The following is a 230686-nucleotide window of genomic DNA, read 5'->3' as shown; positions in this document are numbered from 1 at the left end:
TGCGAAAAGGATTACGGAGGAGAACGTCGATTTCATTCCTGTTGCTAAACCTGCAATAATGTTAGTAGCAGCTCCCGTAGAGGAATTCTGAACAATGTTTAAAACCGGTTTTTTTCCTAAAGCGGTATAATATTCTGTGAAAGCAGAAATTAACCAGCCCACTGCCAAACCTACTAATGTTGCATAAAAAATATGACGGCTTGGGATTTCTTTTACACCTTCTCCAAAGAATTTCATGTGGATGGTTTCCGGCAACATAAAGTCAATCAAGAACCAACACACTACAACGGTTAATCCTAAAGCAATATAATTTCCAAGATTTAAAGCGCTTTGTACTTGTACTTCTTTGGCATCATTATTCGTGATTTTCACAAAGAACGTTCCGATAATAGAAGACAGAATTCCTGTTCCTGCAATTACCAAGGGCAACAAGATTGGCCCCATTCCGTTGAAAGCATCGGTAAATTGAGCACCGGCTGCTTCAGTCATGTCTTTGATGATGTAGTTTCCTAAAACCATCGAAGCCAAAACGGTTGCTACATACGAACCGAACAAATCGGCACCCATACCCGCAACGTCGCCCACATTATCTCCTACGTTGTCTGCAATTGTTGCAGGGTTACGCGGATCGTCTTCCGGGATCCCGGCTTCTACTTTACCTACTAAATCGGCGCCAACGTCGGCAGCTTTGGTATAGATTCCTCCGCCTACACGGGCAAATAAAGCAATGGATTCTGCACCAAGCGAGAAACCAGCTAAACATTCCAAAGCAATGGTCATTTCTTCATAGAAATTTCCTGCCCCGGTGACAAACATATTGGTGAATAAAATAAAGAAGATACTTAGTCCTAAAACCGCTAAACCGGCAACACCAAGTCCCATAACGGTTCCTCCCGAAAACGAAACTTTCAATGCCTGCGGTAAACTGGTTTTAGCTGCCTGCGTGGTACGGACATTCGCCTGGGTGGCAATGCGCATACCGATGTTTCCAGCCAGCGCCGAAAAGAACGCTCCGAAAACAAAAGCAACTACAATAATCCAATGAGAGGTTTCCACAAATCGGGAAACGGCAAACAATGCAACGGATGCAATCACTACAAAGATTCCCAAGATTCGGTATTCGGCTTTTAGGAACGCCATCGCTCCTTCCTGAATACTTTTAGAAATACCCTGCATTTTCTCGTCACCTGCGTCCTGGCTCTTCACCCAAGCGGCTTTGACACCCATGAACACAAGACCTAATATGGCCAATACTATCGGCACATAAACAATCATTTTCTCCATAAATTTGGTTTTGGTATTTAGTTAATTTTAGTAAATATAACGAAACCAAAACAAATAAAAAAGCAACATTCTTTTCAGAACATTGCTTTTTTTATAAAATTTTAGGAAATCTGTTATTTAATACTGAATAATCCCTCCGGTTTGTTTTCGATTGCATTGAAACGATCCACACATTCTTTCAGGATTCGTTTAGCATCATTTACATCACCCCAACCTTCAACGTCTACTTTTTTGTTTTCCAAATCTTTGTATACTTGGAAGAAGTGCTCAATCTCTTTGATTAAGTGCGGATTCATATCTGACAAATCGTCTAATTTATTCCAGATTGGATCCGAAACCGGTACACAGATAATTTTTTCATCCGGTCCTTTATCGTCAGCCATGTGGAATACTCCGATTGGCTTTACTTCGATAACACATCCAGGAAACGTCGGTTTAGTTACCAATACCAAAACGTCTAACGGGTCACCGTCTAACGCTAAAGTTTCCGGAATAAAACCGTAATCTGCGGGGTACATCATAGACGAGAATAACATTCTGTCGAAACGCATTCTTTTTAAATCGAAATCGTATTCGTATTTGTTTCGGCTTCCGCGAGGAATCTCAACTAATACGTCAAAAGTAGTTACTTTATCAGCTGTCATTTTATTTACTTGTTTAATTTTGAGGGTGCAAAAGTACTACAAAACGAACTGACTTACAAGAAATCTTACTACTAAAAAATCAGATTTAGCACAATGTTAATGTAATTTTAATACGGATTTTTTCGCCCTCTTTTTCGAAGATAATAGTGCCATAGGAAAAAAGTAGCTCCGGATCGGTAGGGTTTCCATTTTTCGGCATAATCTGCCATGGATTCCTTATCATGGATATCAAACAACTCTTTAATTGTGTTCACTACTGCAATATCACCCAATGGGATAATATCAGGGGATTGCAAACAAAACATCAGGTAGACATCTATGGTCCAGTGCCCGATGCCTTTTATTTTTATCAATTCCTCACGAACGGTTTGTGCGTCTTTAAAAGCCAGACTCTCCACGTCAAGCTGTTTATCTAAAATTGCCTGTGACAACGCTTTTAAATAACTGGTTTTTTGTCGGCTAACCCCACAAGCTCGAAAATTTTCGTCGGAAAACCCAACAATAGTTTCCGGGCTAAAATCTGGAATTACATCCTTTATTTTCAGAAATGTTGCCTTAGCCGAATCAATGGAAACCTGCTGCTCCAAAATGAGCAAACATAACGTTTCAAACCCCGATGGACGCGTGACAAAAACCGGCTGTCCGAATTGTTCGACGATATGCTTGAACTTCTCCTCTTTTTCAACAAGGAATGTAACCGCTTCTTTCATTAGAAATAAAATCCAAACGAACCTTTGATCCCAAATTTATTAGCATCCGGCAAATTGAGGTAACTGCCTCTCCAACAGAAATCCAGACGGAAACATTTAAATATATTCCCGATTCCGGCGTGGTATTCCCAGTATCCTTGCGTTGGTGCACGATAGGTCAAACCCGAAGCGTTGATCGCTATATTTTCATCGGAAACCGAACCATAAACCCCTTTAATACCAATGATTTCTCGCCAATTCAATTTACGCAGCAACGGAACGCGTGAAAACAATCTTCCGTTAAAATGATGTTCCAAATGCAACGACGCGTATTCATCGGCTACAAATTCGTAGTAATTCATCAGGTTATAAGTGTTGTCGATCTGAAAATACGATTGATTTCCCGGAATCACTCCCATCAAACCAAGTGGTACTTCTCCAAAAATTTTACCGGTTTCAAAAGTAGGAAACAAGCGACCAAAACCTCCGATCAATATCGGATGGCGGTAATACAACTGAAGTTTCTGATAGTTAAAATCACTATCAAGCACACCTTTAACACCTTGACTGTAATTTACAAACACTCTCGGAAAATTATAATCCACCAACATACGTTCAACTCCATGTCCGATGGTTTTTCGTTTCGGCGTATAATCCACCATGAAATTCACTTCCGATTGTTTTACCTGGCTTTGAATGTTGCCGTTTCCGTCATAATAATCCAAACTGAATTTATCCCAAGCCGATTTCAAGGTCCTGTAAGTGAAACCTGTTTGAAAGGTCAGGTTCTTAATCGGCTCCATTTGCAGGGAAAGCATTGAGAGGTTTATTGAAGACAACTTATCGTTATTTCCGCTGGAGAACAAGGTACTGGATGCAAAACTCCTACCTAAAACATCATTCGTTGCCGTTAAACTAACACCCAACTGTTCAATATCTCTACGGTTTCCGGCAGAAATAATGAAACGGTTCTTTTTGTTCAACAACCATTTACCGGACAATCCATATTTGAACTGTTGATCTGAAAAACCGTAAGCCGTGTAACCCTCGATGCGCCATTTGTCATTCGATCCGAAATAGGTTCTTCCGCCAGCTCTCAGACGCATTCCTTCCACATTGTTGTATCCGTAGGTGGAAAAAATCGGACCATAATCCATTTTCAGCTTCGGAATTTCGATGTAACCACTTGCTAAAATGGTTGCAATGTTATAAATCCGTTTGAACTTCGGAATGGTTTTTAACGTATCGAGAAGTCCATAGATACTTTGCTCGTTTTTATTGAGGTTCTCAAAGCGGTTTTCTTCCCAAAATTCATCCGATTTACCGTATACTTCTGCATTAAAATTATCGACTTCTTCCTTATAAAATTTATCGTCTTTCGGAATGTCGAATTTATGATTGCGGTATAACGACGTTCTTTTTCCGTACACTCCTTTTGCCTTGTCTTTCTTGGAAAAACTAAAATCGGACATCATGTGGTCGCGTTTCAAAAGAAAAACCGAATCATTCAGCACTTCAAATTCCTGCTCGATATAAATCTCTTTCACCCAGTTGATATTGGCGCTTTTACTGGCTTCTAAGTTTATTTTTTTAATAGCAAATGTGGTATCATTTACCCAAAAATCTCCTTTAAACGTAAGTTCGTTTTTTCTTCGGGGATAATAAATAATATTAAAGCACCATTTGTTGTCGATAAAAGCACTGTCTGCTAAAACATAATTATACACATTGATTCCGGTTCTCGAAAGTGGGCTCACAAAATCTTTGTCGAAAAATTTCAGGTAATTGTTGTAGATGTCGTAATCCGCATACAAATCTTTGATGAAGGTACTCACCCCATCACCTTGCCCCATTCCGGAGTTTTTACTGGCAGTCACCACCTCTTTTTTACGATTAGTGGTATTATCGCCATACACTTCGCTCAAATTTTCATTAATAAAAATCGGTAAAAATGCTTTTCCGGTGACACGCGAAGTATCAATACGGTCCCAGATAAATTCCATGCCCTTAAAAATTTTATTGGCCTTAAAAGCACTGTCAATGGAATTCAGATCGAACTCAATTTTCTCATATTTATTATACTGGTACTGCTTGAACATGTTAAGTCCATTCTTACGCTTACGTTCCCAAATTTTACGAAGAATATCGATAGCAGGATTGTTTTTCTTTGATGTTTTTCCGGCGTACACTTTCACCTCCTGCAACTGATTGTCCGGCTGAATTACAATTTTCAAATTGAGATTCACAGCCTGTGCTAAAGGGATTTCAACTGCCTTATATCCTACGAAAGACGCAACAAGTGTTCTGTATGTTTTATCGGACTGCAGATAGAACTTACCGTTTTCATCCGAAACAACACCTTCGGTAGAGCCTTTGAAATATACGTTTGCATACCCCATTGGCTGATTGGTGTCATCATAAACCACACCACCTACTTTTGTCTGTGAAAACACTGATACGCAAGCAAATAAAACAACTAGTAAAAGAAATATTTTTTTCATATAACCGTAAAAAAAAACTTCATCAGCACAATTACTGATGAAGTTCAAATATAGCTTTTTTTCAGATTATTTGTACATCACTTTTTTAACCGCTTTTACCACATCATTTGCGTTCGGCAACCATTCTTTTAAAAGTGTTGGCGAATACGGAGCCGGTGTGTCGGCAGTAGTGATTCGTTGCACAGGAGCATCTAAATAATCGAATGCTTTTTCCTGAACCATATACGTGATTTCAGAAGCAACCGAAGCAAATGGCCAAGCTTCTTCCAACACCACTAATCGATTTGTTTTCTTAACCGATGTTAAAATCGTATCGTAATCCATCGGACGTACCGTTCTTAAGTCGATGATTTCACAAGAAATACCTTCTTTAGCCAATTCATCAGCCGCAGTATAAGCTTCTTTAATGATTTTTCCGAAAGACACGATTGTAACGTCTTTTCCTTCTCTTTTAATATCGGCAACTCCTAATGGAATAGTATATTCGCCATCAGGTACTTCCCCTTTATCACCATACATCTGCTCGGATTCCATGAAAATTACCGGATCGTTATCACGGATAGCCGCTTTCAATAATCCTTTCGCATCATAAGGCGTGGATGGCACAACTACTTTCAATCCCGGTGTATTGGCAAACCAGTTTTCAAAAGCCTGAGAGTGCGTTGCTCCCAACTGACCCGCTGAAGCTGTTGGCCCACGGAATACCATTGGCATCGGGAATTGTCCGGCAGACATCTGACGCATTTTAGCCGCGTTGTTGATAATCTGGTCGATACCTACCAAGGAGAAGTTGAAGGTCATGAATTCCACTATCGGACGGCAACCGTTCATCGCTGATCCTACTGCAATACCTGCAAACCCCAGCTCGGCAATCGGCGTATCGATTACTCTTTTCGGGCCGAATTCGTCTAACATTCCTTTTGATGCTTTGTAGGCACCGTTATATTCTGCTACTTCTTCCCCCATTAAATATACCGATTCGTCGCGACGCATTTCTTCGCTCATCGCCTCACAAACCGCTTCTCTAAACTGTATCGTTCTCATGTATTTTTCTTTATCCAAAAATTATTGAAAGGCAAAAATAAAAATTTTATGTCAGTTACCGCATACATATTAAAGTATAACACAAATTATTTACACTTTATGATTTATTTTTTCTGTTTTTATTGACAAACGCACTTGAGAAAAGATTCTTTTACTAAGAAAAATTCACCTAAAACTTATTTTAATACCTGTAATTTAAAATTCTTCAAAAAATTATTACATTTCATTGAATAATATTTATTTATTATGCATGCATAGTAAATTATTGAAATTAATTCCTTAAATTCGTAGCCCGAAAAGATAATCAACATTATAATTTTATAACAATGAAAATATTAGTTTGCATCAGCCACGTGCCTGATACTACTTCAAAAATTAATTTCATTAACGGTGATACGGAATTCGACACTAATGGCGTACAGTACGTTATCAACCCTAATGACGAGTTTGGTTTAACAAGAGCAATTTGGTTCAAAGAACAACAAGGCGCTAACGTAACGGTTGTAAACGTTGGAGGTACTGACGCTGAAGCTACTTTAAGAAAAGCATTGGCTATCGGAGCTGACGAAGCTATCCGCGTGAACGCTAACCCAACTGACGGTTTCTTCGTAGCCAAGCAATTAGCTGAAGTAGTTAAACAAGGTGCTTACGATCTAGTAATCGCAGGTAAAGAATCTTTAGATTACAACGGTGGAATGGTTCCGGGAATGTTAGCTGCTTTAACAGGTGCTGATTTCGTAAACTCTTGTATCGGATTGGACATCAACGGTTCATCAGTAAAAGCGGTTAGAGAAATCGACGGTGGTAAAGAAACCATTGCTGCAAACTTACCTTTAGTAGTTGGAGGTCAAAAAGGCATCGTGGAAGAGAAAGACTTACGCATCCCGAACATGAGAGGAATCATGACGGCAAGAACCAAAGCCTTAACTATTTTAGAGCCTGTTGCCGCTGACAACAATACAAAAGCAGTGAAATTCGAAAAACCGGCTGCAAAATCCGCAGTGAAATTGGTAAGCCCTGACAACTTAGACGAATTAATCAACTTATTACATAACGAAGCGAAAGTAATTTAATTACGAAATTTTTCAATTTTTCAATCTTTAAATCTTTCAATTTTTAAATAAAGAAATTATGTCAATTTTAATATACGCGGAATCCGCAGAAGGAAAATTTAAAAAAGTAGCTTTCGAGTTGGCTTCTTATGCTAAGAAAGTTGCAGAGAAAATGGGAACTACCGTTACTGCTGTTACAGTAAACGCAGGCGATGTTTCCGGATTGTCAAAATATGGTGTTGACAAAGTATTAAAAGTAACTAACGATAAATTAGGCGCTTTCAACGCTAAAGCATATGCTGACGTAATCAAACAAGCAGCTCAAAAAGAAGGATCAAAAGTGGTTATTCTATCATCAACAACAGATTCTTTATACTTATCGCCTTTAGTAGCAGTAGGCTTAAATGCCGGATTTGCTTCTAACGTGATTGCGTTACCGGAAAGCACATCTCCTTTTACCGTAAAAAGAAATGCTTTTTCCAACAAAGCGTTCAACATTACAGAAATCACAACCGATGTAAAAGTTTTAGCATTAGCTAAAAACTCCTATGGATTAATCGAATCAGCTTCATCATTAACAGAAGAAGACTTCGCTCCGTCATTGAACGATGCCGATTTCTCTGTAAAAGTAGAATCCGTAGAAAAAGTAACCGGAAAAGTAACTATCGCTGATGCTGAAATCGTAGTATCTGGTGGTCGCGGTATGAAAGGCCCTGAAAACTGGGGATTGATCGAAGAATTAGCTGCTGTGCTTGGTGCTGCAACGGCTGCTTCAAAACCAGTTTCCGATTTAGGATGGAGACCTCACAGTGAGCACGTAGGACAAACCGGAAAACCAGTTGCTGCTAACCTTTATATTGCAGTGGGTATTTCTGGAGCGATTCAACATATTGCCGGAATCAACTCTTCAAAAGTGAAATTAGTTATCAATTCCGACCCTGAAGCTCCTTTCTTCAAAGTTGCAGATTATGGAGTTGTAGGAGATGCTTTTCAAGTAGTTCCTGCATTAATTGAAAAATTAAAAGCTTTCAAAGCGGCACAGCATTAATATTTTTACTTAATTTGTGCCTATAAAAAGGCTGTCTGAATTGGAGATAGTTCGTATCTTTGTTTAGACAGCCTTTGTTTATTTATACAACTATGAGCTTAGTAAAACTCACTATAAAAGGAATCTCATACAGCCAAACACAAAATGGCGCTTATGCTTTGATTCTGAATGAAGTAGACGGCGAAAGAAAATTACCGATTGTCATTGGCGCTTTCGAAGCCCAATCCATTGCCATCGCTCTGGAAAAAGAAATACGACCACCAAGACCGTTAACACACGATTTGTTCAAAAATTTTGCAGACCGTTTTGACATTGTCGTAAAACAGGTTATCATTCACAAATTGGTGGATGGCGTTTTTTTCTCCAGTATCATTTGCGAAAGAGATCGTATTGAGGAAATTATAGATGCCAGAACTTCCGATGCAATCGCTTTGGCTTTACGTTTCAACGCCCCTATTTTTACGTATAAAAACATTCTGGACAAAGCCGGAATCTACCTAAAAGTAAATCCTGCAGAAGACACTAAAAATCCGGAAGAAAGCGACGATCCGTTAACGAGTCCTGAAACTTTTGGCTTGGTAGGAGAAGAATCCGTAACCGGAGAATCCTACACCCAATACACTTTAGCCGAATTATACGAATTATTGGAAACCGCCGTACAAAATGAAGATTACGAAAAGGCAGCCAAAATCCGTGACGAAATTTCAAAACGAGAAAGTTAATTTACCCTATAAAAATCCAAGAGCTGTTTCCAAAAGAAGCAGCTCTTTATTTTGTCAATAACTTAGCGAATAAATCAACGGTGTCAATCCGGTTTTATCTTCCATAATTTCATAAATTGCGATAATAATTCATCACCTCATTTTTCAACAGCAACGTACCATGAAGCAGTATTTAGATTTAGTAAAGCACGTTTTAGAAAATGGCAACCAAAAAGGAGACCGCACCGGAACCGGAACCAAAAGTGTTTTCGGCTACCAGATGCGCTTTGATTTAAGCGAAGGTTTTCCGATGGTAACCACTAAAAAACTGCATTTAAAATCGATCATTTACGAACTGCTTTGGTTTTTGAACGGTGACACCAATATTGGTTATTTAAAGGAAAACGGCGTTCGAATCTGGGACGAATGGGCCGACGAAAATGGCGATTTAGGCCCCGTTTACGGCTACCAATGGCGCAACTGGAATGGTGACGAAATCGATCAGATAACCGAATTAATCGAAACACTGAAAAAAAATCCGAACAGCCGTCGTATGCTGGTTTCCGCCTGGAATCCTTCGGTATTACCCGATGATAAAAAATCGTTTGCCGAAAATGTAGCCAACGGAAAAGCGGCATTACCACCATGTCATGCTTTCTTTCAATTTTATGTGGCAGACGGGAAATTATCATGTCAGTTATACCAAAGAAGTGCCGATATCTTTTTAGGCGTTCCGTTCAACATTGCATCCTATGCCCTGTTCACCATGATGATTGCCCAAGTTTGCGATTTACAACCCGGCGATTTCATCCACACGTTCGGAGACGCCCACATCTACAACAACCACGTGGAACAGCTGGAACTACAATTGTCACGTGACCCAAAACCACTTCCGAAAATGATTTTAAATCCGGAAGTAAAAACCATTTTCGATTTTAAATTTGAGGATTTCACTTTGGTTGATTACGATCCGCATCCACATATTAAAGGACAGGTGGCGGTTTAATTAACAAACTTTTTTCCAATCAACGTAATGAAATTATTTTTCTTATCAGTTTTCATCGGACTACTGCCCTCTATTTTTTGGGCTCAAAACGACAAGATCATCTACCTCGATTCTCTAGGACTGGAAACCACAAATGGAAATCACGCATCGTACAGAACGATCAAGAATTATTATTTGACCCAAAAAAGTTATACGGTTCTTGATTATTATAACAGCGGAAAACTTAAATCCGAAGGCCTGTACTTAGATCAAAATGGTAAACAGAAAGAAGGAACTTTTATAGAATATTACGAAAATGGTAACCAAAAATCACGAAAAATGTACTCTGAAAATATTTTATACGGAGACTGTGCTTTTTGGTATGAAAACGGGAACAAAAAAATTGAAGGTGAATTTACTGTAGTTTCAGACGATAAATTCAACCCTCTACTAAAAATTTACAACTATTGGGCAGAAAACAACGAGTTAAAAATAAGTAACGGACAAGGCATTCTCACAGAAATTCTGGAAAACGAAACGGCATCAGGAGAAATTAAAAACGGATACAAACAAGGATTATGGGAAGGAGCATCCCAAAAACCCATAGCGTTAACTTTTAAAGAATACTACGAAAAAGGCAAATTAATTGAAGGCACCGCTACAGATTCCTTAGGTACAGTTTACAAGTACACCAAAACAGAAAAAGTTGCCCAACCAAAAGGAGGGATGCAAAATTTCTACAAAGTTTTTGCAACCAATGTAAAAATTCCGCAGGTTTCCGAAAACATAGATCAAATCAAATTCCTGTTTTCTTTCACCGTGGATGAATACGGAAAAATCACCGATATCAAGACCCTAAAAGGTTATGACAAAAAAACCAATAAAAACTTCATTAAATTGCTAAGCGATTGGCCCAATTGGAATCCCGCAGAACACCGAGGGATAAAAATAAAATCCCAATTCACCTTACCAATAACCGTACAAATCAGTTCCAATTATCTTTTTTCACCGACTCAAGGCACTCACACAAGGTTTAGATAAAAAAATTCTTTATCTTTAATTCCGTAAAAAAATATTTATGGAAATCAATCAACATGAATTATACGAATATGCAAGACAGCGTTTACGTCAGAAAAAGCACTTGTATTTTCACTTCGTCTTGTTTTTTGTAGGCAGTATTTTTATGATTATTGCCAACAAACTCCTAAATGTAAAACCGGAAACCGATTGGTACAAATGGGGTATTGCCATTTGGGGCTTCATTTTCATATTGCACTTTATAAGGGTTTTCATTACCGACAGTTTTATGAATAAAAAATGGGAACGCGCCCAAATTGACAAACTGATTATGAAACAAGAGCGCAAACTGGAACAAATAGAGAAAGATTTCAACCAAAACAACAACATTCCTTCATAAATGATTACCATAATTGCTGCCGCTGCTGAAAACAACGCTTTAGGAAAAGACAACGATTTGATCTGGCATTTGCCAGATGATTTCAAACGATTCAAACAGTTAACCACAGGGCATTACATCATTATGGGAAGAAAAACATTTGAAAGTTTTCCCAAACCATTACCCAATCGCACTCATATAATCATTACAAGACAGCCGGAATATACCGCTCCAGAAGGCTGCTTAGTGGTAAGTTCGTTAAAAAAAGCACTGGAAATTTGCCCTAAAAGCGAAGAAGTTTTCATTATAGGCGGCGGTGAAATCTACAGCCAATCTCTAAGCATTACACATAAAATTGAACTCACCAGAGTGCATACTTCACTGGAAGCAGACACCTTCTTTCCGGAATTAAATCCCAAGGAATGGAAACTAACCTTTGAAGAATTTCATCCTAAAGACGAAAAGCACCAATTTGACTTTACCTTTCTTACCTATGAGAGGGTATAAACGAAAAACATCCCGACAAAAACTTACCGGGATGTTTCGACTAACAAACTAAAAATTTACCAAACTATTCGGATTATTCAAGGGAAAGTACCTGAAAACATAATATAAAAATTACTATTGCTAAAAGTATTCCTGAAATGAATATGATAACATTAGCAAATTTTCGAGAATACATCTCAAAAAAGCCCTTAATACCAAATACCACAAAAGTACTAAAGACAAAAAAAACTAAAATTTCCAAAAACAAATTTAACCCAAAGAACGTTTGCGGCACCCCTGAACCAGCAGCTTCAACCAAGAAACTACTGTTGACACTTTCCACCAGAACAAATGACATTACCAGTGCCAGTAATACCCATTTTAATTCCGAAATAAAAAGCTTGGACAACATATTAGCCTGTTTGTAACTTCGATGTAAAGTTCATTAAAAAAAGAACCTTAGTCAATCGCCAAAATGGTGTATTTTTAGCATCACCAAATTTGGTGATGCGCCAATTTTTTTAATTTGCAATATGTTCAAGAACGAACTAACTGGACACTAAATTTACAAACTAATTCACAAGCCTATATCATAAAGATTATATTATCTTTGTACAAATTAATTTTATCGATGAACGACAACATTACACCATACAAAGACTCACAACTTGGTAAAAAAGAACAGGTTACACAGATGTTCGACACTATTTCGGGCAACTACGACGATTTAAACCGTGTAATTTCATTTGGTATCGATGTGAAATGGCGTAAAAAAGTATTACAACTGGTAGCCGAAAAAAAACCGGAAACCATACTTGATATTGCCACTGGAACAGGTGACCTTGCCATTCTGATGGCCAACACCAATGCTTCAAAAATTATCGGTCTTGATATTTCCGCGGGTATGCTGGAAATCGGTAAAAAGAAAATTGCAGACCGAAACCTGAACAACCGTATTGAAATGGTTTTGGGTGATTCGGAAAAAATTCCTTTTGAAGACAATTATTTTGATGCTATTACTGTCGGCTTCGGAATTCGTAATTTCGAAAACCTTGAATTGGGACTTTCCGAAATCCTTCGCGTTTTAAAGCCCAACGGCCGCTTTGTCATTCTGGAAACCTCTGTCCCTACTAAATTCCCTTTCAAACAGGGTTACTACATTCATACAAAATTTATTCTTCCGCTTATCGGTAAACTCTTTTCGAAAGACAAAACAGCCTATTCGTATCTGTCTGAATCAGCATCCCATTTCCCTTTTGGAGAAGCTTTAAACAATATTTTACGAAAAGTTGGGTTTATAGATGTAAAGCATATGCCTCAAACCTTTGGAGTAGCAACTATTTATTCGGCTTCAAAAAAATAACATGAGAAAATTATTTGTTTTACTTACACTTGCTCTCACCCTAAACGGCTTTAGCCAAAAAGGGTTAGGTATGTTCGGCAAAGACCCTATTGTCAATTTAGAAAATTTCGACAAACAAAGAGTACATTGGGGTTACTATTTAGGATTCAATACCTATGATTTCAAATTTGATTATATTGATGTAGATAAAGATATTGAAGTCCAGACAACCACCGGATTTAACGTAGGACTAATCGGAAACCTGCGCTTAATGGAATACATCGATTTGCGCTTTGAACCAGGACTTTATTACGCCCAGCGCAACCTGATTTACCCTAACATTGAAGACCAGTTTGACAGACGACGCGAAGTGAAATCAACATACATCCATTTTCCTTTATTGTTGAAGTTTTCCTCGAAACGTATTGGTAATTTCAGACCATATCTTGTAGGCGGCTATTCGCAATCGATGAATTTAGGCAGTAATTCCAAAGCAAAGGATGACAATTACGACGAGCGATTCCGCATGAAAAAAATGACCAGCAACTATGAAGTAGGCTTTGGTGTTGATCTGTATTTCGAATATTTCAAATTTTCCCCTTCCATTCGCGGGGTTTTCGGTATAGACGACGAATTAATCCGTGATAACAACCCAGAAAGCCCTTGGACCGGAAATGTGGCTTCCATGAAAACAAGGGGCATTTTTATCAATTTTGCGTTCCACTAAGAACTTCTTCGGAACTCACTTAATATTATGGCCGTAGCCGTGGCCACATTCAAACTTTCCGTTTGCTTTAAATCACCAAAACGAGGAATGGCAATGCGCTGCGTACATAATTTTTCAATGGCTGGCGAAATACCGTTGGCTTCATTTCCCATAACAATCACCCCGTTGTCCGGCAAATTATTTTTATAGATGTTTTCACCGTCCATAAACGTGCCGTAAACCGGCAATTGCGTTTTCTCCAGAAAAACTTCCAAGTCTGTATAAATCACATTAACCCTAGTGATAGAGCCCATAGTAGCCTGCACCACTTTCGGATTGTAAATGTCTACGGTTTCTTCCGAACAAACTACATTCTGAATACCGAACCAATCACACAAACGCAGTATCGTTCCTAAATTACCCGGGTCACGAATATCATCTAAAGCCACAATTAAACCCGCCTCTGAAATTTCTTCCCCTTTAGGAATTTCGAAAAGTGCCAAACAATTGTTCGGCGTTTTTAAAGCACTTATTTTTTTAAGCTCCGCCTCGGTAACGACAGAAACTTTTTGCTTCGGCACAGCATCAAAAACAGCATCGGTTACATACAAATGATGCAGCACAAAATTGGAACGCAGCAATTCCTGTATTACCTTTATCCCTTCAGCCAAAAACAAGCCGTGTAATTTTCGGTACTTTTTTTGCTGTAAACTCGTTATTAATTTGATTTGGCTTTTACTAACCATAAAAAAACGTATTTTTGACGTACTATTCTGATCGCCTTGAAAAATAATTCATCAAAAGTAGCACTATTTATCCTATTAGGTGCAATTTTATATTCCTGTTCGGTGGTAAAAAGAGTTCCGGAAGGCAAACATCTTTTAACCAAGGCCGACATTGTAGTCAATGAGGAGAAAAAGAAAGACGAAATTCTCATCAACCAATTGTATCAAAAACCAAACAGTGATTTATTTTTCGGATATCCGTTGCGTTTGCATTTATACAACATGGCTAAACCAAATGCAGACTCTTCCTATCAGGCATGGTTAAACAGAAAGCCCAACAGACACAAGAACCTAACTAAATTTCTTTCTGAAAAACAGGTAGAACGCTTAGGAAAATCGTTCTTCGTATCCGGTTTCAGTGCTTTTTTAAAGAAAAACGGGGAAGCGCCGGTAATCATTGATGAAGGGAAAACCAAAAAAACAAAAAACCGTTTCCTCTCCTATTATTTCAACAAAGGATATTTTAAAACCAAAGTGGATTTTAAAATTGACACACTGAAAAACAAAAAAGGAACTGTTAAATACACTATTGTTACCGGCAAACCTTTCACGGTAGATTCTATAACTTCTACGATTGAAACACCGGCATTGGATTCTTTGTATCAGAAAAACAAAAATCTTTCCTTTATAAAGACAGGCAAACAATACGATTCTAAAGACTTTATCGATGAAAGAAAAAGGATTTCTGCCTACTTTAGAAACAACGGTGCTTTCAAATTTCAGGAAACCAACATCTCGTATGATGTCGACACGTTAAACAGAAATTACAAAGCCAATGTTGATGTTGTCATTGAAAATCAAACCGTTAAAAAAGGTGATTCTTTAATTCAAATCCCTTTTAAACTGTATAAAATCAGTGAGGTTAACATTTTCACCGATAATACTTCCAGTAAAAACAAACTGAAAGTAGCCGACAGTGTTACGTATAACAATTTCAACCTTTACAGTTCCGACAAACTGAATTACAGACCAAAAGCCTTAACGGACGCTGTCTTTATCACCAAAGGGAGCATGTTTAGCGACACGCGCAGACTTTTAACCTCCAGAGCCATAAGTAACCTCAGGGTTTTTAATTACCCTTCCATTCAATACACGGAAGACAAAAGGGATACTACCGGAACTTCCTTGATTGCCAACATTGTTTTAACGCCAAGAAAAAAATTTAATTTCAATCTTACTGCCGATTTCATGCATTCCAACATTCAGGATTTTGGTATTGCAGGAAGTATGGCTTTATCGATCCGTAACATTTTCAGAGGAGCGGAAATTTTGGAAATTTCTACCAGAGGCAATATCGGTTCTTCCAAAGATTTGGCCAATCCGGATGATGTTTTTTTCAATATTTCAGAGTATGGGGCCGACGTCAAATTGAGTTTCCCAAGGATATTTTTCCCTCTAAAAACGGACCGCTTAATTCCTAAAATCATGTTTCCTAACACCTTGGCGAGTTTCGGTGTTTCCCGACAGCAGAACATCGGCTTGGACAAAGAAAATTTCACCGGAATGTTGAGCTATAACTGGTTTCCGAAAAAAAGCAACACCGCACGTTTTGACTTGTTTAACGTACAGTTTGTACGCAACCTGAATCCTAATAATTATTTTAGTGTTTACAAATCATCGTATAACTCATTAAATGAAATTGCACAGATTTACAATACTAATCCTGATTATCTGGATGAAAACGGCAACCTTTCCATTCAGAATGAAGGAACAACAGGTTTCATAAATGATGTTTTAAGCGGCAACACAGCATTGAATCCAAACGATGACCGCTATAAATCGGTAAAAAGCATCGAAGAGCGCCGAAACAGACTAACCGAAAACAACCTGATTTTCGCCTCGAGTTTCACTTTTACCAAATCCACCAAAAAAGATTTACTGGATAATAATTTCTCTATTTTCAAGACCAAAATCGAATCGGCAGGTAATTTCCTTTCTCTGGTTTCTAAGTTCAACAAAGAATCTTTAAACGAAAACGGGAAGAAAACGTTCCTGGATGTAGAATATTCTCAGTACATTAAAACAGAACTGGATTTCATCAAGCATTGGGATTTTGGCAAAAAATCGGTTATGGCAATGCGCAGCTTCTTTGGCATTGCCATCCCTTACGGCAATTCGGAAAACATTCCTTTCTCTCGAAGTTATTTTGGAGGAGGCTCCAACGACAACCGCGGCTGGCAATCCTATGACTTGGGCCCGGGACGCAGTGGTGGTATCAATGATTTTAACGAAGCCAACATGAAAATTGCACTCAGTACGGAATACCGCTTCAACATTTCAGGTAAATGGAACGGTGCTTTATTTGCCGATGCCGGAAACATCTGGAACATCTGGGACAACGTAGAAGACGAGCGTTTTACTTTCAACGGTTTAAAATCCCTAAAAGATATTGCCTTGGGAACCGGTCTTGGGATTCGATATGATTTTAACTTTTTTGTTTTCAGAACCGATTTAGGCTTTAAAACCTACAACCCTGCCAACGAAGAAAGCCGAAGATGGTTCAAAGACATGCGATTCGACAAGTCGATTATAAATATTGGAATTAATTATCCGTTCTAACTGGAGAAATTATTATTTTTGTCAACTATAAAAAAACACAACACAATGGCTCACAATATTAAACCGGGTGTAGCAACCGGCGATCAGGTTCAGGAAATTTTCAGATATGCTAAAGAGAAAGGCTTTGCCTTACCTGCAGTTAACGTTACGGGTTCCAGCACAATAAACGGCGTAATGGAAACCGCTGCAAAACTAAAAGCCCCTGTTATCATTCAGTTTTCTAACGGTGGTGCCTCATTCAATGCCGGAAAAGGACTTTCTAATGATGGCCAAAAATCGGCAATCTTAGGTGCTGTCGCAGGTGCTAAACACATCCATACTTTAGCCGAAGCTTACGGAGCTACCGTTATCCTTCACACCGACCATTGTGCTAAAAATTTACTACCTTGGATTGACGGGTTATTGGATGCCAGCGAAGAGCATTTCAAACAAACCGGAAAACCGTTATATAGCTCTCACATGATCGATCTTTCGGAAGAACCGATTGAAGAAAACATTGAAATCTCTAAAAAATATTTAGAGCGCATGAGCAAAATGGGCATGACGCTTGAAATTGAATTAGGAATTACCGGCGGTGAAGAAGACGGCGTGGACAATACCGATGTGGACAGCTCAAAACTGTATACACAACCGGAAGAAGTAGCCTATGCGTACGAAGAACTGATGAAAATAAGCCCTCGCTTCACCATTGCTGCGGCTTTTGGTAACGTTCACGGAGTTTACAAACCGGGTAATGTAAAGCTTACACCGAAAATCCTTAAGAACTCTCAGGAATTTGTTCAGCAGAAATTCGGAACAGAAAACAATCCTGTGGATTTTGTATTTCATGGAGGATCGGGTTCCACTTTAGAAGAAATCCGCGAAGCCATTTCATACGGTGTTATTAAAATGAATATCGACACCGATTTACAATTTGCCTTTACGGAAGGAGCTCGTGATTACATAACAGGTAAAATCGACTATCTGAAAACACAAATCGGAAATCCGGAGGGCGACGATGTTCCGAACAAAAAACACTACGATCCTAGAAAATGGGTTCGCGAAGGAGAATTAACCTTCAACAAACGATTAGAACAGGCTTTTGCCGATTTAAATAACGTTAATACACTTTAATTATGAGTTATGAATTATAAATTATGAATTATGAGTTTCAAACAGTACAACTCATAACTTATAACTTATAACTTATAACTTTTAACTCATAACTGTAAAATTATGGCTTGGTTTAAAAGAACAGAAAAAGGGATTCAAACCGCTACGGAAGATAAAAAAGATGTTCCAAAAGGACTTTGGTACAAATCCCCAACCGGAAAGATTGTAGATGCTGAAGAGTTGGCCAGAAACCTTTGGGTAAGCCCGGAAGACGGTTTCCACGTTCGTATCGGCAGTAAGGAATATTTTCAGATTTTATTCGACAACAACGAATTTAAGGAATTGGATACAAACATCACTTCCAAAGACACTTTGAAATTCGTCGATACTAAAAAATACAGCGACCGTTTGAAAGAAGCCATGGAAAAAACCAAACTGAAAGATGCGGTTCGCACGGCAGTTGGAAAATCCAAAGGAAAAGATTTAGTGGTTTGCTGTATGGATTTTGCTTTTATCGGCGGATCGATGGGCGCTGTAGTGGGGGAAAAAATTGCCCGCGGAATTGACTACTCCATCAAAAATAAAATTCCTTTTTTGATGATTTCAAAATCTGGAGGTGCCCGTATGATGGAAGCAGCGATGTCATTAATGCAGTTGGCCAAAACTTCTGCAAAATTAGCACAGTTGGCTGAGGCTAAAATCCCATACATCTCACTATGTACAGATCCGACAACCGGAGGAACAACTGCTTCTTATGCGATGTTGGGTGATATCAATATTGCAGAACCTGGCGCTTTAATTGGATTTGCCGGGCCGCGTGTGGTAAAAGATACGACCGGAAAAGATTTACCGGAAGGATTCCAAACTTCTGAGTTCTTATTGGAGCACGGTTTCCTGGATTTCATCACACCGCGTAAAGAACTGAAAGACAAAGTAAATTTATATCTTGATTTGGTTCAGAATCAAGATATCCGATAATAAAAAAATCCCGGGCAATGCCCGGGATTTTTTTTTATGAATGATACATTTGCATCTGTCTTTTTTGCAATACGACTTGAATAGCCCTTTTTTCGTAGTCTGAAATTTTACCCTGCAACAGCTTTACTAAAAAATCGGTTTCTAACTTTTCGTACTTTTCAACCAACAATGATAACATTTCCTCTTCCTCTTTTGCCCCCCTAATCTTATCCCATTGTACTCTACAAAAACTCCGTATCCGATCTCGAAACAGTATCCCAACAAAACCTATAATAGCAGAAATCAAAATTACTTTCATCACTCAAAAATTACATCCCACTTCGAATCGCCTCTACCGGATCCAACTTAGACGCCGCAATAGCCGGTATAATGCCTGAAATTAATCCGATAAACGCTGCGAGAGAAGTTCCTATAATGATGTTGGAGAGCCCAAGCACAAATTCAAAATCGAGCGCTTTGGTTAAAATCATCGCAATAATCCAAACCAATAACATTCCTACAATTCCACCAATAACCGAAAGTATGATGGCTTCGAACAGAAACTGGAACAATATAAAACGGTTTTTAGCTCCCAAGGCCTTTTGAATTCCGATAAGATTCGTACGCTCTTTTACGGATACGAACATGATGTTAGCAATCCCGAAACCACCAACCAAAAGTGAAAAGCCACTGATAGCCCAGCCGATCCCGTTCATTTGTCCAACGATATTGTCTACCGCATCGGTAAATCCCGAAAGAACGTTTACGAAAAAGTTATCCGGCTCGCTGCTTTTCATTCCTCGGACGCTGCGGAGTTTTTGGCCAAGTTCTCCTTTAAACTCATCCATATCAACACCTTTTTCGGGTTTTACTGTAATAACCGGTGTTAAGAAATCGGTGTTGTCACCATACAAACGACGTACAAAATTTGCCGGAAAATAAGCGCGGGTATCGTTACTGCCGAAAACCGTTTCCCCTTGTTTCTCTAAAACCCCGATTACCTGAAAACGCTGACCATACAAACGCACTTCTTTACCCACAGCATTCAAACTGCCAAACAAGGTTTGCGCTACTTCATATCCGACAACTATTACTGGAGAACCTGCATTGGATTCTGCTTCACTAAAAAAACGACCATCTGCAATTTTTAACGCCTCAATTTGTTCGGAACCTTCCGTACAAGGCACTACTTCAATGCCACTGGCGGTTTCTTTTTCATATTTGATATTTTCACGTTTGGTAAAATAGAGATAAGCGATGTTTTCAATATCATTCATGTTTTTTTTCAGATAGAGAAACTCGTCGTATTTTACATTGGGGAATTGTCCGATTTTCCATTGCGGAATTTCGGTGGGCCCAAAGGAAAATTTCATGAGGTACACCGTATTTTTATCCAAACCGCTCAAATCATTTTTAATTTTACGATCCATGGAATCCACCGCAGCCAATACCGCTATGATGGAAAAAATCCCAATAGTAACTCCCAACAAAGAAAGTAACGTACGCAATTTATTGTTACGCAAAGCATTAAGCGCAAATCCCAAACTTTCTTTAAGAAGTCGTAGGTATAACAAAGGTGTATTCTGCTGGCTCATAAAAACTATCATTAATACCCAAAAAGGGCAACACACAAATAAGTATGAAAAGTATGCAAAATGTTACAGAAATTCAAGACATTTCCTCTATAGCCCTGATGGGAGCGACATCCTTTTAGACAGTGGTTGTGGCTACCGCAACCACCGTCTAAAAGATACAGCGCACAGCAGGAAAATGGCATCCTTAAAAGCCTTGACCTTTCGCTTCAAAAAAACTCTAAAAAGTATGTTATAATCATTTGATTGTTAAGCCTACAATGACTACTTTTGCACCTTTAAAATCAACAACACAATGAACACTACAAAAACAATCCAATCGGCTTTAATTTCGGTATTTGACAAAACGGGCTTAGAACCGATTGTGAAAAAATTACACCAGCACAACGTAACCATTTACTCTACAGGCGGTACGGAGGAATTTATTAAAAGTTTCGGCATTCCGGTTGTGGCTGTGGAAGATGTTACCTCCTACCCTTCTATCCTGGGAGGTCGTGTAAAAACCCTGCACCCGAAAATTTTCGGCGGTATCTTGAACCGTCAGGACCATGCCGGTGATGTGGCGCAAATGGAAGAATTCCAAATCCCGCAGATTGATGTAGTGATTGTAGATTTATACCCTTTTGAAAAAACAGTAGCTTCCGGAGCGAGTGAGGCAGATATTATCGAGAAGATTGATATCGGCGGAATCTCATTGATCCGTGCGGCGGCTAAAAACTTTAAAGATACGGTGATTGTTCCTTCTGTGAAGGAATACGAACTTTTCCTTGACATGATTACCAACGGGAACGGCGCTACTACTTTGGAAGAAAGAAAAGTACTGGCTACTAAAGCGTTCCACGTTTCTTCGCATTATGACGGAGCGATTTTCAATTATTTCAACACCGACGAAACCGTTTACAAAGCGAGCATCGCAGACGGACAAGTGTTGCGTTACGGAGAAAACCCGCACCAAAAAGGATTCTTCTTCGGAGAATTTGACAAAATGTTCACAAAACTTCACGGTAAAGAGTTATCATACAATAATTTATTAGATGTTGATGCCGCAGTAAACCTAATCAATGAATTTAAAGGTGCTAATCCAACTTTTGCCATTTTAAAACACAACAACGCTTGTGGTTTTGCTACAAGAAACACAGTTAAAGAAGCGTATTTAGATGCTTTGGCCGGGGATCCGACTTCAGCTTTCGGAGGCGTTTTAATCTCGAATGCAAAAATTGACGAGGCGGCTGCAGAAGAAATCAATAAACTATTCTGTGAAGTAGTAATTGCTCCAGAATACGATGAAAAAGCAATCGCCATTTTAGAAGAAAAGAAAAACAGAATCATCCTGATTCAAAACGAGGTGGCATTACCTACAAAACAAGTACGCACTTGTCTTAACGGATTGTTAATTCAGGAAAAAGACAATATTACAGACAATAAAGAGCATTTAAAAGTCGTTACCACTACAGCTCCAACAGCTCAGGAAGTAGAAGATTTGTTATTTGCATCAAAAATCTGTAAACACACCAAATCCAACACGATTGTTTTTGCTAAAAACGGCCAATTGTTAGCTTCCGGAACCGGACAAACTTCAAGAGTAGATGCTTTACGCCAAGCGGTTGAAAAAGCAAATGCTTTCGGATTTGACCTAAACGGAGCTGTTATGGCAAGCGATGCTTTCTTCCCTTTCCCGGATTGTGTGGAGTTAGCAAAAAATGCCGGAATTACAGCGGTTATTCAACCGGGAGGTTCCATTAAAGACGAATTGAGTATCAACTATTGTAACGAAAATAAAGTTTCAATGGTATTTACAGGAATCCGTCATTTTAAACATTAATTTTACTATTTTTGTAAGCTAAATTTTTATAAACGAATAAACCCCTTTGTAAGGTATGGGATTTTTTGATTTCATGACTGAGGACATCGCGATTGACCTTGGTACCGCTAATACACTAATCATTCACAATGATAAAGTCGTTATTGACAGCCCTTCCATCGTTGCCCGTGACCGCATCTCAGGAAAAATTATTGCTGTAGGTAAGGAAGCCAACATGATGCAGGGTAAAACCCATGAAAACATTAAAACCATCCGTCCTTTGAAAGATGGGGTTATTGCTGATTTCGACGCTTCGGAGAAAATGATCAGCATGTTTATCAAAAGTATTCCTGCTTTAAAGAAAAAGATGTTTACACCAGCTCTTCGCATGGTGGTATGTATTCCATCAGGTATTACCGAAGTAGAGATGCGTGCGGTAAAAGAATCATGTGAGCGTGTAAACGGTAAAGAAGTATATTTAATCCACGAACCGATGGCTGCGGCTATCGGTATCGGGGTTGACATCATGCAGCCGAAAGGAAACATGATTGTCGATATCGGTGGAGGAACCACGGAAATTGCGGTAATTGCTTTAGGTGGTATCGTGTGTGACAAATCGGTTAAAATTGCCGGGGATGTTTTCACCAACGACATCATCTACTACATGAGAACGCAGCACAATCTTTTCGTAGGAGAAACCACTGCTGAGAAAATTAAAATTTCCATTGGTGCAGCCACCGAAGACCTGGACACCCCGCCAGACGAAATGGAAGTACAAGGGCGTGACTTGTTAACCGGAAAACCTAAACAAGTACATGTATCCTACCGCGAAATTGCCAAAGCGCTGGACAAATCGATTCAACGTATTGAAGATGCGGTAATGGAAACCTTATCCCAAACACCGCCGGAGTTAGCAGCGGATATTTACAACACCGGTATCTATCTTGCAGGGGGAGGCTCAATGTTACGAGGATTAGACAAACGAATATCCCAAAAAACCGACCTACCGGTATACATTGCAGAAGACCCTTTAAGAGCCGTAGTAAGAGGTACGGGAATGGCTCTGAAAAATATTCAAAAATACAGAAGTATTCTTATCAAATAACGAATAATACATGCAGCAAATAATTAATTTTATATTTAAAAACAGCCTTCGATTGCTGTTTTTGCTGCTTTTAATTACCTCGTTAACACTAACGATTCAGTCGCACTCCTATCATAAAAGCCAATTTGTAAGTTCGGCTAATGATATCACAGGAGGTGTCTACCAGAGAATCAACAATGTAAAAGAATATTTCTACCTGAGAACGCAAAACGACAATCTTGCCAAGGAGAACGCTTACCTGAAACAATTACTTTACAACAAACCGGATACCGTTATCGCTTCCACAGAACTGATTCCGGCCGGTTACGAAGACGTTAAAGTAATCCAATCCAAAGTAATCAACAACTCGTTCAACGTTCATGAAAACTACCTGACCATCAACAGTGGCACTAAAAGCGGGATCAAAGTGGACATGGGAGTCGTGAACAGTTTAGGAATTGTCGGTATCGTTGAAAAAACCTCTAAAAATTTTGCCACGGTACAAAGTGTGCTGAACATAAAATCGGAAATCAATGCCAAAATAAAGAGCTCCAACCATTTTGGCTCCTTACGCTGGGACGGAAAAAATGTGGGCTTTGTGCAATTGGTTGATGTGCCAAGACTGGCTTCTGTTAAAAAAGGCGACACCATTGTAACCGGAGGACGATCGGTTATTTTTCCGGAAAACATTCCAATTGGAAAAATCGACCGTGTTTATATTGACAAGGTTACCAATTACTACACCATCAGTGTACGATTGTTTAATGACATGACTAATTTAGGACACGTTTATGTAATCGAAAACGTAAAACGAAAAGAAGTCCTTCAACTGGAAGAAGAAACAAAAAAGGATGAATAGCACGCTTATTCTAAACATATTCCGATTCATTGCCCTGCTGGCTCTTCAGGTTGCTGTTTTTAACAACATCAACTTTTTAGGGTACATCAATCCTTTGCCGTATATCCTTTTCATTATTTTATATCCGGTAAACGGTAACCGTGCCGGGCTTTTACTAGCCAGCTTCTGCTTGGGACTGGTTATGGATATGTTTGGAAATTCCGGCGGCGTGCACACAACCGCTTGTCTTATTCTGGCATATGCCCGACCGTCTATTTTCCGTTTTGCCTTTGGTATCAGTTATGAATACCAGACTGTTAAAATTGCAGACAAACTTTCTCCAGAACGCTTTACATTCCTGCTCATAGCGATTCTCATTCATCATTTCACTTTATTTTTTCTTGAAATTTTCAGATTTAATTTCTTTTGGGAAATATTATTACGAACTTTACTAGCAACAGTTTTCACTTTAGTACTTTCTATTATAACGTTATATCTGATTAAGCCAAGCAAGCGATGAGAAAAATTCTTTTACCCGGTTTGATAATTGCTGCTACAGTACTTATTCTGGCACGGCTTTTTTATCTGCAGATTCTTGATGATTCGTACATTAAAAAATCAGACAACAACGCCATCAAGATTGTTTACGATTACCCGGAAAGAGGGTATATGTACGACCGTAACGGCGAACTGCTGGTAGCTAACCAGCCTTCGTACGATATCATGGTTATCCCTAAGGAAATCAAAAATTTAGACACTTTGGAGTTCTGCTCTATCCTAAACATTACCAGAGAAGAATTCAACAAAAAAATTGAAAAAGCAATAGTATACAGCCCAAGACTGCCTTCTGTATTTTTACCACAGCTGAATAAAGTTGAATATGCAGCCTTTCAGGAAAAAATCAGAAAATATAACGGATTTTACATCCAAAAACGTTCCCTTCGCGATTATCAGGTAGAAGTGGGAGCCAATATTTTCGGCTATATCGCTCAGGTAAATGACGGTATCATTCAAAAAAACCCTTATTACAAAAGCGGGGATTTAATTGGCATGCAAGGGATTGAAAGCGAATACGAAGAAATCCTACGTGGGGTTAAAGGGGTGAAATACCGTCAGCGCGACCGGTTCAACAAAGACATCGGTTCCTACAAAGAAGGAAAGTACGACACCATCGCCGTTCAGGGAAAAGACATCACACTGACTATCGACGCAGAACTTCAGAAATACGGCGAAGCCCTAATGAAGAACAAGCGTGGCGGTATTGTGGCTATTGAACCTAAGACCGGAGAGATTTTAGCACTTGTTACGGCACCTTCCTACAACCCGGCCTTATTGGTAGGTCGTGAACGCTCTAAAAATTTCACAGCTTTATACCACGACACCATTTCCATGCCTTTGTTTGACAGAGGTTTATTAGCAGAATACCCACCCGGATCACCCTTTAAAATCCTTACAGCCCTTATAGGTCTTCAGGAAGGCGTTATCGACGAACAAACGCAGTTTCTTTGCCACGGCGGTTTTTCCTATGGCCGAGGCGCTTTTATGCGCTGTCACTGTGGTGGTGGTGCACGTAATTTACATGTGGGTATCTACAAATCCTGTAACGCCTACTTTGGAAATGTTTTTAAATTAACCATTGACAAGTATCCTAAACCGCGTTTTGGAGTAAATGCCTGGAGCAATCACATGAAAAGTTTTGGCTTGGGTGATTTCATGGGTTACGATTTACCACCAGGCCGTAAAGGTCACATCCCTACTTCTGAGTACTATGATCGTTGGTATCCTAATGGCGGCTGGAAAAGTTCCACTATCATTTCGAATTCCATCGGACAGGGAGAAGTATTGATGACACCGATGCAATTGGCCAATATGATGGCTACAATTGCCAACGAAGGGTATTACTACACCCCTCACATCATTAAGAAAATAAAAGGACAACCTATTGACAAAAAATTCACGACCAAGCATATTACCACTATCGATAAACAATATTACAAACCGGTAATTGACGGATTGTTCGATGTTTACAATATGGGTACAGCCTATGGTTCACGTGTGGAGGGAATTGAAATATGTGGTAAAACCGGAACGGCCGAAAATTTCACCAAAATAGATGGAAGAAGGGTCCAATTACAGGATCACTCTGTTTTCGTGGCTTTTGCTCCAAGACACAATCCTAAAATTGCCCTTGCGGTATTGGTGGAAAACGGACACTATGGTGCCACATGGGCAGCTCCCATGGCCAGTTTAATGATTGAAAAATACATCCGAAGAGACACCATAACCCGAGTAGATCTGGAAAACAGGATGCTGAACGGAAGTTTACAATTCGAATATGAAAAAGTTACTAACGGCTATTATCTGGTACCAAAAGACCAACGTGCTGAATTAATAGCTAAAAAAGAAGCCGAGAAAAAAGCAGAAAGCGAAAAGAAAGAGAAAAAAGACAATTCGCAAAAAAATAATGCCAACGTAAAAACCGTACCTACAGAACAAAGAAAAAAAGCCGAGAAAAGATGAAAAATCAAAGCGTAGTTAGCAACCTTGACTGGATTACGGTAATCATCTATACCCTGCTTGTTATTATGGGATGGATGAATATTTATTCGGCTTCGTTACCCATTGAGGAAACATCCGTTTTTGACATGTCGCAAACCTATGGCCGACAGATGCTTTTCATCATTTTGACCGTACCGCTTATCTTTATCATCCTCTCCATGGATGCTAAAATCTTTGAAAAATACTCGACAGTCTTTTACATCTTGGGCATATTATCGCTTCTCGGCTTGTTTGCTTTCGGAAAAACCGTTAAAGGGCAAACCAACTGGTACCAATTTGGAGGCTTTGGTTTTCAGCCTTCGGAATTTGTTAAAACTGCAACAGCGCTTTTATTAGCCAAGTTGGTCAGTGACTCTCAAATCAACCTTAAAAAAATCAACCATCAGTTTTTTGCCCTTGCCGTATTTTGTTTTCCCGTTTTACTGATTTTAATGCAGCCCGATGCAGGTAGTGCGATGATTTTCCTCTCCCTAATTTTCGTTCTTTATCGAGAAGGCTTACCCAGCTGGTACCTTTGGACTGGTTTTATTGGTGCGGCGCTGTTTATTTTGGCACTAATTGTAAAACCCACTTACCTAATAGCCTTTACAACTCTGGTAATGGTTATCCATTATATATTCAATACTCGCATTACAAGAAACCCCATTATTTACGGTATCCTTTTCGTAGTGATTACCGCAATGGTTTTCTCGGTGGATTATGTATATGAAAATGTATTGGAACCACACCAGAAAGATCGTATCAATGTACTGATTGGAGAGGATGTAGACATGAAAAAAGAAGGGTACAACCTGAACCAGTCGATGATTGCCATTGGATCCGGCGGATGGGTCGGAAAAGGCTACCTTGAGGGTACACAAACCAAAGGAGGCTTTGTTCCTGAACAACATACGGATTATATTTTTACCACCGTTGGGGAAGAATGGGGCTTTGTTGGTGCTACCGTAGTTATAGCGCTTTTTGTCTTATTATTTCTCCGGTTGATTCATTTGGCTGAAAACCAAAAAACGAAATTCAGTCGGGTATACGGCTACTGTGTTGTTGCGTATCTGTTCATGCACTTCTTTGTGAATATTGCCATGTTAATCAAAATGTTCCCGACAATTGGCGTACCATTACCTTTCTTTTCTTATGGCGGATCGAGCTTATGGGCGTTTACCATATTATTGTTTATTTTTATTAAGATGGATGCCAATAAGGTTAACGAGTGGTAATTAAAAACTCCAGCCTTTGTAATCGCTTGTTTTTTCCAATTCTGTCTCAATACCATCGGAAAGTTTAGGATAGAAATCAATTCCCGTCATTTTTTCAATAGTATCCACATCAACTACAAATTCATATAAGGGTTTAGCACTTTCTTCATGAGGCACTAAAAAACCGATCATTCGTTTTCCATCCTTTGTCATTAAAACTTTGTAAAAATAATTGGGAACCGCCACTTCTTCACGACCTATGGTTTTTAAATTATCACTCAAAACGCCACCGGTTACTACATATAGCCCATTATATTTTTTGGACCAATAACGCACTTTCTGTTCCAATCGGTTCCAAACACCGTCATTAAAATCGTGTTGCTGAGGCGAAATATTCGATGTAAAAAAAGTTTCCTTAAAGGATTCATAACTGCTTTTCCGATCTCCTGCAGGGCAAAGATGTCCTTTGTCATAACCCGACTTTTTATAATTGCGCCAGTCGGCAGAACGCGTCTTCACTTTTGGATCTTCAATAAAAAAAGGGCGTTCAAAATTACGCCTGGAAAAATCTGAGGATGATAATTCATAGGCCACCCATTCCGATTGTTCGTGCTCTTCGGAATAAGAAAACGCAAAACCATCTCGCGTTACAACGGTATTAGTCGTAGAACTGGGATAAAAATCGAAAGGTTCGGAAACGGTACTTACTAAAGATTTTTCCTCTTGTAGTGGTTCTTCTTCTGATTCATATCCTTTCTTGGTTGGCTTATTTTCAGAACAGGAATAAAACAAAAAAACAAAAAAAGCAACTTTCACAAAAGTCATAAAACGAACAGCAAAAATCATTTATGGTCTAATATTTGTTAGATTTGTAAAGGTATTAAGATAATGTCTAATTTAATTCAGTAACAATGAAAATCAAACTAATAGCTGTTTTAACCTTTATGATGACTCAAATTGGCTTTTCTCAGGAAACAGTCAAAGACTCTTTAACACAAAAACCCACAGACGGAACCGCTGTTGAAGCCATCGATAAAACACAAGCCGAAAAACTTACTGCTGAAGAAAAAAACAAACAATTAGAAGCGGAAAAAATCGAAAAACAGCGCATCAAAAACTTAAAAGAAGCCGAAAAACAGCGCAAAGAAGCGGAAAAAGAAAAAGACAAGGCTGAAAAAGAACGCAAAAAGTTGGAAAAAGAGCTTAAAAAAGCAGAAAAGGAAAAAGAAAAAATCGAAAAAGCCCAAAAGAATATTGAAAGAGCCAAAGAGAAAATCGAAGACAATAAAAAAGAGCTTAAACGAGAACAGGAAAAGTTCGATAAGCAAATGAGAAAAGGAAAACTCGATGCAGAAAAAGAACTGAAAGCCCGAGAAAAACTTTTAAAACTAAGCAACAAACAAAAAGAACTGCAGTTGGATTTGGAAAAAGCCCAAATAAAACTGGAAAAACTGAGATAACAAAAAAAGCCATTCATTCGAATGGCTTTTTTTGTAACTAATAATTGCATTATTTTACTTCTGCTAATTTATTCTTCTTGTCTTTTAAACTGATAGATCCTTTGCTAAGTACCGCTTTCGATTTCATATCAGACAATACATTTAAAGCTTCTTCCACATAAACATCTTTCGAAAGACTTTCATGCCATCTTTCTCTTTTCTGAGCCAAAAGCGTATCATTTTTAAACAATTCCTGCTCGTAAGGTAACGAAGTGTATTTCAAATTGTTTTTGTAATCAACAATCCCTTTGAAACGTTTTGCTTTTTCTGCAATCGCATCTTCTTCAGCCTTAAACTTATTGAAATTCAGGCTGTATACATTTACATCTTTTCTTTCATTAATCCATTTTGCATTTTCATCTATCAAACGAAATGTTGGATTTGCAGCCATTCGCTCCTTACTTTTAGCAATTACATCGTCAAAACTTGCCGTCTTTGAAACCGTATAAGCAGCCTCATCAATTTTATCCCAAGGCATGGCATTTTCAATATCACGCTCACCCATGTCGATATACGAATAACGATCCGGCATCACGATATCACTCAACACACCTTCACGTTGTGTGGATCCTCCGTTGATTCGGTAAAATTTCTGGGTAGTGGTTTTCAAGGCACCCAAATCACCGTATGAACTGCTTCGTACAAACTGGTTTAAGTCGATTACATTCTGAACGGTTCCTTTTCCGTAGCTGTGTTTACTACCAATAACGATACCGCGCTTATAATCCTGAATAGCCGCCGCAAAAATTTCAGAAGCCGAAGCCGAGAAATTGTTCACCATAACTACCAATGGACCATCCCACTGCACTTTTGAATCTTTGTCATAAAGTACTTCTTTACGCTTACCGGAAGATTTAATCTGTACCACCGGCCCATCTTGAATAAACAAGCCCACCATATCAACAACGGTTTGCAAAGAGCCACCGCCGTTATCGCGTAAATCCATAACGATCCCTTCCACACCGGCCGCTTTCAGGCGCTCAATTTCTTTGGCTACATCTTTAAAAGCATCGCGGTTGTCTTTATTTTCAAAATTGATATAAAATTTAGGCAGGTAAATCACTCCATAAGTTTTATCTCCTTGCTTCACGACACTCGACTTAGCATACGTTTCCTCCAGCTCCACGACTTCACGGATAATGGATATCACTTTGATGGTTCCATCTACTTTTTTAACGGTCAAACGTACTTCGGTACCTTTTTTACCTTTGATCTTTTTCACGACATCATCCAGGCGCATCCCTACCACATCAACCGGTTCGTCATTGCCCTGCGCTACTTTCATAATCAAATCACCTTGTTCCAGCTCTTTACCCCTCCAAGCCGGTCCGCCGGGAATCAGTTCTGAAACTTCGGTAATGTCGTTTTTCTTTTGTAAACGGGCACCAATTCCTTCTAAGGTTCCGCTCATACTAACATCGAAACGGTCTTTTTCTTCGGGTGCAAAATAGAAGGTATGCGGGTCAAAACGCTCCACTATCGCATTAATATAGATGGAAAACCAATCGCTGCGGGTTAACTCTTCTACAAAATCAAAATATTCGTTTAACGATTTTAAAGTTGTTTCGCGTGAATCCTTCTCTAATTCCGATAAGGATTTAACCTGATATTTGGCATCGCTTTTTTTCTTGTCTTCTTCCAATTTCTGCTTATCGGTTACTGATGACAAAACCGACAGCTTCAACTGTTTCTCCCAACGGCCACGCAATTCTTGCTTGTTTTTAGCAAAAGGCATTTTTTCGTAGTCCGTATCGATGGTTTCGTCTTTATTGAAATCAAAAGGTTTGTCCATAAGCTCTTTATAGATTTTTCTGGATTCCCCCATACGTTCAATCAGACGTGAATAGGTTAATTCAAAAAATTTCAAATCCCTATTTTTGATCATGTCGTCAATTTGGGTCTCGTATTTTTTAAATTCCTCAATATCAGACTGGACAAAGAATCGTTTAGACGGGTCAATTGAATTGATATATTCCTTGAATACACTTTTTGAAAACGCATCATCCATCGCCACGGGGTCATAATGCCCTTTCTCCAGAACAAAAGTGAGAAGTTCCAATAAAAGTTTGTCTTTTTCCGGGTCTTCCTTTTTGTTAGGCATAAAACTCCACAGTATTGCCGACAAAGCTGTTATCAGCAACACAATCTTATAATTTCTCTTCATAAACTGCCAAAAAGTATTCATTACTATTTTTCACTAAATTACATAAAAAAGCAAGCGTCTTTCTTAATGTTCCAATAATTTTTTGTTAAAGGTTTCTTTATGCTTTCACTATTCGAAAAGCAAAAATTGTACCAACATCCAACGGGAAATTGCTTACTTTAGCGAAAATAAACAAATAACCGAAACCATGAAGAAAAAGCCTTTAATTTTAGTCACTAATGACGACAGCATAGTTGCACCCGGAATCCGTGCTTTAATTGAGGTAATGAAAGAATTGGGCGACGTAATTGTAGTAGCTCCCGACAGCCCGCAATCTGCTATGGGACATGCTATTACCATCAACAACACGTTGCATTTGGAAAAGGTTAAAATAGATGCGGAACTCGAAAACGAATACAGTTGTTCCGGAACGCCGGTGGATTGCGTAAAAATTGCCGTCCATGAAATCCTGAAACGCAAACCGGATTTGTGTGTTTCCGGTATTAACCACGGTTCCAACTCTTCGATTAATGTGATTTATTCCGGAACTATGTCGGCAGCCGTGGAAGCCGGTATCGAGGGAATTCCCGCCATTGGTTTTTCGTTGTTGGATTACAGCTGGCATGCCGATTTCGAACCATCCAAGCCTTATATTAAAAAAATTGCACAGGAAGTGTTAGAAAAAGGGCTACCCGATGGAGTGGTTTTAAACGTTAATTTACCAAAAACGGAAATCAAAGGTATAAAAGTGTGCCGTCAGGCGAAAGCGGTTTGGGAGGAACGTTTCGACAAACGAATCAATCCACAGGGGAAAGAATATTATTGGCTAACCGGTGAATTTGTCAATTTAGACAAAGGAGAAGACACCGATGAATGGGCGCTCAAAAACGACTATATCTCAGTGGTTCCGGTACAATTTGATTTGACGGCTCATCACGCTATCCAACAACTGAACACCTGGAATTTAAAATAATTACGAATCAGAAAATGAATTACGAAAATGAATAAAAAGGATTTACTTATTGGCTTCTTCATCGGCTTGACTACGGCCTTTGTCGGGTGTCTTATCTTTCTTTACTTTTTTACCGAAATACGTTCCGTTGCAGAACTTCAGATGATTCGAAACTATGGCTACACCGGAAAACTGATTACTTTGGGAGCTGTTTTCAACCTGTTTGCCTTTTTCTATCTGCTTAACAAAGAAAAAGAAACAATGGCCAAAGGCGTTATTTTTGCTACTATTGTATTGGCTATTTTAACCGTAATTCTTTAGAAATGAAATATTACATCATAGCAGGAGAAGCGTCCGGGGATTTGCACGGCTCCAACCTGATGAAAAACATTTTCAAACACGATTCGCATGCGGAAATCCGTTTTTGGGGAGGTGATCTGATGCAACAAACAGGCGGCACTTTGGTGAAACATTACCGTGACCTTGCGTTTATGGGATTTGCCGAAGTAATCATGAATCTGAAAACCATTCTTAACAATATCAAATTCTGCAAAGCCGATATTCTGAAATTTCAGCCCGATGTCATCATCTATATTGATTACCCTGGTTTTAACATGCGTATTGCACAGTGGGCCAAAAAAATAGGTCTGAAAAATCATTATTACATTTCTCCGCAAATCTGGGCCTGGAAAGAAAGCCGCATCAAAGCCATTAAACGCGATGTGGATAAAATGTATGTGATTTTGCCTTTTGAAAAAGATTTTTACGAGAAAAAACATAATTTCCCTGTAGCATTCGTCGGTCATCCGCTGATTGACGCTATTCATAACCGACCAAAAACCAATCCTGATTTTTTCAAAAAGGAAAACGGTTTGGATGAGCGCCCTGTTATCGCCTTGCTTCCCGGAAGTCGCAAACAGGAAATTGCTAAAATGCTTTCGGAAATGCTTGCCGTAATGCCCGATTTTCCGGATTATCAATTCGTAATTGCCGGCGCCCCCAGTCAGGAATTTTCGTTTTACCAACAGTTTTTAACAAACGATCAGGTGCATTTTATCTCCAATAAAACGTATGATCTGCTCGGTGTGGCGCATGCGGCTTTAGTAACTTCTGGAACCGCCACTTTGGAAACGGCTTTGTTTAAAGTTCCGGAAGTGGTACTGTACAAGGGCAACTGGATTTCGTATCAGATTGCCAAACGCATCATCACTTTAAAATACATTTCCTTAGTTAATTTAATCATGGATGAGGAAGTGGTGACCGAGCTGATTCAGGACGATTGCAACCCTAAGAAAATCAAAACCGAACTCAAAAAACTGCTCGATCCGACCTATCGCGCCAATCTTCTGAAAAAATATGACGCATTGGAAACCCGATTAGGAGGAGACGGTGCCAGTGAAAAAACAGCACAGCTTATCATTGCAGCACTAAAGGAATAATTGGATTTTCGCTATAAAAAAGCGCATCTCATCGATAAAAATGTAAAAAAAAGGAATTATCGGCCTTCTTTATTGTATTTGTTCGTAAATTTAAAGTAGTTGACAGTATACAACAACCATCCAACCACTAATTTACTGAACTTTTGAACCGAAACCATAAGGCAGAATATGGAGGAGCATTTAAAAATACTAATCCTTGAAGACAATCCGAGTGATGCTGATTTACTGGTACGCGAACTAAAAAAATCCGGAGTAAAATTCCTTTTTGAAATTGCGCTCACCCGCACAGCATTTGAAAACGCTTTAGAACAGTTTCTGCCCAATCTTATTCTATCAGACTTTAACCTTCCGGCTTTTGACGGACTTAGTGCGTTTCGCATCAAACAGGAAAAATATCCCGAGATTCCGTTTCTGATTGTTTCCGGAGCCATTGGTGAAGAAAAAGCCGTAGAACTCATTAAAAACGGGGTTACCGATTATGTTCAGAAAGACAAACTCTTCACACTTACCCAAAAAATTGAACGGGCAGTAAAAGAAGTGGAAGAAAAAAACGAAAAGAAAATCGTCGAAGAAAAAATAAAATCCCAAAATCAGAAATTACTGGAAATTGCGCATTTGCAGTCACACCAAATCCGAAGACCCGTTGCCGACATATTAGGCCTCATCTATATTTTCAATACTGAAAACCCGGCTGATCCTTTAAATCTGGAAGTGCTATCAAAACTTGAAATTGCCGCTAAAGACCTGGACACCATCATTCGTGAGATTGTCGAAAGAACGGAAAATATCTGAATTCAAAAATTACAAACTACCGTAAAAATACCCTGTAAGCTCATTTATCTCAATAAGAAGTATCCTGTTAATTTACTTATTCTCAAATAATTACTACCTTTAAGAAAAGATTTTGATTGTATTTGAAAAAATTACTTCTGATATTGTTTTTCATCACGAACTGTGGTTTTTTAACGCAGCAACGGACTATTGCCCAAAACTCTAAAAAAGATTCGCTCGAAAAAAGGATTAATACAGCTGCCGAAGACAGTAATAAAGTAAATACTCTTGTCTTATACAGCAATGAACTAATTCAATATGATATTAAAAAAGCGGAAAAATTTGCCCTCGACGCCATCCGTCTTTCCCGCCAAATTCATTTTAAAAAAGGAGAGGCTTCTGCCATCTTGCTCCTCTCAAAAATAAGCCGTTCCAAGGGAGACCGAATCAAATCGCTGAACAAAATTGCGGAAGCACTTACCATTTTCGAAAAATTTAATGATAAGTCCGGCCAGGCGAAAGCGTACTTTGAATTGGGCTATGTTTACAAAGAAACCGATAACTATAAGAAAGCAATCGAAAGTTTTACCAAGGCTTTCACTTTATACAAGGAAACAAAAGACGAGCTTAACGCAGCTTTATGCCAAATGGTAATGGGACACGTTAATGCCGACAGAGCGAGCGTTTTAAGGGACACTTCCTACCTCAGAAAAACATTAAATCTTTACGGATACGCTTTACAGTATTACATAAAAACCAACAATCAGGAGCGCATCTGCGTTTCCTATATCAACATGGCCAATACTTATCTTGGATACAACAAACTTACGAAATCAGACAATTTCTTACGAAAATCGATTGACTATTCGAATCAATCCCTGGAAATAAGCCAAAACCTGAAAGACAACACCCGAACTTGCATTAATCTGCTCAATCTCGGAGAAGCCTACAAATATCGCAACGATTATCCTGAGGCATTAAACTATTTTTTAAAGGCCTACGAATTAGCCCAAAAAAGCGGTAATGTCTTGAATAAACTGTCCGCTATGAATCAGATGATGCTCATTTACAAAGAAATGGGAGCGCTAAACAAAGTACTGTCCATCTCTAATGAATATCTGAAAATTGCAAAATACAACCATTATATTGGCAACTTAAAAGACCATTACCAATTGCTTTCCGAAATTTATCATTCCCAAAACAATTATCAAAAAGCCTACGAAAGCCGTTTACTTTACGAAAGCTATTCCGACAGTATACTGAATAAGGAAAAAGCAAATGCATTAGCCAGATTTCAGGTAGAATTTGAATCAAAAAACAAAGACAAAGAAATTGCATTGCTGAACAAAAATCAGGAGCTGCAACAAACCAAACTCGAACAACAACAAACCATACGTAATTATCTGGTAGGAGCTGTCACGCTAATCCTGCTACTCTTATTTGTAGTCTACAATCGATTTAAACTCAAAGTCAAGGCAAACCAGATTATTACTGAAAAGAATAAAAAACTTGAAAAACTGTCTATTGTGGCACGGGAAACCGCAAACGGAGTATTCATTACGGATAAAGACGGTAACGCAGAATGGTTCAACGAAGGATTTTCGAAACTGTTCGGATGGCAAAACATGGAAGAATACTTGCAAAAAAGAGGCAAAAACATTTTAGAAGTAAGCGGTAAAGACAACATTAAAGACATCATTGAAGAATGTATCCGGGAAAAAAAATCGATACGTTATGACGCTATCAACCCGATTAAAGGTGGGGATGAAATTTGGGTACAAACCACCCTTACCCCAATTTTTGACAAAAACGGAAACCTTAAAAATTTAGTTTTTGTAGATGCCGATATTACAGAATTAAAAAAATCCGAACAACAGGTTTCTGACATGAATAAAGAACTGGAAGCCTTTTCCTATTCCGTCTCACACGATTTACGAGCACCCTTGCGTGCCATAAGCGGGTACTCTCAAATTTTAAAGGACGATTACGCTTACGTTATGGACGAAGAGGGCATTAGAACCCTTAACGCCATTCTCAAGAATTCCAAAAAAATGGGAGAACTTATAGATGACCTACTTGCTTTTTCAAGGTTAAGAAGAGCCGATCTGACCACCTCACACCTAAACATGACACAATTGGTAACTTCTTTACTGGAGGAAGTTATTGAAAAAGACCACGATAACGTAAGCGTTAAAATAACGGATTTACTCCCGGCAAAAGGAAGTCAGGCTTTAATCACACAAGTTTGGACGAATTTACTTTCAAATGCATTAAAATTTTCAAAGAAGAAAGACAAACCGGTCATCGAAATTGGGTCGTATCCTGAAAATGATTCAGTGGTTTATTATGTAAAAGATAATGGTGCAGGCTTTGATATGCAGTATTACCATAAGCTTTTCGGGGTTTTTCAGCGATTGCATTCCCAGGAAGAATTTGAAGGCACCGGAATTGGTCTAGCCATTGTTCAAAAAATAATCCATCGTCATAACGGAAGCGTTTGGGCCGAATCAAAATTAGGAGAAGGAAGCAGTTTCTATTTCAGTTTACCAAATATAACGTCTTAAAAAAACAGAAATTATGAGCTATAACAACATTGAAATTGTATTTGTGGATGACAATCCCGACGATGCGACTCTCACACTTCATGCACTTAAGAAAGGCGGCTTGTCAAATACCATCATACACCTGAAAGATGGGGCTGAAGCGTTGGACTATCTTTATTGTAAAAATGAATTTGCGACACGCAATATTCTGGAACATCCCAAATTATTACTTCTCGACTTAAAAATGCCGAAAGTATCCGGTATCGAAGTGCTCCAAAAAATAAAAACCGACCCTGTTCTTAAAACAATTCCTGTGGTAATCCTGACTTCTTCCAAAGAAGATCCGGATGTAAAAACATGTTACGAACTTGGAGCCAACAGTTATATCGTTAAACCGGTAGAAAGTGAGAATTTCTTCAAAGCCATTAAAGAATTGGGTATGTTTTGGATGATACTTAATCATCCCCCAAGATAACTTTTTCTTAAATTTGCCTGAATAACACGCTCAAAAAACCAGACACATGTCTCAATTAAAAACACTTGCCCTTATAGACGATGATGAAATTATTGTATACCTAACGCAGAGAATTGTATCGGAAACTAAGCTGGTCGATTTAATTCAGGTTTTCAGAAACGGCAAAGAAGCTATCGATTATATTGTTGAAAATAAAAACAACCCCCAGCTGCTGCCGGAAATTATTTTTCTGGATCTTTCCATGCCCATCATGGATGGTTGGGAATTTTTAGAAAATTACATCGGCCTTAAAAACGAAATTGAAAAATCAATTATAATTTACGTCATCACGTCATCCACTTCGTCAGAAGACATGAAAAGAGTAAAAAACATTAAAGAAGTGTCCGACTATCTTGTGAAACCTGTTACAAAAGCCCAATTTATTTCTGTAATTAACCAATTACATTTATCCTGAAAAATGTTTTTAAAAAAATAAGTAATATCTTACAAAATAATTACTACTTTCGTTGTTATGAAAACAGCGAAATTTCCTATTATATTACTTACCCTTGGATTTGCTTCCGGAATTGCAGTAAATCATTATTTCCCACTAAAGCTGCAACACGCCTTCACTATCACCCTAATTGGCATCACTCTTACAATTTTGGCTTACCGAAGAGCAAACACCCATTTTATACAAAAAAAATATTTTGGATGCAGTGTGCTTTTCATGGCTTTTGTATGTGGCATCTTATCGCACACGCTGCATTCTGAGCAGCAATATTCCAGTCATTATTCTCACTTTATCGAAAAAGAAAACGGCTACATTACCGGCACAATTTCAGAGAGACTAAAACCAAATGCTTACTCTGAAAAATATTATTTTAAAGTATCTCATTGGAATAACAAACCTGCTACAGGAAAAATACTTCTCAATGTCTCAAAAAAAGATTTCCCCCGTCAATTAGAGGCAGGCGATCAATTACAGTTGCTTGAGCTTCCCCAACCTATTGCAAAATCCATCAATCCGTATCAGTTTAATTATGCCGCATACTTGGAGAAACAATATATATTCCATCAAGTACAATTGAAGGCAACAGATTTCAAAATTATTTCACAGCAGAATAATTTCGACTACTATATCGAGAAATATCGCGATAAGCTTTTGGACAGTTTTAAAATCCATCAGTTTCCGGAGCCGGTTTACACTATCATCAAAGCTTTACTACTTGGGCAGCGACAGGATTTGGATGCGGAAATCAATCAGCAGTATACCGATTCTGGAGTGATACACATTTTGGCTATTTCCGGCCTACACATTGCCATATTGTATGCCATATTGCTAACCTTTTTAAAACCGTTAAGCCGTTTAAGAAATGGCAAGTTCATACAACTTCTTATAGCGCTCGGATGCCTTTGGGGGTTTGCATTACTCTCCGGATTATCCGCATCTGTAGTGCGCTCTGTGGTAATGTTCAGTTTCATAAGTTGGGGTGTGTACCGGAATCAGACCAACAACATGTACAATGCAATGGCCGTTTCCATGCTGACCATTTTGTTTTTTAAGCCTAACTTCCTGTTTGATGTAGGTTTTCAACTGAGTTACGCCGCAGTGTTTTCAATTGTTGCCTTACAACCTTTGTTTCGAAAATATTATTTCCCCCGAAATCGAATCCGCAACAAAATCCTGAATTATGGTATCGATTTGGTCATCATTTCACTTATTGCCCAAATTGGTGTGCTACCCATTAGCTTGTATTACTTTCATCAATTCCCAAGTTTATTTTTACTAGCGAACCTCGTGGTAATTCCGCTCTCCAGTTTTATTTTAGTCTACGGAATATTCATTTTACTAATGAATTTCATTTGGCCGACAACCGCAATTCTTTTAGGAAAACTACTCTCCGGTTCTATCGTACTGATGAATGATTACATTGCCTGGATTACTACCTTCGAAGGGTTTACTTTAAAAGAAATTCCCTTTTCGTTTCCATTGCTCGTAAGTCTTTATTTGCTGATTGCAACAATGGTGTTTTGGTGTTATCAGAAAAACTACAAACGATTGATTACAGCAGTTTTTTGCGGATTGCTCTTCCAACTTACCCTTCTCATAACAATTCACGAAAACGACAACCAAAATGAATTCATTGTTTTCAACAACAAAAAGAAAACCCTGCTGGCTGAAAAAAGAAACGAGAAGATCCTCGTGTACACCAATGACAGTCTTATAGAAAACAACAATAACCTCAGGGCTTACAACAGAGGGAAATTCAAACAGAAATTAGAAATTTATCCTATTCAAAATGTAGTCTATTATAAAGAAAAATCGATTCTGATTGTGGACAGTATAGGCATTTACAACCTTAGCAGACAACCGGATATTGTCCTGCTCACACAATCGGCAAAAATAAATCTGGAGCGGTTGGTTGCGACATTGCGCCCCAAACAAATTATAGCAGACGGCTCGAATTACAGAAAAGCAATAACCCGATGGAAAGCCACTTGTGAAAAAGAAAAAATCCCTTTCCATGCCACTGTCGAAAAGGGATTCTATAAAATTAATTGATTTTTTTAAGTTCATCAAGCAGTTGCTCTGCCGTTCTGTAACCGATAATGGGTGGCTTGATTTCCCCTTTATTATCTAAAACAAAAACCGACGGATAACCCGGAACTTTCAAAAACATGGTAAATTCATGCACAGAATTCCTACCTTTTCGGTTCGGGTCGAAATTCGGATTTTTGTATTGTTTATCCTTATAGGTTACCTCTGAGTTACCTTCAGCATTAAATTTTACAGGATAATAATTTTCAGTAATGTATTTCACAAAAGCAGGATCGTGAAACGTATTTTTATCCAACATCTTACAAGGGCCACACCAGTCGGTGTAAACATCCATGAAAATCGGTTTGGCTTTTTTAGGCTTCTTTTTCTGTAATGTCAAAGCTTCGTCAAGCGTCATCCATTTAATTTCGGCTTCCTGAGCCTGCACCGCCATACTTCCCAAAATCAAAAAGAAGGCAAAAAACATTTTTTTCATTATTATCCTTTTTTATAATTCGCTAAAATCTGATTCGCTCCTGTCAACCAAGCCTCCGGACCTCCGGCTACATAACCGGTACGTCCCAATTGGGAAAGATTGATTTTCCCGTCTTCTTTCTTTTGTGCCGTGATAAACCAAACTGTCGGATAGCTTTGTATTTTCAAGGCATCCTGTAATCCGAAATTTTGTTGTTGAATAGCCGGATCCAATTGTTTTTTCCTTGGAAAGTCCAGCTCTACCAACACCACATGCTCTTTGGCCCATGCAACAAACTCAGTCTTATGAAACACCTCTTTCTGTAAACGCATACACCATCCGCACCAGTCACTTCCCGTAAAGAAAAGCATCAATGGTTTTTTTTCTGCAACAGAAAGCTGCATTGCTTTGTCAAAATTGGTATGCCACGTCAATTCACTTTCCTGCGCCTTAACGGAATAAGTACTCATGACAACAAGCAATAACACTACTATTTTCTTCATCATCAAAATGATTTACAGCATACTAAATAACAAAAATAATGCCGAATACCGATATTATTTAACGTCCTGCATTAATTTTTTAACCAAAGGTGAAATCGCAATAAGGACCACCCCTGCAATTAACGCATAAATAGCCAGTTGCTCGTAACCCTCTGCATAAACGTTCAGTTTTTCGAGATTGGTGGCATTTTCGGAAGCTTCTGCAATGTTAGCTCCTAGCAAGCCTGCAAAATATTGTCCGTAGGCGCTGGCCAGAAACCACATTCCCATGATTACCGCCTGTGTCTTCTGAGGCGACAACTTTGTCATGGCACTCATCCCGATCGGTGACAAACACAACTCACCAAACGTAATGATAAACCATCCGAACGTAAATAAATCCAAGGAAGTTTTCCCATCAGGCCCGGCAAAGAATTTAGTATAATAGAAAACCCAGAAACCGGCTGCTAAAAACAAAAAGCCCAATCCGAATTTCACTACGGTATTTGGTTCAATTTTGCGTTTTGCCATCCAAAGCCAAGCCATTCCGACTAACGCTGCAAAACCAATTACAAATAATGAATTCGCTGAGTTATTAACGCCGTTAGGATCAAGCTCCACCCCTAAAACTGTATTGTGCAAATTGTTCGCGGCAAACAAACTTAAAGATCCACCACTTTGCTCGAAGAAAGCCCAAAAGAAAATGGAGAATACTATAAAAACTAATGCCGCTAAAAGTTTGAGGTTCTCTGATTTTGAGAAATTTTTCATCTCATAAAACAAATACAGCACAGATGCCGGACCGATAACCATCATGAAATAGTCTGTATACTTTGTATTGGCTACCATCAAAATGATAACCGGTATTATAGCTAATGATCCAATATAAGTTGCGATTTCAAAAATCTTACGCTTGGAATCTTCCAGATGACGCAAAGGTGAAAGCCCAATTTCACCAAGACTTTTTTGAGTTTGGGTAAACGTAAGTAAACTGATAATCATCACAATCGATGCAAATCCGAAAGCAAAATTCCAACGCAAATGCTCCGGAATAAATGACGACCACAAGCTCCCTTTGGCTACCGCTATACAAATATAGCCTCCAATAAGAGCTCCCAGATTAACTCCTGCATAAAAAAGAGAGAATCCGGCATCTCTTCGCACATCTCCATCTTTATAAAGTTGTCCTACCATAGAAGAAATGTTCGGTTTGAAGAAACCAGTACCTACTATAGTAAAAGAAATTCCTAAAAAGAAAAAACTCTTAGGCTCTACGGATAAAATGATACTTCCTGTAATCATCAGTAACCCTCCCCAAAACAAAGAACGGCGCAAACCTAAAATTTTATCGGCAAACAAACCTCCAATGAAAGTAAAGGCATATACCCAGGCCTGAGTAGCACCATACTGTAAATTGGCAGTGGTTTCCCCCATCGACAACTGACTGACCATGAATACCACCAACATTCCACGCATTCCGTAGAAACTGAAACGCTCCCACATCTCGCTGAAAAACAAATACCAAAGCTGCTTTGGATACTTTCCTTTAAAATCTTGAATTTGTTCTATTGTATTACCCATCTTAATTCAATCCTTTTTCTTTCATGACTCCGTTTAAGCGCTTCAAAATAGAAAGTCCTAACAAGGTGGCAAACAACAACAAACCGCAGTTTACAATAAAGAAATTCGCTTTATTGTCGTAATCGTACCACATACTGGCCAATACCCCCGATAATTTGTTTCCGATGGAAATTGACAGGAAGAAACCACCCATCATTAAAGCCGTTAAACGCGGTGGACTCAATTTAGACACGATAGACAGTCCCATCGGTGACAAACACAATTCCCCGATAGTAATTACGCCATAGGTTCCCACCAACCATAGTGGTGAAACTTTTACGGCGCCATTGCTTCCAATATAAACAGCAGCCACCATAAACAAACAAGATAATGCTGATATAAATAATCCCAATACGATTTTAGACGGAGTAGTCGGTTCCTTTCCTCTTCTGCGCAATAAAGCGAAGAATCCTACCACAACCGGCGTTAACAAAATAATCCAGCCCGGATTAATGGATTGGAACAATTCAGTATTGATTAAAGAAACTTTCTGCTCCGGATTGGCTTCTAATTCCGCTCTTTGTTCGGCAGAAACATTCGTAAAATAGACATCTTTCCCCTGAACCTTAATCGGCTCGCCCGCATCATCTTTCTCTGCCTGGAATTGATTGTCGTATTTCTGTACTTCTTTAGTTTGATAATCTTTTTGATCCACCAGATAAATTTTCTCCAAAGCCGATTCCGTTGTTCCCGTTACCTGACGATCTGTGTAATAATTAGCCCAACGTGTTAAAGCCGTTCCGTTTTGCTTAAATACGGCCCAGAACAGCATTCCCACGGCAAAAATCGCCAATAAGGCTCCCAACGGACGTTTATCTTCGTGATTGGCTTTCAGGTACAAACGAACATAAAAGATGATAACCGGGATACATGCAAAAATAAAGGCATCCGTGGAATCACTTTTAAAAATATTTCCTGGAATCATCCATCCTATGGCTCCCGCAATAATCGCCGGTAAAAACACCATGGATAAAATGCGGTTCAAGCTAATATCACCTTCCTGTTTCGGTTTCATCACATTAGCGTGTTCTAAATGTTTCTTCCCAAAATAAAAAATGATTAACCCTAAGAACATCCCTACTCCCGCTGTTATGAAAGCCGCACTCCAGCCGTACTGATTACGCATGAAAGCCGCTATAATATTACAGATAAAGGCCCCAATGTTGATCCCCATGTAGAAGATGTTGTAACCGGCATCTTTATTCGCTTTATACTGTTCCTCAGAATACAAATTCCCGACTAAAGTGGAAATGCTTGGTTTAAAGAAACCGTTTCCGACGATAATTAAAGCCATCGACACATAAAAAGCAGTCAGATTGTGAAACCCTAAACCGATATAGCCTAATCCCATCAGGAAACCTCCCAGATAAATCGCTTTGAAGTACCCTAAAACCCTATCGGCTAAAAATCCTCCTAAAAATGGGGTAAGATAGGTTAAGGCAATATAGGTTCCGAAAATATCATCGGCATATTTATCGGAAAAAGCCAGACCGCCAGTAGCAGCCGGATCAATCATATACAAGACAAAAATTCCGATAATAAGGTAATAACCAAAACGTTCCCACATTTCGGTAAAAAACAAAAAGAGTAGTCCTTTAGGGTGTTTGTTCTTCATAGTTATAAATTAAAAAAGCCTGCAACTAGGTTACAGGCTTGAAAGATATAAAAATATTTTGGAATGGAATTAGTTGATTCCGTGCATCATCTTTTTCAATCGTGGCGATACTAACGCCAAAATAATAGCAGCGATACCACACAATACTACGAAAACCATGAAAAATTCATATAAATTGTGGATCTCAAAACCTGCAAATGAAGTATTGGCAATTGGCAACTGCTCCTTCTCAAATAAAGCAACTTGTTCTGCTGTTAAAGTAACTTTTTTATCCAAAACGTCCTGCAGATTGAATCCAAGTTTTTTAGCCTTTTCGAACTTATCTCCTGTTGCCGGAATAATTGCTCCCAATGATCCTGCTAAAGCATAACCCGCAGCATTAGAGATGAAGAATACACCGTACAACAACGAGGCAAATCGTTTTGGAGCCAATTTCCCTACCAATGACAATCCAATTGGTGACAAACACAACTCACCCAAGGTCTGAATGAAGTACAATAACATCAACCATTTGATTGCCAATAATCCTGAGTTTCCTAAATCTTTAACGTTATGTGCAATAATAAAGTAACTCAAAGCAATTAAAGCAAGTCCCATCGCTTGTTTCATTGGCGACACAGGCTCTTTTCCTTTTGATCTAAGCTTATCCCATAACAAACTGAACGGTAAGGCCATCATAACTACAAATATTCCATTGAAAATCTGAACCATGGACGGCGGCATATCCCAACCAAAAATATTTCGGTCGGTTTGGTTGTCTGCGATAAACGTTAAAGAGGAACCGGCCTGTTCGAACGCGGCCCAGAAGAAAATGATAAAAAAGGAAACAATGTAAATAACCCAGATTCTTTGTCTCTCCACTTTGTTTTCGGCAGAACTCATAATTAAATAGGCCAAAGCTATACCTGCAGAATAAATAAACGGATAGATAATCCCTTTTATCAGCTGCCCCATTGCAACGGATGAAAATCCTAATTCTCCTACCAACAAGTAACGGAACACAAAAAACAACGCCCCAAAAATCATAGCAGCAATTCCGATTGACTTTCCGGAGAAATGCGCGGTTTGCGTTTCGCCTTCCTCAAAATCGTGGCTGGTATTGTGTTTTGGCAAACCTCCAATAGGACGACCTTCCGGTGTTACTACATATTTATTTTTCAGAATAAAGAACGTGATGGTTCCGATTATCATTGCAATTGACGCGGCTAAAAATCCCCATTTGAAAGCATGGATATCTCTCACTCCGGTTGCGGCATCTTTAACATCTCCCACATAAGGGCAAATAAATTGACCTAAAAATGCCCCGATATTGATTCCCATGTAGAAAATGGTAAACGCCGAATCCAACTTGTCTTTGTCTTGTTTTGGATAAAGACTTCCCACCATGGAAGAAATGTTCGGTTTAAAAAATCCATTTCCGAAAATGATAATGAATAAGGCAATCCACATGAACAATTTTGCCGACTCTATACTTCCATCGAATGTTGATGCGCTGATAAACAACAAAAACTGACCAATAGCCATCAAAGTACCACCCAACATGATACTGTATCGGTTACCGATATATTTATCCGAGATAAATCCTCCCAGAAGCGGTGTTAAATAACATAATGCCAAAAAACCACCATAGATAATGGCTGCATCAGCTTCTTTAATTAATAATGAATTTACCATAAATAGGGTAAGAATCGCTCGCATTCCGTAGAAGTTGAAGCGCTCCCACATCTCGGTCCCGAAAAGTACCCAAAGTCCTTTTGGATGCCCTTGTTTCGCTGTTTCGCTCATTTTTAGTTTTGGTTTTTGAAAATTTATAGAGTGTTAATGTTAAAGGTTTCCTTTAATGAAATTCGTCATTTTCGTATACAATTGCAAACGTGTTTTTCCACCGAAAATACCGTGGTTTTTATCCGGATAGATCGCCCAATCAAACTGTTTATTAGCCTGTACTAAAGCTTCTACCATTTTCATGGTGTTCTGTACGTGTACATTATCGTCGGCTGTACCATGAATCAAAAGGAAATTCCCTTTCAGTTTGCTTACGTGGTTGATTGGTGAATTGTTATCATATCCACCTTGGTTTTCCTGTGGGGTTTGCATGTAACGCTCAGTGTAAATACTGTCGTAAAACCTCCAGCTGGTAACCGGTGCTACCGCAATTGCAGTCTTGAACACATCGGCACCCTGGAAAAGGCAGTTGGAAGCCATAAAACCGCCATACGACCATCCGAAAATACCGATTCTGGATTTGTCTACATACGCATACGTTCCGAACAATTTGGCAGCATCAATCTGGTCTTCCACTTCATATTTTCCTAATTCTTTTTGCGTACATTTTTTAAACTCAGCCCCTTTGAAACCAGTTCCGCGACCATCTACACAAGCTACAATATAACCCTGTTGCGCCAACATCATAAACCAGTAATCGTCTGTGCTGTTCCAGTTATTATCTACTTGCTGAGAACCAGGTCCTGAATATTGGAACATGAACACCGGATATTTTTTAGTTGGATCAAAATCTTTCGGTTTAATCATCCAAGTGTTTAACTTATGTCCTTTTTCCGTTGTGATTTCTGAGAATTCTTTCGTAGGCAAATCATATTTCGCCAATTTAGTTTCTAACGCTTCATTGGAAACGATTGTTTTAACCAACTTCCCTGTTTTTGTTTCAAGCAATGTGTACTTAGGTGCATTTTTGGCACTGGAATACGAATTGATAAAATACTGGAAATTAGGACTGAAAGTAGCACCATTCGTTCCGGTTTGCAGGGTTAAGCGTTTTTTAGCGCTTCCGTTTAATTTAACACTATAAACATCACGGTTAATGGAACCGTTTTCTGTTGACTGAAAATAAATCGCACCGGCTTTCTCATCAAACCCGTAATAAGCGGTTACTTCCCATTTCCCTTTGGTAATCTGGTTTTTCAGTTTTCCGTTTTTGTCGTAATGATAAATGTGGTTAAAACCGTCTTTTTCAGATGTCCAGATAAAACTGTTGTCTTTTAAGAACGTAAGGTTATCAGTTACATCCACATAGGCTTTGTCTTTTTCATTTAACACCGTTTTTGTTGCTCCGGTGGTTCCGTCTACAAACAACAGATCCAGATTGTTTTGGTGACGGTTCAAAACCTGTGCACTTAACGTATTGGCCTCATTTGTCCATTCGATACGGGCGATGTAGAAATCAGTGTATTTATCTAAATTGATTTTCTTAGCTGCTGCCGTTTTTACATCATAAACATGTAATGAAACATCGGAGTTCTTTTCTCCGGCTTTAGGGTATTTGAAAACATTTTGTGACGGATACAATCCCGATACATACATGTCCATTGAGAATTCAGGAACATTGGTTTCGTCAAAACGGATGAAAGCAATTTTATCGCTTGTTGCGTTCCAGTCAAAAGCACGAACAAAGGCAAATTCTTCTTCGTACACCCAATCCGTGATTCCGTTGATGACTGCATTTTTCTTACCGTCAGCAGTAATTGGCGTATGTTTTTTGGATCCTAAATCATAAACATACAGGTTATTTTGATAAGCATAAGCGATTTTAGTACCGTCAGGTGAAAAAATTGGCTCCTGAACTTTGTAATCGGCCAGTTTCTCTAAGGATTTCGTAGCCGTATCGTAAATAAAATAATCCGCTACAAACGAATGACGGAAAATCTGATCAGAATTGTTCGCAATCAGAATTTTCTTTTCGTCTTTACTGAAGGTATAGGCATCAATTCCCTGTAATTCTTTGTGATTTTTGGAATCGATTAAAGTTGATACTTTCTCCAACGTAGCAAAATCGTACAAATCAATTTGATTGGATCGGGTAGCCCTGTCGAAATTAAGCACCGTGTACTGGTTGGTATTCTTCATGGCTTCTAGTGCATTCATTCCTTGTGTACGGAACGCACCTCCCCAGATTTCCTCAAGGGTTAATTTTTGTTGTGCCAGTGCCGAAACAGACGTTAGCACCAGTAAAAACAGACATTTTGTGATATTTTTCATAAAATCGATGGTAAAAAAACTTCCAATTTTAGTGAAAAAATATCAATTGTAGGCAATTTAATTTGTTAAAAGGTAAAAACACCACACAAACGCCTATCATTATCATCGGCTTTTTTTAACACTTTATCGATATATTTTCAAAATAAAGACAAACAAAATGAGAATTATTAGTTAAAGTATTATATTTATTAGTTGACTTGTTAAATCAGACTGCGATCACCCAATTCTATGATAAAAAAAATAGCTTTTTTTTCATTACTCCTGTTTTTTTGCCAAACCACATTTGGTCAGGTATTCAATTATGAGATACTGGATCAGAGTTCTGGCTTGCCTTCATCTACCGTTATATCCATAACACAGGACAGCCGTAACCTGATATGGATTGGTACCGATGGCGCAGGATTAATCCGATACGACGGTAAAAACTTCCGTATCATCAACAAATCGAAAAAAAAGGAAGGTTTTTTTGTTATTGACATCGCCGAAGATGCCAACAAAAATATTGTTATGGCAACCCGATACTCTGGGCTTTTAATCTATAACGGTCAGGAATTTATACGGGAATTCGATCACACTAATCCTCTAATAAAAGGGGCATACGTAAAAAAACTACTCCCGACTCCTACAGGAACCTATTGCTTTACCGACAAAGAAATCTTTTTCCTCAAGAAAGATTATTCGATGGAAATCATTACCCGATTTAATGATGAATCGCTGGATATCAATTCCGTTTACAAGGACCGCTTTTCAAATATTTTTATCGGAACACAGAACGGAATCCTGAAAGTTACGGGCAAAAAAACAACCGCCATTGAGCCTGAAAAATTTAACGGCTACACTTGTCTTACCGAAACGGGAGAGAATCAAATCGCGATAGGAAATTCAAAAGGAGAGGTATACCAATTGAAAAGCAGAAGCAAAGACTCCTTTGAAATAACCTTCACGGACAAAATAACACTATCCAACAAAGAAGTTTTTTCCATCACAAAAATGCTCAAAGGGCGAAGTGGTTTCATCTGGATGGCCGGAACCCAAAAACAAGGCCTGGCCATGCACATGAAAGGGTACACCAGTTTCATCAACGAGACAAACGGCTTTATGGGAGAAAACATTTTCTGCATGTTTCAGGACAAAGGCGGGCAAATGTATATCGGAACATACGGCACAGGACTTTACCGAGCCAGCTCCCAAAACTTCTACAACTATAACAACATCCCGGAACTGAAATCGCCTTATATTTTTTCTGTCTTAACTACCGAAAAGGGATTGTATGCCGGGGTTCTAAATACCGGTATTTATTATTTTGAAAGTGACGAAACACAGGAACTCCGCCTAAAAAGAAAATATAATAACATGCGAGGGGCCTCTTGTCTTTTCATGAATCATAAAAAAGAAGTTCTGGCTGCCACCAGAGGAGGCGTTTTTATAGTTGGCGAAAAAAGCCTTATTCCCACCCCTATAAACAGCAAAATACCTGAAAATTCAACTATTAACATCATTAAGCAGGACAAATCCAACCGGTATTTTATAGGAACCCAAAATGGTGTTTTAATTACCGATCCCAATTTAAATCAAATAGCTTTCATCAGTAAGATGAATGACGGAGTAGACGTCGGAAATGCCACGAGTTTGGAAGAAATAAACAGTAAACAATGGTACATCGGAACCAATAAAGGACTCTTCACAGTTACTGAAAAAGCGCTAGGATCCTTTCAGATTTCATCCCCAATAATTGTAAAAACCGTCACAACCTCCTGTAAAGACAGTAATGGAAATTACTGGTTCGCCGGAGACAATAAACTGCATTTTGTTAGAGGAAACACTATAAAAGTATTTACTACAGACAACGGCCTTACTTCCACTTTTATTTATACTCTTTCTGCCGACCAGAAATCCAATATTTATATCGGCTCCAATTTAGGCATCGACAAAGTAACCGTAACCGAGGAAGGTAAAATCACCAACATTTACAATTACGATTCCGAAAATGGATTTAAAGGACTCGAAACCAATACAAGAGCACAAACTACAGATGAAAACGGAAACCTATTTTTCGGGACTCCAAAAGGCCTTTACAAATACCTAACCCATTACAAACCCCGAACAAAAGATCAGGCAGTTCTACGAATTACCGGTGTAGACGTTTTTAACCAATCCAGAAATTGGGCAACTGAAAAAGATTCTGGGGATAATTGGTTCAATATTCCGAAACAAGGACATGTTTTTAACCCCAAAGACAACCAATTAACCTTCCGTTTTGGTGTAATCAATTAAAAAAACGACTCCGAAGTATATTACACCTATCACCTTAAAGGCGCAGACAACACCTGGTCTAAACCACTAAAAACAAGAGAGGTAACTTACACCAACCTAAACCACGGCCAATACAAATTCGAAGTAAAAATGGTCGATAAGTTGGGTAATACCATAGGTCCTTCTACTGATTTTAGCTTTGAAATTGAGGCACCGTATTATTACAAATGGTGGTTTTTACTACCTATTTTCTTTTTTATAGGCCTTTTTGCCAAAATTGTTTTCAAAAAAGCTTCAACTTATAACAAAGATTTCATCAAAAATTTTGCAGATGATTATGACAATGCCAACGAGTTACGCACTTATTTCTTCTTTCTTGGAATCATTTTTCCGCTCACGGAAGTGATAAATCTTTTCTTTATTGAACGTAGTAATTTCGATCTGATATCTAATCTTTTTGTAGGTATTTTTTGTTTCACAATATATTATCTGTCTAAAGAATATAAAAAAATAAGAGACCTACTGGGAACAATTTTTATATGTTTCATTACATTATACGCCATAACGGTTGTCTATAAAATTATCATGCTCCCTTTCGATTTAATAACGTTTACAGAATTCCTGCTGATTTTATTCTTCTCCTATAGTGTTTTCAAAAAGGTGAATCAGTATTTGTTTTTTGTAATTTCACTCATTGCTATTTTAGTTGTTTTGCTTTTCAACCACACTACGGAAACCAAACAAATCATCACACTCATAAACACTTCGTTTATTATACTGGTAATCAATTATGCCCGTCGGATAGCCATTCTGAATGCCAATGATAAAATCATTTTCACCAGCAGTATTATTAACAATTCCAATTCACTGACTATTGCCACAGACCGTCACGGAAATTTGACCTTCTGTGGAAAATCTATTGAAAAAATTCTTGGCTACACCCCTGAAGATGTAATGGGCGAAAATTTCTGGAAACTCACACAAGACAAAGAGTTTAAAGAAGTTGACTACAATACTGTTTATGTTCCTGATTCGGTTTATATCCGGAAATTAAAATGCAAAAACGGAGATTACAAATACATTCAATGGGCCGACCAGAAATACAGTGACAATCTTTTTGTAGCTAACGGCCAGGATATTACCGGAAAAGTTTTGGTGGAAGAACAATATCGCAACCTGGTTCAGTATGCGTCTGACATCATTTTTGAAATTGACCGTAAAGGCCATTTCACATTTGTAAACCAATTTGCCGTTAAATTATTAGGCTTTCCAATGGAATATTTTATTGGAAAACATTTCTCGGATCTTATCCCTAAAGAATATGCAAAAATGATCAACGATTATTATGCTGTTCATGGTGATGATGACGAATTTGATGTTATTGAATTCCCAATCATTAAAAAAGATGGGGATAGACTTTGGGTTTCTCAAAAAGTCACGGCCAAAAAAGACGACAAAGGAAAAATTTTCGGATATTCAGCCATTGTCAGAGACATTACTACCGCTAAAAAAATCGAAATTGAAGACAATATCCGCAAGGAAAGAAGTTTAAGTCTGAATCAAACACTGAACAAAATTTCCACTATAAACTTCCTGCAATATGAAAACCAGGAAAAATTAATACAATATATTATAAAGCAAGCCGCTTTGGCCATGAACATTGACCGTGCCAGCTTGTGGAACAACTATAACGACAGAATCGAACTGTACACACTATACGAAAAAGCGAACGACACTTATATTTCAGGAAAAAAACTGTTAAAAACGGAATATCCTATCTATTTCAACGCCATAGAAGGCAAAGGCAGCATAGTTGCAGATGATGTTGAGACCGACCCAAGTACCGTTGAATTCACCAAAAGTTACACCAAAACATACAATATTAAATCCCTTTTAGATTTCCCGATCATCGTTTCCGGAGAACTCGTAGGAGTAACTTGTTATGAAACCGTAGCAGTCTCCAGAAAATGGAGCATTGATGAAATTAACTTTGCCCGAACGGTTGCCGATATTATAGCATTAGCAATCGAGACCACTAAACGCAAAAAAGCAGAACATCAGATTATCTTTAAAAGCGAAATCCTTACCTCCATTGCCAAAACCACTGACCGTTTACTGAAAAGTGAAAATGTCAATCAGATTTTTGAAGATTCGATGCGTTATATCGGTGAAGCCACCAAAGTAGATCGTGTCTATTATTTCGAAAACGACATGGCGACCAACCTGATGAGTCAACGTTTTGAATGGTCGAAAAACGAGGCGCTAAAAGAAATAGACAATCCTGAATTACAAAATATCGCGCATGATGTGTATCCGGAATTCATGGATTACTTATTAAAAAACAAACCGTACATAGCTAAAGTAAACGATATACACGAAGAAAGCTTAAAACGCATTCTTGAAGAACAGAATATACTTTCCGTACTGATTTTACCAATTTTCATCAAAGAAAGTTTTGGTGGTTTTATTGGTTTTGATGATTGTACCATAGAACGGGAATGGACCACAGACGAAGTAAACATCTTACAGACCTTCACCAACAACATTGCTTCCACCATAGAACGTATCAACGGAGAAAAAACCATTAAAGAAAGTGAGGAAAAATTCAGGCTGTTAGCCAACAATATTCCGGCTGCAGTATATTTGGTGAAATACAATCCGCAACGCACTAAAATCTTCCTGAATGATGAAATTGAAAAATTAACCGGCTATTCCAAAGACGATTTCTTCGATGGAAGAATTTCTCTTTTTGATTTGTACCACCCAGAAGAAAAAGAAAGGGTATCAAAAGAAATAGAGAAAAACATTTTAAACAACAAGCCTTTTCATATTTCCTGCAGATTGATAAAGAAAAACGGAGAAATCATCTGGATTGAGGAATATGGTGAAGCCATTTCCATTGAGAAAGACAGTAAATATATTGAAGGGGTAGTCATCGACATTACTGAACGAAGAAAAGTAGAAGATGCCTTAAAAGCAAAAGAAGTAGCCGAAGCCGCCAACAAATCAAAAACTCAATTCCTGGCGAATATGAGTCACGAAATCCGTACACCGCTAAACGGTATCATTGGTTTTACGAATCTTTTACTCAAAACGGATTTGAACTCTGTTCAGGAACAATATACTGTTACCGTAAACCAATCGGCTGATGCCTTGCTGGAAATTGTAAATGACATTCTTGATCTTTCTAAAATTGAAGCTGGAAAACTAGAATTAGACATCACCAAGACCAATCTGCACGACATTGTCAATCAAGTAATTGATATGGTGAAATATTCTGCTCATGAAAAAAATCTTGAGCTTATTGTAAACATTCCGGAAGACATACCCTGCTTAATTTGGGTAGATGAAATACGAACAAAACAAATTCTGGTCAACCTATTGGCCAATGCCGTGAAATTCACCCTTGAAGGCGAAATTGAGCTCGAAGTACGGTATGAAGAAATAAACGAATCAAAATCAAAAATGAAATTCTTTGTAAAAGACACCGGGATCGGAATTAAACCGGAAAACAGAAAAAGAATTTTTGAAGCCTTTTCTCAGGAAGATAATTCCACTACCCGAAAATTTGGCGGTACAGGATTAGGTATTCCTATCACAGACAGCCTGTTGCAATTAATGGACAGCAAATTACAATTGGAAGATCGTCCGGAAGGAGGAACCATTTTCTTCTTTGAGCTGGAATTTAAAGCCGAACACTGCGGATCACTGAAACAACTCGAAGGCAATACATTCAAAAAAGCATTGATTCTGGAAGACAATACAACGAATTCTGAAGTATTACAACGCATGCTTAACCATTTTCATATCAAAACGGTTACAAATAAAAACTATCAAAACGCTTATAAGTTCAATCCGGATGTCGATATTTTCGTGGCAGACTACGAGCTCATCGGAAACGAAGGAATTGATGATCTTTCGAAATTTGGAAAACCGATTATCCTGATGCAGAATTCAAATGCGAATATCGGCAACTATCCAATGACAACAACTATAAAACCATTGGTAAAACCTGTAAAAATTCACATCCTGCAACAAACACTAAACGAGCTAAATAATCCGGATGCAACAGAAACGACGGTTATATCAACGCCTTATCAGGAAATAAACCTTAATGACGAAATTCGCATTCTTATTGTGGAAGACAACAAAATAAACATGTTACTATCGAAAACACTTGTCGAAAAAATTATCCCAAAAGCCTTGGTTTTTCAGGCCAAAAATGGAGAAGAGGCCATAGAACAGCATACCCTTCACAAACCGCATATCATCCTAATGGACATCCAAATGCCAATTGTAAACGGATATGAGGCTACCCAAAAAATCAGAGAAACAGACAATGAATGCATTATCATTGCTCTGACAGCGGGTATTATCAAAGACGAACAGGAATACTGCCGTGAAATTGGAATGAACGATTATCTGGCCAAACCAATCAATCGGGAGATTCTGGAAAAATCACTTTTGAAGTGGACGAAAACTATCCGGTTTTAACACCTTAAAACTGTATCTTTGTCCAACGAATTAAATGCAGATAAAATGACAAAAGCGGTAAGTGGGTTTTCAAAACTTTCCAAAGAAGAAAAAGTACAGTGGATAGCGGAACATCATTTTTCAAATCCGGAGCAAGCCGTTGCGGTACTAAAAAAATACTGGAACAGTGATGCTGAATTGCAAAAACTTCATGATGAATTTATTGAAAATACCATCTCCAATTTTTACCTGCCGCTTGGTGTAGCACCCAATTTCCTGATCAACGGAAAGAACTACACTATTCCCATGGCAATCGAAGAAAGTTCTGTTGTGGCAGCAGCTTCAAAAGCGGCTAAATTCTGGGCACATCGCGGCGGATTTAAGACTACCGTATTGGGCACTGAAAAAATAGGACAAGTTCATTTTATGTTTCCGGGAAGTTTTGAAACACTTCATGCTTTTTTTACCAGTATTACTCCAAAATTGTATTCTGAAACGGAAAGCATTACTAAAAACATGCAAAAGCGTGGTGGTGGAATTCTTGACATAGAATTACGCGACAAAACCTCTGAGCTGGAAAATTACTATCAGCTTCATGCGACCTTTGAAACCAAAGACAGTATGGGAGCTAACTTCATCAATTCCTGTTTGGAACAATTTGCCAAAACCCTGAAAGAAGAAGCCCAAAAATACACGGCCTTTAGCGACGAAGAAAAAAATATTCAGATTATTATGAGTATTCTATCAAATTTCGTCCCGAATTGTTTGGTTCGCGCTGAAGTTTCCTGTCCGGTTGCGGAACTAAAAGAAGACAAAAATATTTCTCAGGAAGAATTTGCCGAAAAGTTTGTTAGAGCTGTTCAAATTGCTGAAATTGAACCTTACCGTGCGGTAACACACAACAAAGGGATCATGAACGGTATTGATGCTGTTATCATTGCTTCAGGAAATGATTTCAGAGCTGTAGAAGCCGGCATACATGCTTTTGCCTCTCGCAATGGGAAGTATACCAGTTTATCACATGCCAAAGTAGAAAATGGCATTTTTACTTTCTGGATGGAAATTCCTTTAGCTTTAGGAACTGTAGGCGGCTTGACCACTTTACATCCACTTGTTAAAGCCTCATTGGAAATGCTTGGCAACCCAACAGCCGAAGAACTGATGCAGATTGTTGCAGTAGCAGGCTTAGCCCAAAACTTTGCCGCCCTGCGTTCGCTTACGACAACCGGAATCCAGCAAGGACATATGAAAATGCACCTGATGAATATCCTCAACCAATTCAAAGCAACAGAAGAAGAAAAAAAACAGGTTATCAAGTATTTTGAAAAAAATACGGTATCGCATTCCGGCGTAGTCGATTATCTGGAAAGTTTACGCAACTAAACAAGGGTGTTCACTGCAAATGAAAAAAACATTCTACAGCAACGGCAAATTACTGATTACCGGTGAATATGTGGTGCTTGAAGGAGCAACTGCTTTGGCGCTTCCCACAAAGTTTGGACAATATCTTCATGTTAGCGAAGGTCCTGAACATACAATCCACTGGACAAGTTATGATATTGACGGCTCAGTCTGGTTTACTGACAGCATTCATTTTGAAGAAGTAAAACAAAAAATGACCTTTGGGAAAGATGCCGGAGTCAAAAATACACTGATTGAAATTCTGCACCATGCCTATCGGGCAAATCCTTCCTTTTTAGAAAACACGAAAGGCTACACGGTGACTACAGCATTGACTTTTCCAAAAGCGTGGGGACTGGGCACTTCTTCAACGCTAATCAATAATATTGCACAATGGCTTACAATTGATGCTTTTGAATTACTACGCAACAGTTTTGGTGGTAGCGGCTATGATATTGCCTGTGCTCAGAATAACACCCCTATTTTATATCATTTGGAATCCGGAAAACCCATTATCCATACCCTCGATTTCAATCCTATTTTTAAAGAAAATTTATACTTTGTCTATCTGAATAAAAAACAAAACAGCAAAGCAGCCATTGCCAGCTATTATGAGAAACAACAGCGACTAGACAAAACTATTGCAAAAATAAGCCAATTAACTTCTAACGCTATTCAAGCGCAATCCCTTGGAGAATTTGCAGGAATTCTGGAAAATCATGAAGCAATCATGAGTGATATTTTGGAAATGCAAACGGTCAAAGAAGCTTTTTTTAACGACTTTAACGGTGTGGTAAAAAGCCTGGGGGCCTGGGGAGGCGATTTTGTTCTCGCCATTTCTAAAGACGACCCTACTGACTATTTCAAAGCTCTGGGATACCTTACGGTATTACCTTACTCAGAAATGATAAAATAAAAAGGTTTGCCAATGGCAAACCTTTTTATTTGAATTATATTTTTCAGATTATTGGAAATCTGAACGATTGTCTTCAATTTCTGCAGCAGCTTTAAGTGCTCCAATTGTTCTTCCGTAAACCGAACCTTGGTTTTGCGATTTAAGTTTTGCAGTGTATGGTGCATAATTTGGTAATGCTGGTGCTTTTACCACATTTTTAGGTCTTATCATATAAACCCCCATTTGTCCTTCAATCAATTGAGACGTTTTACCTGCGCTCAATCCGAAAGCCTTTCCAACCACTTTTGGCTCATTTCCAACAGATGGAATAACCGGACTCTCAATAGAAACTGCTGTAGCAGTAAGCACTGAAGCTCCTGTTTTTTGCGATACTGCTTCTAGAGTAGCTCCTGTCATTTTAGCTTTAATCATAGCGGCTTTCTTTTCGTTTCTTAAGATAGGTGCCACCGATTGTTTAGCTTCTTCAACAGACAATAATCCTGTTTCATTTTTAGCTTTAACTCTTGCAATAATATGTCCCTGAAGGTTGTCAAATTTCTTAACATCTCCTTCATTTGTTTTTTTACTGAATGCCCATGAAATTACAGCTCTTTGGCTTCCCGCTGATGCCAAATACTCGTCTGTAACTTTTACTGTTGCAGGGGTAATATTCAATTTCATTTCCTTAGCAACCGCTTCGAAATCTTTTGCATTCGCATCTGCTTCAAATTTTGCTGCTTGTGTATAAATTGCATCTGCTGTAGTTTCAGACGGCTCAATTTTTCTGGCAATAGTAGCCATACGAACCGCATCATACTTAGCATCAACTTTAATTACATGGAATCCAAACTCTGTTTCTACCACCCCGATTTTACCCACCGGATTTCCAAAAAGGAAGCTATCAAAAGCTTTAACCATTTGTCCGGGAACAACATCATCGTATGAACCTCCGTTTTGTTTTGAACCAGAATCATCAGTATTGGTCATCGCCAACATAGCAAATAGTCCTGGATTAGCCTGTGCCTGTGCCAACAATTCGTTTGCTTTAGCCTGTGCCTCTTCTTTTGTTCTTTTTACTGTTAAATTTGGCGTTTTACTTCCTTCATATCCAATAAGAATGTGGCTAACTTTAGCGGATGCACCACCTTTTCTGCCTAACATTCTGGAAAGACAAGAATATCCATTATGAATATAAGGACCGAATACTTCTCCAACCGGTAAGCCAAACAATTGCTCTTGGTGCTCAAGTGGTAAGTCTTTCTTAGCGATATACGTAGAATCAAATTTAATGTCCGAATTTGAATTTACGAATTCTGCCACATCTGTTGCAGCTTTAAAACCTGGCAATGTATCATTCTTACCAGTTTTATCATTGTAAACTACACGACCCGTAAGTAAACCATTAATAGTCGTTTTCATTTCCGCTTCATCTTCAGCAGATGGTTTGTTCTCGATGAAAACAAATTCAAGATCACGTGAACTATCCGATTTGTATTTTTTCGGGTGTTTTTTCATGTATTCTAAAAGCTCTGCATCGGAAACTTTTACTTCTTCATCTTTAATAGTCGAGTACGCAACAGTTACGTAGTCAAAATCTACTTTATTGTTCTCTCTTTCGTAAGCCAATTTCCCTTCTGCCTTAGTTGAACCGATTCCAGATTTAATTAAGGTATAGTACATTTGCTCCAATGCAAAATTTTCAATGTTTTTCTCGTCTTTCAACCAAGCGTTCCATCTTTCAGGATCTGAACTCTTCAAAGTGTTTAAAAACTCATTGAATTTATTTACGTCAAATACTCCGGCAGCATTTAAAAATTGAGGATTCTGAGCAATATTAGGATTTTGTTTCACTACGTTTACTAATTGATCTTTACCAATTTTCAATCCTAATTTTTCAAATTCCACTCCAAAAAGAATACGTTTCACTTCTTGCTCCCATACAGAATTAGCAGCCTGAGTATAGCTTATACCCTGCCCGCCTTTTTCAGTATTGGCTACTTTCTCCAGGAATTCCTGAGCTAAAATATTTTCTCCGTTTACGCTTCCGATATTTCTTGAAGTCTGGTTAAAACCTCCATTCTGGACGATATCACCAATTACGAATGCCAATAAACAAAATCCAATTACTCCTATCAGTAATATTGAACGTTGTCTGATTTTTGATAAAACTGCCATTTTATATAGTTAAAATTTTTATTCAGAGGGCGAAAATACAATTATCTATTAAATAATAAAATAATAGCACAAAGTTTTTTCGGTCGTTTTTAATTATTTATTCATTCTGTTCAGAAAGCTTCTTCGGAAGAAAAACATAAAAACCGCCACAGCTACAAAAAGAAAGCTAACGATTGCGTTTTCATTGTTTTGCAATTTATCAATCGCATCAATCAAAAACAGAAGAGCGATAACCAGATAAAGGTAATGTGTGAATTTAAGTATTTTCATTTTTAATCAATTTTAGTAACCTGCCCCTGGCTGTTTTGCATGTTAAAAACTTTAAAATCTTTACTGAAATCAACTCCGGGCCCTTCAAGATAGCCACCGGCTGCATCTGTAAACTTAAAGTGTTTCTCAGTGAAAAACCATTCGTTTTTCTGATCGTAATAAAGCTGCTCGGTTTCAAGAATTTTCCCGTCATGCGAGGTGATTTTTACATTTCCCTGCAAATCAATAATATCAGTCTTTGCATACGTGATGGCATAGTCCGAAACCGCATAACTTTTCTGTGCTTTTTCGTCGTACAGGGTAACCTGTATCCCTTTAGGAAATTCAGTAAAGGGATATTTCAAATTGGAATAATCCAACAATTTCGGACTAACCAAGATTGCTTTTATTTTTCCGGAATCCGTATACTTCAAATTAACATTATCCGCCTCACCTGTTGGAGCAAAAGTAGTCCGGTTAATACTCTGAACCTCCTTAAAATTACCCTCACATGAAAAGAACAAAGCCACAGTAAAAACTGCAGCTATGCAAAAGCTTATATGTTTAAATTTCGTTTTCAATAAAACTGTATTAATCGTATTTAACACGAACAAACCAACGATCACTAAATGACAAGCCCAGGCTTATGTTGAAAAAGTTTTCTTCGATTAAATCATTGCTTCTGGTTCCTCGTTTACCATATTCCAAACCTAAATTGATACTGGAAATTGTAGTTCCCACCGGAAAACCAAAACCAACTGAAGCACCATGACTCATAATGTTTTTCCCATTAATTGTCATACCATAATCTTCAAATTTATATCCGGCTCTATAGGTTATTCGGTCAAAATAACTGGAAAACGAATTATATTTCGGAATATAATACCCTCCCAAAGAGAATCTGCCTCCTGTCTTTGACTCCACATTTTCAACATTCAAATTATCATTTTTAGCCTGAAGCATAAATTCAGTTCCCACCATCCATTTTTTTACATTTCCGAAAGATGTTCCAAAAGTCAGGTTCATCGGAATGGTCTGCTCCGTATCGGCAACTTCCACATCGATTTGATCACCGATAATTTCAGTTCCCTGCAAAGTATAAGTAACAACTGCTACATTTCTTGAATTTTCAGATGTCAATTTACTTTCAGGCGAGAATGTAAAACTGCTCTGCCAATCGTATTTATTTTTATATTTTGTCTGATAAAACGCTCCCAGAGTCGTGGAAAAACCACTAAATCGGGATTCATTTTTAGATCTGGACCCCCACACAACCTCTGGATAGTAAGCAATAGCCTCGGTAGTTACTTTTCCAAAATTATATTTAACATCCAATCCTAAACTCAGCTTCTTGGAAAATATATACGAACCTCCTAAGAAAGCTTTATTGATACCCCCTTCACCGGTAAATGTTTGCATAATCGGTTCTGCACCGGAAGCATCTTTCCTTATCTTATACCCAACCGAAGAATAAGGCATCACTCCAAATGCAATCCCTAATTTTCCCATAGGCAAACCCACAGCAAGATAATCCAAAGTTGATCGTTGCGCCTTTTCTTCCTGACTGTTCGTTTTAAAGTTTACTCTGTTATTCGAACCACCTACTGCAAATGTTGTATATTTAAGAGACGAATACGTCGCGGGATTCTGCAAATTAATTCTTGAACTATCCACAATAACCCCCAAACCACCCATGGCCCGGTTTTCTGCTGTACCTCCAAATTTCACTTCTCCTAATCCGTATGAAGAATATGGTGAAGCTGTCCCCTCTTGTGCTAAAATTGTTGTTGAAAAAAGTATACTAATTCCTAAGATTATCTTTTTAATCATTGCTGCTTGTATAATTGTGTAAATGATTCAAACTTTCCAAGAGAAAATTTGGATTGGCAAATATGGTGTTTTTTATGATTTTAGCCAAAAATTCCGCATCACCGCCTGTTAAAATTACTGTTAAATGTTGATATTCTTTCTGATAGCTATCAATAAAACCTTCAATCTCATTACAAATTCCATTAACAACGCCGGAATGAATGGATTGTTTTGTAGAATTCCCGATAAAACTTTCAGGCTGTTCTAAAGTTAACAACGGCAATTTGGCCGTGTAATTATGTAAGGATTCATAGCGCAGACGAAATCCGGGTGAAATGGCGCCTCCAAGATAGACATCTTGAGCCGTTACAAAGTCATAGGTAATACAAGTTCCCGCATCAATAATAAGGCGATTTTGTCTCGGATACAACAAGGTCGCTCCAGAAGCCAACACCATGCGGTCCACTCCTAAAGTTTTCGGCGTTTCATAATGATTCTCGAAGGGGAATTCTGTTTCCGACGAAATAATGGTAAGTTTAGAATACTTCCTAATCAATTCAAGAACCTTTTCTTCCAATTTTCCGACCGATGAAAACACCGAATTTTCAATTTTTGGAAATTTTTGAAAAATATTTTGAATTTTTTTTTCGGCCTCTTCTTTAAAAAAAACATCTTTCAGCAAAAGACTATCTTTCTCAAAAACAGCAACTTTAATTCGGGTATTCCCCACATCGATGGCTAAAAGCATAGTTATTGAATTGTGCAAACAAAGATACAAATTGATTTTTTTAAAAAATTGTTTTGCATAAATGAAAAATCGCTCTATATTTGCACTCGCAATCAGCAAGCAGTACACGCTTAACGAAAGCAGACATAATGGTGCCTTAGCTCAGTTGGTAGAGCAATGGACTGAAAATCCATGTGTCCCTGGTTCGATTCCTGGAGGCACCACTTACAACCCTTGACTTCATAAGATTTCAAGGGTTTTTTGTTTTTAAACTATTCCCATCAAAAAAGCCACCCTAACAGGATGGCTTCTCTATTACTTACCGGTTTTAATCCAGTTGTTAATTTTGCTTTCCAACAGTGCCAACGGCATACAACCCGACTCCAGCACTTTTTGATGAAACACTTTTATATCAAATTTGGTTTTCATCTGTTGCTGGGCTTTCTGACGCAATTCTATAATCTTCAGCTGCCCAATTTTATACGATAAAGCCTGCCCCGGATACGCCATATAGCGCTCAATTTCCGAGATAATACTCGCCTCACTTTCCGCTTCGTTCTCCAACGAATATTTAATGGCCTGTTCACGTGTCCAGCCTTTAGAATGCAAGCCCGTATCAACCACCAAACGAATAGCGCGATGCATCTCATTACCCAACATTCCGAAATATTGGTACGGATCAACATACAATCCTAATTCTTTACCTAAACTTTCGGTATACAACGCCCAACCCTCACCATACGCTCCAAACCAGCTAAATTTTCTAAAATCCGGCAATTCCTTGTTTTCCTGCTGCAAAGAAACCTGAAAATGATGCCCTGGGATTGCTTCATGTAAAAACAAATCTTCATCACCGTAATAATTATAATTTTTCACATCCGGTATCGGCACATAAAAAATCCCAGGCCTTGTTCCGTCGGCTGTTCCCTGAATGTATTCCGCACTGGCGGTTTTTTCACGAAATGCCTCGGTTCTTCTTATCTCAAAAGGTGTTTTAGGCTGCAACGAGAAAAATTTATCTACATTCGGCTTTATTCTTTTGTGAATCGCTTCAAAATTGGCTATCACTCCTTCCGGCTTTTTAAACGGTTTTAATTCCGGCTTGTTACGCACATGGTCAAAAAACTCCACAATTGTTCCCTTGAAACCCACCTGTTCCTTTATTTTTTCCATCTCAGCTTTCAAACGAGCCACTTCCTTTAAACCTAATTCATGAATTTGCTCAGGCTTCATTTCGGTAGTTGTCCATTGCTTTACATATACCGCATACAAGTCTTTTCCACCGGGAAGACTACCAACACCACTACCCGTTCTGGAAGCCGGCAAATACTTGGTTTGTAAAAACGTTGCCATTTTTTGGTATTTCGGAACCAATTTTTCACTGATTACTTTCGTATAATCATTCTTAAGCGATGTTTTCACCTCATCCGAAAAAGAAGCCGGCATGGTTTTAATCGTCGAATAAAACAAATTATCTTCCACATTGGCAGTGATTTGATCTTCGAACTGCGGAATTAATTTTTCAGTAAGTGCTTTTGGCAAGACTACCCGTTTCTGAATCCCTTTTTCCATGTAGATGATAGCCGAATCTATCCAAACCGAATACAACTCCATACGTTTCAGGAAATTGCGATAATCCTTTTCGGTTTTAAAAGGTTGTGATGCGGTACCACTAGCAAACTGCATAATTTTAAGATGGGTACTTTCAAATTGATTGACCGGCATCAAATTCGCTTCCTGCTTCAGCAAATCTTTACCGACGGATGTCTCCCATTTAATAATTTGATAACTGATTTTTTCTTCTTCAGTAAGGGCCGTGGTGTCCACATCTCCCAATTCTTTTTCATATTTATTGAAAAAATCCGCCTGTTTTTTACGATAAGCATCCGTCATTTCAAACACCAGCTGATCATTATAGTCATTTTGCCCGTTCAACGTGGCATCCAACGGATTCAGTTCGTTTTTCCCTTTGAAATACTTCTCGGTTAACACTTTAAAATCGACCACTTTTTCTTCTTTTTTACATTGCACAAAAAATAACGCAAGTGCTAAAGCTGCTGAAAGAAAAGTTGTTTTTCTCATAATTACGAACTTAAAGATTAGAATATAAAACTACTAATTTTATCCGTGATAGACGCGGGAAGCTATAATTTTTCCATCACGAACTTCCAGTACTTCAGCAATTAACATATCCTCTTCGCCTTCTACCTGACGGATGTATTCCATAAAAACCCTGTCGGTATTTGCCGTTAGCGATGTTACTTTGTAATATAAGGTTGGCAAACGGTCGAAAGCATCCTGCCACCAAGCACGCATGGCTTCTTTTCCCACCACCAAACCATTGGTCTCCGGTTGACGGATTTTTAATTTCGGACTGAAATGCTGTGCTTCATCATCATAAAGCGACAATAACTTCTCTAATGATTTGGTATTGAAGGCGTCAAACCAACGAAAAGCAATAGATTGTAAATTCTCTGGTGTCATTGTAAGTATTAAAAAATCCCGACGAAGCGGGATTGGGTTTTAGATATTTCTTAAATTTATAATTTCCTGTTCGGTTAAAAAGCGCCAGTTTCCTCTTGGCAAATTCTTTTTGGTCAATCCGGCGAAAACAACGCGGTCTACTTTCAACACATTGTAATCCAAATGCTCAAAAATGGAACGCACTACTTTTACATTGGAGGTTTTCATTTTCAAACCTACTTCGCTTTTCGGCTGATCTTCTATATAACTCACTTCTTCCACAAAAACACGGTGATTGTCAATGGTTAAACCGGATGCGATACGTTCTAAATCTTCAAATTTCAAATTCTTGTCCAGCGAAATCTGATACACTTTGGAAGAACGTTGGTTAGGCGTTGTAAATTTACGAACCATATCCGTATCATTCGTAAACAACAACAAACCTGTAGTGGTTTTATCCATACGCCCAACGGCTTGCAACTTAGCGCGGGTAGCGTTACGAACTAGATCCAACACATTGTTAGAATTCATATCTTCCTCTCTCGAAGTCGTGAAGCCTTTTGGTTTATTTAGTAAGATATACTCTTTTTTCTCTGGTGTGATTACCGTTCCGTCAAAGTTTACAACATCACCCGGCATTACTTTATACCCCATTTCCGTCACCACTTCGTTGTTCACTTTTACGTTACCGGATTGGATGTAAATATCGGCATCACGACGGGAACACACCCCGGAATTCGCGATATATTTATTCAAACGGATTTCATCAGGATTGGAAGGTTTTTTAGGCGTTTTTGGACCTTTTGGCTTATCAAAAGAAGGCTTTGGTTTTGGAAAACCTGTTTTCTTCTCGTCTTTTTTAAAGGTTGGTTTCCCGGTTCCGCTTGGTTTTTTAGGGCCAAATCCGGTTTTCCCTTTTCCTGAGGACGCACCTCTTTTATTATTTCCTTTTCCGTTGTTCATTTCGCTATAATTTGTGCAAAGGTAGTATTTCTTTATTTGACAATGAATATTATCAGGAAATAAGAAAAAATCCTCTTTATTCTTTAATCAATTTATAGACCGACTTTCCTTGATTCGCTTTTATTGAAATAAAGTAAAACCCTTTTTGCAACGAACTGACATCAACCTGTCTGGAATCAGCATTGGTTCCTTTTACCAATTGCTTTCCGTTAACATCTAAAATTTCATATTCGAAATCAAGGCTCTCTTTGTTCTCAATAGTTATATAATTTGTTGCAGGGTTGGGATATACCGAAAAATTATTTTTAAGAAAATTTGAAGTCGACAAAACGGAAATCTGTGTAGTAACCGTATTGGTAACAATTGGAACGTTATAGTCGAAATAAATATCAGACCTTGAACTTGCGACATCTCCAATTGTAAATCCGTTTATTGGCTTAATCTTATAAACCAACCAACCATGACTTTCAGGCTCATTATTCGATTCATAATTCAAGTGAATATTTGAAAAAGTATAGGTTAATTCATTTCCGTTTTTAATATCAACTCTTGCATTATGACTTGACCCAATTGGCTGAAAAGTTGACCAGTCTAATTTAGGATCCAGAACTTCTTTCACACTAACCGTTGTCGCATAATAAGTCCCTGTATTTTGAAAACGCGTTACATAATGCAAGTAATCCGAAGCCTGGCTTTGAGAAATATAAGCCCCTTCTAAAACCGTTTTATCATTTGGATCGTACGAACTTCTAACCAATTGATTAAGAGTAAAAAAATTGTCTATCGGAGTGGCGTCCCCCACTGTAGGAGTAGCTGTAAGATTAAAGTTTAAAATATCGCCTGCATTAACGGTCGGAGGGGTTAAAACATTAAAATTCACATCAATATATCTACTTTCAAAAGGCAATAGATTTGAATAATCCCACGTCAAAGAATTGCTTGTCGCACTATTTTGAACAGGCAATGCATTAGCAAATGTTAGTTTACCATTTTGATAAACAAGCTGAACTGAACCATTTAAATTAGTGCTTCCTTTATTCGTGTAATAAATTCTGTAATTGGCCTCGAAACCAGGAATGGCCTGATTAATATTAACCAACACTACATTTAAATCGGAAACATTGGTACTTGAACTTATGCAGAAATCCGTACCATAATAATTCATATCTGCCCCTGAACTTGTAATCCCCACTGAGGTTGGAGTAGAAGTAAAATTGGCTCCTAAATTAACCAATGCAGAAGTGGTAAAGTTGCCCGAATTCGGTATGAAAATTTTATACGCTCCGTAATTGTCCGTATAGGAGGAATAATCATAAATACCATTATTGGTTGTTATTCTTCGATTAACAAAAGACGCCCCTGTCGCACAACCATCTGCATTGCTATTGTATCGTACTTGCCCCGTGATTACATTTGGCACTAAATCTGAAAGTGGAGTTACAATATTTGAATACCCCGGATTTGGACAATTATTACAAGGCGTACTGTCTGCGAAAGGAAAGTCATAACAGATCTCGTTACTGCTAAAATGAGATTGATTATAAACATAACCCGAGTTTAGATCTGCAGTTGTTAAATTATGAACCGCCGTAACAGTATAAGGTACATGGGCTACTAAATTGAAGTATTGATTACTCACGTTGGAATTATTATCGTAAATATAAACATTGTTTATATTAGCAGTAGAAGTAATTGTATAGGTATAATTAATCACATCGCCCAAATCAACAACGGAATTCGAATTCAGATCCTGATAAACCGCTTCCTGAACAGAATCGATCTGTCCGTTAAATATAAAATGCGAATAGGTTACCTCATCAGAATAATAAGAATAGACTGATGAAAAATCTGAAATAGTTCCCCCTCCCGAGGTAGTTGCCGAAACTATCACCTGACTATAATCTAAACATTGAGTCCCTATTTTCATAGCCTGTAAATTCGTCATCTCTTGTCCTGGCGACAAACTCGGTATCGGCCCAAACATCAACAAAAGGTCTCCAAACGCAGATACATTGGGATTGTTTGCCACAGAAATATTCGTTAAAGTCTCATCGCCGAGATTTTTAATACTAATAGAAAAATTAAGCTCATTTGGCGAATTATACCATCCAAACATTGTAATGCCAATAGCAGGATTGTTGGCTCTTGCATTACTGTATTTGTTAGTATTTGCTGCAGAAGCAATACAATTTACCAATAAAAAAAGAAGGAGGTAGAGGTTTCTCATAGAATTAAATTTGTAGCAAATGTATTGCTTTTTTATTTGCTTTTAAAAATTTTAGATTCTCAACAAACTCTTTCCATGTATAAGCACCACGGGATCGATCAAAACAATACAAAAAACACCTGCTACAATAAGGGATTTCAGAATGTTATGAAGCTGTAAATATTCGTTATGCGTTTGGGATTTCCATAACTTCAGCAAAAAGAATATCAAAACAATCAAGCTTATGTAAAAATAAATATCCATGTAACCCACATCGTATTTATCAATTAAAATAAAAACAGGAAGTATGGTGGCAACAGTCAAAAAAGTAATAACCTGTTTCGAAACTTTCTCGCCAAATCGTACCGGAATCGTTTGATAATTGTTCGCCACATCGCCTTTGATGTTTTCCAGATCCTTAATCATTTCACGAATTAAAATCAACAGAAACAAAAATGTTGCATGCGCAAAAATGACATGGTAAAAGTTTTTGAAATACAACAGAATCCCAAAAAAAGGCAAAACCGCCAATAAGGAAGCTGTTAAATTTCCAATCATCGGGTATTTTTTCAACTTATGGGAATAAAACCAAATCAGAAAAATATATGTTGCAAAAAACAAAGCGGCACGCCACGAAATGATGTACGCCAAAACCGTTGCCAAAAAATTCAAACCGAAATATACTTGCAATTTCGTTTTCTGACTCACCAAACGATCCAACATCGATTTGTTCGGACGGTTAATCAAATCCTTTTCGGAATCGTAAAAATTGTTGATAATATACCCCGAAGCGATTGTTAAGGTCGACACAAAAACGATGATGAACAAACGCCAATCCAAAAGTACGTCGAGCGCTCTTCGTTCGGGTGCTAAAATAAAAATAGAAGACAAATATTGTGCTAAAACAATAATGGGAATGTTGTAACCGCGCACCACAGAAAACAAACTGAGGATTTTCATCAGCAGTAATTTTGTCTTACGTGTAAGCATGGTTTTTGTTGAAAGTTGGTTAAAAGTTTAAATTTATAGCTTAAAACTGATACACCACTTCCAATTTGTAATCTTTTAACGATTGTTTGGCTTTTTCTAGATCTTGAGTGAAGCCTAAAATGTAACCGCCACCGCCGGAACCGCACAATTTCAAGTAGTAATCGTTGGTGTCAATTCCTTTTTGCCATACCTGATGGAATTGCTCAGGGATCATCGGTTTGAAGTTGTTCAACACCACTTTTGACAATTTTTTGGTGTTGGCGAAAAGCGATTTCATATCACCGTGCAGGAAGTTTTCCACACAGGCATCGGTATATTTTATGAATTGCGATTTCAGCATTTTACGGAAACCTTCTTCTTTCAAATTTTCCATGAAGATGTTTACCATGGGAGCCGTTTCACCCACAATTCCCGAATCAATCAAGAATACAGCACCTTTCCCCAAAGCGCTTTGGGATGGAATACCCGTCGGCTCGATATTGTCTTTGGAATTGATTAAAATCGGCAAACTTAAATAACTGTTTAACGGATCCAAACCAGAACTTTTGCCATGAAAAAAGGATTCCATCTGCGAGAAAATAGCTTTCAGCTGCAACAATTTTTCGCGTGTTAAATTCTCTAAAACCGTGATTTTATTGTTGGCATATTTATCGTAAATCGCTGCTACCAAAGCACCGCTACTTCCCACTCCGTACCCTTGTGGAATACTGGAATCGAAATACATACCACGCTCTACATCTGTTTTTAAACCATCCAAATTAAAGGTAACCAACTCAGGTTGTTCGCTTTGCAAATCTTTCAGATACGCTACAAAACGCTTTAAACTTGCGTTGGATTTTACTGCTTCTTCCGATGGATTTTCGTCCACCTTCAAAGCGCCGTTGTAAAAATTATAAGGAATAGACAAACCCTTGGAATCCTTGATAATTCCGTATTCTCCGAAAAGTAAAATCTTAGAATAAAAAAGTGGTCCTTTCATTTTTTGCTTTGGTTTAATTTGGGTCTTTAACTACGTAAATGTAGTAAAAAATCAATTATATTCTACAGCACCTTTGCCAATTTCGTCACAAATGTACTGACCATTTTGACAATAGCCAACTAATTCGTCTTGAATAAATTGCAAGACGTTTTCTTTCACCTTTTCCGGATACAGCACATGCACGTTCGCACCCGCATCCAAAGTAAAACAAACCGGAATTTGCGTTTCGTTACGATATTTCCAAATCTTATTGATGATTTCCAACGTGTTCGGTTTCATCAGAATAAAATACGGCATCGAGGTCATCATCATGGCATGCAGCGTCAAGGCTTCACTTTCCACAATTTTAATAAACTGTTCCACCTCTCCGTTTTCCAAAACGCTTTTCATTGCCGATAAATTGTGATGCGCCTGCAAAAAACGCTGCTCGGCAAACGGATGCCCAAACATCAAATCATGCCCTACCGTGCTGGAAACTTGCTTTTCTCCTTTATCAACCAACAAAATCGTGTCCTGATAGTTTTTGAAATCATCATGAATTATTGATGGAAATTCCACGCCAAATAAATCCGAACTCCCTTCAATTTCAGCATGATTACCCCAAACCACGACTTCACCTTTCACACTTCTGCACGCACTTCCGGAACCCAGACGAGCTAAAAAAGAAGACTTTTGGTTAAAATATGCTTCAGAAATGGCAGGATTTAAGGTTTTTTCCAAGCTCATTATGTTTACTGCCAAAGCTGCCATCCCGGAAGCCGAAGAAGCAATACCCGAACTGTGCGGAAAGGTATTGGCCGTATCAATCGTAAAATGATACGCTTTCAAATACGGACAGTAAACTTCAATGCGTTGGAAAAATTTTAAAATTTTTGGTTTGAAATCTTCTTTAGGCTGTCCTTCAAACAGTAAATCGAATGAAAATTTTCCATCGTTTTCTTTCTTTACAAATGTCAATTTGGTGATTGTTTTGCAATTGTTCAGCGTAAAACTGATGGAGGGATTGGCCGGAATCTGATTGTCCTTTTTTCCCCAATATTTCACTAAGGCAATATTACTGGGTGCACTCCACTCAAAACTTCCGTTTTCTATCGATAAATTGTATTCGTTTTGGATAAAATCCTTTTCAGAAATCATAAACTTGAAAATTTAAGCAAAGATAGTATTTTACAAGGTTTTATATTCAGGAGTTTTATATTCTTCAGAATTTCCTATTTTTGAAAAGAGAAACAAAACTATGAACCAAAAAATAACCAAAATCCTGATGATTGTAGCTACATGTTTGTGTGTAGGCTATTTTTCAGGAATCATTACCAAAGAAAGTATTACCACTTGGTATCCTACCCTTATAAAACCAAGTTTCAATCCGCCCAATTGGGTTTTCGCGCCGGTTTGGACTACACTTTATATTTTAATGGGCGTTGCGGCCGGAGTTGTTTGGAACAAAATGGAATCAGACCGTATCAATGTTCGTAAAGGATTACAGTTTTTTACCATTCAGCTGGGGCTGAATTTACTTTGGTCGTTCCTCTTTTTCGGATTAAAGAACCCTCTTTTGGCTTTAATCGAATTGACACTACTCTGGCTGATGATTTACGAAACCTTTATGGTTTTCAAAAGAGTAGATAAAATGGCCGCAATACTACTGATTCCTTATCTTGCATGGGTTTCCTTTGCCGGAATTTTAAACGCGGCAATTTTCTGGCTAAACCGATAGTTTCATTTTATCGAGTTTTTTAGTCTTTTATCTGTTTTTAATAATTTGTATATTACTCATATTTAGCATTTTAACTAACTTTATAAACTTCTCTCTCCGAGAAAAAGTTCACTAAAAACAATTAAAATAAGTAAGCATATGAGTTCCTTAGTAGTTGTAAGCATTGCCCTAATCGGTGTTTTATTAGGTTATCTGATAGGACGCTCAGGTATATTGGGAGGCAACAGCCTTCCCTATCTCGAAGAAGAGCTCGAAAAGTACAGAGCCAAAGCCGCGAGGTTGACATCCGAATTAAACGCTCTGAAATCCAAGAGCGAATCCGGAGCACATATTTTAGGATTTACCAGTGGAAGTCCCATTCATGCAGATTTTGACGAAGAGTTAGCCTCATCAGTTATCGGCAAACACATAACCGAAAACGATTTTAAGGTTATTGAAGGTATTGAACCTAAAGTAGAAGAACTGCTAACCACCTCAGGCATCCTAAGCTGGAAAAGTTTATCCGAAACTTCAGTGGATCGCTGCAACGAAATTTTAGCCAAAGCCGGCGAGCGTTTTGCCAAATACAATCCAACAACTTGGCCAAGACAGGCACGCCTGGCATACGAAGGCAAATGGAGAGATCTGAAAGCATGGCAGGATTCTCTGGTTGGCGGAGTAGAGTAACATTCAAGGTTCTTATCACAAGAACCTTTTTTTATTCCAAATCAGCGATTGCTTTCGCGACTAAAAAACCACCTGTCCAGGCATTTTGAAAATTAAAACCACCCGTTATGGCATCGATGTTTACAATTTCACCTGCGAAATACAGATTTTCATGCAGCTTGCTTTCCATGGTTTTAAAGTTGATTTCTTTTAAATCAATACCACCGGCCGTAACGAATTCTTCTTTAAAGGTGCTTTTTCCATTCACCTGAAATTGCCCGTTGGTTAGCTGATTGGTTAGATCAGACAATTGTTTTTTAGAGATATCCGCCCATTTTGTCTCTGCTGAAATACCGGATGCTGTAAGCAAGCTTTCCCAAAGGCGTTTCGGAAATTCAAATGGACAGAATTTTACAACAAGTTTTTTAGCATTTTCTTCTTTCAAATCTTTCAGGGTTTCCAAAGCGGATTCGAAATCAACCTCATTCAGCCAATTCACCTGCAAAATGAAATGGTAATTTTTTGACGCTAATTCTCGTGCACCCCATGCTGAAAGACGCAAAATCCCAGGGCCACTCATTCCCCAATGCGTTATCAATAGCGGACCAGAGGCTTTCAATTTAGAATCTTTTACTTTAACCAATGCAAAAGCCGAAACCCCCATCAGATCTTTAATTCTGGCATCTTTTATATTAAACGTAAACAACGACGGAACAGGCGCCACAACAGAATGACCAAGTTCCTCCATCATTTCCCAGATTTTCGGATTACTTCCGGTGGTCATCACCAGTTTACTGCATTTATAGCTTTGCTGATTGGTTGCTACTTTCCAATAATCTTCACCTTTAAAAATTGTTTGTACGCTTTGACCCGTCAACACCTCAATTCCAAGTTTAGTTGTTGCCGACAGGAAACAGTCAATAATGGTTTGTGAACTGTCTGAAACAGGAAACATACGGCCATCCTCTTCGATTTTCAGCGCTACACCGTGCTTTTCAAACCATTCGATGGTATCGCCTGAACAAAACTGATGAAAGGGTCCTTTCAATTCTTTTTCACCTCTTGGATAAAATTTCACCAACTCATTCGGAACAAAACAGGCATGGGTAACATTACAACGACCGCCGCCGGAAACTTTCACTTTCGTTAAAACTTCTTTTCCGCGCTCAAGTATGGCTATTTTTAGTTTTGGATTGTTTTCTGCGAGGTTGATGGCCGTAAAAAAACCGGCTGCACCACCGCCAACAATAAGTATATCGTAATTGGAAATCATAAGCGGTCTGGGAAATCGGAAATTATACCATCAATGTTATAGGCTTCTAAACGTTGAATGTCCTCGTCATGATTGACTGTCCACACGTTAATTCTGTAGCCTTTGCGCTTGGCTTCAGCTATATTATCATCGGTTAACAAAGAAAAATGCGGATGGATGGCATAAGCAGAAAGTTCATCGGCCCATTCCAACGCCTGTTCCACACTGGCCTGAGACAAGGTTGCCAATCTTATGTTAGCATTGATTGCTTTAGCGCGTTCCAATTCTTCTTTCTGAAAACTGGAAATCACGAAATCGCCATACTGCCACCCTCTTTCGGTTACGTATATTTCAATAAGCCTACAAGCAGGTTCGGCGGTTCCATGTCCTTTTAATTCAACATTAATCCAGCATTTTCTGTCGATCAAATCGAATGTTTCCGCCAGCGTAGGAATCTGAAATGCTTCGGCAACGGTCAGGTTTTTTAATTGCGCTAAGGTTAGTTTGTGTACTTCACCGGAACCGTTGGTCATTCTGTCCACAGTAAAATCATGAAAAACCACCACTTCCCCACAAGCGGAAATATGGACATCTAGTTCAATGGCATCTACACCTAAATCCAGTGCTTTTTGAAACGATTCCAGTGTATTTTCGGCAACATATCCTTTCGCTCCGCGATGTCCGATTTTCTGTACCATACAACTTTGGGATTTCTTTAACGCTACAAAGATAATAGATTGCCGTACGGTTCGTTACAATTAAAACAGAAGATTGAAAAGGATTATGAAAAAACTACTTCTATTAGCTGCTTTAGGTATTATTTTAACCAACTGTTCTTCAAAAAAAGCGACAACCGAAAAAGCTTCCGAGCCTGTTGTGCAGTATCGCGATGATTTTAAATCGGTCTCCGACAAAAGCAAAACTACTTTTCTAAAAGGCTTGAAAGCTACGGAGGACCAATATTCCGTGATACTCCTGACGAAAGGTTTTATGGGGGAAGAAGTCAAAGTTTTTAATGGTGAAAAAGTACTATACAAAGGCAACCCCATCAGTCATTTAGAAACGGGTATTGCGGGATATTTCAGAATCAACAACACAATTACTACTAAAATAACGGATAAATTCAGTAAAAAAGAGGCCGTTATCGATAGCGAAAACGCTAAAAAACACAAATTTATTTACGTGATGAAGGACAATGGACTGGAGAATCCATACAAAATAACCTATAGCAACACCTTACGACCGTTGAAATAAAAAAAGCCTCTCGAAATGGAGAGGCTTTGTGCGGGTGATAGGACTCGAACCTACACACCGTGAGGCACCAGATCCTAAGTCTGGCGTGTCTACCAATTTCACCACACCCGCAGGCTTATAAAACAAGTAGTTGTTTCAGTAAGTGGGTGCAAAGATATACATAATTTTGAAATTCCAAAGACAAAAATTCAAATTCGAAAAAACTTTTCACAAAGCATTCATTTCTAAAAAATTAGAAAATTGTTTTTTTACTCCTTTCAGATCTACTAACACGTTAATTTCAAAATTTGTTTTTTGCTTTTTGATTTTTTGTACATTTGGCTTTCATCATTTTTAACAACATAATGGACACTATCAAACAGTACGTTCAGGACAACAAAGAACGTTTTCTAAAGGAGTTAATCGAATTATTAAAAATACCTTCCGTAAGTGCCGACAGCGCTTATTCTCAAGATGTTATCGATACGGCCAATGCAGTAAAAGCAAGTCTTGAAAAAGCCGGCTGCGATGTGGTAGAGCTTTGTGAGACTCCGGGTTACCCTATTGTATATGGAGAGAAAATCATTGACAAAAACCTACCAACCGTTTTAGTATACGGACATTACGATGTACAACCGGCTGATCCGATCGAATTATGGACTTCCCCACCTTTCGAACCGGTAATCAAAACCACAGAATTACATCCGGAAGGCGCTATTTTCGCCCGAGGCGCCTGTGATGACAAAGGCCAAATGTACATGCACGTGAAGGCTTTCGAATACATGATTCAGAACAACTGTTTGCCTTGCAACGTGAAATTTATGATTGAAGGCGAAGAAGAAGTCGGTTCGGCAAGTTTAGGCTGGTTCGTAGAGCGTAATCAGGATAAATTAGCTAATGATGTAATTTTGATTTCGGATACCGGAATGATTTCCAACCAACAGCCTTCTATTACAACAGGTTTACGTGGTTTAAGTTATGTGGAAGTAGAAGTTACCGGTCCGAACCGCGATTTACACTCTGGTTTATACGGAGGAGCGGTTGCAAATCCGATTAATGTGTTGACCAAAATGATTGCGTCGATGCACGATGAAAACAACCACATTACGATTCCGGGATTCTATGATAAAGTAGAAGAACTTTCAACTGCGGAAAGAGAAAAAATGGCACAACGTCCTTATTCTGAAGACGCCTATAAAAAAGCATTGGATATTGAGGAAGTTTATGGCGAAAAAGGCTATACCACTAACGAAAGAAACTCCATCCGTCCTACTTTGGACGTAAATGGAATTTGGGGCGGTTATACGGGAGAAGGTGCAAAAACCGTAATCGCAAGCAAAGCCTATGCTAAAATTTCGATGCGTTTAGTCCCGAACCAAGACTGGGAAGAAATCACTGAATTGTTCAAAAACCATTTTGAAAGCATCGCTCCGAAAGCTGTAAAAGTTAGAGTTACACCACATCACGGTGGGCAAGGTTATGTAACACCAATTGATTCTATCGGTTATCAAGCGGCAGCGAAAGCTTATGCGGATACGTTTGGCGTACAACCTATTCCAGTACGTTCCGGAGGAAGTATTCCGATTGTGGCCTTGTTCGAAAAAGAACTGAAATCCAAAACCATTATGATGGGCTTCGGTTTAGACAGTGACGCTATTCACTCGCCGAACGAACATTTCGGAGTATTCAACTATCTAAAAGGTATTGAAACCATTCCGTTGTTCTACAAGTATTTTACAGAACTTTCCAAATAAAGATCAATCATAAATAAAGCCACGAATTTGCGAATAAATGTCTGTTATTCGCAAATTCGTGGCTTTTTAAGAAAAACCTACCAATACTAATTAATTTATTTTTTTGACACCATTTTAAGCAACTCAGGAACAGATCGATAAACATAGTCCGCATGTTGCCCTGTAAAATATTTGTCATACTTTTTACTGAACGCCTCTCTGGCTTTTTCATCTTTCCATTTGGCTTTAAAAAGCTCGTCGTCTTTGTCCCAGGCTTTTTCTAAATCTCCTAAAGCATCGACTACAAAAACCTCTACAAACTCCATATTATTGGAACCCCAAGCATGATTGTAGGCGTAATAAGCTTTCAAAACATCATTCTTCATCGCCAGGTTATCGAAAAGCTCTTTATTACACTCATCAAACTCCTTACCGGTACCATCTTTCGGAGTGGCAAAAATGCTTTTTCGCACATAATAAACCATAGGCTTTTCAGGCGCTTTGGCAAGTCCTTTACGATCACCATAGGTTACATAAATTTCATCGGAATGATTCGGCACATAATACTTGTTTCGCTTTTCAAAAAAAGCCTTTCTTGCATTTTCATCCGGCCAAGCCTGTTTTACTAAATCTTGATTTTTCGTCCAGGCTTTATCAATAGCATCCCAATTTTCGTAAACATTTACAAAAATGATTTCGCTATTATCAGCAGTAAAATAATGATTTAACACATTATGACCGATGATAAATTCGTTCTTTTTAACCACCTTTTCAAAGTATTCTTTTTCGAGTGCCAGCCATTCGTCAAACTTAGGATTTTCAACAGCAAAGTTACGATGGGCTGTAGTAACCGTCAGGTAATACATTTTCTTTTCCTGCGCAAAGGAAGACAATGGGAACAGAAAAAGAAACAGCAATAGGGCATAAAAACAAGTAGTTGCAGTTTTCATAATTTCAAAATTTATAATGAAGAATTGTTAACATGCTATTTTGAAATTCGAGGCATGTGGTGTTTGAAAAGCTGCGGTATTCGATACAAATTTAACCATTATTTTAATACAATCATTTAATTACCAATATGTTATATAATTTTTTTACATTTTTACGCTTTTTATTCTACATTTGTAGAATATATTCTATATTTGTAGAAATGAAATCACTGCTATTAATCCTGATCAGCTCCTTTTTGTTTCTGCAATGCGGCATAAACAAACGGCATAATGGTGTTAATGTTGGCAAATGGATTTATAAAGACACCTTGGCCGGGATTGCATCTGTTTCAAAAGGACGTTACGATAAAGAAGGTAATGAGAAAGGCGTCTGGAAACAATTCATCGATGGAAAATTTTATAAAAAAGAAGTGTACAAAGGCTTTGTCTGTACCACAACCTATTATTACCCTAACGGAAAAATAAAAGCCATGGGACTAACCCGAACCGATCACACTTCACAATACATCAACTGGTATTACACCGGAGACTGGTTTTACTTTGATGAAACGGAAAGCCTGACAGAAGTAAAAGTATTCAAAAACGGAATGATTACACAAGAACTAAAAGTACAATAAGATGCAACTTACCAAAGCAGAAGAACAACTCATGCACTATTTATGGCAACTGGAAAAAGCCTACATGAAAGACTTACTCGAAGCCTTCACCGAACCAAAACCCGCCACTACGACCGTTGCCACATTACTAAAACGAATGACGGACAAAGGCTTTATCGGCTATAACGAATTTGGCAAATCGCGCGAATATTTCCCATTGGTCAAAAAAGAAGACTATTCCAAAAAAGAGGTAAGCGGTTTTATTAAAGACTTCTTCAACAATTCTTCATCCCAATTCGCTTCCTTTTTTACTAAGGAAACTAATATGACGGCTTCGGAATTGGAAGAACTGAAAAAAATTATCGATAACGAACTTCTAAAAAAGAGAAAATGATACTGTATTTAATCAAATCCGGACTTTGCCTTTTGGTACTTTTTGCTGTTTATCATTTTGTACTGGGCAGCGAAAAAATGTACCGTTTCAACCGCTATTTTCTGTTAATCAGTTTAGCATTTGGTTTGCTGATTCCTCTAAACACGATTGAAAAAGAAACAACGCCGATACTTGAAACCGCAGCACTTCCAACAGTATCTGCAATTGTCGAACAGCCAACTGCAATTCTTACAGAATCAACAAACTATTTTACGTTGGAAAACATCCTTTTAGGAATTTATATTTTAATTACAGTAGTCTTTCTGCTCCGCTTTGCAAAGAATTTATTTATGATGCTTGTAAAAATTCGACAATGCAAAAAAATAACACTTGCAGATTACACGCTGGTTTTAACCGCTGAAAAAACATTACCGTACACTTTTCTGAACTACATCTTCATGAACGAAGACGACTTCAACCATGACAAAATTGAAGCGGAACTTCTGGAACACGAAAAAGCGCATGTACAACAACATCACAGTTTTGACATCCTTTTCATAGAATTGTTACAAATATTCTTTTGGTTTCAGCCCGCTTTATATGGTTTCAAAAAAGCACTACAGTTTAACCATGAGTTTTTGGCGGACGAAGCCGTACTGCAAAATGCTGTCCCAACGGAAAATTATCAAAACCTGATTTTAGCTAAAATTTCCCCTAAAAAACCGGTACCCTTTTCCAGCAATCTGGCCTATTTAGTAACCAAAAAACGCTTTATTATGATGACCAAACACACCTCGATGCTTAAATCTTCACTATTAAAACTGGCGATACTTCCGCTTGTAGCAGGACTGACTGCTTCTTTCAGTACTTATGAAATAAGTGAAACCTTTCCAATCACAACCACTTCTACATCTGGTGAAAAAGTAATATCTCAAAACAAAACACAAGATGACACAATAACCGATGCCGAATATTTCGCGGGAGTCCGCTTTAACTTTTATGAAAAATTTGACGGCTTTAAATGTGTTAATTTAAAATGGAGTAAAACCTATGAAGAGTTTACACCAGAAGATTTTGAAAAACACGGAAAATGGCTTAAAATTTGGCGTCAAAAACCACTACAAAAAAAATCACCTTCTAAAAAAGAACTGGACGATTTTAAAAACGGCAAAAAATACGCCATTTGGATTGACGGGGCAAACGTTTCAAACACTAAATTAAACCAATACAAACCATCGGATTTTGCTCATTTTTCCGGAAGTGTAATTTTAAAAAATGCCCGCACTAAAAAACATCCGCAACCCTTTCAATATTGGTTTTACACGCACAAGTATTACAATGAAAAAAAGATGGGCGAGGCACTGACGAAATATCCGGGCGATAAAATCGAAATGTGCATTGAACAAAAATCTAAAATTCAGGAAAAAGCCACATCAGCTGTACTGATTCAAGAAACTAAAAACCCAGATTATCCGGGAGGTATAACGGAATTCTGGAAATATTTCAGTACCACTTTCACCTACCCCAAAGACCTTAAAATAACTGAAACCTTACGATTGGTGGCGAGCTTCAACGTTACTAAAGACGGAACACTCAGCGACATTAAAGTATTGAAAGGGCATTCTCCTGAGGTGGACAACGAAATCATTCGCGTACTGAAAGCTTCTCCAAAATGGATTCCGGGAGAAAAAGACGGCAAAAAAATCGACGCACAAATGACGCTTCCGATACAAATACAATCAAAATAACACCACAAAATCCACTCTTCAGCGAGTGGATTTATTATTCAAATCAATTTATATCAATTTGTTACACCAAAAATCAAAATTTGGCGTTACATTTGCTGTATCATCAATCATCACCCGAGGCGTAGCCGAATCGTTTGGAGCGCAGCGGAAAAAAAATCATCATCATGTTAAAACGTTTTTTCATTCTGTGCTCCGGCGCAGATAAAACACTACTCGACTCCTGTAGTGAAGGCGAACAAACCAAGTATGTAGGAGTAGGTGCCACCGTTTTCTTTACTGCCGTTATGGCTTTTATTGCCGGAAGTTATGCACTATATACCGTTTTCGATAATGTCTATTACGCTATTTTCTTCGGAATTGTCTGGGGCTTACTCATCTTCAACTTAGACCGTTTTATTGTTTCCACTATTAGAAAGCGCGATAATTTTCGGAGTGAATTTTTACAGGCTTCCCCGCGAATTATTTTGGCTATGATTATTGCCATCGTGATTTCAAAACCCTTGGAAATCAAAATTTTCGAAAAGGAAATCAATACGGTTTTATTGAAAGAGAAGAACGAAATGGCGATTGCCAACAAAAATCAGGTGACGAATTATTTCAAAGGGGATGTAATGAAAAACCAATCGGAAATTGACAGTATCAAATCAAGCATCAAAGCCAAAGAAAAAGAAGTAGCCGATTTGTACCAATCGTACATCACGGAAGCAGAAGGTACTACTGGAACCAAAAAAATGGGGAAAGGGCCAATTTATAAAGAGAAACGATCCGCACACGATTTAGCCTTGAAACAATTGGATTCGTTAAAAGCCGCATCCGCCAAAACCATAACGGAAAAAGAAGCCAGAGCCAAAACATTGCAAGCCGATTTAGACAAAAAAGTAGCCGATTCCAAACCCATTATTGACGGTTTCGACGGACTGATGGCGCGCATCAATGCGTTAGGCAAATTGCCTTGGCTGCCCTCGTTCTTCATTATGTTGTTGTTTTTGGCGGTGGAAACGTCTCCGGTTATCGCCAAATTATTATCGCCACGCGGCGAATATGATTTCAAACTGGAAGATAACGAAACCGCTTTGAAAACTCATATCGAGCAGAATGTATACCAACGCAACTTGCAAAAACAAACCGATGCCAGCATTTACGATAAAGTATACGAAGACATTCGCGACGACAAAGAGCTTTACGATTACAAGCGCAAAGCTGCGTCTGAACTCTTAAAATTGCAATCCGATACTTATGTAGAGAAGCAGAAAAATGTGATGTAACTTTCAACATACAAAACAAAAAAGGGACAAGCTAAACACTTATCCCTTTTTCTTTTTTATGATTGATTTTACATGTACTGTAAAACTTCTGCTTTTAATTTATCATATTCACCTTGAAGAATCAAACCGTTATCCAACAGTTTTTTGTAATTCTGTAATTTGGCAAACAATTCTTCGCTAGACATTTCGCTTAGCTTTTTCTCACCAGTAGCAGCTTGTTGTACCGGTTCTGCAAACGTTTCCTGAACCGCTGGCGCTACAGGCATGATTTCTGCAAACGAGGTTACTTCTTCCACTTCCACTTCTTCAACAACTTCTTCCTGAATTGGAGCAGTTTCTATGACTGGAGTAGCTTCTGCTACAACTGGATTCGGAGTTACCGGAGCGGAAACAATCGGATTTTTTAACGCATCCATCTGTTCTTTCGCGAAAGTGTACAATTTACGCGCCTGGTTTTTTGGAAGATAATCTATGGTGTGCGTCAATTCGTTTTTAGTGGTAAACGTGAAATCTGCCCCTAAAATCCCTTCTTTTACAAAGGAAGCAGCCATTTCGTCCCAGTTAAAATCGATGAATTCCATCGACAAGCCTAAATTTTTCGGTTTGCAGATGATAATGCGTTTGTTGGTTACCACGATGCTGTCCGGCAATACGGTAATGGCCGGTTTTTTCTGCACGGCGATATACCCAACTTCTTCATTGGACATTAATAGATTTTCCAGTTTGGCCGTGATTTTCTCAATAGCTTTCGGATCCTGGTCTTCGTTTAATATTTTCTTTAAATTGTCAATCATGATTGTTTATACTTTTAAATCGTAAAATCTGCCGCAAAAGTAATGCCTATTTTTAAGACTCGAGAACTTCTTGCTGTTGTTTTTTCGTTAAACTCTTAAAAACCAAGTCGTACGAATGGTCTATCAACTCTTTTACAAACGCATCCGGAACAGAACTGTTTATTTTTACGGTATTCCAATGGATTTTGCTCATGTGGTAGCCGGCCTGAATATCGTCATACTGACCGCGCAATTCCAACGCCCAATCCGGATCGCATTTTAAATTGACTCCCGGCGTTCCGTTTTCCCACTCCTGTAACGAAGAAAGTGCAAACATTTTTCCGCCTACTTTAAACACCAAGGTATCTTCATCAAAAGGAAAATGCTCGGTGACACCTTTCTTATTCAGGCAATAATCATAATATACATCGATTGTCATACCTTACTGAATTTTATATAAAACTGGTTTACTCGGACTGGCATCATTTTCAAACGACGCGATTTGCAGGTTTAGTATGTAGCTACCATCTGAAACGGTATCGTTTACATAAATGAGTTCCGTAATGGTGCTGTTGACTCTTGCATCGGCATTCAATTCGTTCACATCATTAACATTCCAAAAGGCTTTGTGTGCGAGCAATTTTCCCTCATCATGTTCCTTGTCGACACTTGGCAAATCAATCAGTAAATGTTGGATAGCGCTTTCGCGGATGAACGTCGCAGCCTCTTCCAACAAGTACGGCCAATTCGTATTGGAATATTTTTTAGAGGTTTTCTCAGTTGAATTTGGTAATGTTCTGATGATAATGGCCTCCGGGTTTTTCCCTTCTAACGCCTTTTCAATCTGATGTTTAGTAATAACAAAATCTTCGCCTTGTGCTTCCGGAGTTACCGATACCACTTCCGCCGTAAAAAAGAACTGTCTCAGACATTGGTTGATGCTGTAAAAATCACGCGTGATGTGCCCCAAACATTCTGTATGTGTGCCATGCCCGTGCGGATTGAAAAAAATGTTGTTGAAATTAGTAGACGAGCTGCCTTCCGAAACTTTCCCTACCCAATCGCCAAAACGAACGGGTTCAATTTCCGGCTTTTCAATGTACCAGGCAATCGGATTTTGATCGGTATTGGAAAGTGGCAAAGAAATATCGATAGGTTTTGACAAATCGATTTCGAATTCTGTATTCTGATGTTGAATGATTGTTTTCATAAAATAATTTAAACCTGAACGCCAAAAAGATACCCCACCAAAGCGCTTAATCCCATGGCGGCTGTTCCCCAAAAGGTAACACGAAGAATGGCTTTAACGATGTTTGAACCTCCGGCCTTTGCCGACAACGTTCCTAAAAGAATCAAAAAGAAAATCGCCAAAGCGTACAAATAATATTCCATATTGTGAACCGGAAGATACAAGGTTGCCAAGAGCGGAAGAATACCACCGGCTGAAAACGCGGCACCTGAAGCCAAAGCTGCCTGCAAAGGTTTCGCCTGACTGATTTCGTTAATACCCAATTCATCGCGAATATGTGCCCCTAAAGCATCGTGTTCGGTTAATTCTTTAGCAACCAAATGCGCCGTCTCCTGCGACAACCCTCTTCGTTTGTAAATTTCGGTTAAAAGTTCCAATTCGAGCGCCGGATCTTCGGAAAGTTCTCGTTTTTCCCTTTCAATATCGGATTTTTCAATATCGGTTTGTGAGCTTACCGAAACGTATTCTCCGGCAGCCATCGATAAAGCTCCTGCCACCAAACCAGCCAAAGTCGCCAAAATAATAGGTTCACGGACATCACTCGCAGCAGCAACCCCAATGGCCAAACTTGCTGTCGATAAAATGCCGTCGTTGGCACCTAGCACCGCTGCCCGTAACCAGTTGCTTCTGTGAATGTAATGACTGTCCAGATAAGTATCTAAAGTTGCTTTTTGCGTTTCCATAAAATTTTCGCTGATTCTTAAGATTACTCTTCCAAATTTAAGTAAAATAAATCGGAGGCAATTCCGTCGCAAAAGAATTTTCCTTTTTTAGTGGTGCGAAGGATGTTGTTTTCGGGGATCAGTCTTTCATCCTTAAGATAATGTTTGGCAGTATGCAACAAATAATACCTTTAGTTCCACCGAATTCGGTAAGATTCTGATGGTAATGACTTCCGGAACTACGAAAAATAATTCAGTCGTGAAAAAATTACCTCAGACATTGCTTGTTGCTGTAAAAACGTAGGTAAGGCACTCGTAATCGGATTCTGATTGATCCTGGAAAAGCACAACGAAACAGCAAAAGGTTTTAACAAATCTGCCTCAAAAAAAACGTTATGTAAGATTTTCGCTTTAAAAAATTAATTAATTTTACAATTCCATCACGCCTTAAGATATTATAAATGAAAAAATTATTTATTGCAGTGTTGCTTATTTCAAATGGTTATTTGTTTGCACAAAGTAGTCAGGTTACGTTTCAACCGAAACAATACAATATACCTATGATGAAAAATTTAAATTTAAATACGCCAACTTTCACCTTTACACAGTTGAAATTTTACACCAAAAATGATTTTTCAATCTACAATAGAACTACGATGTTTAACGATAATTTTTCGGTTTATAATGGTAAGATTGAATACAAAAATTCAATAATTATACCTGAGAATTTAGTCTTTAATACTAAGATGGATTCGTTTAACCCTAATGTCACTGATTCCTTTGAAGGAGCACTTTTAACAGGAACGCTTAATCTGTTAGCCGGCTTGTTTAACAACAAATAGCCTTAACGTATTCGAAACAAATCACTGGCAATTCCGTCGCAGAAGAATTTTCCTTTTTTAGTGGTGCGGAGGATATTATTTTCGAGAATCAATTTTTCGTCTTTCAGATAACGTTCGGCGTTTTGAAGTAAATACTGTAGCATGTTTTCGCCGAATTCCGATTTGATTCGCTCCAAAGAAACGCCCCAAACGGTTCGCAATCCGGTCATGATGTATTCGTTATAACGATCGGTTTCTGTTAAAATTTCCGTTTCACTGGGCTGTTTATCTTCGGCTAACGATTTGATATAAATGGCGTTATTAGCGATATTCCAACTACGATTGGTCCCGTCATAACTGTGTGCCGATGGACCGATTCCCAAATATTTTTTCCCTAACCAATAGGCCGAATTATTCTTCGAAAAATAGCCAGGTTTCCCGAAATTCGACAATTCGTAGTGCACAAATCCGTTCGCTTCCAAAATATCCACCAACATTAGAAATTGTTCGTGCGCAACAGCATCATCGGGTTGCGGAACGATTCCTTGTTTGATGAATTTTTGCAGAGCAGTTTTCGGCTCGACCGTTAAAGCATAACTCGAAATGTGCGGAATGTTCAAATCCAAAAGCGTTTGAATGTTGTGAAGCCATTTTTCGTTGGTAAGCCCAGGTATTCCGTAAATCAAATCTGCGGTGATATTATCAAAATACTTCGTAGCAATTTCCAGACATTTTTTCGCTTCTTCAGCATTGTGCGCGCGGTTCATCAGCTTTAAATCTTCTTCATAAAAAGACTGAATCCCGATGCTCAAACGGTTGATTTTATTTTCAGAAAGCGTAATTATTCGCACTTCGGATAAGTCGTCAGGATTAGCTTCTACAGTGATTTCGGGATTTTCTGCTACAGCATAGTTTTTATAAATTTCATCAATCAGCATTCGCAAATCCGAGACTTCTAAAATACTCGGGGTTCCACCGCCGAAATAAATGGTTTCAATCACTTCATCAGCAAATTCTTCTTTACGCAAACGGATTTCTTTCGCCAACGCCATAACCATTTCGTCTTTCTTCTTCAGGGAAGTCGAAAAATGGAAATCGCAGTAATGACAAGCCTGCTTGCAAAAGGGGATATGGATGTAGATGCCGCTCATATTTAGTTCACAGTCGCAGTCGCAGTTAACAGTTTAGAGGCTGAAAACCGAGACTGAAAACTATTTTTTAATTCTTGATTCATTCTGTTTCACAAACGCGTCCCAGCCGGAATAACTCTTGCCGACTTCCACTCTTCCGGAATTGAAAAAATGACAAACCGCTGCCGCCAAACCGTCCGTGGAATCTAGATTTTTAGGCAATTCTTTCAAGCCAAGCAATTGTTGCAACATTTTCGCCACTTGCTCTTTACTCGCGTTTCCGTTGCCGGTGATGGCCATTTTGATTTTCTTAGGCTCGTATTCGGTAATCGGAATTTGGCGGGACAAACCTGCTGCCATCGCTACGCCTTGTGCACGTCCTAACTTTAACATCGATTGCACGTTTTTACCGAAGAACGGTGCTTCAATGGCAATTTCGTCCGGATGATAGGTGTCGATCAGCTCAATGGTGCGTTCAAAAATTCGGGCCAAACGCATATAATGATCGTCCATTTTGTTGAGTTGCAATTCGTTCAGCTGAATGAATTCCATCTTTTTGTTCACCACGCGGATGAGTCCGAAACCCATGATGGTCGTTCCGGGATCGATGCCTAATATAATGCGTTCGTTTGCCAATTTTAATTCGTTATTTTGTACCGATGATTTCTGTATCCGACAAAACTAAACAATTCCTGGTTCTTATAGTCAAACTTTTGATTGTAGGAGGCGCTTTTTATTTTATTTACAATCAATTGGCTCACAACAATAAACTGGATTGGCCAAAATTCATCACACTTTTAAAGGAAAAACAATCCTTTGGTAATATCGCCCTGATTTTATTGCTGACGTTTTTAAACCGCTTTCTGGAAATTCTGAAATGGCAGAATTTAGTTAAAGTCATCCGCAACATTTCGATTGGTGAAGCGTCAAAACAGGTTTTAGCCGCTTTGACTGCTGGTTTGTTCACGCCCAATGGCATTGGCGAATATGCCGGCAAAGCGTTGTTTTTCGACAAATCACAAACCAAAAAAATTGTCTTTCTGAACCTGATCTGCAACGGGATTCAAATGATCCTGACGATTCTTTTCGGGATTTTCGGGTTGCTTTATTTTAATGCCGAATTTCAGGTGATCACCACGGAAACCGTTGGCCTTTTGTTTGGGGCGCTTACAGTGCTGATTCTGGTTTTATTTTTCACCAAAAAAATCAATATTAAAGGATATTCGCTGGAAAAACTCATCCATAAAATCAATGAAATTCCCAAAACGATTCATCAGAAAAACATTTTATTGGCAATTGGACGCTATCTGGTTTTTTCGCATCAGTATTATTTCCTATTTTTAATTTTTGATGTGGAAATTCCGTACTTTTTGTTAATGGCGACGATTACGAGTGTTTATTTCCTGGCTTCGTCTTTGCCAACCTTTCAGTTTCTGGATTTTGCCGTCAAAGGCAGCGTGGCGGTGTATTTTTTCGGCTTGCTGGGGGTAAACGAGTGGATTGTAGTATTCATCAGTACGCTGATGTGGTTTTTGAATACGGTGATTCCGGTTACCGTCGGAAGTTATTTTGTTTTAAATTTTAAGACGCAATGGAAATCGTAAACTTACTTTTCGTATTGATTTTTATCAACTACGTTATTTTTATCGGATTGCTGATTTGGGGTTTTTCCAAAGTAAAATCGTTTCAAAAAACCAATGCAGAAACGAAAACCGGATTTTCCGTTGTGGTCCCGTTTCGCAACGAAGAAAAGAACCTGCCGGAATTATTGGAATCGTTTTCCCACCTGAAATACAACAAAGAACAATTCGAAATTATTTTCGTTAATGATAATTCATCGGACGAATCCGAGCGCGTCATTAACCACTGGCGCATGGAAAACCCGTGGGTGCATTTGACAATTCTGGACAATGTACGAATTTCCAAATCACCCAAAAAAGATGCCATCACAAGAGCCGTAACCATAGCCAAACACCCTTGGATTATCACTACCGACGCGGATTGCGAAGTACAACCGAAATGGCTTTCCACCTTCGACAGCTACATTCAAAATCACGATACTGAAATGATAGCCGGAGCCGTTCGCTATCCAAAAAAAGGGTTTTTATTGTCGCATTTCCAACAAATGGATTTATTGAGTTTACAAGGTGCCACTATTGGTAGTTTCGGTTTAAAAGAAGCATTCATGTGTAACGGTGCGAATTTCGCATACACTAAAAACTTCTTTCAGGAATTAGGCGGTTTCAAAGACAACAATCATATTGCCAGTGGCGACGATGTGTTTTTACTGCAAAAAGCCGTTGTACAACATCCAAAAAAAATACATTATCTCAAAGCAAAAGAAGCCATAGTAACGACTAAACCGGAAAAAAGCTGGCTAAAACTATTCAAACAACGGGTCCGTTGGGCTTCCAAAACATCTGCGTATCAGAGTGATTTCTCCAAAGCATTGGCCATTATGGTGTTTTTGGCAAATGTTACATTGCTGGTCAGCTCCTTACTTGCAGGGCTACAATTCCTTTCTTGGGAGTTTATTATGGCTTTGTTCCTGATTAAATTCGTGGTGGATTTCGTATTGATATTCCGAACGAACCGGTTTCTGGGGATGTACTTGTATTCCGCACCAATAAGCAGTTTACTGTATCCGGTTTTCAGTACTGTTGTAGCGCTCTATTCTTTGGTGGGCGGCTTTGAATGGAAACGGGAAAATATTAAATAAGTTATTCTGACTTTAAAATTACCGGTAACACAAACTGCGTTTTTACGGGGACACCACGTTTAATGGCGGGATTTATTTTAGGCATATCCACCAATTTAGTGTGCAGAATGCTATCAATTTTGATTTTATCGTACGCTACGCTGTCTTTTGGGAATTGCGGTTCAAATTGTAAGGACGCATCCGGAAAGACCGTAACTTTCACTTCAATGGTATCTATTTCAGGATACAAAATTTTCAAAGTATCTACACTTAATTTATCCTGTATGGTTTGTGTTAAATATTCAAAGAAACACTGACGACGCTGTTCTTCATCGGTTATCACTTCACAGGCATCTACCGTGGGAAAGGCATCCACTTTTTTCCAGTCAATTTTCTGCAATTCATTTTGCAGCAATTCATCTTCGGACGGTGTCTTCTTGTCAAAAAGTTGACAGGAAACCAAAGCGACCGAAAAGAAAAATAAGACAAAAAGGTTTTTTAGCATGAAAATTGTAACTTTAAAAATCAAAAATAGTAAAAAAAACATGGAATACTTTTTATTGATCACCGGATTTGTATGTATGTTGGTTGGAATCCTTGGAAGTTTTTTACCTGTCTTGCCGGGTCCGCCCATCAGTTGGGTAGGTTTATTACTCTTATACCTTACCAAAGCCGTCCCAAATGATTATTGGGTTTTAGGAATCACATTACTGATTGCTGTAATTGTAGCCGTATTGGATTATGTGATTCCAGCCAAAGGAACCAAGCGTTTTGGCGGCAGTAAATACGGCATTTGGGGTACTAACATCGGGTTGGTCATCGGATTGATTGCTCCTATTCCGCTAGGCGTAATCATTGGCCCTTTTGTCGGAGCTTTGGTTGGCGAATTGATTCATGACAGTCAGGATCACAAACGTGCTGTAAAAGCTGCCACCGGTTCCTTTATTGGCTTTTTAGCTTCAACCTTTATGAAGTTTGTGGTTTGTGTGATTTTCTTCGGCTTATTTATAATGAAGGTCTGGGAATTCCGCTCTAGCTGGTTCTAATCTTCCTGCTTTTTATAAAAGGTGATGCCGATTCCCAACAAAATAATACAACCGCCGAATACCATCTGCAAACTAATCCTTTCTTTCAAAAACAGCCAGGCAATAATCGAGGTAAAAAGCACCTGCGACAGCAAACTCAAGGAAACCCGATTGGCTTCCATCTGCTGTGTCGCATAACTAATTAACAACCATGCAATCAACTGACAAATAAAGCCTTCCACCAGCAATACGTTCCATACCGTGGATGAAAATCCGGAAAAAGGCTGCCCCAAAATCAAGCAGATAGTCCCAATAAAAACACTTGAAACCGCCATACTGTAGGTCATAAAACTTATGGGCTGCATCTTACGGAGTACATATTTACTCAGCAGCATATAAAAAGCATAAAAGATTCCTGACAATACGCCAAAAAGGAATCCGATGTCGAATTTCAATTCATAAAAAGTTTCAAATCCGATTAATATCACCATGCCGATGATCGCTAAAAAAGCGCCCAGCCAAAAATTCCGTCCTGGCTTATTCGGCAGAAAGAAGTACATCAGCAACCCGACCCAAATTGGAGCCAAATTGGCCAGCAGTGTAGCCTGAGTTGCCGTAGATTTTTGAATGGCAATATTCCAGACAGCAATATCCGCTCCAAAAAACAACCCGCACAATACGATGACCCAAGCCGTTTTACGGTTGGGAAATTCCAGTTTTTTACGAAAGAGTACAATCGGTAAAACCACGGCTAAAGCAATAGCCATTCGGTAAAAAGCAGCGCTCAGGGCAGACACCGGCGTCCATTTTACCAGAACCGGAAAAACGGAAATACAAAAGATACCTAAAAGAAGTGCCAGTCTTGGGTTTTTCATTTTCAGCTTACTTACTGCAAAAATACGGATATAAAAAAAGCCCCGATAACGGAGCTTATTTTTTTACTGGCGGTCTGGACGGGACTCGAACCCGCGACCCCATGCGTGACAGGCATGTATTCTAACCAACTGAACTACCAAACCAGTGTTTTATTCTGCTGCGAAAGTACTATCAATTTTGAGCATTTGCAAGGATTTTGCAAAGAAAATTTATAAAAATTTCTAAGTAGCTGAATTTCAATTTTTAAAACCAATTGATGTCAAAATCAAAAAAGCCTTCCAAAAATGGAAAGCTTTTCATTGGTCTAACTACTAAACCTGGTACTTTCGTACCTAAACAACACAACTAATTTTAAATATCTTAAGAGGGCAAAAAAGCCTTTCTTTGTATCGAAAGGCTTCCTCTTTTACTGGCGGTCTGGACGGGACTCGAACCCGCGACCCCATGCGTGACAGGCATGTATTCTAACCAACTGAACTACCAAACCAGTGCTTTATTGCGGATGCAAATATACAACCCTTTTTAAATCCTGCAAATGTTTTTTTATCAGTTTTTATATTTTAACATTTCAATTTTACCCAAACCTCTGTTTTTCAATCAGATAAGTCATTAAAATTTTTTCAAATTTTTCATCTACCGAAACCGGAACATACTTAATTTTATATTGCGAACAGGTATTGGCAACTTTTTCAAAATACGCTTCCACCAGTTTTTCATACTCCTTTTTTACGTTTTCAGCAAAAAGATTAACCTGCTCACCTGTTTCCAAATCAATAAATTTTCGTGGAGCATTATCAAAATCGAAACGGAACTCCGTCTTTTTATCAATCACATGAAACAACACCACTTTATGCTTGTTGTGCTTTAAATGCTGTAACGCCTTAAACAAACGCTCATCATCTTCACCCTGAAACATATCGGTAAACAAAATCACCATGGAACGACGGTGTAGTTTCTCGGCAATATGATGCAGATAGGTAATGGTGTCGGTGGTTTTGGTTTCTTTTGGTGTTTGCAAAATTCCTTCCAACTGATTCAACAACATTCTATGATGGCGTTCACTGCCTTTTTCCGGCGCATAATATTCATAAGAATCCGAATACACGCTCAAACCGACAGCATCGCGTTGTTTTTTTAATAAATTCATCAAAACCGCCGAAGCCAATACCGAAAAACCGATTTTATTCTCGTAAAAGAACTGTCCGTCGCTTAATTTCGGATAATGCATGGAAGATGAATTATCGATAATCAAATGACAACGCAAATTGGTTTCTTCCTCGAAACGTTTGGTGTACAAACGATCGGTTTTGGCAAAGAGTTTCCAGTCGATGTGTTTGGTACTTTCGCCCGCATTGTAGATTTTGTGTTCGGCAAATTCTGCAGAAAAACCATGAAACGGCGATTTGTGCATCCCGGAAATAAAGCCTTCCACAATTTGGTTGGCCAACAATTCAAGGTGCTGAAAACTGGATATTTTAGCGATTTGATTCTCTAAGTTCATCTCTCAAAGATAATTTGAAAATTTGAAAATGAGATACTTTGAAAATGATTTTTACAGAAGAAAAAATGGCTTCCTTTTTAGCCCTGATTGGAGCAAGCTACCGTGTAGCGCGGAAAGCAGGAATAAGGCTTACAAAAACACCCGAACCCTTCGCTCCAAAAACAAAAAAGGCCCGACTTTCGCCGAACCTTATATTGTGAACACTTTTCCTAAGATTATAGTAAAGCGTCGATAGCCTCAGTATACGTATTTTTAGGAGCTACACCTACTTGTCTTCCAACCACTTCTCCGTTTTGGAACACTAATACTGTAGGAATGTTACGCACTCCGTATTTTGCCGCAAACTCTTGGTTTGCATCTACATCTACTTTACCGATTACGGCTTTACCAGCATATTCTTCACTGATTTGGTCGATAATTGGCGCTACCATACGACACGGTCCACACCAAGCTGCCCAAAAATCCACTAATACCGGTTTATCTGATTTTAATACTACTTCGTCAAAAGTAGCATCTGTAATTGCTAATGCCATTTTAATGTTGTTTAAAATTGTTGAACAAAAATAGAACTTTATTTTGAATCCCAAACCGTTTAAAAATCAGTTTTGATTATCGTGTCATTACTATTTTTTATACGAAGCTTTTTCCTGCTGTACGTTGCAATCTTTTGCTTCTTAAAGAAAGAACCAAAAGGATTTCCGCTTCCATCAGGGCTAGGGGTTTTGCACTTTAATTGAGTTTAAAATTCACCTGCAAGCGTTCCAATTCCGTTAAAACCGCATTGGAAATGCCCACTTTTAACTTTCGGCTCGGCATGCTGAGTTTGGTCACGATACGGATTTCTTCTTTTTCTTCCGGCACGGTTAGTTCCACCTCATCCATACTTTCCTCGCCGTCACCCACCTCGTCCGAATCGTTCATTTCGCTCACCACCGGAACCTCAACAATGGTTTTCACGCGCTCGAGTTCCATTACTTCAAAGGTAACCGAAGCTTCCCCGGCATTGGCTTTGAACAGCTCATTCAGCTCCATAATCAATTGATCGCGCAATTCGTTAATGGAGAACATCAAAATCAATTTTTTACCAAATTTCGGCAACACGTCCTGCAATTGCAACACATCCATAAACTGTAAACGCGGATCAGATTTTTTTCCGGTTTCCTTATTCGTCCAGCCTTCCTTCACGTTCAATCGAATGTAGACAAAGTGGTTCTGTCCTAAGTAATGACGGAAACGCAAGTATTCTTCGTCGAAAATCCGGAACTCGTAACTTTCGTCGTAGCCTTCCAAATTGAAAGTCGCCCAACCTTTACCGTTTTTAGCAACCCTATGCTGCACGTTCGTTACGATACCACCAACGGCTATATTTTTCCCAACAAATGGATTCAAATCTTTTAAAGCATCCAAACGCGTCGGGCAGAAATATTTCATCTCGAATTTATAATCGTCCAAAGGGTGTCCGGAAATATAAATCCCTACTACTTCTTTCTCTTTTGCCAGCTTCTCCATCGTGAACCATTCCTCACAAGGCGGCACGGTTGGTTCCGGAATTTGTACTTCCGAAGCATCGCCAAACAAACTCACCTGCGAGGAGTTTTCGTTTTCCTGTGTTTTCGACCCGTAGCGCATCGCCTTTTCCAAAAAAGTCACATTGTCGCCATCGTGATGGAAATATTGTGCACGGTGCGTGTTTTCAAAACAATCAAAACCACCAGCCAATGCCAAATTTTCAAAGGCTTTTTTATTAGCGGCGCGCAAATCGATGCGTTTGGCCAAATCGAAGATGGATTTGTATTTTCCGTCTTTTCGGGTATCGACGATGGTTTTAACCGCACCTTCTCCTACCCCTTTGATCGCGCCCATTCCAAAACGGACCGCATAGTTTTCGTTTACCGTAAATTTATAGAACGATTCGTTTACGTCCGGACCTAAAACCTCTAAGCCCATGCGTTTACATTCTTCCATAAAGAACGAAACCTGTTTGATGTCGTTCATGTTGTTGGAAAGCACCGCCGCCATATATTCCGCAGGGTAATGCGCTTTCAGATAGGCGGTTTGATACGCGATCCAGGCATAACAGGTCGAGTGGGATTTGTTGAAGGCGTAACTCGCAAACGCTTCCCAGTCGGTCCAGATCTTATCGAGTTTCTTTTCATCGTGTCCGTTGGCCATCGCCTGATCGATGAATTTGGATTTCATTTTATCTAAGACATCTTTCTGTTTTTTACCCATTGCTTTACGCAAAACGTCGGCATCACCTTTGGAAAAGTTCGCCAGCTTCTGCGACAAAAGCATTACCTGTTCCTGGTATACGGTAATTCCATAGGTTTCGGCAAGATATTCTTCATTCGCATCCAAATCGTAGGTGATGGGTTCTTCACCGTTTTTTCTACGGACGAACGACGGAATGTACTCCAACGGTCCCGGACGATATAAGGCGTTCATCGCAATCAAATCTCCGAAAACCGTCGGTTTCAGCTCTTTCATGTATTTCTGCATCCCGGGCGACTCGTACTGGAAAATCCCGACGGTTTCCCCTCTTTGGAACAGCTCGTATGTTTTTTCATCGTCAATCGGGAAGGTATCCGGATCGAGCTGGATTCCGGTGCGGTATTTCACCAATTTGACGGTATCTTTAATTAGGGTCAAAGTCTTTAACCCCAAGAAGTCCATTTTTAAAAGTCCGGCACTTTCCGCTACCGAGTTGTCGAACTGCGTTACGTACAAATCGGAATCTTTTGCAGTGGTTACAGGAACGAAATTCGTAATATCGTCTGGCGTGATGATTACCCCACAAGCGTGAATTCCGGTATTTCGCAACGAACCTTCCAACATTTTTGCCTGTTGAATGGTTTCTCCGGCCAAATCTTCTTCGCCAGCAATCGCTATCAATTCTTTAACACGGTCGAATTCTTCAGACGATTTCAAAGCTTTTTTGACTTCACTTTCATCTTCCGCCAGAAAACGCGCCAAGTTCCATTTGGACGGCATCATTCCCGGAATCAGTTTGGCAATCCGGTCAGCTTCAAATAGCGGTAAATCCAGTACACGCGCCGTATCACGAATCGCGGATTTGGTCGCCATTTTACCATACGTAATGATCTGCGCCACCTGATTCGCACCGTATTTGTTGATTACGTAATCCATTACCAAACCACGGCCTTCATCATCGAAATCGATATCGATATCGGGCATCGACACACGATCCGGATTTAGGAAACGCTCAAAAAGCAAGTCGTATTTAATCGGGTCGATGTTGGTAATTCCTAAACAGTAGGCTACGGCTGAACCTGCTGCCGAACCACGACCGGGGCCAACAGAAACGCCCATTTTTCTTGCTTCGGCAATAAAATCCTGTACGATCAAAAAGTAACCCGGATACCCCGAATTGGAAATCGTAAGTAATTCAAAATCCAAACGTTCCCGAATATCTTCCGTTATTTCGGGATAGCGTTTTTCAGCTCCGCTGTAGGTTAAATGGCGTAAATAAGCATTTTCACCTCGTACACCGCCATCGGCTTTATCTTCTTCTACTTTAAACTCATCGGGAATATCGAATTTCGGAAGCAATACGTCGCGGTACAACGAATAGGCTTCCACTTTATCAATGATTTCCTGAATATTGATGATCGCTTCGGGTAAATCGGCGAAGATTTTTTTCATCTCCGCTTCCGACTTGAAATAGTATTCCTGATTCGGCATCCCGTAACGATAGCCGCGACCGCGACCGATTGGCGTAGCCTGCTTTTCCCCGTCCTTCACACACAATAAAATATCGTGGGCGTTGGCATCTTCTTTGGCTACATAATAGGTATTGTTGGTGGCGATCAGTTTTACGTTGTGCTTGCGGGCGAAAGCGATCAGGGTTTGGTTTACGCGGTTTTCGTCTTCCTGATTGTGGCGCATCACTTCGATGTAGAAATCGGCACCAAATTGGGATTTCCACCAGACCAGTGCTTCTTCCGCCTGATTTTCACCGATATTTAAGATCTTGCTCGGGATTTCCCCATACAGGTTCCCCGACAAAACAATAATGTCTTCTTTATATTGTTCGACTACCGAACGGTTAATTCGCGGCACATAATAAAAACCTTCTGTATAGGCAATGGACGCCATTTTAGCCAAATTATGATAGCCTTTTTTATTTTTGGCCAGAAAAACAACCTGATAGCCGTTGTCTTTTTTGGATTTGTCTTTATGGTCCTCGCAAATGTTGAAGGTGCAGCCAACTATAGGTTTTACAACAGTTTCGGAGGGTTGTTCTCCGTTTTCTTCTGCCGCTTTATTTTTGGCTTCCGCTCCTTTGTTATGATTGAAAACCGCACTTACAAAATGAAAGGCGCCCATCATGTTTCCGATATCCGTCATGGCTACGGCCGGCATCCTGTTTTTTACGGCCGCATTCACCAAGTCATTAACGGCAATGGTCGACTGCAACACCGAAAACTGGGTATGATTGTGAAGATGGGCAAAGGCCGCATGCTCTAAATCTTTCTTGTCTTCTTCGGAAATGGTTGTGGTAACTTCTTCCTGCTGAATCTGTTTTAAACGCGCTCGAATTTCATCCGACGCTTTTTTCAGGTTGATGTGCTTTAAGCCAATCAGCTGAATTTCCTGCGGATTGTTCTCGCGGAAACGGTCGTAATAGTCTTCGGTTACATCGAGTTCTTCTTTGGTAAAAACCTCGCGTTTGATTAATTCTAAAAAACAGCGGGTGGTGGCTTCTACGTCGGCCGTTGCGTTGTGGGCTTCGGCGAAAGGCTCTCCGAAAAGGTATTGGTGTAGCTCGGTTAGCGTTGGGAGTTTGTATCTTCCTCCGCGACCTCCGGGTAATTTTAAAAGCTCTGCGGTGGTTTCGGTACAAGTATCTAAAACAGGCATTTTTACCATGTCGGAACCGACGTTCATACGGTGGAATTCACACCCCATGATGTTCACGTCGAACCCTACGTTCTGACCTACGATGTATTTGGCCTTCGACAAGGCAATATTGAACTTTTCGAGTACCTCCAATAACGAAATTCCCTGCTCCATAGCCAATTCTGTGGAAATACCATGGATTCGCTCAGCATCGTAGGGAATATTGAAACCTTCCGGTTTGACCAAATAATCCTGATGCTCAACAAGATTTCCCAGCTCGTCGTGTAACTGCCAGGCAATCTGGATACAACGCGGCCAGTTGTCCGTATCGGTAATGGGTGCCGACCAGCTGCGCGGTAATCCGGTGGTTTCGGTATCGAAAATTAAATACATTAGGCTGATATTTAGATTGTAAGCTTAAAACCACAAACCGGTTTTAGACGAAAACAAAAATACGTTTTCAAAAAGCAATTGTCAATTTTAGTTATTAACAAACATGCAAAACCTTTATCTTTTAGCCCCGGTTGAGCCGGTAGCTCCCGATTTATCGGGACTAAAGGCGAAGACAGGAACAAGACCTCCAAAAAAACCCGAACCTTTGCTTCGCCAATTCGCTATCGCTCGGGTCGCTCCAAAAACTATAAAAAACAAAAAACCACCTCGGTTTGAGATGGTTTTGTAAGAATATAAAATAAGGCTTAGTATCTTCCTCCTCTATTATTTCCACCACCGTAGTTACCACCACCGCGGTTGTTTCCGTAACCTCCGCCTGAACGGTTGTTATTGAAACTTCTTCTTTCACCTTCCGGTTTCGGCTCGGATTTGTTAACTACAATCGCACGACCACCAACAGTTGCACCGTTTAATTCGTCAATTGCTTTCTGAGCTTCCTCATCATTTTCCATCTCTACGAAACCAAAACCTTTACTTCTTCCTGTAAATTTATCAGTAATAATTTTAACTGAATTTACAGCACCATAAGCCTCGAAAGACTCTCTTAAATCTGCCTCGTCGATTGAAAACGGAAGACTCCCAACAAAAATATTCATATAATTATTTTAAAAATTTTGGTAAAGGTAATGCATTTAATTTCTAAATCACTCATTATTAAGCTTTTTGTTTTCAAAATATTTGTTGTATATAAAACATATTTTTCATTAATTAATTATTTTGTATACTAAACTTTTATATCTTTGCACCCTTAAATAACCGAGGTCGAGAACCTCAAATTAATCATTAAAGATTATGTCAGTAAAAATCAGATTACAAAGACATGGTAAAAAAGGGAAACCTTTTTACTGGATCGTAGCAGCAGATGCTCGCGCGAAAAGAGATGGTAGATTCTTAGAGAAAATCGGAACTTACAATCCAAACACTAACCCTGCAACTATCGACTTAAACCTTGATAAAGCAGTTACATGGTTATTCAACGGTGCTCAGCCTACTGACACTGCAAGAGCTATCCTTTCTTACAAAGGTGCTTTATTAAAACACCACTTAGAAGGTGGCGTTCGCAAAGGTGCTTTAACTGCTGAGCAAGCTGAAGCTAAATTAGCGGCTTGGTTAGAGGCTAAAGCTGGTAAAGTAGATGCCAAAAAAGACGGTTTAGCAAAATCGAAAGCGGATGTTAAAGCTGAGGCTTTAAAAGCTGAAAAAGCTGCTAACGAAAAACGTATCGCTGCTCAGGCTGAGGCTTTAAAAGCTGCTGAAGCTACAGAAGAAGAGACTACAGAAGAAGTAGCAGAAGCTACAACGGAAGAAGCTCCGGCTGTTGAGGAGAACAACGAAGAAACTCAAGCTTAATTTTATAGCGGTTCCATGCGTAAAGAGGATTGTTTCTATTTAGGTAAAATCGCGAAGAAATTTAGTTTTAAGGGAGAAGTTCTGATCTATTTGGACACAGACGAACCCGAAATGTATGAAGATATGGAATCAGTTTTTGTCGAATTCGGCAAAAATCTGGTTCCATTTTTTATTGAAAAAAGTGCACTTCACAAAGGCGACTTCCTACGAGTTAAGTTTGAAGAAGTAGACAACGAAGAAGACGCCGACCGAATTCTGGGAAGCGAAGTCTATCTCCCATTAACCATGCTGCCAAAACTGGAAGGCAAAAAATTCTATTTCCACGAGGTAATTGGTTTTGACGTGGAAGATGTACGTTTGGGCAAAATCGGCAAAATCGTTTCCATTAACGATTCTACTGCTCAACCGCTTTTCGAAATCATGAAAGACGACACGGAAATCCTGATTCCGATGATTGATGACTTTATTGTGGAGATTGACCGCACCAACAAAAAAGTGGTTTTAAAAACCCCTGAAGGACTAGTAGACCTTTATCTTGGATAACTTCCAATGACATTTCAGTTTAAACAATTCTCCATTCAACAAGATCGTTGCGCCATGAAAGTGGGTACTGATGGCGTTTTATTAGGTGCTTGGACACCACTTATCAACAACCCTTTCAATATTTTAGACATTGGAGCCGGCACGGGTTTAATTGCACTAATGTTAGCACAACGCAGCAATGCAGAACAAATCGATGCTATTGAAATTGATGACGACGCTTACGAACAAGCCACCGAAAATTTCGAAAACTCCCCCTGGAACGACCGTTTGTATTGTTACCACGCTGGTTTAGATGAATTTGTAGACGAAGTGGATGAAGAATTCGATTTGATTGTATCCAACCCTCCATTTTATACCGATGAGTACAAATCCGGCGACAATCAAAGGGACAATGCTCGTTTTGAGAATTCCTTACCTTTTGAAGAATTGGTGGAAGCCGCTGATTTTTTCTTATCGGATCACGGTGTCTTTTCTTTGATTATCCCTTATAAAGAGGAAGAAAAACTGATTGCGCTTTGTGCAGAAAGAGGCTTATTTCCTCTAAAAATCACTCGCGTAAAAGGCACACCTACTACTGAAATCAAGCGCAGTTTATTGGCTTTTTGCCGAATTGAGCAAACACCTTTGACGGATGAATTGGTTATTGAAACCGCACGTCATCAGTACACGCCGGAATATATTACATTGACTAAGGATTTTTATTTAAAAATGTAATCCTTGAATTACAGCCATTAACCCATTTATTTTTTTACTTGAAATTATAACTATCACAGATTGAATAGTTAAATTTCTTTATGTACTTTTGTGTACCAAAATAACAAACAACAATGAAACCAGATTTATTTCAATCTCCTGATTACTATCTGTTAGACGATTTACTTACAGAAGAACATAAATTAGTACGTGATGCTGCCCGTGCATGGGTAAAAAAAGAAGTATCCCCTATAATTGAAGAATATGCTCAAAAAGCTGAATTTCCAAAACAAATTGTAAAAGGTTTGGGAGAAATTGGCGGTTTTGGTCCTTATATTCCAGTAGAATATGGTGGTGCTGGTTTAGACCAAATTTCTTACGGATTAATCATGCAGGAAATCGAGCGTGGTGATTCTGGAGTTCGTTCTACTTCATCGGTACAATCTTCTTTGGTAATGTACCCTATCTGGAAATACGGAAATGAAGAGCAACGAATGAAATATTTACCAAAATTGGCTACCGGAGAATGGATTGGCTGTTTTGGTTTGACCGAGCCGGATTACGGTTCCAACCCAGGTGGTATGGTAACTAATTTTAAAGATATGGGCGACCATTATTTATTAAACGGCGCCAAAATGTGGATTTCCAACGCGCCTTTTGCCGACATCGCTGTAGTGTGGGCAAAAGATGAAACCGGAAGAATTCACGGTTTAATCGTAGAAAGAGGTATGGAAGGTTTCTCTACACCGGAAACCCACAACAAATGGTCTTTGAGAGCTTCAGCTACCGGAGAACTTATTTTCGACAACGTAAAAGTGCCGAAAGAAAACCTATTACCTAACAAATCAGGATTGGGAGCACCACTAGGATGTTTGGATTCTGCACGTTACGGAATCGCATGGGGCGCTATCGGTGCCGCTATGGACTGTTATGACACTGCTTTAAGATATTCTAAAGAAAGAATCCAGTTTGACAAACCCATCGGAGCGACACAATTGCAACAGAAAAAATTAGCCGAAATGATTACCGAAATCACTAAAGCACAATTGTTAACTTGGAGATTAGGTGTATTGAGAAACGAGGGCAGAGCAACTTCGGCTCAAATTTCCATGGCGAAAAGAAACAACGTGAACATGGCTGTAGAAATTGCTCGTGAAGCGCGTCAGATGTTAGGAGGTATGGGTATTACCGGAGAATATTCAATCATGAGACATATGATGAACTTAGAGTCTGTAATCACCTACGAAGGAACACACGATATCCACTTGCTAATCACAGGTATGGATGTTACAGGTTTCTCTGCATTCAAATAATAGTTTTTTTTCAACAATACTAAAAGAGAGTCTAATACAGGCTCTCTTTTTATTTTTAGTATATTTGAATAAAACATTTCTTATAAAGTCGTCTTGTCAACAACAAGCTTATTGCAATCAATTACAAATCATCAAATACAAATAAAAAAGCATAGTTTGTAAAATAAACGCAATAAATAAAAAAGCTGTGCCATATGTAACCTCTGACAACTAAATTTTACACATTATGAAACTAAACGAATTTTTACTTCCGGAATTCCTTCATGAAACAGAAAACACCAGAAAATTATTGGCTGCACTTCCAGAGGAGCATTTTGATTACAGGTCAAATGAAAAAGCCATGAGTCTTTCTGAATTAGCAAATCATATTGCAGAAATTCCAACTTGGATTCCAGCGACATTTTTACATTCTGAACTCGATTTTGCAACGTTCCACTATGTTGTTCCTAATCATCGCACCGTTAACGATCTTTTAGCTTTTTTTGACAAAAACATCAATGAAGCCTTAAAATTAATGACAGAAGTAAGCAATGAAACCCTGCAGGAAAACTGGACCATGAGAAAAGGAGATCTTATCTATTTTACCATGCCCAAAATTTCGGTTTACCGTATGTTTGTCATGAACCATACCATACACCACAGAGGACAAATGACCGCTTACTTAAGAGCTGTTGGCGCAAAAGTACCGGGAATGTATGGCCCAACAGCCGATGACGTCATGTAATTATAACAGCATCAATAAAATCAATGTTAAAAGCTTCTTTAAAACGGGAAGCTTTTATATTTTTGTGAAACGAAAACAAATCCGAACAACACTTTTTTTTTCGTATATAAAACAAAAAGCCCCCATGAATATTCAGTCCATCAACAAGTCAATTCAGGAGCAGAAAAATCAGTTACTGAATCATCCTTTGTACGCTCAAATTCAAAACATTGACGATTTACGTCATTTTTTAGAAGGCCATGTATATGCTGTTTGGGATTTCATGTCATTGCTTAAGGCTTTGCAAATGAAACTCACATGCACTACCACCCCTTGGTTCGCCTCGGCAAATCCGGAAATGCGGTATTTAATCAACGAAATTGTATTGGCGGAAGAATCCGACATTACCTTGGACGGCAAAAGACAAAGCCACTTTGAAATGTACCTGGAAGCAATGGAAGCCTGCGGTGCCAATACCGAAAATGTGAATGTGTTTTTGGAAAGTGTAATTGCCATGCAGAACATTTTCGTATCGATTCGAATCAGCGATTTACATCCGAAGATTAAAGACTTCTTAGACTTTACCTTCCGCGTGATTGAGCAGGGAAAACCACATGAAATAGCAGCCGCATTTACCTTTGGAAGAGAAGACTTGATTCCGGAGATGTTTACTGAAATCCTTAAAAATTTCAAAGCGAATTTCCCGGAGGTTGATTTATCGAAACTGATCTATTATTTTGAAAGACACATCGAATTAGATGCTGACGATCACGGACCGATGGCGATGCAGATGATTACGGAATTATGTGGTGAAGACAACCACAAATGGAAAGAAGTAGAAGCCGTTTCCATCCAGGCCTTAGAAAAAAGAATTGGTTTATGGGATGCCATCGAAGAACACATTAACGAGAAGCATTTAGCCACCACTTAATAAACAAAATCCCGAAAATGTTTCGGGATTTTTATTTCGATTTCCAAATGAACCCATCCAACAAATAATGCGTGAATTGCGGAACCGTTAACAACGGAACCAAAAAAATATGCCAATTCGAAACATCAAAAGCGGTCATGGAAAAATGTTCGTTCCAAACCAGAATTTCCCACAAATATTCCTCAAAAAAAGCAATACCAATCAACAAGGCTAAAAACAACATTACGCCTTTATAATTTCTGAAGTAGGAAAAAAAATTTTGCTCATTTTCTACCCTGCTTTCTATTTCTTTAAAATAAATCAAAGCCATATACGGAACACCGTGCGAAACCACATTGAGCAAAGTAAAAACAAGGTCGTTGTCGTAATAAACAATCCCAAAATACCAAGATGCGGCAGTTCCAAGAATAATTGAATTTTTCGGAATGTTAAAAAACTTATTTTTAAAGGAAGTGTAAAGGGTCCGCACCAGATAAACAAACAGAATCATCACGTACAAAATCCCAAAAACTTTGAGCCATTCCTCACTTTCATAGCGAAAAAACTCATCCGGCATAAACCAGTTGAATTGTCTGGGTGAAGACAAAAACCAGTAGAGCATCGGATACCCGGTGGCTGCATAAATCACGATATTGTCAAAAGCCCGGCTCCCTTTTTCTTTGGATTCCTTTCGTGCATACAACCGCATAAAACCATACTGCTGACGGATGAAATGAAAGACCGCCACATAGGCCAATACCGACCAAAAGACCTTGCTTCCTAAAGAAAAAAGCACCATCCCTATCAAAAAACAAAGCAATGGTAATCCTAAATACAAATTCTTTCTTTTGGCAAATTCTCTCCGGTTAAAATACGTTTTGAACAAAGTCGAATACACATGCGCCACATCAATAAAAACGATCAGGATCAACCAGGAATAAAACGAATAAGACGCCTCAACCCTTTCCAGCCAATCCGGAAACAACAAAACGATTGCCAACACAAAAAAAGAAGGCAACAGAATAAATAAACTGTCTGTTTTAGCTTTATGTATCCAAGGTTGTGTCATTTAAGTATTTCGTTTACGGCGTTAATTCCCTGATGAAAGGCTTCTTCAAAAATAGAAATTCCCGACAAATCGGTGTGGGCAAAGAAAATCTTACCATCAACAGATTTACCGGCTTCCATTTTATCCTTTCCAAAAAGAAACCCGGGCACCGGACTAATCATTCCATGTCCTAAAAGATGTACCTGAATGGCTTCCGTTTGTGCTTCAATATTAGGATGTGCAATTTTTAAATCGTTAAAAACCAATTGTTTCCAATACGCTTTGGATTGCTTGTACAGAAACTTTCGACTCTTTTTAATATCAGAATCGGAAAAACTGTAATAATACGTAATTACTTTTTTGGCCTGCAATTGCCCTACCGACTGATGCTGGTCGTAAATATACCCCAACCCCTTCGAACCGTAAATCACATTGTCCCAACACAAAGGATAACTGCTGTTATCGGTTAATTCGTTTACCGTTAAAGTGGCCAACATCCAAGGCGCATAATGGAAATTTTTAGTGAAATCTTTCCGATCTTTTAAAAGGTATTGGTTCACAAACTGCGGTGTAGCCATAATCACTTTATCGGCAATAATGGTTTTGGAAGTATTGGTTTTCTCATCAAAAACGGTAACAATCACCTTGTCTTTTTCCGTTTTCACCTCATAAACCAAATGATTCTTTAAGGATTTCTTTTCGGTATATTTCTTCAGATGTGTCGCCAGACGCGCATTGCCTTCGGGCCAGGTCAACACGTTTTCTCCTGTCTGTTCGGTCGAATCGTGCTTTCTTCCGGCAAAATAATGAATGCCTGCCCAAGCGGAAACCGAATCGATGCCCAAACCAAAATCATCACGACAGCAATAATCGACGTAATCCAAAAGCGGCGCACAAGACAAATCATTTTGCACAAGCCATTGCTTCATGGATAATTTGTCCAACTCCCGAACTTCTTTTTTGTCGGATGACTTTGCAAGCGGAATATCGAAATAAAACGCACCGCTTTCATCTTTAGCCCTTCGAAAACCATCCATTTTAGCAAAAAAAGCAGCAAATTCAGCTTCTTCTTTTGCAGTATTCCCGTATTTCGGCACCAACCCTTCCTGCCAGTAATTCTTATAAAACAAGCGTTCCTGTGGCGAAAACGTAAGTTGCGTTTCATCAAAAACAGGATAACCTTTCCTGCTATAACCCGTGATAATCTTTTCTTCTTCTAAAAAGCGTAGTAATTCTTTATCTGAAAAATTCGGCAACGGTAAATAATGTGCACCCAATGGAAACTTGGAATGCTGATTTTCCCCGTTTGAGGAATTTCCGCCTAGGTGATTTTCCATTTCCACCAACAAAAAATCGGTAATACCTCTCTGGACAAATGCTCTTGCTGCACTAAGCCCTGAAATACCTCCTCCAACTATCAAATAAGGGATTGTTATTTCTTGAGAAGGTTTCGGGAAATTTTTAATCCAGAGCCGATGTCCTAAAACATGATGGGTTCCCGTAAGCCGGAAGACCAACGAAAGTGCTTTTTCTTTACAGGAATGCAGCAACGGAAGCAAGAATCCAGAAACAGCTATTCCTTTTAAAAACCGCCTGCGCCCTGCGTTATAGTTTTCCCCATTCTTCATCGAAATAGCGTACTAAAATCTGATTATCCAAACGATTGATTTCTATGCCTTTGGAGACCATATCGCCGGTGAAATAATTGAGTTTATCAAACTGATAATTGTAAAACCGTAAACCGCTTACTTTACGACGGGCTTTTGTAAAATCGTCGGAAGGTGCATTGGCGGCAATGGTAAATCCCCATTCTCCAAAGGAAGGCACGTAGGCATGAAAAGCATCGGTTTTCGGAAACACTTCGCCTATGGTTTTATTGATGCACCAGAAAGATTTAGGGGCAAAATAAGGCGACGTAGTTTGGACCACGATCATACTTTGCGGCGTCAGGACATTTTGCAGCGTCCTGTAAAAATTAAGGGAATACAATTTTCCGAGACTATAGTTTGAAGGATCAGGAAAGTCGATTATCACCACGTCAAATTTTTCTTTTGCGTCTTTTACCCAGATATAAGCATCCTGATTGTATACTTTTACTTTAGGATTAAGCAACGAACTTTTATTGAAATCGGTTAATATTTTATTGGTTTTGAAAAGCCGGGTCATGCCTTCGTCCAAATCGACCAAAGTGATTTTTTTTACATCCTTGTACTTCAGGATTTCCCGTACGGCCAGACCATCGCCACCGCCGAGCACCAACACACTTTCAACTTTTGAAGCGGCCGCCATTACTGGATGCACTAATGCTTCATGATAGCGGTATTCGTCTGCGGAACTGAACTGTAAATTATTGTTCAGATATAGTCGATAATCACTTTTATTATGCGTTAAAACGATGCGCTGATACGGTGTGGAATGGGTGTATACAATGTTTTCACCATACAATTTCGATTCCGAATACGATAAGATGCTTTCGGAAAAAATAAACGTCAGCAACAAAATCAGGAACGAAGCGATAGCTTTTGCTTTCAGAAGAAATGGTTTGCGCAATTCCCGACTAAGCAGGAAACACAGCACTATGGCAATACCAACATTAATCATCCCAAAAAACAAGGACGTTCGCATCACGCCCAATTGCGGTACCAAAACCAACGGAAACAATATCGATGCTAATAAGGCACCGATATAATCAAAGGTAAAAACGTTGGAAACCAAATCGCGGAATTTCACCCGATCTTTCAGAATGTTCATCAGCAACGGAATTTCCAACCCGACCAAGCATCCGGTAACAAACACCAGAAAATAAAGAATGAACTGAAAATAACCGATACTTTCAAACAACAAAAACAGAATGACCGAACTCAGTCCTCCTATCAAACCGACTAAAATTTCGATTTCCACAAAAGTATTGAGCAGGTTTCGTCTGAGAAATTTTGAAAAATAAGAGCCAACCCCCATCGAAAAGAGGTACACTCCAATAATAAACGAAAACTGTTTTACCGAATCCCCCAACAAATAACTGGCCAAAGTTCCCGCAACCAATTCGTAAATCAGCCCGCAGGTGGCAATGGTAAAAACAGCCAGTAAGAGAAGGTATTCGAATTTAAAAAAACGATTACCCATGAATCGCCGCGCTGATAATCATAGAAATCCCAATAATGAACGCCGCGAAAACGATCGCTACCGCAACATTGTTCTTTTGAGAGATTTCTTTCCAGGTGCTTTCCGGAGTTAGTTTTTCTATGACAAAATAAGCCAGCAACAAAATAGCAAAACCTATTACCGAAAAAAGAACCGAATTAAAAATGGGTGCAAATGAAATATCCATAATCTATATTTTTTGAATGTTATTTATGATAGAAACGAGTAACCGTACCTCTTGAGGAAGCCGTCGGTTTGTAATTTTCCGTGGATTCACAATCGCAAATCCGATTGCCCGAAAAGGTATAGTAGAGAAAAATGCCGTAGAAAAACACAGCCAATGCCAACCCGAATTTATTTTGCCTGATAAACTGTCGTACCTGATCCATGTTTTATTGATTAAAAGGTGAATTATCGCTGTCTGCCCAACGTTGTTGTTCAAAATAGACGTTTAAAAAATACAACCCTACCGATAGTACCCCCATAAAAAGAACCACCATCCAGACATTGCGCATCGAGGACGCATTCCAGACCACCTGAACCGATATCCTGTCGTTCATAAAATCTTCAGGGGCTTTTTGCGGTGTTATCGCGACGTGGTACCGGCCTTTTGGTACGCCACAAATATTGAATTCTTCTCCGGTGCTGCCTTCGGTCCAGTTTTCCCCATCGGTATACCCATGATAGTACTCGATGTCTTTGCTGGCATAGCGTTCTTCGCCTGTATTTTCATTCACCAAAGCCACCTGAACATTTGCCCAGGAATTGTCAACATTAGAAGAAACGCTTATGGTCATCGGAGCCGAACCGCCTTGTAATTCAAACGATTTACTGACGATCTCTTTATTATTACTCGCGGTAAAAGTGAGGCTTTCTCTTAATATATCCGTTTGCTTTTGATTCGCATAAATAAACAAATGCGAAATCAACATTACTATGGCCACCACACAAAATACCATAATCGTATGCTTCAACGGAAACAGGAACGGTTGCACTATCCCTACTCCCGATTTGTGTGGAAGTGGTGTGTTTGGAAATGCTTTTTTAATTTCACTTCGGGAGATGTGTTCGCCAAAATAAGTTCCATTGGAACCGGGAATGTCTTCCACAGATAATATATACGGCGGATTGATGAATTCGGCCATCCAGATATTTCCTTTAGGAAGTTCAAAATCAAAATAGCCCTGAGCCGTTACAATTTCCGAATGGGTTGCCTCATACAAGTTCAACTGCATTCCGTTGTGCTTTATTTGTTTGGGACTGCCGCTTACTTCATATTGCTCTTCAGCTTCTTTCAGTATAATCCAATGCCCGTCGGTTTCGGACAGGTAAATAAAATTACCTTGTTCATCCTGAAGAGTGTACTCTCTCCAAAAATAAATCCGATACACTTTTTTAATAAGCAGACCTACTACGGTATACTTTTTCCCGCGAAGTACTCCAGATTGACCGACTTTAAGTGTATCAAAAATCTTTTTATGACTAAACTTACGATCAAAACGTAAACCGCCGTTATGATTTTCGTAAAGGGATTGACAATTCGGGCAGACGAAGTTTTTCACTTCAAAAGTTACCGCTACCTCTGTAGTAGTGTCGCACTGATAACAAGGTACTTTCATCTTAACGGTAAATTTCAAATTCTTTAATCACTTTCGCTTCAAAATACCCAATGTATTCCTGAGCAATGGCTTTTACCTTTTCCGTATTGTCCTGAAGATAATTGCACAAATACACATCTAAGGTTAATTGCTTGTATTCCGGCCAGGTATGCACGCAAATATGGGACTCTTTCAAACAAAAAGCCACTGTAAAACTGTCGTTTTCAAAATCGTGTGTAATGTCCCCTACTTTTTCCAATCCGAATTTTTCCAAAACGGAATCGGTTTTAGCTATGAAAGAATGGCTGTCGGTCAATTTTGAAAGACTTTCCGTTTCCAAAGTAAGTAAAATGTGTAAACCGGGAGAATACGAAGGTAAAATCATTAATGCTATAAGTGCTTTATATCAACTTATACGGAGGTGTTAAAATTTTGTTACAAAAAAAGCGAAGAAAAATCTTCGCTTGACTTATTAGGATTCCGGAGCCAGTTCCACTTCCAGACCATTTATTTCCGGTGTGATGTGTATCTGACACCCTAACCGGCTGTTTTCTTTTACGTTGAAGGCTTCCCAAAGCATGGCTTCCTCATCCGGATTTTTTTCCGGCAGCTCCACTTCGTTTAAAACATAACATTGGCAAGAAGCACACATAGCCATACCACCGCAAATGCCGATAGTTCCTTCCGGAGCTAATTCGTAAGCACGAACCAATTCCATGATGTTCATGTTCATGTCGGTGGGCGCCTGTACTTCATGGGCGACTCCGTCCCGGTCGATTATTTTTATGGTAACGTCTTGTGACATGTTTAATCAATTGCTTTTACTACGGCTTTTTCCGCTTCTTTTCGGGTTCCGTCAAAACCGTCAATTCCGGAAACTGTCGTGTATTTCAATACGTATTTTTTTCCTGGGTTCAATTTGTTGTAAACCGATTGGCACATTAAAGTCGCCTCGTGAAAACCACACAAAATCAGTTTCAGTTTGCCCGGATAGGTATTCACATCACCAATGGCATAAATCCCTTCGATGTTGGTTTGATAATCCAAAGCGTTGTTTACTACGATGGCATTTTTCTCAATTTCCAAGCCCCAGTGTGCAATTGGCCCTAATTTTGGTGTTAACCCGAAAAGCGGGATAAAATAATCCGTAGCTACGTTCATGCGGGCACCGTTTACTTCGATATCTACCGATTCAATGCGCTCGGACCCTTTAAATCCAACCACCTCAGCAGGGGTTATCAATTTAATTTTTCCAGCATGCTTGAGTTCCTGAACTTTCTCTACAGAATCCAATGCGCCACGGAATTCGTTTCTTCGGTGAACCAACGTCACTTCAGAAGCTACATTGGAAAGAAAAATACTCCAATCCAGCGCCGAATCGCCACCACCGGAAATCACTACGCGTTTGCCACGGTATTTTTCAGGGTCTTTTACGAAATAGTCCACGCCTCGGTCTTCCTGCTCGTAAAATTCCAAATCTTTCAAAATGGGTTTACGGGGTTCGAAACTTCCTAAACCGCCTGCAATAGCAACCGCTTTGGCTTTGTGCTCCGTTCCTTTATTGGTGGTAACGATGAAGGTTTCGTCTTCTAATTTCTGAATGGTTTCAGCCACTTCTCCCAAGGTAAACCCTGGCTGAAACTGTTTGATTTGCTCCATTAAATTCGTAACCAAATCACCTGCTAAAACCGATGGAAACCCTGGAATATCGAAAATGGGTTTTTTGGGATACAATTCGGTTAACTGTCCGCCCGGTTGTGGCAAACCGTCGATGATATGGCATTTCAGTTTTAAAAGCCCGGCTTCAAAAACGGCAAAAAGCCCCGTAGGACCTGCACCGATGATGAGTATATCTGTTTCAATCATTGTTTAAAATTTTCTGAGTAACAAAGTTACTGAGTTGTAATTTCACCCAACATGATTAATGTCAGGTTTGCGTGAGGGATGGGAGCGGCATCCTTTTATGGCGCGAAGCAGAATAAAAGATATAGCGTACAGCCCGACCCTTGTGGTCACGCCCAAAAAAAATTAAGCTACGTTTACCACCGTTTCGATTTGTGGCGCGTACTTTTTAATGGTGGTTTCCACACCTGCTTTTAAGGTCATTTGGTTGATTTTGCACGACGTACAAGCGCCTTCCAAACGCACTTTTACGTGCTTGCCCTCTTCGACGTCTACCAAAGTGATGTCGCCTCCGTCGGAATTTAAAAACGGACGGATTTCTTCCAGCGCTTTTTCAATGGTCGACTTTAATTCTTCTGTATTCATATACTTCCGATTATTTTTTCACGGCAGAACAACCCGCCATAGTGGTTATTTTAATTGCTTCGGTCGGTGGAAGGTTATCGTTACGACGCACGGTTTCTTCCACTACGCTTCTCGCTAAGGTTTCAAAGGCCACCTGAACCGGTGTAGCAGTCTGTAACGCTGCTGGACGACCGTAATCTCCCGCTTCACGGATGCTTTGTACGATTGGCACTTCACCCAAGAAAGGAACATCTAAATCTGCTGCCAGATTTTTAGCACCTTCTTGTCCGAAGATATAATATTTGTTGTTTGGTAATTCTTCCGGTGTGAAATAGGCCATGTTCTCGATAATTCCCAAAACCGGCACGTTGATGCTTTCGTTCTGAAACATCGCCACCCCTTTTTTAGCATCGGCTAACGCTACAGCTTGCGGCGTACTTACCACAACCGCTCCGGTAATTGGCAACGATTGCATGATGGATAGGTGAATATCTCCCGTTCCCGGTGGCAAGTCTAACAACATGAAATCCAGTTCGCCCCAATCGGCATCAAAAATCATTTGGTTTAAGGCTTTAGCAGCCATTGGCCCTCTCCAGATTACGGCCTGATCCGGACTGGTAAAGAATCCGATGGATAGGATTTCCACGCCATAACCCGTGATGGGTTTCATTTTGGATTTTCCGTCTACCTCAACTGAAATGGGTTTTGCACCTTCCACGTCGAACATAATCGGCATGGACGGCCCGTAAATATCAGCATCCAAAACCCCAACTTTGAAGCCCATATTGGCTAAAGTAACGGCTAAGTTTGCTGTAATGGTAGATTTTCCAACTCCTCCTTTTCCAGAAGAAACGGCGATAATGTTGCTGATTCCCGGGATGGATTTTCCTTTGATTTGTGGTTTTTCCGGAGCTTCTACCTTGATATTTACTTTTACTTTGGCTTTATCGTAGATTTTTTCATGAATGACTTTCATGATGTCTACCTCAGCGCGTTTTTTAATGTGAAGCGCCGGTGTGGTTAACAACAAATCTACTACTACTTCGTCGCCGAAAGTGATCACGTTTTGTACCGCACCGCTTTCAACCATATTTTTTCCTTCTCCGGCAATGGAAATGGATTCCAAAGCGCTAAGAATTTCTTTTCTGTCTAATTTCATTTTACTTGAGAATGCTTAAATCTTTAGGAATCAAATCTTTATTAAGACTGATTCTCGATTGCAAAGATAACTTGAAAAGTTTAAATGTAGGATGGAAAAAAGCCAAAAGTTTTGTGAAAATATTCGTCAAAATTGAATCTCGGGCTGCCAAAAATGCTTCTCGAAATCAATAATCTGATTATTCTTCACCTTAATCCCTTCGCTTTCCAGTAATTGTTGCATTAAATTCGTACCGTCGAAATGGTGCTTCCCGGTTAAAACTCCGTTGCGGTTCACTACGCGATGCGCCGGAATGTCTTCTCTTAAATGAGAAGCATTCATAGCCCAGCCTACCATTCGGGCAGAACGAGCCGCACCCAAAGCTTTAGCAATTGCACCGTATGAAGTTACTCTTCCGTAGGGGATTTGTCGGGCGACATCGTAAACCCGCTCGAAAAAATTAGCATTATCAGCTGCCATTTAACTTTTCAGAATCTTTAAAAGGGTAACAATGGAAATAACCCCGGTTACGGTTCCAATGATATAATTTCCGTTTTTCATCAAAAAAGAAGGTTCTGAAGCCTCTTTCTTCTTAAAAAATAAGATGTAAAGGTAAAACATTAAGAAAGAACCCACCACTGTTCCCAAAACAAACAACCATATATAGGATTGGTTAAAGAAAAACCATCCTTTTCGTGAAAACCACACACTTAAAAAGACGTAATACGGTATCGGTAAAAGATTTAAAAAAGACAGAAGCATCCCTAAGAAAAAGCGGCTGGTTTTGCTTTTCATTTTCAGTTCCTCCTTTTGCTTTTTGGTTTTTTTACCAGACCAGAAGAAATAAACGGTTAAGCCAGCGAAAATAAACAATCCGATTTCCTGTAACAGAATAACCACATCCGGATTACTGTCGATGAATTTGGCAAAAAGTACCGCAATGTACGTTTGAAAAATTACGGTCACACTGGCACCTAAGGCAAAAATCATGGCCCGATTACGACCGTCTACGGCACTTACTTTAGCTGCCGTCATATTAAGCAAACCCGGAGGCGCTACCCCAACCGAAGCAGCCGTAAATCCTAATATGAGCGGCAAAAAGTAATTCATTTATTTTATTTTAAACTGGATGTACGTTATCGCTTTGTTTTGTTCTAAATATTGGCTTTCGTAAAACGTTTGAATAGCCGTAACCACTTCCGGAGAACCTTCATTTTTATACACATTATGATTGGCATAAATTACCTCATGCCCTTGCCCGTGCAACAATCCCAGCGTATAACCGTGCATGAATTCACTGTCGGTTTTCAGGTTCATGATCCCGTTGTGCTTCAATATTTTTTTGTAACGCTGCAAAAATTCGGAATTCGTTAAACGGTGCTTGGTACGCTTGTACTTGATTTGCGGGTCTGGGAAGGTAATCCAGATTTCATCTACCTCGCCTTCTGCAAAACAATTTTCAATCAATTCGATTTGGGTACGTAAAAAAGCTACGTTGTGCATTCCGCCTTCAACAGCTGTTTTAGCTCCCCTCCAAAATCGTGCCCCTTTTATATCAACTCCGATAAAATTTTTATCAGGATAACGCTCTGCCAAACCAACAGAATATTCTCCTTTACCGCAACCTAACTCCAAAACCAATGGATGGTTGTTTTTAAAAACCTCTTTATTCCATTTGCCTTTCATCGAAAATGCATCGCTTGTCACTTCTTCCCTTGTTGGCTGAAAGACATTATTAAAGGTAGCGTTTTCGTTGAATCTTTTTAATTTATTTTTACTTCCCACAACTTAATTTAAATTTTTGGTAAAATTAAGGAAATATATACCAATAAAAATAGCGTTACTTTGCACTTATTATTTTGCGCCAAATATATAAATTTAACCAAAACAAATTGGTTATGAAATAGTTAAGTTGATTTCAGACGGATTAACATAAAAAAATGTCAAAAAAAAGAATTCTTGTTGCACCCTTAAATTGGGGTTTAGGTCATGCCACACGATGCATTCCGATTATAGAAGCCTTAGAAAATAATGATTTCGAGCCTGTAATTGCTTCAGATGGTGTCGCACTGGCATTGTTAAAAAAAGAATTTCCGCACCTTACCGCATTGGAACTTCCTTCCTATAAGATTGAATACGCGCAAAACGGGGAAAATTTCAAATGGAAACTTTTTAAACAGATTCCAAATATGTTTACCGCCGTACGACAGGAGCGCAAAGTAGTCGATCATTGGTTGAAAGAACATAATATTGATTGCATTATTTCAGACAACCGATTGGGTGTACACTCCAAAAAAGTTCCTTCGGTATTCATTACTCATCAATTAAATGTATTGACCGGAAATACTTCATGGCTGACAACCAAAATCCACCATCATTTTATTAAAAAATTCAATCAGTGCTGGGTTCCTGATGTACAAGACAAACCCAACCTTTCCGGAAAATTAGGACATATGAACAAGGATTGTTTCAATATAAAATACATCGGCCCAATTAGCCGGATGAAAAAAAAGGACATTGAACAGCTGTATGATTTAATGGTTATTCTCTCCGGACCGGAACCACAGCGAACACTACTGGAAAACAAGTTAAAAGAGGAACTGAAAAATTACGAAGGCAATGTTATTTTCATCCGCGGGGTTGTGGAAGAAGAACAAAAAATCAATCAGCGATTTAACATTACCTGCTACAATTTCATGAATTCCGAAGAACTGGAACTGGCATTCAACCAAAGTAAAATGGTACTGTGCCGATCCGGTTATACTTCCATTATGGATTTGGCCAAATTAGGAAAAAAAGCGTTTTTCATTCCTACGCCAGGACAATACGAACAGGAATATCTCGCTAAAAAACTCAAAAAGAAAGGCATGGTTCCTTCGTGTAAACAAGATGATTTTAAAATCGATCAGCTTTTGAAAACTGACTTATACAAAGGCTTAAAAGACGTTGGAAACCAACAAATAACCTGGAAGGAACTCTTCGGAATTTTTAACTAGCTTTTTCCAAGGTAAACGAAAACTCTGAACCGTAGCCATATTTACTGTCCACATAAATACGCTCGTCATGGGCTTCAATGATGTGTTTCACGATGGACAACCCCAAACCGGAACCACCTTCGGAACGCGCACCGCTTTTATCTACGCGGAAGAAACGCTCGAACAAACGCGGAATGTGATGCTTTTGAATCCCCTCACCGTTGTCGGTTACGCGTACAATTACCTTATTATTTACCAGATCTTCCACACTTACCTCCGTACTGCCGTTTTGTTTCCCGTATTTAATGGAATTCATAATCAGGTTAATGAGCACCTGCTCGATTTTCTCATAATCGCCACGCACCAGAACCGGTTTTGGATGCTTGCGGTCGAACATGAGTAGGATGTTTTTTTCATCGGCTTTCATTTCCAATAAATCAAACACATTCTGCACCACTTCAATGATGTTGAATTCCGAAACCTCCAGATTTAAATCACCGGTTTCCAGCTTGGTGATCATATCCAGATCCTTCACGATATATATTAACCTTTCGACACCTTTCTCTGCTCGTTGCAGGTATTTTTTCAACAACGTTTTATCTTTCATCGCACCATCCAATAAGGTGGAAAGATAACCCTGAACGGTAAACAGCGGGGTTTTCAATTCGTGAGACACATTACCCAAAAATTCTCTTCGGTATTCTTCGCGGATTTTCAGGGTTTCGATTTCGATTTTCTTATCGGTGGCAAATTTCTGCACTTCACGTGTTAAGGTGGCCATATCGGTAGTAATAGGCTGACTCCTTAAAGTGGTGGAATCCAAAAGGGAAACATCGTCGTAGATTTTTTTCACCCGTTTGTAAATGAATTTCTCCACACGGTACTGCAATACAAAAAAAGAAAAGGAAAGGGTTGTCAAACCGAACAACCCTATGAATGAATAGTTAATTTCATAAAAAAGATACAGCAAAATCCCTACCAACCCTGTTGCAAACAAGCTAATGTAGAACGATGATTTTATCGCAAATTTATATGACTTCTTAAAATTTATGCTCATTTACAGCTCCAGCTTATAGCCTACACCTTTGATGGTTTTAAATAAATCGTCACCGATTTTTTCTCTTAATTTCCTAATGTGCACGTCGATAGTTCTTCCACCCACAACCACTTCATTACCCCATACTTTATCCAAAATTTCTTCGCGTTTGAATACTTTTCCGGGTTTGGAAGCCAATAGGTAAAACAATTCGAATTCTTTTCTTGGCAAAACGATTTCTTCTCCGTTGTTGATAATTTTGTATTCCTCACGGTTAATTTCAATATCACCGATTCGCAACACATCACCACCTTTTTCATCTTCTTTTAATCGACGAAGCAGCGCTTTTACTTTACTCACCAATACTTTGGGTTTAATCGGTTTGGCGATATAATCATCAGCACCGGCATCAAAACCGGCTACTTGAGAATAATCCTCGCTTCTTGCCGTTAAAAAGGTAATAATCACATTCGCCAGCTCCGGGATTCTACGGATGTTTTCGCAGGCTTCCATCCCATCCATTTCCGGCATCATCACGTCCATGATAATTAAATGCGGTACTTCTTTTTTTGCTTTAGCAATGGCCTCTCTTCCATTACTCGCGGTTACAATCTGGTAACCTTCCTGAGACAGGTTATATCCTACAATTTCCAGGATATCCTGCTCATCATCAACCAATAAAATCTTAATGTCTTTCTTTTTCATAAATGTGACACCATAGTGTGTTTTCGGGTTGTAAAGGTAAAGATAATACAAAACGCTGTACGTTGTATTTTGTGTGTTAACGATTATTTAATCTCTTAACGTTTTGGTAATACAGGCTCAACAAAAACATAACAGGTGAATAACATCCGATTAACTTGCCAGAAGTTCCTTTGCACCAAAATTAAAATAACACACACTAATGAAATTTAAATTTTTATTTATCACCTTATTTACCGCTATTTTGGGTTTTGCTCAAAAAGGGACCGTAACCGGTACCATTACCGACAAAGACATGAACAACGAACCTTTGGCTTTTGCAACAGTAATGCTAAAAGGTACTTCAAACGGAATCAACACCGATGAAAGTGGAAAATACACCCTTTCCGTATCCGAAGGCAATCATACCTTAGTGATTTCATTCTTAGGATATGAGAGCGTTGAGATTCCTTTCAGCATTAAAGCAGACGAAACCAAAACTTTTAATCAGGCCTTAGGTTCAAAAGGCGTGGAACTGGAAGATGTAGTGATTAAAGTAGAGCAGAATCGTGAAAAAGAAACCGCTTTGTTAGCCGAACAGAAAAAAGCAGTTGAAATCAAGCAATCTATTGGTGCACAGGAACTTTCCAGAAAAGGTGTAAGCGATGTAGAAGAAGGATTAACAAAGATTACAGGTATTACCAAAGTAGAATCACGCGGTTTATTTGTTCGTGGTTTAGAAGACCGTTACAACAACTTATTGATCAACGACTTACAGGCCCCTTCTAACAGCCCGTTCAAAAAGATTATTCCATTGGATTTATTTCCAACGGACATTGTAGGTGTATTAAATGTTTACAAAACATTCAATCCTAATATTTCCGGTGATTTTGCCGGTGCAACCGTAAACATTGAAACTTCTGAAGCCAGAGGGGCCCAAACCAAATTAAGCGTTGGTTTTGGATACACTACAAATAATAACGGTGAAAACTTCCTGATTTCCGAGGATGCAAATTCAACACAGGGATTCTTTGGTACATTAAAAAAAGATCGCGAATTGCCTTCCCTTTTCGGAAACGCACCTTCTGCCGTTCAAATGACTTCTACTCAGTATGCAGACACACACAAACAAAACTCCTGGAATGTAGACGAATCGTCGAGTCCAATAAACACCAGCATTGGTTTCTTACATACAGACCGCATAAAGTTTAAAAACGACAACAGCCTTAACTATGTGATTTCCCTTAACGGAGAAAACAAATATGTTATTCGCGAGGGAGCTGACCGTTCCTTTCTGGAAGGATTGGGAACGTACAACAAAAACTTTTTTACCAAACAGTATAAATACCAAACCGCTTCATCTGCACTAATCGGTTTAAAATACAAAGCTAAAAGAGGTTCAATTGGTGTAAATTCATTTTACCTGCGTTCTACGGAAAGTTTAATTCAGGATCAGTTAGGCTCAAACAATGGCTTGAGCAACAATCCTAATTTATTAATACGTCTGAACCAGTTTGAACAATCAAATTACTTCAACAATCAGCTATTAGCTTCTTACGACTTAACAGAGGATAAAAACCACAGCTTAAAAGGAGGTGTTTCTTATGTAAAAACATCCTACGATTTACCAGACAGAAAAGTAGTTACCGGTAATAAAGTTAACGACCAAGAAATTCAAATGTCTTATGGCGGAAACAATTTAATCCGTCAGTACTTTACCATCAAAGGAAACTACTACACCAGCGGTATGTTGGAGTACAATTGGAAGTTTGGCGAAGATGCTGAGGGTAAAACCAAAAGACTATCACTCGGATACAACACCTTCCGCAACAACATCACATCGAAATACCGATTCATAGCCGGAAAAACAAATACTTCGCAATTAATCACAAGTAACCTGAATGATGTAAACGAACAAATTGCAGGTGATGTGGCTAACGGAACCCTTTTCTTTAAAGAAGAATCGTTATCCGACTACAAAACAAAACTGGATCAGTTTGTTAATGCAGGTTACGCCAATTTATTTTGGAACTTCGGCCCGAAATTGGAAGTAAACGGCGGTATTCGTCTGGAAAGTTCAAAAAGAACATTAAAATACCGCACCTTATCTCTTGGTATCACCGATCCATATTTGAAAGATTTAGATGAGGAGTTAGATTTCTTACCTTCTGTTAATGCAAAATATGCATTAAACGACTTATCCAACATTCGTTTTGCAGCATCGAAAACCGTTACAAGACCTGTATTAATGGAGCTTTTACCAGTACAGTTTGTAGATCCGGACGGAACTGTTAAAAGAGGAAATGAAAATCTTGAAAACACCAGCAACATCAATGTTGATTTAAAATACGAGTTGTTCACCAACAATAAAGAAATGATTGCCGTTGGGGTTTTTGGTAAAAAAATCGACAAGCCAATCGAAACCATTTTCTCATCAAATGCGACGCAATTAATCACGTTTGTAAACTCAAAAGAAGCAACGCTTTTTGGAGCTGAATTAGAATTCATCTTCCAGTTCAACCGCTTATCCAAACAGTTAGACAACTTGTCACTTGGTTTCAACACTTCCTTGATGAAAACAGAAGTTAGCATTGACCGATCAAACAACCTGATTGAAAACTCCAGCAAAAGAAACCTCCAGGGAGCTTCCGAATGGCTAATCAATTCCGATTTGAAATATGAATTTACATTAGGGAAAAACGTAAAAAACACTACCTCATTAGTTTACGGCGTAAAAGGCGAAAATATTTTCTCCGTCGGAACAGCAGGCATTGACCATATTTACGAAAAACCTTTCCACAAATTGGACTTTGTATGGAGCAGTAAATTATCCGACAATATCGACGTGAAATTCTCAGCCGATAATATTCTAAATCCGTATCAACGATTTGAACTGGGAAAAAACAGCACCACAACAATCTCTGAAAACTCTTTGGTTGTGAGAGAATATAAAAAAGGAGTTGGTTTGTCATTAAATCTGTCTTACACTTTTTAACTAAAAAAAGCAGCAATTAGAATACCTCCAAAAAAGTCACATACTTATTGGGGGTATTTTTTTTACAGTTCATAACACAAATTTTACAAATAGTTTATTGTTATATAAAGTTTTGATAATACTCTCGTAACTCCTTAAAAAAGAAGATGTTTTAGTTTTGTCTCAACAAATCAAAAAAATAACACAATGAAAAAATTAGTATTCAGTTTGGCAATTTTAAGTTCCGTTTTTACAGGCTGTTCATCAGACGATGATGAAACAATCACTCCAATAACTCCTGCAACCGGAGAAATCACTGGAGATGCAACTACCAGTAAAACATATGCATTCGGAAATTACACTTTAAAAGGTATTGTAAAAATAAAATCTGGTGTAACACTAACTTTCGATGCTGGTTCAAAAATTACTGCTGATGTTTCCAACGGAGTAGATGCTTTAGTAGTAGAAAACGGTGGAAAATTAATTATCAACGGAACAGCTGCAGAACCGGTAGTGTTTACAGAATCCTCTGCAATGCCAGGCTCATGGGGTGGTATCATCATGTATGGTGATGCACCAATTGTAGGGGCAAGCGGGGCAACTTCTGCAACTTCAGAAGACGGTTTGGCTTTACCGTACGGAGGGACTAACGCTTCTCATAATGGTGGTTCTTTAAAATTCGTACGTGTAGAATATGCCGGTAAAAAAATTACGGATGGAACAAGCGAAATGAACGGTTTCTCTTTCTACTCTGTAGGTTCGGGAACGGTTTTAGAAAATTTAGTTTCTTATAAAGGTGCTGATGATGGTTTCGAGTTTTATGGCGGAACAGTAAGTGCCAAAAACTTAATCTCTTACGGAAACTATGATGATTCTTTCGACTGGCAAGATGGTTGGAGAGGTGAAGCAAACACTAACTGGTATGCTTATCAAACAGGAACCGGAAACTTTGGAATGGAAATCGAAGCGAAATCAGTAAACAATGCTTTCGGACCAAAAGTAAGCAACATTACTTTAAAAAGATCCGCTGGAACTTTAACCGAAAATGCTTCCGTAGAGTATGACGCAATCCAATTCAAAAAACAAGGTAATGGCGAATTCACAAACATAGTAATCGATGGGTATAATGATGCCAATGCGGTTGCTGTAAGAATTCAGGATGCTGCCACTAATACAGATCAGGTGAATGCAGGTAAAATTAAATTAACAAATGTTAAAATTAACGGTTCTACTCCACAAGACGGTAGAGGTGCCGACACTTTTACAGTAACATTCCCTGCAGGCAATTACACTACAAACACTGCATCTACAGGGGCTACCCTTTCAACAGGAACTTGGGCTACTGTTAATGGGGTTAACCTAATCCAATAATTAATTTCTATAAAATCATAAAAAAAACGCTCTTTCGATGAAGAGCGTTTTTTTTTGGCATATATTTTGAAAATATTTTTATATATTTACACAATATTGATTCACATGAAGAAAAATTACATCTATATTATTCTTTTCGTTTGCTTTATATTTTCCATGAATGCTCAGGCTCAGGAAAGCAAAGCATCTACCGTGAACAAAGCTCAGGAAAACATCATTGAAGGACTTAGCATCTACCCTAACCCTGTTTCCGGAGACCGTATTTTCATCTCATCAAAAAACAACTTGGAGAAGGAAGTGGAAATTTTTGATGTATTGGGAAAACGTGTTTTACAATCCACCATCAGCAACAAAGAACTGTTTATCGGTTCCATTCCCGCAGGTGTTTACATTATCAAAATCAAAGAAGGAGAGGCAGCAGCCACCAGAAAACTGATTGTAAGATAATTGCATCTTGTTCATTATTATATCTTAACTATAATTTCATATTAAAAGTTTTACAGATTAGTAAAAACTCACTATATTTGTTGTCCAATTTTTAAAAATCATTTCATTATGAAACATTTTTACGCTTTATTGTTAACTTTAACAATTAGTGCCCTTTCTTTCGGACAGGTAAACTATCTGAACGATGGTTTTAACTATACCGATAATGATTTATTAACAAACAACGGATGGACTGCTCACAGTGGAGCAGGAACACAACCGGTTGATGTTGGCACATCCAACGGACTTACTTATGCTGGCTTTAACGATGGTCCAACAAGTATTACTGGTCTTTTGGCCGGAAATGCAGCAAGATTAGACAACACCGGAGAAGACATTAACAAAGCACTCTCTTCTGTACCAGGAAGCGGAAGTACAATTTACATTTCTTTCCTATTGAATGTTACCAACGCAAATGCTGGTTACTTCATGCACTTGTCACCAACTAATACTGGAACCCAAGCAGCAAGAGTTTTCGTAAAACCTTCAGCAATTGATGCTGCAACAAAATTCAACATTGGTATCTCCAACACTTCAACAGGTGTTTACGCAGCAACTCCAACAGAATTAAGCTTAAATACTACCTATTTAATAATTATAAAATATGACAACAGCACAACCGGTGCAGTTAGTCTTTGGGCAGTAGCAAGCGGAATTCCAGCTTCTGAAGCTGCAGCCGGACCTGCTGAAGTTTCTGCTTCCGGAAGTGGAAATGCTGCTATTGACAGAATCTGTTTAAGACAATTCAACGCATCTCAAAACGAAACAATAGATGCACTTTACGTTTCTTCAACTTGGTTAGGCACTATCCCATGTAGCTTAAACTTAGGCACAGAAGTAGCTACTTGTGACGCTGTTACTTTAGCGATTGACACTTATAATGTAACGATTCCTTTCACAGGAGGAAATTCCGGAACCTATAACTTATCTTCGAATATCGGAACAATTGGCGGTGATAATCCATCAACTACTGCAGCAGGGAATATCACTATTACAAATATCCCAGAAGGCACAAACGTAACATTGACCATTACAGGTACATGCGGTTTAAGCAAAGTTGTAGCCGCTCCACAATGTAAGCCGGTAAATACTTTACCTTACTCAGAGCCTTTCAACTACACAGCTGGAACAGCTTTAGGTTCTACACAAAGATGGTCTAACGCTAACACAGGTGATGACATTCTAGCAGTATCAGGCAACTTATCATACCCAGGAATAACTTCTTCAGGAAATTCAGTTGCTTTTGACAACGGAGGAATTGACTGTATGACACCGTTCACCAACACCACTTCGGGCAATTTATATGCTGGTTTCTTAATGAATGTTACAGACAATAGTGGCATGACAGAAGCTAACCAAGACTATTTTGTAACATTAGCCGACAACGGAAGTTTCAGAGCGCGTGTGTTCATCAAAAAAACAGGAACCACATACCAACTTGGTTTAGATTCTACAGGAACCACTACAAACAATTTAAGCACTGCCTTTTTCAATGTTGGAGACGTGGTATATGTTATTATCGGATACGACTTCGTTACCAATACTTTAAGCGCATGGTTCAACCCAACTGTAGCTACTTTTACAGCTGGTACAACTCCTGATTTGACTAACACCCCTGCAGCAGCAATTTCGAACCTTAACGGTTTTATGTTAAGACAAGGGTCAACAAATCTTACACCATTCATCACAATTGATGAATTAAGAATTGCTACCACAACTACAGAAATCCTAAGCGTTAAACAAAACAACATTTCCGGATTAAACGTTTACCCTAACCCGGCTAATGATTTCTTACACATTACTACAGCAGCAAACGGTGTTAAAACCATCGCAATCTATGACGTAGTAGGTAAAGAAGTACTAAACACTACTACGGCTAACGAAGTGATCAACGTATCTTCATTAAACGCTGGTGTTTACTTAGTTAAAATTACTGAAGAAGGAAAAACGGCTACTAGAAAATTAGTAATCAAATAACCCTTTTCATCCTTATAAAGAAAGCACTGACGAAAGTTGGTGCTTTTTTTATTTTTATACCTTTGCAACATGTTTACTACTTCAGACATTTTCCACATCGGCTCCAAAAAAGAATTTGAGAAACTTACCCTCAAAGTATTTCGTTATCAATACGACAATAATTTAGTGTATCGTAATTTCTGTGAACTGCTGAAGAAAGACAAAACCAATGTAAAGTCATTAACGGAAATTCCATTTCTGCCGATTCAGTTTTTCAAATCGCATGAAGTTTTAAGCACTGCTGATCCGATTCAGATTACTTTCACCAGCAGCGGAACCACAGGCATGGTCACCAGCCGGCACTTGGTTAGCGATTTAAATTTTTACGAAGAAAGCTTCCGATTGGCTTTTTCCCAATTCTATGGCAACATTGAAGACTATGTAGTTTTAGCCTTATTACCATCCTACCTGGAAAGAGAAGGTTCCTCACTGATTTACATGGCGAAAGACTTGATTGAACGCTCCAACCAGCCCGACAGCGGCTTTTACCTGCACAATTACGACGAACTAACCCTAAAGCTAACCGAACTCGATGCTTCCGGACAAAATGTTTTACTAATTGGTGTCACCTACGCTTTGTTGGATTTAATTGAAATGCAAAATTTCCAACTAAAGAACACCATTATCATGGAAACGGGCGGCATGAAAGGCAAGCGTAAAGAAATCATCCGTGAAGAACTGCATGAAATATTATGCAAAGGGTTTGGAGTCTCTGAGATTCACTCCGAATACGGCATGACCGAACTTTTATCGCAGGCCTATTCTTTGGGAGACGGTATTTTCGAGTGTCCGCCTTGGATGGAAATCTTAATCCGCGATACAGAAGACGCCCTTTCTTATGTTTCGGAAGGTAAAACCGGCGGCATCAACGTGATTGATTTGGCCAATGTAAATTCCTGTTCCTTTATTGCCACTCAGGATTTGGGCAAAAAATATCCCAACCATTCTTTCGAAGTGTTGGGACGTTTTGATAATTCCGATATTCGCGGCTGTAATTTGATGGTTATTTAACCCTAATTACGTAGTAGTTTTTCTTTCCTTTTTGCAGCAACAAAAACTGATTGTTGATCAAATCGGAGGTTGTGATTTTATACTCTTCCCCAACTTTTTCTTTGTTTAGGGAAACCGCGTTTTGTTTCAATTCTCTTCGTGCGTCACTGTTGGAAGCCAAGAAATTTGTTTTGGCAGCAAGTGCAGCTATCATGTCCAGACCTTCTGCTAAATCCGCCATAGCAAGTTCAGCCTGTGGCACTCCTTCAAACACTTCCAAAAACGTTTTTTCGTCTAACTTTTTCAATTCCTCCATAGAAGGGCTGAAAAAGGCATTGGAAGCAGCGATAGCATTTTCCAAATCTTCTTTAGAATGCACCATAACCGTGATTTCTTCCGCCAGACGCTTCTGCAACACTCTTAAATGTGGCGCTTCGTTGTGTTCCGAAATCAGTTGTTCGACAGTCGCTTTATCTAAAAAGGTAAAAATCTTAATGTATTTTTCCGCATCCACATCGGACGTGTTTAACCAATACTGGTAGAATTTATAAGGCGACGTTCTTTCCGCATCCAACCAAATATTTCCACCTTCCGATTTACCGAATTTGGTTCCGTCTGCTTTGGTAATCAAAGGACAAGTTAAAGCATAGGCTTTTCCCGCTTCAATTCTTCGAACCAATTCCGTTCCCGTGGTAATATTCCCCCACTGATCACTGCCTCCCATTTGCAAAGTACAATTTTTGGTACGGTATAAGTGCAGAAAATCGAATCCTTGTACAAGCTGATAGGTAAACTCCGTAAACGACATCCCTTCCGAAGCTTCCCCGGTCAAACGTTTTTTAACGGAATCTTTCGCCATCATATAGTTCACCGAAATATGTTTTCCGACATCGCGAATGAATCCTAAAAAAGAGAATTCTTTCATCCAATCGTAATTGTTTACTAATTCCGCGGCGTTAGGCTCGTTGGATGCAAAATCTAAAAATCTTGCCAACTGTCCTTTAATCGCCTCCTGATTATGACGCAAAGTCGCTTCATCCAAAAGGTTTCTTTCATTTGATTTTCCTGACGGATCGCCAATCATTCCCGTTGCACCGCCCACCAAAGCTAACGGCTTGTGACCACTTAACTGGAAGTGTCTCAACAACATAACACCAACCAAATGACCTATATGCAATGAATCGGCGGTTGGATCAATACCCACATACGCCACACGCATCTGCTCCATCAAATGTTCTTCGGTGCCTGGCATTACGTCGTGGAGCATTCCTCTCCAAGTCACTTCTTCAATAAAATTTTTCATGTTTGTATTCAATTTCAGCAAAGATAATGGTAATTAGACAATTTGAAAATCTTTACGTTTCGAAAATTCCAATAATCCAACAATCTAATTATCTTTGTTCGTATGATATTAGTCACTGGCGGAACCGGTTTGGTAGGAGCGCACCTACTACTGTATTTGCTTCATAAAAATGAAGCGGTTCGCGCTATTTATCGTTCGGATTTCTCCATTAACAAGACCCGAAACCTTTTCAAGACGGAAAACAAATCCGACTTATTCAACAAAATTGAATGGGTACAGGCTGACATCAATGACATTCCCGCTCTGGAACCGGCTTTCAACGGTGTAACTGCTGTATACCATTGTGCCGCCCTTATTTCTTTTGATCCTAAAGACGAAGAACAACTACGTAAAGTAAATATCGAAGGCACCGCAAATATGGTGAATTGTGCCATTGACTTCGGTGTTGAAAAATTCTGCTATGTAAGTTCAATTGCTGCTTTAGGCGATACCAAAGAAGGCGAAACCGTAATTTCGGAAGCAACCGAATGGAATCCTGAAAAAAACCATGGCGACTACGCCTTAACGAAATTTGGCGCAGAAATGGAAGTTTGGCGCGGTTCACAGGAAGGGTTAAACGTAGTCGTGGTAAATCCCGGGATTATTTTCGGTAAGGGTTTTGGCACTTCAGGAAGTGGCGAACTGTTGGAAAAGATCCGAAAAGGATTTCCTTTTTACACGAAAGGCTCCACAGGTATTACTTCCGTAGAAGACGTAGTGCATATCATGACAGAAGTAATGGATCGGGGCATTTTCGGAGAACGTTTTACCATTGTTTCCGAAAACATAAACCTACAGGATCTGCTTACCATCTTAGCGGATGCCATGCATAAAAAAAGGCCTTACTTTTATGCAAGACCTTATATGACTTCCATAGCCTGGCGGGCAGACTGGTTGTTTTCAAAATTGTTTTTCAAAAAGAGAAGTTTTACCCGAGCAACTTCAAAATCCTCTCATTCTTTGGATATTTACGACAACTCAAAGATTATCAATTGCCTTAATTATACGTTTAAGCCCATGAGAACATGTTTGCTTACTGTATCGCAGGCGCATCAGAAGGAGCAATAGCTTTACCGGTTTCCTGTACTGATTTTTGATTCAGCTCCAATTGTTTCTGCTCGATTTGGTGGTACACCATACCAAACATCTCTTTATATTGCTGTGGATCGGTTGCATAATACCGATTGCTTTGAGCAAAAGTCAAACTGTCGATATTGTATTTCTTATAGATAAATGCCCCAGGCTGTATCCCATTTTGCTGAAAAAGGGCAGCATTGGTATTCTCTGTTGCCTGCAATACTGCAATATCATAAAGAATGGCTATCATTACATCCTTTTCAATAAGGTTGTCCGGTTTTTCCATGGCCGTATCGCCACAGGAAACCATCAAAACCAAACCAAAGAAAATAATTATTTTTTTCATCTACACTTCAAATAATAAACGTTGTCCGAATCGATCCTCCTTTACCTTACCATTGGTATAAGCCAAATGACCATTAACAAAGGTATGGGAAATTCGCGATTTAAAATTAGTGCCTTCCATCGGTGACCAACCACATTTATACAACAAATTATCTTTATTAACGGTCCATGGTGCGGTGGTATTCACAAGGGTTAAATCGGCAAAATAACCTTCGCGGATAAAACCGCGTTTTTCAATTCTAAAAACCTTTGCCGGATTGTGCGCCATTTTCTCGACGATTTTCTCCACAGAAATTTTCCCTTGCAAATGTGCTTCAAACATAGCCACTACTGAATGCTGTACCAACGGCCCTCCCGAAGGGGCGCTCGTGTATGGATTTTGCTTTTCTTCCCAAGTATGTGGCGCGTGGTCGGTTGCAATTACATCGATACGATCGTCCAGCAAGGCTTTCCAAAGACCATCTTTATCGGCTTGCGTTTTTACCGCCGGATTCCATTTGATCAACGTTCCTTTGGTTTTGTAATCTTCGTTGGTAAACCATAAATGATGCACACAAACCTCCGCAGTGATTTTCTTTTCTTCTAACGGAATTTTATTGGTGAACAAATCTGTTTCTTTTGCCGTTGACACATGGAAAATATGCAATCTTGCCCCTGTTTTCTTCGCCAGCTCAATGGCCTTGGATGATGACAGGTAACAGGCTTCTTCACTTCGGATTAAATGATGGAATTCCATCGGAATGTTGTCTCCATATTCCGCTTTGTATTTTTCCAGATTGGTTTTTATGGTCGCTTCATCTTCGCAATGTACCGCTATAAGCATTGGAGTACTCGAGAAAATTTTCTCCAAAACCTCTTCGTTATCCACCAGCATATTTCCGGTAGACGAGCCTAAAAACAACTTGATCCCCGCTACATTTCTCGGATTGGTTTTCAACACTTCCTCCAGATTATCATTGGTACCGCCCATCATAAACGAATAGTTTGCAAACGAACTTTGGGAAGCAATTTGATATTTTTGCTCCAACAATTCCTGCGTAACCGCATTAGGAACCGTATTCGGCTGCTCAATAAAGGACGTTACGCCGCCCGCAATCGCTGCTCTGGATTCGGAAGCAATATCACCTTTGTGCGTCAAACCCGGTTCACGGAAGTGTACCTGATCGTCAATTACACCCGGAATCAGATAACTACCCTGAGCATCTACCACGGTATAATTGGGTTTGGCACTGATGTTTTCCCCAATCTCTTTAATGAATTCGTTTTCGATAAGCAAATCGCCTTCGAAAATTGTCCCTTCGTTTACAATTCTGGCGTTTTTAATTAGTGTGTGGTTCATGCGGTTTATAAACGGTTTAGCATTTTTCGTATTCTCAGTGAAATTACCCCAAAAATAGCTTCTTTAATAATGGCATTACTCATTTTTGACTGGCCTTTGGTACGGTCTGTAAAAATGATGGGTACTTCAACAATTTTAAACTTATTGACAAAAGTGCGGTATTTCATTTCGATCTGAAACGCATATCCGATAAATTTAATCTTATCCAGATTGATCGCTTCCAGGGCTCTTCTTCGATAACACACAAATCCCGCAGTGGTATCATGAATTTTCATACCGGTGATCATATTTACGTAAACTGAAGCAAAATAGGACAGTAACACCCTGCTCAACGGCCAGTTTACCACATTTACACCAGTGATGTAACGCGACCCGATAGCCATATCTGCTCCTTCTTCACAAGCTTTCAGCAATTTTTCCAAATCGTTGGGATTATGGGAGAAATCGGCATCCATTTCAAAAATATAGTCGAAATTATTTTGCAGGGCCCATTTGAATCCGTGTACATAAGCCGTTCCCAAACCAGCTTTCTTTTCGCGTTTTTCCAAATGAAGCTGAATCGGATAATCGTTTTGCAATTCTATTACCTTTTGCGAAGTACCATCCGGAGAACTATCATCTACTATCAATATATGAAAAGGAGTTGCCAGAGAAAACACAGCTTTTATAATGCTTTCTATATTTTCAATTTCATTATAAGTTGGAATGATTACAACACCTCTACTCATGTTTGATAATTTTGCATGCAAAAATAACGCTTTTCTAACGCTACTTTCACAATAAAATTATAATAAATCACATTGCTTGTCAAGATTTTCCATATTTACTGCAATTCTAAAAAAATACAGTTAAGACATGGCTCCTTTTTCATGAAGTGCTAAAAATTTGTACTTTTACCCCATCATGATGGATTTACTTTTACACGAACGAATTGCAGAAAGCAAAGACTGGGCTACCATCCTGTTTGTGGTATGTTTTGTACTGATTGCCGTAAACCGAGCGATTTTTGAGGTGCGTTTTAATGAATTCGTCCGCATTGCCATATCCGACAAATACCTTAAAATTTACAAAGACAGTGGCAACATGCAAAGTTGGTTTACCATCTCGATGTTTGTGATCCAACTGATTTCTTTTGCCTTTCTGATCCAACTCACACTGAGTGTTTTTGGGCTTACCACCAAAACCAACTGGATTAGTTACATCCAGATCATCACACTTTTGGGGGTTTTCATTCTTTCAAAATACCTCATCGAAAAAATTATTGCTACCACTTTTAACATTGAAGAATTTAACGAACAGTTTAATTTACAAAAAGTTAACTATCGCACCTACATCGGAATGATGATTTTACCGGTAAACATTCTGTTATTTTACAATGCTTTTTTGTCAAAAACACTAATAATTAGCATTTTAGGTGTTATTTTAGCAATAAACATAATCACATATTTCTTTTCATTAAAAAATTATCAAAACTTAATCCTAAGTAAGTTCTTCTATTTTATTTTGTATCTTTGCGCACTTGAAATAGCGCCCTATTATTTCATGTATTATTGGTTTACAAAAAGTTAGAATAATAGATTTATTTTTTAATATGAAAGTGAAAACTATACTGGTTTCCCAACCAGAGCCTAAAGTGGAAAATTCACCTTATTTTGAGCTTCAGCAAAAGTTGAAAATCAAAATCGACTTTAGACCATTCATTCACGTTGAGGGCGTTCCTGCGAAAGAGGTCAGAACTCAGAAAATCGATTTAAACAATTACACGGCCATTATCTTAACCAGCAAAAACTCTATTGATCACTTCTTTAGGGTAGCAGAAGAAATGCGTTACAAAGTACCGGAAGACTTAAAATATTTCTGCCAATCGGAAGCTATTGCTTTTTACCTGCAGAAATATGTGGTCTACAGAAAGCGAAAAATTTATGTCGGCCAAAAAGATTTTGTAGACTTGTCGCCATTGATCAAAAAATACAAGGACGAAAAATTCCTTTTACCGTCATCAGACCAGTTAAATGCAGATGTTCCTCAAACGTTGAACAACTTAAAAGTAGATTGGACACCGGGTACTTTTTACAGAACCGTAATGAGTGACCTTTCCGATTTGGCAGATGTATATTACGATGTATTAGCTTTTTTCAGCCCTACAGGAATTAAGTCGTTATTTAAGAACTTCCCGGATTTTGTTCAGAACAACACCCGTATTGCGGTTTTCGGAAGCACAACTCAAAAAGAAGCTTTGGATCACGGTTTACGTGTAGACATTATGGCACCAACTCCGGAAACGCCATCAATGACCATGGCTTTGGAAAAATACATCATTAAAGCAAACAAAGAATCTAAGGAGAAATAACTTTACTTTCACACGATTTAAAGCAGCCAAATGGCTGCTTTTTTTTATTCTTTCTATTAATCAAACAGAAAACAACCGCAGCTTCGCAGATTATTTACAACAATTGTTTTTTATCTGCGAAGCTGCGGTATTTCATTTTTAGAAAACAAAAAAATCCCAACCTTTCGGTTGGGATTATATATAGTAAATGCTGTTTTATTACAACTGAGGCCCGGCGTTTACAAGATTTTTACCTTCTTCATTATCCGTATATTGCACGAAATTTTTAACAAATCTTCCTGCTAGATCTTCTGCTTTTGCTGTCCATTCGGAAGCTTCAGCGTAAGTATTTCTAGGATCCAAGATTTCAGTATTCACTCCTTCCAAAGCGGTTGGTACTGCTAAATTAAAAATCGGTACAATTTGCGTTTCCGCTTTTTCGATAGAACCATCCAGGATTCTGTCAATGATGGCACGAGTATCCTTAATAGAAATACGTTTTCCTGTTCCGTTCCATCCTGTGTTTACCATGTAAGCCGTAGCATTGTGCTGCTCCATTTTTTTCACCAATTCCTCACCGTATTTGGTTGGGTGTAAACATAAAAATGCTTTACCAAAACAAGCAGAGAAAGTCGGCTCCGGTTGTGTAACCCCTCTTTCCGTTCCTGCCAATTTAGCTGTAAATCCGGATAAGAAATAATATTTGGTTTGCTCTGGCGTCAATTTAGAAACTGGTGGCATTACTCCAAAAGCATCTGCCGTTAAGAAGATCACTTTAGATGCATGACCCGCTTTAGAAACCGGCTTTACAATATTTTCAATATGATCGATTGGGTACGATACACGTGTATTTTGCGTTACAGAACCGTCTTTAAAATCGATAACACCGTTAGCATCAAGGGTAACATTTTCCAACAAAGCATCTTTTTTGATCGCTCCGAAAATATCCGGTTCGTTTTCTTTGCTTAAATCGATGGTTTTGGCATAACAACCTCCTTCGAAGTTGAACACCCCGTCATTGTCCCATCCGTGCTCGTCATCTCCAATCAATTCACGTTTTGGGTCTGTGGATAAAGTCGTTTTTCCTGTACCGGATAATCCGAAGAATACCGCAACATCACCATCTTTACCTTTGTTAGCCGAACAGTGCATGGATGCAATTCCTTTTAACGGAAGGTAGTAATTCATCATGGAGAACAACCCTTTTTTCATCTCACCACCATACCAAGTACCTCCAATTAACTGGATTTTTTCCGTAAGATTAAAAGCGATGTATACTTCAGAATTCAATCCGTGCGCTGCATAATCTTTGAAACTTGTTTTAGAAGCATTCATTACGATGAAATCCGGTTCTCCGAAAGTTTCCAATTCTGCTTCTGTTGGACGGATGAACATGTTTTTCACGAAATGTGCCTGCCAAGCCACTTCCATGATAAAACGCACTTTCAAACGGGTATCTTCGTTAGCCCCGCAAAAAGCGTCCACAACATATAATTTCTTACCGGAAAGCTGACTAACTGTAGTTTCTTTTAACGCATTCCAAGTATCCTGAGAAATTGGTTTATTATCATTAACTGCTTTTTCAGAAGTCCACCAGATCGTATCTTGAGTTACCTCATCCTTAACAATATATTTATCTTTTGGAGACCTTCCGGTGAATACTCCCGTCATTACGTTAACTGCCCCAAGCTCTGACAACTGCCCTTGCTCATACCCTTCTAAACTTGGATTTAATTCTTCATTATATAAGAAATCGTACGACGGATTATAAATTACCTCAACCGTGTTCTTAATTCCGTATTTCTCTAATGAAATTGATTTGGTAACATTCATAATGTGTTGTTTGTTTGTTTTTAAGAACGCAAAATTAAAAATTTAATTTTACATATATTTTTTTTAACCAATTATTCTGCTTTTTTACCCAGAATTTTAATAAAAAAAACAATCCAGGCAGCCATCAGCAACAAACCGCCTACTGGTGTAACCGGTCCTAGTACTTTTGCACTTAATCCGGTTATTCCTGCGGTGGAAAGCAGGAAAATCGATCCGGAAAAAAACAACACCCCTATACTCGTCAGCCAAAACAAAATATTTTTAGTTTTCGAACTGATTTGAACAGTAGTTCCCACAAACAGCAAGAACAAAGCATGATACATCTGGTACTTTACACCGGTTTCAAAAGTCGTCAACTGAGATTCCGTAAGCATTGCTTTCAGACCATGTGCCCCGAAAGCCCCTAAAGCAATTGCCGTTACCCCTAAAAAAGCGGCTGTTGCAAGTATTTTTCTTTCCATAATTTTTATTCTAATACTAAAAAGCAAATTTACCAGTTATGATCAACAACTGAAACCACAATAAAAAGAAATAATCATACATTTGTGATGAATTTGCAAAAACATGAGAAAAACAACCGCATTCTTTTTTGCTTTGACACTGTTTATTTCGGCGTATGGTCAGGCACAAACCGTTAAATCGGGTGAAAAACTTGTCTATTCTGCATCCTACAACATGAGTGGACTTATGACCCAAGTGGCACAGGTTACCATGACGGCCGAAACCGTAAACACTTCCAAAAACAGCTACCTCCATTTAAGCTGTCAGGCGGCCACGTTCAGTAAATGGGATTCTTTTTTTAAGATCCGGGATCTTTACGAATCCTATGTAAATCCGAAAACTTTCAGACCAAGCCTTTACAAAAGAAACATTCATGAAGGCAAATACACTAAAAAAGAAAAATACGTTTTCAAAAATAACGGCAAGACCATTACCAGTACACTCAACAAAAAAAACATGCCGGAGCGTGTTCGCACTTTCAATATTAATCCTGCCTCACAGGATGTGGTTAGTCTTTTGTATAAAATCAGGACTTTGGATTTCAGCAAAATGAAAGCAGGCCAGATGCAATCCTTCACCGTAGTTTTCGACGAAAAAGAAGTTCCGGTTTATATTAAATACATGGGCAAAGAAACTGCCGATGCCGGTACTTTAGGAAAAAAAGAATGCCACAAAATCTCAATCGGCGCTAAAACACAGGCCTTAAAAGGAAAAGACAAGAATTTAATCTGGCTTACCGCCGATACTAAAAAGATTCCGGCTTTAATCCGATTCAGCATTCCGGTTGGTACAGGACAAATAAACTTAACCAGCGCCAGCGGTCTTTAAAATTTATTCGAAAATGAAAAAATTACTGCTCATACCAACTGCTTTTTTCACGCTTTTAAGCATCGTTTTTACGATATTACCCATGGGAACTTTAGCCATTTTACCTATTGGCCTTGCTCTACTATTAGGCTTTTTTGCCTTCAGAAAAACAGATCCTACCCACAATACGTTTCCTAAAATATTGCTTTTCACTTCATTGTTCTGCTTGCTGATTGTAATTGGCAAAGCAATATTCGTTAAAGAAGAAGTTACCAAAGATGTTCAATTTGAGCAAACTATCGAAAAATCAAAAGAAGAAGACAAGAAAGAACTGGAAGAACTTGAAAACTTAGAAGCTGATTTAGAATAAATTACACCTTCATTTAACAAGTTAACCTATAATTGTTAATCTTGTAACTTTTTTAGGTTCAAATTCATACATTTGTAACCTATTGCAAAAAAATCATGAGAAATATACTTATTATCGGAGCGGGGCGTTCGGCCTCTTCCCTTATAAAATACCTTTTAGACAAGTCCGAAGCTGAAAACCTGCACCTGACCATTGGTGATTTATCCCTGGAACTGGCACAGCGTAAGACCAACAACCATAAAAACGCCACACCAATTCAACTGGATATCGCGAATGTAGAACAGCGTCAGCACGAAATTCAGAAAGCCGATATTGTAATTTCCATGCTGCCTGCTTTCATGCATATCGATGTAGCAAAAGACTGTGTACAGTTTAAAAAACACATGGTTACCGCTTCCTACATTTCCGATGCGATGCAAGCTTTGGATGCCGATGTAAAAGAAAACAATCTGGTATTCATGAACGAAATCGGATTGGATCCGGGTATCGATCACATGAGTGCTATGAAAGTTTTAGATGAAATTAAGGAAAATGGCGGTCATACTATTTTGTTTGAATCATTCTGCGGTGGTTTAGTAGCTCCGGAATCCGACAACAACTTATGGAATTACAAATTCACTTGGAATCCTAGAAACGTGGTATTGGCAGGGCAAGGAGGAGCAGCGAAATTCATCCAGGAAGGCACTTACAAATACATTCCGTACCATAAATTATTCCGAAGAACAGAATTTTTGGAAGTGGAAGGCTATGGCCGATTCGAAGGCTATGCCAACCGTGACTCCTTAAAATACCGAAGCGTTTATGGCTTAGATGATGCTTTAACCGTTTACCGAGGTACAATTCGTCGTGTAGGTTATTCCAAAGCCTGGGACATGTTTGTTCAGTTAGGCATGACCGATGACACGTATACTATTGACGATTCCGAAACCATGAACTATCGCGAATTCGTGAATTTATTTTTACCGTACCACCCTACCGATTCTGTAGAAATAAAACTGCGTCACCAACTGAAAATCGATCAGGATGATATGATGTGGGACAAATTGCTTGAACTTGATTTATTTAACCCGAACAAAACTGTAGGATTAAAAAATGCTACTCCGGCGCAAATTCTGGAAAAAATCCTTACCGACAGTTGGACATTGGAAGAACACGACAAAGACATGATTGTGATGTACCACAAATTCGGTTACGAAATAAACGGCGAAAGAAAACAAATCGACTCAACTATGGTTTGTATTGGTGACGATCAAACTTATACTGCAATGGCCAAAACCGTAGGATTACCGGTCGCCATGGCTACTTTACAAATTTTGAACGGCAACATCAAAACCCCAGGTGTACAATTACCAATTAAGAAAGAAGTGTACGAACCTATTTTAAAAGAACTGGAAGAATACGGCGTGATTTTTACCGAAAAACCAGTAGAATACAAAGGTTATAAATAATAAAAAGCCCCGACATAATCGGGGCTTTCTTTTTAACTAACTTCTACCTTTTTTTCAGATTTCTGTTTATTGATTTCGTCTTGTAACTGACGGCGCAATTTTTGTTCTCTTTCAATCGCGTTTCGTTTAAACGACTCAAATTCATCTTCCAAGTCCCTTAACAACCCTTTCGAGTTTTGTGTAACTGCATTGGCTTTCCTAAATCGGGTGGTTAAAAAAACAACTGCAATTACAAGCACCAACACTAGCGACCACATAATAGCATGATATAAATCTTTACTCATTCCAATACCGAAAAGTGTTATTTTCTCACCTCCTTTACTGTTTTCTTTCAACTGCGCTTTTACAGATTGGTGCTCCGTCTGGAGTTGCCTGTATTGAGAAGTTTTTTGTGCTAAGGCTGACTTTGCGCTTTCAAGATTCGCTTCGGTTTTCGAAATAAAAGTCATGAAATCGGCACGCAATTCCTCCAAGGCAGTCTTTTTTACGAGTTTGACATCGTTATAATCCACGGAAGTAGCCATCAATTGGTTAATCTGCTTTTCAACCGAGGCCTTGGAAACCGGTTTTTCCTGCACCGTTTCAATAGTTTTGACCGGTGTAGCCATGACTGTTCCTGCCGAAACAGCCAGCAGCATTGCTGTAATAAGAGTAAGCTTTTTCATTTTACCAGATTTGGGGTTACTGTGTAATTTGATTCGATAAATACCTAAAACGTAACTTTTCTTTATTAATAGATGCGTAAAATTTTACACTTTTGAAAAATTTCAACTTTTAACAAAAAATTATCATTATATTTAAACCGATAAACACACAATAACTTCCAAATTTGCAATAATGAAATTAAATCACTTACAAATAGAAATCGACGGTATTGACAAACAGATCCTTCGCGACTTAATGGAAGACGCCCGAAAACCCATTTTACAAATCGCAAACAAAATTGGCATTTCAGGTGCGGCAATACACCAGCGATTACGAAAACTGGAGCAGGCAGGTGTCATTTCCGGCTCAAAATTCATTGTAAACACTAGAGTTTTGGGATACAGCACCATGGCCTTTGTTGGAATTTACCTCGATAAGGCCGCCCGAAACCAAGAAGCGGTAAAAGAACTGAAAAAAATTCCTGAAGTACTGGAATGCCATTACACCACCGGAAACTGGAGTATTCTAATAAAAATTATTTGTCGCGACAACGAACATCTGATGCAATTGCTTAACAAAAAAATCCAGTCGATTGACGGCGTGTCGCGTACGGAAACTTATATTTCACTCGAGCAACAGATTGAACGTCAAATCCAGTTGTAGTTTTCAGGAAAGTTACAAAAAGAAAATACAGTTTCCTGTTTAGCCCCGACAGGAGCGGCACCGCGTAGAGCGCATGGCGGGAATAGGGTTTCCAGATAAATCCCGAACCGGTCGCTCCAAAACAAAAAAATCCGCTACTCTCGTAACGGATTTTCTTTTTATAGTTGTTTCTTACTCTCTTCTTCCAAGAATCTGCATTGCCCAATACAATAGTGAAGCCAAAGCACCTAAAGCGGCAACTACATAGGTTCTTGCTGCCCATTTTAAGGAATCTTCTGCGCCTGCGTATTCTTCCTGACTTAGCATGTTTTTATTTTTCAACCAAGCTAAAGCGCGGTTACTCGCATCATATTCTACCGGTAAAGTGATAAAACTAAAGATCGTTGCAATCGCCATCAACACCAATCCGGCTACGGCTACGTAAAATCCGATGGACGATTTCGCTCCGAAACCTAAAATCAACCCACCCATAATCAACCATTGTGACAAGCTTGACGACACATTAACCATCGGCACCATTTTGGAACGCATAGTCAACCATTCGTAAGCCTGCGCATGTTGTACCGCGTGACCACACTCGTGCGCGGCTACGGCAGCAGCGGCGGCATTGCGTTGGTTGTATACCGCTTCACTTAAGTTTACAGTTTTGTTTACCGGGTTGTAATGGTCGGTTAATTGTCCGGGTGTGGAAATGACTTTTACGTCGCGAATCCCATTATCCGCCAACATTTTTTCGGCAATTTCAGCTCCGGACATGCCATTACGCAAATGTACTTTTGAATACTTTTCAAACTTACTCTTTAAACGTGCACTTACTAAAAAACTCGCCAAGGCGATGGCTCCTAATAAAATATAATATCCTAACATTGTTTTTTATTTACGGGTTTTATTACTAAAGACACAGCAAACTGCACGCCATTTTCCACATTGTGACAGTTTGGCATTTGCCTTTTATCTATTATACGTAAAATTATAAAAAGGTTACAAAAACAAATCCCAAAATCTTGTTAGAATTTGGGATTGTTCTTTATGTACTATATAAAACCGCAGCTTCACAGATTTTTTTATTACTTGTCATTAAGCATTTACAATTTTACCAAACAATCTGTGAATCTCTGGCAAAATTATCCGACCAAGTTGATGATTTTCCCTGGAACGATAATTACTTTATTAGGTGTTCTGCCTTGTAATTGTTGTTGGGTTCTTTCGTCAGCCATCACGATTTCCTCAATTTGCACGGCGGACAAGTCCAATGGCAATTTGATCGTGAAACGCATTTTTCCGTTAAAGGAAACCGGGTATTCTTTTTCCGATTCCACTAAATATTTCTCCTCGAATTTCGGGAAGGCTACCGTAGCAATCGAACCCTGATGCCCTAATGCATTCCACAATTCTTCTGCAATGTGCGGCGCATACGGCGAAACCAAAATCGCTAACGGCTCTAAAATGGCACGATGGTGGCATTTTTGCTGTGCCAACTCGTTCACACAAATCATGAATTGCGATACCGACGTATTGAACGAGAAATTCTCGATGTCTTCGGTTACTTTTTTGATGGTTTTGTGTAGCGATTTGTACATGTCGGCGGTTGGTTCGTCGTTGGTTACGATGATACCGTTGTCGTCGAAATACAAACGCCATAGCTTTTTCAGGAACCCTGAAACACCGGTAATTCCTGCTGTGTTCCAAGGTTTGGCTTGTTCCAATGGACCTAAAAACATTTCGTACAAACGCAAGGTATCGGCACCGTATTGTTCACAGATGTCGTCCGGATTGACTACGTTGTATTTGGATTTGGACATTTTTTCGACTTCGCGGCCTACGATGTATTTGCCGTTTTCTAAAATGAATTCAGCATTAGCATAATCCGAATATAATGGATGTGCTTTGAATTTTTCAATATCCAATTCGTTAGTCACATCATTGATGCATGATAAATCTACGTGAATCGGATGTACATTTTTATCGGCAATCAATCCTTTTGAATACAAGGTTTTGGAATCCTCTGAACGATACACAAACGCACTCATCCCCAAAATCATCCCCTGATTGATTAATTTCTTAAACGGTTCTTCTGTTGGGGCAAACCCTCTATCTTTCAAAAATTTATTCCAGAAACGGGAATACAACAAGTGACCGGTCGCGTGTTCGCTTCCGCCGATGTATAAATCGACGTTTTCCCAATATTTTAGTGCTTCTTGGCTGGCGAAATCGCTGTCGTTGTGGGCATCCATGTAACGCATCCAGTACCATGAACTTCCTGCCCAACCCGGCATGGTGTTCAATTCTAACGGGAATACTTTTACGTCGTCAATTAAATCGTTGCTAACCACTTGATTGGTTTCGGTGTTCCAAGCCCAAACGGAAGCGTTGCCTAATGGCGGTTGTCCGTCTTCGGTTGGCAAGTATTTTTCCACTTCCGGTAAATGAACCGGTAAATGCTCTTTGGCAATCATTTGCGGTAAATCGTTTACGTAATAGACCGGGAACGGCTCACCCCAATAACGCTGACGGGAAAACACCGCGTCGCGCAAACGATAATTTACTTTCGCGGTTCCAGCTCCGATTTCTTCCAAAGCCGCAATGATTTTTTTGGTAGCTTCTTTATAACTCAAACCATTCAAAAATTCGGAATTGGCTAAAATGGTCGTGTTTTTATCAACGTGAGCCGCTTCGGAAATATCGATGCCTTCCAAAATGTTTTTGATCGGCAAATCGAAATGTTTGGCAAACGCGTAATCTCTTTCGTCACCACAAGGTACCGCCATCACCGCTCCTGTTCCGTAGCCGGCCAACACGTAATCGCCAATCCAAACCGGGATCGGTTCTTTGGTAAACGGGTGTTCAGCATACGCTCCAGTGAATACGCCGGATATGGTTTTTACATCGGCCATACGCTCGCGCTCGGAACGTTTTGCCGTAGCTTCCACATAGGCTTCCACGGCTGCTTTTTGTGCTGCCGTTGTGATTTGCGCTACCAATTCGTGTTCAGGCGCTAACGTCATGAAGGTTACTCCGAAAATAGTATCGGGACGAGTTGTGAATACCTCTATAGTTTCCTTGTGATCTTTCAATTTAAAAGTTACCGACGCACCCACGGATTTTCCAATCCAGTTTCTTTGGGATTCTTTCAGCGATTCCGTCCAATCGATGGTTTCCAAACCTTGTAATAATCGTTCGGCATACGCGGAAATACGCATCGACCATTGGGTCATTTTTTTACGGATGACCGGATGACCGCCACGCTCAGAAACACCGTTTACGATTTCGTCGTTCGCCAATACGGTTCCTAAAGCCGGACACCAGTTAACTTCCGTTTCTGCCAAATAGGTTAATCGGTATTGCAATAATATTCTTTGTTGTTCCGATGCGGTAAAAGCATTCCATTCCGCAGCTGAAAACGAAATAATGTTTTCATCGCAAACGGCATTAACGGTTGTATTTCCGTTTTGTTCGAAGTGTGCAATTAACGTTTCGATGCTTTCGGCTTTATCGGAAGTTTTGTTGTACCAAGAATTGAACAACTGAATAAAAATCCATTGGGTGTGCTTATAATAATCGGAATTGGAAGTGCGTACTTCACGGCTCCAATCGAACGAAAAACCGATTTTATCCAACTGCTCGCGGTAACGGGCAATGTTTTCTTTGGTGGTTTTCTCCGGATGCTGCCCGGTTTGAATGGCATACTGCTCTGCCGGCAATCCAAACGAATCGTAACCTTGCGGATGCAACACGTTAAACCCCTGATGTCTTTTGTAACGCGCTACGATATCCGAAGCAATATACCCCAGCGGATGCCCCACATGCAAACCGGCTCCCGAAGGATACGGAAACATGTCCAACACATAATATTTTGATTTTTCAGAATCGTTGGAAGCGGCAAACGTTTGATTTTTTGCCCAATATTGTTGCCATTTGGCTTCGATTTCGTTGTGGAAGTACTTCATTTCTTTTATAAGGTTCTAAGTCACTAAGCAACTAAGGTTCTAAGTTTTCAAGGATGCAAATTTACATTATATTATAAGAAAGTTAAAACTTTGACCGTTATAAAGGTGAAAAACGATTTTCTTTATTATTTTTACGGCTTAATTCAGAGTATATATGGGATCATCATTCGAGAAGTTTCAAAAAAGGCGCCTTATTTCTTCTTATTTTTCTGTTGTTTTAAGTATTTTTTTAGTGTTGTTCCTTTTGGGAGCACTCGGATTCTTTGTCATCCATTCTGAAAAAATCTCCAACAGTTTTAAGGAAGATATTCCGATGTCGGTGTACTTCAAAGACGAAGCGAATGACACTATTCTCAAAGCTTTCGATGCCAAACTGAAAGGTTCGAAGTACGTAAAAGACTACATTTTTGTATCCAAAGACGATGCGGCAAAGAACAACAAAGACATTGTTGGGGAAGACTTTTTGGAATTTTTAGGTATGAACCCGCTACCGAACTCATTCGACATTCACTTAAAAGGAGAATATGTAGAAGCTGCTAAAATCAAACAGATTGAAAGCGATATCAAAACCAACGATATGGTGTCGGAAGTAATTTACGACAAACGTTTGGTGGAATTGGCCAATGAAAACATTAAGAAAATCAGTTTCTGGATTTTGATAATCAGCAGTGTTTTTGGCGTTATTTCGATGCTATTGATTAACAGTTCACTTCGTTTATCTGTATATTCCAACCGTTTTATCATTAAAACTATGCAAATGGTGGGCGCCACCAAATCATTCATCCGTAAACCATTTATCTGGAGAAGTATCCGTTTGGGGTTAATCGGTTCCGGATTAGCGGTAATTGCGCTTATTGCGTTGACATTTTATGTAGACGGTTTGTTTCCAAGCTTAGGCATTGCGGAAGATTACGTATCGATGGCTATTATTTCCTTAGGAATTTTAGTGGTGGGGATTATTATCACTTGGATCAGCACCTTCTTTGCTACGCAACGTTTCTTAAACTTAAAAACGGACGATTTATATTAATTAAAGACCTTAAAAGCCAGCATTATGGAAAACAAACAAAAACCGGACTTTCTCTTTGAAAGCATTAACTATAAAGTACTTTTAATAGGTATAGCCGTTATTGCTGTGGGCTTTATTTTAATGTCCGGTGGCGGCAGTGACGATCCGAATGTTTTCAGTGAAGACATTTTCAACTTCCGCAGAATCCGTTTGGCGCCAACAGTGGTTTTAATCGGTTTTGGCGTTGTCATTTATTCAATATTTAAAAAAAGTAACTAAATACAGTTTCCGAGTACTTTGGTTTCTTAGTTTTAAACTTTGTAACTCAGTCGCTTTGTAACTTTGCAACTCGCTCATGGATTTATTTCAGGCCCTGATTATTGCCATTATTGAAGGATTGACCGAATACCTACCCGTTTCTTCTACCGGACACATGGTTTTTGCCAGTTCCTATTTCGGGATTCAGGAAGACGACTTTGTTAAACTTTTTCAGGTTTCCATTCAATTTGGTGCCATTTTAGCGGTTGTCGCTTTATATTGGAAGAAGTTTTTCGATTTCAGCAAGATGAATTTTTTCATCAAATTGGCTTGTGCCGTAATTCCCGCTTTGGTTTTAGGCAAATTTTTCGATGATAAAATAGAAGCTGTTTTAGGCAATCCGATTCCTATCGCTATCGTTTTGATCGTCGGTGGTGTCATTTTACTTTTTATTGACAGCCGATTCAAAAATCCAACGGTAGCACACGAAGAAGACATTTCCATCAAAAAAGCCGTAATCATTGGTTTTTGGCAATGTTTGGCCATGATGCCGGGCACGAGCCGTTCCGCTGCATCCATTATTGGTGGGATGCAACAAGGCTTAACGCGACATGCTGCGGCAGAGTTTTCCTTCTTTTTGGCGGTTCCAACGATGTTGGCGGTAACTTGTTATTCAGTGTTCATCAAAACGTATGAACATTCACAAATGAAAGGCTACGAACTGATTTTACAATCTTCCGACACCATAAAAATGTTCTTAATTGGTAATGTTGTTGCGTTCATCGTAGCTGTTTTAGCGATTAAATTTTTCATCGGCATCATCAAACAATACGGTTTCAAACCTTGGGGCTGGTACCGTATCATAGTGGGCATCGGACTTTTAATTTACTTTACCACCCTAAAATAATGCTAGCAAAAACAGCCGAAGAATTTCAGGAAGGACAGATCTTATTACTTGACAAACCGCTTACTTGGTCGTCGTTTCAGGCGGTAAACAAAGTAAAATGGGCGTTGATCAAAAACCTGCATTTGCCCAAAAAATTCAAAATCGGACATGCGGGAACTTTAGATCCATTGGCTTCAGGCCTTTTGATTGTCTGCACCGGAAAATTTACCAAAAGAATTCCGGAACTGATGGGCATGGTAAAAGAATATACCGGAACGTTTTACATTGGTGCCACAACACCTTCGTATGATTTGGAAAAACCGATTGACAAAACCTTCCCGACCGATCATATCACTCCGGAACTAATTGAAGGAGCCCGTTTGAAGTTTATAGGCGAAATCGACCAGATTCCCCCGGTTTTCTCGGCCATCAAGAAAGACGGAAAACGCTTGTATGAACACGCACGCGCCGGAGAAGAAGTGGAAATTAAATCGCGAAAAATTGAAATCCTGGAACTGGAACTCACCCGAATTGCACTTCCCGAAATCGATTTCAGAGTCGTATGCAGTAAAGGAACGTACATCCGATCACTTGCTTACGATTTTGGTGCTGCTTTAAATTCAGGGGCGCATTTAACCGCACTTCGCAGAACAAAAATTGGAGAATTTTCTGTAGACAACTCATTAATAATCACTAACTTTGAAGATAACTTTAAATAGTTATCCTCATGAAAAAATTCAAATCCCTTTTTGTTTTTTTTCTCCTTTTACTTGCTTTTAAAAACCTGGCACAAACCTCAAGTGATTCGCTGCCTAAAAATGAAAGCAAGAGGATTACGTATACCCAAATCGATATTGCCTTACCGCTTTATTACGACCCCGCTGCCTCTGAAGATTCTGAATTAGGCGACATATTACCCGCCGGAATCAATGCGGTAGCAGGATTCGGTTATCATTATAAAAAATGGACCGCCATTGGCTTTCATGCCGGAATCAACATGCGACTTGACGAAAAACTCCTAGCCACCCCTATTTTTTTAAATTATCGAATCAGCCCGCAAATTGGAGAAGACACCATTTTGCATATCCAATTAGGCTACGGAAAAGTCTTCGCTTTGGGCCGAGGTGGTTTATCAGGACCCTATAAAAGAATAAATGTAGGTATTGGCGATACCGATAAAATTTTTAGAGGCGCCGTCTTTTTGGAATACAACGAAATGCGATTTTCAATTCATGATCGCGAAAACATAAAAAGTTTCAGCATTGGAGGCACCGTATTTTTCCTTTAATCAATCTGTTGCATCAAATGCATAATTTCTTCCATGGTTGACAAACCTTTATCGTTTAAATACCATTTCTGCAGTTCGATTTTAGCCTCTTCATTCACCACGCCGAACCTGGCTTTATACTCTTTTATCAAACGTGCTGCTGCTTCCGGCCTTGGGCCCCACGCCGCCATAACTTCATGACTGTCAGCATTCAAAATTATCAATTTAGGTATAGATCTTGCGCCGTTGGTTAAAAATTCCTGCATTAGTGGATCGTTTTCATCTCGAAAAACAATGCGCAAATCCAAATGCGTTGCCATTTCTGTCATTTTTTCAATAATAGGTAATAACTGTGCGGCATCACCACACCAACCTTCGGCCAACACCAGCCATACGTACTTTTTCGTAAGTTGCCTCAGTTTTTGCTTTACTTCTTCCGGCACGACTATGGTTTTATCCAAACGATTCATCCGCGTTTCGTTCAATTGGCTGTAATGTAGTAAGTCCTCAGACTGTTCGTTTCCGGATGATTTCCCTTCAGCCAGTAAATCGGCTACTTTTTTACGATATTCCAAATAACTGTAACTGCTATTGATGCTGGTTTCGATGAGATTTTTCATTGCATGACGTTTAGTAGTACAAAGTTAGTTGAAAATTTAGAAATCAAAACGCTACAAAAGTCACATTCTATTGGACAAAAAGTGTATTTTTATGACAAAGATTGACCATGGACTTAAAATCGAAATCAATAGGCCTGATTCTGTCCGGAGGTGGCACCAAAGGATTGGCTCATGCAGGAGCGCTCAAATTCCTTGAAGAAATCAACATCCGTCCAACTCACATTGCAGGTACCAGCGCAGGTTCTATTGTTGGAGCTTTGTATGCTGAAGGAAAAAAACCTCAAGAAATTCTGGAATTTTTCAAATCTATTTACTTTTTCAACTGGAAACATTTCACTTTTTCAAAGGCAGGGTTTATTGATTCTGATGCCTTCAAACTGTACTTTCATGCTATATTCGGAGACAGCAGGATAGGCGATTTAAAAATTCACACCCATATAACAGCAACGGATTTAGTAAAAGGTAAACTCAAAATTTTTCCTCCCGACACCAAAGTGATTGACGCCGTATTGGCTTCTTCATCGTTCCCGGGCGTAATGTCTCCCTATGAAATTAATGGCACACTATACAGCGATGGCGGCATACTGAACCACTTCCCCACTGACATTTTACAAGGCCGTTGCGACACTTTAATAGGGGTTTATGTAAGCCCTCTTCAAAAAATAGAAAACAAAGATTTGTCTTCCATAAAAGCCGTGACTGCAAGAGCTTTCGATTTGTTTTCCGCGAACTCCAACACCCAGAAATTTAACAGCTGCGATTGGGTAATCGAGCCCGAGGAGTTGGCAAAATTCGGCACCTTTGAAACCAACAAGACTAAGATGGATGCCATTTTTAAGATCGGGTACGAAGCGGCTAAAAAATCATATAACGCACTAAACCCATAATTTTTCACGAAGCTGTTTAAAAAAAACAGATTATAATTATATTTGCACCACAAAACAATACAGTTACCGAATGTAACGCGGAAACGAGTTCCAATTAACCACTGAAAAAAAACAATAACGGCATAATGAAATACAAAAGAATCCTTCTGAAACTAAGCGGTGAAGCCTTAATGGGGGAACGTCAATACGGAATCGAACCAAAAAGACTGGCGGAATATGCTGCTGAAATCAAACAAATTCATGACAAAGGCGTTGAAATTGCCATTGTAATAGGAGGAGGAAATATTTTCAGAGGCGTGGCCGGAGCCAGTAACGGAATGGACCGCGTACAGGGAGATTATATGGGAATGCTGGCAACCGTAATCAACGGAATGGCTTTACAAGGTGCTTTAGAAGAAGCCGGGATGCCAACACGTTTACAAACTGCTTTAAAAATTGAAGCCATTGCCGAACCTTATATCAAGAGACGAGCCACCCGCCACTTGGAAAAAGGAAGAATTGTAATTTTTGGTGCCGGAACCGGAAACCCTTATTTCACCACCGATACTGCAGCCGTTTTACGAGGAATCGAAGTAGACTGCGATGTAATATTAAAAGGAACGCGAGTAGACGGTGTTTACGATTCCGATCCGGAGAAAAATGCCAATGCTGTAAAATACGACCAAATCACTTTCGATGATGTAATCAGCAAAGGACTGAACATCATGGACACTACGGCTTTCACGTTAAGCCAGGAAAATAAATTACCAATTATCGTTTTCGACATGAACAAAGAAGGAAATTTGTTAAAAGTTTGTCAAGGCGAAACGGTAGGAACAACTGTTAATGTTTAATTTTGATCTTTAAAAATTAAGTACGATGACTGAAGAAATCAAATTTATATTAGATAGCACCAAAGAATCCATGAACGGTTCGGTAGCACACCTTGAAAAAGAATTTTTAAACATCCGTGCCGGAAAAGCATCACCACAAATGTTAGGTGGCGTGCACGTGGATTATTATGGCTCGCAAACGCCGCTTTCACAGGTAGCAAGCGTAAATACACCCGATGCCAGAACAATCACGGTAACCCCATGGGAAAAATCCATGTTACAACCTATCGAAAAAGCGATTATGATTGCCAACTTAGGTTTTAACCCAATGAACAACGGTGATAACATCATTATCAGTGTACCGCCTTTAACGGAAGAACGCCGTAAAGACTTGGTAAAACAAGCCAAAGCGGAAGCAGAAGATGCAAAAATCAGCATCCGAAACGCCCGTAAAGATGCCAACACGGACATTAAAAAACTAGAAAAAGAAGGCACTTCAGAAGACATCTGCAAAACCGCAGAAGAAGACGTACAGAAGCTGACCGATGCTTTCATCAAAAAAATTGACGAGCATTTAGTGATTAAGGAAGCCGAAATCATGAAAGTATAATTTCAAATCCCGATTGTATCGGGATTTTTTATTTTCTATATTTACACTTTATACGCTATTTGTCTCCATCATTTGAAAAGGTATTTTTCAATTTTGTTTCTTTTTTTCTGCATTTTAATCAATGCACAACAGCCCGTTTCCGGTATCGTTGTCAATGCGATCAACAAGAAACCTTTAGCCTTTGCTACACTTCATCTCAGTAATGGAAAAACAGTAATTGTGGATGTTGATGGAAAATTCGTGATTGAAAACACAACTGATGTCCGAAGCTTCATCGTTTCCTACACCGGATTTCATTCTAAAACCGTACCCCTGCAAACCAACCAGAAGTTTTATTCCGTCAGTCTTCATGAAAAAACAATGGAATTGGGAGAATTGGTGGTGGGCAAAAATCCGGCGTTAGAAATTATCAACAATACCATACTGTACAAAGACATTAATAATCCGGAGAAACGATTAAACAGCTTTCGGTTCAAAACCTACAACAAACTGATTATTACGGCTAATCCTGATTCTCTCAGCGGAAAAATCGACTCGGTTTTTATTTATGAAAAAATAGGCGCGCAGCTACTCAAAGTAGATTCTTCCGGTTTTAAATTCAAAAAAATTATCCAGAAACAACACTTATACCAAACGGAAAAAGTTTCCGAGTTCAAATACAACCAGACTCAGGGCATGAAAGAAACTGTTCTGGCTACCCGAATGGCTGGTTTTAAACAACCGATTTACGAATACATCAGTTTAAAACTGCAGTCTTTTACTGATTACGACAACCGTATACAACTTTTCGAAGGCAAATACCAAAACCCTGTTTCGTATGAAGGGCTGGAGCAATACAATTATAAAATTCTGGACACTGTTTTCATCGGAACGCGAAAAGCATTCATGATTCATTTCAAACACAAAAAAAAGAGCAGAAAAGCAAAACTGGAAGGCATTTTATACATTGACAAACAATCCTTTGCCATAGCAAAAACGGTTTATCGCGTAAAAGGCGTATTAGACATCAGCGCCATCAATCATTATGAGTATTACAAAGAAGAAGATCTTTGGTTTCCCGGCAAGCAATCACTCAAAATCGTAAAAGGAAACAAAAAAGGTGATTTGAAAATTTTGGGTGAAACCATCAAATTCACACCGGAAGAAGAGCTCGCAACCGAAGGTAATAAAAAAAAAGAAGCCTCCGATTTTGTATACATCCTCTCTGAATCCAAAAACTCAGAAACGGAATTCAACATCCCAGTTAGCATCCGACATCAGTATGTTGGCATTGAAGTTAAAGAAGAAGCTATTTCCCGCAACGAACACTTCTGGATTCCCTACCGAAAAGACAGCTTGGACGTTCGAAGCATTGAAACCTATTCCACATTGGACAGTTTGGTTACCAAGGAACGTTACGAACAAAAAATATTGCTGGGAAGAAAAGTAATCAACGGTTTTTTTCCGGTGGGACCGATCGATTTCGATTTGCGTTATCTCATTAAATACAATAATTATGAAGGTTTCCGCTTTGGAGTCGGCGGCATTACCAACGATAAATTTTCCAGACTATTCCGAATCGAGGGTTATGGTGCCTACGGTCTCAAGGATGACGCCTTCAAATACAGTTTGGGTGGCGCTGTCCGATTGGGAAATTTTTCCAATTCGTGGGTAGGGGTTTCGTATACCGACGACATTCGGGAAATTGCCAGCACGTCTTACGAAGTAGACAAACGCAAATTCCGCTTGTACGATCCGCGGCCGCTTAACTTAACCACTTTCTACAGTCACCAAACCTGGAAAGGTTATATTGAAACGCGTCTGATTCCAAAAACAGAAAGTATCTGGCAATTGTCACAAAGTCACATCACGCCAAAATTCAATTATGTTTTTACAGTGGGCGACAAGACCTTTACCGATTTCAACATCACGCTGGCAACTGCTTCCGTACAATGGAATCCTTTTAGCGTATACATGCAAACCCCGAACGGACGTATTGAAACCGAAAAACGATTCCCGAAATTTGCCTTTCAGTTCTCGCAAACGTTACCGGGATTTTTTGGCAACGACATCGGTTTTGGAAAATTTGACTTCCGAAGTGAATTTGAGAAAAAATATCTCGACGGTCAAAAAACCTCTTTATTGTTTCAATTCGGAATTGCCTACGGCGACACACCTATTACCCATCTTTACAGTATTTCCCCAAACAGCTTAAACAAAGACGCCATACTGCAACGCATCAACATCTCCGGAAAAAACAGCTTTGAAACCATGCGTTTTAACGAATTTTTCTCCGAAGAATATATAGCTTTACATTTCAAACACGCCTTAAAACGCATTCCTATTTTAAAGCAGGTAAAACCAACACCGGTTCTGGTAAGCCGCTTTGCATGGGGAACTTTAAAGCATAACGAAAGGCATTCAGGTGCGGAATTCAACACCCTTGAAAACGGTTATTTTGAATCGGGACTTGAATTGAATAATATTTTTAAGGGACTTGGTTTTTCGGGATTCTACCGATACGGCCACTATCATTTGCCAAGTTTCGACGACAACATTTCCTTAAAACTGACTTTCACGCTTGATTTAGGGCTTTAATGTGAGGACACAAATTTCAAGCCAACAATCGAAGCAATTAGCGTAGTTAAAAAGAAAACACGCCAAAATTCTGCAGGCTCTTTAAAAACAAAAATCCCCACTAAAACGGTTCCTACTGCCCCAATACCGGTCCAAACCGCATAAGCCGTACCGATTGGCAAAGTTTGCGTAGCTTTATAAAGCAATGCCATACTGATGGATAAACACACAAAAAAACCTACCATCCATAACGTGGAAGTGGTTCCCGTTGTCTCTTTAGCCTTACCCAGACAAGAAGCAAAACCTACTTCAAAAAAGCCGGCAATTACCAGTAAAATCCAATTCATTTTCACAGAATTTAAGTTGACTGCAAAGATAACGTTTGATTCCTTAATCTTTTGTAAAAACTGAGGCTCAAAAAGTTAAATTCACCCAGCTTTTTACTACATTTGCAGCCATTAATTTTTATTTATCGATAATTTCAGTTGTATAAGGAAAACTGAAGCAAAACATTGAAAAAATGAAACATACTAAAGTTAAAGACCTGCTTAACAGCGCACCGGGACTACATGAAGTAAAAGCAAAAGGATGGGTTAGAACATTTAGAAACAATCAGTTTATCGCGTTGAACGACGGTTCGACTATCAATAATATCCAGTGTGTGGTTGATTTTGAAAACACACCGGAAGAAACCTTAAAAAGAATTACAACAGGAGCTGCTGTTTGTGTAGTGGGAGCATTGACTGAAAGTCAGGGTGCCGGACAAAAAGTAGAAATTCAGGTTAGCAAAATAGAAATTTTAGGCGATTGCGATGCGGAAAAATATCCGATGCAACCTAAAAAACACTCCTTGGAATTTTTGCGTGAAAACGCGCATTTAAGAATTCGTACCAATATGTTTGGAGCGATTATGCGCGTGCGTTCAACGTTGGCTTTTGCAGTCCACCAATATTTTCAGGAGCAAGGCTTTTTCTATGTAAATACGCCTATCATTACTGGATCGGACGCGGAAGGTGCAGGAGAAATGTTCCGAGTAACCTCCTTGCCTTTTGACGGCACGCCAAGAACCGAAGACGGAAAAGTAAACTTCAAAGAAGATTTCTTCGGAACAGAAACCAACCTGACCGTTTCAGGCCAGTTGAATGGTGAAACCTATGCTATGGCATTAGGACAGATTTATACGTTCGGACCAACCTTCCGTGCTGAAAACTCGAACACCTCGCGTCACCTGGCAGAATTCTGGATGATTGAGCCGGAAGTTGCCTTCAACAATTTAGCAGACAACATGGATTTGGCGGAAGATTTCATCAAATACGTGATCAAATATACCACCGAGAAATGTGCGGACGATTTGAAATTCTTAGAGCAACGTTTATTGGAAGAAGAAAAATCGAAACCACAGGCGGAAAGAAGTGAAATGACACTTCTGGAAAAATTGAGTTTTGTAATGGACAACAACTTCAAACGTGTTTCCTATACCGAAGCCATCGACATTCTTAAAAATTCGAAACCGAACAAGAATAAAAAATTCCAGTACCTGATTGACGAATGGGGTGCCGATTTACAAAGTGAACACGAGCGTTTCTTAGTAGAAAAACACTTTAAATGTCCCGTAATTTTATTTGATTATCCTGCAAAAATCAAGGCATTTTACATGCGCTTGAACGACAACACCGAACCAGGTATGGAAACCGTACGCGCCATGGACATTTTATTCCCAGGCATCGGTGAAATCGTAGGCGGTTCACAAAGAGAGGAACGTTACGACGTGCTTTTAGAGAAAATGAAAACCTTAGGGATTGACGAAAAAGAATTGCACTGGTACTTAGACACCCGTCGTTTCGGAAGCGCTGTACACTCCGGTTTCGGACTTGGTTTCGAGCGTTTGGTATTGTTTGTAACCGGCATGAGTAACATCCGCGATGTAATCCCGTTCCCAAGAACACCGCAAAACGCTGAGTTCTAATAAAATTTAGTTTATAATTTACAGTTCCAAGTTTCAGGTTTTTTACTAACTTTAAGCTTGGAACTTTTGCATAAAAACCTTTGTAAATGCTCAAACAGAATCTTCAATTTAAGTTATCTCAAAAATTATCGCCTCAGCAAATTCAACTGATGAAGCTGATTCAATTGCCTACGCAGGCCTTTGAACAACGCTTAAAAGAAGAGATGGTGGAAAACCCCGCTTTGGAATCTGGAAAAGAAGAAAGCCTGGAAACCGAAGACTACAATACTGAAGACGATTACGATGACTATGACGACTTCGACAACGAAAAAATCGATGCTGACGAAATCAATATTGATGAGTACCTGAGCAATGATGAAACCCCGGATTACAAGCTTCAGGCAAACAATTACAGTGATGACGATGAAGACCGAAGCCTTCCTTTTGCAGCAACCGTGAGTTTTCATCAGGATTTAATCAACCAACTGAATACCTTTATACTTTCCGATGAAGAACGGGAAATTGCCGAATTTTTAGTGGGCAGCATTGACGACATGGGTTACATCCGTCGAAGCATTCAGGACATCGTAGACGACATGGCCTTTACACAAGGTATTTATACGGAAGAAAAGAAAGTGGAGCAAATTCTTCACATTATCCATCAATTGGAACCAGCCGGGGTAGGTGCAAGAGATCTTCAGGAATGCTTACTGTTGCAACTTCGCCATAAAACCCCAACGGATTCGGTGAGTCTGGCTATCAGCATCCTTGAAAATCAATTTGAAGCGTTCACCAAAAAACATTACGACAAACTATTACAAAAGTTTGATGTTTCCCAGGAACAACTGCGCAAAGCGATTGATGAAATTGAAAAGTTAAATCCGAAACCGGGAGGCTCGTTTGACAATAGCTCCAAAACCGTAGAGCACGTTGTTCCGGATTTCACCATAAGGGTAACCGACGGCGAACTGGAACTGTCCTTAAACGGCAGAAACGCACCGGAACTGCATGTTTCCAAAGACTATCAGGAAATGCTGCAAACCTATAAAGATTCGAGAGACAAATCGAATGCCCAGAAAGATGCGGTGCAATTTATCAAACAGAAATTGGATTCCGCTAAATGGTTCATCGATGCCATCAAACAGCGCAATGAAACCCTTTGGGTAACCATGAATGCTATTATGCATTATCAGCAGGAATATTTTCTGGACGGCGATGAAACCAAGCTAAAACCTATGATTCTGAAAGATATTGCAGACATGATAGGTTTAGACATCTCAACCATTTCCCGAGTAGCCAACAGTAAGTACATTGAAACTCCCTATGGCACTAAATTAATTAAGGAATTTTTCTCCGAAGCCATGAAAAATGACCAGGGCGAAGATGTTTCCACCATAGAAATTAAAAAAATATTACAGTTAGTTATCGAGGAAGAAGACAAAAGCAAGCCCCTTCCGGATGACAAATTAGCCGATATTCTAAAGGAAAAAGGCTATCCGATTGCCCGAAGAACCATTGCCAAATACCGTGAACAACTGGATATTCCGGTAGCACGAATGCGTAAAAAAATATAGCCATGGATTTGAAAAAGATTTTACCTTTCTTTTCCTATGCTTTTCACCCGCTTTTTATTTCGGTTTATGCTGCCTTGTTTTATTTTTATGTTACCAAAGGCTTTTTCTATCCGCATGAAATCTGGCTTACGCTGATTCAGATTAGTATCCTGACAGTTTTTCTCCCGTTATCGATGTATTTTTTATTAAAATCATTGGGATTGATAAAATCGGGCATCATGCTGAACGAAACCCGCGAAAGACGGTTACCGCTTGCCTTTCAAGCCATGTTTTTTCTAGTTTTAACCCAACATAGTTTTTCCACCATTGTAGTACCAGAGTTGTATTACTTTTATAATGGTGCATTAATCAGTACTTTTTTGGCCCTACTCCTTTCGGTGTTTCATTTCAAAGCAAGCATCCATATGATTGGAATTACAGGTCTTTCTCTTTTTATAATAGGCATCTCGTTGCACTACGGTGTGCCATTTTTAAACCTCATTGCTTTTTCAATGGTACTGATTGGCTGTGTTGCATCTTCCCGACTTTACATGAACGCACATTCAGTAAAAGAAATTCTGATAGGAATTTTTGCAGGTGCACTGCCACAAATAGGACTTTGGTATTTTTGGTTATAAGATATAAAACATCAAACCTAAATTAAGCGAATTCAATTCCAAATCTTTACCTGCCACAGTTCCTTTTTTAAAAATTGGACTTAATCCATAGTAAGCATACAGATTCCAGGTATTATATCCGGCATTAATATAAGCTCCATATTGAAATGTATTCAACGCATCAATATTAGCCAACTTATAATTAACACCCGGAGCCTTATAAACCGCTTTGGAAGCAAAAACATAACTCGCTTTAAAGCCCGTATATATTCGCCAAAACTTATGGCTTTCGGGTGTAGATGTCCGCCAACGGATTTCCAACGGCACATCAACTGTATGCAGCTCTAACTTATTTTTATCAAAAGAAGACTCTGATACTACATCGAAAAAAGTTTCATTTGCTGCCGTTTTAGTAACGGTTAAATTATGCTTAATGCTTGTAAACGAATAGCCCGCTCCCAAAGCAAACGCAATAGTCCTTTTTTTATTCACAGGCATATCCCTCAAGAAACCAAAAGCAAAAGTAGGTGAAAAACCGCGCTGGGAATAGTCCGAAGGTTTACTTTGCACCAAATTGTATGCCATGGAAAAATAAAACTGATCTTCCCTATAAAGAGAATCGACAACAGCAACAGTCTTCTTTTCAGGCTCTTTTTCGTCCTGATCCTGACCTAAAACAGGCAAAGCAACCATTAGCAGTAACAACCAAAGATTTTTCATAGGCTAAATTTTCCAACACTAAGGTAATAAAAAAAGGCAATCTTACGATTGCCTTGCTCATTTAGCAGAGGAGATGGGATTCGAACCCACGATACAGTTACCCATATACAAACTTTCCAGGCTTGCTCCTTCAACCACTCGGACACCCCTCTAAATTCAGATTGCGAAATAACGACTTTTATTTGGTTTATTCAACGATTTCGAAGAAAATTTTACGACAATTCTCCCCGAATGGAAGTCTCAAAAATAGTTTTGAATACTGCCTGTGGTACATTTTGCCCTAACAGATACATTAATTTGGTTACAGCAGCTTCCGTTGTGATGTCCCTACCTGAAATTACTCCCATTTTTTTAAGCTGAATTCCGGTTTCGTACTTATCCATATTTACACTACCGCCAGAACACTGTGTAACGTTCACTACATGCAAACCTCCTTTTATGGCTTTTTTAAGGGTACTGATAAACCAATCTTCAGTTGGTGCATTCCCGGAACCATAGGTTTCCAGCACCACACCTCTTAAATTCGGAATGGACAACACTGCTTTCAGAACACTTTCATTAATTCCCGGAAACATCTTAATTACCACCACATGACTGTCAAATTCCTTATTGACTTTCATTTTTTTATTTCCCGTTTTCTTTAAAAGTAATTCATTGTTTACTTTTAAATGCACACCGGATTCCGCCAATTCAGGATAATTTGGAGAGGCAAAAGCATTAAAATGTTCAGCACTGATTTTTGAAGTTCGATTGCCTCTGTACAGTTTATATTCAAAGTACAAGGACACTTCCGAAATTACCGGTTTTCCTTTATGACGCAACGAAGCAATCTGGATTGCGGTAATCAAATTCTCTTTCGCATCGGTACGCAAATCTCCGATAGGTAATTGTGAACCCGTAAAAACAATCGGCTTAGCCAGATTTTCAAACATAAAACTCAAGGCCGAAGCAGAATACGACATGGTATCAGAACCGTGAAGAATTACAAATCCATCGAAGGCATCGTAATTTTTTTCTACCGCTTCCGCCATAGCCACCCACTTTTCAGGGTTCATATTAGACGAATCTATCGGATTTCCAAACGAAAAGGTTTCGATTTCGCAGTCTAACAATCGCAGTTCGGGGATGTTGTGTAATAACTCGTCGAAGTTGAAGGCTTTAAGCACACCGGTTTCGGAATCTTTTACCATTCCAATGGTTCCCCCAGTGTAAACCAACAATATTTTCGGTTTAGTCGACATTACCGTATTTCATTTTATTTATTACGGGATTTGCATACATGGCCAGGAAACTGTCGCGCAGCGTTTCTTTTTCACTGCCCAGACGCATTTCCAGGCGTCTTTCAAAAAGTTGTTTTTCCTTTTCGGTGTATTTTGTCGCAAATTGATCCGTGGTGTGAAGTAAATCGTAAGCAATAAAATTGGTCGGCCACAGCTTATAAGTAGACAAGATGGAATCGTCAATTACCTGAGCCAATGCTTGTATCTGTTTGTTGGTATTATCGTTTTCGGCAATAATTTTATCGTATTCTTTATCCAAAATATCGCCTACATGAATATGGATACGCTTTTTTTGTCCGATAACACCGCTGATTAACGTAATAAAATCTTCGTTTTTTTCTTTGATATACACCTCATCGTTAGCCTCTGCCATCAATTGCGGCATTTTAAGCGCATCGGTCGGATCGTATTCGTAAGAAATAGAAACCGGAACCACCTTGATTTTTCGGAAGAAATCCATAACATTCTTTTCATCCGAAGCCATAGCCAGCATCTTCAGAACACCTTGATGGGTTGCATCGTTTCCGTCTTTGGTTCTTCCTTCACGCTGTGCAATCCAAACAGATCTATTTTCTTTGGACAGCAAATGATACATGAATTCCGACATCAATTTGGAACTTTGCAACAACTCTCTTGGCGGCAAACCTCTTCGAACCAGGAAATTACGATTCAAACGGGATAAGGCCAATAAAAAAGATTTCTGCACCAGATTATCTCCAATGGCTGAAGCGGTCATAATCTGCCCATGATCGTACAAACTTACATTAAGCAATGAGGTATCCAGAATAATATCACGGTGATTGGAAATGAAAAGATAGGAACAACTCGGATCCAGTTTTTCAAATCCCGAAGTGGTCAGCCCTTCCGAACTGCGTTCTAACACGCGCTGAATGGACTGATAAATAAAATTAACCTGAAAATCGCGAATAGAATGGGTGCGTTTTAACTGTTCCATCCATACCGACTCGTCCATATCCGGAAAAGTGAAACTCATCAAAGCCTTCATCATAGGATGATTAGCAATGCTCTGAATGGCGGCATTTACCTCACTGTCGTAAAACTGACGAATCGAATCGAATTTTGTTGGCATTTTGGTTAATTCGTTAACAATTCACAAAAGAACGAATTTTTTGTGAATCAAAGGGAATTTCTTTGTTAAATCCCGAAAACTTCTTTTGAATTTTCAGTGGTGATGCGGGCAATTTCAGCAACCGGGAGTTGGTAAATTTCAGAAAGTTTTTCGGCAACCAGCGCAACATAGCTGCTTTCGTTGCGCTTTCCGCGATACGGAACCGGTGCCAAATAAGGCGAATCCGTTTCCAGAACAATATGTTTTAGATCGATTTGATGCAAAAACTGATCAATTTTTCCGTTTTTAAAGGTAACAACACCTCCGATTCCCAGTTTCATATTGTAGGAAATCGCCTGAAGCGCCTGTTCGTAGGTTCCACTGAAGCAGTGAAAAATCCCGAACAACTCCTCTGATTTTTCCAGTTCCAGCACTTCGAAAATTTCATCAAAAGCGTCTCGACAATGGATATTAATCGGCAATTGATACTTTTTCGCCCATTGAATCTGTTTTTGAAAAGCTATTTTCTGAATGTCCAGCGTGGTTTTATCCCAATACAGATCAATCCCAATTTCTCCGATGGCGGCAAATTTTCGCTTGGCCAATTCGGCTTCCACATGCGCCAGTTCCGCTTCATAATTTTCTTTCACATAACAGGGATGCAAGCCCATCATTAAATGAATATTATCGGGGAATTGCTGTTCCAAAGCATACATTTTTTGGGTATAACTTGCGTCAATCGACGGAACAAAAAAACGTTTCACACCACTATTCAGGGCGCGGTTTATCATCTCGGTTCTGTCTTCGGCAAATTCTTCAGAGTATAAATGCGTATGGGTGTCTGTCAAGATCATGATCAAAATTTGACGCAAAGGTAAGGTAAGATTAAAAAGCTTCAAATCAGAAGGCATAAAAAAACCGCCTTTAAAAGACGGTTTTCTTTTTATAGTAATAAGGTGTTTATCGTTTAATCATTTTCACCTGATGGGTTGTATCACCCTGATGCACCACTACCAAATAAATACCGCTTTGGTAGGCTGAACCTATTTTTAAAGTATTTCCCATGCTATTTAACACTTCAATCTGGCGTCCGCTTTGGTCAAATACGGTAACTTTTGCCGGCGAATTAGCCCCCAAAGTTAATTGGAATTCTGAAACAAATGGGTTTGGATACGCCTTAACTTCATCAGTATTTTCCATTCTTACTTCCAAATCACCATCTGTGAATCTTGCAGTACCCGGTGTGGTAACCGTACATACCGTCCCGTAACCCGACCAAAACAAATTGCCAAAATAATTTTTCTGATACTGTATTGAAACGGAATAACTTACACCTGGATCAACGGTTAACGTTTGCAATTCGGTTAACTTGAAATAGGTACTCCCACCAGCTGTTTTTTCAATAACTTCTTCAATTTCCGGCTCGGCTGTTTTCCAAACTTTAAATCGGATTGCTGTAGCACCATATACAGACGTATTGTATATCGACACCGAGTTACTACTTAAAGCTGTATTACACTGTGCCGGCACCACTTGTGAAGTTGGCATATTTGGCGTACTTACATTACATACTGCTCCATAATCTGACCAATAATCGGTTCCGAAGTAACTTTTCTGATGCTGAATCGACACTGCATATGTAGTTCCAAACTGCAAAGGAATTGTCTGTAATTCGGTTAGTCTGAAAAAAGAGCTTCCGTTAGCGGCCACTTTTTCAATAACTTCCTCACCGAATGCGGAATTCGGAATTGTAATTTTGAATCGTATTATTGATGCTCCTTGCACTGAAGCACTATATATAGGAGTATCAAGCGAACTTAACGTGGCATTACAAAGTGCCGACACAACTTGAGTCGTTGGCATGTTCGGCGTCGATACCGTACAGGTTTGTCCGTAGGGCGACCAAACGGGAATAGCATTCACTGTTTTATGAATCTGTACCGTAACCAAATATCCTTTATTAAAATCCAAGGGTATGGTTTGCAATTCCGTCAATCTGAAATAGGTACTGTTAGTCATTGGTTTTTCAACAACTTCTTCCACCGAAGGATTGTCCTGACGGGCCACTTTAAAACGAACCCTGTCCGCCCCTAAAACAGATATGGAATAAATTGGAGTTTCCAAAGTTGCCAATGTACCGCCACACTGCGAAGCCCAAATTGTTGTCGGAGCCAATGAAGGTCTGTTTTCATTTACACCGTTAACATTGTAACTGCTGATTCGTATCGCACTGTTAGTCCCTGTTGTTCCATAAGCATACAAGCGCACTGTTATCGTTTCGTAAATATTATTCATGTAATCATTCGTCATCAGATTGGCAAACGAAACCGTGGTAGTTCCTGTACCGGTAACAGCCTGAGTACCCAAAACCACACTACCCGCTACACTTGGACGGGTAATGACCAATGTGAAGTTATTGGGGCTTTGCGCGTTTTGACGTGTAATCTGGAAGGAGATTTGATTAATATCCAGCATCCTGTCTTCAGCAGGGGTTAACGTAAACTGAAGGTAATCATTGGTGGTTTGGGCATTCGCAAGCGTTGTCTGCCCCCAGTTTCTAACCGCATAAAGATTTGCCGTACCAGAAACGCCGGTGGCACCAGCTCCGACGCTTAGTCCTTGTGCCGTAATTCCGGATGATGTGAAAGCATTGGGCGACAAATAAGGATTCGGATACGTTGGGGTCGAACCGTTAAAACTGTCGGAATGTAAGGTAGTTTGTGCCCATAAAGGACTAACAATCATAAAAGTTAAAAAGGTTAAAAACCAATAACTTTGTCCTAGCCCTCTAAAATTAAGTGGTATTTTTGAAATCATAGCAAGAACATTTATAATTAATCTCACTAATTTATCGAAAATAATTTTATCTTTTTTATAATTGTTTTACAATTTCAAAAGCTTAACCATAATTTAGACAAAAGGCAACAATTTCCGGATGAATCAATTAAAAACACTCTTAAGAACAGAAGGTTACAAAAAAATAAAGTTCAAAGTTTCCAAAACACAGCATCTTTTAATTAAAGCAAAAATTAATGGTGTGGAAGGTAATTTCATTTTAGACACCGGAGCCTCGAACAGCTGCATAGGCTTTGAAAGTGTGGCTTTTTTCAACCTGACCGCCCAAGATTCACCAACACAAGCGGCAGGTGCGGGTGCTACAGGCATGTACACACAAATGGCTACCAATAATTCTTTACAGCTCTCCCGCTGGAGAACCAACGATTTTTCTGTGGTGATTTTTGATATGAGCCACGTAAACACAGCATTACAACAATACAAAGCCAAACCGGTTCACGGCATCATTGGTGCGGATATTTTATTGGAAGGAAAAGCGATCATCGACTATTTCAATCATTACTTGTACCTGAAGTAAATCGCCTTTTCCTATATTCTGAATTTACCTACAAATATAACAAATTTCATCTTTCACGTTTTGTAAATTTTATCTAACTTTGGTGAATCAATTACCTAAAAATCAACTCGATGACAAAAAACTACCTTTTCGTGCTTTTAATCAGTTGCTGCTGTTTTATACCTGGCTGGGGGCAAAACTGCACCACCCCTACCACTCTAATGGTATCACAAATAACAGGAACTTCGGCTGCTTTATCATGGAATTCTTCCGGTGATGCAACACAATGGGATATTTTACTTTTACTGGCAACGGACCCAGAACCGACCAGCACAGCAGTCCCTTCCATTTTAGGCAGCGTAAATCCTTTTTTAATAACAGGCCTTGTACCCTGCACTTCCTATAAATGCTACGTAAGATCCGTTTGTGCGCCATCCGAAACCAGCGCCTGGACACAAGCCCGGTATTTCACCACTATGGGGATGCCCAGCTGTGCCTTTTCCGTGAATATCATTCAATCCTCAGATGTTCCTGTCAGTTCGTTATTTGCTGAAGTAATCGGAGGCACAGGCCCTTTCAGTTTTCAATGGAGCCTGAATGGAGTCCCTATCTCTGGCGCTACCGGACAGACTTATTTTACACAAGGGCAATCCGGTCAGTATCAGGTAACGGTAACGGATTCCACCAATGCAACGATAACCACTACTGTTTTTGTTCAGGGATTGTCAATTAATGCCAATAACGACAATATAACCCTTTACCCGAATGGTACCAACATTACACCGTCCGGCACCTCTCTTTTATCCAATGATTTTTTAAACAATTTACCGATCAACACAACGACAACCGGAAACACCAACAGTTACACGAACGTTGTCATAACTTCGGCCAATATTCCATCCGGTTTTTCAATCAATCCGAATGGAACCCTCAATATTTTACCGGGAACACCGCAGGGAACCTACACGTTTACCTATCAGATTTGCGCGGTACAAAGCCCAAATTCCTGTTCAACCGCTACAGCAACCATCACGGTAGCCAATGAAGGGTTCTTGCTGAATGCTTTTATTGACAGCAACAATAATGGCGTTCAGGACAACGGTGAGGTAAATTCCAACTTAGGGAACTTCCAATATCAGTTAAACAGCGGAACCGCCACTACGGCTGCTTCCTCTAACGGCACATATTACATCCAGGAATCGAACTCTGCAAATGTTTATACGTTCAGTTATAGTCTTAATCCGACGTACAGCAGTTATTATTCGGTAACACCATCCTCGTACAGCAATATCAGTTTTGTTGCCGGTTCCGGCGTTACGGTTTACAATTTCCCGATTACCCAACTACCTTATGCCGACGCGCTAATAGGAGTTACACAAAGCGGCGCACCGCCAAGACCCGGTTTCCAATACAGCAACAGAGTGGCCTATCATAATGCCGGAAATCAGGCTATTGCATCCGGTACGATAACTTTTACTAAAGATAACCGTGTAAGCATCACTTCTGTATCACAATCCGGAACCGTTTCCAACGCCAACGGATTTACCTATGACTTTACCAATTTACAACCTCACGAAACCCGTTCTTTTATCGTAACCATGCTGGTGCCAACGATCCCTACTGTAAACCTGAATGATGTGTTGACCAACACCGCAGCTTTCAGCAATTTATCAGCCGATGTTGTCGCCTCCAATAACACCTCGACACTTTCCCAGATTGTTGTAGGTTCGTACGACCCTAACGATAAAGCCGAAAGTCATGGCGGTAAAATCGTGCATGCTACTTTTAGCAGCAACGACTATTTAACCTACACTATTCAGTTTGAAAACACGGGAACCTATTATGCTGAAAACGTAAGAATCAACGATGTTTTAGATGCAAAATTAGACGAGACCTCCATTAAAATGGTGGATGCCAGTCACCCTTACCTTTTAAACAGATCCGGTAACAACGTAAACTGGAATTTTAATGGTATTGATTTACTTCCTGCAGGAAAAGGACACGTTACCTTCCAGATTAAACCGAAAGCCGGTTATGCGATTGGTGATATTATCCCGAATACCGCCTCGATTTATTTCGATTTCAACCCGGCGATTGTTACCAATACCACCCAAACGGAATTTGTAGCAACTATGAGTGTCTCGGAATTTAACGATGCTGCTTTTACAGTGTATCCGAACCCGACAAAAGGAGTACTATCAATTGCTTCTAAAAACGCTGCTCCTATTGAATCCGTGACACTTCATGACGTGTTGGGTAAAACCGTGATGAAACAAAACTTCGCCACAACCCAAACCACACTGGATGTTTCGCACTTAACAAGCGGCATTTATTTCCTGAGCGTGGAAGCCAACAACCAGAAAAACACGGTTAAGATTGTAAAACAATAATTACAAACACAACCTATAAAAAAATCCCGCTTCGTTATAAGCGGGATTTTTTGTTTGACAGGTTATTCAATCTTGGGAATGATGACCATCTAACTGCATTTTGAAACATTATCAGATTTGGCGATTGTGTAAGTGTTTTTTATGGTTATGTTTGTACGGATTGTATGATTTTATGAAACCCTCCTAAATGAGATTGTTTCAATTATACATATTCTTGAATTAGCTGTAACCAAAAAAACTATGCTGAAATTGATAATTCCTATTGTTTTAATAACTTTTATATCTTGTAATCAAAGTGAAAACTCAACAAAAAAAAACAATAAAAATAATGACGAAATAAGAAACACTATGACCGATTATTGGAATGAATTTCAAAACAATAATCCTGAATACATTAATACTCCACAACCACAATCATTTTTCTTTTGTGATAATAAAAAAGATGCTGATGAATGTGCCGAGTTAGTTGTTCGAAAAATTAAACAAGCAACTTCGCCATCTGTCTGGTGGTTTAAAAAAAACAATGAGTCATTTCCAAAAATTGGAGATATTGCTATTGTTACAAATTGGAATGGAGAACCTAAAGCAATAATTAGGACAACAAAAGTTGAAATAGTTAAGTTTAAAGATATAACACCTGAATATGCTTATACTGAAGGTGAAGGAGATAAATCTTTAGAACATTGGAAAAAAGTTCATTGGGATTACTACAAAAATGAGATGAAGGAATTCCATGAATCCCCAAATGAAGACATGGAAATTCTGTGCGAATATTTTGAAACTATATGGTAGCAATCAAGAATAAATCTTTGGCTACAGCTAACAGCGGTTTTAAGAAATGGCTAGCGCCGGTTTGTATTTGGAGGAGCAAGGACTTGTACTTCTAACCTATTTTCAAATTTTTCTTAAAAACCTTTCGGTATATTTGTAATGGCTAGTGTCGAATTTACGCAACTTCTTAAAGCCTCAAAACGTTAAAAACCCAACCCCATAAAAAAATCCCGCCTAAAAGACGGGATTTTTCATTTATAAACTTACCTATTAAAGCTCCAACGCCTTCTTAGGATTATTACCCATTAAAAGTTCCACCTGATTTTCCAAAGTCTCTTTTTCTGCGCTGCAATTCGATCAGTAAAAACATTTTATAAAACATCACTAAACAAGTCATTGTGTAGGTAATTTTTTATATTTATGTTTGCAGGGCTGTTTAATTTTACACAATCTTACCAGAAAAAACAACTAAAAAGAAATCAAAAAATGAAGAAAAAGTTATCAATTGCATTTGCATTTTCATTTAGCATTTATGCATTTTCACAGAATTTAACTATAACGAAAAGAGATTATAGCAATTCATCCAATTATATTCACACCTTACAAAAATTAAATTCATCAAACGGAACCGTTTTAAACAGCACTAATTTCACAACAAATTTTCCAAGTAATTCTTCTCCAAAAAGTTTAACGTTCAATCCTCAAACTAATGAAATATTTGGAATATCAGACAATATTATTACCAAAAACAATATTATAAATTCCGATGAGACCTCATTTATTTTACCTACGGCAACAGCAACAGACTACGGCGGTATAATAATTGCAAATAACAGATTGTTCGTAACCAAAAGAGATTATTCAAACTCGCCAATTTACATTCATTCAATACAAGAAATAAATCAATCAAACGGAAACATAATTAGTTCTTATAATTTAACTTCAAGCATTCCATCCTCATACAATAGAGATTTATCATACTCTAGTTTGACAAACGAAATTTACGGAATGTCTGGAAATATTATTTATAAATACAATATTACAACTGGCTCAGAAGCAACTTTAACATTACCAGTCGTTGCAAGTTCAGATTATACAGATATAATTATTGCAGAAAATAGACTTTTTGTTGTAAAAAGAGATTATAGTGTTAATCCAACAATTCACACACTATTAGAACTAAATACAAATGATGCTTCAGTAATAAACAGTCATATTTATACAACAAGTTTAACTAATTATGACAAAATAAAAAGTTTAACTTTTTTAGCAGATACTCACGAAATTTGCGGAATAATCAAAAATCAAGTTACTTCTACAAATTATAAAGTTGTAAAATATAACTTCATCAATAATACGGAAAACAGCTTTGATCTGATTTCACCAACTTCAAATGATTTTGGAGAAATCATTTCAACAGTATCAGAACAACAAAACTTATCAATAACAGGATTTAATCAAAACAATGATTCTAAAATTGTAAAAGCTTTCAATTTACTTGGGCAAGAAATTCCTGTAGAAACGTATAATCAAGTTATCATTGTGAAATTTGAAAATGGAGAAAGCAAAAAAATTGTAAAACTTAGAAAATGAGTTACCATAGTATAAGAAACAATAGAAGCGTATTGAATTCTTATGGTGACACTATAAACTTAATAACGACAAATTAAAAAATATGATAAACGAAAACGATACTATTTTCGGCTATTATTAATATAAAAACTGGTGGTAGTAGTAACAAAATTAAAACTTCGCAAAGCCACGGATGTTGTAACCATAAAAAAAATCCCGCCTAAAAGACGGGATTTTTTTATAACTATTTATAATTGGATTATAATTCCAACGCTTTCTTAGGATTATTATCCATCAAAAGTTCCACCGGATTTTCCAACGCTTCTTTTACCGCTACCAGGAATCCTACAGACTCACGTCCGTCGATGATTCGGTGATCGTAAGACAATGCTACATACATCATGGAAGCAATAACAACCTGACCGTTTACAGCAATGGGACGCTCAATAATATTGTGCATTCCTAAAATTCCTGACTGCGGAGGATTGATGATTGGCGTCGACAACATCGAACCAAAAACTCCACCGTTAGAAATAGTAAACGTTCCACCGGTCATATCGTCTACTGTAATTTGACCATCACGAGCACGTAAAGCCAAACGTTTGATTTCAGCTTCTACACCACGGAACGTTAATAACTCCGCATTTCTAACAACCGGAACCATTAAACCTTTTGGACCAGATACCGCAACGGAAATATCACAGAAGTCATACGAAATCTTGTGATCTCCATCGATCATCGAGTTTACATCCGGATACAATTGCAATGCTCTTGTAACCGCTTTGGTAAAGAACGACATGAATCCTAAAGAAACTCCGTGCTTGTCTTTGAAAGCATCTTTATATTCGTTTCTTAATTTATTAACGTTGGTTAAATTAACTTCGTTGAAAGTTGTCAACATTGCGGTCTCGTTTTTAGCCGCTACTAAACGTTCAGCCACTTTACGACGCAACATCGATAATTTTGTTCTTTCCGAACCACGAGAACCTCCGGTTGGTGTTCCCATAGAAGGCACAGCGTTCACTGCATCATCTTTGGTGATTCTTCCACCTTTACCAGTACCCACGATATCTGTTGGCTGGATGTTTTTCTCGTCTAATATTTTTTTAGCTGCCGGCGATGGTGCGCTGGTAGCGTATGTTGCAGCTGCCGGAGCCGGTGCTGCTTTTGGAGTCTCAGCCTTTGGTGCTTCTTCCACTTTTGCTGCTGCTGGAGCTGCACCACCTTCTGGTCTTGCGGCATCCGTATCGATTAAACAAACTACTGCACCTACTGCTACTGTATCACCTTCTTCTGCTTTAAGGGTAATTACACCACTCATTTCAGCTGGCAACTCTAAAGTAGCTTTGTCAGAATCAACCTCAGCAATCGCCTGATCTTTTTCTACATAATCGCCGTCTTTTACTAACCAAGTAGCAATTTCTACTTCTTTGATCGATTCCCCCGGTGAAGGGACTTTCATTTCTAAAATCATCTTTTATATAATTTTATAGGTGTTGTTATTTATAAGATTCTCAAAAATACAATTTTTATTGAAATAAGGTTTTATCAAAAACCATCGCAATAGCGGCTGCATGACGTTTTTTAGAACGCACATAACTTCCCGCTGCCGGCGCACTGTATGCTTTAGGCGACGCTACACGGAACTTCACCTCGTGGAAGTTCATCAGCATAAAGCCGTAAGCTCCCATATTTCTTGGCTCTTCCTGTGCCCAAACGTAATCGTCTGCATTTGGATATTGTGCGATGATTGCTTTCATTTGCTCCACTGGTAATGGGAACAATTGCTCCAAACGCACCAAAGCTACATCGTTTCTTCCGTTCGCTTCGCGTTCTGCTTTTAAGTCGTAGTAGAATTTACCGGTACAGAATACCAACGTTTTCACCTCCGCTTTATTTACGTTTGCATCGTCGATAACTTCCTGGAATTGTCCGTTTGCAAATTCTTCTACAGACGAAACGGCTTCCGGGTGACGCAATAAACTCTTCGGAGTAAATACCACCAATGGCTTACGGAATTTCGTAACCAACTGTCTTCTTAATAAGTGGAAGAAATTCGCCGGTGTAGTACAATCTGCTACATACATATTGTGATTTGCACACAGCTGAAGGAAACGTTCCATACGAGCTGAGGAGTGTTCTGCTCCTTGGTTCTCATAACCGTGCGGCAACAACATTACCAAACCGTTCTGGTTGTTCCACTTGTCTTCTGCTGCGGAAATGTACTGGTCAATCATGATTTGCGCCCCGTTTCCGAAATCTCCAAACTGTGCTTCCCAGATCGTTAAAGCATTTGGATTCGCTAACGCATAGCCGTATTCAAAGCCTAAAACTCCATACTCGGAAAGGTGGGAATTGTATACGGAGAAATTTCCTTTTTTGTTCGGAATGTGGTTTAGCAAGATTACTTCTTCTTCAGAATCTTCCACTTTAACCACTGCGTGACGGTGTGAGAATGTTCCACGCTCTACGTCCTGACCGGAAATACGAACATCGTACCCTTCGGTCAATAACGATCCGTAGGCCATCATTTCCCCCATCGCCCAATCCAATTTGTCCGTTTCGAAGAACATTGCTTTTCTGTCTCCGATTAGTTTGGTGATTTTGCTGATGAATTTTTTATCCGATGGCAATTCCGTTACGGTTTTCGCCACATCTTTTAAAACTTGTTTGTCGACTTTTGTTTCAAACTTCTGAAGCATTACATTCGCTTCGGCTTGTTCAAAACCTTGCCATTCGTCCTGCATGAACGGGCTGATTACCGTCAAATCTTTTTTACGGGAATTTTCTAAATTCTCCTCAAGATTGGCTTTGTATTCTGCTTCCAATCCAGAAACATAGTTCCCGTCAATAGTTCCTTCTGCTTTCAATTTGTCGGCATAAAGATCTCTCGCATTTTTATGTTTGGAAATGGCTTTGTATAATTTTGGCTGGGTAAAACGAGGTTCATCCCCTTCGTTATGCCCGTATTTTCTGTATCCTAATAAATCGATGAATACGTCGCTTCCGAATTCCATACGGTATTCTAAAGCAAATAACATCGCGTGTACTACCGCTTCGGCATCGTCTGCATTAACATGCAATACCGGAGACAAGGTTACTTTCGCAATGTCCGTACAGTACGTTGAAGAACGTGCATCTAAATAATTCGTGGTAAATCCAACCTGATTGTTCAATACAACGTGAATGGTTCCGCTGGTTTTGTATCCGTCCAGTTTCGCCATCTGAATGATTTCGTACACGATTCCCTGACCGGCAACCGCTGCATCTCCATGAACCGCGATCGGCAATACTTTCGAAGCATTTTCAGGATAATATTTATCTTGTTTTGCTCTTGCGATTCCTTCAATTACCGCTCCAACCGTTTCAAGGTGCGAAGGGTTCGGTGCTAAATTGATGTTGATTTTTTTACCGTTTTGTGTTGTACGGTCCGCCGTTAATCCTAAGTGGTATTTTACGTCTCCGTCGAACAAAGCATCGTCATCGTAATCTTTTCCGTCAAACTCAGAGAAAATGTCCTGCGTCGGTTTTCCGAATACATTCGCCAACACGTTCAAACGACCACGGTGCGCCATACCCATTACAAACTGCTCCACGCCTTTGTCTGCCGCAGCTTCAATAAGTACATCTAAAGCCGGGATTGCCGATTCGATTCCTTCCAAAGAGAAACGCTTCTGACCTACGTATTTCGTATGAAGGAAATTCTCAAAAGAAACCGCTTCGTTTAACTTGGCAAGGATGCGTTTTTTCTGATCGGTATTGAAATTCGGTAAATTATCGTTGATGTCTAAACGGCGCTGGATCCATTCGATAGTTTTCGGATCGCGAATGTACATGTATTCCACCCCGATGGATTCGCAATATACTTTGTTCAGGTGGTTCAGGATATCCTGAAGCGAACACGGGTTTAAGTTCACGATGCGCGCGGCATCAAAAACCGTATTCAAATCTGCGGATGACAAACCGAAATTTTCAATGGCCAAGTCCGGAGAAAATGTTCTGCGATCGCGAACCGGATTGGTTTTGGTGAATAAGTGACCGCGGGTTCTGTACCCTTCAATCAACTTTAAAACGTTAAATTCTTTTTGTAGTTTTTCCGAAACGGCGGAACAATCTCCGCTTCCGTTTGCCATAACAGCAAGCTCATCGGCAGGAGAAGCACCAAATTCATTGGCAAAATCGAACCCTTGAAAAAAACTTCTCCAACTGGGTTCTACGCTGTCCGGATTTTGTAAATATTGATCGTATAAATCGGCAAAAAATGCCGTGTGTGCTGCGTTTAAAAAGGAAAACCTGTCCATAATACGGTCGAATGACGATTTTGGGTTAAAAAATTTTACGCAAAAGTACAATACTTTATAATAATCTTCTAATGTTTTTCATACTTTTATATCATAAATTCTTCTTAATGATGAACTTGAAAATAAACATCAGTAATTTTTTAACATTACTTGCGAGTTCTCTTCTTTTTTTAACGGCAACTTCTTCCATAAAAGCACAGAATGGTAACAATGCGCCACAAAAAAGTAATTTTAAGAATCGGATTCACATTGGGGGCGGATTAGGTTTGAGTATCGGAAACGGCTATTCCAACATTATGGTAGCACCCAGTGCAATTTATGATGTAAACGATTATTTTTCAACTGGTTTAGGACTTCAATACAGTTACGTGGATTCTCGTGATTATTTCGAATCCCATCTGTACGGCATCAGTCTTATTGAATTGTTCAACCCAATTCCCGAAGTCCAGCTTTCAGCCGAATTGGAACAACTGCGCGTTAACAATACTTACACCCAATTTTCCCCTGAAATCAAGGACGATTTCTGGAACACCGCCTTGTATTTTGGAGCCGGATATCGGGCCAATAATATCACCGTCGGCATTCGCTACAACGTTTTGTATCGGGAAGCAAACAATGTGTACAGCCAGGCATGGATGCCGTTTGTTAGGGTTTATTTCTAATCATATATGAAACAACTTTCTTTTTTCATTTTCTTTTTCCTTTGTATTACAGAATTGGTGGCACAGGAAAACATCATCACTGAAATTCAGGCAGATGTGGACAACGACAAACGAAACGAAAAAATAGTGGTAACCGAACTGGAGGAACAAGGTGAATACGGCAAAATAAGACAGTTGGACATCTATAAATGGCAAAACAAAAAATGGCAAAAAATGGTCACTTCCAGAACGGCTGTTTTAGGCAGTGAAGGTGGTGGAATGATGGGCGACCCTTTTTTCGACAAAAACCTTTCAGTAAAAAACAGCATCATCACCATCGAACACAACGGAGGTTCCAGCTGGAAATGGGGCACCACGCATAAATACCGCTACCAAAACAATCGGTTTGAACTGATTGGTTACAGCACAATTTTCGGAAAACCTTGTGAATACTGGGGTGAGTTTGATTACAATCTTTCCAATGGAAAAATTCATTATAAAAAAGAATACGAAACCTGTGAAGAGGATTATGGAGATCCCGTTATCTCTAAAACGGAAGATGAAACGTTCCGTAAAAAACTAAAAAAACTTCCAACTCTGGAAAACATCAATACTTACGAAATCAAAATCACCAGTCCGAAATTCAAAGAAGAATTGAATTTTTAAAGGCGGTTACGAAACCACACTTTTTGCCATTCCCGCTTTAAAATCAGGAATGTGACCTGCTCGGCCAAATCCACCAAATCGGAGCCGTCCAATTTTTTTACCTGCTCTTCGGATACATCAATGATGTATAGCAAATTTAGGTACTCGGCAAATTTATACTGAATGAGTTTATAAATTTTTTCATGAAGTTGCCGTTTGAGATCGATAGGCGTACTATCGGTTGCAAAATCCACACTCTCGTTGGCAAAAGTAAAATCTTTATTGATTTGCTCCACCAACTTCACATACAGCTCTTCTTTCTGGGCTTCAGAAAGCAGCAAATCGGTATTTAAAGGAGCTATGTACATCTATAAGTTTGAATTCATGAAAACTACACTTTTCTTCCCATCAGGTTTTCACCAAACGTTCGTAAAACCACTTTTTTATCTTCTTCTATCGACATCCGATCAAGCATTTCAAAAGCCTTAAAGGTATAATTTTTTATCGCTTCTCTGGTCACTTCGCTCGATCCGGTAGCATTGAAAAGCTCTTTTACTTTTTCGATTTTATCCGTGCTGTCACTTGGCTGAATCGAAAACAAATGACGCAATTGCTCTTTTACATCCGCATCGGCATATGCAACAGCCTTTAAGTAAAGGTACGTTTTTTTGTTCTCAATAATATCGCCACCCACTTGCTTTCCAAAGGTTTTAGGATCACCGAAAGCATCCAGATAATCATCCTGCAACTGGAACGCAATGCCCAAATTCAGTCCGAAATCATAAATCAGATTGGCATTTTCCTCGGAAGTTTCCGCTACTATGGCGCCCATCTTCATTGCCGCACCCACTAAAACCGCGGTTTTGTATTCAATCATTTTCAGGTATTCCGGAATGGTTACGTCGTCACGGTTTTCAAAATCGACATCCCATTGTTGTCCTTCACAAACTTCCAGCGCGGTTTTACTAAAAAGTTTTGCCAAATCCCGGAAAACGGAAGGTTCATATTGTTCGAAATACTGGTAGGCCAAAATCAGCATGGCATCCCCGGATAAAATTCCGGTGTTGATGTCCCACTTCTCGTGTACGGTTTCATGTCCGCGACGCAAGGGTGCATCATCCATAATATCGTCGTGAATCAGTGAAAAATTGTGAAAAACTTCCACCGCCGTAGCCGCAGCCAGCGCTTTTTTATATTCGCAGTTAAACACTTCCGCAGCCATTAAAGTAAGTACCGGACGGATTCGTTTACCGCCTAACGACAAAATGTATTGAATGGGCTCGTATAAATTTTTAGGTTCTCTGTCTATGGAAATCTGAGAGAAATGATCGGTAATGAACGTCTGATACTGCGAAATGGAATGCATACAACAAATTTTCGGCTAAAGTACTTCAAATTAAACTGTTTTCAAATGTTAATTTATTTATAAAACTTTGGAAACTTTTAAAGTGTTTATAGTTTCCTTTTTACTTTTGTTTTGAAATTAATTCATCGTAAAATGATCACAATCATCATACTAACAGCTATACTTCTCTTAACCGCCATCTGGTTCTTAAGAAGAAACGCTTTCGGAGCAACACCAAAAGGAAACCATCTGGAAAAAATTAAAAATTCACCAAACTATCAGAACGGTGCCTTTCAGAATTTAAGTCCAACGCCGGATTTAACAGATGACGCCACCTATTATTCGGTCATCCAAGAGTTTATTTTTGGCAAAAATGAGCGCAAAAAACCAATAGAAGAAATTCCGGCCATCAAAACCAATCTACACAATTTAGAACCTGAAAAAGACGTACTGATTTGGTTTGGTCATTCCTCCTATTTTATACAATTGGACGGCAAAAAAATTCTCGTTGACCCCGTATTGAGCGCAACAGCTTCACCAGTGAAGTTTACCACAAAAGCCTTTAAAGGAACCAGTGTGTATTCCGCTGATGACATTCCTGCTGTTGATTATTTATTCATCACACACGATCATTGGGATCATCTGGATTATAAAACTGTAAAAAAAATAAAATCTAAAGTTGGAAAAGTAATTTGTGGCCTAGGCACAGGTGCGCATTTGGAACGCTGGGGATTTTCTTCAGATCAAATTATAGAAAAAGACTGGAACGAGAGCTTCTCACCCGACAAAGGATTTACCGTAACCACAGTTCCTGCACGACATTTTTCAGGTCGTGGCCTAAAACGCAATCAGGCGCTTTGGACATCTTTTGCACTAAAGACACCTTCCATGAATATCTTTATTGGCGGCGATAGCGGTTACGACAGCCATTTCGCAAAAGCAGGACAAAACCTTGGCCCATTCGATTTGGCCATTTTAGAAAACGGGCAATACGATAAAAGCTGGAAGTACATTCATATGATGCCCGAAGAAGTTATAAAAGCTGCAAACGACTTAAAAGCAATAAAATTATTTCCGGTGCATTCTTCAAAATTTGCCTTAGCCAATCACGACTGGGATGAACCTCTGACAAAAATCAGTTCACTAAGCCAAGATACTGACCTGCAAACAATAACCCCGAAAATTGGAGAGATTATTTATTTAAAAAAACAACAAAAATTCTCTAATTGGTGGGAGTTTACCACCTAATGGTAAAAAAGATTTCCGGAATCTCCCGAAACAACCCAAAACAGACACTTAACCCGAATGTTAAATAATTGTGAAAACTATGGAAACTATTTTTGTGTTTAAAGTTTCCAAAGTAAATTTGCATCGAATTCTTTATGATTATGAAAGAGAAAATTATGTGCAAAGCCAAAGACATGTTTTTAAAACTAGGTTTTAAAAGCGTGACGATGGACGATATTGCAGGAGAAATGTGCATCTCCAAAAAAACGATCTACAAATATTTCTGCAACAAAGAAATTTTAGTGGAAGAAACCACGGAAAGAATCCATAATGATGTTAATGAAAAAATCAACATTATAACGGAGAAGAATTTCAATGCCATTGAAGAAAACTTTGAAATCCAGAAAATGTTCAAAGAAATGTTCAAATCCTACGACACTTCGCCAGTGTATCAGCTGAAAAAACATTATCCGATGATTTTCGACAAAATACACGCAAAAAGTTTCGAATTCTGCAGTGATAATTTCAAAAAAAACATTGAAAAGGGAATTACAGAAGGCATGTATCGCAAAGAATTGGACATCAAAACAGCGGTAGATTTTTATTACACCTTGATTTTCAACATCAACGAAAACACGGTTTACGAGAAAGATGCTCACGAATTGGAAATAAAAGCACTGGAATATCATACACGAGCCATTGCAACTCCTAAAGGAATAGAAGAACTTGAAAAACATTTACAAAATCCAAATATATAATGAGAAGAATATTCATCACAACCTTAATAGCTTTCGCCTTCTCTGCTCAGGCACAAGACGTCAAAGAGCTTACGCTTAAAGATGCCCTTACATTCGCCTTGGAAAACAAAGCCGATGCAAAAAAAGCCAAATTAAATGTAGAAAACAGTAACCATCAGATTGCCGAAGTACGCGCCATGGCATTACCGCAATTGAGCATAAACGCTGGATTAACATACAATCCTATTTTGCAGCAAAGCGCGTTACCTGGGGAAATCATCAATCGCCCAGGTGAGGTTATAATGGTCCCATTCGGACAGAAATGGAACAGCAACGCTGTCGCCACCTTAACCCAAAACTTATTCAATCAGTCTGTATTTACAGGACTCAAAGCGGCTAAAACTACACGCGATTTTTACACTATCAACCAACAACTGACCGAAGAGCAGTTAATTGAAAAAGTATCCGGCAGCTACTATCAGGTTTATGTAACCAAGCAGCAATTGGCCATCGCAACCAACAATCTCGAAAGCACTAAAAAAGTACGGGACATTATTAAAGGCCAGTTCGAAAACGGATTAGCGAAAAAAATCGATTTGGATCGTATTTCGGTTAAAGTAAGCAACCTTGAAGCGGGGCGCCAGCAATTGACCAATGCTGTCCAACTACAGGAAAACACTTTGAAATTTTTCATCGGAATGCCAATGGAACAGCAAATCAAACTCCCTGAAAACACCTTAGAAGTGACCGCCGAAGCCTTTACCGATAAAGTAGAAAGCAGCAAAAGAACCGAAATGGCTTTACTGAAAAAACAACAACAGCTTTTAACTTTTCAGAAAAAAGCCTATCAGGCAGAATATTACCCTACCCTTTCCCTGAGTGCCAATTACGGTTATCAAGGCTTAGGAAAAGAATTTCCGTGGTTCGCAAAACCGGCAGACGGAGTATATTGGACTGATTTTTCTTCTGTTGGATTGAACCTTCATATTCCTGTTTTCAGTGGATTCGGAACCCGATCCAAAGTCCGTCAAGCGGAAGTAAGCCTGAAAAAAGTGGAAGAAGACATCAAAGACACGGAATTGGCATTAAATTATGGTTTCGAAAATGCTAAAACGCAGATAAACAATAGCATAATCAACATCAAAACACAAAAAGAAAACGCTGATTTGGCCAAAACAGTACTGGAAAACACCAAAAATAATTACATCAACGGCTTGGCTTCCTTAACCGAACTTTTGGATGCCGAAAACGCTTTATCGGAAGCGCAAAATAATTACACAACAGCACAATTGGAATACAAATTAGCTGAAATACAAATCATCAAATCAAAAGGAGAATTAAAAAATTTAGTAAACTAATCAACCAATGAACAAGAAAATAATCACCGGAGTAATCATTTTAGCCTCTTTAGGTTTAATAGGATTCATATTAAGCAAAAACAAAGCGAGCAACGAAGCTAAAACTGCCGTTGTAGCAGAAAATAACGCAACAGTAGTGGTTAAAGTTGATACTGTGAAAACCGAAGCAGTGAATCAGAACTTTACAACCAACGGAACTTTTGCCCCTGCACAGGAACTGAATTTTTCTGCGGAAAAATCCGGAAAAGTAATCAGTATTTTAGTAAAGGAAGGTGACCGTGTAAGCAAAGGACAAACCCTTGCTGTAGTGCGTGGCGATGTTATCAATGTGGAGGCACAAACTGCTAACGCCAATTATCAGAACGCTTTAAGTGACTATAACCGCTTCGAAAGCGCTTATAAAACTGGTGGTGTGACCAAACAACAATTGGATCAGGCCAAAATTAATATGGTGAATGCGAAATCAAGATTAACACAAGCGAACATCAATGTAGGTGACACCAGAATCAAAGCACCATTTAGCGGGATTATCAACAAAAAATATATTGAGGTAGGAACTATTCTTGCCGGTATGCCCCCAACAGAAATGTTCGAAATCGTAGATGTTTCCAAGCTGAAACTAAAAGTTACGGTAAACGAAAACCAAGTAAGCAGCCTAAAAATAGGAAGCCCTGTTAAAGTGACCGCTACAGTTTTCCCGGATAAAGCATTTAACGGAAAAATTACATTCATCGCGCCAAAAGCCGATGCGAGTTTAAACTTCGCCGTGGAAATCGAAATTGCCAACAATCCATCAGGCGACTTGAAAGCCGGAATGTATGGAACTGCAAATTTCGTTCCGACCACAACCGACAAAACACCTTTAATGATCGTACCTAGAACAGCTTTCGTAGGAAGTGTAAGTGCCAACGAAATTTTCGTAGTGGAAAAAGACGGTTCAGCAAAACTGAAAAAAGTAACCGCAGGAAGAATTTTCGGAGAGCAAGTGGAAATCCTTAACGGTTTAGCTAACGGAGACATTGTAATTACCAGCGGACAAATCAACTTAACAGACGGGACAAAAGTTACAGTATTAAAATAAGCGCACTGTCTTGTACCATCAACTCAAAACTTAAGCAGAAAAAAACATATGAAATTAGCGGAAATATCCATTAAACGTCCGTCGCTGGTTGTCGTGCTCTTCACGATATTAACCCTGGGAGGATTGTTTAGCTACGGACTTTTAGGATACGAATTGATCCCGAAATTCGAACAAAACGTAATCAGTATTTCTACCGTTTATCCGGGTGCTTCTCCGGGTGAGGTGGAAAATACCGTAACCAAAAAAATTGAGGATGCGATTTCCTCGATGGAAAACATTAAAAAAATCGAATCGAAATCCTACGAAAGTTTATCGACCATTGCGGTTCAGTTAACCAGTAATGCCGATGCCGACGTAGCATTAAACGATGCTCAACGTAAAGTAAACGCTGTTTTGGGAGATTTACCCGACGATGTAAAACAACCGTCTTTAAGTAAATTCTCGCTGAGTGACTTACCGATTATGACCATCGGTGCCAACGCTAAAATGGACGAAGCAGAGTTTTTCGACTTGATTGATAAAAAAATCAAACCGATTTTATCCCGTGTAAATGGTGTCGCTCAGATCAACCTAGTTGGTGGTCAGGAAAGAGAGATTCAGGTAAACATGGATGCCGATAAAATGAAAGGGTTCGGCTTATCCGTACCTCAAGTGCAACAAGCTGTTTTAGCTTCGAATCTGGATTTCCCTACCGGTAACATTCAGACACGTGAGCAGAAAATCTTGATTCGTCTAGCGGGTAAATATAAAACCGTTGAAGAATTAAGAAACTTGGTAATTGCCAGTGCGAATGGTTCTCAGGTACGTTTAGGTGATGTAGCTGATGTACAGGATGCACAAAAAACTACCGAAAAAATCGCCCGTGTTGATCAGAAAAATGCGATTATCCTTCAGATTATCAAACAATCCGATGCAAATGCTGTAGAAGTAAGTGAACATGTTCAAGCTTTATTAGGGCAATTAAAAACGGATTATGCGAAAGAAAAACTGGAATTAGACATTGCCAACGACAGTTCCGTCTTTACCTTAAATGCAGCCGATGCGGTAATTCACGATTTGATTTTAGCGGTATTGTTGGTAGCCTTGGTGATGTTGTTCTTCTTACACAGTGTGCGTAACTCCTTGATTGTAATGGTTTCCATTCCGGCTTCGTTAATTGCAACGTTTATCGGTTTCGTATTGATGGGCTACACCCTAAACTTGATGAGTTTATTAGGACTTTCATTAGTAGTAGGTATTTTGGTGGATGATGCCATCGTGGTCCTCGAGAACATTTACAGGCACATGGAAATGGGTAAAAACAGGGTACGTGCCGCGTATGATGCCACCGCTGAAATCGGGGGTACCGTAACGTCAATTACCTTAGTAATTGTTGTGGTATTCTTACCGATTGCCATGAGTACCGGATTGGTATCCAACATTATTACACAATTCTGTGTGACCGTAGTAATCTCCACCCTTTTGTCCCTATTATCGTCGTTTACTATTGTACCTTGGTTATCCTCCCGTTTCGGAAAACTAGAACATATTGAAGGAAAGAACCTTTTCGGAAAAACCATTTTGGCTTTCGAAGCGCAATTAACCCGTTTCACGAACTGGGTAACCGATATTTTGGTTTGGTCTTTGGCTAATAAATTTAAAACGTTGGTTATCGTTGTGATTTTATTCTTCAGCTCCTTGTATATGGTAATTGGAGGCTATGTTGGAGGGGAATTCTTTGCCCGTTCCGATGCCGGAGAGTTTTTAGTGCAGATTGAAATGCCGAAAGACGCCTCGTTAGAGCAAACCAACTTCATGACCCAAAAAGCGGAAGCCTTTCTTAAAAAACAAGAAGATGTAACCAATTTAATTACCACCGTTGGTCAAACTTCAGAAGGTTTTTCAGGTTCTCAGGCTACGGCTTACAAATCGGAAATCCGTGTAAAAATGGTGGATCAGGATGAGCGCGAAGACGATTCGTATGTTTATGCCGCGAAAATCAAGCGCAAACTTCAACAGGAATTAGTAGGAGCCAAAATCAAAACCGTAGGTATGAGTATCATGGGTACAGCCGAAGAAGCGCCTTTAGCTTTAGTTGTTACCGGAACCACTCTAGACAGCGCAATGGTATTTGCCAAAGCTGCTGAAAAAGAATTGTACACCATCGCCGGTGCGTCCGAAATTAAATTGTCGGTAGAAACCGGAAACCCGGAAATCAACGTTCAGGTAGACCGTGATAAAATGGCGGCTTTAGGATTGGACTTGCAAACGGTGGGGATGACAATGCAAACGGCTTTCAGTGGTAACACCGACAGTAAATTCCGTGCGGGTGAATACGAGTACGACATCAACTTAAAATACAACGATTTCAACCGTAAAAATATTGACGATGTGAGTAATTTGACGTTCATCAATAAAATGGGACAACAAATTAAACTATCACAATTTGCAACCGTAAAAGAGGGTTCAGGACCGAGTCAGCTGGAACGTCGTGACAAAACCGCTTCGGTAACCATCAAAGGACAAACTGTTGGACGTCCTACTGGAACCGTAGCTGCAGAATGGCAGGCGAAATTCGAAAAACTACACAAACCAACAGGTGTAAACTATGTTTGGGGCGGTGATATGGAAAACCAAACGGAAGGTTTCGGTACTTTAGGTTTTGCTTTGTTGGCTGCCATCGTATTGGTGTATTTGGTAATGGTCGCTTTATACGACAGTTACGTTCACCCATTTGTAGTATTGTTTGCCGTTCCGTTATCATTCATTGGAGCTTTAGTAGCGCTTGGCTTAACGAACAATTCCTTAAACATCTTCACCATTTTAGGTATTATCATGTTGATTGGATTGGTATGTAAGAATGCGATCATGTTAGTTGACTTTACCAACCAACGTATTGCCGCCGGAGAAACCGTACATACGGCCTTAATTCAGGCGAACCACGCACGTTTACGTCCAATCTTGATGACGACTATTGCGATGGTATTCGGTATGTTACCAATTGCTTTAGCTTCCGGAGCCGGTGCGGAATGGAAAAATGGTTTGGCTTGGGTTATTATCGGCGGATTGATTTCCTCGTTATTCTTAACCTTAGTAATCGTTCCGGTAATTTATGACATCATGGAGAAAATAGTTCATAAATTCACCAAAGGAAAAGCAACCAATTACGAAGCTTTAATGGTGGAAGCATACGAACATAAAGAATTGAGTGATGACGGTTTTACCCCGAAACACGAAATGTAATTTTCAATTTAAAGCATAAAAAAACCGCTACATCACAGTAGCGGTTTTTTGTTTTTATAAATACTTCTTATTTCAACAACTTATCAAAAACGGTAGCCAATTCCGGAGACGAAGGTCTTGGAGCATCGGCATTTACCACTTTACCGTTAGGATCAATCAGAATAAATCGTGGAATTCCGGTTACTTTAAAATCCTGCACAAATTTTGAGTTCCAGTCGTTGTCGGCAAAAAGCTGTACACCACCCAATTCTTTGTCTTTGATCATTTTCTTCCATTTTTCCATATCGGTCTGTTTGTCAATAGAAATACTCATGAAAACAATATTCTTATCATGGTATTTTTTTTCAACATCTTTCAAAAAAGGAATCTCGGCACGACAAGGCCCGCACCAAGTTGCCCAAAGATCGATGTACACGTATTTTCCTCTAAAATCTTCCAGTTTGGATTTTCCGCCTTTGTAATTAACATAATCAAATGATGGTGCCAAAGTATTGTTCATTTTCTTGGTCTGTAGCGTTTGATCATACATCATTTTTAACTGACCGTATTTCATTTCCATCTGTTTCTTCTGAAGCGTCACGAAAGCAGTGCTGAGTTTTTTGTCTTCCAAACCCGCTAAATTAGTTTTCAGGATTTCATTGTATTTTGTATTGAAATCCGTTTCGTTGGAAGCCATCAAACCGCCAAAATCCAATTTTTCATCGGCCAAAACCTGCTGGGCTAAAAAATTATTTTCTGGCGAACCACTTCCTTCGTACACAATCGATTCATCAAATTGATTCACATCCATTTTCAATTTCAGATCGTAACCGTTTTTCAAATACAAATCGGTATATTCTTCCCCGACATGAAACTCATACAAACCTTCTTTCACTTTAAGCGTATCCTTAAGAACACCATTGTTGACTGTTAGTTTTTTTACCAATTTCCCTCTGGAAGTAATGACGGCTTCTTTAGGACCGTTGGCAATATTCGCAGAAAAAGTAACATAGTCTTTACTTTGTCCGATGGCAGCAGAAGTCAGCAACAAGGAACCCGCCACTAAAAAAAGTTTTTTCATAAGTGTTGTTTTTATAGTTAAGGCATCAAATATATTTATTTTGTCAGATTTACCATCAATTTAAAAAAATTATTTATCGTTCTAAAACAAGAATGGCTGTCACTACTCTGTAACAGCCATTCCTCTTTAAAAACGGTGGTTTTTTAATCCTACAAACCGATTTAATCTTTTCTCGAAAGCAGACCGTGATTAATTTCGATTTGCCAACCCGTCTTTAGACCATTTTTTTATTTCTGAAATTTTGCTTTTCGAATAATCTACTTCCGCTAAAGTAGCATTGTTCCAGAAAAACCATTTTCCGGTTTTCATTCCACCGGTATATTCTCCAATAGATTGTTTTGATCCGTCTTCATTAAACGCAACCCATTTTCCTTGTAATTTTCCGTTCAAATAGAACCCTTCCTGTTTCACCTGACCGTTATCGTAATAATACGTGGCTTTCACCATTTTTCCGACAATCTCATATTTAGGTTCGATATGTTGTGCAAATAATACTCCCGAAAACAATAACAATCCTGCAAGTAAGTTCTTTTTCATAGCGCTGTTTTTTAATAGGTTATCAATTATACAAACGAAGTTACAATTTAAATTTACATTCACGAAACTTTCACTTAACAATTTCATAACACTGAGCAAAACTTAACATGACAAAGTAAATTCCTACAATTTTTAAATTATGTTTTTAATTAATCGCCTAAGTTTCAAACTCGGAAAATAAAACTTAAATTTGCTCCAAATTTTTTCAAAAATGTACAGAAGTCATAACTGTGGAGCTTTAAATACTTCACACATCAATACAGAAGTTACCCTTGCCGGATGGGTGCAAAAATCACGCGATAAAGGATTCATGATCTGGGTCGATTTACGTGACCGCTATGGCATTACCCAATTAATTTTCGACGAAAGCCGTACCGATAAAACCGTTTTCGAACTAGCCAAAACTTTAGGCCGTGAATTTGTCATTCAGGTAAAAGGAACTGTTATCGAGCGTGAATCGAAAAACCCAAACATGGCAACCGGTGATATCGAGATTCTGGTAACTCAATTAACGGTATTGAATGAAGCCATCACACCTCCATTCACCATCGAAGACGAAACCGACGGCGGTGAAGATATTCGTATGAAGTACCGCTACCTGGACATTCGAAGAAATCCGGTAAAAAACAGCTTGTTGTTCCGCCATAAAGTAGCACAGGAAGTACGTAATTATCTTTCCGCTCAGGATTTTTGCGAAGTGGAAACCCCATATTTGATTAAATCGACTCCGGAAGGTGCCCGCGATTTCGTAGTCCCTTCGCGAATGAATCCAGGACAGTTTTACGCCTTGCCGCAATCGCCACAAACCTTCAAGCAATTGTTAATGGTTGGTGGAATGGACAAATACTTCCAAATCGTAAAATGTTTCCGCGATGAAGATTTACGTGCCGACCGTCAGCCTGAATTTACGCAGATTGACTGTGAAATGGCTTTTGTGGAACAGGAAGACATCTTAAATGTATTCGAAGGTTTAACCAGACACTTATTAAAAGAATTAAAAGGCATCGAAGTAGCCAAATTCCCGAGAATGACCTACGATCACGCCATGAAAACCTACGGAAACGACAAACCGGACATCCGCTTCGGAATGGAATTCGGGGAGTTAAATGCAGTAGCACAACATAAAGATTTCGGTGTATTCAATTCCGCTGAATTGGTAGTCGGAATTGCTGTTCCAGGTGGAGCCGCATATACAAGAAAAGAAATTGATACTTTAATTGATTGGGTAAAACGTCCTCAAGTTGGCGCATCGGGTATGGTATATTGTAAATTAGAAGCAGACGGTAGCTTAAAATCGTCTGTAGATAAATTCTACGATCAGGACGATTTGAAAAAATGGGCTGATGCAACAGGTGCAAAACAAGGCGATATCATTTTCGTTTTATCGGGACCGGCCAACAAAACCCGTGCACAATTAAGTGCTTTGCGTATGGAAGTAGCAACTCGCTTAGGATTGCGTAAACCTGATGAATTTGCACCGCTTTGGGTAGTGGATTTCCCGTTATTGGAATTCGATGAAGAAAGTGGCCGTTATCACGCGATGCACCACCCGTTTACGTCTCCAAAACCGGAAGACATGCATTTGTTAGCCACTGATCCGGGAGCCGTTCGTGCTAATGCTTACGATATGGTTTTGAATGGAAACGAAATCGGAGGAGGATCCATCCGTATTCACGATAAAGAAACCCAACAATTAATGTTCAAATATTTAGGATTTACCGAAGAAGAAGCGAAAAACCAATTCGGCTTCCTAATGGACGCCTTCCAATTCGGAGCACCACCACACGGAGGATTGGCTTTCGGATTGGACCGTTTGGTAGCGATTTTAGGGGGACAAGAAACCATTCGTGACTTCATCGCCTTTCCTAAGAACAACTCCGGAAGAGACGTGATGATTGATGCTCCATCAGCCATTGACAACAAACAACTGGATGAGCTTTTCATAAAACTAAATTTAAATTCATAAATAAAAAACGGCCATTGAGCCGTTTTTTTGTTTTTATAATAAATAATTAACTTTTAGGCAAACTTCTCAAAACTTAAACATTTTTTTTGAAAATTTTTTAGCAAAAACTTGTTTGGTTTAAAAAAAAGTCTATCTTTGGATTATTATTAATTTTTTTTTATTACAAAATGCGCACAGGCAAAGTAAAATTTTTCATTGAATCCAAAGGATATGGATTCATTACAGACGATGAAACAGGAAATGACATTTTCGTTCACGCAACAGGTTTAAATGCCGAAGGTTTAAGCGAAGGAACAAAAGTTTCTTACGTTGAAGAAGAAGGAAGAAAAGGTAAAGTAGCTGCTCAGGTAGCTGTTATCGAAGATTAATATATATTTTTGATTACCTGAATGTACAAACCGCTCCAATTTGGAGCGGTTTTTTTATTAAGAACTTTCTGAAAACTCCTAACAACAAGGTGTTAATTATTTGTAATTAGTCTAAATATGTTTTAACTTTAAAAGAGTGTAAACGCAAAAATCATTAAAAAATTACGTTGCGTATAAATTTAAGGAATGTATATTTGTGAATTCATTTTCTTTTAAGAACGAAAAGACATGCAAACGAACCAAATCGACTACATTCCAATTATCATGCAGCTGCTTTTAGCAACTGGGTTTGTAGGTACTACAATAGTAATTTCAGGGCTTTTAGGCCCTAAAAGACATTCCGCCAACAAAGACAAAAACTTCGAGTGCGGAATTGAGTCCGTAGGAAACGCACGTGTTCCTTTTTCCGTAAAATACTTTTTAGTAGCTATCCTATTTGTTCTTTTTGATGTGGAGGTCATCTTCATGTATCCTTGGGCGGTTAATTTCCGAGAAATGGGCTGGGAAGGCCTAGCAAAAATGGGTGTCTTCATGGGGCTTTTGGTCGTTGGTTTTTACTACGTGATCAAAAAGCGCGGTTTAGAGTGGGAATAAAAAATTAAGACAATGAGCGATTCATCAAAATATACTACGGTAGATGCTCCGGATGGTTATGCCGGGGAAGGTTTTTTTGCTACCAAATTAAGCGATGTGGTAGGATTGGCAAGAGCCAATTCATTATGGCCACTACCTTTTGCCACCTCTTGTTGCGGTATTGAATTCATGGCTACTATGGCCTCACATTATGATGTGGCCCGTTTCGGATCGGAACGTATGAGTTTCTCACCGCGTCAAGCTGATATGCTTTTAGTAATGGGAACCATCTCAAAAAAAATGGCTCCAATTCTTCGTCAAGTATACGAGCAAATGTCAGAACCCCGTTGGGTTATCGCTGTAGGAGCTTGCGCTTCTTCAGGAGGTGTTTTCGACACCTACTCCGTACTACAGGGTATTGACAAAGTGATTCCGGTAGACGTTTACGTACCTGGCTGTCCACCAAGACCTGAACAAATCTTGGACGGTATCATGAAATTACAGGAAATTGTGAAAAGTGAATCCGTACGCAGAAGAAGTTCCGACGAATACAAAGATTTATTAGGTTCTTATAACATCAAGTAAAATGGCTTTAGAAACCTCAGTAATACAAAACAAACTAATTGAAAACTTCGGATTAAACGTATCCGATTTTGTTCAAATCCATGATATTTTAACTTTTGAAGTAGCACCGGATGCTATCTTGGAAATCATGAAATTTTTAAGAGACGATGCTACCCTACGTTTTAACTTCCTTACCGATGTTTGCGGGATTCATTATCCGGAATACGACAAAAACCGTCAGTTTGCCGTGGTATACCACATGCACAATTGGGTAGACAATGTTCGTATCCGCATCAAATGTTACTTAAACGGAGACAATCCGGAAATCGACTCGGTTACTCCTTTATTCCTAGGTGCTAACTGGATGGAAAGAGAAACGTATGACTTTTACGGCATCATCTTCAAAGGACATCCTCAGTTAAAACGCATTTTAAACATGGACGAAATGACCGTGTTCCCGATGCGCAAAGAATTCCCGTTGGAAGACGGCGGAAGAACCGACAAAGACGATCGTTTCTTCGGAAGAACCAAACAAAATTGCTAATAGTAACCTGAAATAACAACCCAAATGTCAGATCTATTATTAACGCCGGAAACCCGATTCGCCAAAGAAATCGAAAAAAGAAGAAACGAAGACGGAAGCGAACTTTCGGTTTTGAATCTTGGGCCAACGCACCCGGCTACCCACGGAATTTTCCAGAACATCCTATTAATGGACGGAGAGCGTATCGTTGACGGCGAAGGAACCGTTGGGTATATTCACCGTGCATTTGAAAAAATTGCTGAAAACCGACCTTTCTACCAAATCACGGTTTTAACCGACCGCATGAACTACTGTTCTGCACCGATTAACAATATGTGTTGGTGGATGACTTTGGAAAAAGCCTTAAACATTGAAGTACCGAAACGCGTACAGTACATGCGAGTGATCGTAATGGAATTAGCGCGTATCGCCGACCATATCATCTGTAACTCCGTATTGGGAGTAGATACCGGAGCGTTAACCGGATTCTTATACGTGTTCCAGTTCCGTGAAAAAATCTATGAGATTTATGAGGAAATCTGTGGTGCGCGTTTAACGACTAACATGGGCCGTATAGGTGGTTTCGAAAGAGACTGGAGCCCGGAAGTTTGGAAAAAAATTGACGCTTTCCTAGAAGAATTCCCTCCTATCTGGCAGGAATTCGAAAATCTTTTAACGCGAAACCGAATTTTCATGGATCGTACCATTAACGTGGGACCGATTTCAGCAGAAAAAGCGATGAGCTATGGATTTACAGGCCCTAACTTACGTGCTGCCGGAATCGACTACGACGTACGTGTAATGCAACCGTATTCTTCCTACGAAGATTTCGACTTTAATGTTCCCGTAGGAAAATCAGGAGATACTTATGACCGTTTCTGTGTGCGTAATGCAGAGGTTTGGGAAAGTTTGAGCATTATCAAACAAGCTTTGGCTAAACTACCGGAAGGGCCATACCATGCTGATGTCCCGGAATACTATTTACCTCCGAAAGAGGACGTATATTCAACTATGGAATCGCTAATCTGGCACTTTAAAATTGTGATGGGTGAAGTACCGGTTCCTTTAACCGAAGTATACCATGCGGTAGAGGGCGGTAACGGAGAATTAGGATTTTATTTAATTACCGACGGAAGCCGTACCCCATATCGACTACATTTCAGAAGACCTTGTTTTATATATTATCAGGCATTTAACGATATGGTACGCGGACAAATGTTATCCGATGCCATTGCGACCTTATCGAGTTTGAACGTTATCGCCGGAGAATTAGACGCTTAATGATTATGGAAAAATATATCTACAAACAGGATATCAATATTACTCCCGAATTAATGATTCGCATCAACGAACTGATCAGTCATTATCCGGAAGACAAAAGAAAATCGGCTTTATTGCCTGTACTTCATGAAGTTCAGGATGCTCACGACAACTGGTTGAGCTACGAACTGCAAGACAAAGTGGCCGAAATCCTGAACATCCAACCGATTGAAGTATATGAAGTGGTGTCGTTTTATACCATGTTCAACCAGAAACCGATCGGAAAATACATGTTCGAGTTCTGCCGCACTTCCTGTTGTGCCACACGCGGAGTGGAAGATTTAATGGATTACACCTGCAACAAATTAGGCATCAAAGAAGGCGAAACTACCGTTGACGGTATGTTCACCGTAGTAGGTGTGGAATGTTTGGGCGCTTGTGGTTATGCCCCTATGATGCAAATTGGGGATTTCTACCACGAGAATTTAAACCAGGAAAAAGTAGACCAGTTAATCACCGACTGCAGAGCCGGTAAAATAACGTTACACGATAAATAATACCATGGGACAAAAGATATTATTAGACAAGATTAATATTCCGGGTATCAAAACCTACGAGGTATATCGTCAAAACGGCGGATATGCATCTGTGGAAAAAGCGTTGAAACAAATGACACCGGACGAAGTAACCGAAGAAGTAAAAACTTCAGGCTTACGCGGACGTGGTGGCGCAGGATTCCCTACAGGATTGAAATGGAGTTTCATCGACAAAAAATCAGGAAAACCAAGACACTTAGTATGTAACGCCGACGAATCCGAACCGGGTACGTTCAAAGACCGTTACTTAATGGAATACATTCCGCATTTGCTAATCGAGGGTATGATTACCTCAAGTTATGCTTTAGGAGCAAACTTGTCGTACATCTACATCCGCGGTGAGTACATGTGGGTTTACAAAATTCTGGAAAGAGCCATTAAAGAAGCGTATGCTGCAGGCTGGTTAGGAAAAAACATCTTAGGAAGCGGTTTCGATTTAGATTTACACGTGCATTGTGGTGCCGGAGCTTACATCTGCGGTGAAGAAACCGCATTAATCGAATCCCTGGAAGGAAAAAGAGGAAATCCAAGAATCAAACCGCCATTCCCGGCTGTAAGTGGTTTATGGGCAAATCCAACCGTAGTAAACAACGTAGAATCCATTGCAGCAGTGCCTTGGATCGTATTGAACTCCGGAGAAGAATATACTAAAATAGGAATCGGGCGTTCCACTGGAACCAAATTGATTTCCGCATCAGGACACATTAAAAACCCGGGCGTTTATGAAATCGAATTGGGATTATCCGTAGACGAATTCATGAATTCCGATGAATATTTAGGAGGAATGTTAAACGACAGACCGTTAAAGGCATTAGTACCGGGTGGTTCGTCGGTGCCGATTCTTCCTGCAAATTTAATCTTCAAAACCGCCAACGGAGAAGACCGTCTAATGACGTATGAATCGTTATCCGACGGAGGTTTCGCTACAGGTTCCATGCTAGGTTCCGGAGGTTTCATTGTGTACAACGACACCACTTGTATCGTTCGCAACACTTGGAATTTCTCCCGTTTCTACCACCATGAATCGTGTGGGCAATGTACCCCGTGTCGTGAAGGAACCGGTTGGTTGGAGAAAATCTTACACCGTATCGAAAACGGTCACGGGCGTGAGGAGGATATCGAACTGTTGTGGAGCATTCAGAGCAAAATCGAAGGAAACACGATCTGTCCATTAGGGGATGCGGCTTCCTGGCCGGTTGCTGCGGCGATTCGTCACTTCAGAGAAGAATTCGAATACCACGTTCGTTTCCCGGAAAAAGTAAAAAACAGAGACCATTTTGTGCACGAACCTTTTGAAAAAGTACGTCACTTAGTTGGAAAAACAATAGTATAACCCAAGTCGAAAGTTGAAAAAGTAATTTTTCGCTTTAAACAAAAGAAATATGAAAGTAACAATAGACGGTCAGGAAATACACGTAGAACCGGGGACCACCATCCTGCAGGCTGCGCGAATGATTGGAGGCGAGTCCGTACCGCCGGCGATGTGCTACTATTCCAAATTACAGGGAAGCGGTGGAAAATGTCGTTGTTGTTTGGTGGAAGTATCGAAAGGTAGTGATGCCAACCCTACTCCTATGCCAAAATTGGTTGCCTCTTGCGTAACCGGTGTGATGGATGGAATGGAAGTGAACAGTAAAAATTCCGCCCGTGTGGAAGAAGCGAGAAAATCGGTTACCGAATTCTTATTGATCAACCACCCATTGGATTGCCCAGTATGTGATCAGGCTGGAGAATGTGATTTGCAGAATTTGAGTTTCCAGCACGGAAAATCCGAAACGCGTTTCATCGAAGAGAAAAGAACTTTTGAACCGGAAGATATTGGTCCAAACATTCAATTGCACATGAACCGTTGCATCTTATGTCAACGTTGCGTCTTGACGGCCGATCAATTAACAGACGGACGTGTTCACGGAGTAATCAGTCGTGGAGATCATGCTCAAATCTCTACTTGTTTGTCCAAAGCGATTGACAACGAATTCTCCGGAAACATGATCGATGTATGTCCGGTAGGAGCTTTAACCGATAAAACCTTCCGATTCAAATCCAGAGTCTGGTTCAACAAACCGTATAACGCACACAGAGATTGTGACAAATGTTGCGGAAAAACCACGGTTTGGATGTTCGGAAACGAAATTCAACGGGTAACGGCTCGTAAAGACGAATTCCATGAAGTAGAAGAATTCATCTGTAACACTTGTCGTTTCGATAAAAAAGATGTGAACGATTGGGTAATCGAAGGACCTCGTAAATTCGAAAAATTCTCGGTTATCAACAGAAATAATTATGCTTTGCATGCACCAAAAGTGGAAATCCAAACGGAAAAACACATTTTGGAAGGTCGCGAGCAAGATCAAAAACGCATCAGTATGGTGGAAGTTCCGGAAAACGGCAATGGTAATTCAAATTCATAAGACATGGACAGCGCACTTATCATAGAAAAAGGAATTTTCATCCTAGCGATTTTCGCGATAACCATGTTTATGGCGATGTATTCTACCCTTGCAGAACGTAAAATTGCTGCTTGGTTACAGGATCGTATCGGACCAAACCGTGCCGGAAAAGGTGGAATCTTACAGCCACTTGCCGACGGTTTAAAATTATTTGCCAAAGAAGAGTTCATGCCAAGTACTCAAAACAGCTTCTTGTTTGTCTTAGGACCCGCAATTTCGATGTCAATGGCGTTAATGACCAGCGCTGTTATTCCTTGGGGTGACAAACTGGAAATTGCAGGCAGAACTGTTATTCTTCAAGCTACAGATATTGATGTAGCGATGTTATACATTTTCGCGGTATTATCCGTTGGAATTTATGGCATCATGATTGGAGGTTGGGCTTCCAACAATAAATTCTCGTTAATGAGTGCCATGCGTGCTTCTTCCCAAATGATTTCATATGAAGTTGCCATGGGATTAGCCATCATCGCTTTAATTATGGCTACCGGAACCTTAAGTGTACGCGAAATCGCGGCGCAACAATCCGGTTTCTGGAACGACGGTTGGTTTACCTGGAACGTATTCAAACACCCGGTAAGTTTCCTAATCTTCTTGGTATGTTCCTTTGCCGAAACCAACAGAACACCTTTCGACTTAGCGGAATGTGAGGCGGAATTGATCGGGGGGCACCATACGGAATATTCTTCCATGAAAATGGGCTTCTATTTATTCGGGGAATATGCCTCGATGTTTATCTCCTCGGCTATTTTATCGATTTTATACTTTGGAGCCTACAATTATCCTGGATTCCAGTGGGCTGTAGAGAATTGGGGTGTGAATGTGGCAAACACTTTAGGAATTGTAGCCTTGTTCATGAAAATCTGCTTCTTCATCTTCTTTTATATGTGGATTCGTTGGACCTTACCGCGTTTTCGCTACGACCAGTTGATGAATTTAGGATGGAAAATGTTGATTCCGTTAGCCATTGCTAACATTGTGATTACGGGATTGGTTATTGTACTAACCCAATAAAACTGAAAACATGTCATTAGATACCATTTCATTATCAGGAAAGAAAAAAGAGGTTTCCAACAAGAAGATGACCTTCCTGGAAAGCCTTTATCTGGTTGCGATCTTCAAGGGATTGATGATTACCATCCGTCACTTGTTCAAACGAAAAGTAACCATTAAATATCCGGAACAAAAACGTCCGTTAAGCCCGGTTTACCGTGGACAGCACATGTTGAAACGCGACGAATTCGGAAGGGAGAACTGTACCGCCTGTGGTATGTGTGCCGTGGCCTGTCCTGCAGAAGCCATCACCATGAAAGCGGCGGAAAGAAAACCGGAGGAAAAATTATTGTACCGCGAGGAAAAATATGCCGAAATCTACGAAATCAACATGTTGCGTTGTATTTTCTGTGGTTTGTGTGAGGAAGCGTGTCCAAAAGATGCGATTTATTTAACCGAAACCAAAGTAATGGTAGCCTCGGCAAGTAACCGTGAAGATTTCATCTACGGAAAAGACAAATTAGTGATGCCACTAGATGAAGCAATGAAGAACCGTCAAAAACAGCTAAGTTAATTATGGGAATGGGAGAAATTATTTTTTACGCTTTAGCCACGATTACCCTTGGAACTGCTTTATTGACGATTTTCAGCAGAAACCCAATTCACAGTGCGCTGTCTTTGGTGGTGTGTTTCTTTTCCATCGCCGGACATTATTTATTACTGAACGCTCAGTTTTTAGCCATCGTACACATCATCGTCTATTCGGGGGCCATCATGATTTTGATGTTATTCACCATCATGTTGATGAACCTGAACAAGGACGACGAATCGCATAAACCGATCGCCGCTAAAATTGCCGCCACCATTGCGTTCTGCTTGGTTGGATTGGTATTGTTGGCTGGTTTGTTAAGAACCAAACCTGTTGTAGAAAGTTATTACTACTCTGGAGAGGATTTCCAGTCGATTAAAGTGCTTGGAAAAGTATTGTTGAACGAATATATGGTACCGTTTGAATTTGCTTCCGTGTTGTTATTGGTAGCGATGATCGGAGCGGTATTGATATCCAAAAAAGATAAAGAAAAAAGCCTGAAATAATATGGAAACAATTTTAAAAGAAATTGGGGTAGAAACCTATTTGTACCTCTCCGCCTTATTATTCAGCATAGGCGTTTTCGGAATACTACTAAGAAGAAATGCGATTGTCATGTTCATGTCGATTGAGATTATGCTGAACGCCGTAAACATGATGTTAGTGGCTTTCTCAACCTACCACCAAGATGCCTCGGGACAAGTGTTCGTTTTCTTCTCGATGGCAGTAGCAGCTGCTGAAGTAGCGGTTGGGTTAGCGATTTTGGTTTCGATTTTCAGAAACCATGGATCGGTAGATATTGATAATTTAAAGAATTTAAAAGGATAAGCCCAAATGGAGACCAGTTTAGTTTTACTCTTATTGTTGGCCCCGTTTGTTGGGTTTTTATCTAATGTCTTTTTAGGAAAGCAATTCGGCAGAACAGGTTCCGGTGTTTTGGGAACTTTGGCTGTTGTAGCTTCTTTTATTGCTACGGTTATTTTCTTCCTGCAGGTGAATACCACCAAAGAACCGATCAACATTCCTTTGTTCGATTGGATTGCGATGGGGAAATTCAGCATTGGTTTTGACATTTTATTGGATCAGTTATCGTTGTTATGGTTGTTATTCGTTACAGGGATCGGTTCGTTGATTCACCTGTATTCGATCAGCTATATGCACGAAGATGAGAATACACACAAGTTCTTCTCCTATCTAAACCTATTCATCTTCTTTATGATCATGTTGGTAGTGGGAAGCAATTTACTGATCATGTTCATCGGATGGGAAGGTGTTGGATTGTGCTCGTACTTGTTAATCGGTTTCTGGTACAAAAACCAAGACTATAACGACGCGGCGAAAAAAGCCTTCATCATGAACCGTATCGGGGATTTAGGTTTCCTTATCGGAATCTTCATCATCGGATACTTGTTCAACTCCCTTGATTTCACGACTATTAAAGATGCTATTATTGCCGGAAAAGGAACAACCGATATGGCTTTGATAGCAACAGCAGCACTTTGTTTGTTCATTGGAGCTTCGGGTAAATCAGCACAGATTCCATTGTATACCTGGCTTCCGGATGCGATGGCAGGACCTACTCCGGTTTCCGCCTTGATCCACGCAGCAACGATGGTAACCGCAGGGATCTTCATGATTACCCGTTTAAACTTCTTGTTTGAATTAGCACCGGATGTAAAAATGGTCATTGCCGTAGTAGGAGTATTTACTGCTTTGGTGGCGGCTGCGATTGGTCTGGTTCAAAACGATATCAAAAAAGTACTGGCGTATTCTACCGTTTCCCAGTTAGGTTTAATGTTCTTAGCATTAGGTTTAGGTGCCTACGAAGTAGCGGTATTCCACGTAATTACACATGCTTTTTTCAAAGCGTGTTTGTTCTTGGGATCAGGATCGGTAATCCATGCTTTACATGGTGAACAAGACATGCGCAATATGGGTGGTTTACGCAAAGTGATGCCAATTACCTTTATTACGATGTTGGTTTCCACTTTAGCCATTTCCGGAATCTTCCCTTTTGCGGGTTTCTGGTCAAAAGATGAAATTTTACTGACAGCGTTCCACGGTAATACAGCTTTATGGGTTTTAGGCTCTATTGCTTCGATCATGACCGCTTTTTATATGTTCCGTTTGATGTTCTTAACGTTCTTCGGAGAGTTCAGAGGTACGGAAGAACAAAAACACCATTTACACGAAAGTCCTGCTTTAATTACGGTTCCTTTAATCGTTTTGGGTGCTTTGGCAGTAGTTGGAGGTGCGATTAATTTACCGGGAAGCAACTGGTTAAACCATTATTTGGCACCGCTTTTCAAAGGACATGAAGCCCATCATTTGGATAACACCGCTTATATGTTGATGGGAATTGCAACCGTAGGAGCTTTGATCGGAATCGGTATCGCTTACAGCATGTACATCAGCAAAAAACAAGTTCCGGAAGCGGACGAAAAAACGCAAGGTTTACACAAAGTATTGGCCAATAAATTTTATTTGGATGAAATCTACATGGCGGTTATCGTAAAACCGATTTACGCTTTGGCGAAATTCTCCCGTGATTATATCGAGAAAGGACTTTCCAGTGTAGTATTTGGCTTTGGAACCGTAGCCGATGGCCTCGCCTTGCAAGGTAAAAAATTACAGAATGGGAACATCGGTTTCTATCTGTTCGCCTTCGTGTTTGGACTTTGTTCGATAGTGTATTATTTATTCTTTGTACGATAATCTCATAAAAATGGACGTAACTCTATTACTCATACTTTTATTCATCGGAGCACTGGCAACGTTTTTTTCAGGAAATGCGATTGCTTCCAAAGTAGCCTTATTTTTCAGCGTGGCGGCTTTGGGTGTTTCACTGGCCCTTTTAAATCAGTTTACACAAGGTACCGATATCGGTTTTTCGGCACAATGGATCAAGAACCCTAATGTATTGTTTGCCTTAAAAGCGGATGGTTTATCCATAGCAATGGTCTTGTTGACCACGGCTTTAACACCATTGATTGTGCTTTCCGGCTTCGGAAACAACTTCAACAATGCTAAAAACTTTTACGCCTTAGTATTGTTCATGGCTTTTGCAATGATTGGTACTTTCTTGGCATCGGACGGATTTGTATACTACATCTTCTGGGAACTTTCGTTGATTCCGATTTATTTCATCGCCTTAATTTGGGGGAATGGAGATGCGGAAGAACGTAAAAAAGCAGTCATCAAATTCTTCATCTATACGTTCGCAGGATCGTTGTTCATGTTGGCAGCGTTCATTTACCTGTACCAAAAAGCCGGATGTTTCAAATGGGACGTATTGGTAGGATTGGATTTATCGGCTACAGAACAGTTCTGGATTTTCCTGGCTTTCTTCTTGGCGTATGCGATCAAAATTCCTTTGATTCCGTTCCACACCTGGCAGGCAAATGTATACCAAAAAGCACCGACCATCGGAACCATGTTGTTATCCGGTATCATGCTGAAAATGGGATTGTACTCTGTACTGCGTTGGCAATTACCGCTTGCACCAAACGCTGCAAAAGAATTGCAATATGTAATCATAGGAATGGCGCTTGCGGGTGTAATTTACGGTTCCATTGTCGCTTTAAAACAAAAAGACTTAAAGAAACTTTTGGCGTATTCTTCCCTAGCTCACGTTGGTTTGATTGCTGCTGGATCTTATGCCTTAAACATGGACGGTTTACGCGGAGCCGTTTTACAAATGATTGCGCACGGTTTTGTAATCGTTGGTTTGTTCTTCGCTGCAGAAGTAATTTACAGACGCTATGAAACAAGAACCATCAGTGAAATGGGCGGTATCCGTCAGCAGACGCCGAAATTTGCTTCCATGTTCATGATTTTGGTATTGGCTTCGGTAGCTTTACCGGGAACGTTTAACTTCGTTGGGGAATTCACTGTATTGTACAGTTTATTTACAGAAAATATGGCGTTCGCCGTTTTGGGTGGAACGACGATTATATTAGGAGCCTTCTATATGTTAAGAATGTTCCAGCACGTAATGTTGGGCGAAACCAATACAAAGGTTTTTGCGGATGTTACCGTATCGGAAGGTATTGTGTTTGTAGCCATCATCGGTTTCTTATTGTTCTTCGGATTGTACCCGAAACCGATTATCGAATTCATTACCCCGAGCATTCAGGAAATTTTAGTTCACGTTAAATAATTTAGACCTACAGAATGAATACTTTAATAGCAATTGCAGCTTTAGGCGTTATTGTCCTTCTAGCTGAAATTTTCAACTTAAGAAAAGCCATTATTCCTGTAACGATTGCAGGTTTGATTGCAACTTTAGGTCTAACGGTAAACGAGTTCGGCGTAAACGAAAGCCACTTTAACAACATGATTAAAGTGAACAATTTTACAGTAACTTTTTCAAGTTTGTTTATTGTTTTGACCATTTTTCTAGTCACTTTGAGCTCGAATTTCTATCAGGACCGTGCTTCTAAAATATCCGATTTCGTTTCCATCAAATTGTTCTTGTTAGCAGGAGCGGTTTCTATGGTATCGTTTGGAAACTTGGCGATGTTCTTTTTAGGAATTGAAGTCTTGTCTATTGCCTTATATATTTTAGCAGGAAGTGACCGTTTAAATATCAGAAGCAACGAATCGGGTATGAAATACTTCCTGATGGGATCGTTTGCTTCCGGAATCATCCTTTTCGGAATCGCCTTGATTTATGGTGCCGTAGGATCGTTCGATATGGACATGATTTACGAAGCCTCTAATTCGGCTACTACGGTTGACTGGTTCTATATCGGGGTTTCCATGATTACGGTGGGGATGTTGTTCAAAATTGCCACCGTTCCGTTCCATTTCTGGGCACCGGACGTATACGAAGGAGCACCGGCTTTGACTACTGCAACGATGAGTACGTTAGCCAAAGTGACCGCTATGGCAACCTTCTTCAAATTGAACATGGCGATGAACGGAAACATGAAATTCGAATACGAATTGGTGATTGTAATTGTGGCGATTGCTTCGATGACCGTGGGTAACATTATGGCCTTACGTCAGAACAACATCAAAAGAATGCTAGCATTTTCGGGTATTTCCCACGCCGGTTTCATGTTGATGGCCTTATTGAATTTACAAAACGCCACCGGAAGTTTATTCTACTACACGGCAGCTTACGGTTTAGCCGGTATCGCAGCGTTTACCGTAATCTTATACGTTTGTAAAGGAAAAGACAACGAAAATATCGAAAACTTTAACGGTTTAGGAAAAAGAAGCCCTTTAATGGCCGCTATCCTTACCGCTTCGTTACTATCGATGGCCGGTATTCCGATTTTCTCCGGATTCTTCGCAAAATTCTTCTTGTTAAACCAAGTATTACAAGCCGGTTGGTTAATTTTAGTGATTGCCGGGGTAATCAATTCGATGTTAGCAGTATACTACTACTTCAAGGTGATTAGCGCCATGTACACTAAAGAAGCGACGGAAGAAGCCACTAAAGTTCCGTTCGAATTTTATATCGTAGCGGTTGTAGCGATGGGCTTGAACATTGCAATTGGTCTTTTCCCATCTTGTCTGATGGATTTATTCTAAAAGAAAAACAAATTATCATAGAAAAGGCTGTTCATAAATTTGAGCAGCCTTTTTTCATTTTCTCCGTACCTTTACGTCATGTATGCTTTAGTCGATTGCAATAATTTTTATGCTTCCTGTGAGCGTGTCTTTCAACCGCAGTTTGTGGGCAAACCGATTGTGGTTTTGTCTAACAATGATGGTTGCATCATTTCGCGCAGTGAAGAAGCAAAAGCATTAGGCATCCCCATGGGTGCACCGGAATTTCAGGTTCGGGAGCAATTGAAAAAGCATGACATTCTCGTTTTTTCTTCCAATTACACCTTGTATGGCGACCTCAGCGGACGCGTGATGAACATCCTAAAACAATTTACGCCCAACGTGGAAGATTACAGCATCGATGAAGCCTTTTTGGATTTTGAAGGTGTTCCGATAGACAACTATCACACGTACGGATTGGACATTCGAAAACGCCTTCTCAAATGGTTAGGACTTCCGGTTTGCGTCGGCATTGCGCCTACCAAAACACTGGCAAAACTCGCCAATCGGATTGCCAAAAAATTCCCTGAAAAAACTTTAGGTACGCACGTAATTGACACCGAAGAAAAACGAATCAAAGCCTTAAAATGGGCAAAAATTGAAGATGTTTGGGGCATCGGGTATCGGTTATCCAAAAAAATGAAAGCCCGAAAAATCCATACCGCTCACGATTTTATCCAACCTGAGAACGAAGCCTGGATTACAACCACTATGGGCGTTTTAGGCAAACGCATGCTCAGTGAACTGAAAGGAATTCCTGTTTTGGATTTGGAAGAAATCTTGGAAACCAAAAAAAGCATCGCCATCACCCGAAGTTTTAAAACGAAACTAACACGATTAGACGATTTGAAGGAACGCGTTTCCACTTTTGCCACGGTATGCGCCGAAAAATTGCGGAAACAAAATTCCTGCTGTTATAGTGTAAATGTGTTTTTAGCCAAAGATCCGCATAAAACAACGGGAAGAACCTATTTCAGCCGAACCGAAACACTACCATTTGCTACGAATTCCAATCTAACCATCAGTCAATTAGCGATAGAGATGCTGGAAAAACTCTACGAACCGAATCAGGTCTATATGAAAGCCGGTGTAATTGTCACGCAAATTATTCCGCAAAATCAAAAGCAGTTTCATTTGTTTGAAGAGGAAAATCCAAAACATCAAAAACTCATGGAAACGATAGACTTGTATCATGCCAAAATCGGACAACGTAAAATCCGACTGGGCAATCAGGATTTGCAACATACCTGGATCATGAACCAAAATTTTCTTTCCAAAAATTATACTACTGATATTAAAGACATCATCACCGTAAAATGTTAAACGACGAAACCAAAATAACCGTTTTTCAGCCCGAGGAAAACTCCCCTTCGGAAATACCTTTTGTGAGCAGTGGGATCAAAGCCGGTTTTCCTTCGCCAGCCGCGGATTTTGACGGGACGAAAATCAGTCTGGATCACATCGTCGTAAAACATAAAGACGCTACGTTTTATGCTAAAGCCAGTGGAAATTCGATGATTGGTGCCGGAATTAACGATGGTGATATTTTGGTAATTGATCGAAGTTTGGAACCTACGCACAACAAAATTGCCGTATGTTTTATCGACGGAGAATTTACCGTAAAACGTATTCAGATTGAAAAAGACTGTATCTATTTGGTACCGGAAAACAGCAACTATGAACCCATAAAAGTGACGGAAGACAACGAGCTGATCATCTGGGGCATTGTTACGTATGTTTTGAAAAGTCTTTAGTTTTTACAGATGTCGTTCAAGTACGAATTTAATTGCATCTGAAATAAAGTGCCTTCTACCAGATCCTTAATCTGAAGCGCTTCCGCTGCGGAAACGGCCAGTTCTAAACCTTCGAAAGGCGTTCGTAACAAATAGCGTTGGCAACGATTTTTAAGTTCACAATCCGAACAACAGATTTTATCACAAGTTGTGTCTACTTCTTTAGAGAATTTCATTAAATCGCTAGTGGACAGGTATAAACCCGTTTCCTTGAAAACCAACTGTACTTTTTCCTCCAGTACTTTCCCGTCTTTTTTCCAAAAGAATGCGACGCCTAAATCGTTGTGGTAAACTTCTTGTAACTGCTGCATGACCTTTGATTTTCATCAAAGATACAAATTATTTAAAATGATTCTAAATTAAATGATTATGTTTCCAAATCTTTTTCAATATTGAGATCTCGGAATTTCGGAGAAGTTACAGCCATAGTACCCGCTATAATCAACGTCATCACACCACCGAATACAACGGCTGGTACAACGCCCATCAATTTGGAAGTTAAACCGCTTTCAAAAGCTCCCAACTCATTGGAGGAACCTACAAAAATGGAATTAACCGAAGCCACACGGCCCCGCATATGATCCGGTGTATAAATCTGAAGAATGGTTTGACGAATCACTACGGAAATCCCATCGGTCACTCCACTCAAAAACAAAGCGACTACCGAAATCCAAAAGTTGGTCGATAACCCGAAAACTATAATACAAATGCCGAAACCAAAAACTGCAAACAACAATTTTTTGCCCGCGTTATGGTTTAACGGCATGGAAGTCGCTACTAACATCGTAATCAAACCGCCAATCGCCGGAGCTGCCCGTAAAATTCCAAAGCCTTCCGACCCTACTTTTAAAATATCCTGCGCAAAAACCGGCAACAAGGCTACGGCTCCACCAAAAAGCACGGCAAACATGTCTAAGGAAATGGCGTTCAAAATGGTTTTATTCTGAAAGACAAAAGAGATCCCTTCTTTTAAACTTTTGGTGATTGGTTCCCCAATTTTAGGATTCAAGATCGGCTTGGATTCAATTTGTGTTAAAATCAATAAACCGAATACCAAACAGCTTACGACAAAAATCATCGACCAGAAAACGCCAATCCAACCAATGGCAAAACCCGCCAAAGCCGGCCCGAAAACCGCAGCAATCTGCCAAGTGGAACTGCTCCAAGTGGCGGCGTTGGCGTATTCTTTCTTCGGCACAATCAAGCCTAACAAGCTGAAAACCGAAGGAATAATGAAGGCACGGACGATTCCTCCCAAAAAAACCAAACCATAAATGCCGTACAAAACCCATTCTTTAGAAAGTAAAGATGTTATTTCCGATTTCACCAGCAAACACATCAAAGTACTTATCAATGTTAATCCGGTAAGGCATTTTAAAAGCAGAGCACGTTTTTCACTTTGGTCGACGATATGTCCGGCAAACAGAGCCATGGAAATCGCCGGAATCACTTCCATTAAACCGATTAAACCCAACGACCACGGATCTTTGGTGATGCTGTAAACCTCCCATTCAATCAGGACGAACTGCATCGACCAAGCCAAAACCATCGCCAACCGCATGGCCAAAAACCACCGGAATTCTTTAATTCTAAGCGATGAAAATGGATCTTTTTTCTTAGTCATTTTTAATATCTCTGATGCGCAACTGCAGGGAAACTGTTCCGTTCCATTCGTTTTCCTCTACAGAAAAGGCTGCTGCGAAACTTTGTTTATTTGCTACCAGTTCCTTTTTAATTCCCAAGCCAAAACCAATGGCGTTAAAACTATCCGAATCGGATTGTTTCACATATAATTTCAGATGCTCTTCATCGGCACCTATCTTTTTTGCATAACCGGTATCTGTCAAATCTCCCGTAAGGAAAATTGGGGTCATGTTTTGCGGTCCGAAGGGTTCAAACTGCTTGAGTATTCTGAAAAACTTCGGATTGATATCAGACAATTTCACCTCAGCATCAATCGAAATTTCCGGCGTTAACATATCCGGATGGATGGTTTCGGACACAACGCGCTCGAAAGCATCTTTAAATTTTTCGTAATTTTCTTCTTTCAACGTCATGCCGGCTGCATACATATGTCCTCCGAATTGTTCCAAATGTTCAGAACAGGCTTCGAGGGCATTGTACACATCAAAATTTTTCACGGAACGTGCCGATGCTGCTAATTTATCACCGCTTTTAGTAAACACCAATGTCGGTCTATAATAGGTTTCCGTTAAACGGGATGCCACAATTCCGATGACACCTTTGTGCCAGTCCTCCTGATACACCACCGTGGTATAACGCTCTTCTTCTTTATTTTCAAGGATTTGCTGTAAAGCCTGCTCGGTAATTTCTTTGTCGAAAGCACGTCGGTCGGCATTGAAGGTTTCAATTTGGGCCGCAAATGCTGATGCCTGTTCCAAATCGAATTCCGTCAACAGCTCTACGGCGTAATTGCCGTGTTTGATACGTCCGGCCGCGTTAATTCGTGGCGCTATTACAAACACTACATCGGTAATGGTCAACGTTTGTCGCTTCAGATTTTGAATTAAAGCCTTAATCCCCGGGCGCGGATTGGTATTGATTACTTCCAAACCAAATTTTGCCAGTACACGATTTTCTCCGGTAATCGGAACAATATCGGCAGCAATCGCCGTTGCCACTAAATCCAGATACGGAATTAAATCTTCAATAGTTTCATTTCGATTTTGGGCCAAAGCCTGAATCAATTTGAAGCCGACACCACAACCGCATAATTCATCATACGGATAACTGCAATCGTCTCTTTTTGGATCTAAAACCGCAACTGCATCCGGTAACGTATCGCCCGGACGGTGGTGGTCGCATATGATAAAATCGATATTTTTGGCTTTGGCATACGCTACATGATCGATGGATTTAACCCCGCAATCGAGCGCGATGATTAAAGTAATACCATTGTCTTCTGCGTAGTCAATTCCCTGATAGGAAACACCATACCCTTCGTTATAACGGTCCGGGATGTAGGTATCGACATTCGGGTAAAAACTTTTCAGGTAGGACGACATTAAGGAAACTGCTGTGGTTCCATCAACATCGTAATCGCCGAAAACTAATATATTTTCTCCGTTAGCTATTGCTTTTTCAATACGTTCAACCGCTTTGTCCATATCTTTCATCAGATACGGATCGTGCAAATCTTCTAAACTCGGTCGGAAAAACTGACGGGCTTCGTCGAAAGTAGTGATACCGCGTTGCACAAGTAATTTTGCAATTAGGGTGTCTATGTTTAATTCTGCGGCTAAGCTTGCTACAGTTTCAGGATTCGGTTCGGGTTTTAATGTCCAGCGCATATATTCTTGATTTTGGTTGATAAAAAATTTTTTGTTTTGGCTTTTAGTTTATTGATGATGATACTGTATTTTGATTTCGATTTTGGTAAACTGTCGAAACATTTCCATCACCCCACAGTATTTCTCTACCGAAAGATTGACGGCGCGTTCGAGTTTTTTCTCGTCCAGATTACTGCCGTAGAAATGGTAATCCAATTGAACGGTATGATAGGTTTTCGGATGTTCTTCTGTCAGATGGCCTTCGGTGTCGATTCTGAAATCGGCTACGTCCAGCTTCATTTTCTCAATTAAGGATGCTACATCCAAACCAGTACAGCCTGCTAATGCAGACAACATTAACGCTTTCGGACGAAAGCCTTTTCCTTCGCCTCCGTTCTCCGGTCCGGCGTCAATTTGCATGACATCACCACTCGGATTGGTGGAATCGAATTGCATTTTTCCTTGCCAGGTTGCTGTTATTTTATGTGTGTCCATTGTCAATTCAAATTATTTTGCGGGCTTTCCGGCTACAATTACCACGATTTCACCTTTGGGTGGTTTGGCTTCAAAATGTTGCAGCACTTCTTCGGCGGTTCCGCGTACGGTTTCCTCGTGTAATTTTGACAACTCCCTTGATACGGAAACTTGTCGGTCGGCACCGAAATACTGCATAAACTCGGCTAACGTTTTTACCAACTTATGCGGAGAAACGTATAAAATCATCGTACGGGTTTCTTCGGCTAAAGCCAAATAACGGGTTTGACGGCCTTTTTTATCGGGAAGAAAACCTTCGAATACAAATTTATCATTGGGCAATCCGCTGTTTACAAGTGCGGGTACAAAAGCCGTAGCGCCCGGCAAACATTCTACTTCAACGCCGTTTTCCACACAAGCTCTGGTCAATAAAAAACCGGGATCAGAAATGGCAGGTGTTCCGGCATCGGAAATCAACGCAATATTTTCACCGGCCTGCAAACGACGGACAATCCCTTCCACGGTTTTGTGTTCGTTGTGCATATGGTGGCTGTGCATTTGCGTGGCAATCTCAAAATGTTTGAGTAATTTTCCACTGTTGCGCGTGTCTTCGGCTAGGATCAAATCGACTTCCTTCAAGACTTTTATCGCCCGAAAGGTCATGTCTTCCAAGTTTCCGATGGGTGTTGGTACTAAATATAATTTTCCCATCTAGGCAAATTTTTTCTCGACCAATTCCATAAAACGCTCCGCAAATTCGTCTTTTCCTTTCCAATTGTTGTAATCGGGTTTTACCAAATCTTCGATAAAGCTTTTGGCTTCGTCCATTGTATTAAAGGTATTCAATTGGGAAATAACACGATTCAAATCTTCGCCGCTGCCATCAAACAAGTATTTTTCAAACGTGATTCTGTCGTTCAAACCAAGCGTTATGGTTTTGCTGAATTTATCATTCAAATTTAACGACGTCGCTTTGTAATCTTCTTTCTCTTTCGTAATTTCGGCCTTGATCGCTTCCAAAGGTTTTTCTTCCTTCGGTGTTTCAGCGATTATTTCAGCATTGGATGCTTCAGCAACAGGTTCTTCGGCTTTTTCGAAAACAATATCGGCTGCCTTTTCTACTTCGGCTGGCACATCGTCTACTTTTACGAATTCCGGTTCTTTATAGGAATCCCCTAACAAATCTTCGAACGAGATTTGCTGTGGTTCATTTTTCTTTTCGGCTACAGTTTCTTCTTCTTCTGTTTGAGCAACTACCGGTTCGAAAAGCGGTTCGATAATTTCTTCTTGAGGTTCTTCAACCGCAACAACAGGTTCCTCCTCATCAAGTTCGCTTTCGTCAATTTCCACCTGTCCTACCAGGATTTTTTCTTCCTCCACAGGCAATTCTTCGGTAGTTAATTCCGGAGTCGTTACTTCTTCCTGAACTATTTCCTCAGCCACCTCTTCCTTAGCTTTTGGTTCCTCCACAACTACTGCCTTCTCCTCATAAGCAATTTCTATTTTATCCTCGAGTTCCTCATGAGTCAGTGTGGGCTTTAAAGCTTCGAAATTTTCTTCGTAAAAACGCAAAATCGATAATTTCTCATACAATTTTTGTGCTTCCTGATGCAGTAAAACCACATCTTCCTTTCCTTTTAACTTTAAAATTCGGTGCGCAATACTGATTAATTCGGCTTCTAATTTTTTCTTCATAACTTTTGGATTTATATGGAGTAAAGCAAGTTGATTTTATTATTTTTGTTTCAGTACAAATCTAAACAGAAATAACTTCTGTTGCACTGAAAATTACAAAATGTTTCTCGAAAATACGGTAAATCATAAAGAACAATTTGGATGGATTGAAGTGATCTGCGGCTCGATGTTTTCGGGGAAGACCGAAGAACTGATCCGCAGGCTGAAACGGGCACAGTTCGCCAAACAAAAAGTGGAAATTTTCAAGCCCGCCATCGATACCCGTTATCACGACGAGATGGTAGTTTCGCACGATTCCAACGAAATTCGCTCTACTCCGGTTCCTGCTGCGGCCAACATCCGCATTTTGGCACAAGGCTGTGATGTGGTAGGGATTGATGAGGCGCAATTTTTTGATGATGAAATAGTTTCCATTTGCAACGATTTGGCCAATTCCGGCATCCGTGTGATTGTGGCCGGACTGGATATGGATTTTAAAGGCAACCCTTTTGGACCGATGCCCGCACTTATGGCCACCGCCGAATACGTTACCAAAGTACACGCCGTATGTACCCGCACCGGAAACTTAGCCAATTACAGCTTCCGAAAAGCGCAAAGCAACAGTTTGGTATTACTAGGGGAAACCGAAGAATACGAACCGCTGAGCCGAGCCGCTTACTTCAATGCCATGAAAGAACAGGCGGAGAGAGAAGAAAACAACCATTCGAAAACCAAAAACAACCCAGCATAAGTTTTGAGTTTACCCATACAAAATATCATCCCGGTCATTCACGCCAAATGGTTCGGGTACGATGAATCGTGCTTTATTGACAACGTTTCCATCGACAGCCGTTCGTTACAAAACAATAACGGAACGCTATTTTTTGCCCTGATTGGACACCATCACGACGGACATCAATACCTATCGGAATTAATTGAAAAAGGCGTTCAGAATTTCGTAGTGCTCCACATTCCGGAAAAACTTACTGACAAAGCCAATTTCCTTGTCGTGAAAAACACCTTGGAAGCTTTACAGGAATTCGCGGCTTTTTACCGTCAGCAATTCGATTTTCCTATTATCGGGATTACCGGAAGCAACGGCAAAACCATCGTAAAAGAATGGTTGAATTTCTTACTCAGCCCCGAATACAACATCATCCGAAGCCCAAAAAGTTACAACTCGCAAGTTGGAGTCCCGCTTTCGGTAATCGGAATCAATGAAAAACACAATTTAGGCATTTTTGAAGCTGGGATTTCCTTAGTGGGCGAAATGGAAAAACTCGGCAAGATCATCCAACCAACTTTGGGCGTTTTGACCAATATCGGTTCGGCGCACAATGAAGGCTTTGCTTCCGAAGAAGAAAAAATAAAGCAGAAACTCAAACTTTTTGACAAAGCGCCGGTAGTCATCCTTCAGAAAAACGAAAAGATTGAAGCCTTTCTAAACCCGGAAACCAAAGCCTTTACCTGGAGTTGTGACGATGCTTCCGCAGCGGTGCTAATCGTTAAAAAATCAGCTTCGACTTTCGAGATCAGGCATAAAAACGAAACCTTTTCGATAACCATTCCGTTTCACGATAAAGCCTCCGAAGAGAATACCATCACCTGCTTAATGGTACTGTTGTATTTCGGTTACGACTCCAAAACGATTCAGGAACGCCTTGCCAACTTATATCCGGTGGAAATGCGTTTGCAGGTAAAAAACGGCATCAACCATTGTACCATTATCGACGACAGTTACAGTTCCGATTACCAGTCGCTTAAAATCGCGCTGGATTTTCTGGAGCAGCACAAAACCCATAAAAAGAAAACAGTCATTCTTTCCGATATTTTCCAAAGCGGATTTTCGGCCGAAGAACTGTACTCGAAAGTCGCTAAACTTTTAAAAAACAACCATATTGAACGCGTTTTCGGAATTGGCGACAACATTTCAACCCATTTAAAAGACTATCCAAATTTTATTTCGTTTGCCACAACTCAGGAATTTGTAACGCATTTTAATGCCCATGAATTTGAATATGAAACGATACTGATTAAAGGAGCGCGGAGTTTCCAATTTGAGGAAATTGTAGTGCTTCTGGAAGAGAAAACCCATGAAACGGTTTTGGAAATCAATTTAAATGCGATCAGTCATAACCTGAATTTCTACAAATCGAAACTGAAATCCTCCACCAAAATGATGGTTATGGTGAAAGCTTTCGGTTATGGCAGTGGCAGTTTTGAAATCGCAAAATTATTGGCGCATCATAAAATTGATTATTTGGGTGTAGCTTTCGCCGATGAAGGAATTGCACTCCGCAACGCTGGAATCACCGTGCCGATTATCGTAATGAATCCCGAAAACAGTGCCTTTGCCGCCATGATTGCCTACAACTTGGAACCGGAAATTTATTCGGCTTCGGTTTTGAAAAAGTTCATCGCTTTAGCACAACAGAAGAATCTGTACAACTATCCGATCCACATAAAACTCGACACTGGTATGCATCGTTTGGGGTTTGAAGAAAAAGACTTAGGAGAACTCCTCGGTGTACTAAAAAACAACAATTTGGTAGCGGTAAAAAGTATCTTCTCTCATTTTTCCGCAAGTGATGATTTGCATTATAAAGATTTTACAATGTATCAGATACACACCTTTGATGCAATGTCACAAAAAATCATGTCGGAATTAAACATCAATCCGATAAGACACATACTAAACACTTCGGGAATTTTCAATTTTGCTGAGTATCAATTTGACATGGTACGTTTGGGAATTGGCTTATACGGTGTTGGCAATGACCCCGAAGAAATGCAGCAACTGGAAAACGTAGGTACTTTAAAAACCATTATCCTTCAGATAAAAGAGATTGCCGTTGGCGAAAGCGTGGGCTACAGCCGAAAATTTATGGCTACAAAACCTACACGAACTGCCACTATTCCCATTGGTTATGCCGATGGCATCCCGAGAAGCTGGGGCAATGAAAAGGGTTATGTGATGGTGAATCATCAGAAAGCCAGAATCGTGGGCAACATCTGTATGGATATGTTAATGATCGACGTGACCGACATCCCATGTGAAGAAGGCGACACGGTAATCGTTTTTGGAAAAGTACCGCGTGTGACCGAATTGGCAACAGTGGTCGGCACGATTCCGTATGAAATTTTAACCAGCATTTCCCATCGGGTAAAACGTGTTTTTTACAAGGAATAAATCACTTTTTGTTGAAAAACTCAAATTGTAAACCAAATTTTACTACTTTAGTGTGAAACGAATTTTTAACTAAAATCATATTCTATGGGATTTTTTGGAGATTTTAAAGCCTCTTTAATGAAAGGCGACGTATTAAGTTTAGCAACTGCCGTTGTAATTGGTGGGGCATTTGGTAAGATTGTCGGTTCTGCAGTAGACGATGTAATTATGCCTATCGTAGGTTTACTTACAGGAGGAATCGATTTTACCCAAAAATTCATTACACTGGATGGCAACAGCTATGAAACTTTAGCAAAAGCAAAAGAAGCAGGAGCCGCAGTAATCACTTATGGTAATTTGGTTCAGGCTATTATTAATTTCGTAATTATTTCATTCTTTATTTTTGTAGTCTTAAGAGCTGCAGAAAAAGCAAAGAAAAAAGAAGAAGTTGTTGCAGCACCAGCCGGCCCAACTCAAGAGGAATTATTAACTCAAATCCGAGATTTACTTAAAAAATAATCCGCTACGCTCATATTCTAACCTAAACCGTCTAAAGAGGCGGTTTTTTTTATCTTAAAATAATTCTTGTGATTTTTTACTGTTAGCACTTTTTAACAAACGTTTTGTGTTAATTTTGCAGCTCTAAATAACTCTAATAAAACACACTAAGTAAAATGAAAGTAGCCGTTGTAGGAGCCACCGGAATGGTAGGCGAAGTAATGCTTCAGGTTTTAACCGAAAGAAATTTTCCAGTAACCGAATTAATTCCAGTAGCTTCCGAAAAATCGGTTGGCAAGGAAATCGATTTCAAAGGAAAGAAGTTTAAGGTGGTAAGCATGCAAACGGCTATCGACATGCGTCCTGAAATCGCTGTTTTCTCAGCAGGCGGCGACACTTCTAAAGAATGGGCTCCGAAATTTGCCGAAGCCGGTACAACCGTAATTGACAACTCATCGGCATGGAGAATGGATCCGACCAAAAAATTAGTCGTTCCGGAAATCAATGCTTCGGTTTTAACCAAAGACGATAAAATTATTGCCAATCCAAACTGTTCCACTATTCAAATGGTGATGGCCTTGGCACCACTTCATAAAAAATACGATATCAAAAGAATTATTGTTTCCACTTACCAGTCGATCACAGGAACTGGAGTGAAAGCGGTTCGCCAGTTAGAAAACGAATATGCAGGTGTTCAGGGTGAGATGGCTTATAAATATCCAATTCACCGCAATGCGATTCCACAATGTGATGTTTTCGAGGACAACGGCTACACCAAAGAAGAGATGAAATTGGTTCGTGAAACCCAAAAAATCCTGGAAGACAAAACCATCGCGGTGACAGCTACAGCGGTTCGAGTTCCGGTTGTTGGTGGCCATAGTGAAGCCGTTAATGTGGAATTTGAAAACGATTTTGAAGTGAGCGAAGTACGTTCCATTCTTCATAATACATCAGGGATTACGGTTCAGGATAATATCGACACCTTCACGTACCCGATGCCTTTGTATGCAGAAGGCAAAAACGATGTATTTGTTGGAAGAATCCGTCGCGATGAAAGCCAGCCAAACACTTTAAATATGTGGATTGTAGCTGACAATTTAAGAAAAGGCGCAGCCACCAACGCGGTTCAGATTGCCGAATATTTAGTAGCGAATAATCTGGTGTAATTTCCCTTATAAACCAAATAAAAAAGAGAGCTTAATATGCTCTCTTTTTTATATCTTCTATTTTTTAACGATTAGTCAAACTCAATATAATTTAACTTGTATTGACCGTTAGTTAACACAATAACATCTGACGGATTACTTTCGTTATACAACTTACAAGATACCGTACCTGTTACGGTTTGAGTTTTTAAACCTCCTTCTGTTCCTGATGTTGAAGAAGTATAAGCAACTGTACTACCAGTTTGATCTCCGCTAAGAGACGAATATCTTGTACCGTCTGTCGATTCATAATGAACATAAACTCCTTTAACCCCGTCATTCTCCTGAGCCATGGTTACAAAATTCGTTGGTAACGCAGTAAGCGCAAATGCATCATAAAAACCTGCTGTTTCTGCACTGTAATCGGCTGTAGTAATTAAACCTGTAAAAGTCAAATCAATTTGCGGATAAAATTCGATGCTGGTTGTAGGTCTCATAACACATCCGTAATAAAACGCTCTGTCAAAACCATTCATAGAAAATCCATTTGAATAACCGTATTCATGAGTGGATGATGCAGTGTAACTAGTTTGCGAATAATTTAAGGCTTCTCCGTTTAATGACGCTCTAAAATAAGCAATCTCGTTAGACGGTGCTGGTTGTGCTGAATCTTCATCATTGCTGCAAGAAAATAAAGAAACCGACAACAACAATAGTAGTACTTTTTTCATGTTTTTTAGATTTGTTTTTTTTTACAAAAGTAAACTTTTCTTTTAAAAAACACTTCTCACTAGTTAAATTTAAAGACTGCATTTCCTGTCTTCTTTTTTAAAGAACAACTTCACTTATTTTCTTTTTATATCTTTGCCAAAGAATGACTAAAAAACTGCAAAATATAAGCCTCTCACTACTGATTAGCATATTGTTCGCAATATTGTTCCAATCGGCACACTCCTTTGAGCATTTAGTCAAGCAGTTAACTGAAAAACATTGCGATCATCAATATGATCCTACGCAAACCGAATTTACACACAGCCATCACGATTTTGACGACTGTTTCACCTGTGAATTTTCGCTGGGTAATTTTACGCCGGTTGCCTTCTTTTCTTTTTCATTCCATCAAGCTACCGTTACAAAAAGTGTTTCGTTTTTCTATACTGAAAAACCAATTGTTTTTTCCGGTAGTTTCTTCAGCCTCCGGGGACCTCCTTGTTTTATTGCATAAATTTTTACTGCCGGTAGTATCGGCACGACTTTTTGTACAATAAATCAAACTTAAAAAACATGAAACTTTATTTAACCGCCCTGCTATTGTTAGGGTTTTCTATAATTGCTCTCGGGCAAAACAAACTTATTGGTACCATTACCGATCCGCACAACAAGCCCCTTGAGAGTGTTACGATTTCATTACCGGAATTGCACCAGGAAACCATTTCAGATGCTGCAGGAAATTACGCTTTTGAGAATCTTCCCAATGGAAATTTCAGTGTGAGTTTTTCGTTTATTGGTTATGCCAACAAAACAATTACCGCAACTCTTTCAACTCAGGAAACTGTTTTAAATATAACTCTGGAAGAAACTTCCACCCATATGGATGAGTTGATTATTTCTACGGCATTCAACAAACTGCAATCGCAAAACGTAATGAAAGTGGAGCATCAGTCCGTGAGAACCTTACAGCAAAACGGAGCTACCACATTAGTGGAAGGGCTGGCTAAAATCCCGGGGGTTTCGCAAATTTCAACAGGAACTTCTATTGGAAAACCTGTAATTCGTGGTTTGAGCGGCAATCGTGTCTTGGTATATTCGCAAGGAATCCGCATGGAAAATCAACAATTTGGGGAAGAACACGGTTTAGGCATGAGCGACGCCGGTGTGGAAAGCGTGGAAGTAATCAAAGGACCGGCTTCATTGTTGTACGGTTCGGATGCTTTGGGTGGTGTACTGTATTTCAATCCTGAAAAATTTGCCAAGCCTAACGCTTTTATAGGGAATTTCAACCAGAAATTTTTTTCGAATACACAAGGCAGCAATTCTTCCTTCGGCCTTAAAACATCTTCCGAAAACTGGAAGTTTTTAACCCGTGCAAGCTATTCCACCCATGCCGATTATAAAATTCCAGACGGCGAACGCATCGTGAATACCCGTTTTATCGAAAAAGATTATAAAATAGGCATCGGTTACACTACCATTCAGTATCAGACCGAATTCCGATACAATTATAATCACCTTAACATCGGCTTACCGGAAGAAACTATTGAAAACACTAATTTCCGCACGCCTCTGTATCCGAAACAGGATATCGACAACCACATGTTGAGCTGGCATCAAAAATATTTCTTCAAAAATTCGAAGCTTGAGGCCGATTTGGGCTACACTTACAACAACCGAAAAGAATTGGAGGCTGCAGACGAAATCGCTTTACACATGAAACTGAAAACAGCGAGTTACAATCTGAAATATTACCTGCCGAAATCCGGAAAGCTAGAAACTATTATCGGGATTCAGGGACTTCATCAGACCAACACCAATAACGGTGAAGAATTACTGATACCGGATGCCACAACAAACGATTTTGGAGCACTGATTACTTCCAATTACGAATGGAACAACCACACCCTTCAGGCCGGCATTCGTTACGACCATCGAAAAATTGATACGGAAACGCATGGAATATTGGGCGAAGAGGGTTATTTTCAAGCGATCCGAAAAAAATTTGAAAGCTTCAACACTTCTTTGGGATACAAAACGAAACTGCATCAAAATTTGACACTTCGTTTAAATCTGGCTTCAGGATTCCGTGCGCCGAATTTAGCGGAATTGACCTCCAACGGCGTGCACGAAGGCAGTAACCGCTACGAAATTGGAAATGCTAATTTGAAAAACGAACAGAATTTTCAAACGGATTTAAATCTGGAATACGGTAACGCCCATTTTGAGTTTTTCATCAATGGCTTTTACAATCATGTGAACAATTATATTTTCATTTCGCCAAACGGCACAACCATTGACGACAATGCTGTTTTTGATTACGTGCAGGATAACGCAACACTTTACGGCGGTGAAGTAGGTGTTCATTTTCACCCGCACCCGCTAGATTGGTTGCATTTTGTGAGCAGTTTCGAAAACGTAACCGGCAAAAAAGACAATGGCGACTATTTACCACTGATTCCAGCCAATAAATTTTCGAATACGCTTCGCACCGAATTCGAATTTAAACAATGGTTAAAAAAAGGGTATGCCTTAGTAAATGTCGATTACATCTTTAACCAAAACAACACCAGTGCTTTTGAAACCAAATCTTCGAATTACACTTTGGTAAACTTGGGCTTTGGGAGTAACCTCAACATCGGAAAAGCCAAATTTGACCTCACCCTTAATGCTAACAATCTTTTAGACAAAACCTATATTTCACACCTTTCAAGATTGAAAAATGACGGTATTCCCAATATCGGAAGAAACCTTATTTTAGGAATCAATTTCAATTTTTAACCATAAAAGCTATCCTAACCGATAGCTTTTTTTAACATTTTAAAATTTTCAGAATACTTATATTTGAGAAATCAAAAAACAATCCATGAGAAACATTGTAACTTCAACTGCCGTAATTTGTAGTTTAACCATGAATGCACAAGCTCCTAAAAACATGGGAGAAATTAAATATCCCGAAACCAAAAAAATCGAACATACCGATACGTATTTCGACACTAAAGTAAACGACCCTTATCGCTGGCTGGAAGACGACCGCTCGGCGGAAACCGGCGCATGGGTAAAGGCGCAAAACGAAGTAACATATGGCTACTTAAATCAGATTCCGTTCCGTGATGCCATCAAAGCGCGCATGGAAAAATTGTGGAATTACGAAAAAATAAGCGCTCCTTTCAAAGAAGGAAAATACACGTATTATTCTAAAAACAACGGCTTACAGAATCAGTCTGTAATCTATCGAAAAGATGCTTCCGGAAAAGAGGAAATCTTTTTAGACCCGAACACCTTTTCTAAGGATGGTACAACTTCGTTAGGCGGACTGGATTTTTCAAGAGACGGCTCTAAAGTAGCCTATGCGATTTCTGAAGGCGGAAGTGATTGGCGCAAAGTCATCATCATGGATGCCATCACCAAAAAAGTGATCGAAGACACGATTGTGGATGTAAAATTCAGCGGCGTTTCCTGGAAAGGAAATGAAGGTTTTTATTATTCGAGTTATGACAAGCCGAAAGGAAGTGAATTGTCCGCAAAAACCGATCAGCATAAATTGTATTACCATAAATTGGGAACGGCACAGAAAGACGATAAAGTGATCTTTGGCTTAGATCAAAAAAGACGTTATGTAGGCGGAAATGTTACTGAAGACGATCGCTATCTAATCATCAGTGCAGCCAATTCCACCTATGGAAACGAATTATACATCAAGGATTTAACCGTTGAAAACAGTCCGATTGTAACGATTGTAGACCACTTCAACACGTCCAACTACATTATTGAAAACGAGGGCACGAAACTGTTCATCGTAACCGATTGGAACGCACCAAACAAAAAGATCATGACCGTAGACGCGGCCAATCCGAAGCCGGAAAACTGGAAAAATTTCATTGCGGAAACCGAAAATGTCTTATCGCCATCCACCGGAAGCGGCTATTTCTTTGCCAATTACATGAAAGATGCCGTATCGCTTGTAAAACAGTACGATTACAACGGGAAACTGATTCGTGAAATCGCGTTACCGGGTGTGGGTTCTGCAAGTGGTTTCGGCGGAAAAAAAGATGAAAAAACACTCTATTATTCTTTTACCAATTATATTACGCCGGGAACCATTTATTCGTTTGAACCGAAAGCCGGAACCTCTGAAGTATACGACAGACCAAAAGTAGATTTCAAATCGGAAGATTATGTTTCCAAACAGGTTTTCTACACTTCCAAAGACGGAACTAAAATCCCGATGCTTATCACCCATAAAAAAGGGTTAAAACTGGACGGTAAAAACCCAACGATGCTGTACGGATACGGAGGCTTCAACGTGAGTTTAACCCCAAGTTTCAGCATTGCCAACGCGATTTGGATGGAAAACGGAGGTATTTATGCGGTTCCGAATTTACGCGGCGGTGGCGAATACGGGAAAAAATGGCACGATGCCGGAACCAAAATGCAAAAGCAAAATGTATTTGACGATTTCATCGCTGCCGCAGAATATTTAATTGCCAACCACTACACTTCGAAAGACTTTTTGGCCATTCGCGGAGGTTCTAACGGTGGATTATTAGTAGGCGCAACGATGACCCAACGCCCGGATCTGATGAAAGTAGCGTTACCCGCTGTTGGAGTAATGGACATGTTGCGTTACCATACTTTTACTGCAGGAGCAGGCTGGGCCTACGATTACGGAACCGCCGAAGATTCGAAAGAAATGTTCAGCTACCTAAAAGGCTATTCCCCGGTACATAATGTTAAAAAAGGCACTCCGTATCCTGCCACAATGGTGACAACCGGCGATCATGACGACCGAGTAGTTCCGGCGCACAGTTTTAAATTTGCCGCAGAATTACAGGACAAACAAGCCGGAGACAATCCTACACTAATCCGTATTGACATTAATGCGGGACACGGGGCTGGAAAATCAGTGGCTGCTACGATTCAGGAGAATGTGGATATTCAGGCGTTTACCTTGTACAATATGGGCATTAAAAAACTGAAATAAATTCGCACATTGAAAATCCGTTTAAATAAACGGATTTTTTTTAACTTACGATCTAAAAGTAAATTACTATGAAAAGTAAATTCTATCTTGATATAACATCCCCATGTTCTGAAGATTTTAATAAATTCAACGCTACTGTAAAAGGTGGTTTTTGTAATTCCTGCAGCAAAGAAGTAATTGATTTTACAAAATCATCTCCGGAAGAAATTGTTGATTATTTCAATAAAGAAAAAAGTAAGAATGTTTGTGGAAGATTTAAAACTAGCCAAGTAAGAAACCATAATGAATCGGTTGCAAAAAAGAAAAATGGTTTCGGTTTTTTAAGTGGTATTGGTTTCGCCTGTATTTCGTTTTTTAATAGTTTAACCCTACAAGCTCAGGAAATTAATCCTCAAAAAAAATCCAATGCTAATGATGTGCAAACAGAAGACACAACGGAACAAGAATACCTCACTGTAAAAGGAGTTGTGAGTGAAGGAGGCTTACCATTACCCGGTGTAAGTGTTGTAGTTGAAGGAACACTAAAAGGAACACAAACAGATATGGATGGAAATTTTGCATTCACTGAAAAACTTAAAAAAGGAGATGTTCTGGTTTTTAGTTTTATTGGTTTAGAATCAAAAAAAGTAACTATTGAAAGCGGAAATTCTGATTTAAAAGTAGACTTAAACGTAAATATGAACAGTTGTAACCTCATTATGATGGGTAAAGTCGCTAAAAAAGGAGTTTATGCTTCAAAGAAATAATTGTGCTGAATGAAAAATATTTATTTTCTTTTTACATTATTCTTTAGCTCAATACTCACTGCGCAAATTTCGGACTTTAATTCAACCAATTTTACCATAGCCGACAATATTGCTAAGCTGAATGAAAGAGAAAACCTAAACAATCTTCCTATACTTTCATATAAGCTTACTAATAAACTTAATACTGATGTTGAAAAATTCAGAGCAATTTTTTATTGGGTTTGTGATAATATTAAAGCTGATGATCACCAAAACACAAAAATCAAAAACAGTAGAAAAAAGCTCCAAAATGATAGTTTAGCTTACATCGAATGGAATCGCCAGTTCGGAAAAAAAGCATTAAAAGAACTTTTAAAATATAAAAAAACTACTTGTTCAGGATATGCCTATTTACTTAAAGAATTGTGTTTCTTTGCAAATATCGAATGTAAAATCATTAATGGTTATGGAAGAACAATTGATGAAAATGTTGAATCGTTAGATTTAGCAAACCATTCTTGGAATGCTGTAAAATTAGACAATAAATGGTATTTATGTGACGCAACCTGGGCAAGTGGTTACTCCGATTCTAAATCAAATTTTATAAAAGAATATAACAACGGATATTTTTTATCCGATCCCAACTTATTTGCAAAAAATCATATCCCCTTTGAGAAAAAATGGTTGCTCCTAAATGACGCCACCCAAATCAACGGCAATATTCCTCCGATTGTTTACGGTGAAACCTTTAAATTAAATATCAATCCAATTACACCGGACAAAATGGTTGTAAATTGTAAAGAAGGTGATGTAGTGACTTTTAGTTTTAAAAATTTGAACAATAAAAACTACAACCCTTCTCTCGTTGAATTAATTAGAGAGAAAGAAATCCTATATGATATTTATAATATTCAACACAATAATGGATTAACAACTTTTAAGTACAGGTTTCCCAAGAATGGAAATTTTGATGTACATCTTAAAGCTGAAAATTATATTATTGCAACTTATATTATTAAAGTAGAAAATAACTAACTATAAAAAGAAATCCGCTCTTTCGAGCGGATTTCTTTTTATTAAAAACGATTATCCCCGTCAATCATTCGTCCTAAACCACCTAACAAACTACCTTCTTCTCTACCGCTTCCTCCTGCTTTTGGTGCTGAAGCGATAATACGGTCCGCCAATCGGCTGAACGGTAACGATTGGATATACACCACGCCCGGTCCGCGTAAGGTAGCATAAAACAACCCTTCTCCGCCAAAAACCGAATTCTTAATCCCTCCGATGAATTCGATATCGTAATCCACATCTTTAGTAAAACCGACGATACACCCGGTGTCTACTTTTAACACTTCTCCAGCTTGCAATTCTTTACGGGCTAAAGTTCCTCCGGAATGTACGAACGCCATACCATCGCCTTCGATTTTCTGCATGATGAAGCCTTCCCCACCGAACAAACCTCTACCCAATTTTCGGGAGAATTCAATACCAACCGAAACACCTTTAGCGGCACATAAAAACGAATCCTTCTGGCAGATGAATTTACCTTGGTATTTCGTTAAATCAATCGCAACAATTTTTCCGGGATAAGGCGAAGCAAACGACACTTTGCGTTTCCCTCCATCCTGATTGATGTAGGCGGTCATGAACAGGCTTTCCCCGGTTAAAACGCGTTTTCCTGCGGTTAGCAATTTTCCTAAAAAACCTTGCTGCTCTGCGGAACCGTCACCAAAAATGGTTTCCATTTTAATACCGTTGTCCATCATCATAAAGCTTCCGGCTTCGGCCACTACTACTTCCTGAGGATCTAATTCAATTTCAACATATTGCATTTCTTCACCATAAATATGGTAATCGATTTCGTGTGATGTCATTTTTATTGTTTTTTGATTATACCAATTAGACGTTTGAAGGCACAAAATGTTACGCTATTAAAAAAGCGCTTTCCGGATTCGAAAAACGCTTTAAAAAAACTAAAACTAACAACTATTCTTTTACAATTTTTTTAAGGCTTTGTTGCCCGTTCTCCGTTTTAACCTGCAACAGATAAACTCCGGCGGACAAATCAGAAAGATCAATCTGTACAGTATCGAACGTCTTTACTTTATTTCCTAACAAAGTATATACCGCAACCGATTCTACTTTTGATGCGGACGATAGGGTCAAAAATCCTTTGGTTGGATTCGGATATGCTTTAAAATCGGCAATGGTCTCAAAGTCGTGATTTCCTAAGGTTGCATTGTATTCGTAGGCTCCCATATCTACCGTCGTATTTACAATTCTTGCGTTGCCGTTCAGATCTTGTGTAATCCCCGAAGTTATAAATCCATTGTTCCCCGCATTTATCGCTGAAGATGTGGCTTGCAGGGTAAAATCAGAATTCAAGAGAGGATTGCTGTCAATACCTCCAATTTGTCCGCCTTGCGAAATCGTATTTTGTAGCGAAGGCCCACCCAATGTTCCTGTAAAATTAAATGGTGCATTGCCACCGTTATTGTAAATAATTACATTTTTAAACGCACAATTCGAGGCATTATGCGAGCGTATCGTTTGTCCGGACAGCCCTGAATTGTTTGAAAATGTCGAATTTATCACCACCGCACTTATACTGTTTTGGTTTCCACTGTTCACTTCGCTGGCGCTTAAATACAAACACGATGCGCCATTAACCGATGTATTGTTGTTAAACAGACAATTTTCGATTTTTGAGTTACCATACCAGGTGTAACCATTTGCGCCCGATATCAAAACAGTACCGTTTGTAGTTGCATAATTGAACCTAAAAACACAGTTGGTAAAATCGGTAATTATCGTTTTACTAACCTGACCATTATTGAAATAACCACTGCTTACGGAAACATCTGTCCCGGTATTTTTTTCAAAAACACAATTATTCATCTGTACACTCATAAAATCGCCGGAGTATCTTGACTGAACATAAAGAGCGCCGCCACGACTGTGAAAATACTGTCCGGCTCCTGAAGTCAGTGTAGTTCCGTTGGCATTACCTCCCGAGAGGGTAAATCCGTCAATAGTAATATAAGAAGTACCGGAAGCCTGATGAATTACCGTAATGATATGGTACGAATTATCCTGTCTTGTCGCTTCCGTAGGAATAAGGTTGGTATTGTCATTTGCACTAATGTCTCCACTTAATATCGTGCTGTTCAGTTTCGGATTTCTTTGACTTAAAAGTGTTTCTGTTCCGTTAAAACCTCCATAGATTTTTTTAGTACCTCCATAAATATAAAACCCTTTACCCCGTCCTGTTCCATAGGTTGGCAAATGAGTCCCAGCCATAACCCAAATTTCGTCTGCCGAAGTACACGCCATAATAGCATCCTGAAGGTTCGATGCGTTTGCCCAACTTGTACCGGCACCTGTACCTGTAGCAACTGGTTTTACATAAATAGTCGCAGCCGAAATTGTTAGGCTCATAAAAAACAAGAGAGAAAGTAATCCTTTTTTCATAGTTGTCTGATTTTATATTTTGGTCAAATTTCAATCAGACGAGTGTTTTATTTAACAGTTTTTTTCTGAATAGTCTTTATTTTTTTCTGAAACGGACATTAAAACAATTCCTGAATCATTTGCAGAAATTCTTCTTTTTTCTCTTTGGCAATCGGAACGGTTTTATTGTTTTCCATAATTAGGTGGAAACCGTCTTTTTTGGACAATTCTTTAATGTATTTCAGGTTGACCAGATAGGAACGGTGTGGTTTGTAAAAAATCGGTTTGCTGTCCAACTGGTCTACAAAATGCTTGAGCGGTTTACAGATAAGCTGGGTTTCGTTGTTTTTCATATATACTTTAGTGTACATCCCGTCAGCCTCAAACAAAACGATATCTTCATGGGAAACAAACAAAATCCCTTTAGGCACTTCCAACACCATTTTATTAAGCGACAACTGCTGAAACACTTTTTTCAAATCATCCAGTTTGTGGGTGATGCTGTTCTTTGCAATGTTCTGCTTCGCCTTATCAATGGCGGCTTTTAATTCGGCACTGTCTATAGGTTTTAACAGATAATCCACGGCGGAGAGTTTGAACGCCTGAACCGCGTATTCATTATAAGCTGTAATGAAAATAATCTGAAAATTCATGGCGTCCGGCTCGAAAAATTCGGCCAGCTGCAATCCGGAATGTCCTGGCATTTCAATATCCAGAAAAACGATATCCGGCTGATGCGCTTTGATTAAAGCTACCCCCGATTCCAAATCGGAAGCTTCCCATACTGTCGTGATTTCAGGACATTGCTCCGTTACAAGTGCGTTAATCAATCGTCTTGCCTTGTTTTCATCGTCGATAATGATTGCCTTCATGTTTTTTATTTGCTGCAAAAATGAACATTAAATGCTATAGTGCTGAATATTTTTTCCGAAACCTCTTTTTTCCTTGCTGAGTTTTATCCAAACGGAATAAAAATTTCAACACGTGTTCCCTGAGAATGGTGTTCCGTATCATACAAATCTTCTACGGTTACCGCTGCTTTTTTTATTCTGGTTTTGTTGATCAATTCGATGCGTTTCTGATTGGCAGTCGTGGCAAACGATTGGTGCAAATATGCCCTTTTGCTGTTCAAAGCTGCCGATGCTTCTCTACCGATGCCATTATCTTCCACCACGCAAACCAAACCTTCTTTTTTACTGTCACTTCTAAAGGAAATGCTCAGCTTTCGATTGCTTTTCTTATGCAACAAACCGTGTTTCAGTGCGTTTTCAACATAGGGCTGAATAAACAACGACGGTACTTTTACCGAAAAGGTATCCAGTTTTTCATCAACGGTTATTTCATAAGAAAGGGCATCTTCAAAACGGTCTTTTTCCAATTCAAGGTATAAACCAAGCGCTTTGACTTCTTCTTCCAGAGGCACTTCGCTTTCACGGCTGTGCTCCAGATAAATGCGGATTAAGCGTGAAAATTTCACCAAAAAAGCACTGGCGGTTTGTTTTTCGTTGGTTACAATGTACTCCTGAATTGAATTCAAAGCATTAAAAATAAAGTGCGGATTCATTTGTGATCGCAGGTTTTCCAACTGTGAAAAAACCAATTCCCGGTCGGTTTCTGCCTTTTCGAGTACCACTTGTTTTTCTCGTTCGATGCGCAATATCCTTTTTCGGAAGTACAGCCAAACCGATGCCACTAACGCCAAAGAAAGCAACACATAAAACCACCATTTCTGCCAAAAAGGACGCAATATGATAAGCCGCATGCTAATGGCTTCTGAAGTTTTGCCGCTGACGGAAATGGCTTTTACCTGAAACTCAAAATCGCCCGGCGGAAGACTCAAATAGCGTATAAAATCGGTGCCTTTCTCCAACGATTGCCATTCTTTATTCAGGCCTACTAGCCGATACTGATACACGACACTTTCTTTGGTTTGAAAACCATTAACATTGAAACTTATCTTGATGGCATTTTTATCGTAATTCAGTTGGTAATTGGACTGCAATACTGTATCTTTTTCCTGAATACTTACTCCGGTGAAATAAACCTCCGGTGAACGCGTCGCTTTAAAACTCTTATGTTTATCCACCACAAAAATCCCTTTGTTCGAAGATAAAAAAACCTGATCACCCACAATGGCTATATCGGAAACGGTATAACTTTCCAAACCGTCATTTTTGGTGAGGCTCTGTAATTTTTTTGAATTGGTGTCCAAAACCTGAATGCCGTCTTCGGTACTGATCCAAAGCTTATTATTGTCACTTTTGAGCTTCCCGGTTTGGTTGGACAATAAGCCATTGGCAGTGGTATAACTGTAGACCACCTTACCGTTTTGAATACCTAAAACGCCATCTTTAAAAGTGGACACCCATAACGTCCCGTCTACCGTTTCATCAATATCGATGGCGAATATGGGTTTGTGGTTATACCGGATATTACGATACTGACCCTTAGCATCAAAGGCCATTAATTCGTCTACAAAACCTACATAGTTCTGATTCGTTTTCGAACTGTAAAAACAAGTATAGGCGCGTTTCATTCGCAATTCCTTAATGCTAAACGCAGGAGTAAAACTGTTACTTACGGGTGGTTCATAACTAATTTTTCCCACTCCTTTTTTAACTTGTTCAAATGGATTATCGACAAGACTCGCGCGGTCATAACTTGCATTAAGCAGCGAATGGTTTCTGGAAACAGTCATTTCCTTAGAAGCAGTAAAATAAGGCAACTTGTACATTTTTTTTTGAACAAGCGACCATAAATAGGATTGGGATTCCTGACTGATAAAAATAGCTTTATACTGCGCATTGTAAACCAACTGAGCAACTTTGGACTCCGAAGAAAGTGAAAAATGACTGGTTTTGAAGGTCTCTGTATCCAACAATCCTATTTTACCGTTAGTAGTTCCAAAAGCTATTGTATGGGAGTCTATCATTTCCATAGTGGTTACCTGTTGTGAGGTTTCCGATAATGGAATTTTTTTTATGTGGATGTTTGGCATCACAAAAACACCATTGCGAAGGGTTGTGAACCAAAAGTTATTGTCGCGGTCCTTGACCATTTTGGTAACATATTCTGAAGAAAGATATGTGTTTTTATAGCTTATCTCCGAACCATTCCAGCTACAAACCACCACACCCTGATTCGTACAAAACCACAGCAACTGGTCTTTCATTATCACCCGGACAATCGTTTTGGTACGAAGTGCTTCCGGAACCACTATGCTTCTAAAAACAGTTGTTCCGTTGGGCTGAATAAAAAAATGTTGGTTTCCATCAATAAACGAAGAGAAAAACAAAGCATTGTCCAAAGCGCAAAAGGCATTATTCTTAGGTTCAATTGGCTTAGGATGAAATTGAAAAACCGGTTCTATCCTATTCGTTTTATTAAATTTTCGGATATGGTGGGACAAGGTAAAATAAAGCTGATTCTTATAGTGAAACGGGAAGCCGTAAAAAGGAGATGAAAACGATTTATCTTTACTCAAAACCTTTTTTTTGGTTGCAATGTCAATAGTAAAAACTCCTTTTTCACAAAAAACGACAAGATTTCCGTCCCGGATAACAAACTCCGGAAGCTGCCCTTTAAGCTCATCTTTTAAATCGGTAAACAAGTGGAGTTGCCCTTTTTTTACATAAAAAAACTGGCCGGAAATGTTGTTGCACCAAATTCTGCCCTTCTCATCTTCCAAAAGACCAAAAACGGAAAGTCCTCTTTTTTCTGGACGCGTAAAATCCACAAAGGTTTTACCATCATAACGATACAGACCTTTATCAGCGGCCAACCAGATAAATCCGTTGTGATCTTCCAGTACATCGTAAAATTCGATATCGGGCAGCCCGTCTTTTTCCGTCAACTGAATGGTTACCGGCTGCTGGGCATAAAGAAAACCCACGCAAAACATCAAAAGAATATGTACTACTTTGCTTTTCAAAAATTTACTTAAAAACGTAAATGTAAGGCAACCAGCAGGAAAATTTCGATTTTCTTTTTAAAAGTGCGGCTTTTGTTGCTGAAAGGAGTGTCTAAAAGATGGCACTACCCTAAAACAGATTTGCGAATAATGCGGTTGAACAATTTATACCCCAATCTGGAACGCAAGAAATTCATGGCATTGGCATCAAAACCAATGGTATATCGTGTAAAATTAGTTCGAGGATTATTGGCAATACCGAAAAGCGTTTGGGTAATTTTCGGCGTAAGATTTGTATTTTTCTTGGTTTTCTTATGCAAGATTCCAGTGATTTTCTGCATCATTCTTTCGTAAGAGGGAACACCACCCGTTTCGGATTTCACCACATGGCTTTGAAAAGCGGTTGGTGCATTTCCGAATTGTACGGTACTGACACTAATATTAAATTCCATCAGTTCATACGACATGCACTCGGAAAAACTTTCCACAGCTTTTTTGGTGGAATGATAAAAACTGCCCAATGGCAAATTCACCAATCCGGCAATTGAAGATATGTTAATAAACTGTCCGAATCGCTGCTCACGGAATACCGGTATAAAGGCACGACAGACTTTAACGACACCTAACCAGTTTACATCAACAATGGTTTTGATTTTCTCGTCTTCCGAAAGTTCCACAAAACTGCGGTACCCGATTCCGGCATTGTTAATGACCACATCGATGGTTTTATGGTTGGCAATGATCTTTGCCTTAGCGGATTCGATGCTTTCCGAGCAACTCACATCCATGATGTAACTGCTCACATTCGGCAAACCAACTGTATCCTTTCCGTGGTCAAAACACGTCATGGTCGCAATGACATGCCATCCGTTTTGCGAAAAATATTTGGCGGTTTGTTGTCCGATACCACTCGAAGCTCCTGTAATCAATACCGTTTTCATGTTATTCCGGTTTTTTGTCGTAATCGATTTTACCAACATGACGCATCACGCGAACAATTTTGTCTTTTCGTCGGTTTACATAAGAGGACGAATTCACTGCTTTATATCTCCTTGGACTCGGGAGAATAGCTGCAATTCCGGCGGCTTCGTATTTGGTTAAATCTTTGGCATCTTTATGGTACCAGTATTCGGAGGCTGCCTGAGCGCCATATACGCCATTACCCATTTCAATGCTGTTCAAGTATACTTCCATGATACGCTCTTTACCCCAAATCAACTCAATTAAAACCGTAAAATAAGCCTCCAGTCCTTTGCGAAGGTAACTTCTGCCTTGCCACAGAAATACATTTTTGGCAGTTTGTTGCGAAATGGTACTTCCTCCTTTTAACTTTTTGCCCTTCTGATTGCTTTCATAAGCATTGGCCAACGCTTTGAAATCAAAACCATTGTGTCGTAAAAAATTTCCGTCTTCACTGGCAATCACAGCTTTTTGAAGGTTCATGGAAATATCTTCCAACGGCACCCAATCGTGATTTAAATAGACTTCTTTCTCTTCCTGCGTATTCTCAATGGCACGTATAGCCATCAAAGGAGTAAACGGAATCGGTACAAATTTGAACAACACCACAAAAAAAATGGAAAGCCCGAATCCCCACAAAAACAGTTTAAAGAAAAAACGCATAACCTTACCCATGAAACTTCTGTTTTGGGTTTTGGTATTTGATTTTACCGGTGTCTTTTTGGTGTTCTTCTTGGTTGCCATTATACTAAATCTGCTAATTCCTGTCCTACTAAACTGCCTATGGCTACGCCCATTCCTCCTAAGCGTACACCACAGTACACATTGGGTGAAAGCTGTTCTACTATAGGTTTTTTATGTGATCCCAAGCCCATAATACCACTCCAGCGGTGGGCTATTTTATATTCAGTATTTGGTAAAATCACTTCGCGTAACAATTGTTCTAATCGGTTTTGAATTTGTTCGGTCAAGCCGAATTCCGAGGTAGTTTCCCCTTCAAAATCGAGGTTTCTTCCACCTCCGAACAAGATTCTGTTTTCAATGTTTCGGAAGTAATAATATCCGCCGTCTATGTGAAAGGTTCCTTTGATATCAAGATTTGGAATAGGTTCGGTAATTAGAACCTGTGCCCTTGCCGGACGAACAGCCCCTTCCGTTAATGTGCCGGCAAAACCGTTGGTAGCAAATAACACTTTCTTAGAAGTAAACACAAAATCATTAGTTTGTATTTGAACACCTGTATCGGTATCCTGAAAATCGGTAACATTTTGCTGGTTTAAAATAAGGATATTGTTGGCATGTGCTTCTTTCAGTAAAGCCTGCATCATGTTTCCTGTGTCAATTTGCCCTTCAAAAGGATTGAAAATCAAATACTCGTGTATGCCTTTAAAATCAAAACGATCGACTTCTTTGGCAAAAACATCGGCTTTAAAAAGCGGTTTGAGAATGTCGTTTACAAAAGGTAATTTCTGCAGACATTCGGCATACGTACTTTCATCTTCCTTCAGAAAAAGCTCGTAACCGCCGTAAGGCTTGAAATCGATGGTGGCATCACCCAAACGCTTGCGAAGCAGTTGCAATCCGTTCCATCTTTTCTGAATCAGCTGAATAACCTCTTCTTCGGAATGATTTTTTAAATCTTCGATAATTTCCGAAAGGCTGCCAAAACAGGCAAAACCGGCATTTTTAGTACTCGCACCTTCCGGTAAAGCCCCTTTTTCCAATACCAAAATTTTACTTTCCGGAAAACGTTCGCGCAATCGCAAAGCCGTATGAAGTCCGACAATACCGCTTCCTACGACGGTATAGTCTACATTAGAAAACCAATTTTTCAGTTCCCAATAGCTGACATTCATATACGATTACTTGCGGGCTTTAAGTTTATTTTTAATGGAATTAATCACAATTGGTGCCGTTGAAATTAAGATGATTCCAACAACAATTAATTCGATGTATTTTTTTAAATCAATCTGATGGTTATCCAAAAGGTAACGGTACAGATAATGTCCGGAAAAAATTAGGGTGAACGACCAAAGGAAGGAACTCACAATGTTGTAGAACATGAATTTCTTCTTTTCCATCTGCACAATTCCGGCTACAATCGGCGCAAACGTTCTTATGATTGGAAGGAAACGCGCGAAAATGATGGCACGTCCTCCGTGCTTTTCGAAAAACAAACGCGACTGAATTAAATATTTCTTTTTGTACCAGAAATTATCTTCCTTGGAATATAAGAAATGACCGCTTTTCGCACCAAACCAATAGCCAAAAATATTTCCGATAATTCCCGACACAGCAACTAAAGTGGACAATACCGCCACATTGGCAAACTCCCCTTCAATAACTAACAGTTCTTTCATCAGGGTTTCGCTGTAAATACCGGAAAGAAACAACAAACTGTCTCCCGGTAAAAAGAATCCGGCGAACAATCCGGTTTCGGCAAATACAATAAAAAGTACTACATAAATACCGATGTGGTGACCGGCAATTTCAAGGTTGATATAAAACTCAGGGTTTAATAATTGGGTCCAGTGGAATGGCTCATTCATTTGGAATATTTTTTAATAATTAGTTTTCAGTTTTGGTTTCCCATTTGTCTACGGCACTTGTTGCTAAGGCATTTCCTAATACGTTGGTCATACTTCGGGCCATATCGCAAAAATGGTCTATTGGTAAAATTAAGGCGATGCCTTCCGGCGGAATGCCAAACATCGCACAAGTGGCTACCACTACAATTAAAGAAGCTCTTGGCACACCGGCTACTCCTTTACTGGTTAACATCAGTACCAGCAACATGGTTAGCTGTTTGTCCAACGGCATGTCAATTCCGTATACCTGAGCAATGAAAATACTGGCAAAAGTCATGTACATCATACTCCCATCAAGGTTAAACGAATAACCCAACGGCAAGGTAAAGGAAACAATTCGCGGTTGGCAACCAAAGCGCTCCAATTCTTCCACCATCTTTGGAAAAACGGCTTCGCTACTGGTTGTGGAAAAGGCAATCAACAATGGACTTTTAATTCTCTTCAGCAACGTCCACAATCGGTTTCCTAAAATCAGATATCCTACAAACAGTAATAATATCCAAAGGACAATAATTCCAATAGCAAAGGCCAAAAGGTAATTGGCATACAAGCTGAAAATTTCAAAACCGTAATTGGCAACCGCTCCGGCAACTGCCCCAAAAACTCCCAATGGTGCTACCCACATTATATAGGTAACCATTTTTAGTACTACATGCGAAATGGAATCAAGAAGTTTTAAAATAGGCTTGGCTTCTTTCTTGCTGAAAGCTGCTAAAGCCACACCAAAAAGAATAGAAAATATTACAATTTGCAAAATTTCATTAGTGGCAAAGGCTTCAAATATACTTTTAGGCACCACATGTTTTACAAATTCTTCCAGGGAAAAAGATTGTGTTTTTTCAAGCAATTCGGAAGCTGATGACGTATCATCCATCTTAATATTGGTTCCTTTGCCCGGGGCCAAAGTATTCACCAAAACCATTCCCAATAAAAGTGATATTAAGGAAGCCGTAATAAACCAAGCCATCGCTTTTGCACCAACGCGCCCTACCATTTTCATATCACCCATTTTGGCTATTCCTACCACTAAAGTGGAGAACACCAAAGGCGCAATAATCATCTGAACCATTCGGATAAAAATGGTCCCAAGCAGCTTTATATTTTTGGAGAAAACCTCCTTAGAATCAGCAAATTGATAATGAACAATGCCACCTAAAATCACACCCAGAATCAGTGCAACTATAATTGCTATAAAGAGTTTATTGTTGTTGTTTTTCACTTCAAAATCAATTTTTAGTCCGTGAAAATACTCATATTTTTTGAAAAGACCATTTTTAATTTCCACAAAAGCGAAAATTTAAGACATTTTTAAAGCCTTCAAAGAATTATTAAAAACGCACTAACAATCGACCAAAAAACATAATTCTTACAGAATTTACACAAAAAATATAAAAACGATAATTATTTTCTTTTGTTTTTACATTATCCGACGATTAAGTATTGATTACTAATGAATTATACCAATAAAAATGTTAAAAAAATATATTGTTTTAAATAAAATGTTAAATATATTTGCTTCCGACTAAAAAACCATAACAAATATAACAATCAAAAACCATGAAGCTCAAATTACTTTCAATTGCTTTACTGGCATTTACGAGCACTGCAATTGCACAGAACAACGGCTCGTTTTGGAAGACTTCTTCAAAAAAAGGCATTATCCCCACTACTGAAAGAGGCGCCACCTTGCCAACTAAAAACCTATTCGATTTAGACATCAACGGATTGAAAAATGCTTTGGTTAATTCCCCAAAACGAGGTCTTAACGCACCAAAATCTAATGTTATCATTGCTTTTCCGAATACAGACGGTCAAATGGAACGCTTTCAAATCATGGAAGTATCTAATATGGAATCTGGATTGGCAGAGCGTTTCCCTGAAATCAAATCCTATGTAGGCCAAGGAATCGACCATCCTACATCGGTAATGTATTTCAGTGTTTCTCCTTTAGGATTACAAACCATGCAAATCAACGCGGACCAATCGGCGATTTTCATCGAACCGTACTCTAAAGATTTAACAACCTATACAGTTTTCAGAAAAGCGGACAAAATGCGATCCCTTTCTCATTTTGAATGTACCGTAATTGAAGATGCGCGTACAGCCGTTCAAGCTTCAGGAGCTGCATTACGTCCAAATGCGGATGACAGTATGCTGCGAACGTTCCGTTTAGCGATGTCTACTACCGGAGAGTATACTGCTTACTTCGGCGGGACAAAAGCCTTGGCTTTAGCAGCTATCAACAATACCATGACACGTGTTAACGGCGTTTTCGAAAAAGACTTTGGTGTGAGACTGAACTTGATCGCAAACAACGATGCCGTGATCTACACAAGTGCTTCTACCGATCCGTATTCAGCATCTTCATCCATGTCCAATTGGAACTCACAATTACAGTCTACGTTGACTTCTGTTATTGGCGAATCCAATTATGATGTAGGTCACTTGTTTGGTAAAGATGGCGGCGGCGGTAACGCAGGATGCATCGGATGTGTTTGTGTAAACGGTCAAAAAGGAAGCGGTTATACTTCTCCTGCTGATGGAATTCCTTCGGGAGATAATTTCGATATCGATTACGTAGCACACGAATTAGGACACCAATTCGGAGCCAACCATACTTTCTCTCACAGCAATGAAGGAACTGGTGTAAACGTAGAACCAGGAAGTGGTTCTAGTATTATGGGCTATGCCGGGATTACGCCTCAGGACATTCAAGCGCATTCGGATGCCTATTTCCATGCAGCCAGTATCCAACAGGTTACCAACAACATTAAAAACAAAACGTGCCAAACCAATACGGCTACAGGCAATGCTGTTCCAACAGCGGGTGCCGGTTTAGATTTCACGATCCCTAAAAGCACTCCTTTTATGTTAACCGGAACAGGTACCGATGCAAATGGAGATGCCCTTACTTATATTTGGGAACAAATGGACAACGCTTCTTCATCGCAAACCGGAGCGAGTTCTGCAGCAAGTGCCACTAAAACTTCGGGACCAACTTTCAGATCGTACGCGCCTTCAACGGCTACTACACGATATTTCCCAAGAATGCAATCGGTTTTAACAGGAGCAACTACAACGGCAGGTTCAGAAATTACTGTGGAAGCCGTTCCTTCAGTAGCCAGAACGATGAACTTCCGATTTACGGTTCGCGACAACAGAGCCGGCGGTTCTGCAAACAATAGTGACGATATGATTGTTACGGTTAATGCAACAGCAGGACCATTCAGCGTAAGTGCTCCAAATACGGCAGTATCTTGGGCTGGAGGTTCAACGCAAACCGTTACATGGAATGTGGCAGGAACAACTGCTAATGGTGTAAACTGTGCTAATGTTGACATTTTAATCTCAACAAATGCCGGTACTACTTGGTCTACTTTATTGGCGGCAACACCAAATGACGGTACGCAAACCATTACAGTTCCAAACACAGCAGGAACTCAGAACAGAATCATGGTAAAAGGTTCAAATCACATCTTCTTTGATGTTTCCAACACTAACTTTACCATTACAGCTGGAACTTCTGACACTACAGCGCCATCAGCTCCAACCAGCTTAACAGCATCCGGAACAACAGCTACGACAACTAACTTATCTTGGACAGCTTCTACAGATAACGTAGGAGTAACCGGATACGACGTTTACAGAGGAACTACTTTATTAGGAACCGTA

General features: G+C 39.3%; 209 protein-coding genes, 5 tRNA genes and 1 pseudogene (1 of these 215 running past the window's edge). 114 read left to right on the top strand and 101 right to left on the bottom strand.

Annotated elements, in window-relative coordinates; all coding sequences use genetic code 11:
* From ABGT15_RS11530 to ABGT15_RS11510, 5 genes are all read right to left on the bottom strand, one after another.
* On the bottom strand, positions 1 to 1284 hold the 5' portion of the coding sequence (locus tag ABGT15_RS11530; protein WP_367231574.1) for a sodium-translocating pyrophosphatase. Its footprint begins 1287 nt before the window's first position; only the first 1284 of its 2571 coding nucleotides appear in the window; it begins with the start codon at positions 1282 to 1284; its stop codon lies beyond the left edge, outside the window.
* Positions 1285 to 1397: 113 nt separating this feature from the next.
* Entirely contained in the window at positions 1398 to 1928 is a 531-nt protein-coding gene (locus ABGT15_RS11525; RefSeq protein WP_237788684.1) for an inorganic diphosphatase, read from the bottom strand.
* Between the two features lie 107 nt (positions 1929 to 2035).
* Positions 2036 to 2638: a DNA-3-methyladenine glycosylase family protein gene (locus tag ABGT15_RS11520; RefSeq protein WP_367231573.1), complete on the bottom strand. Its 603-nt coding sequence runs from the start codon at positions 2636 to 2638 to the stop codon at positions 2036 to 2038.
* Positions 2638 to 5118, bottom strand: coding sequence for a DUF5686 and carboxypeptidase-like regulatory domain-containing protein (locus ABGT15_RS11515; protein WP_367231572.1), 2481 nt, complete (start codon positions 5116 to 5118; stop codon positions 2638 to 2640). The genes ABGT15_RS11520 and ABGT15_RS11515 overlap by 1 nt, the downstream gene beginning before the upstream one ends.
* A 66-nt stretch (positions 5119 to 5184) precedes the next feature.
* Complete coding sequence (locus tag ABGT15_RS11510; RefSeq protein WP_367231571.1) at positions 5185 to 6162, bottom strand: pyruvate dehydrogenase complex E1 component subunit beta; 978 nt, start codon at positions 6160 to 6162, stop codon at positions 5185 to 5187.
* Between the two features lie 326 nt (positions 6163 to 6488).
* Between ABGT15_RS11510 and ABGT15_RS11505 the strand changes: the two genes are divergently transcribed.
* The 9 genes from ABGT15_RS11505 to ABGT15_RS11465 all read left to right on the top strand — a co-directional run bounded on the left by ABGT15_RS11505 (position 6489) and on the right by ABGT15_RS11465 (position 13899).
* Positions 6489 to 7235 (top strand): electron transfer flavoprotein subunit beta/FixA family protein, encoded by a 747-nt coding sequence (locus ABGT15_RS11505; RefSeq protein WP_367231570.1) that lies wholly within the window; start codon positions 6489 to 6491, stop codon positions 7233 to 7235.
* Positions 7236 to 7293: 58 nt separating this feature from the next.
* Entirely contained in the window at positions 7294 to 8262 is a 969-nt protein-coding gene (locus ABGT15_RS11500) for an electron transfer flavoprotein subunit alpha/FixB family protein (RefSeq protein WP_367231569.1), read from the top strand.
* A gap of 92 nt (positions 8263 to 8354) precedes the next feature.
* A complete protein-coding gene (locus ABGT15_RS11495; protein ID WP_367231568.1) occupies positions 8355 to 8984 on the top strand; it encodes a bifunctional nuclease family protein in 630 nt (209 codons plus the stop codon).
* Positions 8985 to 9144: 160 nt separating this feature from the next.
* A complete protein-coding gene (locus ABGT15_RS11490) occupies positions 9145 to 9969 on the top strand; it encodes a thymidylate synthase (protein ID WP_367231567.1) in 825 nt (274 codons plus the stop codon).
* Positions 9970 to 9996: 27 nt separating this feature from the next.
* Positions 9997 to 10989 carry a toxin-antitoxin system YwqK family antitoxin gene (locus ABGT15_RS11485; protein ID WP_367231566.1) on the top strand — a complete coding sequence of 331 codons (993 nt, stop codon included), beginning with the start codon at positions 9997 to 9999 and terminating at the stop codon, positions 10987 to 10989.
* A 37-nt stretch (positions 10990 to 11026) separates the two neighbouring features.
* On the top strand, positions 11027 to 11365 hold the full coding sequence (locus ABGT15_RS11480; RefSeq protein ID WP_367231565.1) for a 2TM domain-containing protein: 339 nt from the start codon (positions 11027 to 11029) through the stop codon (positions 11363 to 11365).
* A complete protein-coding gene (locus ABGT15_RS11475; RefSeq protein WP_367231564.1) occupies positions 11366 to 11851 on the top strand; it encodes a dihydrofolate reductase in 486 nt (161 codons plus the stop codon).
* 610 nt (positions 11852 to 12461) lie between these two features.
* On the top strand, positions 12462 to 13193 hold the full coding sequence (gene ubiE / locus ABGT15_RS11470) for a bifunctional demethylmenaquinone methyltransferase/2-methoxy-6-polyprenyl-1,4-benzoquinol methylase UbiE (protein ID WP_367231563.1): 732 nt from the start codon (positions 12462 to 12464) through the stop codon (positions 13191 to 13193).
* Position 13194: 1 nt separating this feature from the next.
* On the top strand, positions 13195 to 13899 hold the full coding sequence (locus ABGT15_RS11465; RefSeq protein ID WP_367231562.1) for a porin family protein: 705 nt from the start codon (positions 13195 to 13197) through the stop codon (positions 13897 to 13899).
* Here ABGT15_RS11465 and ABGT15_RS11460 read toward each other — a convergent pair.
* Complete coding sequence (locus tag ABGT15_RS11460) at positions 13896 to 14624, bottom strand: TrmH family RNA methyltransferase (protein ID WP_367231561.1); 729 nt, start codon at positions 14622 to 14624, stop codon at positions 13896 to 13898. The two genes, ABGT15_RS11465 and ABGT15_RS11460, sit on opposite strands and share 4 nt — an antisense overlap.
* Before the next feature lie 36 nt (positions 14625 to 14660).
* Between ABGT15_RS11460 and ABGT15_RS11455 the strand changes: the two genes are divergently transcribed.
* From ABGT15_RS11455 to accD, 3 genes are all read left to right on the top strand, one after another.
* On the top strand, positions 14661 to 17222 hold the full coding sequence (locus ABGT15_RS11455; protein WP_367231560.1) for a BamA/TamA family outer membrane protein: 2562 nt from the start codon (positions 14661 to 14663) through the stop codon (positions 17220 to 17222).
* Between the two features lie 45 nt (positions 17223 to 17267).
* The gene (gene fbaA / locus ABGT15_RS11450; RefSeq protein WP_367231559.1) at positions 17268 to 18335 is read left to right on the top strand and encodes a class II fructose-bisphosphate aldolase; all 1068 of its coding nucleotides are present in this window, start codon (positions 17268 to 17270) and stop codon (positions 18333 to 18335) included.
* Positions 18336 to 18437: 102 nt separating this feature from the next.
* A complete protein-coding gene (accD, locus tag ABGT15_RS11445; protein WP_367231558.1) occupies positions 18438 to 19292 on the top strand; it encodes an acetyl-CoA carboxylase, carboxyltransferase subunit beta in 855 nt (284 codons plus the stop codon).
* A gap of 34 nt (positions 19293 to 19326) precedes the next feature.
* Here accD and ABGT15_RS11440 read toward each other — a convergent pair whose 3' ends face one another.
* Together ABGT15_RS11440 and ABGT15_RS11435 are read right to left on the bottom strand one after the other, a co-directional pair.
* Positions 19327 to 19590, bottom strand: coding sequence for a hypothetical protein (locus tag ABGT15_RS11440; protein ID WP_367231557.1), 264 nt, complete (start codon positions 19588 to 19590; stop codon positions 19327 to 19329).
* A gap of 10 nt (positions 19591 to 19600) precedes the next feature.
* Positions 19601 to 20866, bottom strand: coding sequence for an ABC transporter permease (locus tag ABGT15_RS11435; protein ID WP_367231556.1), 1266 nt, complete (start codon positions 20864 to 20866; stop codon positions 19601 to 19603).
* Positions 20867 to 21158: 292 nt separating this feature from the next.
* Here ABGT15_RS11435 and purH point away from each other — a divergent pair, with 292 nt between their 5' ends.
* Genes purH through rodA form a run of 6 tightly spaced genes read left to right on the top strand, consistent with a single transcriptional unit; the run spans position 21159 to position 28359 of the window.
* Positions 21159 to 22685, top strand: a complete 1527-nt coding sequence (gene purH, locus ABGT15_RS11430; protein ID WP_367231555.1) for a bifunctional phosphoribosylaminoimidazolecarboxamide formyltransferase/IMP cyclohydrolase — start codon at positions 21159 to 21161, stop codon at positions 22683 to 22685.
* Between the two features lie 55 nt (positions 22686 to 22740).
* The gene (locus ABGT15_RS11425; protein ID WP_367231554.1) at positions 22741 to 23769 is read left to right on the top strand and encodes a rod shape-determining protein; all 1029 of its coding nucleotides are present in this window, start codon (positions 22741 to 22743) and stop codon (positions 23767 to 23769) included.
* 10 nt (positions 23770 to 23779) lie between these two features.
* A complete protein-coding gene (gene mreC / locus ABGT15_RS11420; RefSeq protein WP_367231553.1) occupies positions 23780 to 24607 on the top strand; it encodes a rod shape-determining protein MreC in 828 nt (275 codons plus the stop codon).
* Positions 24600 to 25106 (top strand): rod shape-determining protein MreD, encoded by a 507-nt coding sequence (locus tag ABGT15_RS11415; RefSeq protein WP_367231552.1) that lies wholly within the window; start codon positions 24600 to 24602, stop codon positions 25104 to 25106. The genes mreC and ABGT15_RS11415 overlap by 8 nt, the downstream gene beginning before the upstream one ends.
* Complete coding sequence (gene mrdA, locus ABGT15_RS11410; protein ID WP_367231551.1) at positions 25103 to 27106, top strand: penicillin-binding protein 2; 2004 nt, start codon at positions 25103 to 25105, stop codon at positions 27104 to 27106. Before ABGT15_RS11415 ends, mrdA begins: the two co-directional genes overlap by 4 nt.
* Positions 27103 to 28359 carry a rod shape-determining protein RodA gene (gene rodA, locus ABGT15_RS11405; protein ID WP_367231550.1) on the top strand — a complete coding sequence of 419 codons (1257 nt, stop codon included), beginning with the start codon at positions 27103 to 27105 and terminating at the stop codon, positions 28357 to 28359. The genes mrdA and rodA overlap by 4 nt, the downstream gene beginning before the upstream one ends.
* On the opposite strand, the gene ABGT15_RS11400 is transcribed toward rodA, so the two are convergent.
* On the bottom strand, positions 28360 to 29184 hold the full coding sequence (locus ABGT15_RS11400) for a DNA/RNA non-specific endonuclease (RefSeq protein WP_367231549.1): 825 nt from the start codon (positions 29182 to 29184) through the stop codon (positions 28360 to 28362). It lies immediately after the preceding gene.
* 65 nt (positions 29185 to 29249) lie between these two features.
* On the opposite strand from ABGT15_RS11400, the gene ABGT15_RS11395 reads away from it, so the two are divergent.
* Positions 29250 to 29798: a hypothetical protein gene (locus ABGT15_RS11395; RefSeq protein WP_367231548.1), complete on the top strand. Its 549-nt coding sequence runs from the start codon at positions 29250 to 29252 to the stop codon at positions 29796 to 29798.
* A 49-nt stretch (positions 29799 to 29847) separates the two neighbouring features.
* Here ABGT15_RS11395 and ABGT15_RS11390 read toward each other — a convergent pair whose 3' ends face one another.
* Positions 29848 to 32022: a carboxy terminal-processing peptidase gene (locus tag ABGT15_RS11390; protein ID WP_367231547.1), complete on the bottom strand. Its 2175-nt coding sequence runs from the start codon at positions 32020 to 32022 to the stop codon at positions 29848 to 29850.
* 166 nt (positions 32023 to 32188) lie between these two features.
* Between ABGT15_RS11390 and surE the strand changes: the two genes are divergently transcribed.
* The 8 genes from surE to ABGT15_RS11350 all read left to right on the top strand — a co-directional run bounded on the left by surE (position 32189) and on the right by ABGT15_RS11350 (position 40705).
* A complete protein-coding gene (gene surE / locus ABGT15_RS11385) occupies positions 32189 to 32953 on the top strand; it encodes a 5'/3'-nucleotidase SurE (protein ID WP_367231546.1) in 765 nt (254 codons plus the stop codon).
* 27 nt (positions 32954 to 32980) lie between these two features.
* Positions 32981 to 33253, top strand: a complete 273-nt coding sequence (locus ABGT15_RS11380) for a hypothetical protein (RefSeq protein ID WP_367231545.1) — start codon at positions 32981 to 32983, stop codon at positions 33251 to 33253.
* 2 nt (positions 33254 to 33255) lie between these two features.
* Positions 33256 to 34371: a lipid-A-disaccharide synthase gene (lpxB, locus tag ABGT15_RS11375; RefSeq protein ID WP_367231544.1), complete on the top strand. Its 1116-nt coding sequence runs from the start codon at positions 33256 to 33258 to the stop codon at positions 34369 to 34371.
* Between the two features lie 168 nt (positions 34372 to 34539).
* Entirely contained in the window at positions 34540 to 35163 is a 624-nt protein-coding gene (locus ABGT15_RS11370) for a response regulator (RefSeq protein ID WP_367231543.1), read from the top strand.
* A gap of 122 nt (positions 35164 to 35285) precedes the next feature.
* Positions 35286 to 37706 (top strand): ATP-binding protein, encoded by a 2421-nt coding sequence (locus tag ABGT15_RS11365; protein WP_367231542.1) that lies wholly within the window; start codon positions 35286 to 35288, stop codon positions 37704 to 37706.
* A gap of 13 nt (positions 37707 to 37719) precedes the next feature.
* On the top strand, positions 37720 to 38160 hold the full coding sequence (locus tag ABGT15_RS11360; protein WP_367231541.1) for a response regulator: 441 nt from the start codon (positions 37720 to 37722) through the stop codon (positions 38158 to 38160).
* A 46-nt stretch (positions 38161 to 38206) separates the two neighbouring features.
* Positions 38207 to 38614, top strand: coding sequence for a response regulator (locus ABGT15_RS11355; protein ID WP_367231540.1), 408 nt, complete (start codon positions 38207 to 38209; stop codon positions 38612 to 38614).
* 57 nt (positions 38615 to 38671) lie between these two features.
* Positions 38672 to 40705, top strand: coding sequence for a ComEC/Rec2 family competence protein (locus tag ABGT15_RS11350; protein ID WP_367231539.1), 2034 nt, complete (start codon positions 38672 to 38674; stop codon positions 40703 to 40705).
* On the opposite strand, the gene ABGT15_RS11345 is transcribed toward ABGT15_RS11350, so the two are convergent.
* From ABGT15_RS11345 to ABGT15_RS11320, 6 genes are all read right to left on the bottom strand, one after another.
* The gene (locus tag ABGT15_RS11345; RefSeq protein WP_367231538.1) at positions 40698 to 41177 is read right to left on the bottom strand and encodes a thioredoxin family protein; all 480 of its coding nucleotides are present in this window, start codon (positions 41175 to 41177) and stop codon (positions 40698 to 40700) included. The two genes, ABGT15_RS11350 and ABGT15_RS11345, sit on opposite strands and share 8 nt — an antisense overlap.
* A 2-nt stretch (positions 41178 to 41179) precedes the next feature.
* Positions 41180 to 41662 (bottom strand): thioredoxin family protein, encoded by a 483-nt coding sequence (locus ABGT15_RS11340; protein WP_367231537.1) that lies wholly within the window; start codon positions 41660 to 41662, stop codon positions 41180 to 41182.
* A gap of 51 nt (positions 41663 to 41713) precedes the next feature.
* Entirely contained in the window at positions 41714 to 43219 is a 1506-nt protein-coding gene (locus tag ABGT15_RS11335) for a peptide MFS transporter (protein WP_367231536.1), read from the bottom strand.
* 1 nt (position 43220) lies between these two features.
* Complete coding sequence (locus ABGT15_RS11330) at positions 43221 to 44873, bottom strand: peptide MFS transporter (protein ID WP_367231535.1); 1653 nt, start codon at positions 44871 to 44873, stop codon at positions 43221 to 43223.
* A gap of 69 nt (positions 44874 to 44942) precedes the next feature.
* Positions 44943 to 46658 (bottom strand): peptide MFS transporter, encoded by a 1716-nt coding sequence (locus tag ABGT15_RS11325; RefSeq protein WP_367231534.1) that lies wholly within the window; start codon positions 46656 to 46658, stop codon positions 44943 to 44945.
* A 39-nt stretch (positions 46659 to 46697) separates the two neighbouring features.
* On the bottom strand, positions 46698 to 48869 hold the full coding sequence (locus tag ABGT15_RS11320; RefSeq protein ID WP_367231533.1) for a S9 family peptidase: 2172 nt from the start codon (positions 48867 to 48869) through the stop codon (positions 46698 to 46700).
* A 228-nt stretch (positions 48870 to 49097) separates the two neighbouring features.
* On the opposite strand from ABGT15_RS11320, the gene ABGT15_RS11315 reads away from it, so the two are divergent.
* The 5 genes and pseudogenes from ABGT15_RS11315 to ABGT15_RS11295 all read left to right on the top strand — a co-directional run bounded on the left by ABGT15_RS11315 (position 49098) and on the right by ABGT15_RS11295 (position 57912).
* Positions 49098 to 51143, top strand: a complete 2046-nt coding sequence (locus ABGT15_RS11315; protein ID WP_367231532.1) for a ligand-binding sensor domain-containing protein — start codon at positions 49098 to 49100, stop codon at positions 51141 to 51143.
* A gap of 15 nt (positions 51144 to 51158) precedes the next feature.
* Positions 51159 to 51317 (top strand): annotated as a pseudogene (locus tag ABGT15_RS11310) (triple tyrosine motif-containing protein); the annotation flags it as partial.
* A gap of 390 nt (positions 51318 to 51707) precedes the next feature.
* The gene (locus ABGT15_RS11305; RefSeq protein ID WP_367231642.1) at positions 51708 to 55616 is read left to right on the top strand and encodes a PAS domain S-box protein; all 3909 of its coding nucleotides are present in this window, start codon (positions 51708 to 51710) and stop codon (positions 55614 to 55616) included.
* 45 nt (positions 55617 to 55661) lie between these two features.
* A complete protein-coding gene (locus ABGT15_RS11300) occupies positions 55662 to 56978 on the top strand; it encodes a hydroxymethylglutaryl-CoA reductase, degradative (protein ID WP_367231531.1) in 1317 nt (438 codons plus the stop codon).
* A 19-nt stretch (positions 56979 to 56997) separates the two neighbouring features.
* Positions 56998 to 57912, top strand: coding sequence for a GYDIA family GHMP kinase (locus ABGT15_RS11295; RefSeq protein WP_367231530.1), 915 nt, complete (start codon positions 56998 to 57000; stop codon positions 57910 to 57912).
* A 48-nt stretch (positions 57913 to 57960) separates the two neighbouring features.
* Here the strand turns inward: ABGT15_RS11295 and ABGT15_RS11290 are convergent, their stop codons facing one another.
* From ABGT15_RS11290 to ABGT15_RS11270, 5 genes are all read right to left on the bottom strand, one after another.
* Positions 57961 to 60066, bottom strand: coding sequence for a peptidylprolyl isomerase (locus ABGT15_RS11290; RefSeq protein WP_367231529.1), 2106 nt, complete (start codon positions 60064 to 60066; stop codon positions 57961 to 57963).
* Positions 60067 to 60159: 93 nt separating this feature from the next.
* Positions 60160 to 60336 carry a hypothetical protein gene (locus tag ABGT15_RS11285; protein ID WP_367231528.1) on the bottom strand — a complete coding sequence of 59 codons (177 nt, stop codon included), beginning with the start codon at positions 60334 to 60336 and terminating at the stop codon, positions 60160 to 60162.
* Between the two features lie 2 nt (positions 60337 to 60338).
* Complete coding sequence (gene lptC / locus ABGT15_RS11280) at positions 60339 to 60896, bottom strand: LPS export ABC transporter periplasmic protein LptC (RefSeq protein WP_367231527.1); 558 nt, start codon at positions 60894 to 60896, stop codon at positions 60339 to 60341.
* A 10-nt stretch (positions 60897 to 60906) separates the two neighbouring features.
* Entirely contained in the window at positions 60907 to 62145 is a 1239-nt protein-coding gene (locus ABGT15_RS11275) for a hypothetical protein (RefSeq protein ID WP_367231526.1), read from the bottom strand.
* Entirely contained in the window at positions 62138 to 62872 is a 735-nt protein-coding gene (locus ABGT15_RS11270) for a type III pantothenate kinase (RefSeq protein WP_367231525.1), read from the bottom strand. Before ABGT15_RS11270 ends, ABGT15_RS11275 begins: the two co-directional genes overlap by 8 nt.
* A 130-nt stretch (positions 62873 to 63002) precedes the next feature.
* Here ABGT15_RS11270 and ABGT15_RS11265 point away from each other — a divergent pair.
* Positions 63003 to 63075 (top strand) — tRNA-Phe (locus ABGT15_RS11265).
* Between the two features lie 91 nt (positions 63076 to 63166).
* Here ABGT15_RS11265 and ABGT15_RS11260 read toward each other — a convergent pair.
* The 7 genes from ABGT15_RS11260 to ABGT15_RS11230 all read right to left on the bottom strand — a co-directional run bounded on the left by ABGT15_RS11260 (position 63167) and on the right by ABGT15_RS11230 (position 71589).
* Complete coding sequence (locus ABGT15_RS11260; protein ID WP_367231524.1) at positions 63167 to 64933, bottom strand: DUF885 domain-containing protein; 1767 nt, start codon at positions 64931 to 64933, stop codon at positions 63167 to 63169.
* Positions 64934 to 64972: 39 nt separating this feature from the next.
* Positions 64973 to 65335 carry a nuclear transport factor 2 family protein gene (locus tag ABGT15_RS11255; RefSeq protein WP_367231523.1) on the bottom strand — a complete coding sequence of 121 codons (363 nt, stop codon included), beginning with the start codon at positions 65333 to 65335 and terminating at the stop codon, positions 64973 to 64975.
* A gap of 39 nt (positions 65336 to 65374) precedes the next feature.
* Positions 65375 to 66277: a pseudouridine synthase gene (locus ABGT15_RS11250; protein WP_367231522.1), complete on the bottom strand. Its 903-nt coding sequence runs from the start codon at positions 66275 to 66277 to the stop codon at positions 65375 to 65377.
* A gap of 76 nt (positions 66278 to 66353) precedes the next feature.
* Positions 66354 to 68504, bottom strand: coding sequence for a T9SS type A sorting domain-containing protein (locus ABGT15_RS11245; protein ID WP_367231521.1), 2151 nt, complete (start codon positions 68502 to 68504; stop codon positions 66354 to 66356).
* Positions 68505 to 68555: 51 nt separating this feature from the next.
* Positions 68556 to 69473, bottom strand: a complete 918-nt coding sequence (locus ABGT15_RS11240) for a geranylgeranylglycerol-phosphate geranylgeranyltransferase (protein WP_367231520.1) — start codon at positions 69471 to 69473, stop codon at positions 68556 to 68558.
* 40 nt (positions 69474 to 69513) lie between these two features.
* Positions 69514 to 70452, bottom strand: coding sequence for a mevalonate kinase family protein (locus ABGT15_RS11235; RefSeq protein WP_367231519.1), 939 nt, complete (start codon positions 70450 to 70452; stop codon positions 69514 to 69516).
* A 51-nt stretch (positions 70453 to 70503) separates the two neighbouring features.
* The gene (locus ABGT15_RS11230) at positions 70504 to 71589 is read right to left on the bottom strand and encodes a diphosphomevalonate/mevalonate 3,5-bisphosphate decarboxylase family protein (protein WP_367231518.1); all 1086 of its coding nucleotides are present in this window, start codon (positions 71587 to 71589) and stop codon (positions 70504 to 70506) included.
* Between the two features lie 100 nt (positions 71590 to 71689).
* Here ABGT15_RS11230 and ABGT15_RS11225 point away from each other — a divergent pair, with 100 nt between their 5' ends.
* Together ABGT15_RS11225 and ABGT15_RS11220 are read left to right on the top strand one after the other, a co-directional pair.
* Positions 71690 to 72169, top strand: coding sequence for a TspO/MBR family protein (locus ABGT15_RS11225; protein WP_367231517.1), 480 nt, complete (start codon positions 71690 to 71692; stop codon positions 72167 to 72169).
* Positions 72170 to 72307: 138 nt separating this feature from the next.
* On the top strand, positions 72308 to 72835 hold the full coding sequence (locus ABGT15_RS11220; protein WP_367231516.1) for a hypothetical protein: 528 nt from the start codon (positions 72308 to 72310) through the stop codon (positions 72833 to 72835).
* Positions 72836 to 72866: 31 nt separating this feature from the next.
* On the opposite strand, the gene ABGT15_RS11215 is transcribed toward ABGT15_RS11220, so the two are convergent.
* Positions 72867 to 74087, bottom strand: coding sequence for an NAD(P)/FAD-dependent oxidoreductase (locus ABGT15_RS11215; RefSeq protein WP_367231515.1), 1221 nt, complete (start codon positions 74085 to 74087; stop codon positions 72867 to 72869).
* The gene (locus ABGT15_RS11210) at positions 74084 to 74764 is read right to left on the bottom strand and encodes a glycerophosphodiester phosphodiesterase (RefSeq protein WP_367231514.1); all 681 of its coding nucleotides are present in this window, start codon (positions 74762 to 74764) and stop codon (positions 74084 to 74086) included. Before ABGT15_RS11210 ends, ABGT15_RS11215 begins: the two co-directional genes overlap by 4 nt.
* A gap of 85 nt (positions 74765 to 74849) precedes the next feature.
* Between ABGT15_RS11210 and ABGT15_RS11205 the strand changes: the two genes are divergently transcribed.
* Positions 74850 to 75320 (top strand): hypothetical protein, encoded by a 471-nt coding sequence (locus ABGT15_RS11205; RefSeq protein ID WP_367231513.1) that lies wholly within the window; start codon positions 74850 to 74852, stop codon positions 75318 to 75320.
* A gap of 29 nt (positions 75321 to 75349) precedes the next feature.
* Here the strand turns inward: ABGT15_RS11205 and ABGT15_RS11200 are convergent.
* A tRNA-Leu gene (locus ABGT15_RS11200) sits at positions 75350 to 75431 on the bottom strand.
* 233 nt (positions 75432 to 75664) lie between these two features.
* Between ABGT15_RS11200 and ABGT15_RS11195 the strand changes: the two genes are divergently transcribed.
* Positions 75665 to 77053, top strand: a complete 1389-nt coding sequence (locus ABGT15_RS11195) for a dipeptidase (protein WP_367231512.1) — start codon at positions 75665 to 75667, stop codon at positions 77051 to 77053.
* Positions 77054 to 77148: 95 nt separating this feature from the next.
* Here ABGT15_RS11195 and ABGT15_RS11190 read toward each other — a convergent pair whose 3' ends face one another.
* Entirely contained in the window at positions 77149 to 77982 is an 834-nt protein-coding gene (locus tag ABGT15_RS11190; protein ID WP_367231511.1) for a hypothetical protein, read from the bottom strand.
* A 200-nt stretch (positions 77983 to 78182) separates the two neighbouring features.
* Between ABGT15_RS11190 and ABGT15_RS11185 the strand changes: the two genes are divergently transcribed.
* From ABGT15_RS11185 to ABGT15_RS11170, 4 genes are all read left to right on the top strand, one after another.
* Complete coding sequence (locus ABGT15_RS11185; protein ID WP_367231510.1) at positions 78183 to 78599, top strand: hypothetical protein; 417 nt, start codon at positions 78183 to 78185, stop codon at positions 78597 to 78599.
* Position 78600: 1 nt separating this feature from the next.
* Complete coding sequence (locus tag ABGT15_RS11180; protein ID WP_367231509.1) at positions 78601 to 78972, top strand: BlaI/MecI/CopY family transcriptional regulator; 372 nt, start codon at positions 78601 to 78603, stop codon at positions 78970 to 78972.
* Positions 78969 to 80699 carry a M56 family metallopeptidase gene (locus ABGT15_RS11175; protein WP_367231508.1) on the top strand — a complete coding sequence of 577 codons (1731 nt, stop codon included), beginning with the start codon at positions 78969 to 78971 and terminating at the stop codon, positions 80697 to 80699. The genes ABGT15_RS11180 and ABGT15_RS11175 overlap by 4 nt, the downstream gene beginning before the upstream one ends.
* 164 nt (positions 80700 to 80863) lie before the next feature.
* Positions 80864 to 81964, top strand: a complete 1101-nt coding sequence (locus ABGT15_RS11170; RefSeq protein ID WP_367231507.1) for a DUF4407 domain-containing protein — start codon at positions 80864 to 80866, stop codon at positions 81962 to 81964.
* A 68-nt stretch (positions 81965 to 82032) separates the two neighbouring features.
* Here the strand turns inward: ABGT15_RS11170 and ABGT15_RS11165 are convergent, their stop codons facing one another.
* The 4 genes from ABGT15_RS11165 to ABGT15_RS11150 are packed head-to-tail and all read right to left on the bottom strand — an operon-like array spanning position 82033 to position 84669.
* Complete coding sequence (locus tag ABGT15_RS11165) at positions 82033 to 82758, bottom strand: PH domain-containing protein (protein ID WP_367231506.1); 726 nt, start codon at positions 82756 to 82758, stop codon at positions 82033 to 82035.
* A 52-nt stretch (positions 82759 to 82810) separates the two neighbouring features.
* Positions 82811 to 83176 carry an MmcQ/YjbR family DNA-binding protein gene (locus ABGT15_RS11160; RefSeq protein WP_367231505.1) on the bottom strand — a complete coding sequence of 122 codons (366 nt, stop codon included), beginning with the start codon at positions 83174 to 83176 and terminating at the stop codon, positions 82811 to 82813.
* A gap of 3 nt (positions 83177 to 83179) precedes the next feature.
* Positions 83180 to 83947, bottom strand: a complete 768-nt coding sequence (locus ABGT15_RS11155) for a cyclase family protein (protein WP_367231504.1) — start codon at positions 83945 to 83947, stop codon at positions 83180 to 83182.
* Between the two features lie 8 nt (positions 83948 to 83955).
* Positions 83956 to 84669 carry a VIT1/CCC1 transporter family protein gene (locus ABGT15_RS11150; RefSeq protein WP_367231503.1) on the bottom strand — a complete coding sequence of 238 codons (714 nt, stop codon included), beginning with the start codon at positions 84667 to 84669 and terminating at the stop codon, positions 83956 to 83958.
* A gap of 440 nt (positions 84670 to 85109) precedes the next feature.
* Here ABGT15_RS11150 and ABGT15_RS11145 point away from each other — a divergent pair, with 440 nt between their 5' ends.
* Positions 85110 to 85490: a hypothetical protein gene (locus tag ABGT15_RS11145; RefSeq protein WP_367231502.1), complete on the top strand. Its 381-nt coding sequence runs from the start codon at positions 85110 to 85112 to the stop codon at positions 85488 to 85490.
* 2 nt (positions 85491 to 85492) lie between these two features.
* On the opposite strand, the gene hemW is transcribed toward ABGT15_RS11145, so the two are convergent.
* Both hemW and ruvC read right to left on the bottom strand, forming a co-directional pair.
* Complete coding sequence (gene hemW / locus ABGT15_RS11140) at positions 85493 to 86620, bottom strand: radical SAM family heme chaperone HemW (RefSeq protein WP_367231501.1); 1128 nt, start codon at positions 86618 to 86620, stop codon at positions 85493 to 85495.
* Between the two features lie 60 nt (positions 86621 to 86680).
* Positions 86681 to 87235 carry a crossover junction endodeoxyribonuclease RuvC gene (gene ruvC / locus ABGT15_RS11135; protein WP_367231500.1) on the bottom strand — a complete coding sequence of 185 codons (555 nt, stop codon included), beginning with the start codon at positions 87233 to 87235 and terminating at the stop codon, positions 86681 to 86683.
* Positions 87236 to 87258: 23 nt separating this feature from the next.
* Between ruvC and ABGT15_RS11130 the strand changes: the two genes are divergently transcribed.
* Together ABGT15_RS11130 and ABGT15_RS11125 are read left to right on the top strand one after the other, a co-directional pair.
* Complete coding sequence (locus tag ABGT15_RS11130) at positions 87259 to 88203, top strand: hypothetical protein (RefSeq protein WP_367231641.1); 945 nt, start codon at positions 87259 to 87261, stop codon at positions 88201 to 88203.
* Positions 88191 to 89318, top strand: coding sequence for a glycosyltransferase family 2 protein (locus ABGT15_RS11125; protein ID WP_367231499.1), 1128 nt, complete (start codon positions 88191 to 88193; stop codon positions 89316 to 89318). Before ABGT15_RS11130 ends, ABGT15_RS11125 begins: the two co-directional genes overlap by 13 nt.
* A gap of 1 nt (position 89319) precedes the next feature.
* On the opposite strand, the gene ABGT15_RS11120 is transcribed toward ABGT15_RS11125, so the two are convergent.
* Positions 89320 to 89802: a hypothetical protein gene (locus ABGT15_RS11120; RefSeq protein WP_367231498.1), complete on the bottom strand. Its 483-nt coding sequence runs from the start codon at positions 89800 to 89802 to the stop codon at positions 89320 to 89322.
* 40 nt (positions 89803 to 89842) lie between these two features.
* Between ABGT15_RS11120 and ABGT15_RS11115 the strand changes: the two genes are divergently transcribed.
* The gene (locus ABGT15_RS11115; RefSeq protein ID WP_367231497.1) at positions 89843 to 90343 is read left to right on the top strand and encodes a DUF456 domain-containing protein; all 501 of its coding nucleotides are present in this window, start codon (positions 89843 to 89845) and stop codon (positions 90341 to 90343) included.
* On the opposite strand, the gene ABGT15_RS11110 is transcribed toward ABGT15_RS11115, so the two are convergent.
* The 7 genes from ABGT15_RS11110 to ABGT15_RS11080 form a co-directional block, all read right to left on the bottom strand.
* Entirely contained in the window at positions 90340 to 91197 is an 858-nt protein-coding gene (locus ABGT15_RS11110) for a DMT family transporter (protein ID WP_367231496.1), read from the bottom strand. The two genes, ABGT15_RS11115 and ABGT15_RS11110, sit on opposite strands and share 4 nt — an antisense overlap.
* A 67-nt stretch (positions 91198 to 91264) precedes the next feature.
* Positions 91265 to 91341: transfer RNA gene (locus ABGT15_RS11105), tRNA-Asp, on the bottom strand.
* A gap of 267 nt (positions 91342 to 91608) precedes the next feature.
* Positions 91609 to 91685, bottom strand: a tRNA-Asp gene (locus ABGT15_RS11100).
* Between the two features lie 87 nt (positions 91686 to 91772).
* On the bottom strand, positions 91773 to 92699 hold the full coding sequence (locus ABGT15_RS11095) for a DUF58 domain-containing protein (protein ID WP_367231495.1): 927 nt from the start codon (positions 92697 to 92699) through the stop codon (positions 91773 to 91775).
* Positions 92700 to 92914: 215 nt separating this feature from the next.
* On the bottom strand, positions 92915 to 93232 hold the full coding sequence (gene trxA, locus ABGT15_RS11090; protein ID WP_023569337.1) for a thioredoxin: 318 nt from the start codon (positions 93230 to 93232) through the stop codon (positions 92915 to 92917).
* 196 nt (positions 93233 to 93428) lie between these two features.
* Positions 93429 to 97952: a DNA polymerase III subunit alpha gene (gene dnaE, locus ABGT15_RS11085; RefSeq protein WP_367231494.1), complete on the bottom strand. Its 4524-nt coding sequence runs from the start codon at positions 97950 to 97952 to the stop codon at positions 93429 to 93431.
* Positions 97953 to 98257: 305 nt separating this feature from the next.
* On the bottom strand, positions 98258 to 98608 hold the full coding sequence (locus tag ABGT15_RS11080) for an RNA recognition motif domain-containing protein (protein WP_367231493.1): 351 nt from the start codon (positions 98606 to 98608) through the stop codon (positions 98258 to 98260).
* Positions 98609 to 98804: 196 nt separating this feature from the next.
* On the opposite strand from ABGT15_RS11080, the gene ABGT15_RS11075 reads away from it, so the two are divergent.
* The 6 genes from ABGT15_RS11075 (at position 98805) to ABGT15_RS11050 (ending at position 103545) form a co-directional block, all read left to right on the top strand.
* Positions 98805 to 99362: a 30S ribosomal protein S16 gene (locus ABGT15_RS11075; RefSeq protein WP_367231492.1), complete on the top strand. Its 558-nt coding sequence runs from the start codon at positions 98805 to 98807 to the stop codon at positions 99360 to 99362.
* 15 nt (positions 99363 to 99377) lie between these two features.
* A complete protein-coding gene (gene rimM / locus ABGT15_RS11070) occupies positions 99378 to 99905 on the top strand; it encodes a ribosome maturation factor RimM (protein ID WP_367231491.1) in 528 nt (175 codons plus the stop codon).
* A gap of 6 nt (positions 99906 to 99911) precedes the next feature.
* Positions 99912 to 100619, top strand: a complete 708-nt coding sequence (locus ABGT15_RS11065) for a tRNA1(Val) (adenine(37)-N6)-methyltransferase (RefSeq protein ID WP_367231490.1) — start codon at positions 99912 to 99914, stop codon at positions 100617 to 100619.
* A gap of 113 nt (positions 100620 to 100732) precedes the next feature.
* Complete coding sequence (locus tag ABGT15_RS11060; protein ID WP_367231489.1) at positions 100733 to 101911, top strand: acyl-CoA dehydrogenase family protein; 1179 nt, start codon at positions 100733 to 100735, stop codon at positions 101909 to 101911.
* 226 nt (positions 101912 to 102137) lie between these two features.
* Complete coding sequence (locus tag ABGT15_RS11055) at positions 102138 to 102635, top strand: DinB family protein (protein WP_367231488.1); 498 nt, start codon at positions 102138 to 102140, stop codon at positions 102633 to 102635.
* Positions 102636 to 102759: 124 nt separating this feature from the next.
* Positions 102760 to 103545 carry a DUF3050 domain-containing protein gene (locus ABGT15_RS11050; RefSeq protein WP_367231487.1) on the top strand — a complete coding sequence of 262 codons (786 nt, stop codon included), beginning with the start codon at positions 102760 to 102762 and terminating at the stop codon, positions 103543 to 103545.
* Positions 103546 to 103576: 31 nt separating this feature from the next.
* Here ABGT15_RS11050 and ABGT15_RS11045 read toward each other — a convergent pair whose 3' ends face one another.
* The 14 genes from ABGT15_RS11045 to trmB form a co-directional block, all read right to left on the bottom strand.
* On the bottom strand, positions 103577 to 104593 hold the full coding sequence (locus tag ABGT15_RS11045) for a hypothetical protein (protein WP_367231486.1): 1017 nt from the start codon (positions 104591 to 104593) through the stop codon (positions 103577 to 103579).
* Positions 104590 to 106200, bottom strand: a complete 1611-nt coding sequence (locus ABGT15_RS11040) for an NAD(P)/FAD-dependent oxidoreductase (protein WP_367231485.1) — start codon at positions 106198 to 106200, stop codon at positions 104590 to 104592. The genes ABGT15_RS11045 and ABGT15_RS11040 overlap by 4 nt, the downstream gene beginning before the upstream one ends.
* Entirely contained in the window at positions 106178 to 107695 is a 1518-nt protein-coding gene (locus tag ABGT15_RS11035; RefSeq protein ID WP_367231484.1) for a polyamine aminopropyltransferase, read from the bottom strand. The genes ABGT15_RS11040 and ABGT15_RS11035 overlap by 23 nt, the downstream gene beginning before the upstream one ends.
* The gene (locus tag ABGT15_RS11030; protein WP_367231483.1) at positions 107688 to 107900 is read right to left on the bottom strand and encodes a DUF350 domain-containing protein; all 213 of its coding nucleotides are present in this window, start codon (positions 107898 to 107900) and stop codon (positions 107688 to 107690) included. The genes ABGT15_RS11035 and ABGT15_RS11030 overlap by 8 nt, the downstream gene beginning before the upstream one ends.
* Before the next feature lie 19 nt (positions 107901 to 107919).
* Entirely contained in the window at positions 107920 to 108102 is a 183-nt protein-coding gene (locus ABGT15_RS11025; protein ID WP_367231482.1) for a hypothetical protein, read from the bottom strand.
* Between the two features lie 3 nt (positions 108103 to 108105).
* Complete coding sequence (locus ABGT15_RS11020) at positions 108106 to 109332, bottom strand: DUF4178 domain-containing protein (protein ID WP_367231481.1); 1227 nt, start codon at positions 109330 to 109332, stop codon at positions 108106 to 108108.
* A 1-nt stretch (position 109333) separates the two neighbouring features.
* Positions 109334 to 109696, bottom strand: coding sequence for an S-adenosylmethionine decarboxylase family protein (locus ABGT15_RS11015; RefSeq protein ID WP_367231480.1), 363 nt, complete (start codon positions 109694 to 109696; stop codon positions 109334 to 109336).
* 87 nt (positions 109697 to 109783) lie between these two features.
* The gene (locus ABGT15_RS11010; protein WP_367231479.1) at positions 109784 to 110116 is read right to left on the bottom strand and encodes a ferredoxin; all 333 of its coding nucleotides are present in this window, start codon (positions 110114 to 110116) and stop codon (positions 109784 to 109786) included.
* 2 nt (positions 110117 to 110118) lie between these two features.
* Positions 110119 to 111177: an NAD(P)/FAD-dependent oxidoreductase gene (locus ABGT15_RS11005; RefSeq protein WP_367231478.1), complete on the bottom strand. Its 1059-nt coding sequence runs from the start codon at positions 111175 to 111177 to the stop codon at positions 110119 to 110121.
* Positions 111178 to 111339: 162 nt separating this feature from the next.
* The gene (locus tag ABGT15_RS11000) at positions 111340 to 111579 is read right to left on the bottom strand and encodes a NifU family protein (protein ID WP_367231477.1); all 240 of its coding nucleotides are present in this window, start codon (positions 111577 to 111579) and stop codon (positions 111340 to 111342) included.
* Between the two features lie 10 nt (positions 111580 to 111589).
* The gene (locus ABGT15_RS10995) at positions 111590 to 112717 is read right to left on the bottom strand and encodes a P-loop NTPase (protein ID WP_367231476.1); all 1128 of its coding nucleotides are present in this window, start codon (positions 112715 to 112717) and stop codon (positions 111590 to 111592) included.
* Positions 112718 to 112843: 126 nt separating this feature from the next.
* Positions 112844 to 113176 (bottom strand): MGMT family protein, encoded by a 333-nt coding sequence (locus tag ABGT15_RS10990; RefSeq protein ID WP_367231475.1) that lies wholly within the window; start codon positions 113174 to 113176, stop codon positions 112844 to 112846.
* A complete protein-coding gene (locus tag ABGT15_RS10985) occupies positions 113177 to 113806 on the bottom strand; it encodes a LysE family transporter (protein WP_367231474.1) in 630 nt (209 codons plus the stop codon).
* Entirely contained in the window at positions 113807 to 114481 is a 675-nt protein-coding gene (trmB, locus tag ABGT15_RS10980; RefSeq protein WP_367231473.1) for a tRNA (guanosine(46)-N7)-methyltransferase TrmB, read from the bottom strand.
* Between the two features lie 155 nt (positions 114482 to 114636).
* On the opposite strand from trmB, the gene ABGT15_RS10975 reads away from it, so the two are divergent.
* Complete coding sequence (locus ABGT15_RS10975; RefSeq protein ID WP_367231472.1) at positions 114637 to 115692, top strand: glycosyltransferase; 1056 nt, start codon at positions 114637 to 114639, stop codon at positions 115690 to 115692.
* Here ABGT15_RS10975 and ABGT15_RS10970 read toward each other — a convergent pair.
* Together ABGT15_RS10970 and ABGT15_RS10965 are read right to left on the bottom strand one after the other, a co-directional pair.
* Positions 115685 to 116728, bottom strand: coding sequence for a sensor histidine kinase (locus ABGT15_RS10970; protein ID WP_367231471.1), 1044 nt, complete (start codon positions 116726 to 116728; stop codon positions 115685 to 115687). The genes ABGT15_RS10975 and ABGT15_RS10970 overlap by 8 nt on opposite strands.
* Positions 116729 to 117412, bottom strand: coding sequence for a response regulator transcription factor (locus ABGT15_RS10965; protein WP_367231470.1), 684 nt, complete (start codon positions 117410 to 117412; stop codon positions 116729 to 116731).
* A gap of 199 nt (positions 117413 to 117611) precedes the next feature.
* Here ABGT15_RS10965 and ABGT15_RS10960 point away from each other — a divergent pair, with 199 nt between their 5' ends.
* The 5 genes from ABGT15_RS10960 to ABGT15_RS10940 all read left to right on the top strand — a co-directional run bounded on the left by ABGT15_RS10960 (position 117612) and on the right by ABGT15_RS10940 (position 125246).
* Positions 117612 to 120383: a TonB-dependent receptor gene (locus ABGT15_RS10960; RefSeq protein ID WP_367231469.1), complete on the top strand. Its 2772-nt coding sequence runs from the start codon at positions 117612 to 117614 to the stop codon at positions 120381 to 120383.
* A gap of 186 nt (positions 120384 to 120569) precedes the next feature.
* A complete protein-coding gene (locus tag ABGT15_RS10955) occupies positions 120570 to 121733 on the top strand; it encodes a hypothetical protein (protein WP_367231468.1) in 1164 nt (387 codons plus the stop codon).
* A 105-nt stretch (positions 121734 to 121838) separates the two neighbouring features.
* On the top strand, positions 121839 to 122180 hold the full coding sequence (locus tag ABGT15_RS10950; protein ID WP_367231467.1) for a T9SS type A sorting domain-containing protein: 342 nt from the start codon (positions 121839 to 121841) through the stop codon (positions 122178 to 122180).
* Between the two features lie 108 nt (positions 122181 to 122288).
* The gene (locus tag ABGT15_RS10945; protein WP_367231466.1) at positions 122289 to 124196 is read left to right on the top strand and encodes a T9SS type A sorting domain-containing protein; all 1908 of its coding nucleotides are present in this window, start codon (positions 122289 to 122291) and stop codon (positions 124194 to 124196) included.
* Positions 124197 to 124265: 69 nt separating this feature from the next.
* Positions 124266 to 125246: an acyl transferase gene (locus ABGT15_RS10940; protein ID WP_367231465.1), complete on the top strand. Its 981-nt coding sequence runs from the start codon at positions 124266 to 124268 to the stop codon at positions 125244 to 125246.
* Here the strand turns inward: ABGT15_RS10940 and tyrS are convergent.
* Positions 125239 to 126528, bottom strand: a complete 1290-nt coding sequence (tyrS, locus tag ABGT15_RS10935) for a tyrosine--tRNA ligase (protein WP_367231464.1) — start codon at positions 126526 to 126528, stop codon at positions 125239 to 125241. The genes ABGT15_RS10940 and tyrS overlap by 8 nt on opposite strands.
* A gap of 102 nt (positions 126529 to 126630) precedes the next feature.
* On the opposite strand from tyrS, the gene ABGT15_RS10930 reads away from it, so the two are divergent.
* On the top strand, positions 126631 to 127635 hold the full coding sequence (locus ABGT15_RS10930) for an NAD-dependent epimerase/dehydratase family protein (protein ID WP_367231463.1): 1005 nt from the start codon (positions 126631 to 126633) through the stop codon (positions 127633 to 127635).
* Here the strand turns inward: ABGT15_RS10930 and ABGT15_RS10925 are convergent.
* Genes ABGT15_RS10925 through ABGT15_RS10915 form a run of 3 tightly spaced genes read right to left on the bottom strand, consistent with a single transcriptional unit; the run spans position 127601 to position 130056 of the window.
* Positions 127601 to 127990 carry a DUF4296 domain-containing protein gene (locus ABGT15_RS10925; protein WP_367231462.1) on the bottom strand — a complete coding sequence of 130 codons (390 nt, stop codon included), beginning with the start codon at positions 127988 to 127990 and terminating at the stop codon, positions 127601 to 127603. The two genes, ABGT15_RS10930 and ABGT15_RS10925, sit on opposite strands and share 35 nt — an antisense overlap.
* Complete coding sequence (locus ABGT15_RS10920) at positions 127991 to 129328, bottom strand: dihydroorotase (protein WP_367231460.1); 1338 nt, start codon at positions 129326 to 129328, stop codon at positions 127991 to 127993.
* A gap of 5 nt (positions 129329 to 129333) precedes the next feature.
* Entirely contained in the window at positions 129334 to 130056 is a 723-nt protein-coding gene (locus ABGT15_RS10915; RefSeq protein WP_367231459.1) for a polyprenol monophosphomannose synthase, read from the bottom strand.
* A 175-nt stretch (positions 130057 to 130231) separates the two neighbouring features.
* Here ABGT15_RS10915 and ABGT15_RS10910 point away from each other — a divergent pair, with 175 nt between their 5' ends.
* Together ABGT15_RS10910 and ABGT15_RS10905 are read left to right on the top strand one after the other, a co-directional pair.
* Complete coding sequence (locus ABGT15_RS10910) at positions 130232 to 130897, top strand: DUF4271 domain-containing protein (protein ID WP_367231458.1); 666 nt, start codon at positions 130232 to 130234, stop codon at positions 130895 to 130897.
* Positions 130898 to 130919: 22 nt separating this feature from the next.
* Entirely contained in the window at positions 130920 to 131678 is a 759-nt protein-coding gene (locus tag ABGT15_RS10905) for a uroporphyrinogen-III synthase (RefSeq protein ID WP_367231457.1), read from the top strand.
* 198 nt (positions 131679 to 131876) lie between these two features.
* Here ABGT15_RS10905 and pckA read toward each other — a convergent pair whose 3' ends face one another.
* Together pckA and ABGT15_RS10895 are read right to left on the bottom strand one after the other, a co-directional pair.
* A complete protein-coding gene (pckA, locus tag ABGT15_RS10900) occupies positions 131877 to 133490 on the bottom strand; it encodes a phosphoenolpyruvate carboxykinase (ATP) (RefSeq protein WP_367231456.1) in 1614 nt (537 codons plus the stop codon).
* A 71-nt stretch (positions 133491 to 133561) separates the two neighbouring features.
* Positions 133562 to 133951: a DUF423 domain-containing protein gene (locus ABGT15_RS10895; RefSeq protein WP_367231455.1), complete on the bottom strand. Its 390-nt coding sequence runs from the start codon at positions 133949 to 133951 to the stop codon at positions 133562 to 133564.
* A 103-nt stretch (positions 133952 to 134054) separates the two neighbouring features.
* On the opposite strand from ABGT15_RS10895, the gene ABGT15_RS10890 reads away from it, so the two are divergent.
* The 3 genes from ABGT15_RS10890 (at position 134055) to ABGT15_RS10880 (ending at position 136616) form a co-directional block, all read left to right on the top strand.
* Positions 134055 to 134819: a DUF3108 domain-containing protein gene (locus ABGT15_RS10890; RefSeq protein WP_367231454.1), complete on the top strand. Its 765-nt coding sequence runs from the start codon at positions 134055 to 134057 to the stop codon at positions 134817 to 134819.
* Between the two features lie 13 nt (positions 134820 to 134832).
* Complete coding sequence (locus ABGT15_RS10885; protein ID WP_367231453.1) at positions 134833 to 135168, top strand: hypothetical protein; 336 nt, start codon at positions 134833 to 134835, stop codon at positions 135166 to 135168.
* Positions 135169 to 135263: 95 nt separating this feature from the next.
* Positions 135264 to 136616, top strand: a complete 1353-nt coding sequence (locus tag ABGT15_RS10880; protein ID WP_367231451.1) for a saccharopine dehydrogenase family protein — start codon at positions 135264 to 135266, stop codon at positions 136614 to 136616.
* Between the two features lie 32 nt (positions 136617 to 136648).
* On the opposite strand, the gene ABGT15_RS10875 is transcribed toward ABGT15_RS10880, so the two are convergent.
* Positions 136649 to 137281 (bottom strand): hypothetical protein, encoded by a 633-nt coding sequence (locus tag ABGT15_RS10875; protein WP_367231449.1) that lies wholly within the window; start codon positions 137279 to 137281, stop codon positions 136649 to 136651.
* Between the two features lie 172 nt (positions 137282 to 137453).
* On the opposite strand from ABGT15_RS10875, the gene ABGT15_RS10870 reads away from it, so the two are divergent.
* A complete protein-coding gene (locus ABGT15_RS10870) occupies positions 137454 to 137924 on the top strand; it encodes an Lrp/AsnC family transcriptional regulator (protein ID WP_367231448.1) in 471 nt (156 codons plus the stop codon).
* 171 nt (positions 137925 to 138095) lie between these two features.
* Here the strand turns inward: ABGT15_RS10870 and ABGT15_RS10865 are convergent, their stop codons facing one another.
* Together ABGT15_RS10865 and leuS are read right to left on the bottom strand one after the other, a co-directional pair.
* Positions 138096 to 138791 carry a zinc metallopeptidase gene (locus ABGT15_RS10865; RefSeq protein WP_367231447.1) on the bottom strand — a complete coding sequence of 232 codons (696 nt, stop codon included), beginning with the start codon at positions 138789 to 138791 and terminating at the stop codon, positions 138096 to 138098.
* A 257-nt stretch (positions 138792 to 139048) separates the two neighbouring features.
* A complete protein-coding gene (gene leuS / locus ABGT15_RS10860; protein WP_367231446.1) occupies positions 139049 to 141871 on the bottom strand; it encodes a leucine--tRNA ligase in 2823 nt (940 codons plus the stop codon).
* A 154-nt stretch (positions 141872 to 142025) separates the two neighbouring features.
* Between leuS and ABGT15_RS10855 the strand changes: the two genes are divergently transcribed.
* The 5 genes from ABGT15_RS10855 (at position 142026) to ABGT15_RS10835 (ending at position 145312) form a co-directional block, all read left to right on the top strand.
* Positions 142026 to 142901 carry a cell division protein FtsX gene (locus ABGT15_RS10855; protein ID WP_367231445.1) on the top strand — a complete coding sequence of 292 codons (876 nt, stop codon included), beginning with the start codon at positions 142026 to 142028 and terminating at the stop codon, positions 142899 to 142901.
* A gap of 24 nt (positions 142902 to 142925) precedes the next feature.
* Entirely contained in the window at positions 142926 to 143159 is a 234-nt protein-coding gene (locus ABGT15_RS10850) for a DUF3098 domain-containing protein (protein WP_367231444.1), read from the top strand.
* Between the two features lie 76 nt (positions 143160 to 143235).
* The gene (locus tag ABGT15_RS10845) at positions 143236 to 144045 is read left to right on the top strand and encodes an undecaprenyl-diphosphate phosphatase (RefSeq protein ID WP_367231443.1); all 810 of its coding nucleotides are present in this window, start codon (positions 143236 to 143238) and stop codon (positions 144043 to 144045) included.
* Positions 144045 to 144743 (top strand): tRNA pseudouridine(55) synthase TruB, encoded by a 699-nt coding sequence (gene truB / locus ABGT15_RS10840; RefSeq protein WP_367231442.1) that lies wholly within the window; start codon positions 144045 to 144047, stop codon positions 144741 to 144743. The genes ABGT15_RS10845 and truB overlap by 1 nt, the downstream gene beginning before the upstream one ends.
* 8 nt (positions 144744 to 144751) lie before the next feature.
* Positions 144752 to 145312, top strand: a complete 561-nt coding sequence (locus ABGT15_RS10835) for a hypothetical protein (RefSeq protein ID WP_367231441.1) — start codon at positions 144752 to 144754, stop codon at positions 145310 to 145312.
* On the opposite strand, the gene ABGT15_RS10830 is transcribed toward ABGT15_RS10835, so the two are convergent.
* Positions 145309 to 145911, bottom strand: coding sequence for a thioredoxin family protein (locus ABGT15_RS10830; protein WP_367231440.1), 603 nt, complete (start codon positions 145909 to 145911; stop codon positions 145309 to 145311). The genes ABGT15_RS10835 and ABGT15_RS10830 overlap by 4 nt on opposite strands.
* A gap of 107 nt (positions 145912 to 146018) precedes the next feature.
* Between ABGT15_RS10830 and ABGT15_RS10825 the strand changes: the two genes are divergently transcribed.
* The 4 genes from ABGT15_RS10825 to ABGT15_RS10810 all read left to right on the top strand — a co-directional run bounded on the left by ABGT15_RS10825 (position 146019) and on the right by ABGT15_RS10810 (position 150797).
* Positions 146019 to 146798 (top strand): patatin-like phospholipase family protein, encoded by a 780-nt coding sequence (locus tag ABGT15_RS10825; RefSeq protein ID WP_367231439.1) that lies wholly within the window; start codon positions 146019 to 146021, stop codon positions 146796 to 146798.
* Between the two features lie 125 nt (positions 146799 to 146923).
* The gene (gene pyrH / locus ABGT15_RS10820; RefSeq protein WP_367231438.1) at positions 146924 to 147631 is read left to right on the top strand and encodes a UMP kinase; all 708 of its coding nucleotides are present in this window, start codon (positions 146924 to 146926) and stop codon (positions 147629 to 147631) included.
* A 25-nt stretch (positions 147632 to 147656) separates the two neighbouring features.
* Positions 147657 to 148220, top strand: coding sequence for a ribosome recycling factor (frr, locus tag ABGT15_RS10815; protein WP_367231437.1), 564 nt, complete (start codon positions 147657 to 147659; stop codon positions 148218 to 148220).
* 93 nt (positions 148221 to 148313) lie between these two features.
* Positions 148314 to 150797, top strand: a complete 2484-nt coding sequence (locus tag ABGT15_RS10810) for a DUF5686 family protein (RefSeq protein ID WP_367231436.1) — start codon at positions 148314 to 148316, stop codon at positions 150795 to 150797.
* On the opposite strand, the gene ABGT15_RS10805 is transcribed toward ABGT15_RS10810, so the two are convergent.
* Positions 150794 to 151123 (bottom strand): DMT family transporter, encoded by a 330-nt coding sequence (locus ABGT15_RS10805; protein WP_367231435.1) that lies wholly within the window; start codon positions 151121 to 151123, stop codon positions 150794 to 150796. The genes ABGT15_RS10810 and ABGT15_RS10805 overlap by 4 nt on opposite strands.
* 173 nt (positions 151124 to 151296) lie before the next feature.
* On the opposite strand from ABGT15_RS10805, the gene asnS reads away from it, so the two are divergent.
* From asnS to ABGT15_RS10790, 3 genes are all read left to right on the top strand, one after another.
* Positions 151297 to 152742: an asparagine--tRNA ligase gene (gene asnS, locus ABGT15_RS10800; protein WP_367231434.1), complete on the top strand. Its 1446-nt coding sequence runs from the start codon at positions 151297 to 151299 to the stop codon at positions 152740 to 152742.
* Positions 152743 to 152828: 86 nt separating this feature from the next.
* Positions 152829 to 154295, top strand: a complete 1467-nt coding sequence (rpoN, locus tag ABGT15_RS10795; RefSeq protein ID WP_367231433.1) for an RNA polymerase factor sigma-54 — start codon at positions 152829 to 152831, stop codon at positions 154293 to 154295.
* A 2-nt stretch (positions 154296 to 154297) separates the two neighbouring features.
* Positions 154298 to 154912: a hypothetical protein gene (locus tag ABGT15_RS10790; RefSeq protein ID WP_367231432.1), complete on the top strand. Its 615-nt coding sequence runs from the start codon at positions 154298 to 154300 to the stop codon at positions 154910 to 154912.
* Here ABGT15_RS10790 and ABGT15_RS10785 read toward each other — a convergent pair.
* From ABGT15_RS10785 to ABGT15_RS10760, 6 genes are all read right to left on the bottom strand, one after another.
* Positions 154907 to 155611, bottom strand: coding sequence for a porin family protein (locus ABGT15_RS10785; protein ID WP_367231431.1), 705 nt, complete (start codon positions 155609 to 155611; stop codon positions 154907 to 154909). The genes ABGT15_RS10790 and ABGT15_RS10785 overlap by 6 nt on opposite strands.
* A gap of 65 nt (positions 155612 to 155676) precedes the next feature.
* Positions 155677 to 155763 (bottom strand) — tRNA-Ser (locus tag ABGT15_RS10780).
* Between the two features lie 60 nt (positions 155764 to 155823).
* Positions 155824 to 156852 carry an asparaginase gene (locus tag ABGT15_RS10775; protein WP_367231430.1) on the bottom strand — a complete coding sequence of 343 codons (1029 nt, stop codon included), beginning with the start codon at positions 156850 to 156852 and terminating at the stop codon, positions 155824 to 155826.
* Positions 156842 to 157981, bottom strand: coding sequence for a 1-acyl-sn-glycerol-3-phosphate acyltransferase (locus ABGT15_RS10770; RefSeq protein ID WP_367231429.1), 1140 nt, complete (start codon positions 157979 to 157981; stop codon positions 156842 to 156844). Before ABGT15_RS10770 ends, ABGT15_RS10775 begins: the two co-directional genes overlap by 11 nt.
* 65 nt (positions 157982 to 158046) lie before the next feature.
* Positions 158047 to 158814, bottom strand: coding sequence for a TatD family hydrolase (locus ABGT15_RS10765; RefSeq protein WP_367231428.1), 768 nt, complete (start codon positions 158812 to 158814; stop codon positions 158047 to 158049).
* Between the two features lie 106 nt (positions 158815 to 158920).
* Positions 158921 to 160777, bottom strand: a complete 1857-nt coding sequence (locus ABGT15_RS10760) for a T9SS type A sorting domain-containing protein (protein ID WP_367231427.1) — start codon at positions 160775 to 160777, stop codon at positions 158921 to 158923.
* A gap of 118 nt (positions 160778 to 160895) precedes the next feature.
* Between ABGT15_RS10760 and ABGT15_RS10755 the strand changes: the two genes are divergently transcribed.
* The 4 genes from ABGT15_RS10755 to ABGT15_RS10740 all read left to right on the top strand — a co-directional run bounded on the left by ABGT15_RS10755 (position 160896) and on the right by ABGT15_RS10740 (position 166066).
* Entirely contained in the window at positions 160896 to 161333 is a 438-nt protein-coding gene (locus ABGT15_RS10755; protein WP_367231426.1) for a retropepsin-like aspartic protease, read from the top strand.
* 110 nt (positions 161334 to 161443) lie between these two features.
* Positions 161444 to 163702, top strand: coding sequence for a DUF7619 domain-containing protein (locus ABGT15_RS10750; protein WP_367231425.1), 2259 nt, complete (start codon positions 161444 to 161446; stop codon positions 163700 to 163702).
* 240 nt (positions 163703 to 163942) lie between these two features.
* Positions 163943 to 164494 (top strand): ASCH domain-containing protein, encoded by a 552-nt coding sequence (locus ABGT15_RS10745; protein ID WP_367231424.1) that lies wholly within the window; start codon positions 163943 to 163945, stop codon positions 164492 to 164494.
* Positions 164495 to 164959: 465 nt separating this feature from the next.
* Entirely contained in the window at positions 164960 to 166066 is a 1107-nt protein-coding gene (locus tag ABGT15_RS10740) for a hypothetical protein (RefSeq protein ID WP_367231423.1), read from the top strand.
* A gap of 238 nt (positions 166067 to 166304) precedes the next feature.
* On the opposite strand, the gene odhB is transcribed toward ABGT15_RS10740, so the two are convergent.
* On the bottom strand, positions 166305 to 167519 hold the full coding sequence (odhB, locus tag ABGT15_RS10735; protein WP_367231422.1) for a 2-oxoglutarate dehydrogenase complex dihydrolipoyllysine-residue succinyltransferase: 1215 nt from the start codon (positions 167517 to 167519) through the stop codon (positions 166305 to 166307).
* A 55-nt stretch (positions 167520 to 167574) separates the two neighbouring features.
* Positions 167575 to 170346, bottom strand: coding sequence for a 2-oxoglutarate dehydrogenase E1 component (locus tag ABGT15_RS10730; protein WP_367231421.1), 2772 nt, complete (start codon positions 170344 to 170346; stop codon positions 167575 to 167577).
* A gap of 107 nt (positions 170347 to 170453) precedes the next feature.
* Here ABGT15_RS10730 and ABGT15_RS10725 point away from each other — a divergent pair, with 107 nt between their 5' ends.
* Positions 170454 to 171008, top strand: coding sequence for a hypothetical protein (locus tag ABGT15_RS10725; RefSeq protein WP_367231420.1), 555 nt, complete (start codon positions 170454 to 170456; stop codon positions 171006 to 171008).
* A 6-nt stretch (positions 171009 to 171014) separates the two neighbouring features.
* Positions 171015 to 171653, top strand: a complete 639-nt coding sequence (locus ABGT15_RS10720) for a hypothetical protein (protein ID WP_367231419.1) — start codon at positions 171015 to 171017, stop codon at positions 171651 to 171653.
* On the opposite strand, the gene ABGT15_RS10715 is transcribed toward ABGT15_RS10720, so the two are convergent.
* The gene (locus ABGT15_RS10715) at positions 171650 to 172000 is read right to left on the bottom strand and encodes a hypothetical protein (protein WP_367231418.1); all 351 of its coding nucleotides are present in this window, start codon (positions 171998 to 172000) and stop codon (positions 171650 to 171652) included. The two genes, ABGT15_RS10720 and ABGT15_RS10715, sit on opposite strands and share 4 nt — an antisense overlap.
* A 23-nt stretch (positions 172001 to 172023) precedes the next feature.
* Positions 172024 to 172998, bottom strand: coding sequence for a polyprenyl synthetase family protein (locus tag ABGT15_RS10710; protein WP_367231417.1), 975 nt, complete (start codon positions 172996 to 172998; stop codon positions 172024 to 172026).
* Between the two features lie 132 nt (positions 172999 to 173130).
* Between ABGT15_RS10710 and ABGT15_RS10705 the strand changes: the two genes are divergently transcribed.
* The 5 genes from ABGT15_RS10705 (at position 173131) to ABGT15_RS10685 (ending at position 180602) form a co-directional block, all read left to right on the top strand.
* Complete coding sequence (locus tag ABGT15_RS10705; protein WP_367231416.1) at positions 173131 to 174225, top strand: MBL fold metallo-hydrolase; 1095 nt, start codon at positions 173131 to 173133, stop codon at positions 174223 to 174225.
* A 140-nt stretch (positions 174226 to 174365) separates the two neighbouring features.
* On the top strand, positions 174366 to 174962 hold the full coding sequence (locus tag ABGT15_RS10700; protein WP_367231415.1) for a TetR/AcrR family transcriptional regulator: 597 nt from the start codon (positions 174366 to 174368) through the stop codon (positions 174960 to 174962).
* Positions 174962 to 176299, top strand: a complete 1338-nt coding sequence (locus ABGT15_RS10695; protein WP_367231414.1) for a TolC family protein — start codon at positions 174962 to 174964, stop codon at positions 176297 to 176299. Before ABGT15_RS10700 ends, ABGT15_RS10695 begins: the two co-directional genes overlap by 1 nt.
* 7 nt (positions 176300 to 176306) lie before the next feature.
* Positions 176307 to 177380 (top strand): efflux RND transporter periplasmic adaptor subunit, encoded by a 1074-nt coding sequence (locus tag ABGT15_RS10690; protein ID WP_367231413.1) that lies wholly within the window; start codon positions 176307 to 176309, stop codon positions 177378 to 177380.
* A 48-nt stretch (positions 177381 to 177428) separates the two neighbouring features.
* The gene (locus tag ABGT15_RS10685; RefSeq protein WP_367231412.1) at positions 177429 to 180602 is read left to right on the top strand and encodes an efflux RND transporter permease subunit; all 3174 of its coding nucleotides are present in this window, start codon (positions 177429 to 177431) and stop codon (positions 180600 to 180602) included.
* Positions 180603 to 180669: 67 nt separating this feature from the next.
* On the opposite strand, the gene ABGT15_RS10680 is transcribed toward ABGT15_RS10685, so the two are convergent.
* Together ABGT15_RS10680 and ABGT15_RS10675 are read right to left on the bottom strand one after the other, a co-directional pair.
* Positions 180670 to 181662 (bottom strand): TlpA family protein disulfide reductase, encoded by a 993-nt coding sequence (locus ABGT15_RS10680; protein WP_367231411.1) that lies wholly within the window; start codon positions 181660 to 181662, stop codon positions 180670 to 180672.
* A 189-nt stretch (positions 181663 to 181851) separates the two neighbouring features.
* A complete protein-coding gene (locus ABGT15_RS10675) occupies positions 181852 to 182199 on the bottom strand; it encodes a toxin-antitoxin system YwqK family antitoxin (RefSeq protein WP_367231410.1) in 348 nt (115 codons plus the stop codon).
* A 211-nt stretch (positions 182200 to 182410) separates the two neighbouring features.
* Between ABGT15_RS10675 and aspS the strand changes: the two genes are divergently transcribed.
* The 18 genes from aspS to ABGT15_RS10585 all read left to right on the top strand — a co-directional run bounded on the left by aspS (position 182411) and on the right by ABGT15_RS10585 (position 199394).
* Positions 182411 to 184165 (top strand): aspartate--tRNA ligase, encoded by a 1755-nt coding sequence (gene aspS / locus ABGT15_RS10670; RefSeq protein ID WP_367231409.1) that lies wholly within the window; start codon positions 182411 to 182413, stop codon positions 184163 to 184165.
* Between the two features lie 167 nt (positions 184166 to 184332).
* Positions 184333 to 184533: a cold-shock protein gene (locus ABGT15_RS10665; RefSeq protein WP_367231408.1), complete on the top strand. Its 201-nt coding sequence runs from the start codon at positions 184333 to 184335 to the stop codon at positions 184531 to 184533.
* Between the two features lie 228 nt (positions 184534 to 184761).
* Entirely contained in the window at positions 184762 to 185127 is a 366-nt protein-coding gene (locus ABGT15_RS10660) for an NADH-quinone oxidoreductase subunit A (protein WP_367231407.1), read from the top strand.
* 12 nt (positions 185128 to 185139) lie between these two features.
* Entirely contained in the window at positions 185140 to 185691 is a 552-nt protein-coding gene (locus ABGT15_RS10655) for an NADH-quinone oxidoreductase subunit B (RefSeq protein WP_367231406.1), read from the top strand.
* A 1-nt stretch (position 185692) separates the two neighbouring features.
* Positions 185693 to 186214 carry an NADH-quinone oxidoreductase subunit C gene (locus tag ABGT15_RS10650; protein ID WP_367231405.1) on the top strand — a complete coding sequence of 174 codons (522 nt, stop codon included), beginning with the start codon at positions 185693 to 185695 and terminating at the stop codon, positions 186212 to 186214.
* A gap of 24 nt (positions 186215 to 186238) precedes the next feature.
* Positions 186239 to 187474, top strand: coding sequence for an NADH-quinone oxidoreductase subunit D (locus tag ABGT15_RS10645; protein WP_367231404.1), 1236 nt, complete (start codon positions 186239 to 186241; stop codon positions 187472 to 187474).
* A 5-nt stretch (positions 187475 to 187479) separates the two neighbouring features.
* On the top strand, positions 187480 to 188010 hold the full coding sequence (locus tag ABGT15_RS10640; protein ID WP_367231403.1) for an NADH-quinone oxidoreductase subunit NuoE family protein: 531 nt from the start codon (positions 187480 to 187482) through the stop codon (positions 188008 to 188010).
* Positions 188011 to 188014: 4 nt separating this feature from the next.
* Positions 188015 to 189382, top strand: a complete 1368-nt coding sequence (gene nuoF / locus ABGT15_RS10635) for an NADH-quinone oxidoreductase subunit NuoF (protein ID WP_367231402.1) — start codon at positions 188015 to 188017, stop codon at positions 189380 to 189382.
* A gap of 49 nt (positions 189383 to 189431) precedes the next feature.
* Positions 189432 to 190460, top strand: coding sequence for a 2Fe-2S iron-sulfur cluster-binding protein (locus ABGT15_RS10630; protein ID WP_367231401.1), 1029 nt, complete (start codon positions 189432 to 189434; stop codon positions 190458 to 190460).
* A 3-nt stretch (positions 190461 to 190463) separates the two neighbouring features.
* A complete protein-coding gene (nuoH, locus tag ABGT15_RS10625) occupies positions 190464 to 191513 on the top strand; it encodes an NADH-quinone oxidoreductase subunit NuoH (RefSeq protein ID WP_367231400.1) in 1050 nt (349 codons plus the stop codon).
* 10 nt (positions 191514 to 191523) lie between these two features.
* On the top strand, positions 191524 to 192066 hold the full coding sequence (gene nuoI / locus ABGT15_RS10620; protein WP_367231399.1) for an NADH-quinone oxidoreductase subunit NuoI: 543 nt from the start codon (positions 191524 to 191526) through the stop codon (positions 192064 to 192066).
* 8 nt (positions 192067 to 192074) lie between these two features.
* On the top strand, positions 192075 to 192587 hold the full coding sequence (locus ABGT15_RS10615; protein ID WP_367231640.1) for an NADH-quinone oxidoreductase subunit J family protein: 513 nt from the start codon (positions 192075 to 192077) through the stop codon (positions 192585 to 192587).
* A 1-nt stretch (position 192588) separates the two neighbouring features.
* A complete protein-coding gene (gene nuoK / locus ABGT15_RS10610; RefSeq protein ID WP_026980101.1) occupies positions 192589 to 192909 on the top strand; it encodes an NADH-quinone oxidoreductase subunit NuoK in 321 nt (106 codons plus the stop codon).
* A 6-nt stretch (positions 192910 to 192915) separates the two neighbouring features.
* A complete protein-coding gene (nuoL, locus tag ABGT15_RS10605; RefSeq protein ID WP_367231398.1) occupies positions 192916 to 194796 on the top strand; it encodes an NADH-quinone oxidoreductase subunit L in 1881 nt (626 codons plus the stop codon).
* Between the two features lie 10 nt (positions 194797 to 194806).
* Positions 194807 to 196240 carry a complex I subunit 4 family protein gene (locus ABGT15_RS10600; RefSeq protein ID WP_367231397.1) on the top strand — a complete coding sequence of 478 codons (1434 nt, stop codon included), beginning with the start codon at positions 194807 to 194809 and terminating at the stop codon, positions 196238 to 196240.
* A 14-nt stretch (positions 196241 to 196254) separates the two neighbouring features.
* Complete coding sequence (locus ABGT15_RS10595; RefSeq protein ID WP_367231396.1) at positions 196255 to 197622, top strand: NADH-quinone oxidoreductase subunit N; 1368 nt, start codon at positions 196255 to 196257, stop codon at positions 197620 to 197622.
* Between the two features lie 78 nt (positions 197623 to 197700).
* Entirely contained in the window at positions 197701 to 198963 is a 1263-nt protein-coding gene (locus ABGT15_RS10590) for a Y-family DNA polymerase (protein WP_367231395.1), read from the top strand.
* On the top strand, positions 198957 to 199394 hold the full coding sequence (locus ABGT15_RS10585) for a LexA family protein (RefSeq protein WP_367231394.1): 438 nt from the start codon (positions 198957 to 198959) through the stop codon (positions 199392 to 199394). The genes ABGT15_RS10590 and ABGT15_RS10585 overlap by 7 nt, the downstream gene beginning before the upstream one ends.
* Here the strand turns inward: ABGT15_RS10585 and ABGT15_RS10580 are convergent.
* From ABGT15_RS10580 to ABGT15_RS10555, 6 genes are read right to left on the bottom strand one after another with little or no spacing between them, the layout of a single operon-like run.
* Complete coding sequence (locus tag ABGT15_RS10580; protein WP_367231393.1) at positions 199391 to 199744, bottom strand: hypothetical protein; 354 nt, start codon at positions 199742 to 199744, stop codon at positions 199391 to 199393. The two genes, ABGT15_RS10585 and ABGT15_RS10580, sit on opposite strands and share 4 nt — an antisense overlap.
* Before the next feature lie 56 nt (positions 199745 to 199800).
* Positions 199801 to 201057: an MFS transporter gene (locus tag ABGT15_RS10575; protein ID WP_367231392.1), complete on the bottom strand. Its 1257-nt coding sequence runs from the start codon at positions 201055 to 201057 to the stop codon at positions 199801 to 199803.
* Positions 201050 to 202744, bottom strand: coding sequence for a single-stranded-DNA-specific exonuclease RecJ (gene recJ, locus ABGT15_RS10570; RefSeq protein ID WP_367231391.1), 1695 nt, complete (start codon positions 202742 to 202744; stop codon positions 201050 to 201052). The genes ABGT15_RS10575 and recJ overlap by 8 nt, the downstream gene beginning before the upstream one ends.
* A gap of 48 nt (positions 202745 to 202792) precedes the next feature.
* A complete protein-coding gene (locus ABGT15_RS10565; RefSeq protein WP_367231390.1) occupies positions 202793 to 203218 on the bottom strand; it encodes an OsmC family protein in 426 nt (141 codons plus the stop codon).
* Positions 203219 to 203230: 12 nt separating this feature from the next.
* Positions 203231 to 203908: a 16S rRNA (cytidine(1402)-2'-O)-methyltransferase gene (rsmI, locus tag ABGT15_RS10560; RefSeq protein WP_367231389.1), complete on the bottom strand. Its 678-nt coding sequence runs from the start codon at positions 203906 to 203908 to the stop codon at positions 203231 to 203233.
* Positions 203909 to 204892 carry a hypothetical protein gene (locus ABGT15_RS10555; protein ID WP_367231388.1) on the bottom strand — a complete coding sequence of 328 codons (984 nt, stop codon included), beginning with the start codon at positions 204890 to 204892 and terminating at the stop codon, positions 203909 to 203911.
* Between the two features lie 100 nt (positions 204893 to 204992).
* On the opposite strand from ABGT15_RS10555, the gene ABGT15_RS10550 reads away from it, so the two are divergent.
* The 4 genes from ABGT15_RS10550 (at position 204993) to ABGT15_RS10535 (ending at position 209704) form a co-directional block, all read left to right on the top strand.
* On the top strand, positions 204993 to 205622 hold the full coding sequence (locus ABGT15_RS10550; protein WP_367231387.1) for a thymidine kinase: 630 nt from the start codon (positions 204993 to 204995) through the stop codon (positions 205620 to 205622).
* Positions 205623 to 205625: 3 nt separating this feature from the next.
* Positions 205626 to 208061, top strand: a complete 2436-nt coding sequence (locus tag ABGT15_RS10545) for a bifunctional UDP-N-acetylmuramoyl-tripeptide:D-alanyl-D-alanine ligase/alanine racemase (RefSeq protein WP_367231386.1) — start codon at positions 205626 to 205628, stop codon at positions 208059 to 208061.
* Between the two features lie 84 nt (positions 208062 to 208145).
* On the top strand, positions 208146 to 208559 hold the full coding sequence (mscL, locus tag ABGT15_RS10540) for a large conductance mechanosensitive channel protein MscL (protein WP_367231385.1): 414 nt from the start codon (positions 208146 to 208148) through the stop codon (positions 208557 to 208559).
* Positions 208560 to 208714: 155 nt separating this feature from the next.
* Entirely contained in the window at positions 208715 to 209704 is a 990-nt protein-coding gene (locus ABGT15_RS10535; RefSeq protein ID WP_367231384.1) for an aspartate-semialdehyde dehydrogenase, read from the top strand.
* Between the two features lie 71 nt (positions 209705 to 209775).
* Here the strand turns inward: ABGT15_RS10535 and ABGT15_RS10530 are convergent, their stop codons facing one another.
* Positions 209776 to 210414, bottom strand: coding sequence for a hypothetical protein (locus ABGT15_RS10530; protein WP_367231383.1), 639 nt, complete (start codon positions 210412 to 210414; stop codon positions 209776 to 209778).
* Positions 210415 to 210967: 553 nt separating this feature from the next.
* Between ABGT15_RS10530 and ABGT15_RS10525 the strand changes: the two genes are divergently transcribed.
* The 4 genes from ABGT15_RS10525 to ABGT15_RS10510 all read left to right on the top strand — a co-directional run bounded on the left by ABGT15_RS10525 (position 210968) and on the right by ABGT15_RS10510 (position 217138).
* On the top strand, positions 210968 to 213175 hold the full coding sequence (locus tag ABGT15_RS10525) for a TonB-dependent receptor (protein ID WP_367231382.1): 2208 nt from the start codon (positions 210968 to 210970) through the stop codon (positions 213173 to 213175).
* Between the two features lie 130 nt (positions 213176 to 213305).
* Positions 213306 to 215378 carry a prolyl oligopeptidase family serine peptidase gene (locus ABGT15_RS10520; RefSeq protein WP_367231639.1) on the top strand — a complete coding sequence of 691 codons (2073 nt, stop codon included), beginning with the start codon at positions 213306 to 213308 and terminating at the stop codon, positions 215376 to 215378.
* A gap of 68 nt (positions 215379 to 215446) precedes the next feature.
* Positions 215447 to 216124, top strand: a complete 678-nt coding sequence (locus ABGT15_RS10515) for a carboxypeptidase-like regulatory domain-containing protein (protein WP_367231381.1) — start codon at positions 215447 to 215449, stop codon at positions 216122 to 216124.
* Between the two features lie 9 nt (positions 216125 to 216133).
* Positions 216134 to 217138, top strand: coding sequence for a transglutaminase domain-containing protein (locus ABGT15_RS10510; protein ID WP_367231380.1), 1005 nt, complete (start codon positions 216134 to 216136; stop codon positions 217136 to 217138).
* 41 nt (positions 217139 to 217179) lie between these two features.
* Here the strand turns inward: ABGT15_RS10510 and ABGT15_RS10505 are convergent, their stop codons facing one another.
* From ABGT15_RS10505 to ABGT15_RS10465, 9 genes are all read right to left on the bottom strand, one after another.
* Positions 217180 to 217980 (bottom strand): TIGR00266 family protein, encoded by an 801-nt coding sequence (locus ABGT15_RS10505; protein ID WP_367231379.1) that lies wholly within the window; start codon positions 217978 to 217980, stop codon positions 217180 to 217182.
* Between the two features lie 112 nt (positions 217981 to 218092).
* Positions 218093 to 219577, bottom strand: coding sequence for a T9SS type A sorting domain-containing protein (locus ABGT15_RS10500; RefSeq protein WP_367231378.1), 1485 nt, complete (start codon positions 219575 to 219577; stop codon positions 218093 to 218095).
* A 98-nt stretch (positions 219578 to 219675) separates the two neighbouring features.
* Positions 219676 to 220428: a LytR/AlgR family response regulator transcription factor gene (locus ABGT15_RS10495; RefSeq protein WP_367231377.1), complete on the bottom strand. Its 753-nt coding sequence runs from the start codon at positions 220426 to 220428 to the stop codon at positions 219676 to 219678.
* A gap of 83 nt (positions 220429 to 220511) precedes the next feature.
* A complete protein-coding gene (locus ABGT15_RS10490; protein ID WP_367231376.1) occupies positions 220512 to 223487 on the bottom strand; it encodes a sensor histidine kinase in 2976 nt (991 codons plus the stop codon).
* 104 nt (positions 223488 to 223591) lie between these two features.
* Positions 223592 to 224407, bottom strand: coding sequence for an SDR family NAD(P)-dependent oxidoreductase (locus tag ABGT15_RS10485; protein WP_367231375.1), 816 nt, complete (start codon positions 224405 to 224407; stop codon positions 223592 to 223594).
* 1 nt (position 224408) lies between these two features.
* The gene (gene mtgA / locus ABGT15_RS10480) at positions 224409 to 225170 is read right to left on the bottom strand and encodes a monofunctional biosynthetic peptidoglycan transglycosylase (protein WP_367231374.1); all 762 of its coding nucleotides are present in this window, start codon (positions 225168 to 225170) and stop codon (positions 224409 to 224411) included.
* Positions 225170 to 226282 (bottom strand): NAD(P)/FAD-dependent oxidoreductase, encoded by a 1113-nt coding sequence (locus ABGT15_RS10475; protein ID WP_367231373.1) that lies wholly within the window; start codon positions 226280 to 226282, stop codon positions 225170 to 225172. The genes mtgA and ABGT15_RS10475 overlap by 1 nt, the downstream gene beginning before the upstream one ends.
* A 6-nt stretch (positions 226283 to 226288) precedes the next feature.
* A complete protein-coding gene (locus tag ABGT15_RS10470) occupies positions 226289 to 226975 on the bottom strand; it encodes a DedA family protein (protein WP_367231372.1) in 687 nt (228 codons plus the stop codon).
* A gap of 19 nt (positions 226976 to 226994) precedes the next feature.
* Positions 226995 to 228233, bottom strand: coding sequence for a dicarboxylate/amino acid:cation symporter (locus ABGT15_RS10465; RefSeq protein ID WP_367231638.1), 1239 nt, complete (start codon positions 228231 to 228233; stop codon positions 226995 to 226997).
* A gap of 338 nt (positions 228234 to 228571) precedes the next feature.
* Here ABGT15_RS10465 and ABGT15_RS10460 point away from each other — a divergent pair.
* The coding region (locus ABGT15_RS10460; protein WP_367231371.1) for a reprolysin-like metallopeptidase at positions 228572 to 230686 on the top strand (2115 nt) is incomplete at its 3' end.

The organism is Flavobacterium enshiense, from assembly GCF_040750275.1.
GTDB lineage: Bacteria > Bacteroidota > Bacteroidia > Flavobacteriales > Flavobacteriaceae > Flavobacterium > Flavobacterium enshiense_B.
The sequence above is the reverse complement of the archived record's forward strand: the minus strand, read 5'-3'. Positions and strand labels throughout refer to the sequence as shown.

Coding starts and splice junctions, on each gene's coding strand:
- ABGT15_RS11525 (WP_237788684.1), bottom strand. CDS start 1,928: ATGACAGCTGATAAAGTAACTACTTTTGACGTATTAGTTGAGATTCCT.
- ABGT15_RS11520 (WP_367231573.1), bottom strand. CDS start 2,638: ATGAAAGAAGCGGTTACATTCCTTGTTGAAAAAGAGGAGAAGTTCAAG.
- ABGT15_RS11515 (WP_367231572.1), bottom strand. CDS start 5,118: ATGAAAAAAATATTTCTTTTACTAGTTGTTTTATTTGCTTGCGTATCA.
- ABGT15_RS11510 (WP_367231571.1), bottom strand. CDS start 6,162: ATGAGAACGATACAGTTTAGAGAAGCGGTTTGTGAGGCGATGAGCGAA.
- ABGT15_RS11505 (WP_367231570.1), top strand. CDS start 6,489: ATGAAAATATTAGTTTGCATCAGCCACGTGCCTGATACTACTTCAAAA.
- ABGT15_RS11500 (WP_367231569.1), top strand. CDS start 7,294: ATGTCAATTTTAATATACGCGGAATCCGCAGAAGGAAAATTTAAAAAA.
- ABGT15_RS11495 (WP_367231568.1), top strand. CDS start 8,355: ATGAGCTTAGTAAAACTCACTATAAAAGGAATCTCATACAGCCAAACA.
- ABGT15_RS11490 (WP_367231567.1), top strand. CDS start 9,145: ATGAAGCAGTATTTAGATTTAGTAAAGCACGTTTTAGAAAATGGCAAC.
- ABGT15_RS11485 (WP_367231566.1), top strand. CDS start 9,997: ATGAAATTATTTTTCTTATCAGTTTTCATCGGACTACTGCCCTCTATT.
- ABGT15_RS11480 (WP_367231565.1), top strand. CDS start 11,027: ATGGAAATCAATCAACATGAATTATACGAATATGCAAGACAGCGTTTA.
- ABGT15_RS11475 (WP_367231564.1), top strand. CDS start 11,366: ATGATTACCATAATTGCTGCCGCTGCTGAAAACAACGCTTTAGGAAAA.
- ubiE (WP_367231563.1), top strand. CDS start 12,462: ATGAACGACAACATTACACCATACAAAGACTCACAACTTGGTAAAAAA.
- ABGT15_RS11465 (WP_367231562.1), top strand. CDS start 13,195: ATGAGAAAATTATTTGTTTTACTTACACTTGCTCTCACCCTAAACGGC.
- ABGT15_RS11460 (WP_367231561.1), bottom strand. CDS start 14,624: ATGGTTAGTAAAAGCCAAATCAAATTAATAACGAGTTTACAGCAAAAA.
- fbaA (WP_367231559.1), top strand. CDS start 17,268: ATGGCTCACAATATTAAACCGGGTGTAGCAACCGGCGATCAGGTTCAG.
- accD (WP_367231558.1), top strand. CDS start 18,438: ATGGCTTGGTTTAAAAGAACAGAAAAAGGGATTCAAACCGCTACGGAA.
- ABGT15_RS11440 (WP_367231557.1), bottom strand. CDS start 19,590: ATGAAAGTAATTTTGATTTCTGCTATTATAGGTTTTGTTGGGATACTG.
- ABGT15_RS11435 (WP_367231556.1), bottom strand. CDS start 20,866: ATGAGCCAGCAGAATACACCTTTGTTATACCTACGACTTCTTAAAGAA.
- purH (WP_367231555.1), top strand. CDS start 21,159: ATGAACACTACAAAAACAATCCAATCGGCTTTAATTTCGGTATTTGAC.
- ABGT15_RS11425 (WP_367231554.1), top strand. CDS start 22,741: ATGGGATTTTTTGATTTCATGACTGAGGACATCGCGATTGACCTTGGT.
- mreC (WP_367231553.1), top strand. CDS start 23,780: ATGCAGCAAATAATTAATTTTATATTTAAAAACAGCCTTCGATTGCTG.
- ABGT15_RS11415 (WP_367231552.1), top strand. CDS start 24,600: ATGAATAGCACGCTTATTCTAAACATATTCCGATTCATTGCCCTGCTG.
- mrdA (WP_367231551.1), top strand. CDS start 25,103: ATGAGAAAAATTCTTTTACCCGGTTTGATAATTGCTGCTACAGTACTT.
- rodA (WP_367231550.1), top strand. CDS start 27,103: ATGAAAAATCAAAGCGTAGTTAGCAACCTTGACTGGATTACGGTAATC.
- ABGT15_RS11400 (WP_367231549.1), bottom strand. CDS start 29,184: ATGATTTTTGCTGTTCGTTTTATGACTTTTGTGAAAGTTGCTTTTTTT.
- ABGT15_RS11395 (WP_367231548.1), top strand. CDS start 29,250: ATGAAAATCAAACTAATAGCTGTTTTAACCTTTATGATGACTCAAATT.
- ABGT15_RS11390 (WP_367231547.1), bottom strand. CDS start 32,022: ATGAATACTTTTTGGCAGTTTATGAAGAGAAATTATAAGATTGTGTTG.
- surE (WP_367231546.1), top strand. CDS start 32,189: ATGAAGAAAAAGCCTTTAATTTTAGTCACTAATGACGACAGCATAGTT.
- ABGT15_RS11380 (WP_367231545.1), top strand. CDS start 32,981: ATGAATAAAAAGGATTTACTTATTGGCTTCTTCATCGGCTTGACTACG.
- lpxB (WP_367231544.1), top strand. CDS start 33,256: ATGAAATATTACATCATAGCAGGAGAAGCGTCCGGGGATTTGCACGGC.
- ABGT15_RS11370 (WP_367231543.1), top strand. CDS start 34,540: ATGGAGGAGCATTTAAAAATACTAATCCTTGAAGACAATCCGAGTGAT.
- ABGT15_RS11360 (WP_367231541.1), top strand. CDS start 37,720: ATGAGCTATAACAACATTGAAATTGTATTTGTGGATGACAATCCCGAC.
- ABGT15_RS11355 (WP_367231540.1), top strand. CDS start 38,207: ATGTCTCAATTAAAAACACTTGCCCTTATAGACGATGATGAAATTATT.
- ABGT15_RS11350 (WP_367231539.1), top strand. CDS start 38,672: ATGAAAACAGCGAAATTTCCTATTATATTACTTACCCTTGGATTTGCT.
- ABGT15_RS11345 (WP_367231538.1), bottom strand. CDS start 41,177: ATGAAAAAAATGTTTTTTGCCTTCTTTTTGATTTTGGGAAGTATGGCG.
- ABGT15_RS11340 (WP_367231537.1), bottom strand. CDS start 41,662: ATGATGAAGAAAATAGTAGTGTTATTGCTTGTTGTCATGAGTACTTAT.
- ABGT15_RS11335 (WP_367231536.1), bottom strand. CDS start 43,219: ATGGGTAATACAATAGAACAAATTCAAGATTTTAAAGGAAAGTATCCA.
- ABGT15_RS11330 (WP_367231535.1), bottom strand. CDS start 44,873: ATGAAGAACAAACACCCTAAAGGACTACTCTTTTTGTTTTTTACCGAA.
- ABGT15_RS11325 (WP_367231534.1), bottom strand. CDS start 46,658: ATGAGCGAAACAGCGAAACAAGGGCATCCAAAAGGACTTTGGGTACTT.
- ABGT15_RS11320 (WP_367231533.1), bottom strand. CDS start 48,869: ATGAAAAATATCACAAAATGTCTGTTTTTACTGGTGCTAACGTCTGTT.
- ABGT15_RS11315 (WP_367231532.1), top strand. CDS start 49,098: ATGATAAAAAAAATAGCTTTTTTTTCATTACTCCTGTTTTTTTGCCAA.
- ABGT15_RS11305 (WP_367231642.1), top strand. CDS start 51,708: ATGCTCCCTTTCGATTTAATAACGTTTACAGAATTCCTGCTGATTTTA.
- ABGT15_RS11300 (WP_367231531.1), top strand. CDS start 55,662: ATGACAAAAGCGGTAAGTGGGTTTTCAAAACTTTCCAAAGAAGAAAAA.
- ABGT15_RS11295 (WP_367231530.1), top strand. CDS start 56,998: ATGAAAAAAACATTCTACAGCAACGGCAAATTACTGATTACCGGTGAA.
- ABGT15_RS11290 (WP_367231529.1), bottom strand. CDS start 60,066: ATGGCAGTTTTATCAAAAATCAGACAACGTTCAATATTACTGATAGGA.
- ABGT15_RS11285 (WP_367231528.1), bottom strand. CDS start 60,336: ATGAAAATACTTAAATTCACACATTACCTTTATCTGGTTATCGCTCTT.
- ABGT15_RS11275 (WP_367231526.1), bottom strand. CDS start 62,145: ATGATTAAAAAGATAATCTTAGGAATTAGTATACTTTTTTCAACAACA.
- ABGT15_RS11270 (WP_367231525.1), bottom strand. CDS start 62,872: ATGCTTTTAGCCATCGATGTGGGGAATACCCGAATTAAAGTTGCTGTT.
- ABGT15_RS11260 (WP_367231524.1), bottom strand. CDS start 64,933: ATGAGAAAAACAACTTTTCTTTCAGCAGCTTTAGCACTTGCGTTATTT.
- ABGT15_RS11255 (WP_367231523.1), bottom strand. CDS start 65,335: ATGACACCAGAGAATTTACAATCTATTGCTTTTCGTTGGTTTGACGCC.
- ABGT15_RS11250 (WP_367231522.1), bottom strand. CDS start 66,277: ATGAACAACGGAAAAGGAAATAATAAAAGAGGTGCGTCCTCAGGAAAA.
- ABGT15_RS11245 (WP_367231521.1), bottom strand. CDS start 68,504: ATGAGAAACCTCTACCTCCTTCTTTTTTTATTGGTAAATTGTATTGCT.
- ABGT15_RS11240 (WP_367231520.1), bottom strand. CDS start 69,473: ATGCTTACACGTAAGACAAAATTACTGCTGATGAAAATCCTCAGTTTG.
- ABGT15_RS11235 (WP_367231519.1), bottom strand. CDS start 70,452: ATGAAAGGACCACTTTTTTATTCTAAGATTTTACTTTTCGGAGAATAC.
- ABGT15_RS11230 (WP_367231518.1), bottom strand. CDS start 71,589: ATGATTTCTGAAAAGGATTTTATCCAAAACGAATACAATTTATCGATA.
- ABGT15_RS11225 (WP_367231517.1), top strand. CDS start 71,690: ATGAACCAAAAAATAACCAAAATCCTGATGATTGTAGCTACATGTTTG.
- ABGT15_RS11220 (WP_367231516.1), top strand. CDS start 72,308: ATGAGTTCCTTAGTAGTTGTAAGCATTGCCCTAATCGGTGTTTTATTA.
- ABGT15_RS11215 (WP_367231515.1), bottom strand. CDS start 74,087: ATGATTTCCAATTACGATATACTTATTGTTGGCGGTGGTGCAGCCGGT.
- ABGT15_RS11210 (WP_367231514.1), bottom strand. CDS start 74,764: ATGGTACAGAAAATCGGACATCGCGGAGCGAAAGGATATGTTGCCGAA.
- ABGT15_RS11205 (WP_367231513.1), top strand. CDS start 74,850: ATGAAAAAACTACTTCTATTAGCTGCTTTAGGTATTATTTTAACCAAC.
- ABGT15_RS11195 (WP_367231512.1), top strand. CDS start 75,665: ATGGACACTATCAAACAGTACGTTCAGGACAACAAAGAACGTTTTCTA.
- ABGT15_RS11190 (WP_367231511.1), bottom strand. CDS start 77,982: ATGAAAACTGCAACTACTTGTTTTTATGCCCTATTGCTGTTTCTTTTT.
- ABGT15_RS11185 (WP_367231510.1), top strand. CDS start 78,183: ATGAAATCACTGCTATTAATCCTGATCAGCTCCTTTTTGTTTCTGCAA.
- ABGT15_RS11180 (WP_367231509.1), top strand. CDS start 78,601: ATGCAACTTACCAAAGCAGAAGAACAACTCATGCACTATTTATGGCAA.
- ABGT15_RS11175 (WP_367231508.1), top strand. CDS start 78,969: ATGATACTGTATTTAATCAAATCCGGACTTTGCCTTTTGGTACTTTTT.
- ABGT15_RS11170 (WP_367231507.1), top strand. CDS start 80,864: ATGTTAAAACGTTTTTTCATTCTGTGCTCCGGCGCAGATAAAACACTA.
- ABGT15_RS11165 (WP_367231506.1), bottom strand. CDS start 82,758: ATGATTGACAATTTAAAGAAAATATTAAACGAAGACCAGGATCCGAAA.
- ABGT15_RS11160 (WP_367231505.1), bottom strand. CDS start 83,176: ATGACAATCGATGTATATTATGATTATTGCCTGAATAAGAAAGGTGTC.
- ABGT15_RS11155 (WP_367231504.1), bottom strand. CDS start 83,947: ATGAAAACAATCATTCAACATCAGAATACAGAATTCGAAATCGATTTG.
- ABGT15_RS11150 (WP_367231503.1), bottom strand. CDS start 84,669: ATGGAAACGCAAAAAGCAACTTTAGATACTTATCTGGACAGTCATTAC.
- ABGT15_RS11145 (WP_367231502.1), top strand. CDS start 85,110: ATGAAAAAATTATTTATTGCAGTGTTGCTTATTTCAAATGGTTATTTG.
- hemW (WP_367231501.1), bottom strand. CDS start 86,620: ATGAGCGGCATCTACATCCATATCCCCTTTTGCAAGCAGGCTTGTCAT.
- ABGT15_RS11130 (WP_367231641.1), top strand. CDS start 87,259: ATGATTTCTGTATCCGACAAAACTAAACAATTCCTGGTTCTTATAGTC.
- ABGT15_RS11125 (WP_367231499.1), top strand. CDS start 88,191: ATGGAAATCGTAAACTTACTTTTCGTATTGATTTTTATCAACTACGTT.
- ABGT15_RS11120 (WP_367231498.1), bottom strand. CDS start 89,802: ATGCTAAAAAACCTTTTTGTCTTATTTTTCTTTTCGGTCGCTTTGGTT.
- ABGT15_RS11115 (WP_367231497.1), top strand. CDS start 89,843: ATGGAATACTTTTTATTGATCACCGGATTTGTATGTATGTTGGTTGGA.
- ABGT15_RS11110 (WP_367231496.1), bottom strand. CDS start 91,197: ATGAAAAACCCAAGACTGGCACTTCTTTTAGGTATCTTTTGTATTTCC.
- ABGT15_RS11095 (WP_367231495.1), bottom strand. CDS start 92,699: ATGAACTTAGAGAATCAAATCGCTAAAATATCCAGTTTTCAGCACCTT.
- trxA (WP_023569337.1), bottom strand. CDS start 93,232: ATGGCATTAGCAATTACAGATGCTACTTTTGACGAAGTAGTATTAAAA.
- dnaE (WP_367231494.1), bottom strand. CDS start 97,952: ATGTATTTAATTTTCGATACCGAAACCACCGGATTACCGCGCAGCTGG.
- ABGT15_RS11080 (WP_367231493.1), bottom strand. CDS start 98,608: ATGAATATTTTTGTTGGGAGTCTTCCGTTTTCAATCGACGAGGCAGAT.
- ABGT15_RS11075 (WP_367231492.1), top strand. CDS start 98,805: ATGTCAGTAAAAATCAGATTACAAAGACATGGTAAAAAAGGGAAACCT.
- rimM (WP_367231491.1), top strand. CDS start 99,378: ATGCGTAAAGAGGATTGTTTCTATTTAGGTAAAATCGCGAAGAAATTT.
- ABGT15_RS11065 (WP_367231490.1), top strand. CDS start 99,912: ATGACATTTCAGTTTAAACAATTCTCCATTCAACAAGATCGTTGCGCC.
- ABGT15_RS11060 (WP_367231489.1), top strand. CDS start 100,733: ATGAAACCAGATTTATTTCAATCTCCTGATTACTATCTGTTAGACGAT.
- ABGT15_RS11055 (WP_367231488.1), top strand. CDS start 102,138: ATGAAACTAAACGAATTTTTACTTCCGGAATTCCTTCATGAAACAGAA.
- ABGT15_RS11050 (WP_367231487.1), top strand. CDS start 102,760: ATGAATATTCAGTCCATCAACAAGTCAATTCAGGAGCAGAAAAATCAG.
- ABGT15_RS11045 (WP_367231486.1), bottom strand. CDS start 104,593: ATGACACAACCTTGGATACATAAAGCTAAAACAGACAGTTTATTTATT.
- ABGT15_RS11040 (WP_367231485.1), bottom strand. CDS start 106,200: ATGAAGAATGGGGAAAACTATAACGCAGGGCGCAGGCGGTTTTTAAAA.
- ABGT15_RS11035 (WP_367231484.1), bottom strand. CDS start 107,695: ATGGGTAATCGTTTTTTTAAATTCGAATACCTTCTCTTACTGGCTGTT.
- ABGT15_RS11030 (WP_367231483.1), bottom strand. CDS start 107,900: ATGGATATTTCATTTGCACCCATTTTTAATTCGGTTCTTTTTTCGGTA.
- ABGT15_RS11025 (WP_367231482.1), bottom strand. CDS start 108,102: ATGGATCAGGTACGACAGTTTATCAGGCAAAATAAATTCGGGTTGGCA.
- ABGT15_RS11020 (WP_367231481.1), bottom strand. CDS start 109,332: ATGAAAGTACCTTGTTATCAGTGCGACACTACTACAGAGGTAGCGGTA.
- ABGT15_RS11015 (WP_367231480.1), bottom strand. CDS start 109,696: ATGATTTTACCTTCGTATTCTCCCGGTTTACACATTTTACTTACTTTG.
- ABGT15_RS11010 (WP_367231479.1), bottom strand. CDS start 110,116: ATGTCACAAGACGTTACCATAAAAATAATCGACCGGGACGGAGTCGCC.
- ABGT15_RS11005 (WP_367231478.1), bottom strand. CDS start 111,177: ATGATTGAAACAGATATACTCATCATCGGTGCAGGTCCTACGGGGCTT.
- ABGT15_RS11000 (WP_367231477.1), bottom strand. CDS start 111,579: ATGAATACAGAAGAATTAAAGTCGACCATTGAAAAAGCGCTGGAAGAA.
- ABGT15_RS10995 (WP_367231476.1), bottom strand. CDS start 112,717: ATGAAATTAGACAGAAAAGAAATTCTTAGCGCTTTGGAATCCATTTCC.
- ABGT15_RS10990 (WP_367231475.1), bottom strand. CDS start 113,176: ATGGCAGCTGATAATGCTAATTTTTTCGAGCGGGTTTACGATGTCGCC.
- ABGT15_RS10985 (WP_367231474.1), bottom strand. CDS start 113,806: ATGAATTACTTTTTGCCGCTCATATTAGGATTTACGGCTGCTTCGGTT.
- ABGT15_RS10975 (WP_367231472.1), top strand. CDS start 114,637: ATGTCAAAAAAAAGAATTCTTGTTGCACCCTTAAATTGGGGTTTAGGT.
- ABGT15_RS10970 (WP_367231471.1), bottom strand. CDS start 116,728: ATGAGCATAAATTTTAAGAAGTCATATAAATTTGCGATAAAATCATCG.
- ABGT15_RS10965 (WP_367231470.1), bottom strand. CDS start 117,412: ATGAAAAAGAAAGACATTAAGATTTTATTGGTTGATGATGAGCAGGAT.
- ABGT15_RS10960 (WP_367231469.1), top strand. CDS start 117,612: ATGAAATTTAAATTTTTATTTATCACCTTATTTACCGCTATTTTGGGT.
- ABGT15_RS10955 (WP_367231468.1), top strand. CDS start 120,570: ATGAAAAAATTAGTATTCAGTTTGGCAATTTTAAGTTCCGTTTTTACA.
- ABGT15_RS10950 (WP_367231467.1), top strand. CDS start 121,839: ATGAAGAAAAATTACATCTATATTATTCTTTTCGTTTGCTTTATATTT.
- ABGT15_RS10945 (WP_367231466.1), top strand. CDS start 122,289: ATGAAACATTTTTACGCTTTATTGTTAACTTTAACAATTAGTGCCCTT.
- ABGT15_RS10940 (WP_367231465.1), top strand. CDS start 124,266: ATGTTTACTACTTCAGACATTTTCCACATCGGCTCCAAAAAAGAATTT.
- tyrS (WP_367231464.1), bottom strand. CDS start 126,528: ATGAAAAATTTTATTGAAGAAGTGACTTGGAGAGGAATGCTCCACGAC.
- ABGT15_RS10930 (WP_367231463.1), top strand. CDS start 126,631: ATGATATTAGTCACTGGCGGAACCGGTTTGGTAGGAGCGCACCTACTA.
- ABGT15_RS10925 (WP_367231462.1), bottom strand. CDS start 127,990: ATGAAAAAAATAATTATTTTCTTTGGTTTGGTTTTGATGGTTTCCTGT.
- ABGT15_RS10920 (WP_367231460.1), bottom strand. CDS start 129,328: ATGAACCACACACTAATTAAAAACGCCAGAATTGTAAACGAAGGGACA.
- ABGT15_RS10915 (WP_367231459.1), bottom strand. CDS start 130,056: ATGAGTAGAGGTGTTGTAATCATTCCAACTTATAATGAAATTGAAAAT.
- ABGT15_RS10910 (WP_367231458.1), top strand. CDS start 130,232: ATGATGGATTTACTTTTACACGAACGAATTGCAGAAAGCAAAGACTGG.
- ABGT15_RS10905 (WP_367231457.1), top strand. CDS start 130,920: ATGAAAGTGAAAACTATACTGGTTTCCCAACCAGAGCCTAAAGTGGAA.
- pckA (WP_367231456.1), bottom strand. CDS start 133,490: ATGAATGTTACCAAATCAATTTCATTAGAGAAATACGGAATTAAGAAC.
- ABGT15_RS10895 (WP_367231455.1), bottom strand. CDS start 133,951: ATGGAAAGAAAAATACTTGCAACAGCCGCTTTTTTAGGGGTAACGGCA.
- ABGT15_RS10890 (WP_367231454.1), top strand. CDS start 134,055: ATGAGAAAAACAACCGCATTCTTTTTTGCTTTGACACTGTTTATTTCG.
- ABGT15_RS10885 (WP_367231453.1), top strand. CDS start 134,833: ATGAAAAAATTACTGCTCATACCAACTGCTTTTTTCACGCTTTTAAGC.
- ABGT15_RS10880 (WP_367231451.1), top strand. CDS start 135,264: ATGAGAAATATACTTATTATCGGAGCGGGGCGTTCGGCCTCTTCCCTT.
- ABGT15_RS10875 (WP_367231449.1), bottom strand. CDS start 137,281: ATGAAAAAGCTTACTCTTATTACAGCAATGCTGCTGGCTGTTTCGGCA.
- ABGT15_RS10870 (WP_367231448.1), top strand. CDS start 137,454: ATGAAATTAAATCACTTACAAATAGAAATCGACGGTATTGACAAACAG.
- ABGT15_RS10865 (WP_367231447.1), bottom strand. CDS start 138,791: ATGTTAGGATATTATATTTTATTAGGAGCCATCGCCTTGGCGAGTTTT.
- leuS (WP_367231446.1), bottom strand. CDS start 141,871: ATGAAGTACTTCCACAACGAAATCGAAGCCAAATGGCAACAATATTGG.
- ABGT15_RS10855 (WP_367231445.1), top strand. CDS start 142,026: ATGGGATCATCATTCGAGAAGTTTCAAAAAAGGCGCCTTATTTCTTCT.
- ABGT15_RS10850 (WP_367231444.1), top strand. CDS start 142,926: ATGGAAAACAAACAAAAACCGGACTTTCTCTTTGAAAGCATTAACTAT.
- ABGT15_RS10845 (WP_367231443.1), top strand. CDS start 143,236: ATGGATTTATTTCAGGCCCTGATTATTGCCATTATTGAAGGATTGACC.
- truB (WP_367231442.1), top strand. CDS start 144,045: ATGCTAGCAAAAACAGCCGAAGAATTTCAGGAAGGACAGATCTTATTA.
- ABGT15_RS10835 (WP_367231441.1), top strand. CDS start 144,752: ATGAAAAAATTCAAATCCCTTTTTGTTTTTTTTCTCCTTTTACTTGCT.
- ABGT15_RS10830 (WP_367231440.1), bottom strand. CDS start 145,911: ATGAAAAATCTCATCGAAACCAGCATCAATAGCAGTTACAGTTATTTG.
- ABGT15_RS10825 (WP_367231439.1), top strand. CDS start 146,019: ATGGACTTAAAATCGAAATCAATAGGCCTGATTCTGTCCGGAGGTGGC.
- pyrH (WP_367231438.1), top strand. CDS start 146,924: ATGAAATACAAAAGAATCCTTCTGAAACTAAGCGGTGAAGCCTTAATG.
- frr (WP_367231437.1), top strand. CDS start 147,657: ATGACTGAAGAAATCAAATTTATATTAGATAGCACCAAAGAATCCATG.
- ABGT15_RS10805 (WP_367231435.1), bottom strand. CDS start 151,123: ATGAATTGGATTTTACTGGTAATTGCCGGCTTTTTTGAAGTAGGTTTT.
- asnS (WP_367231434.1), top strand. CDS start 151,297: ATGAAACATACTAAAGTTAAAGACCTGCTTAACAGCGCACCGGGACTA.
- rpoN (WP_367231433.1), top strand. CDS start 152,829: ATGCTCAAACAGAATCTTCAATTTAAGTTATCTCAAAAATTATCGCCT.
- ABGT15_RS10790 (WP_367231432.1), top strand. CDS start 154,298: ATGGATTTGAAAAAGATTTTACCTTTCTTTTCCTATGCTTTTCACCCG.
- ABGT15_RS10785 (WP_367231431.1), bottom strand. CDS start 155,611: ATGAAAAATCTTTGGTTGTTACTGCTAATGGTTGCTTTGCCTGTTTTA.
- ABGT15_RS10775 (WP_367231430.1), bottom strand. CDS start 156,852: ATGTCGACTAAACCGAAAATATTGTTGGTTTACACTGGGGGAACCATT.
- ABGT15_RS10770 (WP_367231429.1), bottom strand. CDS start 157,981: ATGCCAACAAAATTCGATTCGATTCGTCAGTTTTACGACAGTGAGGTA.
- ABGT15_RS10765 (WP_367231428.1), bottom strand. CDS start 158,814: ATGATCTTGACAGACACCCATACGCATTTATACTCTGAAGAATTTGCC.
- ABGT15_RS10760 (WP_367231427.1), bottom strand. CDS start 160,777: ATGATTTCAAAAATACCACTTAATTTTAGAGGGCTAGGACAAAGTTAT.
- ABGT15_RS10755 (WP_367231426.1), top strand. CDS start 160,896: ATGAATCAATTAAAAACACTCTTAAGAACAGAAGGTTACAAAAAAATA.
- ABGT15_RS10750 (WP_367231425.1), top strand. CDS start 161,444: ATGACAAAAAACTACCTTTTCGTGCTTTTAATCAGTTGCTGCTGTTTT.
- ABGT15_RS10745 (WP_367231424.1), top strand. CDS start 163,943: ATGCTGAAATTGATAATTCCTATTGTTTTAATAACTTTTATATCTTGT.
- ABGT15_RS10740 (WP_367231423.1), top strand. CDS start 164,960: ATGAAGAAAAAGTTATCAATTGCATTTGCATTTTCATTTAGCATTTAT.
- odhB (WP_367231422.1), bottom strand. CDS start 167,519: ATGATTTTAGAAATGAAAGTCCCTTCACCGGGGGAATCGATCAAAGAA.
- ABGT15_RS10730 (WP_367231421.1), bottom strand. CDS start 170,346: ATGGACAGGTTTTCCTTTTTAAACGCAGCACACACGGCATTTTTTGCC.
- ABGT15_RS10725 (WP_367231420.1), top strand. CDS start 170,454: ATGATGAACTTGAAAATAAACATCAGTAATTTTTTAACATTACTTGCG.
- ABGT15_RS10720 (WP_367231419.1), top strand. CDS start 171,015: ATGAAACAACTTTCTTTTTTCATTTTCTTTTTCCTTTGTATTACAGAA.
- ABGT15_RS10715 (WP_367231418.1), bottom strand. CDS start 172,000: ATGTACATAGCTCCTTTAAATACCGATTTGCTGCTTTCTGAAGCCCAG.
- ABGT15_RS10710 (WP_367231417.1), bottom strand. CDS start 172,998: ATGCATTCCATTTCGCAGTATCAGACGTTCATTACCGATCATTTCTCT.
- ABGT15_RS10705 (WP_367231416.1), top strand. CDS start 173,131: ATGATCACAATCATCATACTAACAGCTATACTTCTCTTAACCGCCATC.
- ABGT15_RS10700 (WP_367231415.1), top strand. CDS start 174,366: ATGAAAGAGAAAATTATGTGCAAAGCCAAAGACATGTTTTTAAAACTA.
- ABGT15_RS10695 (WP_367231414.1), top strand. CDS start 174,962: ATGAGAAGAATATTCATCACAACCTTAATAGCTTTCGCCTTCTCTGCT.
- ABGT15_RS10690 (WP_367231413.1), top strand. CDS start 176,307: ATGAACAAGAAAATAATCACCGGAGTAATCATTTTAGCCTCTTTAGGT.
- ABGT15_RS10685 (WP_367231412.1), top strand. CDS start 177,429: ATGAAATTAGCGGAAATATCCATTAAACGTCCGTCGCTGGTTGTCGTG.
- ABGT15_RS10680 (WP_367231411.1), bottom strand. CDS start 181,662: ATGAAAAAACTTTTTTTAGTGGCGGGTTCCTTGTTGCTGACTTCTGCT.
- ABGT15_RS10675 (WP_367231410.1), bottom strand. CDS start 182,199: ATGAAAAAGAACTTACTTGCAGGATTGTTATTGTTTTCGGGAGTATTA.
- aspS (WP_367231409.1), top strand. CDS start 182,411: ATGTACAGAAGTCATAACTGTGGAGCTTTAAATACTTCACACATCAAT.
- ABGT15_RS10665 (WP_367231408.1), top strand. CDS start 184,333: ATGCGCACAGGCAAAGTAAAATTTTTCATTGAATCCAAAGGATATGGA.
- ABGT15_RS10660 (WP_367231407.1), top strand. CDS start 184,762: ATGCAAACGAACCAAATCGACTACATTCCAATTATCATGCAGCTGCTT.
- ABGT15_RS10655 (WP_367231406.1), top strand. CDS start 185,140: ATGAGCGATTCATCAAAATATACTACGGTAGATGCTCCGGATGGTTAT.
- ABGT15_RS10650 (WP_367231405.1), top strand. CDS start 185,693: ATGGCTTTAGAAACCTCAGTAATACAAAACAAACTAATTGAAAACTTC.
- ABGT15_RS10645 (WP_367231404.1), top strand. CDS start 186,239: ATGTCAGATCTATTATTAACGCCGGAAACCCGATTCGCCAAAGAAATC.
- ABGT15_RS10640 (WP_367231403.1), top strand. CDS start 187,480: ATGGAAAAATATATCTACAAACAGGATATCAATATTACTCCCGAATTA.
- nuoF (WP_367231402.1), top strand. CDS start 188,015: ATGGGACAAAAGATATTATTAGACAAGATTAATATTCCGGGTATCAAA.
- ABGT15_RS10630 (WP_367231401.1), top strand. CDS start 189,432: ATGAAAGTAACAATAGACGGTCAGGAAATACACGTAGAACCGGGGACC.
- nuoH (WP_367231400.1), top strand. CDS start 190,464: ATGGACAGCGCACTTATCATAGAAAAAGGAATTTTCATCCTAGCGATT.
- nuoI (WP_367231399.1), top strand. CDS start 191,524: ATGTCATTAGATACCATTTCATTATCAGGAAAGAAAAAAGAGGTTTCC.
- ABGT15_RS10615 (WP_367231640.1), top strand. CDS start 192,075: ATGGGAGAAATTATTTTTTACGCTTTAGCCACGATTACCCTTGGAACT.
- nuoK (WP_026980101.1), top strand. CDS start 192,589: ATGGAAACAATTTTAAAAGAAATTGGGGTAGAAACCTATTTGTACCTC.
- nuoL (WP_367231398.1), top strand. CDS start 192,916: ATGGAGACCAGTTTAGTTTTACTCTTATTGTTGGCCCCGTTTGTTGGG.
- ABGT15_RS10600 (WP_367231397.1), top strand. CDS start 194,807: ATGGACGTAACTCTATTACTCATACTTTTATTCATCGGAGCACTGGCA.
- ABGT15_RS10595 (WP_367231396.1), top strand. CDS start 196,255: ATGAATACTTTAATAGCAATTGCAGCTTTAGGCGTTATTGTCCTTCTA.
- ABGT15_RS10590 (WP_367231395.1), top strand. CDS start 197,701: ATGTATGCTTTAGTCGATTGCAATAATTTTTATGCTTCCTGTGAGCGT.
- ABGT15_RS10585 (WP_367231394.1), top strand. CDS start 198,957: ATGTTAAACGACGAAACCAAAATAACCGTTTTTCAGCCCGAGGAAAAC.
- ABGT15_RS10580 (WP_367231393.1), bottom strand. CDS start 199,744: ATGCAGCAGTTACAAGAAGTTTACCACAACGATTTAGGCGTCGCATTC.
- ABGT15_RS10575 (WP_367231392.1), bottom strand. CDS start 201,057: ATGACTAAGAAAAAAGATCCATTTTCATCGCTTAGAATTAAAGAATTC.
- recJ (WP_367231391.1), bottom strand. CDS start 202,744: ATGCGCTGGACATTAAAACCCGAACCGAATCCTGAAACTGTAGCAAGC.
- ABGT15_RS10565 (WP_367231390.1), bottom strand. CDS start 203,218: ATGGACACACATAAAATAACAGCAACCTGGCAAGGAAAAATGCAATTC.
- rsmI (WP_367231389.1), bottom strand. CDS start 203,908: ATGGGAAAATTATATTTAGTACCAACACCCATCGGAAACTTGGAAGAC.
- ABGT15_RS10555 (WP_367231388.1), bottom strand. CDS start 204,892: ATGAAGAAAAAATTAGAAGCCGAATTAATCAGTATTGCGCACCGAATT.
- ABGT15_RS10550 (WP_367231387.1), top strand. CDS start 204,993: ATGTTTCTCGAAAATACGGTAAATCATAAAGAACAATTTGGATGGATT.
- mscL (WP_367231385.1), top strand. CDS start 208,146: ATGGGATTTTTTGGAGATTTTAAAGCCTCTTTAATGAAAGGCGACGTA.
- ABGT15_RS10535 (WP_367231384.1), top strand. CDS start 208,715: ATGAAAGTAGCCGTTGTAGGAGCCACCGGAATGGTAGGCGAAGTAATG.
- ABGT15_RS10530 (WP_367231383.1), bottom strand. CDS start 210,414: ATGAAAAAAGTACTACTATTGTTGTTGTCGGTTTCTTTATTTTCTTGC.
- ABGT15_RS10525 (WP_367231382.1), top strand. CDS start 210,968: ATGAAACTTTATTTAACCGCCCTGCTATTGTTAGGGTTTTCTATAATT.
- ABGT15_RS10520 (WP_367231639.1), top strand. CDS start 213,306: ATGAATGCACAAGCTCCTAAAAACATGGGAGAAATTAAATATCCCGAA.
- ABGT15_RS10515 (WP_367231381.1), top strand. CDS start 215,447: ATGAAAAGTAAATTCTATCTTGATATAACATCCCCATGTTCTGAAGAT.
- ABGT15_RS10510 (WP_367231380.1), top strand. CDS start 216,134: ATGAAAAATATTTATTTTCTTTTTACATTATTCTTTAGCTCAATACTC.
- ABGT15_RS10505 (WP_367231379.1), bottom strand. CDS start 217,980: ATGACATCACACGAAATCGATTACCATATTTATGGTGAAGAAATGCAA.
- ABGT15_RS10500 (WP_367231378.1), bottom strand. CDS start 219,577: ATGAAAAAAGGATTACTTTCTCTCTTGTTTTTTATGAGCCTAACAATT.
- ABGT15_RS10495 (WP_367231377.1), bottom strand. CDS start 220,428: ATGAAGGCAATCATTATCGACGATGAAAACAAGGCAAGACGATTGATT.
- ABGT15_RS10485 (WP_367231375.1), bottom strand. CDS start 224,407: ATGAAAACGGTATTGATTACAGGAGCTTCGAGTGGTATCGGACAACAA.
- mtgA (WP_367231374.1), bottom strand. CDS start 225,170: ATGGCAACCAAGAAGAACACCAAAAAGACACCGGTAAAATCAAATACC.
- ABGT15_RS10475 (WP_367231373.1), bottom strand. CDS start 226,282: ATGAATGTCAGCTATTGGGAACTGAAAAATTGGTTTTCTAATGTAGAC.
- ABGT15_RS10470 (WP_367231372.1), bottom strand. CDS start 226,975: ATGAATGAGCCATTCCACTGGACCCAATTATTAAACCCTGAGTTTTAT.